Consider the following 228,084-nt stretch of genomic DNA (forward strand, 5'->3'; position numbering starts at 1 on the left):
CACGTCGTCGTTCACGGACGACATGACGCGGGTACTGGGGTCGGTGACGTCGGGCGACGTGCAGAACCTGACGGTGTCGGCGCTGCTGATGCGGATGATGGCCGCGCCCGGAGCCGGCGGCGGTCCGGGGGCGGACCAGCTCCGCCAGTTGCTGGACCACGCGCGGTCCCTGGGCCTCGCGGACGCCCCGATCACCCCGATCCCGGCCCCGGCGCCGGCCTCGGCCCCGGCCTCGGCCCGGAACGGTACGCCGGTGGGGTAGGCCAGGGCCCAGTGCCCTCAATCGCCGGGCGGGCCGGTCCGGGCCGGACCGGCCCACTGGAAGCGCCTCCGGGCACGGCCCGTCCTCACAGGCCAGGCGGGCTGAAAGCGGCCGCACCGCCGGAATGCGGCCGGCCCGGATCGCTCACCGGCGGGCTCACGTCAACGGCAGGCGCATCCAGGCCCGTCCGGCGATCGAGGACGGACCGCACACCCGGGCCCACCCGCACACCACGACAACGCCCGCGCCCCGAGCCCGTCCGGCGACCGAGGACGCCCCCGGGCCACGCCCGAACCCGAGGCCACGCCCGAGCCCGTCCGGCGATCGAGGACAGTCGCCGGCCGCGGGACACACATCCGCCCCGTAAGGAGCCGCATGGACACCGCCACCCCGCCGACCCCGGACGGCCACGGCCCCGAGGACGGGGTCTACGACGTGCTGCGGCGGCGGCTCCGCGCCCAGGCCGCCGAGCTCACGCACCGCGCCGAGGCGCTCAACGCGCGGCGGACCGAGGAGTTCGGCTCCACCGGGCTCCAGCTGCTCGGCAGCGAGCAGGTCAGGACGGCGCAGCCGTCCACCGCCCGCGACCTCGTCGCCATCGGCGGACAGCTGCTGTTCGGCTTCGCGCGCGGACCCGGCCGGAGCGACGATCCCTCGGTCGACGACGTACTCGCGGCATTCGGACCCGAGTTGACCGCCGCCACCGCCCCGCTCCTCGCCGACGAGGCGTTCGTGCGCGAGTTCCGCGGCCTCCACCGCTACTACCGCGACGCCCGCCTCCTGCGGCTGCGCCGTACCCACGGACGGCTCCTCGCCGTCTTCCGTACCGGCGAGAACGCCGAGGACATCCGCGTCCTGCGCTGGGCCCTGGCTGCCGACGGTTCGCCCGGCGCCTTCCTCGACGCCCGCGGCGACCGCGACCACGTGTTCCCGCCCTCGCACGACTTCACCTGGACGGTCGCGGGCCGCGAGGACCACGTCGCCGGCCGCCACCCGCACATCGCCATCGGCGCACGCGGCACCGGGGACGGCGACCGCGCCCCGCTCCGCCTCTCCACGCTCGGCGGGCATCTCACGCTCAGGACCGCCGACGACACGGAGACCCCGGACGGGATCTACCGCGAACCGGTCGACGAACCCCTCCAGTCGCTCGCCGACGCCGAGGTCGCGTACGCGGAGACCGGGCCGCTCGTCCTGCTCCGCGTCCGGCCGTACAAGGAGGAGACCTGGCGTCATCTCGTCTTCAACCGGCTCCTCGGCACCGTGCGGCGGCTGGACGGGATCGGTCCCTCCTGCCATCTGCTCCCCGAGGACCAGGGGATCATCTTCCCCGGCGGCTACTACCTGACCGCCGGCACCGCGAAGACCTTCGACATCGCCGAACCCCTCACCGACCCCGTCTTCGAGGGTGCCGTCCGCTCCCCGAACGGCGAGGACGTCCTGTACGTGTTCCGCTCGCGGGAGGACGGGCGCAGCCTGCTGCTCCCGTACAACGTGATCCGGCAGGAGGTCGCCACCCCGCTCCAGGGCCGCGGCCACGCGCTGCTCGACGACGGCACGCTCGTGCTCCTGCGCGACCCGCTGGAGGGCAGGGACGCCGGACCGGCCCGCGTTCACCCGGTGCAGCGCTGGCGCACGCCGTACGTCTCCGACACCTTCGCCGCCTCCCGCCCGTCCGGGACGGGCCCGCTCGCCCGCGTCGGCAACGCCGACCTGGTGCGCGGCATCTCCGACTGCCTCGCACTCGCGCAGAGCGCCGAATCGAGCACCCCCACGGCCGCCGTCTACGCCCGGCTGCTGGCCGACTGCTCCCGCGCCACCGACCGCTACCACTGGCTGGACGAGAGCGAACTCGGGCTCCTCGGGGAGCCGTTGGCGGCGCTCCGCGACACCGCACAGCACGTGCTCGCCGAGTTCGACGCCGTGCGGGAGCAGACCCGCGACGCAGCCGACGCCCTCACCGAGACGGCGGACCGGATCGCCGTCCTGGTCCGCCGGGTCCGTGGCGAGGCGCCCCGGACGGCCGCCGAATGGGTCGAGCGGCTGACCGAACTGCGTTCTGCCCAAGGCCACTTGGCCACCCTCGCCGAGATGCGGTACGCGGACACCGGACGGATCGCCGAGCTCACCGCCGCCACCGCGGAGGACATCGCCTCGGCGGGCAGGCGCGCGGTCGCGTTCCTGGCCGGGGACGACGCGTTCGCCGACTACCACGAGGACGTCGCCCGCCTCACCGAGCAGGCCGCAGCTCTCGCCACCGTCACCGACGCCACCGCGCTCGGCGAGCGGCTCGCGGCCATGACGGACGGGCTGTCCACGGTGTCGGACGTCGTCACCGGCCTCGACATCGGTGACGGTGTGGTCCGCACCTCGATCCTGGAGCGCATCGCGGGCGTCCTCGGTGGGGTGAACCGGGCCCGTGCCACGCTCGACGCCCGCCGCCGCGCCCTGCTCGACCAGGAGGGCCGGGCCGAGTTCGCCGCCGAGTTCGCACTGCTGGGGCAGGCCGTCACGGCCGCGCTGGCCGCCGCGGACACCCCGGACGCCTGTGACGAGCAGCTCGCCCGGCTGCTGCTCCAGCTGGAGAACCTGGAGGCGCGGTTCGCCGAGTTCGACGACTTCCTGACCGAGCTGGGCGAACGGCGGACGGAGGTGTACGAGGCGTTCTCGGCCCGCAGGCAGACGCTCCAGGACGCCGTCGCCCGCCGGACGGAGCGCCTCGCCGCCTCCGCCGCCCGGGTGCTGGAGACCGTCGCCCGCCGCAGTTCCGCACTGGCCGACGCGGACGCCGTGCACACCTACTTCGCCTCCGACCCGATGGTCGCCAAGGTCCGCCGCACCGCCGGGGAGCTGCGCGGGCTCGGCGACACGGTCAGGGCCGAGGAGCTCGACGGGCAGCTGCTGGCCGCCCGCCAGGAGGCGGGCCGGGCCCTGCGTGACCGCAGCGAGCTGTACGCCGACGGCGGGTCGACGATCAGGCTGGGCCGGCACCGGTTCGCGGTGAACACCCAGCCGTTCGAGCTGACGCTGGTGCCGCAGGGCGAGGGGCTCGCGTTCGCCGTCACCGGAACCGACTACCGGGCCCCGGTCACGGATCCGGACTTCGCCGCCACCCGCCCGTACTGGGACCAGCCGCTGCCCTCCGAGTCCCCGTCCGTCTACCGGGGCGAGTACCTGGCCGCCCGGCTCCTGGCCGAACACGGCGCGGACTCGCTGAGCTCCCTGGACGACGGTGAACTGGGCTCACTCGTACGGGAGTCGGCTGCCGCCTCGTACGACGAGGGGTACCAGCGCGGGGTCCATGACGACGATGCCGCGGCGATCCTCGCCGTGCTGCTGCGGCTGCACGCGTCGGCCGGGCTCCTGCGCTGCCCGCCCGCCGTCCGGGCCGCCGCCCAGCTGTTCTGGGCGTACGGGACGGACGACGCGCGCCGGACCTCCTGGACCCGCCGGGCCCGCTCCCTGGCACGCGCCCGCGAGACGTTCGGCCTCGGCCCGGCCCTCGCCGCGCTCCAGGAGGAGTGGGCGGCGGTCATCGCCGGGGACGGCTCCCGGGCCGTCGCCGCGTACCTCTTCGAGGAGCTGACGAGCGGCCCGGACGGCTTCGTCACCGCCGCACACGTCCGCACCTTCCTGGACAAGTTCCGCCGCACCACCGGCACTTCGGCGTACGACGAGGATCTCGCCGCTCTCGACGACGAGCTGCCGGCCCGCCGCCAGCTCGTCGAGGGCTGGCTCGGCTCGTACGCCCGGGCGAGCGGGGCGGACCTGACGGCGGACGATCTCGCGGAGGCCGTCGCCGTCGAGCTCTGCCCGGAGCCGGTCCTGGCCCGCTACGAGGACGACGCCCCGCTCACCGCGACCGTGGACGGCCTGCTCGGCGTCCACCCGCGCATCGAGCGAGGCCGGCTGACCGTCCGGATCGACGAACTCCTCTCCCGTACGCAGGAGTTCCGCATCTCGTCCGCCCCCGGCTTCCGCGCCTATCAGCGCCGGCGCACCGCCCTGGTCGCCGCCGAACGGACCCGGCTGCGGCTGGACGACCACCGGCCCCGGGTCATGTCGGCCTTCGTGCGCAACCGGCTGATCGACGAGGTCTACCTGCCGCTGATCGGCGACAGCCTCGCCAAGCAGCTCGGCACCGCCGACGCCGGCCGGCGCACCGACTCGCAGGGCCTGCTGCTGCTCGTGTCGCCGCCCGGCTACGGCAAGACGACGCTCATGGAGTACGTCGCCGACCGGCTCGGGCTGGTCCTCGTCAAGGTCAGCGGGCCGAACCTCGGCCACGACGTGACCTCGCTGGACCCCGCGCAGGCCCGCAGCGCGACCGCGCGCCAGGAGATCGAGAAGATCAACTTCGCGCTGGAGGCGGGCAACAACACCCTGCTCCACATCGACGACATCCAGCACACCTCACCGGAGCTGCTCCAGAAGTTCATCCCGCTCTGCGACGCCACCCGCAGGATCGAGGGCGTGCGGGACGGCGAGCCGCGCAGCCACGACCTGCGGGGCAAGCGGTTCGCGGTGTGCATGACGGGCAACCCGTACACCGAGTCCGGGGAGCGCTTCCAGGTCCCGGACATGCTGGCCAACCGGGCCGACGTCTGGAATCTGGGCGAGGTGCTGAGCGGGCGCGAGGACGTCTTCGCCCTGAGCTTCGTCGAGAACGCGCTGACCGCCAACCCGGTGCTGGCGCCGCTCGCCGGCCGGTCCCGCGAGGACCTCGCCCTGCTGCTGCGGCTCGCCTCCGGCACCGACGCCACCGCCCGCGCGGACCGGCTCCACCACCCCTACGCCCCGGCCGAGGTGGACCGGATCACCGCCGTGCTCCGCCATCTGCTGCACGCCCGCGACACCGTCCTCGCGGTCAACGCCGCGTACATCGCCTCGGCCGCGCAGACCGACGCGACGCGCACCGAACCGCCCTTCCGGCTCCAGGGTTCGTACCGCAACATGAACCGCATCGCGGAACGCATCGTGCCCGTGATGAACGACGCCGAACTGTCCGCCGTCATCGACGACCACTACACGGGCGAGGCCCAGACGCTCACCACGGGCGCCGAGGTCGCCCTGCTGAAACTCGCCGCCCTGCGCGGAACGCTCGGTCCCGGCCAGGCGGAGCGCTGGGCCGCCGTCACCGCCTCGTACGTCCGCGGCCAGGCACTCGGCGGTCCCGACGGCGATCCGCTGACCCGCGCGGTGGCCGCGCTCGGGCTGCTCGCGGACCGGATCGCGGCCGTCGAGACGGCGATCAGCAGGGCCGCCGACCCACGCCACCTGCTCTCCCGCCCACCGTCCGGAACGAACGCCGGAACCCACTCCGGAACTCCCTCCGCGCAACCCTGCGCAACACACGAGGACCACTGACCGCACGGATCGACGGAAGGGAGCAAGGCATGCTGGGACATGTGCCTCCTCTACCCCAGCAACCCCAACGCTCCCCGTTCTCCGGACACATGGTCGTCTGCGGCGACGACGCGCTCGCCCAGCGCCTCGCGGTCGAGCTGCGATACGTCTACGGGGAGCGGGTCACCCTGGTCCTGCCGCCGGAACGCGGCACGGCCGGACCGGACGCGCCACTGACCGGGCGCGGCCGGGCGGCGGCCCTGTTCGGCCGGATGTCGTCGGCGATGAGCCGCAACGGGGACAACGGCGCCGGGAACGGGGCCGGGGACGGCGACACCAATGCCGGAGTGGAGGCGGTCCGTATCCTCCAGGCGGCCGAGCCCTCCGACGAGGCGTTCGAGGACGCCGGCGTCGGCACCGCCGCCGCGCTGGCCCTCGTCTACGACGACGACGAACGCAACATCCGCGCCGCGCTGACCGCCCGCAGGCTCAACCCCCGTCTCCGGCTGGTGATCCGGCTCTACAACCGCAAGCTCGGCCAGCATCTGGAGACGCTGCTGGACCAGGCGGCCGCCGTCGCCTCGCCCGGCATCGACCAGACCGTGCTGGACGCCTCCACCACCGTCCTGTCCGACGCCGACACCGCGGCGCCCGCCCTCGCCGCGACCGCGCTCTCCGGGTCCAGCAAGGTGATCCAGGCGGAGGGCCTGCTCCTGCGCGCCGCCGAGCGCACCCCGCCCCGGGACGGCCGGGCCGTCCGCCCGGCCCTGTGCACGCTGGCCCTGCTCTCCTCCACCACCCATGACCCGGCCGGGACCGAGGGCTCCGACAGCAGCGGCGACGAAGGACCCCGGCTCCTGCCCGACCAGGCGGAGGTGGCCGCCGCGAGCGGGCGCGGAACGATCGTCCTGGAGGCCGTCAGCCGGCCGGGCCCCACCGGCCGCGAACGCCGGATGGGAGGCCGGGGCGCGCCGCTGGGCCAGGTCTTCTCGCGGCGGCTGCGCTGGTCCGCGCTGGGCGTCGGCGTGGCGGTCCTGGGCCTCGCGGTGGCCTCCACGTTCACCACCGGGGACGAGCCGGTGCACGCCGCGTATCTGACCCTGCTCGACCTGTTCGCGATGGGCGACCCGGCCATCGGGGACCCGACCGCCCGCCAGGTCATCCAGCTCCTGTCCGGGGTCGCCGGACTGATGCTGCTGCCCCTGCTGGTGGCCGCGGTGCTGGAGGCGTTCGGGTCACTGCGCACCGCCTCCGCCCTGCGCCGGCCGCCGCGCGGTCTGTCGGGGCACGTGGTGCTGCTCGGTCTCGGCAAGATCGGCACGCGCGTCCTCGTCCAGCTGCGGGAACTCGGCATCCCCGTGGTGTGCGTGGAGGACGACCCGGACGCCCGCGGCATCCCCGTGGCGCGGCGGCTGCGGGTGCCGGTGGTCCTCGGGGACGTCACGCAGGAGGGTGTCCTGGAGGCCGCGAAGATCCGGCGTTCGCGCGCGCTGCTCGCCCTGACCAGCGTCGACACCACGAACCTGGAGGCCGCGCTGTACGCCCGCTCGGTCAAGCCGGACCTGCGGGTGACGCTGCGGCTCTTCGACGACGAGTTCGCCACCGCCGTCTACCGCACCCTGCGCACCGCCCACCCCCAGGCGCTGACCCGTTCCCGGTCGGTCTCGCATCTGGCGGCGCCTTCGTTCGCCGTCGCCATGATGGGCCGGCAGATCCTCGGGGCGGTGCCGGTCGAGCGGAAGGTGATGCTGTTCGCCGCGGTCGAGGTGGCCGGGCACTCGCAGCTGGAGGGCCGGACGGTCGAGCAGGCCTTCCGGGCCGGGGCCTGGCGGGTCCTCGCCCTGGACGTGGCCCGGCCCGCCGACCGCCGTCCGGACCTGGCCACGCCGGGCACGGGAGAGGGCGCCGAGGACCGGCCGGCCGGGCTGGTCTGGAACCTGCACCCGGGTTACGTGCTCCAGCCCACCGACCGGGTCGTCATCGCCGCGACCCGCCGCGGCCTGGCGGAACTCCTGCGCAGACGAGGATCGTTGACCCGGCACTGACGCCGGGCAGGGCCGGGCGCGCCGCGACATCCGGGTGCCCGGCCCCGCCCGGCCTCCTGCTCCGGCCGCCATGGGCATCGGACCGGAGCCGCGTCTCCCCCACGTCATCGGCATCGAGGCGGCCTGCCGGGACGGGCGGCCGCGCGGACGCGCTTCAGGCCCTCTCGTCCGGACCGTGCCGGGCTCGCGGGGTCCGGCCCGATCCGGACGAAGGACCCTGGCTCCAGGGCCCGTCGTCAGGTTGACGACGGGCCCCGGAGCAGACCCCCCATCGCTTCCCGGACCTCGGCCAGCGTCGCGTCGGCGATGTCGTTGGCGCGCTCGTTGCCGGCCCGCAGCACGGACCTGACGTAGCCCATGTCCCGTGCGTACTCCGCCCGTCGGGCCCGCATCGGCGCCATCCGGCTGTTGACCGCGTCGGTCACCGTCCGCTTGAGGGCCGCCGCGCCCCCGCCCCCGATCTCCTCGGCCACATCGTGCGGGTCCCGGTCGAGGCAGAGCGCGGCGAGCTGCACGAGGCCGGACACCCCGGGCCGGCCCTCGGGGTCGTACGTGATGTGCCGCTCGGCGTCCGTCGTCGCTCCCTTGATCAGCCGGGCCGTGGTGTCCTCGTCGGCGCTCAGGGCAACGGAGTTGGCCCGGCTCTTGCTCATCTTGGTGCCGTCGGTGCCGAGCAGCAGGGGTGCGGCGGAGAGCAGCGCCTCGGGTTCCGGGAAGAGCCGTCCGTAGCGCTCGTTGAACCGCCGGGCGACGGTCCGGGTCACTTCGAGATGGGGCACCTGGTCCTGGCCGACCGGCACCAGATTGCCCTTGCAGAACAGGATGTCGGCCGCCTGGTGGACCGGGTACGTGAACATCAGGCCGCTGACGGCCGCCTGCCGTGAGTGTGCGATCTCGTCCTTGACCGTGGGATTGCGGCCCAGTTCGGCGACGGAGACCAGGCTCAGGAACGGCAGCAGCAGCTGGTTGAGCGCGGGTACGGCACTGTGGTTGAAGATCACCGACCGTTCCGGGTCGATGCCGACGGCCAGGTAGTCCAGCAGCAGCCCTTCCATGATCGGCGTGAGCCGCTCCGCCACGTCCCGGTCGGTGAGCACCTGGTAGTCGGCGACGAGGACGAACACCTCCACCCCGAGGTCCTGGAGCCGCACCCGGTTGTGGAGCGTGCCGAAGTAGTGCCCGAGGTGCAGCGCCCCGGTGGGCCGGTCGCCGGTCAGGACCCTGAAGGCGGTGGGGTCCCGGTGGATCCGCTCGTCGAGCGTGGCGGCGCTCTCGGCGTGGGTCGTGGTCATGGCTGGTCTCTCCTCGCGATGGTGTGTGCGTGGAGGACGGCCCTGCCGGGCTCGGAGCCCGTACCGGAAGAGGGCAGAGAAAAGGGCCGTCCGTGACGAACGGCCCTGGTCCCGCGCTGAAGAGGTGGCCGCTCCTAGGAGGAGCGCCACCAGTTGCGGCACGGTACGGAGGTCATGGGAGGAGCTTAGCGGGGCGCGGGTACGGGAGCACGAGGACTTTCCGCCACCTCAGGAGTTCGACCACCCGCGCCGGCAGAGCACGAGCCGGTACCCGTCCGGGTCCTCGACGGTGACGCCCCACTCGTTCCAGTACGGATTCGGCGAGTCGACCCGCGTGCCGCCGTGGGCCAGGAGCCGGTCCACCAGTTCCTGGGGAACGGGTCCGTCCAGGTAGAGGACGAGCAGGTCCTCGTCGGTGGGGCGGGGGTCCACGGGGTGGTCGCCGCCGTGCACGAGCTCCAGGTGCCAGGAGGCGTCCGGGTGCCCCAGCATGAGCAGATCGTGCTCGCCGGGCTCCCCGTTGCCCTCGGCACGGAACAGGACCGTCAGCCCGAGTCCCGCCGCCCAGAACCGCTCGGCGGCCTTGAGGCCCCGGGACGGGCGGGCCATACGGACATGGGTGTGACCGGTGAGCAGCACGGTGTTCCTCTCCGCCGTTCGGCCCGCTCGACCGCGCGCCGGAACCCGCAGCGTAGGCGCCCGGCGCGGACGCCCACATCGGCTGTTGGTCCTGGTCCCCGGGGCCCGGGGACTACGTCTGCGGGACGGGGTCCGCCGCCCCCGGAGCCCGTGGACTCGGGACTCGGGACGCGGCTGCGACCTTCCTCCGGCCCGGCCCGTCCGCCCCGCCCGGCTACTTCTTCGCGTGCTCGCCCACGGAGAAGAGGATCCAGACGAAGCCCGCGAACAGATGCGTGGCGAAGACGTAGACGAAGACGCGCAGCGCGACGCCGCGCTCCTTCCAGCCTTCGCTCCCCCCGCCCCCGCCCTCGCGCCCGGGCACGGGCCCGGCGCCGCTCCCCGCTCCGGTCCCGCTCATGTGCGCCTCCGCCGACCCGGGGCTCGGGCGGCCGCCGTCTCCGTCCAGCGTACGCAGCGGGGCCCGGGGTGAGGGCCGGAGTCCGGAACGGGGTCCGGGGTGGGGGCCGGCGTCCGCAGCGGAGGGTTCCGGGGCGGGCGGAATAGGTGAGCGGGGCACTCCGTTGTAGGGTGTGTTCACATAGTTCAACGTTCAACAATATGACCTGGAGGCGGGCGCCATGCAGTTCGGGATCTTCACCGTCGGGGACATCACCACCGACCCGACGACCGGCACGACGCCGAGCGAGCACGAGCGGATCAAGGCCACCGTCGCCATCGCGCGGAAGGCCGAGGAGGTCGGGCTCGACGTGTTCGCGACCGGCGAGCACCACAACCCGCCGTTCGTGCCGTCCTCGCCGACGACCACCCTCGGCTACATCGCCGCCCGCACCGAGCGCATCATCCTGTCCACCTCGACGACCCTGATCACCACCAACGACCCGGTGAAGATCGCCGAGGACTACGCCACCCTCCAGCACCTCGCCGACGGCCGCGTCGACCTGATGATGGGCCGCGGCAACACCGGACCGGTCTACCCCTGGTTCGGCAAGGACATCCGCGAGGGCATCCCGCTCGCCATCGAGAACTACGCCCTGCTGCACCGGCTGTGGCGCGAGGACGTCGTGGACTGGGAGGGGAAGTTCCGTACGCCGCTGCAGTCCTTCACCGCGACCCCGCGCCCGCTGGACGGCGTCCCGCCGTTCGTCTGGCACGGATCCATCCGCTCCCCGGAGATCGCCGAGCAGGCCGCGTACTACGGCGACGGCTTCTTCCACAACAACATCTTCTGGCCCATCGAGCACACGAAGAAGATGGTCAACCTCTACCGGCAGCGCTACGCCCACTACGGCCACGGCACCGCCGAGCAGGCCATCGTGGGTCTGGGCGGCCAGGTGTTCATGCGCAAGAACTCGCAGGACGCGGTACGGGAGTTCCGTCCGTACTTCGACAACGCGCCGGTCTACGGGCACGGGCCCTCGATGGAGGACTTCACCCAGCAGACCCCGCTGACCGTGGGTTCCCCGCAGGAGGTCATCGAGCGGACGCTGTCCTTCCGGGACGCCGTCGGCGACTACCAGCGCCAGCTGTTCCTGATGGACCACGCGGGACTTCCGCTGAAGACGGTCCTGGAGCAGCTCGACATCCTCGGCGAGGAGGTCGTCCCCGTGCTGCGCAAGGAGTTCGCCGCCCTGCGACCCGCCGGGGTCCCCGAGTCCGCGCCCCTGCACCCGGCCGTCGCCGCGGCCACCACCACCGCGAAGGAGAGCTGACCGTGTTCGCCACCGAACCGCTGAGGATCACCGCCGTCTCGGCCGGCCTGAGCAGCCCCTCCTCGACCAGGCTGCTGGCCGACCGGCTGGCGGCGGCCACCCGGGAGCGGCTGGAGGCCGAGCAGGACCGCCCGGTCGAGGTCCGGGTGATCGAACTGCGCGACCTGGCCGTCGACATCGCGGGCAACCTGGTGTCCGGCTTCCCGTCGGCCACGCTGGAGGAGGCCATCGGCGCGGTGACGGAGGCCGACGGACTGATCGCCGTCACCCCGGTCTTCACCGCCTCGTACAGCGGCCTGTTCAAGTCGTTCTTCGACCTGGTCGAGAACACCGCGCTGACCGGCAAGCCCGTCGTCGTCGCGGCGACCGGCGGCACCGCCCGGCACTCGCTGGTGCTGGAGCACGCGATGCGCCCGCTCTTCGCCTATCTGCGGGCCGTCACGCTGCCGACGTCGGTGTACGCGGCGTCGGAGGACTGGGGCTCGTCGGGCGACGAGTACACCGAGGGCCTGCCGGCCCGGATCCGGCGCGCGGGCGGCGAGCTCGCGCAGGCGGTCACGGGCGGCCGGGCCGTCTCCGGCGCCACCCGGAACCTCGGACCGGACGACGAAGTGATCCCCTTCGAGCGGCAGCTCGCCGGTCTGCGGCCGGCCTGACCGGCCCAGCGGCTGTGCTTTCGCCCGGTTTGACTACAGTTGCTCGGGAAGGTGCGTCATGCGGCATCCCGCACGGCGCACCGGCATGACCGAGCGGAAGCGAGCGGGAGGCAGAGATGGGCAGGATCGTGGTGGGCGTTGACGGCTCGGAGTCGTCGATCAAGGCACTGCACTGGGCCGTACGCCAGGCGGAGCTGACCGGTGACACGGTGGAGGCGGTCAACAGCTGGGAGTACCCCGCGACGAGCTGGGCGTCCATGATGCCGGGGATGCCGGAGGACTTCGATCCGCAGGCCCTGGCCACGGTGTCCCTCACCGAAGCCCTGGAGGAGGCCGTCGGCGGTGCGCGCGCGGCCGAGATCAGCAAGGTCGTGGTGATCGGCAACCCGGCTCAGGCCCTGCTCGACCGGGCCGAGGGCGCGAATCTGCTGGTGGTCGGAGCGCGCGGACGCAGCGCCCTCAAGGCCACCCTGCTCGGATCGGTCAGCCTGCACGTCACCCAGCACGCCCCGTGCCCGGTGACCGTGGTCCGCAGCTGACCGGAACACCGCGCACCGGTACGGGCCCGCGCCGCAGAGGCGCGGGCCCGTACCGGTGGGAGCCGCGGCGGGTTCAGTCCTTCCGCGTGTAGAAGCAGTAGAACGCGGCGAGCAGCATGCCCGCCCCGGTCAGCAGGCCCAGCACCGAAGCGGCCAGCACGCTCTTGTCGGAGAGGCTGTAGAGGAAGCCGACCGAGCTGCCGAACAGCGCGCCGTACGCGGCCGCCGCGAGTTCGGCCGGCAGGCGCGTCTGCACCCGGCCCAGACCGAAGCAGAGCGCCGCGAGCACGGCGCCGGAGACCAGACCGAGCGCGAGCTGCGTGCCGGTGAGCACGCCGCCGCCGCGGACGATGGACGTCGCGTACCAGCCGAGGATCACGCCGAGCGTGACGGGCAGGGCCCAGCTGAGCGCGGAATGGCGCCGGGCACGCGCGTGCGTTCCGCGTGCCTGCACCGAAGCGTGTGCGGCCATGGCAGGAAGCTCCCTCCGTCGCCCCCGCTTTCTCTTCACGTTCTCTTCCAGAGCACACCCGGCCGTCGCCCCCGGCAACTCGGATGGCCCACGGCCCGGGGCGCGACCCCGGCATCCGCGATTCCCTGGTGGGGTGCGGACCTACTTCTCGGCGGCTCTCTCCGTGGCACTCCTGGTGCTGCTCGCCGTCCTGGTGCCGCTGAGCGCGCTGTCCGCCTGGGTCGATCTGGAGATCGACGACACGGACCGCTACGTGGCCGCGGTGGCGCCGCTCGCCTCCGACCCCGATGTCCAGAACACCGTCGCCGACCTGATCACCGACGAGGCGATGAAGCAGATCGACGTCGGCCCGCTCCAGGACACCGTCCGCGACTTCCTCCACCAGGCCGTCCGGTCCTTCACCACCACCGACGCCTTCCAGGCCGCCTGGAACGCCGCCAACCGCACGGCCCACGAGGCCGTCACCGCGGCGCTGGACGGGGACAGCGGCGAGAGCGTCACCATCGATCTGGCCCCCGTGACGGAGAAGGTGAAGCAGAACCTGGTGGACAACGGGGTGCCGTTCGCCGACCAGATCCCCGTCCAGCACACCGACATCCGGATCATCTCCGCCGACCGCGCCGACCAGATGCGCCAGAGCTTCCGGTGGCTGCGGGCCGCCGGCATCTGGCCGGCCGTCGGCACCCTCGTGTTCGCGCTGCTCGCCGTCGTCCTGGCCTGGGTGCGCGGCGGTCCGGGACGCCGCGGCTCGGTCCTGGCCGCGCTCGCCGCCACCGCCGTGGCCGGAGCGGGCTTCGCACTCGGCGCGCTGGTGCTGCGCGGGGCGATCGCGCTGGCGCGCAACCGGGTGCTGGCCGAGGTGCCCGGCAGCGAGACCGACGGGGCGGCGGCGGTGTACGACGCGCTGACCGGGTCGCTGCGCACCACGGTGTGGATCGTCTTCGGCACGGGCCTGGCGGTGGCCGTGTGCGCGGTGGCGGCACGGATCTGGGCCCAGCGGGTGCTGCCGGCGCCGTCGGCCGGGCCATGAGGCGGCCGCTGCCCCGAGAGGCTCCTCGATGGCGTCCTCGCGCCGCACGGCGGCGGGCGAGTCCTGTGCCGACGTGCGGGCGCCGTCGGGCCGGGCAAGAGTGGATGGGGTGACCGCGGGGGCTACCGGGAGGTCGTGCGTATGCGAGCCATCGCCGTCAGCTCACTCCGTGCCGATCCCGCCCTCGTCATCGTCCCCAAACCGGATCCGGGACCCGGCGAGGTCCGGGTCCGGATCGAGTACGCCTCGCTCAACCCCTGTGACCGGCAGCTCGCTGACGGCACCCCGGACGGCCTCGCGCCCCACGTGTTCCCCGTGGTCGTCGGCGTGGACTACGCGGGCCGGGTGGACATGATCGGCAGCGGCGACAACCGCTTCCGGGTCGGCGACCACGTCTTCGGCCGGGCCGGCGGTCCGGCGGCCGGTGCGGGGACGTACGGCGACTACGTCTGTGTGCCGCAGGACTCCGCCATCGCCCTCGTCCCGCGCGGGCTGGACGCCCGGATGGCGGCCGCGCTGCCGTCGGCCGGGATGGCCGCCGCGCAGATCCTGGAGGCACTCTCGCTCCGCGGCCACGAGAGCCTGCTGGTCGTCGGCGCGGCGGGCGGGGTCGGCAGCTTCCTGACCCAGCTCGCCAAGGCCCGGGACGTGCGCGTGATCGCCGCGGTGCGCGGTGCCGAACGGTCCCGTATGGGGTCGTTGGGTGCCGCCGTCACGATCGACGTCACGGAGGGCCCGGCGGCCGACGCGATACGGGCGGCCTGCCCGGACGGCGTCGACGCGCTGGCCGACCTGGCCTCCTCGACCCCCGAGGCCCTCGCCGCGCACGCCGCCACGCTCCGGCCGGGCGCCGTCGCGCTCTCCACCCGCGGCACCGCGGCCGGGGCGGCGCTCCCCGCGACGGTGCGGGGCATCGACTTCCGGCTCGAACCGAGCCCGGTCCTGCTGGATGTACTGGCGGCGGGCGCCGCGGACGGTTTCCTGCGCGTTCCCATCGACATCGAACTGCCCCTGGAGAAGGCCCCGCAGGCCCTGGACCGCAACCGGGCCGACGGGGCGCGCGGCAAGACCGTCATCGTGGTGAGGGAGCACGGAACCTGCTGAACACGCCCCGCGGCAATCACACCCACTGAGCGCGCCCGCGGAAACCACACCCGCTGGAAACACGCCCGCGGGAACCACACCCGCTGGAAGCGCGCCCGCCGGAATCACTCCCACTGAACGCGCCCCGCGCGGGGTGTCACTCCGTGGGCCCGGGACCCGCACCCCGCAGCCGGTCCATCTCGCGCCGGTCCCGCTTCGTCGGCCGTCCCGCGCCCCGGTCCCGTACCGGAACCTGGATCGCGGCCTCGCGCGGCGGCGGGGGCGGGCTGTTGTCGACGAAGCACTCCGCCGCCACCGGCGCCCCGACCCGCTTCTTCACGATCTTCGAGACGACCACGACCCGGTCCCGGCCCTCGTGCCGCAGCCGCACCTCGTCGCCGACGCGCAGCGCCTGGGCCGGCTTGGCCCGCTCGCCCGCGACCTTCACATGCCCCGCGCGGCAGGCGGCGGCGGCCTGCGCCCGGGTCTTCGTGAGCCGGACCGACCAGATCCAGACATCGACCCGAACGCTGCCTGCCGCCTGCGGCGCCTCACCGGAAACCATGGGACGACTGTAATGCGGCGGACTGTCCTTCGGCGGCCCCTGTGGGGCGGCCGCCCGGGGATCAGCCGAAGTCGCTGATCACCTCCGCCATGTTGTAGCTGTACACCTCCCGCTTGCACGCCGAGCACTTCGTGGCGTCCGGCGCGTGCTCGCTCAGCGACCAGAGCTGGGGCGGGAAGCCGTCACCGCGCCCGTGGGCGAGGTAGAGGTCCTCGGGCCCGAACGAGGACTGGAGGGTCTTCGCGTTGCCGACGAGCTGGGTCGTTCCGTCGACCGTGCCCGGAGTGGCCTGGAGCAGCCGGCCGTTGTCGTAGGCGTTGCTGCGGTGGAAGTACCACTTGCCCTCGTACCGCATCGCGCCCTGGATCTTGTGCCACAGGTCCTCGTTGCCGAACGTGGCCCCGGTGGGCAGGCCGTAGGCCTCGTCGGCGCTCGCGGCCGTCCCGGTCGCGCCCTCGACCGCGGCGGTCAGCGCGGTCATCGGATACGCGCCCACCCGGCCGGGGCTGGTGCCGCCGTTGTTGGTGTTGCAGTACTCACCGAGCACCATGTGGTCGGTACCGGTACGGTCCAGCGAGACGTACGAGGCCTTCGGCCGGCCGGTCGCGTAGCACTGGTTCCCGCTGGTGGTGCCGCCGTTCTTCGCCGTGGTGAACTTCAGCGTGGCGACCTGCGGCATCACGTAGCGGTAGCCGTACGCGTACCAGACATTGCTCTGCCGGCCGACCAGCTTCTTGTCCTGGACGTCGCTCTCCAGGCCGTCCGGCGTCGGGTCGTTGACGGCGGCGTCGTTGTCCGGGTTGAGGTCCATGATCTTGCGGAGGTCGAAGACCCGCAGGCCGTTGGCGGTGTCGGCGACGTAGAGGTAGTTGCCGTACCAGACCATGCCGCCGGCGTGGATGCCGTTCTGCGCGGCGCAGTCCGTCACGACGACCTGGTTGCACCGGCCCTCACGCGCGTGCAGGGCGTCGAAGGAGATGTGGTCCTTGGAGTTCATGTACGGCCACACCAGCAGCACATGGCGGTACATCTTGGTCGCCTGGTTGAAGAAGGTGACCCGGATGCCCTTCTCGTTGCAGGCGTCCGACACGGAACTCGCCAGACAGTTGTCGCGCCCCGCCGCGTAGTCGCTGCGGCCCGGATTCACCGCGTCGTAGCTGCCCACGGCGACCGGCTCGGCGTTCGACGTGCCCCAGTCCTCGTCCTCCTGGGCGTCCGAGACACCCGAGATGGCCTGCGGCACCCACTCCTTGGACGTGGCGTCGTCGTCGGCCTTCCAGCAGATCCGGTGGCTCACGGTCAGGTCGGGGCCGTAGATACCGCTGGTACCGCAGTCGGCGGCCGGCCGGTTGGCCTGTTCCAGCAGTTCCGTGAGGCCCTGCTTCGGGAGTCCCGCGTCCAGCTTGTTGACGAGCCCGGACAGGTCCGTGCCCTTGGCCAGCCGGAAGTCCGCGGCGCGTCCGGGCACCGGGGCGGCCGCCACGGCGCCCGCTCGCGCGGCGGCCGTCGCGGTCCCGGCCAAGTCGTCCTGCTCGCCCTCGGGTTCACTCTCGAATCCGTCGTCGGGCATGCCCTCGTGATCCGGTACGGGATCGTCCGCGGCCGGAGCCGCCGAGGCCGGTCCGGCGGTGGGCGCCGCGCTCGCGCCGACTGCGGGCGCGAGGCCGGAAAGCATCGCCCCGGCCGCCACCGCGTAGGCCACGATACGTATTCGGCGGGATGGGTTCGTCATACGAGAGCCCTTCTTGTCACATCTTGCGGATAACGGAAACGGTGCGCCTGACTGCTTGTCAGGCGCACCGGCCGCTCACGCTAGCAACACGAACCGGCACCTCGAAGGCATGTGTGAACGACTTACCGACGACATCCATGAGGTCCGCACACCCCGGTCACAGGACTCGGTACGGGATCGTTTGCGGTTCAGTTCTCCCACGGGCGGGCCGCACCGCCGAAGGGCCGGATCCGGCCGCTAACCTTACGTATCCGCCCTGGTCAGGGATCAATTCCCGCAGTACGGACATATATCGCACCCAACTCATGCGAAAGGCCTCGCCCATGGGCATTCGGAGCTTGCTGCGCAAGGTGTTCGGCCGTGACCGCACGGAGCAGGACGAGCCGACGACGGCCACGGTCCCGGCCCAGGGCGAGCGCACCCTGACCCCGGAGCCGGAGCCGGAGACCGTGGACGAGCCTGCGGCCGAGGCCGCCCCGGCCGTCAAGGTGTCGGTACCGGCCCCGGCCTCTTCGGAGCCGGTCCCGTCCACCGCGTCCCGGTCCACGAAGGACGACGGCGGGGCGGCGTCGGACCTGGTGGCCGCGGCCTTCGACAAGGCCGCCGCGCCCGCGCCCAAGGCCGCTCCCACGGTTCCGGCACAGGGGTCGGGGCCCCGGACGAAGCCCGTGGAAGCGGTGGAAGCCGCAGAGCCGGTGGACACCACGGAGACCGCCGGGCCGGTGAAGACCGCGGAGGCGGCAGAGACCGTGGAGCCGGTGGCGGCCGAGGCCGTGGAGCCGGTGGCCCCGCCCGCTCCGGAGGTCGAAGCGGAACCCGTAACGGAGGCCATGGCCCCGAAGCCCGAGGCCGTGGTGACGCAGGTCGAGGCCGCGGAGCCGCAGCCGGTGGCCGTGGCTCCGGAGCCCGTGGTTCCTGAGCCCGTGGTTCCTGAGCCCGTGGTTCCGGAGCCCGTGGAGACGCCGGCCGCCACCCCTGCCGCAGTGGCCGAGCCCGAACCGGTCGTGGCCGAGCCCATCGCCGAGCCCGAGCCGGTCGTGGCCGAGCCCATCGCCGAGCCCGAGCCCGTCGCGGCCGAGGCCCCGGTCGCCGAGCCCGAGCCGATCACCATCGACATGGACCCGGCCCCGGAACCCGAACCGGAACCGGCCCCCGAACCCCAGGCCGAGGCGGCCCCCGCTCCCGCCGCCGCTCCCGCCGGGAAGCCCGCGCTCACCCTCGCCAAGGTCAAGGCCCGCGCGCCCGGGCTCGTGGGGGCGTACAAGGCCGCCCAGGCCGGGCTGAAGGCCCACGGGCTCACCGGCCTGCGCGCCACCGTCTACCTGGTCCTGGACCGCTCCGGCTCCATGCGGCCGTTCTACAAGGACGGCAGCGCCCAGCACCTGGGTGACCGTACGCTCGCGCTCGCCGCGCACGTCGACGAGAGCGCGACCGTCCAGGTGGTGTTCTTCTCGACCGACATCGACGGCACCGCCGCGGTCGGTCTGGAGGGCCACGAGGGCCGCATCGACGAGCTGAACGCGGGCCTCGGACGGCTCGGCCGCACGAACTACCACCGCGCCGTCCAGGAGGTCGTCGCGCACTACGAGAAGTCCGGGGCCACCGGCCCGGCGCTGGTGGTCTTCCAGACGGACGGCCCGCCGGACGTCAGGCAGGCCGCCCGCCAGGCGCTCGACGAAGCGGCACGGCTGCCCCTGTTCTTCCAGTTCGTCGCGTTCGGCGACGAGGACGCGAAGGGCTTCGACTTCCTGCGGAAGCTGGACGCCCCGAACGCCGGCTTCTTCCACGCGGGCCCCGCCCCGCGCGAGGTCGCGGACGCCGCGTTCTACCGCGAGGTGCTGGCCGCGCTGCCCGCCTGGGTCGCCGCCAACGCCTGATCGACCGGCAGGCGTACGGTCACGGCGAGCCCGCCCTCCGGGCCCGGAACCGCCGTGACCGTACCGCCGTGCGCCAGGGCGATGGAACGGACGATCGACAGCCCGAGTCCCGAGCCCGCCCCCATCCGGTCCCTGCCCTCACCGCGCCGGAACGGCTCGAACAGGCCCGGTATGTCGGCCGCCTCCACCACCGGACCGCTGTTGCGCACTTCCAGCAGCACGCCCGCGCCCGCCGGCACCAGGGAGACCTCCACGCTCCCGCCGGGCACGTTGTACGTCACCGCGTTGGCCACCAGATTGGCCACCAGCTGCGCCAGCAGCGGCCGGTTCCCCCGGACCACGCAGGGCCCGGCGTCAGCCGTCACCCCCGGGTACCGGCCCGCCTCCTCCGCCACCACCCGGTCCAGGTCCACGGCTTCCCGCTCGCTCTTCTCCAGCCCGCGCTCGCTGCGCGCCAGCACCAGCAGGCCCTCGATGAGCCGCTCACTGCGCCGGTTGTTGTCCAGGAGCGTCTGCCGGGTGCGTACGAGATCGTCCGGGGTCGGGTCCTCCAGACCCACCTGGATCGCCACCCGCTGGGTGGCCAGCGGGGTGCGCAGCTCGTGCGAGGCGTTGGCGATGAAGCGGCGCTGGCTGTCGAAGGCCTTCTCCAGCCGGGCCAGCAGCGCGTCCAGCGTGTCGCCCAGCTCCTTCAGCTCGTCGTCGGGCCCGCTGGAGGCGATCCGCTCGTGCAGCGTGTGCGCGGAGAGCCGGCGCGCCTTGGCGGTCATCGCGTGGACGGGCCGCAGGACCTTCCCGGCCGTCCACCATCCGACGCCCACCGCGCACGCCGTCATCACGAGCAGGGCGGCCGCGGACCAGTTGAGGAGCTGGTCCCCGGCCGCGTTGCTGACGTCGTCGGTGAGGTCGTAGACGGTCGGCGGGCCCAGGCTGCGCCGGGTGACCAGGGGGCCGTTGACGGCGTACCCGGGCTGGACGACCGCCGCGGTACGGGCGATGGCGCGGGCCTGCGAGTCGGTACCGGCCCGGGAGGCCAGGTTCACCGTGGCCAGGAGCGCGGTCCCCAGGACCAGGAACACGCCCCCGTACACGAGCGCGATCCGCGTCCTGATCGTGGCGTGCGGCATGCGGAGCCGACGCTTCACAGGGCGTACCCCACGCCCTGCACGGTCCGGATGACAGCGGGTTCGCCGAGCTTGCCGCGCAGCTTGCTCATGCAGACGCGGACGGCTCCGGTGAAGGGGTCGGCGTTGGCGTCCCAGGCCCGCTCCAGGAGCTCCTCGGCGCTGACCGTCCCGCCGTCGGCCTCCAGCAGCAGCTGGAGCACGGTGAACTCCTTCGGCGAGAGGTCCAGCTCCCGGCCGTCCCGGGCCGCGGTGCGGCGGACGGTGTCGAGCCGGATGCCGTGCCGCACCAGCTGCGGCGGTACGGGGCGGGCGCTGCGCCGGCGCAGGGCGCGGACCCGCGACACGAGCTCGGGGAACTCGAACGGCTTGCCCAGGTAGTCGTCGGCACCCAGGTCGAGCCCGGAGACGCGGTCCTCCATGGACCCGGCGGCCGTCAGCATCAGGATCCTGGTCCGGGACCCGGAGGCGACCAGCCCGCGGGCCACGTCGTCGCCGTGCACCCGGGGCAGATCCCGGTCCAGCACGACCACGTCGTAGTCGTGCAGCCCCAGGTAGGCCTGGGCGGCGTCACCGCTGTACACCGTGTCGACGGCGAATCCGGCCCGCCGCAGCCCGGTGGCGACGAGCTCCGCCAGAATCTCCTCGTCCTCGGCGACCAGTACCCGCATCGTGATGTCCCCTGCCTCGTACACGCGTGTCCACTCCCTCCCAGGATGCGTCTTTGCTACCCGAAGGCATGTTTCGCAAAGGTCTCCGCATCCCCGGCCCGGTTTATCGGTGTGAGTGGATCTCCCCCGGACCGTTAGGATTTCGACCATGGCGGCCACTGGATCCGAGAAGCAGGCGGCGACGGCGTTTTACGTCTCGACCCCCATTTACTACGTCAACGACGCTCCTCACCTGGGCCACGCCTACACGACCGTCGCAGGCGACGTGCTCACGCGCTGGCACCGCCAGCGCGGCGAGAAGGTGTGGTACCTCACCGGCACGGACGAGCACGGTCAGAAGATCATGCGCACGGCCGAGGCGAACAACGTCACGCCCCAGGCGTGGTGCGACAAGCTCGTCGAGGAGGCGTGGAAGCCCCTCTGGGAGCACCTCGACATCGCGAACGACGACTTCATCCGTACGACGGAGAAGCGGCACACCGACCGGGTGCAGGAGTTCGTGCAGGACCTGCACGACAAGGGTGAGATCTACAAGGGCGGGTACGAGGGCCCGTACTGCGTGGGCTGCGAGGAGTACAAGCTCCCCGGCGACCTCATCGAGGACGAGGCCGGCGTCAAGCTGTGCCCGATCCACAAGAAGCCGGTGGAGATCCTCAAGGAGGAGAACTACTTCTTCAAGCTCAGCGAGTACGGCCCGAAGCTGCTGGAGTTCTACGCGGCCAACCCCGGCTTCATCCAGCCGGAGTCCGCGCGCAACGAGGTCGTGAACTTCGTCAAGCAGGGTCTGCAGGACCTCTCGATCTCCCGCTCGACCTTCGACTGGGGCGTCCCGGTCCCGTGGGACGAGAAGCACGTCATCTACGTGTGGGTCGACGCCCTGCTCAACTACGCCACGGCGGTCGGCTACGGCGCCAACCAGGAGAAGTTCGACGGTACGTTCCCGGCGAACGTGCACCTGGTCGGCAAGGACATCCTGCGCTTCCACGCGGTGATCTGGCCGGCGATGCTGATGGCGCAGGGCCTGCCGCTGCCGGGCCGGGTCGCGGCCAACGGCTGGCTGATGGTCGGCGGCGAGAAGATGTCGAAGTCGAACCTGACGGGCATCAAGCCGCAGGACCTGACCTCGCACTTCGGCGTGGACGCCTACCGCTGGTACTTCCTGCGGGCCATCGCCTTCGGCAGCGACGGCTCGTTCTCCTGGGAGGACTTCACCGCCCGCTACACCTCCGAGCTCGCCAACGACTACGGCAACCTGGCCTCGCGCCTCGCGGCCATGGTCGGCAAGTACTACGGCGGCGTGCTTCCCGAGGCCACGGCCTCGGGCGAGGCCGAGCAGGCGGTCCAGGAGGGACTGGCCAAGGCCGTCGCCACCGCCGACCTGAAGATCGGCGAGGAGCTGGACTTCCAGGGCGGCATCCTGGCGGTCTTCGACTTCGTGAAGCAGGTCAACGGCTACATCACGGAGCAGGAGCCGTGGAAGGTCGCCAAGGACGAGTCGCCGGAGGGCAAGGCCCGCCTCGCGACCATCCTGTACACGGCCGCCGAGGCGCTGCGCGGGGTCGCCGTCCTGCTGAACTCCGTCATGCCGGACACCTCGCAGAAGCTGTGGGAGTCCCTGGGTGCCGAGGAGTCCCTGGGCGCGCTGTCCGACCAGCGCGTGCAGGACGCGGGCACGTGGGGCCTGCTGCCGACGGGTGCGACGGTGACGAAGGGCGCGGTGCTGTTCCCGCGCCTGGAGGAGAAGCCCGCGTAACGGGTGTGCGTACGGGGAAGGGGCGGGGCCGCGTTCACGCGGCCCCGCCCCTTCCCCGTGGTTACGGGCTGCCGCCTGGGCCCGCGGCCCCTTTCAGCGGCTCAGCGACGCCGCGTCCCCCATCACGATGACCGGCTCCTTCGCCGGGTCGAGGACGCCCAGCAGCTCCTTCATCCGGTCCTCGGTGACCGAGACGCAGCCCTGGGTGGGGCCGCCGTGGTCGACGTGGATCCAGATACCGCCGCCCCGCTCCTGGCCGAGTGGGCGGGTGTGGTCCAGGGGCGAGGTGCCGGGGACGCGGTTGTAGTCGATGGCGATGACGTAGTCGAAGGAGCCTTCCAACGGCTCCCCGTGGAAGCCCTCGCCCTCCACCTCGAAGTCCGGGCTCAGGTCGTACGGGAAGGCGGTCTCCGGGGGTTCCAGGCGGCCGCCCGCGGCGGTCAGGGTGAAGACGCCGACGGGCGAGCGCAGGTCGCCCTCCCAGTGTTCGGCCGTCCAGCCGTTCAGGGCGTTGTGGGCGGGCCAGGGCGCCAGGGCCGCCCGCCAGCCGACGGCCGGGTCGTCCCGGGTGTAGAGCACGGCCGTGGAACGGTTGGAGTCCGGTGACTGGCCGGTGACGACGAACGCCTGGCGGGCCCCGGCCGGGATCTGCGCCCGGGTCCGCGGCCCGAGGCCCGGGATCTCCCGCGGCGGCGCGGGCGGCACGAGGGCCCGGGACGGTGCGGGGGCGCCGGGTGCACCGGCGGCTGCCGGCGGTCCGGGTACGCCGGAGGAGCCTGCGGCCTTCGTGGTCGCGCCGCCCCCGTCCAGTCCGGCGAGCGAACCCGCCCCGCACCCGGCCAGCAGCAGGAGGAGGGCGGCGCAGACGACGTACGGGAGGCGCAGCGGAACGCGCGGACGGGGCACGGGCACGGAGGACTCCTCAGCGGTAGGTGGCCGGGTCCGGTGCTCTGCGGACACGGGCCGGGGTCCGCGCTGCGCCGGGGTCGGCCCAGGCAGTCTTTGCCGCAGTCGCCGTCCGCCAATCCGGCGTGAGGGCCATCCGGGTCTCACCGTTCGGGTGATTCATGCACTTGTATGCACACAGCCATGTGTCCGTGGGCATCACGAAGGGCCCGGAACCGGGGTGGATGTCCGGTGCCGGGCCCTTCGTCTCCGCGGGGGGACGGAGGCCTGAGGAGGCTGCGGGAGGAATCAGGTGGGGCGTGCGGAACGGTCCGGAGCGGTCACATGCCCGTTCCGTCGTTGGTCTCGTCCGGGTCCACGCCCATGGTGATCGAGCCGACGACACCGCGGGCCATGTGCTTCTTCTGGTACTGGAGCTTCAGCAGCCCGCCCGTGACACCGCTCTGGTCGTAGATGGTGTCCTCGGTGAGGGTGGTGCGGGTGGTGGTGCTGGTGGAGTACGGCTCGATCTTCGCCGAGTCGAGGACCGCGGATTCCGCGAAGAAGAACTGGCCGGTGTGGCAGGTGTGTCCGCCCTCGTAGCCGGCGTCGGTCATCTTCCCGCCGACGTGCACCTTGGTGTGGATGTGCACGGCCCGGCCCTGGTACCAGCCCGGGAAGACCGTCCTGAACTCCACGTAGCCGTGCTGGTCCGTGAGCTGGGTGCCGCGCAGGTAGCGCTCGTCGTCGGTCGGTTCGCTGTGTCCGCCACCGCCGGGGCCGCCCGAGGGAGGGGTTCCGGTCGGGGGCGTACCGGTGGGGGTGCCCGTCGGGACGCCGGTCGGGGCGTCCGTGGGGGCGCCGCTCGGCGGGGTGCCACCGCCGCCGGGGCCGCCCTGGCTCATGCTCTCGTAGCCGGAGTAGATGCCCAGGGCGTCGCAGTGCCAGATGTCGACGGCCGCCTGCTTGAGGGGCTTGCACGTGTCGGTGTCGATCACCTTGAGCCGGAGGGTCATCGGGATGCCCTCCCTGTCCTCGGTGATGTCCTTGCGGATCTTGTCGGCGTCGATGTAGTACGGGCCCTCGGTGGTCTCCGAGGTGAGCCGGTAGCACGCCTCGCCCTGCCCCGCGCCACCCTTCTTCTTCCGGCCCTCGCCGCCCGTTCCGGTCGAGGCGTTCGCGACGGCCCCGGCGCCGATCCCGGCCGCGGCGATGACCGCGCCACCCGCGATCATCATCCGGCGGCGGGTCAAGTCCTTCTTGTGTGCGGGTCCTTGAGTCTCTGTCATGCGAAGGAGGCTAGGCAGCGCAGCTGGCAGGGGCATGAGCGCGGGCTGTGCGTTCCTGTGCGGCACCCGGGCCTCTGGACATGCCGGACGCGAAACAGCCCCCGGCGGGTACCGGGGGCTGTTTCACGTGAAACTGAAGCGGAGTCGCTGACGCCTACTTGGCGCCGGTGTCCCTCGCCACGGAGTCCTTGGCCTCCGCCTTCTCCTTGGCCGCCGCGACCGGCTTGCGGAGCTGGATGTTCAGCTCGCGCAGCCGCGTCTCGTCCAGCTCGCTCGGGGCACCCATCATCAGGTCCTGGGCGTTGCCGTTGAGCGGGAAGGCGATCGTCTCGCGGATGTTGGGCTCGTCGGCCAGCAGCATCACGATGCGGTCGACGCCCGGGGCGATGCCACCGTGCGGCGGGGCGCCGAGGCGGAACGCGCGCAGCATGCCCGCGAACTCCCGCTCGACGGTCTCCGCCTCGTAGCCGGCGATCTCGAAGGCCTTCAGCATGACGTCGGGCTCGTGGTTACGGATGGCGCCCGAGGACAGCTCGATGCCGTTGCAGACGATGTCGTACTGCCACGCCAGGATGTCGAGCGGGTCCTTCTCCTCCAGGTCCTTCATGCCGCCCTGGGGCATGGAGAACGGGTTGTGGGAGAAGTCGATCTTGCCGGTTTCCTCGTCCTTCTCGTACATCGGGAAGTCGACGATCCAGCAGAACCGGAAGACGCCCTCCTCGAAGTGGCCGGCGCGCTTGGCGGCCTCGACGCGGACGACGGACATGATCTTGGAGACCTCGTCGAACTCGCCCGCACCGAAGAAGACGGCGTGGCCGGGGACGAGGGACAGACGCTCGGTGAGGGTCTTGATGTCCGCCTCGGTGAGGAACTTGGCGATCGGACCCGCCAGCGTGCCGTCCTCGCCGACGCGGACCCAGGCGAGGCCCTTGGCGCCGTGCTCGACCGCGTACGCGCCGAGGCCGTCGAAGAACTTCCGGGACTGGCCCGCGGTGTCCGGCACCGGGAGGGCGCGGACGTGCTTGCCGGCGAAGGCCTTGAAGTCCGAGTCCGCGAAGATGTCGGAGATGTCGACGAGCTCCAGCTGGGCCCGCAGGTCCGGCTTGTCGTTGCCGTACTTCAGCATCGACTCGCGGAACGGGATGCGCGGGAACGGCGAGGTCACGTGGCGGCCGTTGCCGTACTCCTCGAAGAGCTCGGTCATGAGCTTCTCGATCGGCTGGAAGACGTCCTCCTGCTCGACGAACGACATCTCGACGTCGAGCTGGTAGAACTCGCCCGGCGAACGGTCGGCGCGGGCGTCCTCGTCGCGGAAACAGGGCGCGATCTGGAAGTAGCGGTCGAAGCCGGAGATCATCAGCAGCTGCTTGAACTGCTGCGGCGCCTGCGGCAGGGCGTAGAACTTGCCCGGGTTCAGACGGGACGGGACCACGAAGTCACGGGCGCCCTCGGGGGAGGTCGCGGCGAGGATCGGGGTCGCCATCTCGTTGAAGCCGAGGGCCACCATCTTGGAGCGGATGGAGGCGATGACGGACGAACGCAGCATGATGTTGCGGTGCATGCGCTCGCGGCGCAGGTCGAGGAAGCGGTACTCCAGGCGCCGCTCCTCGTTGACGCCGTCCTCGGCGTTGATCGTGAAGGGCAGCGGGGCGGCCTGACCGAGCACCTCGACCTCGGTGACCTCGATCTCGATCTCGCCGGTCGGCAGCTCCGGGTTCACGTTGTCGGCGCCGCGGGCGGAGACCTTGCCGTCGATCCGTACGACGGTCTCCTTGGTCAGCTTCGCCAGGGCGTCGTTGCCGGGGGTGCCGGGACGGGCGACGAGCTGCACCAGGCCGTAGTGGTCGCGCAGATCGATGAAGAGGATGCCACCCAGGTCTCGGCGATTGTGCAGCCAGCCGCTCAGCCGGACGTCGGTGCCGACGTCAGAGGCGCGGAGCTCGCCGCAGGTGTGGGACCTGTACCGATGCATCGTCGTTCATCCAGTCTTCGCGGTTGGGGATGATTCAGCACCCCAGGCTACCGCCCGCGACCCGACCGTTTCATTGTCATTGTCCGCATCAAGATCGCCGGCGGGCCCCTGGCGCTGCCCCGCATGGTCATGTCTGCCTAAAGTAGGGCAATGCGCACCGAGGAAGTCCTGGCCGCCACCGCGACCGGCCTTTGGCGCTGGGACAACGCAGCCGGGACGGTCACGCTCGACGCGGAGGCGGCCCGGCTCCTGGAGCTGCCCGCCGAGCACGGCGTCTTCCGTGAGTCGGAGGTGCGCTCCCGCTTCCACCCCGTCGACTGGAACGAGATCTACGGGGTGGTGAACCTCGCCGTCGCCGAGGGCACCCTCGCCGAGGCCCGGGTACGGATCGTGGACGAGCGCGGCCGGGTGCTGCGGACCGTCCGCAGCCGTTCCAGGCCGCTGCTCCCCGAGGCCGGCTCCGAGGAGGCCTATGTGCTGGTCGGCACGCTCCAGGAGGTCGCCGAACCGCAGCCCGGCGCCATGGGGGCGCACACCCCGATCACCGGTGACTGGCGGCGCTCCCGCGAGGCGTTCCTGCTGGACGCGGGGCGGGCGCTGGCCGAGGCCCGGTCGACGACGGAGGTGCTGCGGGTGGCCTACTCGCTCTCCATGCCCGGCTTCTCGCCGGACGGGCTGGCGGTCTTCGGGGTCGACGGCGAACGGCTGACGATCGTCGGCCACCACGGGCACCACATGGGCGACGAGGGCCCGTTCAGCGACATGCCGCTGGAGACCGACTACCCGGCCGCCGAGGTCGTCCGGACGGGACGGGCGGTCTACCTCCCCACCCCCGACGACTACCGGGACCGCTACCCGGCCACCTGGCCGCTGGCCCGGCGGTTCGGGCGCCGGTCCTGGGCGTTTCTGCCGCTGATCGTGGCGGGCCGCACGATGGGCACCTGGATGGCCGGGTTCCGGCACCCGGTCTCGTTCTCGCCGGACGAACGGTCGGTGCTGACGACCGTGGCCCGGATGCTCGCCCAGGCGCTCACCAGGGCCGGGGTCGCCGAGACGGAGCGGGAGCTGTCGCTGGGACTCCAGCGCTCGATGATGCCGTCCCTGGGGCCCGACATCCCGGGGATGACGGTCGCCGCCCGCTACGTCCCGACGGGCGGCGGACTCCAGGTCGGCGGCGACTGGTACGACATGATCCCGCTGCCCAACGGCCGCATCGCCCTCGTCATCGGCGACGTCCAGGGGCACGACGTGCGAGCCGCGGGGCTGATGGGCCAGCTGCGGATCGCCCTGCGCGCGTACGCCTCCGAGGGCCACCCGCCGGACGCCGTGCTCGCGCGCGCCTCGCGCTTCCTGTCCGGGCTCACCGACGCGTACGAGGACGGCGAGCAGCCCGAGGCGCGGTTCGCGACCTGCCTGTACGCGGAGGCGGACCCGGAGACCGGCACCCTCGACATCGCGCGGGCCGGTCATCCCGACCCCGTGGTCATGACCGCCGACGGGACGGCCGTCATCCGCCGGACCGAGGGCGGGCTGCCGCTCGGGATCGAGGCCGACGCGGACTACCCGGCGACCCGGATCACGCTGGAGGCCGGAGAAACGATCATGCTGTGCACGGACGGCCTGATCGAGACCGGCGGGCACGACCTGGCCACCGGCTGGGTGCGGCTGCGGCCGATCCTGGAGCAGCACACCGGGGATCTGGAGAAGCTCGCGGACGAGCTGGTGCAGGCCGTGCACGGGCCGGCCTCGCACCACACGACGGGACCGCTCGCCGACCGGCGCGAGGACGACATAGCGCTCCTGCTGCTGCGGCGCGAAGCCTCCACGGCCCACCCGGCCGCGCCCCGCCGGACCGCGCTGACCATCGCCCAGGCCGAACCGGAGCGGATCGCCGCGGCCCGGTCGCTGCTGCGCGAGATGCTGCACGACTGGGCGGACGCGGAGCAGGTCGACTCGGCGGTCCTGATGGTCTCGGAGATGGCCACGAACGTGCTGGTCCACACGGACGGCGACGCCCTGATGGTCGCGCAGGCGACCGGGGAGCACGGGGAGCGTCGGCTGCGGGTCGAGGTGTCCGACGGCAGCGACGAGCTGCCGCACAAGCGGCGGCCCGGCGAGATGGCGTCCAGCGGGCGCGGCCTGGTGCTGATGGAGATGCTCGCCGACGCGTGGGGCGTGGACCCGCGGGGCTCCGGCAAGTCGATCTGGTTCGAGCTGTACGAGTCGACGGACCCTGCGGAGCCGTACGACCCTGCGGAGGCGTAGGACCTGGCTCAGGCGTTACGCCGACGGCTCGCCGGCCGGTCCTTCGGACACCTCCGGGGCGTCCGGACCGCCCTTGCGGAGTTCGCCGATGATGCCGAAGACCGCGGCGCAGACCGGGACGGCGAGCAGCATCCCCAGCAGCCCGGCCACGCTCGCTCCCGCCGTCAGCGCGATCATGATCATCGCGGGGTGCATCTGCACGGTCCGGCTCTGGATCATCGGCTGCAGGACGTGCCCCTCCAGCACCTGGACGGCCAGGACGACCCCCAGCGCCCACAGCGCGATCGCGAAGCCCCGGTCCGCCAGCGCCACCAGGACCGCGACGGCGCCCGACAGGAAGGCGCCCAGGTAGGGGATGTAGGCGCCGACGAAGACCAGTGCGCCCAGCCCCACCGCACCGGGCACGCGCAGGATCAGCAGACCGATCGTGATGCAGACCGCGTCGATGAGCGCGATGAACGTCGTCCCGCGCATGAAGCCCTCGACGGCCTCGAACGCCCTGCGGCCCATCGCCTCGACCAGGTCCCCGGTGCCCCGGGGGGCGATGGAGTGCGCGAGGTTCACGGCCCGGTCCGAGTCGCGCAGGAAGAAGAAGGTCAGCAGGAGGGAGAGCACGGCGGTGGCGATGAACGAGCCGACGAGGCTGATGCCGGAGAGGATCCCGCCCGCGGCGCTCGCACCGAACTTCTCGACGAGCTTCTTGGCGTTGTCCGCGAGGGCCTCGACGTTCGCGCCCTCCTCCAGCCCGAAGTGGTCGATCACCCACTGTCCGGCGTCCTTCAGCGAGGCGACGATCTGGTCGCCGGTCTCGATGAGCGCCGCCACCACGATGTAGCCCGCTCCGCCGCCCACCGCGACGAGCAGGGCGCAGGTGACCCCCGCGGCCAGCGAGCGGTTCACGCCATGAGCGGTCATCCGCCGGTGGACCGGTCCGAGCAGCGCCGTACCGAGCAGGGCGAGGAGGACCGGGGTGACGGCGGTCTTGAGGATGATGCAGAGGAAGATGGCGACGGCGGCGACACCCGCGACCAGCAGGACGACTCCGCACCACGCGGCCGTACGCCGGGCGGCTTCGGGCAGGAGGGGCTTCGAGGTCTGCACCCTCCCACCCGACCACGCCGCGGCAGCGGTGTCCCGCCTGTGCCGCCGTACGAGTGATGAACCGTCATACGGCGGCAGCGGGGCTCACATTCCGTGGACGGCGGGCACGGTGCCGAGGCGGCCGGCCTGGAAGTCCTCGAAGGCCTGCTTGAGTTCGGCCTGGCTGTTCATCACGAACGGCCCGTAGTGCGCCATCGGCTCCCGGATGGGACGGCCGCCGAGCAGCACGACCTCCAGGTCCGGGGTGTTGCCGTCCTGCTGCTCGTCCGCGCGGACGGTCAGCGAGGAGCCGGCGCCGAAGACCGCGGTCTGGCCCATGTGGACGGGACGGCGCTCCGCACCGACGCTGCCGCGGCCGGCGAGCACGTACGCGAGGCCGTTGAAGTCCTCGCGCCAGGGCAGCGTCACCTCGGCGCCGGGGCGCACGGTGGCGTGGATCATCGTGATGGGGGTGTGGGTAATGCCCGGGCCCTCGTGGCCGTCGAGCTCGCCCGCGATCACCCGGAGCAGCGCACCGCCGTCGGGGGAGGCGAGCAGCTGGACCTGGCCGCCGCGGATGTCCTGGTAGCGCGGGGCCATCATCTTGTCGGCCTTGGGCAGGTTCACCCAGAGCTGGAGGCCGTGGAACAGGCCTCCCGACAGGACGAGGGACTCCGGCGGCGCCTCGATGTGGAGCAGCCCGGAACCGGCTGTCATCCACTGCGTGTCGCCGTTCTGGATGGTGCCGCCGCCCCCGTTGGAGTCCTGATGGATGAAGCTGCCGTCGATCAGGTAGGTCACGGTCTCGAAGCCGCGGTGGGGGTGCCACGGAGTGCCCTTCGGCTCTCCTGCCGCGTACTCCACCTCGCCCATCTGGTCCATCATGATGAACGGGTCGAGGTGCTTGTAGTTGATCCCCGCGAAGGCGCGGCGGACCGGGAAGCCCTCGCCCTCGAACCCGCTCGGCGCCGTGGTCACGGCGAGCACGGGACGGGCCGCGGCGTCGCCGGCGGCGGCGACCTTGGGCAGGGTCAGCGGGTTTTCGACGGTCACTGCGGGCATGGGAGCCACCTCCGGGGGACTGTTCTGGAACCAATTTAGTTGAATGGTGAACATCCCGCAAGGTGGCATCCATTCCCGCGCCGCCCGCCCCCGCGCCATCCGCCCCCGCACCCCCGCCTCCCGGGCCGGCCGGAGCAGCAGAAAGGGGTCCGCGCCGCCCAGCGGCGGCACGGACCCCTTCCCGGAAAGCCGCGATCAGCCGTACATGCGGCGCATCGCGAAGTCGACCATCTGCTCCACGGCCTTCGCGTCGAAGACCATGCGGTGCTCGCCCTCCATGTCCAGGACGAAGCCGTAGCCCGTGGGCAGCAGGTCGATCACCTCGGCGCCGGTGATCACGAAGTACTTGGACTCCTTGCCCGCGTAGAGCCTCAGCTCCTTGAGCGTGGTGAACATCGGGATCACGGGCTGCTGCGTGTTGTGCAGCGCGAGGAATCCCGGATTGTCGCCGCGCGGACAGTAGACCTTCGAGGTCGCGAAGATCTGCTGGAAGTCCTCGGCGGCCAGCGAGCCGGTCGTGAAGGCCCGTACCGCGTCGCCCAGCGAGGGCGGCGAGGGTTCGGGATACAGCGGCTGCTCGCCGTAGCCGCCACCCATCGGCTGCTGTGCGCCCTGGTTCTGGTCGTAGCCGTACATGGAGCAAAGAGTAATCGGACACATCCGGCCCTTGAGGGGTTGCGTCTTATTACTGACGGGTAGCATCATCGTAGAGGTCAGCTGATAAGTCCGGGCCACCCCTCCACGGGGCGCTGCGCGCCACTGCTATTGATTACGGAGCCTTCCCATGGGGCACTACAAGTCGAATCTCCGCGACATCGAGTTCAACCTCTTCGAGGTCCTCGGGCGCGACAAGCTGTACGGCACCGGACCGTTCGCGGAGATGGACGTCGAGACCGCGAAGAGCATCCTCGACGAGGTCACCCGCCTCGCGGAGAACGAGCTCGCCGACTCCTACGCCGACGCCGACCGCAACCCGCCGGTCTTCGACCCGGAGACCAACACCGCACCGGTCCCGGACTCCTTCAAGAAGTCGTACCAGGCCTTCATGGACTCCGAGTACTGGCGCCTGGGCCTGCCCGAGGAGATCGGCGGCACGACCTCGCCGCGCTCCCTGATCTGGGGCTACGCGGAGCTGCTGCTCGGCGCCAACCCGGCCGTGTGGATGTACTCCTCCGGCCCGGCGTTCGCCGGCATCCTCTTCGACGAGGGCAACGAGGCGCAGAAGAAGATCGCCGAGATCGCCGTCGAGAAGCAGTGGGGCTCGACGATGGTGCTGACCGAGCCGGACGCCGGCTCCGACGTCGGCGCGGGCCGTACGAAGGCCGTCGAGCAGGCGGACGGCTCCTGGCACATCGAGGGCGTGAAGCGCTTCATCACCTCGGGCGAGCACGACATGTCCGAGAACATCATTCATTACGTGCTGGCCCGCCCCGAGGGCGCGGGCCCCGGCACCAAGGGCCTCTCGCTCTTCATGGTCCCGAAGTTCCACTTCGACTGGACCACCGGCGAGCTGGCCGAGCGCAACGGCGTGTACGCGACCAACGTCGAGCACAAGATGGGCCTCAAGGCCTCCAACACCTGCGAGATGACGTTCGGCGACCAGCACCCCGCCAAGGGCTGGCTGATCGGCGACAAGCACGACGGCATCCGCCAGATGTTCCGCATCATCGAGTTCGCCCGCATGATGGTCGGCACGAAGGCCATCGCCACGCTCTCCACGGGCTACCTGAACGCGCTGGAGTACGCCAAGGAGCGCGTCCAGGGCACCGACCTGTCGCAGTTCATGGACAAGACGGCCCCCAAGGTCACCATCACGCACCACCCCGACGTCCGCCGCTCGCTCATGACGCAGAAGGCGTACGCCGAGGGCATGCGCTCCCTCGTCCTCTACACCGCCTCCGTCCAGGACGCGATCCAGGAGAAGGAGGCCGCGGGCGAGGACGCGAAGGCGCTGCACGGCCTCAACGACCTGCTGCTCCCGATCGTGAAGGGCTACGGCTCCGAGAAGTCGTACGAGCAGCTGGCGCAGTCGCTCCAGACGTTCGGCGGCTCCGGGTACCTCCAGGAGTACCCGATCGAGCAGTACATCCGTGACGCCAAGATCGACACGCTGTACGAGGGCACGACGGCCATCCAGGGCCAGGACTTCTTCTTCCGGAAGATCGTCCGCGACCAGGGCGCCTCGCTCAACATGCTCTCCGAGGAGATCAAGAAGTTCCTCGCGGGCGCCCAGGACAACGAGGAGCTGTCCGCGGCGCTGGACCATCTGGCGAAGGCCGCCGTGGACCTGGAGGCCATCGTCGGCACGATGATCACCGACCTCACCGCGACCGGCGAGGACGTCAAGAACATCTACAAGGTCGGCCTCAACTCGACCCGCCTGCTGCTGGCCTCCGGCGACGTCGTCGTCGGCTACCTGCTGCTGAAGGGCGCGGCCGTGGCCGCCGAGAAGCTGCCGACCGCGTCCCCGAAGGACGTCGCCTTCTACCAGGGCAAGATCGCCGCGGCGAAGTTCTTCGCCGCGAACGTCCTGCCCGGCGTCGGCGCCGAGCGCGCGCTCGCCGAGGCCGTCGACAACTCCCTGATGGAGCTGGACGAGGCCGCGTTCTAGGTCTTCCGTCCGGATCGGGCCGGGCCCCGCGAGCCCTGCCCGATCCGAACGAGAGGCCCCAGGCGCTCACGCCGCCAGGAACGCCCACACGCACCGCCACCCGGACACGCTTTCGGGTGGCGGTGCTGTCGTAGGGGCCGGGCACGCCGCTCACAGGCCCGTTCCGCACGGCACCGCCATCGACCGACGGCGATCGGCACCCTGCGGCGGCCGCCGCCCGCGCCTTCTTCCTTATGATCGGACCTCGTTGACGAGGGGGAGGCCGGCGCATGAGCCGAGTGGACGGGCGCGCGTGCGTACGCGGAGCGGCAGCCGGGGCGGTCCTGTTGCTGCTCGCCGGCTGCGGGAGTGGCGACGACGGCGGCGGAGCCGCCAAGGCGCTCGGCAGGGCGGAGGTCTCCTCGGTCCTGCCCGACGCGAGGGCCATGCCGGGCTGGCGGACGCACCTGGAGCCCGAGGCCCAGGAACCCGTCCCGGAGTACCCGCCGTCGGTGTGCCTGGCGGTGGACAGGAAGAAGCGCGGGATCGCCTGCGACCGCATCACCTACTGGGGCGTCTCGGCCTTCGTGCGCAAGCCCGACGTCACCTCGCTCGACTACTGGGTGCTCGCCTACCCGGACGAGAAGACCGCCGACGCCGCCTACGACGCGATCGTCACCTACTACGGCGGCGACCGGGTCGGGGTGGGCGCGGTCCCGGTGGACATCGGCGAGCCGGGCGAGGAGCGCGAGTCCAACCGCGCCGGGACGGGCACGATGGGCGGGCCCGCCACCATCACCCAGCTCCGGGTCGGCACGACCGTGCTCGGCATCAGCACCGGTACCCAGGGCAGGAAAGCCGTCCCCGACCGGGAGGTGAAGGCGTTCGCCGCCATGTTCGCCGAGCGCGCCCGGCAGGCACAGGACGGCGAGAAACCCTCCGCGGCCGTCGCCGGAGGATAGCGGCGGCTCCCGGGGGCACTACGGTGAATCCTCCGGGCCGGGCCTGGTTAGAGTGAAGAACATGAGTTCCTCCCTCCGGTTCGACCGCGGCCACACCGACGATCTGATGGCCTTCCTGATGTCCGCCCCCTCCCCGTACCACGCCGTGGCGAGCGCCGCGGCGAGGCTGGAGAAGGCCGGTTTCCGGCAGGTCGAGGAGACCGCGGCCTGGGACGGGACGACCGGCGGGAAGTACGTCCTGCGCGGCGGCGCCATCGTGGCCTGGTACGTGCCGGAGGGCGCCGGTGCGCACACCCCGTTCCGGATCGTCGGCGCGCACACCGACTCGCCGAACCTGCGGGTGAAGCCGCTGCCCGACACCGGTGCGCACGGCTGGCGGCAGGTCGCCGTGGAGGTCTACGGCGGCACGCTGCTCAACACCTGGCTGGACCGCGACCTCGGCCTCGCCGGCCGGATCTCGCTGCGCGACGGCACGCACCGGCTCATCAACGTCGACCGGCCGCTGCTGCGCGTCCCGCAGCTGGCCGTGCACCTGGACCGCTCGGCCAACACCGACGGGCTCAAGCTGGACCGCCAGAAGCACATGCAGCCCATCTGGGGGCTCGGTGACGTCGAGGAGGGCGACCTCATCCGCTTCGTCGCCGAGGAGGCGGGCGTCGACGCCGAGGACGTCACCGGCTGGGACCTGATGCCGCACCCCGTCGAGCCGCCGTCCTACCTGGGCCGCGACCGCGAGCTGGTGGCCGGTCCGCGCATGGACAACCTCCTGTCGGTGCACGCGGCCACCGCGGCACTCGCCGCCGTCGCCGGGCAGCCCGACTCCGAGCTCCCGTACATCCCGGTGCTGGCCGCCTTCGACCACGAGGAGAACGGCTCGCAGTCCGACACCGGCGCGGACGGGCCGCTGCTCGGCACGGTCCTGGAGCGCTCGGTGTTCGCCCGCGGCGGTACGTACGAGGACCGCGCCCGCGCCTTCGCCGGCACCGTCTGCCTCTCCTCGGACACCGGCCACGCGATCCACCCCAACTACGCGGAGCGCCACGACCCGACGCACCACCCGGTCGTCAACGGCGGACCGATCCTCAAGGTCAACGTCAACATGCGGTACGCCACCGACGGCAGCGGCCGGGCCGTGTTCGCGGCGGCGTGCGAGAAGGCGGGCGTGCCGTGGCAGACCTTCGTCTCCAACAACGCGATGCCGTGCGGGACGACGATCGGCCCGATCACCGCCGCCCGGCACGGCATCCAGACCGTCGACATCGGCGTGGCCATCCTCTCCATGCACAGCGCCCGTGAGCTGTGCGGCGCCGACGACCCGCATCTGCTGGCCACCGCGCTGGCGGCGTTCCTGGCGGGCTGACGACGCCCCCGGCGGTCCCCCTGTCCGTGGCGGGCAGGGGGACCGCTGTCATTCCGGCCCGGTCCTGAACCGGCTCCGGTACTCGGTCGGTGTCGTGCCGAGCCTGCGCCGGAAGGCCCTGACCAGGGTGTCGACCGTGCCGAACCCGCAGGCGGACGCGATCCGTTCGACGGTGGCGTCGGTGGATTCGAGCTGATGGCGCGCCCTTTCGACCCGGACCGACTCGATGTAGGCGTGCGGCGTCGTACCGAGTTCGGACTTGAAGATCCGGGTGAGCTGCCGGTCGCCGATGTGGCCGTACGCGGCGAGGTCCGCGACGGTGAGCGGTTCGGCGATGTTGCGCATGATGTGGTGCCGCAGGTCCTCGATGCGCCGGGTCGTGGAGACCTGTTCCAGCGGAACGCTGAACTGGCTCTGTCCGCTCGGCCGCTTCAGGTACATCACGAGCTGCCGGGCGACCCGCAGCGCGACGGCCTCGCCCAGGTCGTCCGCGACGAGTGCCAGCGAGAGATCGAGACAGGCGCTGATCCCCGCACCGGTCCACACGTCTCCCTCACGGATGAAGATCGGGTCCGGGTCGACCTCGACCAGCGGGTGGTCGGCGGCGAGTTGCCCTGCGGTCGACCAGTGCGTGGTGGCCCGCTTGCCGTCGAGGAGCCCGGCGGCGGCGAGGAGGTGGGCGCCGACGCAGACGGACGCGACCCTGCGCGTGCGCACGGCGAGCTGTTCCACCCGGCGCACCACGGCCGGGTCGGTGAGCGCGTGTACACGCCCCTGCCCGTCGGTCTCCACCGCTCCGGGCACCAGGAGGGTGTCGATGCTCCGCGCCGCCAGGTCGTCGAAGGTGAGGTCGGGGAGGATCCGGACTCCGGCGGCCGTGGTGACCGGCTCCGTCGTCCCGGCGGCCAGGACCACCTCGTAGCCCGCCGCTTCCTCCGTCTCACGGCGCGCGAGGGAGAACACCTCGGGCGGTCCGGTGACGTCGAGCAGGTCGACGCCGTCGAAGAGGACGATCACGATCAGTCGTCCGACGGTACTCACGGGCCTCGCGCCTCCAGTCTCCGTCCCCGGAGCCCGGGGTGTCTGTTTCTGCAGGTTAGACGACATTGCCGACACGCAGGGTGGGGCCTAGCGTCGTGAGTGCGCCCCGCCGGTCCGGCGGGACCCGCGCCCCCGACCGGAACCCAGGTGCCCCAGCCATGCCCCGAACGACGCTGCGCCGGCTCAACGGCCTCGACGACACCCCCGCGAACCTCGCCGACTCGACCCTGGTCCTCATCGACTACCAGAACACCTACACGACCGGTGTGCTGGAGCTGGACGGCTGGCAGGCCGCGCTCGACGCCGGCGCCCGGCTCCTGGCCGGCGCCCGCGAGGCGGGCACGAAGGTCATCCACGTCATCCACGACGGCGGCGAGGGCACCCCGTACGACATCCGGGCCGAGATCGGCCGGATCCACCCGGCCGTCGCACCGGCCGACGGCGAGACCGTCGTCGTCAAACAGGCACCGGACTCCTTCTTCGGCACCGACCTGGGCGAACACGTCGACGCCGCGGGCAGGACCGACCTCGTCATCGCCGGGTTCATGACCCACATGTGCGTCCAGTTCACCGCCCAGGGCGCCTTCCTGCGCGGCAACCGGCCCACGGTCGTGGCCGACGCCTGCGCCACCCGTTCCCTGCCGGTCGCCGGCACCGAACTGGACGCCCGCCAGGTGCACCACAGCGCCCTCGCCACCATCACCGACCTGTACGGAGTCGTCGTCCCGACGCAGGACGCCCTGAGCCGGGCCGGGTCCTAGGGCATTTCCGCAACGCCGCGAGCGTGCGTGCCGGGCGTCGCCGGGCAGCCGGGGCCTTCGCCACACGCCCCGGCCGGCCCGGAAGCATGCCCGGGTGCGGGCCGGGTACCCGACCCGCACAGGGTCCGGAGCTTCCGGGCCGTCGAGGAGGCGGAACTCATGGGACTCGGAGGCTGCATCATCCTCATCGGTGCGGGGGCGATACTCGCCTTCGCCACCGACTGGGAAATGGACACGGTCAACGTGGACATGGTCGGCTGGATCATGATGATCGTCGGCATCATCGGCGTCTTCGTCTACGCGAGCGTCATGCGCCGGCGCCGTATGGTCGTGCCGCCCACCACCACCGTGGTCGGTGACGACGAACGAAGGCTGTGACCTGCACGGGTGCGCCCCGCCCGGCGGGCGCACCCCTTGGCGGACGCCGCGGGATCCCCGATATTCTGGCCGCTTGTCCGTGACCCGGAACCGGGCTCGGCACGCCCGGGAATGGGGGAGCCGCTCGTGGAGTTCCGGTTGCTCGGCACGGTCTGCGTCGACACGCTGACCGGGCCGCTGCCGCTCGGCCCCGCCAAGCGCCGCAGCCTGCTCGCCGCACTGCTGCTGCGCGCCAACACACCCGTCTCCATGGCGCGGTTGACGGACTGCCTGTGGGACGACGAACCGCCCCTGCACGCACGCACGGTCATCCAGGGCCATGTGTCCCGGCTGCGCGTCCTGCTGACGGGCGCGGACGCGGAGGCGTACGGGGTCGAACTGGCCACGCTCGGCGACGCGTACGTGCTGCGGGCGCCGGAGACCCTGCTGGACTCCCAGCGGTTCGAGGAACTGCTGATGCTGGCCCGGGAACAGCGCAGCCCGGCCGACACCGTGCTCATGCTGAAGGAGGCCCTGTCCCTGTGGCAGGGCCCCGCGCTCACCGGTACGTACGCCAGCGCGCCGCTCCAGGCCGCCGCGCACGCGCTGGAGGAATCCCGGCTGGCCACGGTGGAGCAGCTGGGGCGCACCTACGCCGTGCTGGGCGAGCACCACCGGGCGGCGGCTCTCCTGCGGGCCGAGGCCGACGCCCATCCGATGCGGGAGTCCCTGGCCGCGGCGCTGATGACGGCGCTGTACCGGTCGGGCCGGCAGTCCGAGGCACTGGACCGGTTCCACCGCACCCGGCGGATGCTCGCCGACGAGCTGGGCATCGACCCGGGGCGCGAGCTGGCCGACGCGTACGCGCGGATCCTGCGCGGTGACCCGGACCCGGCGAGCGCCCCGTCCGCGGACGACCGGTCCCCGGGTGCCCCTGTGCGGACGCCCGGATCCGAGCGCGCGCCCCGGACCGACGACGGCGCGGAGGCCGCTCCGGTACGTGCCGGTGTGCCCGCCCCCGCCGCACCGCCCCGCGCCCCGCTCGTCCTGTCCCCGGCGCACGCCGTCACCGCACCGCACCCCACCGATCTGCTGCCCCGCGCTCCCCGCGGCTTCCACGGGCGCGGCGCCGAACTCGTCGCGCTCTCCCGGGCCGCGGCCGGCGAGGCTCCCGTCTGTCTGCTCACCGGACCGGCCGGCGTGGGCAAGACCGCACTGGCCCTGCACTGGGCCCGCCGGTCCCCCGCGGCCTTCCCGGACGGGCGGCTCTACGCCGACCTGCGCGGGTTCTCCGACACCGGTGAGCCGACGCCCCTGGAAGTCCTGCGCGAGTTCCTGCTCGCGCTCGGGGTCGCGCCCCGCCGGATCCCGGAGTCCGTCACCGGCGCCGCGGCGCTGTTCCGCTCGCTGACCGACCGGCTCAGCCTGCTCGTCGTCCTCGACAACGTCCGGGACTCCGCCCAGGTCGGGCAGCTGCTGCCGGGCGGCACGGACTGCGTCACGCTGATCACCAGCAGGCACCGGCTGGAGGGGCTCATCGCCTCGGACGCCGCCGTCCCGGTGCCGCTGGACGTGCTGGAGCCGCCGGACGGCACCGCGCTCCTGGCCGGGGTGCTGGGCGAGGAACGGGTCACCGCCGAGCCGGTGGCGGCCCGCCGGCTCGCCGAGCTCTGCGGCGGACTGCCCCTCGCCCTGCGGGTCACGGCGGCCCGGCTGGCGGGCCGCCCGCAATGGACGCTCGCCGACATGGCGGACGAACTGGCCGACGAGCGCAGCCGGCTGACGTATCTCGCCGTGGAGGACACCGGGGTCTCCGCCGCGCTGCGGCTGACCGTGCAGCAGCTGCCGCCGGACGCCGTCCACCACTTCACCCGGCTCGGCCACCATCCGGGCAGCCACTTCGACCCGTACACGGCCGCCGCGCTCGCCGGCAGCGACCCGGTCGTCGCCGCGGCCGCGCTGGAGCGGCTCGCCGCCGCCCATCTGGTCACCGAGGCCGGGCCCGGGCGCTGGATACTGCACGATCTGGTGCGGCTCTACGCCCGCGGGCTCGACCCGGCGGCCGGGCCGGACGCGCTCCTCGGCGTGCTCGACCACTACATCGCCACCGCGCTCGCCGCCGCGGACACGGCCGAACCCGGCGGTGAGCCCTGCTTCGTGCTGCCGGACGACTTCCACCGGCCCGCCGCCGTACGCGACTTCACCGGCCGGGACGCGGCGATGGACTGGCTCGCGGCCGAGCGCGAGGACCTCTCGCTGGCCGCTGCCGCCGCCCGTTCCGCAGGACTGGAGGACCGGGCCTGGCGGATCATCCTGCTCCAGTGGCCGCACGTGGTGTGGCGGGCGCGGGACGGCTGGGCACCGATGCTGGAACTGGCCCTGGCCGCGGCGGTCGCGCGAAGCGACCCGTACGCCGAGTCCCGGGTGCGCAATCTGCTGGGCTGGGTGCTGTCGGAAGAGGGCAGGACCTCCGAGGCCGTGGCGCTTCTGGAGCCTTCGCCCGGCCTGGCCCGGCAGGCCGGGGACCGGCTCGGCGAGGCGACGGCCCTGATCAACCTGGCGATCGTCCAGGCCGAACAGGGCGGCCTCGACCTGGCGCTGGAGGGCTGCGGCCGGGCGCTGGAGCTGGCCAGGAAGGAACCGGACGCGCACACCGAGATGCTCGCGCTCCAGCACCTCGCCCGCATGCAGCTCACGGCGGGACGCCCGCAGGACGCCCTGGACTCCGCCCGCACCGCCTTCGAGCTGGGTCCCGAGCACGAGGAGGCGGCCCGCCGGGTGCTCCTGACGACCGTCAGCGGCGAGGCACAGCTCGCGCTGGGCGCGGAGGACGAAGGGGTCCTGCTGCTGGACCTGGCCGCCACGGAGGCCGAACGGACCGGATACGACGTGGGCGCGGTGCAGGCCCTGGAGGCGCTGCTGCGGGTCACCGCGGGTCCGGCGTACGTACGGCGCTACGAGGACGCGGTCCGGCGGCTCGCCGACGACGGGTGAGGGCGGCCGGGGCGGCCGGGGTGGCCAGGGCGGCCGGGGCGCATGGCGGTGGTCCTCCGCGCCCGTCCTCGGCCACGGGCCACCGCGGTGTCGGGCTGCGCGTCCGTCGCGCCGGCCGAGCAGCGCTCGGCCCGGCACATCCGTACCCCGGCCGACCGGGCCCTCAGCCCCGCTCCCCCGTCACCCCGGCCGACCGGCCCTCAGCCCCGCTCCCCCGTCACCCCGGCAGACCGGCGCTCAGCCCTGCTCGTCCATACCTGCCAGGACCAGCGGCAGCCGCGAAGCGCCCTCGGCGGTCACGCTGACGGGGACGCCCCAGTCCTGCTGGTGGACGTGGCAGGCCGGGTACTCGTTCGCCGGGTCGTCGTCGCAGGACGCGGCCATCGCGGAGACGTGCAGGACACCTTCGGTGACGCCGTCGGCGAGGACCAGGTCACGGAAGAGGTCGGTGCCCGCTCCTTCGCCCGCGGCCAGCAGCTCCGGCGGCGTCGAGGAGACCAGCAGCCGGGTCGAGGGCCCGTAGCGGGTGTCCAGCTTCTGGCCGGCGGGCGCCTGGAAGACGACGTCGAGCCGGAGCGTGCCCGGGGCGATCCCGGTCGCCGCGCGCTGGGTCCGGTGCGCCTGGTCCGCGACGCGTACCGCCTCCTCGGGCAGCCGCAGCCGGGTCAGCCGGTGCCGGGCGGACTCGACGACGACGAGGTCGCCGTCGACCAGCACGGCGTCGCTGGGCTCGCGCAGATCCGTGGCCAGCGTGGTGACCTCGTCGCTCGCAGGGTCGTAGCGGCGCAGGGCGTGGTTGTACGTGTCGCAGACGGCGACGGACCCGTCCGGCAGCGCGGTGACGCCGAGCGGGTGCTGGAGCAGCGCCTGTGCGGCCGCTCCGTCGCGGTGGCCGAAGTCGAAGAGCCCGGTGCCGACGGCGGTGTGCACGGCGCCCTGGAGGTCGACGTAGCGCAGCGAGGACGTCTCCGAGTCGGCGACCCACAGCCGGTCCTCGGTCGCCGCGAGCCCGGACGGCTGGGCGAACCATGCCTCCGCACCCGGCCCGTCGACCAGACCCTCGTTGGTGGTGCCGGCCGCGACCCGGACGGTCCCGGCCCCGAGGTCGTACGTCCACAGCTGGTGCACGCCCGCCATGGCGATCCACAGCCTGCCGTCGAACCAGGCGACGTCCCACGGTGAGGAGAGGTCGACCTCGTGGCCGGCGCCGCCGGTGGGCGCGCCCTGCCACCACTGGCGGCCGGTGCCGGCCAGGGTCGTCGTCTCACCGGTCGAGAGGTCGAGCGCCCGGATCGCGTGGTTGACCGTGTCGGCGACCGCGATCCGCCCGTCGGGCAGCAGCGCCAGCCCCTGCGGCTCGCTGAACCTGACGTCGTCGGGCCCGCCGTCCACGAACCCGCGCTCGCCGGATCCGAAGTGGCGCCGGACGCTCTCGCCGTCCGCGTCCAGCTCGACCAGGCGGTGGCGGGTGGTGTCGGAGACCAGGAAGCCGCCGTCGGCGAGCAGCAGGGCCTTGCCGGGGAAGCGCAGGTGCGTGGCCACCGGCTCGGGCGCCACGTAGGGTCCGTCGCCGCGGCGCAGCGTGCCCTTCGCCGCGTGCTCGGTCTCCAGCTCCTCGACCAGCTTCTCGATGGCGTGGGCGTGGCCCTCGCCCGCGTGCTGGGCGACGACATAGCCCTCGGGGTCCACGACGACGAGCGTCGGCCAGGCGCGTACGGCGTACTGCTTCCAGGTGGCGAGCTCGGGGTCGTCGAGTACCGGGTGGTGGACCTCGTAACGCTCGACGGCGTCGACGACGGCCTGGTGCTCCGCCTCGTGGACGAACTTCGGCGAGTGCACGCCGATGATCACCACGGTGTCGCGGTGCTTCTCCTCCAGCTCGCGCAGCTCGTCGAGGACATGCAGACAGTTCACACAGCAGAACGTCCAAAAATCCAAGATCACAATGCGCCCTCGCAGGTCAGCGAGGGTGTACTGCCGGTCGCCTGTATTGAGCCAGCCGCCCTTGCCGATCAGTTCGGGGGCCCTGACGCGCGCACGTGTTGCCATAGGAACAGTCAACCCCAACGTGGCGTCCGCGCATTCCGCAGGGGGCTCGGGGAACCTGTGAGCCATGAGACTTCTCGTGCGTGAGCGACTGTTCGGCATCGGTGACGACTACTGGATCGAGGACGCGGACGGCCGCAAGGTCTTCCTCGTCGACGGCAAGGCCATGCGGGTGCGCGACACCTTCGAGCTGAAGGACGCGCAGGGCCGGATCATCGTCGAGATCCGGCAGAAGCTGCTCAGCCTGCGCGACACGATGCTCATCGAGCGGGACGGCGAGCAGCTCGCGAAGGTCAAGCGGAAGCGGCTGTCGCTGCTGCGCAACCACTACCGGGTGACGCTGGTGGACGGGACCGAGCTCGATGTCAGCGGCAAGATCCTGGACCGCGAGTTCGCCGTGGACTACGACGGGGAGCTGCTGGCGCAGATCTCGCGGCGCTGGCTGACCGTGCGGGACACGTACGGGATCGACATCGTGCGCGAGGACGCCGACGCGGGGCTGCTGATCGCGGTGGCGGTGTGCGTGATCGTGCTCGCGGAGAAGGAGCACGAGGGCTGAGAGCCGGGAGCCGTCGGTTCCTGTTTCACGTGAAACAGGAAACAGGAACCGACTCCGGTCAGACCCTCGTCACGGGCGGCGCCAGACCCAGCCGGCGGTCCTTGAGCGCGGGGAACTGCTCCCGGGTGGTGGCGGCCTTGGCCGGGTCGAACTCGACGGTCAGCACCTCCTCGTCCGCGCCCGCCTCTGCGAGCACCTCGCCCCACGGGTCGACGACGATGCTGTGCCCCGCCTGCGGGACCCCGGCATGGGTGCCGGCGCAGCCGACGGCCAGGACGTAGGCCTGGTTCTCCACGGCCCGGGCCTGGGCCAGCAGCGTCCAGTGGGCGCGGCGGCGCTCCGGCCAGCCGGCCGAGACGACGAGGGTCTCGGCGCCGGCGTCGACGAGCCCGCGGAACATCTCGGGGAAGCGCAGGTCGTAGCAGGTGGCGAGGCCGAGGGTGGTCTGCGGCAGGGTGACGGTCACCAGCTCGTCGCCGGCGCCCATCATGACCGCCTCGCCCGCGTCGAAGCCGAACCGGTGGATCTTGCGGTAGGCGGCGGCCCGTTCGCCCTCGGGCGTGAAGACGAGCGTGGTGTTGTAGAGGGTGCCGTCGGCATCACGTTCGACGAAGGACCCCGCGTGCAGCCAGACGCCCGCGTCGGCCGCGGCCTTGGCCATTGCGTCGTGCGTGGGTCCGTGCAGCGGTTCGGCCTCGGCCTCGAACTCCGTGTAGGAGAAGGCGCCGACCGGCCAGAGCTCGGGCAGGACCACCAGGTCCACGCCCCGCTGGGCCGCGATGAGTGAAGCCGCGCGTTCCCTGCGGGAGTGCACGGATTCGTCCGGGTCTACTGCGATCTGGATGAGGGAGGCGCGCACACTACCACCGTCCTGGCATTCGAGCCGTCAACACGGGCCTACGATCGTCACACGAAAGCACTGCCGGGGTGCCTGCTCGCAGCGTAACTTAGCCAGCGAACCTCATCGCCGCTCGCAGCCCGCCGTCCGCGCCCAGTTCTCCAGCCCATGCACCGCAGAACCGCACGAGGGGTCCCGTGACCGTCCATCCCAGCCTCCAGACCTACGCCGACGCCTGGACCCACTCCATCGAGTCGATAGCCGAGCTGGTGAGCCCGCTCACCGAGGGGGAGTGGAACGGCCGTACGCCATGCCCCAACTGGTCGGTGCGCGACATCGTCTCGCACGTCATCGGTATGGAGTGCGAGCAGCTCGGCGATCCGCGTCCCATCCACACGCTTCCGCGTGATCTCTTCCATGTGCAGAGCGAGTTCGCCCGCTACATGGAGATGCAGGTGGACGTCCGGCGCCACCACACCGCGCCGGAGATGACCTCCGAGCTGGAGTACACGATCATCCGCCGGTCCCGTCAGCTGCGCAACGAGACGCGTGACCCGGAGACCATGACGCGGGCGCCGCTCGGCGCCGAGCAGACCCTCGAAGTGGCGCTGCGGATGCGCGCCTTCGACGTCTGGGTGCACGAGCAGGATCTGCGGACCACGCTGGGCAAGCCCGGCAACCTCGACTCTCCCGGCGCCGCGGTCGTCCGGGACACGCTGCTCCTGTCGCTGCCGAAGGTCGTGGCCAAGGACGCGGGCGCGCCGCCCAATTCGGCGGTCGTGCTGGACGTGCACGGACCGGTGGAGTTCCTGCGCACCGTCAGGGTCGACGCGGAGGGCCGCGGTTCGGTGGACGGTGCGCCCTCGCTCGGTCCCGTGGTGTCGCTGTCGATGGACTGGGAGACGTACGTACGCCTGGCCTGCGGCCGGGTGCGGCCGGGTGCCGTCGCGGACCGGATCAAGGCCGAGGGCGATCAGGACCTGGCCGACGCGATCCTGCAGAACTTCGCCGTCACCCCGTAGGCACGGCACACCGGTGCGCCCGCCCCGATGGGGGACGGGCGCACCGCCGTTTCCGGCGCGGGACGGACGCGAGCACGGTGGTCCCACGGGCACCAGGACGACGCTCACGCGCACGCGCTCGGCCGTCACGCGGGCACGTGCACGGCCTCCACGCGGCTGATCACATGGTGCTCGCGCTCCCGGTGCGCGGCCTTCAGCCGCAGCCGCAGGATCTGCACGACGCCGAGCGTCTCCAGGACGAAGACCGAGGCGAACGCGATGCGGTAGTTGTCACCGGTCGCGTCCAGCAGCACGCCGACGGCGAACAGCGTGGTCATCGAGGCGACGAAGCCGCCCATGTTGACGATGCCGGACGCGGTGCCCTGGCGCTCCGGCGGGTTGGCCGGGCGGGCGAAGTCGAAGCCGATCATCGAGGCGGGCCCGCAGGCGCCGAGCACCACGCACAGGGTGATCAGCAGCCACATCGGCGCATGGTCCCCGGGGTGGAGGATGGCCGACGCCCACAACAGGGCCGTCATGCCGACGGTCCCCAGGGCGAGCGGGATCCGGGCCGCGTGGTGGCGGGCGATGACCTGCCCGTAGACGAGGCCCACGGCCATGTTGGAGAGCACCACCAGCGTGAGCAGCTCCCCCGCGGTCCCCCGGCTCAGCCCCTGGTCCTCCACCAGGAACGGCATGCCCCACAGCAGCAGGAACACCATGGCCGGGAACTGCGTCGTGAAGTGCACCCACATACCGAGCCGGGTGCCGGGCTCCCGCCAGGCGGCGGCGATCTGCTTGCGCACGTACGTCGCACCGGCGTGCTCGGCGGGCGGCGGCTCGAACCCCTCGGGGTGGTCCTTCAGGAAGAGCAGGAGCAGCACCAGCACCACGACCCCGGCCAGCGAGCTGCCGACGAAGGTGGTGGTCCAGCCGAGGCCGTGCAGGGACCGGGCGATGACCAGCGTGGAGACGAGGTTGCCCGCCATGCCGAAGAGGGCGGCGACCTGGCCGATCAGCGGTCCGCGCCGGGCCGGGAACCAGCGGGCACCCAGCCGCAGCACGCTGATGAACGTCATCGCGTCGCCGCAGCCCAGCAGGGCGCGGGAGGCCAGCGCGGTGCCGTACGAGGGGGAGAGCGCGAAGCCGAGCTGCCCGAGGGTGAACAGGACGGCCCCGATGGCCAGCACCTTCTTGGTGCCGAGCCGGTCGACCATCAGGCCGACGGGTATCTGCATGCCCGCGTAGACGAGCAGCTGGAGGATGGAGAAGGTGGAGAGCGCCGAGGCGTTGACGTCGAAGCGCTCGGCGGCGTCGAGTCCCGCGACACCCAGACTGGTACGGAAGATGATCGCGACGAAGTAGACGGCGACACCGATGCCCCAGACCCAGGCGGCACGCCGGCCACCGGGCGGATCACCGGGCAGGGACAGGGTGGGAGCGGCGGAACTCACCGGTCCTCACCCCTGACCAGCACCTTGACCCGGCTGACATGGCGGCGCACGACCTGCGCGGCACCGTCCGCGTCACCGGCCCTGATCGCCTCCAGCAGCTCACCGTGCTCGGTGATGTTCGCGGCGATCCTGCCGGGGTGGGACTCCATGACCGCGACCCCCATCCGCAGCTGCCGGTCGCGCAGCTGGTCGTAGAGGCGGGACAGGATCTCGTTGCCCGCGTGGCGGACGATCTCGGCGTGGAAGCAGCGGTCCTTCACGGAGACGGCGGCCAGGTCACCGGCCTCGGACAGCTGCCGCTGCTCCTCCAGGAGCTCTTCCAGCCGGGCGATCAGCTTCGCCGAGGCGGGTACCGCCTTGCGTACGGCGAACTCCTCGACGAGCAGCCGGGTCTCCACGACGTCGGCGATCTCCTGCGCGGAGACGGCGAGCACGAGGGCGCCCTTCTTCGGGTAGAGCTTGATCAGCCCCTCGACCTCCAGCCGCAGCAGCGCCTCGCGCACGGGCGTGCGGGAAACCCCCACGGCGTCGGCGAGGTCGCCCTCGGTCAGGAGCGTCCCGCCCTCGTAGCGGCGGTTCAGGACCGCGTCCTTGATGTGGGTGTAGACGCGCTCGGCGGCGGGGGGCCGCTTCGCGGGAGGACGGACGGGTGACGCGGCTGGAGCAGGCATGCGCACAGCATAGATACAACATGCACGCAAGCGTGAACTCATCCACGATGCGGACGGCCGGCCCCCTGCCCGGCCTCCGAAACCTTTCCGCGAAGCAGACGCCGCCCCTCTGCCCCACATCCGGAATGCGAGCCCCCGGATGTCCTACAAAATCACCCTCTCGCACGCCACAACCATTTGCCCGTCCCATCGGTCTCATCAGCGCGCGGCACCCCCATGTAGCCGCATTCCAGGGGCCTTTGGAGCGTCAACTTGAAATTCGGCATTCAACGCGTCAGGCGCGTTTCCGTAGCCGCCACGGTGGCAGTCACCACAGGTGCCGTCATCGCGGGCGGCGCGTTCGCCTCGACGGCACAGGCCGCCGGGCCGCCGGTTCCGACGATCGTCGCCAAGGGCGGCTTCGTGATGAACAACGGCACGGGGAAGACCTTGTTCACCAAGGCCGCGGACACCCGTCGTTCCACCGGCTCCACGACGAAGATCATGACCGCCCGGGTGGTGCTGGCCGAGAAGGGCCTCAACCTGGACTCCAAGGTCACGGTCCAGAAGGCGTACAGCGACTACATCGTCGCCAAGGGAGCGTCCTCGGCCCGTCTCATCGTGGGCGACAAGGTCACGGTCCGCCAGCTGCTCTACGGTCTGATGCTGCCGTCCGGCTGCGACGCCGCGTACGCGCTCGCCGACAAGTTCGGCGCCGGCTCCACGCGCGCGGCACGGGTGAAGTCGTTCATCGGCAAGATGAACTCCACGGCCAAGACCCTCGGCATGACGAACACGCACTTCGACTCGTTCGACGGCATAGACAACGGGTCCAACTACTCGACCCCGCGCGACCTGACGAAGCTCGCGAGCAGCGCGATGAAGTACTCCACGTTCCGCACGGTCGTGAAGACGAAGTCGACGAAGCAGAAGGTCGCCACGAAGACCGGCGGATCCCGCTACATGTCGTGGACCAACACCAACAAGCTGCTGGGCACCTACAGCGGAGCGATCGGCGTGAAGACCGGCTCCGGCCCGACGGCCAAGTACTGCCTGGTCTTCGCCGCGACCCGCCATGGCAAGACCGTCATCGGCGCGGTCCTGACCTCCACCTCGGAGGCGACCCGCACGGCGGACGCGAAGAAGCTCATGGACTACGGGCTCGCGCGGTATCTCAGCCGGGCGTGACGAAGGTGGTGACGTAGGGCCCCGGCGTACGGACACGGGGCCCTACGTGCGCAGAGGGGCCTCGCACACGCTGCGAGGCCCCTCGTCCCGTCAGCCCGCGGCGCGGTGGAACGACGTCCCCTCCACACCGCCGTAGCGGTCGATCTCGTACGGCGCGGCGCCCGCGGACGTCTGCCGGTCCTTGCCCGTGTTCCCGTCCAGGACGACCGGCTCCCCGCCCACCTCGCCGTACAGCGCGCCGTGCCAGAACCCGGTGACCCTCGGCACCACCCGTCCGGAGTGGTCGGGCAGCACCCACTTCTGCTGGGCCGACTTGGCGTCGAAGACCACGAGCCCCGTGTCCGACGCCTTGTACCCGGACCTGGAACACGCCATCAGCGACTGCTCGTCGTCGAGGCACCGCCAGTCGCGGCCTTCGAACGACGCCCGCGTGCGGCCGCCGACCGCGTCCACGACGACGGTCCTGTCATCGAGGTTGCCGCTCAGCCACCGCGCGCCTGCCACGGCAGGCTGCCGCACGTCCGGCTCGGACCACCGCTGCCTGCCCGTGTCCGCGTCGACGCCCAGCAGCCTGCCTTCGGCGTATCCCGTCGATTCGCCTCCGGCGACGACACCGTCCGCGAAGGTCAGCGCACGGAAATCGGCCTTCTTCCACCGGACCGCGCCCGTGGCCGTCTCGACGGCATACGTGGTGTCGGCCTCGGTGACGACCGCCGTGCCGGCGTCCACGCCCACGACCTGCGGCGCGAGGTTCTCGTCGGCCCCGATGGGAACGGCGGCGAGACCGGTGGAACTCGGCGCGGACGGGATCTGTGCCGACCACGTCTTGTGGCCCGTGGCCGTATCGACGGCCAGGACCTCGATCACGGACCGGTCCGGCATCGTCCCTTCACCCTCCACCTCCCTGCCGAAGGCGGCGTACGCCGTCCTGCCGTCGGCCGACACCCAGGGAGCGACACGCTTGCTCCCGAACCCGCCCCGGTCCGCCGGGTTCCTGGTCTCCACGTTCCAGCGCGCATCGCCGGTCCCGGTGTCGACCGCCTCCAGGCCGTCCTCGGTCGTGAGGTACGCGACGCCGTCGGCCAGTGCCAGCGCGGGACGCAACGCCTCCCCGCTCGTCGTGCTCGGCTGCTGGGCATCCGTGAGTTCGACGGTGGGCCCGTCGAAGCGCACGGGCGGGTCGAACGCGGGCCGGGCCGGCTTCCCGGCCGCCGCGCGGGACGGTTCCGCCCGCGTGCCGGACGGGTTCGCATCCGACGAACCACCGCCTCCACAGGCGGCCAACGCCGTGACCGCCAGCATGACTCCCGCTGCGGCGGCAGCCCAGCGCCGCGGCCTCGCCCTCAAGCCCATGGCTCCCCCTCGTTCCGAACGCGTGCTCTCCACGCCCATACTCTGTTACCCGGTCGACGGGAGAGGGTTCAGGGGGCCGGGTGGGTCCTGGCGGTGAAGGCGGGCCCGCCAGTCGGGGCAGGGGCCGGCCGGCCTCAGCCGGCCCCTGCCCCGCGGCCCGCGCCGCACAGTTCCTGGTCCACGAGGGTCCGCATCGCCTGCTGCGTCTCCGGGCCTCCCTCGCTCGTGGCGTACACGACGGCCGTCCTGGACCCGTCCCGGGTGATGCCGGCCCAGGTGCGGTAGCCGAGCAGTTCGCCGGGGTGGCCGAAGTAGCTGCCGCCGCAGCTCAACGGGATCTCGCCCAGCCCGAGTCCGTACCGGACGCCCATCCCGGGCGCGGACACGGTGGACGTCATCTCGGCCAGCTCCGCCGGTTCCAGGAGCCGGCCGTCGAGCAGTGCGGCGTAGAACCGGCTCAGGTCGTGCGTGGTGCTGATCACCGCGCCTGATCCGATGGCCATGCTCGTGTTGAGCCTGGTCACATCGACGCCCGCGTCCGTACCCGTACCTGTACCTGCCCCGAACGTGGTGTAGGCGTGGGCGTGCGGGCCGGGGACGAACGGTGAGGTGCCGGGCGTACTGGTGCCGCTCAGGCCCAGCGGCCGGATGATCCGGTCCTCCACTTCACGGTCCCAGCTCCGGCCGGTCACCTCGCGGATGATCATCGCGGCGAGAATGTAGTTGGTGTTGGAGTACGACCAAGCCGCGTCGCTCGTCACCTCCTCCGAGCGCTGCATCGCCAGCCCGGCCAACTCCGGCGGGGTGTACGTACGGAACCGCTCGGCCCGATACCCGTCGGCGCTGTTCAACGCGGCGATCTCCGGCAGGACTTCGGGGACCCCGCTGGTGTGCTGCAACAGCTGCCGGACGGTGATCCGGCTGCCGTCGAGGCCGCTGCCCGCGACCACTCCCGGCAGCCACCGCTCGACGGTGTCCTCCAGGGACATGCGGCCCTCGCCGACGAGTTGCAGCACGACCGCGGCGGTGAACGTCTTGGTCGCGCTGCCGATCCGGAACCTGCCGCCCGGAGGCATCGGCCTCCTGCTGCCCTTCTCGGCCACCCCGGCGCGGGCGACCGCCCCGGTGCGGGTGCCCGGTGCCGTCACCTCGGCGGACACCCCGACCACTCCGGTGTCATGGATCGCGTCCACCTGCCGCTGGAGCGGATCGGTGTGCTGCGCGTCCGCGACGGCCGGCAGGCCGCCCGATGCGGCGAGGAGGAGCGCGGCGAGACCGGTCAGGGTGAGCAGTCGTCGCCGACGCCTTCGTAAGACCTGCATGAGGAACCCCATTTCCGCCCTCGGCCCGCGGCGCGCTTCAGCACCGGGATCCTTCGAGGGACGTGCCCATCCCACCAACGGAGCGGCGATCAGCCCATCCGGCTGTCCCCCGGTCCGTGGAGGCGCTGCCCCCAGGGCGGCACCGGGGGCTGACCCGGGGAGCCGGGTCCCCACACGCCCAACGGTCAGCCGCCCTGCCCGGCGCTGCCGATCGGGCCCACCACCACCGGGGCGCCGGAGCCGTCGGTGACGGGCAGCGAGGCCTGGCCCGGCCAGTCGAGGGTGACCGACTTGGTCTCGTTCGGCGGGGTCACCACCAGCCCCGTGATGCGGACGCCGGAGCCACCCGTCTCATTGAGCGGGTAGCCGATGGAGAAGGCGATCTCCTTGCCGTTCTTGAGGATGTACGGGTCGCCGGGGTCGCCCTTGCGCGTGGCCGAGATGTCCCCCGCGTTGGTCTTCAGGTCGACGCCCGCGAACCCGGAGATCACACAGTCGGCGCCGCTGCCGTTCGTCAGCGCCACCACGACGCTGCCGTCGGGGTCACCGTCGATGAAGCCGTCCTTCGCGGTGATGTCCAGCCCGTCGGTCGTGCACTTGGGGGTCGCGGCGCTGTCGCCGGAGCCGGAACCCGACCCGGAACCGGAGCCCGACCCGGAACCGGAGGCGCCGCCCGTGCCCGTCCCGCCGGATGCCTTCCCGTCGTCCTGATCCGAGCCGCCCGAGCCCGAGCCGCCTCCCGAGGAGGACGCGGCGGAGGCCGAGGAGGCGGACGACGGGCCGCTCGCCCCCGTACCGCCGTCGTCGTTCTGGCAGGCGGTGAGCGAGAGACCGGCGGCGACGACCAGGGCGGCGAAAGTGATCCTGTGAGCGCGCATCAATTCTTCCTCAGCATCGGTGAACGGGACCGGCCGCTCCGTACGGGTCGGGTACGGGCGGCGTTACTGATCAACAAGACCGGCGGCCCCGTCGCACCGTTCCGCCGAACCACCGCCTAAGACATGCCTGTTACACGTACAGGCCGCCGACACACCCCTTCGCACCAGCCGCGCCGCTCCGGAACCCGCCCCCGGGCCTGCCCTGCGGCCGGCTCCCGCCACAGTTCCGCACACGTTCGACGCGGCCACCCGCTGGGACTGACCCGTAACCCGAAACACCGGACCGGCACGTGGCGTCTCACGCCGGCTTCTGCTCCCGGAGCACGGCGACCGCCGCGTCGAAGGCCGAGTCGTGGTCCGTCGCGAACTCCTCCTCGGTGAAGACCGGTGTACGCACGTGGGGCGGGATGCCCGCGCCGTCGAAGCTCCCTCCCCGGCGGGTGAGGAACTCCTCGTTCGGAAGCCAGACCGCCATGCCGCCGGGCAGGGTGCGGTCCAGGACGTCGGAGAAGACGCCCTGCGTGTTCTCCCCGATCCGGACGGTCCGGCCGGGCCGGTCGATGAGGGCCTGGGTGAACGTCTCGCCCGCGCTGAACGTCGTCGCGGCCGTCAGCACGGCGACCGGACCGCCGTAGCGGGGGACGCCGTGTGCGGGCTTCACGGGGACGGGCTGCGGCCGGGTGTACCGGGTGCGCTTGCGGTAGGCGGTGTACGAGGAGTCGGTCAGGCGCCCGGCAAGGTGCAGGCCGAGGGCGTCCGAGCCGCCACCGTTGATCCGCAGGTCGATGACGAGTCCGGTGAGCGCGGCCGTGCGCTCCGCGGTGAACACTGCGTCCAGAGCCTTGTCGAGCTCGGCCAGTTCCGCGGCGTACGCGTGTCCTTCCTCGCTGCTGTAGCCGGCGAACCCGGAGATACGCAGATAGCCCTGCCCACCGGGCAGATCCGCATAGCTGATCCGCCCGTTCGCGAACTCCCGCAGGGGCTCGCCGCCGAGGTCGCTCCGCACGATGTAGTCCTTGACCTCGGTGTCCAGAGCGCCGCCGATCACGGCTGTACCCGGACGGACCCGGGAGAAGCGCCGCTCACCGTCGAAGACGGTGACGTGTGCGTCGTACAGCGGCGTCACCATCTCGCTGAAGAGCGTGAAGAGTTCGTCCCTGGTCGTGCCGACGTGCACCTTCGGCCGGAACGTGTCCCGTACGGCATGCCAGTCGATGCCCTTGGCGGCGAAGAAGGGGTAGTTCTCCTCGAAGGACTGCCAGAAGACGTCGAACGCGGTCACCGGGTCGTCATCGGATACGGGCTGCGCACATGCCGCCGGGAGCCGGCCGAGCCGGCGCAGTTCCCGGTACCCGGCGGACCCGGACAGCCTCAGCGTCCCGGACGCCCGGACGGTGAGGAGCGTCCCGTCGCCGGACTCGTACACGCCCGGGGCCGTCTGCTTCGCGGACTCGCCCTCGATGCAGCCCACCGCGGTGGTCTGGTACTCCTGGAGCCGCCCGTGCGCGATCGACAGGACGGTGCCGTAGCCGTTCACCCGCCAGACACCGTCGACGGAATGCCGTGGCGCCGCGGCGGCGGGAACGGCCACCGCCCCACCGGCAAGGGCCAGGGTCACGAGTGCCGTTGCCGCTTTGAAGATCCCTTGTCGCACAGTCTTCCTTTCCCCGTACGCGCTCTGCGTCGGCGAATCGACGATCGCCGACCGCGCGGCAGGGGAACATCCGGCGGGCCGGTGGATCAGAAGGGGGATATCCACCGCCCTTCCCGTATGCGGCCGGTCTTCGTTCTCGCACCCGAACGGCCTAACCCACGTTGCGAGCGGCATGGCGTGACTCAACGTTGACCTCAAGGAGAGTTCACCGACCAGCCCTTACGAGAGGGGTGTTCGCCCGTGAATCAATCCGCGAACGATGGCCCGCGCGTGCGCAGGAACCAGGCATGGATGTGGCCACAAGAAAAGGCCCGGTACTCCCAGGCGGTCCTGTCGAGCAAACGACTGGGCTACTACGACTGGTACATCGACGAACACTCCCGGCTCGGCCCCTGGGGCCACGGAGGTCCCAGCTTCCTGCCGTGGCACCGGCAGTTCATCCGGCAGTTCGAACTGCAACTGCGCGCCCTCGACTCGGGCGTCACCCTGCCGTACTGGGACTGGACCGTCGACCAGGGCATCGAGGGATCCACCCTGTGGAGCGAGTACTTCATGGGCGGCACCGGCAGGATGGGCGACAACCAGGTCCTGAACGGGCCGTTCACGTACGCCAACGGGAACGGGTGGGTCTGCCGTGACACCGAGAGGCCGTACCTGCGGCGGCAGCTGGGCGGGTTCAACAACACCGTCAAGCTCCCCACGAAAGACGACGTCGACGAGTGCCTGGCGCAGGTGCCGTACGACCAAGCGCCGTGGGACAGCACCGACCATCCCAGTTTCCGAAACTTCCTCGAAGGCGGAATCGGTCCGGGCATCCACAACCTGGTGCACGGCTGGGTCAGCGGGAACATGGGCGACGTGCTCAGCGCGCCCAACGACCCGGTGTTCTTCCTGCACCACGCCAACGTCGACCACATCTGGACCCGGTGGCAGAAGCAGCACCCCAACGCCTACGCCCCCGTCTCCGGCGGCCCGCCCGGCCAGAACCAGCCCGACGTCATGCATCCGTGGGAGCAGCTGTCGGTGCGGATCAGCTCCGTGCTGGACCACAATGCGCTGGGCTACGTCTACGACACCGAGGAGCCGACGGCCCAGGGCAACGGCATGCTGCCCGGAGACGTCCTCCGCCCGCGCGACAGGATCTACTCGCCGAACGGTGCCTACGCGCTGGTCTACGAGGAGCTCGGCGGCCGTCTGACGCTGTACGACAACGTCAACGGGAACAGGCTTCTGTGGCAGGTCCCGCAGAATCCGACGAGCCTGGGGAAGGTCATCATGGACAAGGACGGCAGCCTGATCGTCTACAACGCCACCGGCGCCGTCTGGTCCAGCAACACCCCGCACATGCCCGGCAACCGGATGTACCTGTCGATGACGGGCCAGGTAGAGATCTACAACATGGCCCAGAGGCTCGTGCCCTGGGGGGCTCCGAACCCGGCATGACCAATTCCGGGCGACGCCGGATCTCGCGTCGCCGCCGACCACCATCTTGGTCCTGAGCCCTGGCCGGCACGGTCCGCCGGACAGCGCTCAGGCCCGGCCCAACCCTGCCCGGAAGGCGTCCCACGCGGCGGGGGCGAGGAGGAGGACGGGGCCGCGGGGGGCCTTGGAGTCGCGGACGGCGACGGTGTGGGGGATGTTGCGGGCCACTTCGACGCATTCGCTGGACGTCGCGCTGTAGCTGGACTTCTTGAAGCGGAAACTGGTCATTCGATTATCCCTTGGCGCTGGATACACATAGCCGGATGCTGCCTCATCCCACCCCGAAAAGCGTCCCACGCGGCAGAGTTGATCACCAGGACGGCGCCGTTGGGCTGCTTGGAATCGCGAACGGCCACGGTGCCGGGGATGTTGCGGGCCACTTCGACGCATTCCTGCCCCGCGTTCCCTCCGCTGTAGCTGGACTTGACGAATGTATACGCGGGCACGCGGTCTACATCTCCTTGAGGATTCCGTCGATCAGTGCGACCGAGTTGCGCTGAGCGAGCGCAAGACGCGTCATGCGATCGAAGATCCTGTCGTGACGCTCCGCATCAGTATCGCTCTCCAACCAGAGAGTGGTCGAGGTGGTATCCATGTGGACCACGTCGAGTGCGCCTGGCTCGGCGAACGACACGATGGTGAAGGCACTGGTCATACCGGGGTGCGCACCCACCAGGTAGGGCATCACCTGGAGCTTCACGTTCGGACGGCGGGCCATGTCCAGCAGGTGACCGAGCTGTCCCCTCATGACCTCACGCCCTCCCACCAGTTGGCGAAGTGCACTCTCCTGCACAAGAGCCCACAGCTCCAGCGGACGGTCACCCGTCAGACGTGCCTGCCGGGCCATCCGAGCCTCGACAAAGGGCTCGATCTCGTCGGGGTCCTCCCAGGAGCCGTTTCCAACGGCGAGCGCCCGAGCGTAGTCGGGCGTCTGGAGCAGGCCGGGCACGATGGCGAGTTGCCAGGTGCGGAGGCCTGTGGCGATGTCCTCCAACGCCACGTACTCGACCATCGATTGAAGTCCCGGATACTGGTTCCACCAGCCGCTCGCCTTACGGCGTTCACGGTCGGCCTTGGCAAGCGCCAACAGCCGCCCGACCACGGCTTCGTCCGTCTCGCCATACAGGTGGCAGAGGGCCCTGACGTCAGGGTCCCGTATGGGCACGAGACCACGCTCGATCTTCGCCACCTTCGCGACCGACGCCGTCAATGCCTCCGCAGCGTGCGACTGACGCAGGGAGCGCGCCTCCCGTAGCCGAAGCAGTTCACCGCCGAGGCGGCGTCCGAGCACAGTTGAAACCGTCCGCCCGCGATCAGGGCTGTTACCTGCCACAGCCAACTCCCTCCCAGTCAATCGCCTCAGTCTGGAGCTCTGATCCATCGAACACCAACTAGGGCAGAGAATTCTCTGCCCGAATCACTTGCTGCCCGTCGCCAGGTTCCGCTACTTTCAGCTGCATGCCGATCACTTAGCGGTAACAGCCGGCGGAAGTGCACCGCCCTGCCCAGGCAGGCGCGACATCGCCACCGCCCCTACAACGGAGGCGCACGACCATGACCGCAGCCCAAGAAGCCCCCGCCCCCGAGCCCGATCCCCCACTCCACGAGGACCGACTCGACTACACGCCCACCGCCCGCAGCGTCACCCTCGCCCGCCGCCGCGCCGCCCGACTGGTCACCGAGTGGGGCCATCCCCACCACGCGGGTGAAGCCGCGCTCCTGGTCAGCGAGTTGGCGACCAACGCCTTACTGCACGGCAGCTTGCGGGGCCGCCTCTTCCGGGTCCGCCTCGGCCTCACCGCCACCACCCTCCGCATCGAGGTCAGCGACCCGCGCGGGGAACGACTGCCCGGGCTGCGCGAGGCCGGGACCGACGAGTGTTACGGGCGCGGGCTGCTCATCGTCGCCCGGGTCGCCGACCGCTGGGGCGTCGAGCCGCGCACCGTCGGCAAGACGGTCTTCGCCGAACTCGCCGTGCGGCCGAGGAGGGACACGGCAGCAGCTCCCGCACCCGTCCGGTGACGACCCGCCCCCTCACCGCTGCCGGGGAAGCGGACGCGAAGTCGACGCGAAGTGGGCGCGAAGCGGGCGCGAAGCGGGCGCAGAAGGCGCCCCCCAGCGCTCTCGACGCCGCCCTCAGCCCGACTCGGACTGCTAGAATGCCGACTGTTACGTGGGCCTTCTCGGCGCGGATCTCCTTCCGCCGGGGAGGCTTTTTTCGTACCCGGACACGCCCCACAGGCCCCCAGGCCCCGGCCCACAGGCCCCACGCACCCGGCCGGCCCGGCTCGGCGGCGCGCGTGCCCGGTGACGGCTTCCACCACCCACCGCAAGAGGAGACCGCAGTCATGCATGCACGAGCGAACCCGGCCGAAGAGAGCGGAACCTGGCGACTCGGTGACCTGACGGTCTGCCGCGTCGGCTTCGGCACGATGCGCCTGACGGGTACCGAACCCTTCGGCAACGGCGTACCCCGTGACCGCGAACGGGCGATCAGCGTGCTCCGGCGGGCCGTCGAGCTCGGGGTCAACCACATCGACACCGCCGCGTTCTACTTCTCGGCCACCCGGTCCGCCAACGAGCTGATCAACCGCGCGCTGGCGCCCTACCCGGAGGATCTGGTCATCACGACCAAGGTCTGGCCGGGCCGCGACCCCTCGGGCGCCTGGTGGTGGGCCGATCCGGCACAGTTGCGCGGCCAGGTCGAGGAGAACCTCCGGCAGCTCGGCCGCGACCATCTCGACGTGGTCAACCTCCGCGTACCGCCGAGCGGTCGGACCGGCTCCATCGGCGAGCACTTCGGCGCACTGGCCGAGCTGCGGGAGGCCGGGCTGATCCGTCACCTCGGCGTCTCCAACGTCACGTCCGCCCAGCTGACCGAGGCCCTGGACATCGCCCCGGTCGTCTGCGTCCAGAACCCCTACGGGATCGGCGCGTCGCGCGAGGAGCGGGCCGTCCTCCGGCGCTGCGGCGAACTCGGGGTCGCCTTCGTCCCGTTCTTCGCCATCGCCGGCTCCGGACGGGAGGCAGGGGTCACGGGAGAGGACGACGAGGCGGTGGGCGCCGTCGCCCGCGCGCACGGGGTCTCGATCCCGCAGGTCCGGCTGGCGTGGACCCTCCATCAGGGGCCGCACGTCCTCGCGATCCCCGGGACGAGCGACCCGGACCACCTGGCACAGAACGTGGCGGCCGGCGCGCTGCGGCTCTCCGAGGAGGAGATGGCGCGCCTCACCGCACTGTGACGAGCCGTCGCCAACCGTCCCCTACGCCCCGTCCGCGCGGGACAGCGCCTCGGCGATCATGCGGGTGGCGAAGTCGCGGTCGTCCGCGATGCGGTTGATCTGCTCCGCGAGGAGGAACGCCGTCGCCTCCAGCGAGTTCATCTCCGCCTCGGTCCACTCGCCGTACTGCATGCGCCACAGGTTGGGACTGAGGCCGGTGCCCGCGGCGACGACCAGGCCGGCCATGGTCGGGATGGCCTCGGGCCGGATGCTCTTCGGCATCAGGCGCAAGGAGGCCACGAGCGTCGGCACCACGTACTCGATGACGTCCTTGTCGTGCGCTTCGTGCGCCTGGCGCAACCAGGTCATGAACATGTAGACGATCGTGCAGGTGCCTTCGAGTACGTCCTCGGCGCCACCGGGGCCCAGAGAGGCGACGAACTGCTCGACCAGCTCCTGCTGTTCGCGGGCGGCGCCGGTGTCGGCGTCGTCGCCCTCGCCGTCGTAGATGCTCTTGAGGCGGGAGTCGATCATCATGAGCGCCGCACCCACGTCACCGGCGGCAGCGTACTGGGGGTCACAACTCGAAGACACGGGCCCTCCTCGGACGACTGCGCCGGGTAGCGCGGCACTTCCGTAGCGTAGCGGCCCGCCGGGGTACGGGAGTGGGCCCGTGCAGAATGCGCACGGGCCCACCTCATACACGTACCGCCGGGGCGACTACGCCCAGGTGATCAACCGCTTCGGCTGCTCCAGGATCGCGGCGACGTCCGCGAGGACCTTGGAGCCGAGCTCGCCGTCGACCAGGCGGTGGTCGAACGACAGCGCCAGCGTGGTGACCTGACGGGGCTTCACCTTGCCCTTGTGGACCCAGGGCTGGAGCTTGATCGCCCCGACCGCGAGGATCGCGGACTCGCCCGGGTTCAGGATGGGCGTACCCGTGTCGACGCCGAAGACGCCGACGTTGGTGATGGTCACCGTGCCACCGGCCATCGCGGCGGGGGACGTCTTGCCCTCGCGGGCCGTGGAGACCAGTTCGCCCAGGGACGCGGCCAGTTGCGGCAGCGTCTGGTCGTGCGCGTCCTTGATGTTCGGCACGATCAGTCCGCGCGGGGTCGCCGCGGCGATGCCCAGGTTGACGTAGTGCTTCTGCACGATCTCCTGGTTCGCCTCGTCCCAGGCGGCATTGACCTCGGGGTTCCGCCTGATCGCGACGAGGAGGGCCTTGGCGATGATCAGGAGCGGGTTGACCCGCACCCCGGCCATGTCCTTGTCCTCCTTGAGCTCCGCCACGAGCTTCATCGTGCGCGTCACGTCGACGGTCACGAACTCCGTGACGTGCGGCGCCGTGAACGCGCTGCCGACCATCGCCTGGGCGATCGCCTTCCGTACGCCCTTGACGGGGATACGGGTCTCACGCGCACCCGGGGCCACCGGCACGGGGGCCGCGACCGGGGCCGGGGCCTCGGTCGGCACCGGCGCGGGAGCGGGCGCGGGCGTCGCCGCCGCGTGCACGTCCTCGCGGGTGATGATGCCACCGTCGCCGGTCGGTGTGACCGTGGCCAGGTCGATGCCCAGGTCCTTGGCCAGCTTGCGGACCGGCGGCTTGGCGAGCGGCCGGGCCTCGGCGACCGCCGTCGGGCCGTGGCCGTTCATCTCGCCCTGGATCGCGGCGGATGCGGCCGCGGGGGCCGCCTCCGTGCCCTTGCGGGCGCGCCGCTTGGTGGAGGACTCGGCCACGCCGTAGCCCACCAGGACCGGCGTACGGCCCTTCGGCTCCGCAGGCTCCGCGGACTCCGCGGGCTCCACGACGGGCTCCGGCGCCGGCTCGGCCGCCACGGGGGCGTCGTCACCGGAGCCCGGTGCCACGTCCACGGCGATGATCACCTGGCCGACGTCGACGGTCGTGCCCTCGGGGAAGCGCAGCTCGTGCACCACACCGTCGAACGGGATCGGCAGCTCCACGGCGGCCTTCGCCGTCTCGACCTCGCAGACGACCTGGCCGTCGGTGACGGTGTCGCCGGGCTGGACGAACCACTTGAGGATCTCGGCCTCGGTCAGTCCCTCGCCCACGTCGGGCATCTTGAACTCACGGAAGCGAGCAGCGTTGGAAGTGTCGGTCATCGTTGTCACGTTCCCCGTCCTCAGTACGCCAGCGAGCGGTCGACGGCGTCGAGCACACGGTCGAGACCCGGCAGGTACTCGTCCTCCAGCCGCGCGGGCGGGTACGGGACGTGGTAGCCGCCGACCCTCAGCACGGGTGCCTCCAGGTGGTAGAAGCACCGCTCCGTGATGCGAGCGGCGATCTCCGCGCCGGAGCCGTAGAACACCGGCGCCTCGTGGACCACGACCAGCCGGCGGGTCTTCTCGACCGAGGCCTGGATGGCGTCGAAGTCGATCGGGGACATCGAGCGCAGGTCCACGACCTCGACCGACTTGCCCTCCTCCTGGGCGGCCGCGGCGGCCTCCAGGCAGACCTTCACCATCGGGCCGTACGCGACGAGCGTGAGGTCCGTGCCGGTGCGGGCGACGGAGGCCCGGTGCAGCCCGCCCGGGATGGACTCGGTGTCGACCTCGCCCTTGTCCCAGTAACGGCGCTTCGGCTCGAAGAAGATGACCGGGTCGTCGCTCTGGACGGCCTGCTGCATCATCCAGTACGCGTCGGACGCGTTGGAGGGCGAGACGACCTTCAGGCCCGCGACGTGCGCGAACAGGGCCTCGGGCGACTCACTGTGGTGCTCCACGGCGCCGATGCCGCCGCCGTACGGAATCCGCACGACGACCGGCAGCTTGATCGTGCCGAGCGAGCGGGCGTGCATCTTCGCGAGCTGCGTGACGATCTGGTCGTACGCGGGGAAGACGAAGCCGTCGAACTGGATCTCCACGATCGGCCGGTAGCCGCGCAGGGCCAGGCCGATCGCCGTACCGACGATGCCGGACTCGGCGAGCGGGGTGTCGATCACCCGGTCCTCGCCGAAGTCCTTCTGGAGACCGTCCGTGATCCGGAAGACCCCGCCCAGCTTACCGACGTCCTCACCCATGATCAGGGTCTTGGGGTCGGTGTCGAGGGCCTTGCGCAGCGACTCGTTGAGCGCCTTCGCGATGGACATCTTTTCCATGGCCATGGCTACTTGCCCTCCTCGGCGAACGATGCCTGGTACGCGGCGAACTGGGCGCGCTCCTCGTCGACGAGGGCGCTCCCGTCGGCGTAGGCGTGCTCGAAGATCGCCATCCGGTCCGGTTGCGGCATGGACCGCACGGCTTCGCGGACCCGCTTGCCGAGGGTCTCGCTCTCCTCGTCGAGCGCGGTGAAGAACGCCTCGTCGGCGGCTCCCTCGTTCTCCAGGTAGGTACGCAGGCGCAGGATCGGGTCCTTGGCCTCCCAGGAGGCGCGCTCCTCGTCGGCCCGGTACTTCGTCGGGTCGTCGGAGGTGGTGTGCGCGCCCATGCGGTAGGTGAACGCCTCGACGAGGGTGGGGCCCTCGCCGCGGCGGGCGCGCTCCAGGGCGGAGCGGGTGACGGCGAGGCAGGCCAGCACGTCGTTGCCGTCGACCCGGACGCCGGGGAAGCCGAAGCCCTGGGCGCGCTGGTAGAGCGGCACCCGGGTCTGCTTCTCGGTGGGCTCGGAGATCGCCCACTGGTTGTTCTGGCAGAAGAACACGACGGGCGCGTTGTAGACGGCGGAGAAGGTGAACGCCTCGGCGACATCACCCTGGCTGGAGGCGCCGTCGCCGAAGTACGCGATCACGGCCGAGTCCGCGCCGTCCTTGGCCACGCCCATGGCGTAGCCGGTGGCGTGCAGGGTCTGCGAGCCGATGACGATCGTGTACAGGTGGAAGTTGTTGGTGTTCGGGTCCCAGCCGCCGTGGTTCACACCACGGAACATCCCGAGCAGGTTCGTCGGGTCGACGCCACGGCACCAGGCGACGCCGTGCTCGCGGTAGGTCGGGAAGACGTAGTCGTCGTCGTGCAGGGCCCGGCCCGAGCCGATCTGCGCCGCCTCCTGGCCCAGCAGCGAGGCCCACAGGCCCAGCTCGCCCTGACGCTGCAGCGCGGTGGCCTCGGCGTCGAAGCGGCGGGTCAGGACCATGTCCCGGTACAGGCCGCGCAGCTCGTCCGCGGTCAGGTCGATCGAGTAGTCCGGGTGCTCGACGCGCTCGCCCTCGGGCGTCAGCAGCTGTACGAGTTCGGGTCCGGAACTCTGTGGTGTCTTCGCGGGCGTCTTCGCGGCGCTGGTCCGCTTGCTGCTGCGTCGCGGTTTACGCGCGGCAGCAGTGCTCTCCACGGTCACGTGCGTGCTCCTCCGTCGGTCCGGCCCCCGGGGTCTGCCGGGTGACCAGTGCGGCTCGCCTGTGTCCGTACCCGTGCACGGGGTGGGTGCCGCTCGGTCCGGGAACAGGCGTGACAGGTGCCCCGGCGAGCGCCCTGTCCAATGCACGTTACCCAGTGGGTCGCATAACTGCGAAACCCTTCCTGACCTGCGATTTTGCTTGGATATCCAAGTAAATCGAGGAATTCGGGAACTCTCGCTGGTCACAGCACTGGTAACAGCCTTGCAGGTCGCCGGAACAACGGCACGTTATCCCGCCGGACAGCGGCAGGGAAGAGGGGAGTGTGTGAGACTGCGTTTGTGCGCAAAGAAGGAAAAATCACCGTTTTTCTGCTGGATGACCACGAAGTCGTCCGCCGCGGAGTCCATGAGCTGCTCTCGTCCGAGGACGACATCGAAGTGGTCGGAGAGGCCGGTACGGCGGCGGACGCGCTGGTGCGGATCCCCGCGACGCGCCCCGATGTGGCGGTCCTGGACGTACGGCTGCCGGACGGCAGCGGCGTGGAGGTCTGCCGCGAGATCCGTTCCCAGGACGAGTCCATCAACTGCCTCATGCTGACCTCGTACGCCGACGACGAGGCGCTCTTCGACGCGATCATGGCGGGCGCCGCCGGATATGTGCTCAAGGCGATCCGCGGCAACGAGCTGCTGACCGCGGTACGGGACGTGGCGGCCGGGAAGTCGCTGCTCGACCCGGTGGCCACGGCGCGGGTGCTGGAGCGGCTGCGCGACGGCAAGAAGGGCCGCGGCGACGACAAGCTCGCCGCTCTCACCGACCAGGAACGCAAGATCCTGGATCTCATCGGGGAGGGCCTGACGAACCGGGTGATCGGCGAGCGGCTCCACCTCGCCGAGAAGACGATCAAGAACTACGTCTCCAGCCTGCTGTCCAAGCTGGGCATGGAACGCCGCTCGCAGGCCGCCGCGTACGTGGCGCGGCTCCAGGCCGAGAGGCGCTGAAGCCGCCGCGTACCCGGCACGGCTCCGGGCCCGAGCGCCGGGCGATACGCCCCGGGCCCCGTTTCAGGACTTTGGTCCCGGCCCACCCGGGGCCCCGGCCTCTTATCCCGTCCACACAGGTGGCGGACAGTGGAGGACATGTCCTCCGAGGAACTCCACGCCATCCAGCTGCTCGGCCGCGTCCCCTACGGCCGGCTGGCGACGAGTATGCGAGCCCTCCCGATCCTGACGGTGGCCCGGCACATCGTCACCGACGGCCGGGTCGTCCTGCGCGTGCACGGCGGCCCGGGCTACCACGACGCCTGCGACGGCACGGTCGTGGCCTACGGCGCGGACAACTACAACGCCGCCACCTCGGAAGGCAGCAGCGACCTGTGGTCCGTGCAGTTCACCGGGCCCGCGCAGATCATCGAACCGACCCGCGCCCAGCGCGAGCTCCTGGGCCCCGTACCCGCCGAGGTCAACGGGGAGCCCTTCGCTCCGGCCTATCTCCGGGTCGACCCGCACTTCGTCACTGTGCACACTCTGGACTTCGACGCAACTCCGCAGATCCGTCAACGCAGCGTGATCTAACATCTGTCGAGTGTCGCGCTCATCTGTAACCTTCCCGCCTGTTCCTCCGGTCGGCGAGGTGCTGCGCCGCTATCCGGAAGCCGGTGATCCGATCACCTGCGAGCCCCTTGACCAGGGCCTGCTCAACCACGGCTACCGGGTCTCCACGACGCGCGGCTCGTACTTCCTCAAGCACCATCTGGACGACTCCACCGGCGACCGCGCCACGATCGTCCGCCAGCACCGGGCCACCCAGCGGCTCCAGTCGCTCGGAGTACCCGTCGCACCGCCCGTCGTGGACAGCGACGGGGACACCGTCACCGAGATCGGCGGCCGCTGCTACGCCCTGCACCCCTGGGTCGACGGACTGCACCGGGCAGGCGCCCAGCTCACCCTCGCCCAGTCGCTGCGTCTGGGGGCGCTGCTCGGAGCCGTACACACCGGTCTTGAGCAGGTGATGGGCGAGGGCGCGGGGACCGGGGCCCGGTCCGGCCATGCGAGTGCCGATGCCGCCGACACCTTCGCGGTGATCGACGAGCTGCTGGCCGCGGCGCGCGGCCGGCGGCCCCGGGACTCCTTCGACGAGCTGGCCGAACACCGGCTCCTGGAGCGGCGCACCCTGCTGGAGCAGCACGCGGACCGCCGGCCGCCCACCCCGGACGGGCCGGCGACCGGCTGGGTGCACGGCGACTTCCACCCGCTGAACGTGCTCTACCGGGGCGCCGACCCGGTCGCGATCCTCGACTGGGACCGGCTCGGGGTGCAGCCGCGGGCGGAGGAGGCGGTACGGGCCGCGGCGATCTTCTTCGTACAGCCCGCCGGGAAGCTGGAGCTGGGCAAGGTGCGGGCGTACGCGCGCGCCTACCGGCGGGCGGCCGGCGCGGGGTCGGACGAGCTGGCCGCCGCCGTGCACCGGGTGTGGTGGGAGCGGCTCAACGACTTCTGGATACTGCACTGGCGCTACTGCCTGAACGACCGCAGGGCCGATCCGCAGTTCCCTGCGGTGTCGGCCCTGGCGGTGTGGTGGACCCGTGAGTACGAGGCGGTGCGCGACGCGTTCACGGAGTGAGCGCTACCCGGCGGTCGTCCCGGTGTTGCCCGCGGCGGCTCCGGCACTGGTTCCGGCGGCGGCGCCTCCGGCGTCCGTGCCGGTGGTGGTGCCCGCGTCCGCCCCCGCGCTGGTGCCACCGTCCGCACCCGTGCTGGTGCCGGCGTCCGCACCCGCGTCCGCGCCCGCGTCCGTCCCGGCGTCCGTGCCCTCGTCCGTGTTGCCCTCGCTCGTGCCCGAGGTGGACGTCTCGGTCGGCGCCGTGTTCGTGGGCGTCGGATCGGCCGTCTCGCTCGGGGTGTAGGACGGGGTGTACGAGGGGGTGTACGTGGGCTGCTGCTGCTGGTCACCCGTGGAGCTGCCCGGCTGCTCGGTGTCCTGCGTCGTCTCCTCCTCGGTCGGCTTGGCCGACGTCTTCTCCGGAGAAGGCGAACTGGACGTCGAGGTGACCGGTGCCTTGGGCTTCTCGCCCTTGTCCTTCGCCGCGTTGACCGCGAAGGCGACGCCCACACCGATCGCGATCAGGGCGAGCACGACGAACAGCCACAGCTTGCCGCGGCCGCCGCCGCCCTGCCGGGTGCTGCCGCCGTCGTATCCGCCGTCGTCCGGGTTCATCGGCGGCAGGATCGGGCCCTGCGAGGTGTCCCCGTGCTGCTGGTAGCCCATCGCGCGGGTGGAGCCGGTCATACCGCGCGGCGGCGTGCCGGGGCCGTCGTTCAGCACGACCGGGCCGGTGTTCCACGTACCGGTGTGACCGCCCTGCACCTGGAGCATCTGCAGGCTGTACTGGACCAGCCCGCGCATCTCCTCGGCGCTCTGGAACCGGTCGTCCGGGTCCTTCGCGAGCGAACGCATGACGAGCCCGTCGAGCTCCGGCGGCACCACCCCGTTCGAGACCTCCGACGGCGGAACCGGAATGTCCTGAACGTGCTGGTACACCACCGAGAGCGGCGTCTCGCCGGTGAACGGGGGCCGCAGCGCGAGAAGTTCGTACAGCAGACAGCCGGTGGCGTACAGGTCGGAGCGGTGGTCGACGGCCTTGCCCAGCGCCTGCTCGGGGGAGAGGTACTGCGGCGTTCCCATGACCATGCCGGTCTGGGTCATCGTCGACTGCGCGCCGTGCAGCGCACGGGCGATGCCGAAGTCCATCACCTTGACCGCGCCGGAGTGCGTGATGATCACGTTGGCGGGCTTGATGTCCCGGTGCACGATCCCGTGCTGGTGCGAGTAGGCGAGCGCCTCCAGCACCCCGGAGACAATGATCAACGCCTGCTCGGGAGGCGGTGCTTCGGCGTTGAGGAGCAGGTCACGGATGGTGCGGCCCTCGACCAGCTCCATGACGATGTACGGGACGGTCTGTCCGGCGACGGTGTCCTCGCCGGAGTCGTAGACCGCAACGACCGCATGGTGGTTGAGCCCGGCGACCGACTGCGCCTCGCGCGTGAACCGGGCCTTGGAGACCGGGTCCTCGGCAAGATCGGAGCGCAGCAGTTTCACCGCGACGGTACGTCCCAGCCGGACGTCCTCGGCCGCGAAGACCTCGGCCATACCGCCCCGGCCGAGGCGGCCGGTCAGCCGGTAGCGTCCGTCGCCGACGACACCACCGACGCCCCAGGAGTCGGTGCCATCCGGAACTCCGCCGCCGTTTGCTTCGGGTTCGGGTGCCATCAGTCCTCGCCGTCGTTTCTGTCCGCGCGTCCGCGGGTTCTCACGGTGCCTTGCTGCGTTGCCGACCGCGTTGTCGGCCGCGTTGCCACGTCACGCTACAGCCTCTGTCGGACACACCGTTTTCGAGAGGGACGGGCCATCAAACCGGCTGGCGCGCTTCCTGCGCAAATTCGATGCGGTTCCTGTAACGCTTCCGAGACGCTTCTTGTGCGTAGGGTCACGGAACGGGCACCTGGCTTGACGTGTCGTACCCCTCGGGCAGACTTGGCCAGTAATACGGATCTTCGCGCGGTCGCGCGCCCTAGGGGGAAGCAAGTCATGAGCCAGGACGGCGCACACGGTGCCCAGGGTCGCTACGCGGGCGGTTCGGTCGCCGGCGGCCGTTACCAGCTGCGTGACCTGCTGGGCGAAGGCGGAATGGCCTCCGTATATCTGGCGTACGACTCCGCACTCGACCGGCAGGTAGCGATCAAGACGCTCCACACGGAGCTCGGCCGCGAGCAGTCCTTCCGCGAGCGGTTCCGGCGCGAGGCGCAGGCCGTCGCCAAGTTGCAGCACACCAACATCGTCTCCGTCTTCGACACCGGCGAGGACGAACTCGGCGGTGCGCTGATGCCGTACATCGTCATGGAGTACGTCGAGGGGCAGCCGCTCGGCTCCGTCCTCCAGGACGACATCCGCAACTACGGTGCGATGCCCGCCGACAAGGCACTCAAGGTGACGGCCGACGTGCTGGCCGCTCTGGACACCAGCCACGAAATGGGGCTGGTGCACCGCGACATCAAGCCCGGCAACGTGATGGTGACCAAGCGTGGTGTCGTGAAGGTCATGGACTTCGGTATCGCCCGCGCCATGCAGTCGGGCGTCACGTCGATGACGCAGACCGGCATGGTCGTCGGCACCCCGCAGTACCTCTCTCCCGAACAGGCCCTGGGCCGCGGCGTGGACGCCCGCTCCGACCTGTACTCGGTCGGCATCATGCTGTTCCAGCTGCTGACCGGCCGCATCCCGTTCGACGCGGACTCCCCGCTCGCCATCGCGTACGCGCATGTGCAGGAGGAGCCCGTCGCCCCGTCCACGATCAACCGGTCGATCACCCCGGCCATGGACGCCCTCGTCGCCCGCGCCCTGAAGAAGAACCCGAACGAGCGCTTCCCCAGCGCCGCCGCGATGCAGGACGAGATCGCGCGCGTGCTGAGCGCGGGCGGCCGGACCGGCGCCCCCGTGATCGTCAGCGGTGCGGGCGCACCGGCGAACAGCGGCTCGGGGGTCGGTTCGGCGGTCTTCCCGCCGGTCGACCAGTCCACCCCCGCGCCGCAGAACGTGCAGACGCCGTACCAGCCGGGCCCGTACCAGTCGCAGCAGCAGCCGGGGCCCTACGGCACACCGACCCCGGCGCCCGCCCCGGCACCGAGCTACGGCTATCCGCAGTCGGCTCCGGCGTACCAGACGCCGGCGGCGATGTCGCCGATGCAGCAGCAGACCCCGCCGCCCTACTCGATCTCTCCGCAGACGCACACCACGTCGTCCTCGGGCGGCGGCTCCAAGCGGAACATGCCGGTCATCGTGGGCTCGATCGTGGTCGCCCTGATCGCGATCGGCGGTCTGATCACGGCGCTCGCGCTGAAGGACGACGACTCGGGCAAGGGCGGCACCGAGGCCACGTCGAGCGAGTCCCCGGCCGGTGAGCACAAGGATCCGGAGCGGAACCGGACGATGGACACCGAGGACTGCACGGACGCCCGCGAGAACATCGACGACCCGAACAAGGTCGACGCCCCGAGCTTCCTCTACAAGGACATCCTCTCGGCGCGTGCGTGCGCGGACGCGGCCGGCTGGACGATCAAGCAGATCAAGGTGCCGGGTAACGCGTACGCGGAGGACCAGATCATCGACCAGTTCCCCACCCCCGGGGCCGCTGTCTCGGAGACGGGCGCCCACTTCGAGCTGCGCATCGCGACGGGCGACCCGGCGTAGGGGCGCGCTGCCCGTAACGCCCTCGCGGTTGCACTTCGCCGTCTCGCTCCGGCGCGTTGCGGTGTTCTCTGCCGTCTCGCTCCGGCGCGTTGCGGTGTTCTCTGCCGTCTCCGGCGGGGGGGGCGCTCGCGGTGTTCTCTGCTGATTCCGGCGGCCTCGCCTTTCCTCTGCCGCTTCCGTCGGGCGCCCTTGCGACGCACCCTGCCGCTTCCGTCCGTCTCGCTTGCGGTCTTCTCTGCCGCTTCCGGCCGGCGCCCTTGCGATGCACCCTGCCGCGTCCGGCGCCCTTGCTCCATCCGTCCGCGTTACCGGAGATGCCGGACATACCGTCACATGTGACGCTGACCTCATGGCTTCAGGACACCTTGCCTCACGGCCCTCAAGGTGCGCGGCCTGCCTGGCACTGACGGCAGCAGCGGCACTGGGGGCCATGACGGCCGGGGAGGCACGGGCGGCCGACCGGCGGCCGTCGGCGCAGGGGGCGGCGCGAACGGTCGTGACCGTGGCGCCCTGGGGGCCGCACGCATCCGGGTCGCCATCCGCTCCGTCGTCCCGGCTGTCGCCCGCCCCGTCGGGCCGCCCGCCGGCCCGTCCGTCGGCCGTTTCGCCGTCGACCTCGCCATCGATCTCGCCGTCGATCTCGCCGTCCGGTCCGTCGTCGGCGCCCCCGCCCGCCTCGCGCCCGGGCGCGTCCGGCCGCCCGTCCGCTCCGGCCGCGCACCCGGCACACCCCGCGCCCCCGCACTCCGCCCCACCCTCGCCCGCGCACCCGGCGCCCCCGGCCGCCTCCTCCGTACCGCCCTCGCCGAGCCCCGGATCGCCGCGTCCCGACGATGCCCAGTCGCCCTTGGCCGGGTGGCCCGCCGGGCAGGGCCGGCCGCGGCCCGGGAGGACGATGACGCCCCAGGAGCTCGCCCGGGCCGACGCGCTCGACGCGGCCGAGGAGGAGGCCCGGGCGACGGAGCCCGCCGGCGTACCGGTCGTCACGCCGGATACGGACCCATCCCCCGGAGCCGGCCGGATGTCGCGCCAGACCCTTGGGGGACCGGCCGTCGAGCAGGTCCAGCAGGTGTCGCTCGGCGCCGGGATCGCCCTGGTCGGGCTGGGACTCGGGTTCCTCGCCTTCCGTATGCGCCGCTCCGGCTGACCGCCGTACGTCACCTCCCGAGCGGGGCCCGATCGGGCCGGCAGCGGACCGCGGCGACTTGCCTTCGCCAACATACTCGGTATACATACTCAGTATGTCGATCCGTCACGGGCTCCTGGCCCTCCTGGAGCGGGGCCCTCGGTACGGCTCCCAGCTCCGCACCGAATTCGAGTCGCGCACCGGCTCCACCTGGCCGCTCAACGTCGGGCAGGTGTACACGACGCTGAGCAGGCTGGAGCGCGACGGCCTCGTCGTCCAGGACGGCGAGGACGACCAGGGGCACGCCCTCTACTCGATCAGCGACGACGGTCGCACCGAACTGCGCGCCTGGTTCGAGACACCGGTCGACCGCAGCAGCCCGCCCCGGGACGAGCTCGCCATCAAGCTCGCCATGGCCGTCGGCGCCCCCGGGGTCGACATCCGGGCCGTCATCCAGTCCCAGCGCCACCACACCGTGAAGGCGATGCAGGACTACACCCGCCTCAAAGCCCAGGCGCTCACCGACGTCCCCGCCAACCGCGACGAGGTCGCCTGGCTGCTCGTACTGGAGCAGCTGATCTTCCAGGCCGAGGCCGAGGCCCGCTGGCTGGACCACTGCGAGTCCCGGCTGGTCCGGCTCGCCGAGGCCGCCGCCACCGAGCCCGGGGCGAGCACGTCTCCGCGCGCCGCCACCCGTACCGCCTCCCGGCCGCGCGCCCGCCGCTGAGCCGGAGTCCCACCGTTCGACCACGGCCTGCGTCCCACACGCGGGCCGCGGCCCCGGCCTGCCGCCGGGGCCCGACCACAGACCTGTTCCGAGGGGGAACCACCGTCATGTCCCCGCACGTCCCGTCCCCGGCCGCTCCGCCCCTGCCGGTGGATGCTCCGGTGCTCGAACTCCGCGACCTCACCCGTACCCACGGCACCGGCATCGCCGAGGTGCACGCCCTGCGCGGCGTCAACCTGGCGGTGCACCCCGGTGAGCTCGTCGCCGTCATGGGCCCTTCCGGCTCGGGCAAGTCCACCCTGCTGACCCTCGCCGGCGGACTCGACACCGCGACCGGCGGCCAGGTCGTCATCGAGGGCCAGGACATCGCCACGCTCGGCCGCAAGGGCATCGCCGCCCTGCGCCGTCGCAGCGTCGGCTACGTCTTCCAGGACTACAACCTGATCCCCGCCCTCACCGCAGCCGAGAACATCGCCCTGCCGCGCGAACTCGACGGGGTCTCGGTCCGCAAGGCACGCAAGGAGGCCCGGACCGCGCTGGAGGAGATGGGCCTCCTCGACATCGCCGACCGCTTCCCGGACGAGATGTCCGGCGGCCAGCAGCAGCGGGTCGCCATCGCCCGGGCGCTGGTGGGCGACCGGCGCCTCGTGCTCGCCGACGAACCGACCGGGGCACTCGACTCCGAGACCGGCGAGTCCGTCCTGGCGCTGCTCCGCAACCGCTGCGACCAGGGCGCCGCCGGGGTGATGGTGACGCACGAACCGCGGTACGCCGCCTGGGCGGACCGGGTGGTCTTCCTGCGGGACGGCTCGATCGTCGACCAGACGCTGGCCGCGGGCGCCGAGTCGCTGCTGGCCGCCGGGAGCGCCGAGTGAGCCCCTTCACGGGGTGGCGCGCCGCCCTCCGGATAGCTCGCCGCGACGCCATGCGGGCCAAGGGCCGCAGCGCCCTGGTCGTCGCGATGATCGCACTGCCGGTGCTCGGGGTGACGGCCGCGGACGTCACGTACCGCAGTATCGACTCCACCGAGGCCGAGCAGCTGACGGCCCGGATGGGCTCGGCCGACGCGCTGTTCAGCGACCCGGGCATGGGGCCGCTGCAGCAGATGCCCGACGGCAAGGCGTACGACATCGCCGGGACCGAACCGCCCACGGCGGACATTCCGCCGGTCGACATGCGCACCACGTTCCCCGAGGGCGCGCGGGCGATCAGCATCCGGTCCGTACCCGCGAGCGTCACGACCGCGTACGGGCTCACCAACACCGAGATCGTGGAGTTCCGGACCGCGGATCCGATGGCCCGCGGCAAGGTCGACCTGGTCGAGGGCGCGTTCCCGCGCGGCACCGGCGAGATGGCGGCCACGAAGCCGTTCCTGGACTCGTCCGGGCTGCGCATCGGCTCCCGCACCACCGTGAACAGCGCCGGCCGCACGTACACCATCACCGGTGTCGTCGAGCAGCCCTCCGATCTGAAGGCGCAGCAGCTGTACGCCGACCCGGGCGCCGTCATCGCCCCGTGGCAGGCCGCGTCCGACCGCGACAAGAAGGTCCTGCCGCCGAACACCGGCTCGACCGAGTGGCTGGTCAGTGGATCGGGCGCGGCAGGTATCGGCTGGGGCGATGTGCTCGCGGCCAACAAGGCAGGCGCCCTCGTCGTCTCCCGCCAAGTGGTCCTGGACCCGCCGCCGGACTCCGAGGTCCCGATGGCGCGGTCGATGAACCAGTACTCCGCGGGCGACTCCGAGACGAGCGCGGCCCTCGTCACCGTGGTCGCCATGGCGCTCCTGGAGATCGTCCTGCTCGCCGGACCGGCCTTCGCCGTCGGTGCCCGCCGCTCGCGCCGTCAGCTCGGCCTCGTCGGCACCTGCGGCGGCGACCGGCGCCATGTACGGGCCGTCGTGCTCTCCGGCGGGCTGGTGCTGGGCGCCGTCGGGGCGGTGACCGGTGTCGCGGCCGGGCTGCTCCTCACGATGGCGTTCCGGCCGCTGATCGAGGAGTGGGCCGGACAGCGCTTCGGCTCCCTGGTCCTGAAGCCCACGGAGCTCGTCGTCATCGCCGTGCTCGGCCTGGTCACCGGACTCCTCGCGGCGTTCGCCCCGGCGATCGTGGCCGCCCGCCAGTCCGTGCTGGAGTCGCTCACCGGCCGTCGCGGCGTGCGCCGCAGCTCCCGGGTGCTGCCCACCGTGGGCGCCTGTGTGCTGGCCCTCGGCATCGCGGTCGCGGTCCTCGGCGGTACCGGCGGCGATGCCACGCTGGTCGCCGGCGGCTCGGTCGTCGCCGAGATCGGGCTGCTCGCCTGTATCCCGGTGATCGTCGGCCTGCTGGGCCGGCTCGGCCGCCGGCTGCCGCTCTCGCCGCGGATGGCGCTGCGCGATGCCGCCCGCAACCGCGGCCGCACCGCTCCGGCGGTCGCCGCCGTGATGGCGGCCGTCGCGGGCTCGGTGGCCATCGCCACGTACATGTCCAGCAGCCTCGCCGAGTCCGACCAGGACTACATGCCCATGCTCGCCAAGGGCACGATGGTGCTGTCCTCCACCGACGCCAAGGCGGCCGACCGGCTCCCGCTGGCCCGCGCGTCCGTCGAACAGAACATGGCGGTGAACGGCGGTCACGCCGACTTCTCCCGCGTCTGGGCGGGCAGTGACTGCAACGTCTACTACGAGGACGAGAACAGCTGCGGCAGCATGGAGCTGGTCAAGCCGACCGGCAAGGGCCACACCTGCCCGCTCAACACCAAGGGCGCCAGGGAACTCGCCGAGCGGCTCTCCTCGGAGGAACACCGGCGGATGATGCGCTCCCCCGCCTGCGTGGACGAGTACAACTCCTCGGGCAGTTTCAGCTCGGAGGCGAACAACATCGTGGTGGGCGGAGCCGACCTGCTCCGCATCTACGCGAAGCTCGACGACCCCGCCGCCGCCGCGGCGCTGGCGGCGGGCACTCCCGTCCTGCTCAACCAGGCGTACGCGAAGGACGGCGAGGTCACGCTCAAGGCCGTTCACACGTACAACGCCAAGGACAAGAAGAACCGCAAGCTGCACCCGGGCCCGGCCCGCAAGTCCACGGACCGGCTGAAGGTGTACGTCGCGGACGCCGCGTACGCCGCCACGCCCGGCATCCGCATGATCCTGCCCGAGCGCACCGCCGAGCGGCTCGGCCTGCACACCCAGCTGGCCGGCAGTGTGTACGCCGTGCCCCACCCGCCGTCGGATGCCGATCAGCAGCGCGTCGCGGCCGCCATCGACCAGACCGGCGGCGGGCTCTGGCTCCAGGCCGAACAGGACCCCGGCAACCGGATGAGCACCGCTCTGCTGATCCTCACCCTGTTCGCCGGCGTGGTGACCCTGGGCGCCGCGGCCATCACCACCGGCCTCGCCAAGGCCGACGCCGAGGCCGACCTCAACACACTGAGCGCGATCGGCGCGCCCCCGCGCGTACGCCGGACCCTCTCGGGGTTCCAGTGTCTGGTGGTGGCGCTCACCGGGGTGCTGCTCGGCACCGCGGCGGGCCTGGTGCCCGCGGTGGCGCTGCGTCTGGTCGATCTGCGGAACTCGATGGAGGCGATGCGGGAGGAGCCCATGGAGTCCGCCTTCACCCCGATCGTGCTGCCCTGGGCGACCATCGGACTGCTGGCCGTGGTCGTTCCGCTGCTGGCCGGGCTGCTGGCGGCGGCGTTCACCCGCTCCAGGCTGACGCTGGCCCGGCGCGCCGGGTGAACCGGCACAGGCCGGCGTTGACGGCCTGACCGGCGGCTTCGGCGCAGATCCGGTGCCCCCGGAAACGGTGGATCATCCGTTTCCGGGGGCACCACCATGGTGTACGGCGTGTGTGCGAGACAATGGGCGGCATGGAGATGCCGAGGAATGAACGGTCGCAGGAGCACCCCCAAGTCCTCGTAGTGGGGCAGGACGGAATGGCGATCGGCGGCGGTGGCACTGACGACGAGTCGCGGGAGGTCCCGGTGACGGAGATGGTCGAGCAGCCCGCGAAGGTCATGCGCATCGGCAGCATGATCAAGCAGCTCCTGGAGGAGGTCAGGGCGGCTCCTCTCGACGAGGCGAGCCGGGTGCGGCTGAAGGAGATCCACGCCAGCTCGGTCAAGGAGCTGGAGGACGGCCTCGCGCCGGAGCTGGTGGAGGAGCTGGAGCGGCTCTCGCTGCCGTTCACCGAGGAGTCGGTTCCCTCCGAGGCGGAACTCCGGATCGCGCAGGCCCAGTTGGTCGGCTGGCTGGAGGGCCTCTTCCACGGCATCCAGACGGCGCTGTTCGCCCAGCAGATGGCGGCCCGGGCGCAGCTGGAGCAGATGCGCCGCGCGCTGCCCCCCGGCAGCGGTCACGAGGAGGAGGACGGCGGTCCGGACCCGCACGGGGCGCTCCGCTCCGGCCCGTACCTGTAGGTCCGGCCCGGCCCGGTCCGGCCCGGTACATCCGTAGTTCACCGATCCCGCGCGAGGGGCCCGGCACACGAGGTTCGTGTGCCGGGCCCCTCGGCCGTCCGGGCGATCGGGCGTCCGGGCGATCGGGCGTCCGGGCGTCCGGGCCGATCGGGTGCCCCGGCGATCGGGCAGGCCTGTGCTGATCAGACCGCCGTGGGCGCCTGCAGGAGCACCTTGCCGACGTGGGTGCTGGACTCCATCACCCGGTGCGCCTCCGCGGCGTCCCGCATCGGCAGTGTCCGGTCCACGACCGGCCGGACGACACCGTCCGCGATCAGCGGCCAGACGTGCTCGCGTACGGCGGCGACGATCGCGGTCTTCTCGGCGAGCGGGCGTCCGCGCAGCGACGTCGCCGTGACGGCGGCCCGCTTGGTCAGCAGGGCGCCGAGGTTCAGCTCGCCCTTGGCCCCGCCCTGGAGGCCGATGATCGCGAGCCGCCCGTTGACGGCGAGTGCCCGCACGTTCCGGTCCAGGTACTTGGCGCCGACGATGTCGAGGATGACGTCCGCGCCCGCCCCGTCCGTCGCCTTGCGGAGCTCGTCGACGAAGTCCTGCTCCCGGTAGTCGATCAGGATGTCGGCACCGAGCTCGGCGCAGCGCGCCAGCTTCCCGGGACCGCCGGCGGTCACGGCGACCCGCGCGCCGACCGCCTTGGCCAGCTGGATCGCCATCGTGCCGATCCCGCTGGACCCGCCGTGGATCAACAGCGTCTCGGTGGGACGCAGATGGGCCACCATGAACACGTTGGACCAGACGGTGGCCGTCACTTCGGGCAGCGCCGCGGCCAGGGTGAGGTCCAGCCCTTCCGGTACGGGCAGCAACTGCCCCACGGGGACGGCGACCTTCTCCGCATAGCCGCCGCCCGCGAGGAGCGCGCAGACCTCGTCTCCGACCGACCAGCCGACGACGCCGGGGCCGAGGGCCGAGATACGGCCCGCGCACTCCAGGCCCGGGTACGGGGACGCGCCGGCCGGCGGGTTGTAGAAGCCCTGCCGCTGGAGCACATCGGCCCGGTTGACCGCGCTGGACACGACATCGACGAGGACCTCGCCCTCGCCGGGTACGGGATCGGGCACCTCGGCCCATACGAGTGCCTCGGGGCCACCGGGTTCGGGGATCGTGATCGCATGCATGGCCGCGAGGCTACTCCGTGGACGGTGGCAGGCCACGATGCGCGGTGGCGCGGCGGGGGACGGTGGCGGACCACGATGCGCAGTGGCGCGGCGGGGGACGGGGCAGCGGTGGCGGAGGACGGAGCGTGGGGGCAGGGCGGTGAAGGGAGGGCGGGGCCCCGGTACGGCGGTATGGGGGTACGGCGGTATGGGGGTACGGGGGTAAGGCGGTACGGCGGTACGGGGGCAGGCGGAAGAGCCGGCCCCCGCTGCGGTCCGCAGCGGCGCGCCCCGGTTCGCAGCGGGCCGCTCGGATCAGTCACGCGGGCCCGTCTGTTCAGGCGCGCGGGCCCGTCTGCGGCGGGTTGTTCAGGGGTGGTTCGTTGGAGGCGCGCACGATCGTGATCAGCCGGTCCGTCAGCTGCAAGGGGCTCGCCGCCGGGTCGTCGTATCCCAGGAGCCGGTGTCCGCGCAGGACGTTGACCACGAGGTCGTCGGTCTCCCGGACGCTCTTGCCGACCTCGGCCTTTATCACCGGCCGTTCGACGAGGTCGAGTCCACTGCCCTGCTGGATCAGGTCCTCCATCACCATGCCCGCGCTGGGGCTGAGCACGGACAGACCGAGCAGCCGGCCCGCCGCACTGGCGCTGGTGATCACGGCGTCGGCACCGGACTGCCGCAGCAGCGGGGCGTTCTCCTCCTCACGCACCGCGGCCACGATCTTCGCGCCCCGGTTGAGCTGACGCGCGGTCAGTGCGACCAGGACCGCGGTGTCGTCGCGCTGGGTGGCGATGATGACCTGACGGGCCTTCTGCAGCTCCGCGCGCAGGAGCACATCGCTGCGCGTCGCGTCCCCGAGCACTCCGGTGAAACCCTCGGCGTTGGCGATCTCTATCACCTTGGACGCCGGGTCGACGATGACGATCTGATCCTTCCGCAGCCCCGTGGCGCAGAGCGTCTGGATGGCCGAACGGCCCTTCGTGCCGAAGCCGACGACGACGGTGTGGTCACGCAAGTTGGTTCTCCAACGCTTCAGCCGGAAGTCCTCACGGGTCCGTTCCGTGAGGACTTCAAGGGTGGTGCCGACCAGGATGATGAGGAAGAGCACACGCAGCGGTGTCACGAGCAGCACGTTCACGAGCCGGGCACTGTCGCTGTACGGGGTGATGTCGCCGTATCCGGTGGTGGAGAGGGTGACCGTCGCGTAGTACAGCGCATCCAGGAGATCGACTTTGCCGTCGGCCGCGTCGTGGTAACCGCCGCTGTCGAGCCAGACGATCAGCACCGTGACAGCAAGTACCACCAGAGCCATTATCAGCCGCTTGGCGACCTGACGGGCCGGTCCGTCGACGACCCGGCGCGGAAGCATCACCCGGGTGGGGACGACCTGTTCGTCGGCGCGCCTGGCCATCGCGTCATGGCCGGGAAGTTTCACGTGAAACACCCTTCAGTCCACGGCGTCGCCGGGGCCCACGGTAGATCGAGGATCTCCACCTCGGTGCCGGACCGTACCCCGCCCGGCCCCACAACAGCCAGCCCGTCCGCGGCAGCGACGCCACGCAGCATGGCAGGACCGTTGTAATGCAGGGGTACGACGTGATCCGTGGCCCCACCGGTTCCCGTGCTGTCGCGACGCGTTGTGGAATCGGCGCCCGGTCCGGGCACGCCGGCGGCACGGTGGACCACGGGTACCAGACGGGTGTCGTGCGGGTGGCCGTGCACGTCGTCGCGCACCGCCACCTGGTAGGGCGCCTCGGCGGGACGGCCCGCCAGCCCTCTGAGCAGCGGTTCGGCCAGGGTGAGCAGTCCCGACACCGCAGCCAGCGGGTTTCCGGGCAGCCCGACGAGAAACGGGCCCGTGGCACCGAGCCGGGCCAGCAGCATGGGGTGGCCGGGGCGGACGGCGACCCCGTCGACGAGCAGTTCGGCGCCGATCCGGGCCAGAACGGGGTGCACATGATCGACGGGTCCGGCGGCGGTACCGCCAGTGGTCACGATCAGGTCGGCCTCGGAACCGGTGAGCGCCTGCCGGAGGGCTTCCGCATCGTCGCCGAGGCGGCGCGGGGCGGAGACCTCGGCACCCAGCGCACGCAGCCAGGGGCCGATCATCGGGCCGAGCGCGTCCCGGATCAGCCCGTCGTGCGGCAGTCCGGCGGTGAGGAGTTCGTCGCCGAGGACGAGTACGTCGACACACGGCCGGGACCGGGCCGGCAGCTCGTCGTAGCCGGCGGCTGCGGCCAGGCCGAGGACGGCGGGCGTCACCAGCGTTCCGGCGGGCAGGAGTTGGTCGCCGGCGCGGCATTCCTGTCCGCGCGGCCTGATGTCCTGGCCGGGGTCGACCTGCCGCTGCGCGTGCAGCAGTCCCTTGGCCCGGTCGGCGTGGGCATGTTCGCTGCGGATGACCGCAGTGACGTCCGCCGGGATACGGGCGCCCGTGGCGATGCGGATGGCGTCGCCGTCGGAGAGCGGGGCGGGTGTGCCGTGGCCGGCGAGGACGCCCTCGTCGTCCCGGATGGTCCACGGACCCGGCCCGGCGACGGCCCAGCCGTCCATGGCGGAGGTGTCGAACGACGGCAGATCAGTGAGCGCGGCCAGCGGCTCGGAGAGCACCCGGCCGAGCGCCCGGTCGAGCGGAAGCCGCACGGTACGGGAAGGAACGGCGCGCCCGGCCCCAGTGGCAACGGCACGGGCCTCGCGCCACGGGGTCGCACGGCCGTGCGCCCGTTCACGGGTCGCGGGGGAGTCCGGGCCGGCGCGGCGGGCGGTCGTGGCCGGGATGACGGGGTCCCCGTTGCGGGGAGAGGCGGCCGGCTCGGTCCGGGCCGGGGTGGCGGGGTCCCCGTTGGGCCGGGGCGGGGTGGCGGGGTCCCCGTTGGGCCGGGCCGGGGTGGCGGGATCCCCGTTGGGCCGGGCCGGGCCGGTCGGTTCCGGGTGATGCCCCGAGCCGCCGGAGGTCCGGGGACCGGGTCCGTACTCTCCGCCGGTGACGGCGCCCTGGGGTGCCTGCCGGCCGACCAGCGCGAGGGCCTGCGCCACGGCCCGTTCCTCGTCGGCCTCGGCCTCGGCAGCGCTGTTCCGTTCGGCGTTGCCGCTGTGGCCCGTCATGGCGTCCCGGCCTCGTCCGCCCACTGGAGGGCGAGCGCGGCGGCCTTCCGCGCGGCCTCGGCCACTGCCTCCGGGCCGCCCCCGTCACCGCTCGCCTTCGCCGCCGCGTAACCGACCAGGAAGGTCGTCAGAGGCGCGGCGGGGCGGGCGACTCCGTGGGCGGCATCGCGGGCGAGGTCGAGCAGGACGTCGGTGTCGACGTCGAGTTCGATGCCCAGTTCGTTCTTGACTGCGGTGATCCATTCGTCCAGCACGGTCCCATGCTCCCTGATCCGGGCCCGCGCCGAAGCGATGTCCTCCCAGGTGTCGCAGTCGAACGAGGCGAGCGGGTCCGACGCCGGCCGGGCGAGCTTCAGTTCACGCGTGAGCAACCGCAGGGGCAGGCCGGCCAGACCGCCGTGCTCGGCGGCGATGAGTCCCAGTTCGCGGCGGAGCGGCTCCGCGCGGTAGACGGCGACCAGCGGCTGGTCCCGGCCGTCCCGGTCGGTGCACAGGGCGCCCTCGACGTCCCCCTGACCGGCCGCCGCCAGCAGTGCCCCGACCGTGTCCGGTCCCAGGAACGGCAGATCGGCGGAGAGCACGAGTACGCGCTCCGCCGCCGTGTGCCGCATCCCCGCACCGAGCGCGGCCAACGGGCCGCCGCCCTGGGGCTCTTCGCGCGTCCAGGTCACCGCGCGCGCGGTGGGCCGCCGTCCTCCCACCACCACGGTGGTCGCGGCTCCGGCACAGGCGCCGAGCACCCGGTCGAGCAGCGCACGGCCGCCGACCAGGACCCCGGGCTTGTCGGCACCGCCGAGCCGCTCGGCGGCCCCTCCGGCGAGAACGATGGCGTCATACGCGGTCATGCCCCGAGTATGCGTGCCCACCGTCCGGCGGGTCGTCCCGGTCCACGTTCCGGTGGATCAACGCGGACCGACACGGACCGACGCGGACCGGAAGAACGCCCCGCAGCACCGGAGCACCGCAGGAACCGGCCGGGCGCCGCCCCTGACCGCGCCCGGCCTACAACGTCCGCAGCAGCACCGCCGGCTGTTCGACGCAGTCGGCCACGTAGCGCAGGAAGCCTCCCGCCGTACCGCCGTCGCAGACCCGGTGGTCGAAGGTCAGGGACAGCTGGACGACCCGTCGCACGGCCAGTTCGCCCTCGTGCACCCACGGCTTGGGGATGATCCGGCCGACGCCGAGCATCGCCGCCTCCGGGTGGTTGATGATCGGCGTCGATCCGTCGACGCCGAACACCCCGTAGTTGTTGAGCGTGAACGTGCCGCCCGTCAGCTCGGCGGGCTTCAGCGTCCCCGTCCTCGCCGCCTCCGTCAGCCGGGCGATCTCCGCGCCGATCGACTCCGCGTTGCGCGTCCGCGCGTCCCGGACGACCGGGACGACCAGTCCGCGCTCGGTCTGCGCCGCGAACCCGAGGTGGACCTCCGGCAGCCGCACGATCTCGCGCGCCTCCAGGTCCACCGTGGAGTTGAGCTCGGGATACCGGGCCAGGGCCGCCGTGCAGATACGGGCGAGCAGAGCCAGGACCGACACCTTGGGACCGCCGGCGCCGTTCATCGCCGCCCTGGCCGCCATCAGCTCGGTGGCGTCGGCGTCGACCCAGCACGTGGCATCGGGGATCTCACGCCGGCTGCGTGCCAGCTTGTCGGCGACAGCGCCGCGTACTCCGCGCAACGGAACCCGCTCGCCGGCGGAACGCGCCGCGGCCCCGAGCGTCACCGCGGGCCCCGCCCCCGGCGTCACCGCGGGAGCTGCGCCGGTAGCGCCGACGGAAGCGGCCGACTCCACCGACCTGATGGCGGACTCGACGTCGGCGCGCAGGATCAGCCCGTCGGGCCCGGACCCCGCGAGCTTCCGCAGATCCAGGTCGTGCTGGCGCGCGAGCTTGCGCACCAGCGGGGAGACGACGGGTACCGGCCCCCGTACGTCGTCGACGGCCCGGGCGGAGTCCGTGGCCGCCGCCGGCGGCACGACAGGGGCTGTGGGGGACGCGAGGGGAGCCGAAAGGCCCTCCGGCCGGACCCGCCGACGCCGCACCGGCGGCGCACCCGTCCCGTACCCCACCAGCACGTTCCCCGACCCGGACGGCTCCGGGTCGGCGACCGCCGCACGCGCACCCGCGCCGGAGCCCGGACCTGAACCCGCACCGTTCAGCGCCTGAGGACCCGACGGTTCCACGGTCCCCACGGCAACGGTCAGCAGCGGTGCGCCGACGGGGAGTTCCTTCCCTTCCTCGCCGAACCGCGCGGTGACCACGCCCCCGTACGGGCAGGGCACCTCGACCATCGCCTTGGCCGTCTCGACCTCGACGACCGGCTGGTCGATGGCGACGACATCGCCGACCTCCACCAGCCAGCGCACGATCTCCGCCTCGGTCAGGCCCTCGCCGAGATCCGGAAGCTTGAATTCGAGTACCTGCGGCATCAGCTGTCCGCCTCCCACTGCAGTCGCGCGACGGCGTCGAGCACCCGGTCCACGCCGGGCAGATGGTGGCGTTCCTGCATGGGCGGCGGGTACGGGATGTCGAAACCGGCGACGCGCAGCACCGGTGCCTCCAGGTGGTGGAAGCAGCGCTCGGTGATCCGGGCGGCGATCTCGCCGCCCGGGCCGCCGAAACCGGTGGACTCGTGGACGACGACCGCGCGACCGGTGCGCCGCACCGACGCGACGACGGTCTCGTCGTCGAACGGCACCAGCGAGCGCAGGTCGACGACCTCGAGGTCCCAGCCCTCCTCGACAGCGGCCTGAGCCGCCTCCATGCAGACCGGCAGCGACGGTCCGTACGTGATCAGCGTCGCGCTGCGCCCGGGGCGGCGCACGACCGCCCGCCCGATGGGTTCGACGGCGGCCGGTGCCTGCGGCGACCAGTCGGCCTTCGACCAGTAGAGCCGCTTGGGCTCCAGGAAGACCACCGGGTCGTCGGACGCGATCGAGGCCCTCAGCAGCCCGTAGGCGTCCTCGACGGTGGCGGGGGTGACGACATGGAGACCCGGGGTCGCCATGTAGTACGCCTCCGAGGAGTCGCTGTGGTGCTCGACTCCGCCGATGCCGCCGCCGTAGGGGACCCGGACCGTGATCGGCAGCGGCATGGCGCCCCCGGTCCGGTTCCGCATCTTGGCGACATGGCTGATGAGCTGCTCGAACGCCGGATACGCGAAGGCGTCGAACTGCATCTCGACCACGGGCCGGAGCCCGTACATCGCCATGCCGACGGCCGCGCCGAGAATGCCGGCCTCGGCCAGCGGGGTGTCCGTGCACCGCTCGTCGCCGAACTCCTTCGCCAGGCCGTCGGTGATCCTGAAGACCCCGCCGAGCGTGCCGACGTCCTCACCGAGGACGTGTACGGAGGGATCCTCGGCCATCGAGTCGCGCAGCGCGCGACCGAGTGCCTGCGCCATGGTCGCGGGCTTGGCCTTCGCCGTCCGCTCCCCGGCCGTGGCCGCTGCGGTGGTCATCGCCCTGTACTCCCGTCGTCCGTGCCGTGCTCGTCGTGCTCCGCTTCCAGCTCCACCCGCAGGCGGGCCGCCTGCTCGCGCAGCTGGGTCGTCTGCTCGGCGTACACGTGGGCGAAGAGGTCCATCGGGTCGAGCACCGGGTCCGCGTTCATCCGGTCCCTCAGTTGCGCCGCCATCCGCTCCGCGGCCACACGCGCCTCCTCGATGCCGTCGTCGCCGAGCAGCCCGCGCCCGGTCAGCTCGCGCTCCAGGAGCTGGACCGGATCGTGGGCCCGCCAGGCCTCGACCTCGCTGTTGCCTCGGTAGCGCGTGGCGTCGTCCGCGTTCGTGTGCGCGTCCATGCGGTAGGTGACGGCCTCCACGAGCGTCGGGCCGTCGCCGTTCCTGGCACGCGCCACGGCCTCGGAGAGCACCTGGTGCATGGCGGCCGCGTCGTTGCCGTCGACCAGCCGGCCGGGCATTCCGTACCCGACGGCCTTGTGGGCCAGGGACGGTGCCGCGGTCTGCTTGGCCAGGGGCACGGAAATGGCGAAGCCGTTGTTCTGCACGAGGAAGACGACCGGGGCCCGCCAGACGGCCGCGAAGTTCAGCGCCTCGTGGAAATCGCCCTCGCTGGTGCCGCCGTCACCGACCATGGCGAGCGCCACCACGTCGTCCCCCTTGAGCCGCGCCGCGTGCGCCAGGCCCACGGCGTGCGGCAGCTGGGTGGCGAGCGGGGTGGACAGGGGTGCGATGCGGTGCTCGCGCGGGTCGTACCCGGTGTGCCGGTCGCCGCGCAGCAGGGTCAGGGCCTCGACCGGGTCCAGTCCCCGGGCCACGGCCGCGAGCGTGTCGCGGTAGCTGGGGAAGAGCCAGTCCCGCTCCTCCAGCACCAGGGCGGCCGCAACCTCGCAGGCCTCCTGCCCGGTGCTCGACGGGTAGACGGCGAGCCGGCCCTGCTTGGTGAGGGCGGTGGCCTGTGCGTTGTACCGCCGGCCGCGCACGAGCTCCGCGTAGAGCCGCAGCAGCAGCTCGGGGTCTGCCTCGGCCGCGGCGTCCGTACCGAGCACGCGGTACGGCTCGGGGTCCGGGAGCAGGGGCGCGGGATCGGTGAGCGGCTTCCAGGCCGGGGGCGGCGTGGGCCGGTAGGCGGCCGCGCCGGGCAGCTCTTGGACCGTCATGACAAGCACCTCCTGGCGTCGAGGGGTATCGAGCGACATCTGGCGGCATCGGGGGTGCCCGATGCCGAGGGGTGTTGATATGTGTCGAATCAACCAAAGTTGCGCGAGGCGCGCATGTGGTGCCATGTGGTGTGCCTCACCTACCGATTGTTCGGTCGCGAGCGCATTTTGGCTACAGGCACCGTCAGCCTGTGGACAAACGGTTCTCCACAGCCTGGGATGGGGGCAGGTCGTCCAGGACGGGGAGGCACGGGAACATGGCAGCTGAACAAATGGCCGACGGGGGCGAGGAGCCGGGCAGGATTCCCCCGGCACGCCCGCTCGACTCCATCGACGGCGCCATCCTCCGACTGCTCCAGACGGACGGCCGGGCCTCGATACGGTCGGTCGCCGACCGCGTGCACGTCTCGCGGGCCAACGCTTACGCCCGGATCAACCGGCTCATCGACGACGGCGTGATCCGCGGCTTCGGCGCACGGGTGAACCATGAGCGGGCGGGGCAAGGGGCCTCCGCGTACATCACGCTCAAGATCGTCCAGAATTCCTGGCGCACCGTGCGGGAGCAGCTCCAGGCGCTGCCGGGCGCCACACACATCGCGCTGGTCAGCGGCGATTTCGATGTCCTGCTACTGGTGCACACCCCGGACAACCGGTCACTGCGCGAGCTTGTCCTGACGAGGATCCAGGCCATTCCGGAGGTGCTTTCCACCCGCACCCTGCTGGTGTTCGAGGAGACGGACCTGACCCCGGGCTCCGACGGCCCCACGGAGCTCACCTGATCAGGAACACCCGGCCCGCGGGCTCAGCGACCCGGGCTCGGCGGCTCCGGCTCAACAACCTCGGGCCCAACGGCTCGGGCTCAGCGACCCGGGCTCAGCGGGTGGACTTCATGCCTTCGAAGGCCAGCTGCACGACGGTGTCGGCGAGCCGCTCCCCCTCCGCGCCGCCGTCCGACAGCGGCCGGAACCACTCCACCAGCGAGTTGACCATCCCGAACAGCAGCCGCGTCGCGAGCCGTATGTCCACGTCGGAACGGAGGTCGCCGTCCGCGACCGCCGCCTTGAGCAGATCGGCCACACGCTGGTCGAACTCGCGCCGCCGCTCCAGGGCCCAGCGCTCGGTCTTCGTGTTGCCCCGCACCCGCAGCAGCAGCGTGACGTAGGGCAGTTCGGCTATCAGCACCTCGACGGTCCGGCGCGTGACGTACTCGACGCGCTCGATCGCGCGGCCCCGGGTCGCACCCGGCTCGTCGAGGATGCCGAAGAGCCCGTCCAGGGCCCGGCTGACCGCACGCCGCAGCAGTTCTTCCTTGCCGGCGACATGGTGGTAGATGGACGACTTCGAGATGCCCGCCGCCTTCGACAGGTGCTCCATCGAGGTGCCGTCGTAACCGCGCTCGTTGAAGACACGGACGGCGACGGTGAGCAGAGTCTCCGGGGTGTACGTGTCCCGCTTGGCCGTGGTCATGCCCGCGATCCTCCCCTACGAGTCGGGCCGACCGGCAAATGGGGGCGGTGTTGTCCACAGGTTTCGCGGGCCCCCTTGTCCCGACCGATCGTTCGGTTACTCTAACTCTGTCCGCCCGTCCCTGCCCAGCTCGATGAGGAGTTGGTCCGTCATGGCCGCCGAGCTCTCCCCGCACCTGCTGTCCGAGAGGCACCGCCCCACGCTCGACCGGGCCCTCGACGCGATCCGCACACGCGCCTACTGGTCACCGCACCCCGAGCACCCGAAGGCCTACGGCGAGGGCGGCGCACCCGGCAGCCTGGGCGCCGCCGAGGGCAAGGCCGCCTTCGACGCCGTCCTGCACACCCGTCTGGGCCTGGACCAGCCGGGCACCGACGGCTGGACGGGCGGCGAGATCTCTCCGTACGGCCCGGAGCTGGCCGTCGAGTATCCGCACGCCGACCTCGACGTGCTGCTCCCGGCGATACGGGCCGGCATGCCCGCCTGGCGTGAGGCCGGCCCGGAGACCAGGGCCCTGGTCTGCCTGGAGATCCTGGCGCGGATCAGCGCCCGCACCCACGAGTTCGGCCACGCGGTGATGCACACCAGCGGGCAGGCCTTCATGATGGCCTTCCAGGCCGGCGGCCCGCACGCCCAGGACCGCGGTCTGGAGGCGGTGGCCTACGCGTACGAGGAACAGCTGCGCGCACCCCGGACCGCCGACTGGTCGAAGCCGCAGGGCAAGCGCGATCCGATCGACCTGCACAAGACGTTCACCGCGGCCGGACGCGGCATCTCGCTGCTGATCGGCTGCAACACCTTCCCCACGTGGAACGGCTACCCGGGCCTCTTCGCCTCCCTGGCCACCGGCAATCCGGTCCTGGTCAAGCCGCACCCCCGGGCGGTCCTCCCGCTGGCCCTGACCGTGCAGCTGGCGCGCGAGGTCCTCACGGAAGCGGGCTTCGACCCCAACCTGGTCGCCCTGGCCGTCGAGCGTCCGGGCGAGGGCATCGCCAAGACCCTGGCGGTCCGTCCGGAGATCAGGATCATCGACTACACCGGCTCCACGGAGTTCGGTGACTGGCTGGAGGCCAACGCCCGCCAGGCCCAGGTGTACACGGAGAAGGCCGGCGTCAACACGATCGTCGTCGACACCACGGACGACTACCGCGGCATGCTGGCCAACCTGGCGTTCTCGCTCTCCCTGTACAGCGGCCAGATGTGCACGACCCCGCAGAACCTCCTGATCCCCCGGGACGGCATCACGACGGATGTCGGCGACAAGTCCTACGACGACGTGGTCACGGACATCGCCGCCGCCGTCACCGGGCTCCTCGGTGAGGACGCCCGGGCGAACGGCCTGCTCGGCGCCCTGGTCAACCCGGACGTCAAGGCCCGCCTGGAGGCGGCCGCACAGCTGGGCGAGGTGGCCCTTCCTTCACGTGAGGTGGTCAACCCGGACTTCCCCGAGGCCGTCGTCCGTACGCCGCTGATCGTCAAGCTCGACGGCAGCAAGCCGGACGAGGACGCGCCGTACCTGTCGGAGTGCTTCGGCCCGGTCTCGTTCGCGGTCGCCGTCGATTCGACGGCGGAGGCGGTGGAACTGCTGCGCCGCACGATCCGCGACAAGGGCGCGATGACGGTCGGCGCGTACACCACCTCACCGGAGGTGGAGCGTGCGGTCGAGGACGTCTGCCTGGACGAGTCGGCCCAGCTCTCCCTGAACCTGACCGGCGGGGTGTACGTCAACCAGACGGCGGCGTTCTCCGATTTCCACGGCTCGGGCGGCAACCCGGCAGCGAACGCGGCCCTGTGCGACGGCGCCTTCGTCTCGAACCGCTTCCGCACCCTGGAGGTCCGCCGCCAACGCTGACCCTCACCACAGCCGTTGCCCCTCCGGGCCCCCAGCCCGCCCGGCGTCAGGCTTCCCCGCCCGGCGTCAGGCTTCAGCCCCGCCCGGCGTCTGCCTTCCAGCACCCGCCCGGCGTCTGCCTTCCAGCACCCGCCCGGCGTCAGGCTTCCCCGCCCGACGTCTGCGTTCCAGCCCGCCCGGCGTCAGGCCTTCAGCCCCGCCCGGCGCCAGGCTTCCCCGCCCGGCGTCGGCCTTCCAGCCCCTCCGGCGTTTGAGGAGCGGGGTCCGGGGCGGAGCCCCGGTTACGGGAAGGGGCGGGGAGGGGCAACGGCCCGCCGCAGGCGCAGGCCCCACCCCGCCCCTTCCCGACGGCCGGACGACCGGACGACCGGACGACCGGACGACCAAACGACCGGCCCGGACGGCCGGCCAGGCCGGACAGCCCGGACGGCCGGACAGCCCCTACGCCCCACCCCCCGGAATATCCGCATACCGCTGCACCCACGCATGCATCGCAATCGCCGCCGCGGCCCCCGCGTTGATCGACCGCGTCGACCCGAACTGCGCGATCGAGCACACCATCGAGGCGTGCTTGCGGGCCTCCTCGGTCAGCCCGGGCCCCTCCTGGCCGAAGAGCAGCACACACCGCCGCGGCAGTTCGGTCCGCTCCAGCGGCACCGCGCCCGGAAGATTGTCGATCCCGATGATCGGCAGCCCTTCGGACGCCGCCCAGGCGGTCAGGTCCGCGGTGTCCGGGTGGTGACGGACATGCTGGTACCGGTCGGTGACCATCGCTCCGCGACGGTTCCAGCGCCGCCGCCCCACGATGTGCACCTCCTTGGCGAGGAAGGCGTTCGCGGTGCGCACGACGGAACCGATGTTGAAGTCGTGGCCCCAGTTCTCCACCGCCACGTGAAAGTCGTGCCGCCGCAGGTCGAGATCGGCGACGATCGCCTCCCGGGTCCAGTAGCGGTACGCGTCGCCCACATTGCGCCGGTCGCCGTGGGCGAGCAGTTCGGGGTCGTACCGCTCGCCCACCGGCCAGGGCAGGGGATGCGGCCCGACGCCGATCTCCGTCCCGAACCCCTCGTCGTACTGCGCCGGATCCTCCGTCGCCGGCACCACGGAGGGGTCGCCCGACCCATCCGCGCCGTCGGTGCTGCCTGTACTGCCTGTCTCGCTGCTCACCCGACGAGCGTATGGCCCCCGCCGTCACGGCGCTGCGGTGCCTCCCGCTCCTCAGCACCGGCACCGGCACCGGCACCGCCCCCCACGCCCACACCGCTCTCCGCCTGCGCCTCCGCCTGCGCACCGTCGCGCGGCCCCGGCACCTTCCCGCGCCGCCGCAGGAGCAGATCCCGCCCGTAGGCCGCCTGCCCTCCGAGCCACACCAGGAAGACGGTCGGCAGGAAGACGGCATCCGCGGCGATCATGGCCATCGAGAAGAACGGGAGCCCCAGCAGCAAGGCGATACCCGCGTGCTCGCCGATCATCAGGACGAGCAGCACGTTCTTGACGCGCCGGTTGAACAGAGTGAAGGGAAAGGCGACCTGCACGACGACGGTGGCGTACGTCAGCACCATCACCATCACGCCGCTCGCCGCGAGCAGGTCCGAGAGCCCGGGCCACGGGGTGAAGTAGTCGAGGTTGAGCGGGTAGTAGAGCGCCGTGCCGTCCTGCCAGCGCGACCCCTGGATCTTGTACCAGCCCGCGGTCGAGTAGATCAGGCAGACCTCGGCCATGATCACGACGAGTGTGGCGTTGTGCGCGAGGTTGGCGATGACGTCGAGCAGCGTGCGCGGATCGCTGTCCGGCGCGTACCGGTTCACGGCCCACCAGGCACCCTGGCCGATCCACAGGATCCAGAAGAGGACCGGCAGCCAGATGGTCCCGCCCAGGCTGTCCGTCACTGTGGCGCCGCACAGGACCGCCCCGAAGGCCACCCACAGCAGCGGACCCACCGCACCCGCACCGCCCGGCGCGGAGTCCGCGCCGGCCGAACGCCGCGCACGGCGGGCGTCCAGGGACCAGACCTGACCGCATCGCGTCAGTACCAGGTAGATCGCCATCAGGTGGATGACGTTGTCGCCGCCGTCGCCCATGAAGATGCTGCGGTTCTGCAGGGAGAGCACGCCGACCATGAAGAGGACGGACATGGCCCGGGTGTGCCAGCCCACCATCAGCAGCGCGGCGGCTGCCAGCGCCAGCGCGTACACGATCTCGAACCAGACGCCACTGTCCGACCACATCAGCGTGGTGAAGGCCTGATTGCCGGAAATGAGCTGCTGGGCCATGTCCCAGCGCCACGGAGCGTCGGGGCCGTACATCTCGTGACGGTGCGGAATCTCGCGCAGCAGGAACAGGAAGTACGTGGCGGAGATGCCGATCCGGATGACGGCGCTCTGGTACGGCCCCAGGGAAGCGGCCGTGATGCGCTGGATCCCGCGGGCGAGCGTGTGGTCGGAGCCGGGTGTGCTCACTGGTCCGCCTCCTTGGAGGTGGCCGGGCCCTCGGGGAGATCGGCCGCGGTGACGGTCCACCAGGGCAGGACCCGGTAGGACGGCTTGGTGCTGATCTTCTCGCTGCTCCACACAGGGGCCGCCACGGAACGCGTCTCGGACCGGACCTGGATTCTCAGGACGTCGCCGCCGTAGTCGTGCTCACTGAGGCGCAGCATCACGATGCGCCGAATGTACTGCTCGGAGAGCCTGCCGCGCAGTCCGTTGGCCCGGTTCTGGCTGTCGTGCGAGCCGAGGTAGAAGTCCCAGCCCCGGCGGAGTTCGTTCTGCTGGACATGGCTGGGCAGCGGATTGCCGCGTATCGCCTTGCCGTCCTCGCCCGACAGGCTCATCCAGGGGGTGGTGCGGCGCTTGTCGGGGCCGGATATCTCGGCACGCACGTGCACGGCGATGTTCTGCTGCAGGGGATTGGGGGCGAAGAGCTTCCAGTTCTGCTCGAACTCGGGATAGATCCACTGGTCGACCGCCTCGCCGTGCTGCTTGGTCAGCGTGTTGGAGGGTGCGACGTGCAGGAACACCATGGCCAGCTGGACGCAGGCGATGAGCCCGATCACGGACAGCGCCACGGCGGCCGCGACCTGGTACGGAAACGAGAGCCCGGCCATACCGACGCGCGGTTCGGGAACGGTCTGCGCATCGAGGCCGGTCAAGGGCGTGTGCCCCTCGCCGGCACCTTCGCCGACGCCCTCGCCGAGGCCTCCGTCGACGCTCTCACCGACGCCCCCGTCGACGCCCTTGTCGTCGTACGAATCCATCCCGCCCCGATCCCCGTCGATCCCGGTCAGTTATCCACAGGGTTGACACCCTACGGGCCGCAGACTCACCATTAAAGACATTGAACCGAACGATCGGTCGGTAGGGAGTCCGGGATGGCGGCAGTGACTGCGGGCCAGACAGCACAGGCGGCAGCAGGCAGTACCGATGGGGCGGACGGGGCCCTGGAGGCGGCCTTCGACGCCGCGGTCGCGGCCGACGAGCGCATCGAGCCACGGGACTGGATGCCCGACGCCTACCGCGCCTCGCTGGTCAGGCAAATGGCCCAGCACGCCCACTCCGAGATCATCGGCATGCAGCCGGAGGCCAACTGGATCACCCGCGCCCCCTCGCTGCGCCGCAAGGCCATCCTGATGGCCAAGGTGCAGGACGAGGCGGGACACGGGCTGTATCTCTACAGCGCGGCAGAGACCCTCGGCACGGGCCGAGAGGAACTGCTCGACAAGCTGCACGCGGGCCGCCAGCGGTATTCCTCGATCTTCAACTACCCGACCCTGACCTGGGCGGACGTCGGCGCCATCGGCTGGCTGGTGGACGGTGCGGCGATCACCAACCAGGTCCCTCTCTGCCGCTGCTCCTACGGCCCCTACGCCCGGGCCATGGTCCGCATCTGCAAGGAGGAGTCCTTCCACCAGCGCCAGGGCTACGAACTCCTGCTCGCGCTGAGCCACGGGACCCCGGCGCAGCACGAGATGGCGCAGGACGCCGTGAACCGCTGGTGGTGGCCGTCCCTCATGATGTTCGGCCCGCCGGACGACGCCTCGTCGCATTCCGCGCAGTCGATGACCTGGAAGATCAAGCGGCATTCCAACGACGAGCTGCGGCAGCGCTTCGTGGACATCTGCGTCCCGCAGGCCGCGGTCCTGGGCCTCTCGCTCCCCGATCCGGACCTCCGGTGGAACGAGGAGCGCGGTCAGCATGATTTCGGGGCGATCGACTGGACGGAGTTCCAGGAGGTCCTGAAGGGCAACGGGCCGTGCAACGAGCAGCGCCTCACCCAGCGCCGCCGAGCCCACGAGGAAGGCGCATGGGTCCGGGACGCAGCCGCCGCATACGCACAGAAGCACACGGATTCACCGCAGGCAGAAGCACTGGACCCGGCTGTACCGGCCACGGCCGTACCGCCCGCGACCGTAGCGAAGACGGCCGTACCGAACGCGGAGGCGACAGCATGAGCAGCTCGACCGACTGGCCACTGTGGGAGGTGTTCGTGCGCTCGCGGCGCGGGCTCTCGCACACCCACGCCGGCAGCCTGCACGCCCCGGATGCCGAGATGGCCCTGCGCAACGCACGCGATCTCTACACGCGCCGTTCCGAGGGCGTCTCCCTCTGGGTGGTGCCCTCCAGCCAGATCACGGCATCATCGCCGGACGAGAAGGACACGTTCTTCGAACCGGCGGGCGACAAGCCCTACCGGCACCCGACCTTCTACGCCATCCCGGACGGGGTGAAGCACCTGTGAGCGCGGCCCTCGCTCTCGGCGACGACGCGCTGGTGCTCTCGCACCGGCTGGGTGAGTGGGCGGGCCACGCCCCCGTCCTCGAGGAGGAGGTGGCCCTCGCCAACATCGCCCTGGACCTGCTGGGCCAGGCCCGGATCCTGCTCTCCCTGGCGGGTGACGAGGACGAGCTGGCGTACCTGCGCGAGGAGCGCGCCTTCCGCAACGTCCAGCTGGTCGAGCAGCCCAACGGCGACTTCGCGCACACCATCGCCCGGCAGCTGTACTTCTCGGTCCACCAGCACGGTCTGTACGAACAGCTGGCGGCCGGGGACGGCGAGTTCGCCGGTCTGGCGGCCAAGGCCGTCAAGGAGGTCGCCTACCACCGGGACCACGCCGAGCAGTGGACCCTGCGCCTCGGGGACGGCACGGCCGAGAGCCACGCACGCATGCAGCACGGGGTGGACGCCCTGTGGCGCTACACCGGCGAGCTGTTCCAGCCGGTCGAAGGAGTCGACGTGGACTGGCAGGCACTGCACAGCCGCTGGCTGGACTCCGTCACGACCGTGCTGGAACGGGCCACGCTGACCGTGCCGACCGGGCCGCAGACCGGCGCCTGGACGGCAGGTGCCGGCCGGCAGGGCATCCACACCGAACCCTTCGGCCGGATGATCGCCGAGATGCAGCACCTGCACCGCAGCCACCCGGGGGCGACATGGTGACGTGGACACCTCTGGAGGAGGAGCTGCGCAGCCTCGCGGGCGCCGTCCCCGATCCGGAACTGCCCGTACTGACACTGGAGGAGCTCGGCGTGCTCCGGGGCGTCGAGGTGCTCGCCCCCGGCCGCGTCACGGTGCGGCTCACTCCGACGTACACCGGCTGCCCCGCGATAGAGACCATGTCCACGGACATCGAGCGCGTGCTGTACGACCACGGCATGACCGAGGTCTCCGTGGTCACCGTCCTCTCCCCGGCCTGGTCCACGGACGACATCAGCACGGAGGGCCGGCGCAAGCTCGCCGAGTTCGGCATCGCGCCACCGCGCCCGCACGACGCCACGACCGCCTCCGCCGGGCCCGTACCCGTCGCCCTGTCGGTCCGCTGTCCGCACTGCGGATCGACCGACACAGAACTTCTGAGCCGTTTCTCGTCGACCGCCTGCAAGGCACTGCGCCGCTGCGTTTCGTGCCGTGAACCGTTCGACCACTTCAAGGAGTTGTAGATGTTCCATCCGCTCCGGGTCAGCGCGATCGAGCGGCTCACGGACGATTCGGTGGCTGTCACCTTCGCCGTTCCGCCGACGCTTCGCGAGACCTTCCGCCACAAGCCCGGCCAGCATCTCAACGTCCGCTACACGGCCGGCGGCGAGGAGATCCGCCGCTCGTACTCGATCTGCGCACCGGCCACCGAACAGCCGGCCGACCCCGCGCTGCGCGTGGGCATCCGGCTCGTCGACGGCGGCGCGTTCTCCACGTACGCGCTCAAGGAACTGGCGGTCGGCGACGAGGTCGAGGCGATGCCTCCGATGGGCCGCTTCGTGCTCGCCCCGCGTGCCGGGCAGTTCGCGGCGATCGTCGGAGGCAGCGGCATCACCCCGGTGCTGTCCATCGCGGCGACCCTGCTGGCCCGCGAGGCCGACGCCTCGTTCTGCCTGATCCGGAGCGACCGGACCGCCGCGTCGACCATGTTCCTGGACGAGGTCGCCGACCTCAAGGACCGCTACCCGGACCGTTTCCAACTGGTCACCGCGCTCTCCCGGGAGGAACAGCAAGCGGGCCTGCCCTCCGGCCGGCTCGATCGCGAACGACTCACGGCACTGCTCCCGGCCCTGCTCCCGGTGGCCGGGATCGAGGGCTGGTACCTCTGCGGTCCGCTCGGCCTGGTCCGGGCAGCCGAAGGCGCGCTGGACGGTCTGGGAGTCGACCGGACCCGCATCCACCAGGAGATCTTCCACGTCGAGGACAGCCCGGGCTCCTCCGAGCGGCCGCGGGTCGAGGCTTCCGCCCACAGCACGCTCACCGCGACGCTGGACGGCCGCTCGGGCACCTGGCCGGTACAGGAAGGCGATTCCCTCCTGGAGACGGTGCTGCGCAGCCGCGCCGACGCACCGTACGCCTGCAAGGGCGGGGTCTGCGGAACCTGCCGGGCCTTCCTGGTCTCGGGAGAGGTGCGGATGGACCGCAACTTCGCCCTGGAGCCCGAGGAGACGGACGCAGGGTACGTACTGGCCTGCCAGTCCCATCCGGTGACGGGGGAGGTGGAGCTCGACTTCGACCGCTGACCCACGACGGGCACCGCACCCCACACCTCGCCCCACCCCGCGTCCGCACCTCGTGCCCGCACCTCGCACCACGTCGGCCTGTTCCCTTCTTGTAGAACCTGTTCTATCTTGACGCTCCGTCAGGTCCGGGTAAGGGCACAGCGGTTCGCGGGAGGCCAGGACAGTGGACTTCACCTTCACCGAGGAACAACAGGCAGCCACCGAGGCAGCGCGGGCGGTCTTCTCGGGCGTTGCCCCCGATGCGGTGCCCAGCCCCGCTCTCGTCCCGGGAGCGGTCGCCGAGGACATCGACCGACCGCTGTGGGCCAAGCTCGCCGCCGGCGACCTGCTGAGCCTGACGCTGGCTCCGGAGCACGGCGGGGCGGGCCTCGACCTGGTCGCGCTCTGCCTGGTGCTGCGCGAGTCCGCGAAGGTCCTCGCCCGCGTCCCCCTGCTGGAGACGTGCGCGGTCGCGATGGCGGTCCAGCGATACGGCGGCCAGGAGCTGGCTGCCGAGTTGCTGCCCGGGGTCGGCCGGGGAGACCTGGTTCTCACCGTCGGCGCCAACGGCCGCACCGGCCACGATCCGGCCGAACTCGCCGTCACCGCACGGCCGGACGGAACCAGCGACAACAGCAGCAGCGCGGGCACATCCTGGGTACTGGACGGCGTCCAGTCGGCGGTGCCGTGGGCCCAGGCAGCGGACTGGATCGCGGTACCCGCCCACGCCGGGGACGGCCGCGCCGTGCTGGCCCTGATCCGCCGCGACGACGACGGTGTCACCATCGGGGACCAGGTCTCCACCAACGGTGAACTCTTCGGCGAGGTAGGGCTGGAGGCGGTCCGGGTCGAGTCCGGCCGGCTGATCGATGCCACCGATGCCTGGGAGTGGCTGCGCTCCGTGCTCACCACCGGAACGTGCGCACACGCGTTGGGCCTCGGCGAGGCCGTGCTGGCCATGACGAGCCGGTACACCGGCAAGCGCGAGCAGTTCGGCTTCCCTGTCGCGACCTTCCAGGCCGTCGCGGTACAGACCGCGGACCGCTACATCGACCTGCGGGCCATGGAGGTGACCCTCTGGCAGGCGGCCTGGCGGATCGCCGTCGGCGGGGCCGGTGCGCTCCCACCGGCAGGCGATGTCGCGGTGGCGAAGATCTGGGCGTCCGACGGGGTCCGCCGGGTCGTGCAGACGGCACAGCACCTGCACGGCGGCTTCGGCGCGGACACCGACTACCCCCTGCACCGCTTCCACGCCTGGGCCAAGCAGATCGAGCTCTCACTCGGCCCGGCAGCAGCACACGAGGAGGCCCTGGGCGACCTGCTGGCCGCGCACCCCCTCGGCTGACGCCATCACACAGCGACCTCGCTCGGGCCGGGCGCCCCATGCGGTCGGGCGACGAAGCCGGACGCCCGGCGACGCCAGACGCCGAAACCGCCCACCCCGTGCGGTCAGGTGATGCAACCGGACACCCGCAGGACCAGACGGCGAAACCGGGCGCCCGGGGAAGCCAGACGGCGAAACCGCACACCCCGCGAGGTCGGGCGACGCAACCGGACACCCGCAGGACCAGACGCCGGAACCGGGCGCCCGCGACGCCAGACGCCGAAACCGCGGGCGCCCGCGACCTCCGACGCCGAAACCAGGCGCCCGCGACGTCAGGCGACGAAGGCCGGTGCCCCGTTGTCGGTGACCATCGGGCGTCCCGCGCCCTCCCAGGCGAGCATGCCGCCGTCGATGTTCACGGCCTCGATGCCCTGCTGCACCAGGTACTGGGTGACCTGGGCGGAACGGCCGCCGACCCGGCACATCACGTGCACGCGCCGGCCGTCCTCCACCGCCTCGGTCAGCTCACCGAACCGGCCCACGAAGTCACTCATGGGAATGTGCAGGGCGCCGTCGACATGCCCGGCCGCCCATTCGTCGTCCTCCCGGACGTCCAGCACGAAGCCGTCCGCCGGCACCGCCGTGACCGCGACTGCGGGAAGCTGGGCGAAATTCATGGGTCATGCCTTCTCTCGTTCACATGCGCACCGAAGTCACCGGAAACGCTACTGCAGACCTGACAGCTCGGCCTCACGCTGCGAGACCTCGCCCAGCAGTTGCTCGGCGATCTCCTCCAGCAGGTGATCCGGATCCTCCGGAGCCATCCGGAGCATGGCGCCGATCGCGCTCTGCTCCAACTCCTGGGCGAGCACCGTCAGCAGTTCCTTGCGCTGCGTCAGCCAGTTCAGCCGGGCATACAGCTCGTCGGCCTCGCTGAGCTCCGCCGGGGGCACGACCGGTCCCGCCGCCCACTCCTGGGCCAGTTCCCTGAGCAGTGCCTCGTCCCCGCGCCCGTAGGCGGCGTTGACGCGCGTGATGAACTCGTCGCGCCTGGCCCGCTCCTTCTCGTCCTGGGCCAGGTCCGGATGGGCCTTGCGGGCCAGCTCGCGGTACAGCTTGCGCGCCTCGTCGGTCGGCCGGACCCGCTTCGGCGGCCGGACCGGCTGCTCGGTCAGCATGGCCGCGGCCTCGGGCGACAGACCTTCGGAGTCGATCCAGTCGTGGAACAGCTCGTCGACGCCCGGCATGGGCATCACGATCGCCCGTGCCTCCTGTGCCTTGCGCAGATCCTCCGGATCGCCCGACCGTGCGGCCCGGGCCTCCGCGATCAGCGCGTCGAGCTCGTCGAGCCGTGCGTACATCGGACCCAGCCGCTGGTGGTGCAGCCGGGAGAAGTTCTCGACCTCGACCCGGAACGTCTCCACCGCGATCTCGAACTCGATGAGAGCCTGCTCCGCCACCCGCACGGCATGCGCCAGCCGCGCCTCGGGACGCGCCTGCTCACCGGCCGCGCCGCCCGGAGCAGCGGCATCCGCACCGTCGGTCTCACCAGCACCAGCTCCGGCGCCCGCACCACCGTCAGCAGGCGCACCGGCGTGACGTCCGGAGCCCGGAACGCCCGTCTGCGCGTCCGATCGCGCGTCCGTTCCCGCTTCCGCTTGCGCATCGGCCGGGGGGCCGGGCCGCTCGTCCTGCGGGGCGTCGTCCTGCCGGGCATCGTCGTTCCGGGTGGTCGGCACCCCGGCGGCTTCGTGGGTCACCCGTCCAGCGTATGGCCACGGCCGGGGTGCCGAGGACGCGCGGTCGGCGCAGCGGGCCTCACACCCCCGATTCGGCGGCTATCCGCCCTGCTCCGATCGCCCGCACCAGGTCCGCGTGGTCCGCCTCGGTACGGTCCGCGTAAGTCACCGCGAACGCCGCCACCGCTTCGTCCAGCTCGTCGTTCTTCCCGCAGTACCCCGCGATCAGCCGCGGATCGGCACTGTGCGCGTGGGCCCGCGCCAGCAGCGCACCGGTCATCCGGCCGTAGTCGTCGACCTCATCGGCCGCCAGTGCCGCCGGGTCCACGCTGCCCTTCCGGTTCCTGAACTGCCGCACCTGGAAGGGCCGGCCCTCCACGGTCGCCCAGCCCAGCAGAATGTCACTGACGACCTGCATCCGCTTCTGCCCGAGCACCACGCGGCGTCCCTCGTGCACCACCTCGGGCACGTCGAAGCCCACGGCGGGCAGATGCGGCGCGAGTACCGACGGCCTGGCCTCCTTCACCTGAAGGACCAGGGGCTCGCCCCGGTGATCCAGCAGCAGCACCACGTACGACCGGGTGCCCACGCTTCCCGTGCCGACCACCCGGAACGCCACATCGTGGATCGCGTAGCGGGCGAGCAGCGGCACCCGGTCCTCCGAGACGGTGCCCAGATAGTCGCCCAGTCCCGCCGCCACGGCCGCCGCCTCCGCGTCCGGCACCCGGCGCAGCACCGGCGGTGCGTCGACGAACCGGCGGCCGCCGTCCCCGGAGTCCTCCGTCGACTTCGCGGCGAAGCGGGCGCTGGTGTTGTTGCGCGCCTTCTCCGACACCCGTTCCAGGGTGCCCAGCAGATCCTTCGCGTCCGTGTGCGAGACCAGTTCCTCGTCGGCGATGGCGTTCCACGCGTCGAGCGCGGGCAGCCGGGCGAGCAGCCGCATGGTCCGCCGGTAGGCGCCCACCGTGTCGTACGCGCCCCTGCGGCAGGTCGCCTCGTCCGCACCGGCCTCGCGGCCCGCGAGCACCAGTGAGGTGGCGAGACGCTTGAGGTCCCACTCCCAGGGACCGGCCACGGTCTCGTCGAAGTCGTTCAGATCGATGACCAGGCTGCCCCGGGCATCGCCGTACAGTCCGAAATTCGCCGCGTGCGCGTCACCGCAGAGCTGCGCGGCCACCCCGGTGACGGGTGTCCCCACCAGGTCGTGGGCCATCAGACCCGCAGAACCCCGCAGAAAGGCGAACGGCGTCGCGGCCATCCGTCCCACCCGTATCGGTGTGAGACCCGGCACCCGGCCCTGATTCGACTCCTCGACCGCCCGCACCGCGTCGGGCCGCCCCGCAGGCAGAACCAGCGAGGCGTGGGAGGAGCGGGGCACCCGCCGGCGCAGCGCCTTGCCGGCCTCTCGCGGCGACGGCGGTGCGGCGGGGTCCTCCGTGGCCGCACGGCGGGCGAACCCGGGCACGACGGGAATGCGTGGACCGTCGTTCGTGGCCCGCTGTACCGGCAGTGTCGCTTCGATCTCGCTCATGGCGCGCAGCCTCCCCCGACCGCACCCGGTCGCCGCCGTCGGCGTCCGGCGTCCCGGTCCCGCATCAACTGCCGCAGACGGTACCGCCGTCCGCCCGCGCCCCGCCCCCGGGCTCCGGCTCGGACCGGCCGCGGCATGCCGCAGCTGTCGTCATGCGCCCGCCGGGAACTGCACGACAGACCTCAGCAGCCGCCGAGGCCGTCCTTGAGATGGGTTTCGGCCCAGCTCCCCAGTTCCTTGAGAGCGGGCTCCATCGCGGCACCGGCCTGCGTCAGCCGGTACGACACCCGCAGCGGCGGTCCCTCGTCGACCTCGCGGACCACCAGCCCCGCCGCCCCCAGTTCGGTGAGCCGGTCGGAAAGCATCCGCTCGCTGATGCCCGGAATGGCCCGCCGCAGATCGGCAAAGTGCACCGGCTGTTGCATCAGCACGGAGACGATCGGCCCTGTCCAGCGCTTACCGAACAGCTCGAAGACGCGACTGATGCCCACGTCCACCCGCCTGCACGCCTGCTCGCTGTGATCCGCCATTCATCCAGAGTACTGCGTGGACGTGAGGGACTTACTATTCGTAAGCCCCTATGTTATTACTAGGTACGTACGAAATATTTGAACGCTTACCGACCCTCCCCTCACCGAACCATGGAGACCCTCATGGCCACCCTCCTGCACCTCGATTCCGCCGTCTTCCCCGAGGGCTCCGCCTCGCGCGAGGTCACCGCCACCTTCGTGCAGACCTGGCGCGAGCAGCACCCCGACGGAAAGGTCGTCTACCGCGACCTCGCGGCCGAGCCGCTGCCGCACCTGAACGCCGAGGCCGCCGCAGCTGGTGCCGCACACCCCCTGCGGGGCGAACTCGCCGCAGAGCTCGCCGCCGCGGACGCGGTCCTGATCGGCGCCCCCATGTACAACTTCACGATTCCGTCGACGCTCAAGGCATGGCTCGACCACGTGATCATCGTCGGCCACAACGCGGGCCCCGACAGCCCGGTGGCCGGCACCCCGATCACCGTCGTCGCCAGCCGCGGCGGCTCGTACGCCGCGGGCACTCCGCGCGAGAACGCCGAGTTCGTCCAGAACTATCTGGCGACGCTGCTGACGTCGATGTTCTCCGCCGAGGTCGACTTCATCGTCCCGGAGCTCACCCTGGCCCACAGCAATCCGCAGATGGCCGAGCTCATCCCGCTCGCCGACTCCTCCCGCGCCCAGGCGCTCACCGACGCCTCGGAGAAGGCCAAGGCCCTCGCGTCCCGCCTCGCCGCCTGAGAACGGGGCACGACGGCAGGAAGGGCCGGGGTCACCGACCCCGGCCCTTCCTGCATGCAGCACCGCCCCCGCCGATCCCGCTCTCCCCCGGGGACCGATTCGGACGTTTCACGTGAAACCAAACACGTGCCACCCCGCGCTCGGCCCAAGAACCGAAGAAGCCCCACAGGCCGATGGCCTGTGGGGCTTCTCTCTTGTGCGCGAGGGGGGATTTGAACCCCCACGTCCCTAAGGACACTGGCACCTGAAGCCAGCGCGTCTGCCGTTCCGCCACTCGCGCATGAGTGGTGTTTTCAGACTCTCGCTTGTTGCTGCGAGCGCCTGGCGACAACGGAAGATTAGCACGCTGGGCAGGGTGGATTCACATCCGTTTGTTTCGCCGAACGTCCGGAGGGAACCGGGAACCCGGAGCCGCCGCCCCCCACTCCTCCTGAGTGCACCCAAGGTGCGGGACACTGTCAGGAGGCCGCCTCTACGATCCGTGTGAGGGGGGACACTCCTCCACAGGGCAGACAAGGGGAACCAGCCGATTTCCCTACGCGTGGATACGATCAGTAAGCAGTACAGGGACGACGACACCGGAGGAGGTGCCCCATGGGAGTCATGAAGCGTTTCGAGCAGCGTCTCGAAGGTCTGGTCAACGGCACCTTCGCCAAGGTCTTCAAGTCCGAGGTCCAGCCGGTCGAGATCGCCGGTGCCCTCCAGCGGGAGTGCGACAACAACGCCACCATCTGGAACCGCGAGCGGACCGTCGTCCCCAACGACTTCATCGTCGAGCTCAGCGCCCCCGACTACGAGCGGCTCAGCCCGTACTCCGGCCAGCTGGGCGACGAGCTCTCCGGGCTTGTCAGGGACTACGCCAAGCAGCAGCGGTACACCTTCATGGGCCCGATCAAGGTCCATCTGGAGAAGGCGGAGGACCTCGACACCGGTCTCTACCGCGTGCGCAGCCGCACTCTGGCGTCGAGTTCGTCACAGCAGGGACAGCCCGGCCAGCAGGCTTTCCAGAACCACCCGGGCCCGCAGTCCGCACCGCCCGCCCACCCGGGCCACGGGCGCCCCCAGGCTCCCGGCGGCTACGGCTACCCGCCCGCCTCCGCACCGCCCATGCCCGCGGCCCCGCCGCCGGGCGCCAGGCACGGCGGAGCACCGGGCCCGGACCGGCGCCCACCGGCCACCCCCAGCCCTCTGCCGAACACGCAGGTGCGACGCTGGATCGAGATCAACGGCACCCGCCACCAGATCTCGCGCCCGACGCTGGTGATGGGCCGCAGCACCGACGCCGACGTGCGGATCGACGACCCCGGAGTTTCCCGCCGGCACTGTGAGATTCGGACCGGAACGCCCTCGACGATCCAGGATCTCGGGTCTACCAACGGCATCGTGGTAGACGGGCAGCACACAACCCGCGCTACGCTCCGCGACGGCTCGCGGATCGTCGTGGGCAGCACCACCATCGTTTACCGGCAAGCCGAAGGGTGAAGCGGGGGCAATGTCAGAGCTGACCCTTACGGTCATGCGGCTAGGATTCCTGGCTGTTCTGTGGCTGTTCGTGATCGTGGCCGTCCAGGTCATTCGAAGTGACCTGTTCGGAACGCGCGTCACGCAGCGCGGCTCACGCCGCACTGCGACCGACGCACGGCCTCCACAGGCACGCCAGACCGCTGCGGCACCGCCGCAGCAACGCCAGCAGCCCGGCCGCCAGCGCCGGGGCGCACCGACCAAACTGGTCGTGTCCGAAGGGACGCTGACCGGTACCACGGTGGCGCTCCAGGGGCAGACCATCACGCTGGGCCGGGCCCATGATTCAACGATCGTGCTGGACGACGACTACGCGTCCAGCAGGCATGCCAGGATCTACCCCGACCGTGACGGCCAGTGGATCGTCGAGGATCTCGGGTCCACCAACGGCACGTATCTGGACCGGACCCGTCTCACCACCCCGACGCCTGTTCCGCTGGGCGCGCCGATCCGGATCGGCAAGACCGTCATCGAGCTGCGGAAGTAGTACGACAATGAGCGAGCGGAGCGAGCGAGCCGCGGCGGCCCGGGCATCGGACCCGGCCAGGCTCCCGACCGGAGGGTGGGCAGTGTGGCTCGAGACCGGCTGTACCCCGAGCCGACGGGTGAGGTGCGCATGAGTCTGTCCCTGCGCTTCGCCGCCGGATCGCACAAGGGCATGATCCGGGAGGGCAACGAGGACTCCGGCTACGCCGGACCGCGTCTGCTCGCCATCGCCGACGGCATGGGCGGCCAGGCGGCCGGCGAGGTCGCCAGCTCCGAGGTGATCTCCACCCTCGTCCAGCTCGACGACGACGTCCCCGGCTCCGACATCCTCACGTCACTGGGTACGGCGGTCCAGCGGGCCAACGACCAGCTGCGCATGATGGTCGAGGAAGACCCCCAGCTGGAGGGCATGGGCACCACGCTCACCGCACTCCTGTGGACGGGTCAGCGCCTCGGCCTCGTCCACGTCGGCGACTCGCGCGCCTATCTGCTGCGGGACGGCGTCCTGACGCAGATCACGCAGGACCACACCTGGGTCCAGCGGCTGGTCGACGAGGGCCGGATCACCGAGGAAGAGGCCACCACCCACCCGCAGCGCTCCCTGCTGATGCGCGCGCTGGGCAGTGGTGACCACGTCGAACCCGATCTCTCCATCCGTGAGGTCCGGGCCGGCGACCGCTATCTGATCTGCTCCGACGGGCTCTCCGGCGTCGTCTCCCACCAGACGATGGAGGAGACGCTCGCCAGCTACCAGGGCCCGCAGGAAACCATCCAGGACCTCATCCAGCTCGCCCTGCGCGGCGGCGGTCCGGACAACATCACCTGCATCGTCGCCGACGTACTCGACGGAGACAGCAACGACACCCTGGCCGGGCAGCTCAACGACACCCCGGTCATCGTCGGAGCCGTCGCGGAGAACCAGGCCGCCCAGCTGAACGACGGCGGCGCCATGGAGACCCCCGCCGGACGCGCGGCCGGCCTCGGCCGCCCCGTCCCACCGCCGTCCGGCGGCTTCGGCCCTCCCGGCAGCGGTGACGACGTCGGCTACGACGGAATGCCGGACGGGTCCTTCGGCTCCTACTCCGACGACGACTTCGTGAAGCCCGGCGGCCGCAAGTGGCTCAAGCGGTCCCTGTACATCGTGCTCGCGCTGGCGGTCATCGGGGGCGGTGCGTACGGCGGCTACCGCTGGACCCAGACCCAGTACTTCGTCGGCGCGAAGAACGACAACGTCGCGCTGTACCAGGGCATCAGCCAGGACCTCGCATGGCTGTCGCTCTCCAAGGTCGAGACGGACCACCCCGAGATCGAACTCAAGTACCTGCCGCCCTACCAGCGCAAGCAGGTCGAGGCGACCATCGCCGAGGGCAGCCTGGCCGACGCCCGCAAGAAGATCACCGAGCTCGCCACCCAGGCGACCGCCTGCAAGAAGGACGCAGAGCGCCGCGCAGCTGAGAAGAACGCCCCCGTCGACGAGGGCCAGGCCGCCGGCACGGACAAGGACGCCACCAAGACGTCGACGACGTCCGACGCCAAGACCAAGCAGACTTCAGCGACTCCCACTCCCGGTCCCAGCCTCTCGGAGGAAGAGAAGAAGCTGGTCCCGCAGTGCGGTAAGCAGTAAAGCCGTAGGGGGCCTTCAGCACCATGAGCGTTGTCACCAACACGACCACGATCGGCGCGATCGACGCACCGAGCAGGCGCAACACCGAACTGATGATGATGGTCTTCGCCATCGCCATCTCGGTGTTCGCCTACGCCAACGTGGGCCTCGCGATGGACGGGAGCCTCCCGTCCGGCATGTTCGGTTACGGGGCGGGGCTCATCCTGCTCGGCGGCGTCGCCCACCTCGTGGTGCGCAAGTTCGCTCCGTACGCGGACCCGCTGCTGCTTCCGCTGGCCACCCTGATCAACGGCCTGGGCCTGGTGCTGATCTGGCGGCTGGACCAGTCGCCGCGACTGATCCAGCGTGCGGAGTACCTGTACGGGGCGTACAGCCCGGACGCCCCCAAGCAGCTCCTCTACTCGGCGATCGGCGTCGCTCTCTTCGCCGCGGTGCTGATCATCCTCAAGGACCACCGCATCCTCCAGCGCTACACCTACATCTCGATGGCCGCGGCGCTGGTCCTGCTGGTCATCCCGATGTTCTTCCCGGCGGTGAACGGCGCGAAGATCTGGATCAGCCTCGGCCCGTTCTCCATCCAGCCGGGTGAGTTCGCCAAGATCCTCATCGCGGTGTTCTTCTCCGGCTACCTCATGGTCAAGCGGGACGCGCTGGCCCTGGCCAGCCGCCGCTTCATGGGGATGTACCTGCCGCGCGGACGCGACCTCGGGCCGATCATCACCATCTGGGCCCTGTCGATCCTGATCCTCGTCTTCGAGACCGACCTCGGTACGTCCCTGCTGTTCTTCGGACTGTTCGTCGTCATGCTGTACGTCGCCACCGAGCGGACCAGCTGGATCGTCTTCGGTCTGCTGATGTCGGCGGCCGGTGCGGTAGGTGTGGCGTCCTTCGAGCCTCACGTGCAGCAGCGGGTGGACGCCTGGCTCGCCCCGTTCTCCAAGGCGACGATGGCGCAGAGCGATCAGATCGCCCAGTCCCTCATGTCCTTCGGTTCCGGCGGCACGCTCGGCACCGGACTGGGCCAGGGCCACTCGGACCTGATCATGTTCGCCGCCAACGCCGACTTCATCCTCTCCACCGTCGGCGAGGAACTGGGACTGGCCGGAATGATGGCCGTCCTGCTGATCTACGGCCTGATCGTCGAGCGCGGCGTCCGTACGGCTCTCGCCGCGCGTGACCCCTTCGGCAAACTCCTGGCGATCGGCCTCTCCAGCGCCTTCGCGATCCAGGTCTTCGTGGTCGCTGGCGGTGTCATGGGCCTCATCCCGCTGAGCGGTATGACGATGCCGTTCCTCGCGTACGGTGGATCGTCCGTCCTGGCCAACTGGGCGCTGATCGCCATCCTCATCCGGATCAGCGACACCGCCCGCCGCCCCGCCCCGGCGCCCGCCCCGTCCTCCGACGCCGAGATGACCCAGGTGGTCCGACCGTGAACAAGCCCCTGCGCCGGATCGCGATCTTCTGCGGCGTCCTCATCTTCGCCCTGCTCGCACGGACGAACTACCTCCAGTACGTGAAGGCCGACGAGCTCAACACCCGCGACGAGAACCGCCGCGTCCGTATCGAGCGGTACGCACACGAGCGCGGCAACATCATCGTCGACGGCGGCGCCGAGATCACCGGGTCCACCGAGACCAAGGACAGCGACTTCAAGTACAAGCGGGTCTGGAAGAACGGGCCCATGTGGGCGCCCGTCACCGGCTACTCCTCGCAGGCCTTCGGCGCCACGCAGCTCGAGTACATCGAGGACGGCATCCTCACCGGCAACGACGACCAGCTCTTCTTCGACAACACGATGTCGATGTTCACCGGCGACGAGAAGCAGGGTGGCAACGTCGTCACCACGCTCAACAGCGCCGCCCAGAAGGCCGCCTTCGAGGGCCTCGGGAACAAGAAGGGCGCCGTCGCCGCCCTCGACCCGAAGACCGGTGCCATCCTGGCGCTCGCCAGCACCCCGTCGTACGACCCCTCGACCTTCGCGGGCAACTCCGACAAGGACTCCAAGGCCTGGCAGAAGCTCCAGAAGGACAAGGACAAGCCGATGCTCAACCGGGCATTGCGCGAGACCTACCCGCCCGGCTCGACCTTCAAGGTCGTCACGGCGGCCGCCGCTCTGGAGAACGGGCTCTACACCGACATCGACGCGGCCACGAAGTCGCCGCTGCCCTGGCGGCTTCCGCTGACCACCGGGCAGCCCCTGGCCAACGAGGGCAACATCCCGTGCGAGAACGCCTCGCTCCGGGAGGCGCTGCGGATGTCCTGCAACACCGTCTTCGGCAAGATCAGCGATGACCTGGGCAACCAGAAGATGATCGACCAGGCCGACAAGTTCGGCTTCAACAAGGAGATCTTCACTCCGGTCCGCTCCGCCGCGAGCATCTACCCCAAGGACAACCGTCCGCAGAACGCCATGGCCGGCATCGGCCAGGCGTCCAACCGGACCACCCCGCTCCAGATGGCCATGGTGGCCTCGGCGGTCGCCAACGACGGCAAGCTGATGCAGCCGTACATGGTCGCCAAGCGGCAGTCGCCCAGCCTGGACGACATCTACACCCACGAGCCGGAGCAGCTCAGCCAGCCCATCTCGGGCGAGAACGCCCAGAAGCTCCAGCAGATGATGGAGACCGTCGTCAACTCCGGCACGGGCACGAACGCCAAGATCGCCGGCGCCACCGTCGGCGGCAAGACGGGTACCGCCCAGCACGGCCTCAACAACAGCGAGAAGCCGTACGCCTGGTTCATCTCGTACGCCAAGACCGATGACGGCTCCCCCGTCGCCGTGGCCGTGGTCGTCGAGGACGGCGAGGCCAACCGTGACGACATCTCCGGTGGCGGCCTGGCCGCCCCCATCGCGAAGGCGGTCATGAAGGCGGTCATCGACAGCAAGAAGTGAGACCGCTCACACCTGGCCCCAAATCAGCGCCCGCGGATACCGGTCGGATATCAGGTATTGCCTGCGGGCCGATCAGCTGATGCGCGGCCGGTAGCGTATGCGCGAACAGCACACCGCCGGACCGCACACCGGTGCGGTCAGGACTGACGGAGAGGGCTGGAACAGTTATGGAAGAGCCGCGTCGCCTCGGCGGCCGGTACGAGCTGGGCTCGGTGCTCGGCCGTGGTGGCATGGCCGAGGTCTACCTCGCTCACGACACCCGGCTCGGCCGCACCGTAGCTGTGAAGACGCTCCGGGCGGATCTCGCCCGCGACCCGTCCTTCCAGGCCCGGTTCCGCCGTGAGGCCCAGTCCGCCGCCTCGCTCAACCACCCGGCGATCGTCGCGGTCTACGACACCGGTGAGGACTACGTCGACGGGGTCTCGATCCCGTACATCGTCATGGAGTACGTCGACGGGTCGACGCTCAGGGAACTGCTCCACTCCGGCCGCAGACTGCTGCCCGAGCGCACCCTCGAGATGACCGTCGGGATCCTCCAGGCGCTGGAGTACTCGCACCGCGCCCAGATCGTTCACCGTGACATCAAGCCGGCGAACGTCATGCTGACGCGCACCGGCCAGGTCAAGGTCATGGACTTCGGCATCGCCCGCGCCATGGGCGACTCCGGCATGACGATGACCCAGACCGCGGCCGTCATCGGCACCGCCCAGTACCTCTCCCCGGAGCAGGCCAAGGGCGAGCAGGTGGACGCGCGCTCCGACCTGTACTCCACCGGCTGCCTGCTCTACGAGCTGCTGGCCGTCAGGCCGCCGTTCGTCGGTGACTCACCCGTCGCGGTGGCCTACCAGCACGTACGGGAAGAGCCCCAGCCGCCCAGCAACTTCGACCCCGAGATCACGCCCGAGATGGACGCGATCGTGCTGAAGGCCCTCACCAAGGACCCCGACTACCGCTACCAGTCGGCCGACGAGATGCGCGCCGATATCGAGGCCTGCCTCGACGGTCAGCCGGTCGCGGCGACCGCGGCGATGGGCGCGGCCGGGTACGGCGGCTACGGCGGTTACGACAACGACCAGCCGACCACCGCTCTGCGGGCCGCGGACCACAACGGCCCACAGACGTCGATGCTGCCGCCGGTCAACCCGGACGACGGCGGCTACGGCTACGACGACCGCCCCGACCGCCGCCGGCAGAAGAAGGGCAACACCTCGACGATCCTGCTGGTCGTCGCGGGCATCCTGGTGCTGATCGGCGCGATCCTCATCGGAAAGTCCGTCTTCGGCGGCGACGGTGACAGCGGCGACGGCACGTTCAGCGCGCCGAACATGGTCGGTTCGACGGTCCAGGAAGCAAAGCTGCTCGCGGACAACACCAACACCATCCTCAAGCAGGGCCCGAAGGAGGAGTGCGAGCAGCAGCCCGCGGGCAAGATCTGCCGCCAGACTCCCGAGAAGGGCGCGCAGATCGAGGAGAACGACACCATCACGGTCTTCGTCTCCAGCGGTGCGCCGAAGGTCAAGGTGCCGGACGTCACGGAGAAGTCCGAGGAGAACGCCCGCAAGCTCCTTGAGGAAGAGGGCTTCACGGTCACGGTCAACTCGGTCGAGACCTCCGACGCCGACCCGGGCACGGTCATGGACCAGACGCCCAAGGGCAACGCCAAGGCCGAGAAGAACTCCGAGGTGAAGCTCTCGGTCGCCACGGAGAAGCTGATCACGATGCCTCCGGTGACCGGCCGTACGTGGGACGAGGCGTTGGCCCAGCTCACCCCGCTCGGCTTCACCAACATCGGCAAGTCCGAGGTCGACAACGACAAGCCCGCGGGCGAGGTCGTCGAGCAGAACCCGGCGGCCAACGAGAAGGTGGGCAAGAACACCTCGATCATCCTCAAGGTGTCCAAGGGCCCGACGCAGCCCGCGACGGTGCCCGTGCCGGACGTCAGGATGAAGCCGGTGTCCCAGGCCAAGCAGGAACTCGCCGCGGCCGGCTTCACCAACGTCCAGTTCGCGGAAGGCAGCTCGGGTGACGACAACGCCATCGTGACCGGCAGCGACCCGCAGCCGAACACACAGGCCGACCCGGCCGCCACCACCATCACGCTCACCACCATGGGCGGGAACGGCGGCAACGGGAACGGCCTCCTGGGCGGGGGCGGCCACTAGGACGCCTCACGGCACGAGACAGGGCCCCGGTCACCTCAACGGTGACCGGGGCCCTGTCTGCGTCGTCCGTACGGATCAGAGCAGCTCCGCCGGCTTCGTACGGTCGTGGTCGACCTTCTCCGTACGCACCAGCTCGCCCCACACGATGTAGCGGTACTTCGACGTGAAGACGGGGGTGCACGTCGTCAGCGTGATGTAGCGGCCGGCCTTCTCGGCGCCCGAGCCCTTCGGCACGGCCTGGAGCACGTCGACGTTGTACTTCGACGTCTCGGGAAGCTCCTTGAAGACCTTGTAGACGTACCAGGTGTCCTTGGTCTCGAAGACGATCGCGTCCCCGGTCCGCACCTTGTCGATGTTGTGGAACTTCGCCCCGTGGCCGTCGCGGTGGGCGGCCAGCGTGAAGTTGCCCTCCTTGTCGGACGGGAGCGCCGACTTCACCGGATCGGTGTAGTAGCCGGCGATGCCGTCGTTGAGGGTCTCGGTGTCGGTGCCCTTCTTGACGAGCACCTCGCCGTTCTTCATCGACGGGACGTGCAGGAACCCGATGCCGTCCTTGGTGTCCAGCGCGCCCGGGCCGTCGGCCCAGCGGTCGCGGACGGTGTGGCCCTGCTTGGTGGCCTCGCGGTCGGCCAGCACGTTCGTCCACCACAGCGAGTAGACGACGAAGAGACCGAGCACCAGGCCCGCGGTGATCAGCAGTTCGCCGAAGACGCTGACGGCCGTCGCGACAGGATGACGGCCCCTGGGCCGCACGGGGGGCGCGGACTCGCCGATCTGCTCTTCGTCCTCGGTCCTCGCTGCCACCGCACCGTCCCTGTCGTGATGTCGTTCGGCCCGCTCAGTCCAGGAGCGCGTCGGGCTTGCCCTCGCTGCGAGGCCGTTCGTCGACCATCTTGCCCCAGACGATCAAACGGTACGTACTCGTGAATTCGGGCGTACAGGTCGTCAGGGTGATGTATCGGCCCGGCTTCTTGAACCCCGACTGAGGCGGCACCGCGCCGATGACCGACACGTTGGACGGCGAGGTCTGGGGAAGGACGCTCGTCATCTCGTACGTGTAGTAGGCGTCCTGTGTCTCGACCACGATCGGGTCGCCGGGGCTCAGCCGATTGACGTAGCGGAAGGGCTCGCCGTGCGTGTTGCGATGGCCGGCCAGGGCGAAGTTGCCCTGCTTGTCCGAGGGCATCGCCGTGCGCAGCGGTTCCTCGCCGTAGTGCCCGACCATGCCGCGGTCGAGGACCTTCTCCTTGCTGATGCCTTCGGCGATCGGCGTGACCACGTCGAGTTTCGGGATGTGGATGATGGCGAAGCCCTCACCCGGTGCGAACACGCCGGGGCTGCGTTTGCCCTTGGCCCAGTCGTCCTGGATCTTGTGCGTCTCCTTGCCGGCTATCTGGTCGGCGCGCACGTTCGTCCACCACAGCTGGTACGTGACGAAGAGCAGCATCAGCACGCCCAGCGAGATGAACAGCTCGCCGACCACCCGGCTGACGACGACCGCGGGGCTGTCCTTCGCCGCCTTGGCCGCTCGTCGTGCCTCGACCCGCGACATCGGTTTCGGAGGCGTCGCGCCCGCGCCGTCGGCCCCCGCCGCCATCGCGGCCTCCGGCTGCCCCTCGCCACGCCTGCGCCCGCGCCCCTTCGCCGCCCGGCGCCGCTCGGCCCGCCCGCCGGTGACCGGAGCCGAGGCGTCCGGTCCCGCCGCGTCCCGCTCTGCCGCGTCCGGTCCGGCGGTGTCCGGGCCGGCCGCGTCCCGTTCGGCGGCTTCCCATGCGGCCGCTGCCCCGGATTCACGCTCCGGTCCGGGGCGGACGGCCGTCACCGGCAGGGCCACCGTCGCCGCCTGGTCGGCCACCACCACGCGCCGGGGCTCCGCCCTCCGCAGCGTGACGGTCTCGTCGGCCCGGGGGCCGGGGACGACCGGTGCTGCGGGAACCTCCTGCGCGGGCTCCTGGCGCCCGTACCAGTCCCGTTCGTATCCCTCGGGGTCGTACCACTCACGCGGAGGGTCCTGGGCCGTCTGCGGCCCGTGTGACGCCCGCGACGGCACCGTACCGACTCCGGGACCTCCCGCCCCGCCCGCGTCCCCGGCCGCCTGCCCGACGGGGGCGTGCTCCGGCCGGGACCACGGCGAGGCGTGCCGCCCGGGCAGCGGGTCGTTCAACGGGTCCGCCAGGTGATCCACCGCCGCCTCGAAACCGCCCGGTTCGTACGGGCCGTCCTGTCCGGCGTCGGATCCATGGCGGGGTGGCGTCACGCGACGGCCTTGCCCACCACCGGCGCGAGTCCCGCCGACCTCCCGACGGCTCCCGCGTCACCGCACCGCGCCAGCCAGTTCGCCAGCATCAGATGGCCGTGTTCGGTGAGCACCGACTCCGGATGGAACTGCACCCCCTCGACCTCCAGCTCCCGGTGGCGCAGCCCCATGATGATGCCGTCGGCCGTCCGCGCGGTGACCTCCAGCTCCTCGGGAACCGTGTCCGGTTCGGCGGCGAGCGAGTGGTAGCGGGTCGCGGTGAAGGGCGAGGGCAGACCGGCGAAGACGCCCGCGCCCTCGTGGATCACCGGGGACGTCTTGCCGTGCAGCAGCTCGGGGGCGCGGTCCACCACGCCGCCGTACGCCACCGCCATCGACTGCATGCCCAGGCAGACGCCGAAGACCGGGACGCCGGTCGCCGCGCAGTGCCGCACCATGTCGACGCAGACGCCCGCGTGCTCGGGGGTGCCGGGGCCGGGTGAGAGCAGGACGCCGTCGAAGCCGTCCTGGGCGTGGGCGGTGGTCACCTCGTCGTTGCGGAGCACCTCGCACTCGGCGCCCAGCTGGTAGAGGTACTGGACCAGGTTGAAGACGAAGCTGTCGTAGTTGTCGACGACGAGGATGCGGGCGCTCATCGGCCGGCCCCCATCGCGCTCGTGCCGTCGCCGTCCACCGTCACATCGCCGAACGGGAGCAGCGGCTCCGCCCACGGGAAGACGTACTGGAACAGGACGTAGACGACCGCCAGGGCGAGCACGAGCGAAATGAACCCACGCACCCACGCGTTGCCCGGCAGATGCCGCCAGATCCAGCCGTACATGCTGACCCCTCCATTCGGTACGGGACCAGACTAAAGGGCCGGGGCATCGCCGTGGGTCAGCTGTGGAAAGCCGCGGGCTTCCCGTCGGTGACGGGCTGCGTCGCGTCCAGGTGCGCCCAGGCGATCAGCCGGTGGCTGCTGCCCCACTCGGGCTCGCAGGTGGTCAGCGTCAGATAGCGGCCGGGTCCGTCGAAGCCGGATTTGCGCGGGACCGGATCGATGACACCGACATCGCTCGGCACGGTCCGGTAGGGCTTCTTGTCGATGCGGTACGTGAACCACGTCGTCCCGTCCGTCACGATCACCGCGTCACCGGGCCGCAGCTTCGGGAAGTCCTTGAACGGGTCGCCGTAGGTGCGCCTGTGCCCGGCCACCGCGAAGTTGCCCCTGGCGCCGGCCGCCGCGGTTCCCCGGTAGTGCCCCAGACCCTTCTGCAGGGTCTTGACCTCGGTGTTCTCCAGGACGGGCCACTCCCAGTCCTTCCCGAAGCGGGGTATGTAGAGCATCGCGAACGGCTTCCCGTCCCGGTACGTCTTCGGGGCCGGTGCCGGGGCGGACGGCTTCGGGGTCGCGGCGGAGGCCTGCGGGGCGGGGGTGGTCACCGCGCCGTGCGCCCACTGGTTCTGCAGGTCGTCGATCTGGCCCTCGGTCGCGCCCGCCGCCTTCACACCGGTCCAGAACAAGACATAGACCACAAAGAGGATGATCAGCGCGCCGACGGTGATGCACAGCTCGCTGAACGTCCTGACGATCAGTCGCACCGACACCGGTCGGCCTCCCCGCAGCTGCTCGCTACTTCACCGGCTCCGCATAGTGGAGATCCACTGTGCCCGAGTAGCCGGGAAGAGTCACCGCCTCGCGCTCGTCGACTTTCCAGCCGAGCCCGTACGCCTTCACGTACAGCAGGTAGTTCTGGATCGCCGGGGAGGCATCGAGCGCCTGCTCCAGCTTCGTGGGGTCACCGACCGCGGTGATCTTGTACGGCGGCGAGTAGACCCGGCCCTGGAGGATCAGGGTGTTGCCGACGCAGCGCACCGCGCTGGTGGAGATCAGCCGCTGGTCCATGACCTTGATGCCGCGGGCGCCGCCCTGCCACAGCGCGTTGACGACGGCCTGGAGGTCCTGCTGGTGGATGACCAGGTCGTTGGGTTGCGGATCGGGGTATCCGGGGCTCGCCGTGGCGTTCTGCGGGGCGTCGTTCAGCGTGACGGAGACGGCGCGGCCGGAGAGCTTCGAGGTGCCGGCGGCGCGCTCCAGCGCCTTGAGCCTGGCCTCCTCCGCCGCGGTGCTGTCGCCGTCGCGCTGGGCGAGGGTGTCGATGTCGTCGCGCACGGAGGCCACGGACTCGTCCAGGGAGGCGTTCTTCTCACTGCGCTGCTCAATGAGATCGGAGAGTTTCAGCAGCGAGGAATCCGTACGGATATTGGTGCCCTTGGCGGTATTGGCGCTGGTGACGAAGATGAGGCCCGCCAGGGCGAAAACGGCAGCCGTGAGCACTTTGGCCGGGTGCCGGAAGCTGCGCCGGACCGGGCCTGGGGGAGAGTCGGCAGAATTGCTCAACGTACCCTTATCTCCTTCGGCGCCACGGAAGCACTACGCTAACGGACGCCCCGGGGAGGCAGCATTCCCCCTCGCGCCCAGCCCCGGCGCAAGCCACAGTTCCCTGCGCGGTCACGCAGCGCATCGACAGGAGAGTTCCTCGTGCCGAAGTCACGTATCCGCAAGAAGGCCGACTTCACGCCGCCTCCGGCGAAGCAGGCAACCAACATAAAGCTGACCAATCGCAGTTGGGTCGCGCCGGTGATGCTGGCGCTGTTCCTGATCGGTCTGGCCTGGATCGTCGTTTTCTACGTGACCGACGGCGACCTGCCGATCGACTCGCTGGGGAACTGGAACATCGTCGTCGGCTTCGGCTTCATCGCCGGCGGCTTCGGCGTCTCGACCCAGTGGAAGTAGCTCCGCGGAGCGCGTAGCACCACAGCGGGGACCGGTCCCGCAACCCTTGCCCTGAGTTACCCACAGCGTTATCCACAGGCGGGGGAAAAGGTCAGACGATCTGTGGATAACTCCTCGGTCGTTGACGCCGGTGTGACTGCAGCCACCCCTCGAAGCGGGCGGCACGCCCCTTGTCCTGGCTGGAAAAACCCAGCTCAGCGACAGGGGGCACAGTTGTACCCACACCATGCACAAGATCAGGTACACGCTGTGGACAACTTCGATCACAAACGGTCCGTATCGGGCTGACCGTGCCCGTCTACGTCAGCGCGGCCGTTCTCGCGACCACGATCAGGACCACCGCGGCCAGCACCGCGGCGCAGGTCCCGAACTGCACGAGGTTCCGCCGCTCCCGCGGCGCGTGCACCATGCCGATCCCGATCAGCACGCCCGCGACCAGTCCGCCCACATGTGCCTGCCAGGCGATCCCGCCCCAGGGGTTGAAGGTGATGACCAGGTTGAGCGCGAGGATCATGAACACCGGGCGCATGTCGTAGTTCAGCCGGCGCATCAGCACCACGGTGGCGCCCAGCAGGCCGAAGATGGCTCCCGAGGCGCCCAGCGAGGGCTGGTTCGGCGCGGCGAGCCAGTAGGTCAGGGCGCCGCCCGCCAGCCCCGAGATCAGATAGAGCGCCAGGTAGCGGGCGCGTCCGAGCACCGCCTCCAACGGTCCGCCGAGCCACCACAGCCCCAGCATGTTGAAGGCGAAGTGCCAGACCGCCTCGTGCAGGAACATCGACGTGAACAGCCGGTACCACTGGCCCTCCGCGACTCCCTGGACCGGGCCGTACGGGTAGTACGGAGCCTGTCCCAGCAGCGTCAGGTCATTGAGCAGCGCGTCGTTGGCCAGCACGGCGAGGAACACCGCGGCGTTGATCCCCAGCAGGATCTTGGTGATCAGCCGGGGGTCGGCCGCGACCGCACCGCCGGCGATCGTCCGCGGCCGGCTGGCAGCCGGGTGGTGTCCCGTACCCGACCCCTGGCGCACGCAGTCCGGGCACTGGAAACCGACCGAGGCGCTGACCATGCAGTCCGGACAGATGGGCCGGTCGCAGCGGGTACAGCGGATCGCCGTCTCACGGCCGGGGTGGCGGTAGCAGCTGACCGGGCCGTCGACAGGCGGGGTCGGGCCGTGGCCGCCCGGCGGCTGCTGGTCCATCGGTCCCATGCGCGGTCCCCTCCGTCCTCGTCGTGGCGACAGCGCACACGGCACCGCCCTGCACGCCCGCCCTCATAACAAGTACGGACGGACAGGGCGGTTGGTTCCCGGGAGCCGAACCGGAGCGTGACCGGGTGGTGACGTCGGGCGATCAGCGCGTCTCGACGACGACCGACTCGATGACGACGTCCTGCACCGGGCGGTCGGTGCGCGCGTTCGTCGGGGCGGCGGCGATGGCGTCCACCACCTTCTGGCTCGCCGGGTCCACCACCTCGCCGAAGATGGTGTGCTTGCCCGTCAGCCAGGCGGTCGGCGACACGGTCACGAAGAACTGCGAGCCGTTGGTTCCCGGGCCGGCGTTGGCCATCGCCAGCAGGTACGGCTTGGTGAAGGCCAGGTCGGGGTGGAACTCGTCGCCGAACTCGTACCCCGGGCCACCGGTGCCGTTGCCCAGCGGGTCGCCGCCCTGGATCATGAAGCCGCTGATGACCCGGTGGAAGACGGTGCCGTCGTACAGCCGGTCCTTGGACCTGGCTCCGGTCGCCGGGTGGGTCCACTCGCGCTCACCGGTGGCGAGCTCGACGAAGTTCTTGACCGTCTTGGGCGCGTGGTTCGGCAGAAGCCGGATCTCGATGTCGCCCTGATTGGTCTTCAAGGTGGCGTAAAGCTGCTCGGCCACGGTCTGCCTTCCCTAAGTCTGATCTGACGTCAGCCGATCCTCGCACGGACCGCCCCGCCCGGCGCCCGGCCCGGCCGCGCCGCACCCGGCCCGTTCACCGTCGCGCCCCCTCATCCGCGACGAGCCGCCGTACGGGAACAAATGCGGCCAAGTGCGTGACGAACCAGCGCGTGGCGGACCGAACCGTGGCATTGTCGTCGGCAGGCTCCCCTTGCACCTGCTTGCCCCGGGGCATCCCCGATGAACCGAATGACCCGGATGCCCGCTCCGCGTGCCGCACAGGTCCCCTGCAGGCATGATCTCGAATTGGGTGGATAGGCGGAGTACCTACCCGCCACCAAGGAGGAGGATCCCGTGACCCGCATCGACAGCGTGCGCGCCGCAACCGACTCGGCGAGGGACAACGTGCAGCACGCCGCGGTAGTGGTGGCGCCCTACGCCGACTCGGCCAAGGAACAGGCCGTTCACTATGCGCACGAGGCCCGCACACTGCTCGCGCCGAAGGTGTCGAAGGCAGCTCAGCAGGCCCGTGTCCAGTACGACGCACACCTCGCACCACGTCTCGAACTCGCCCTCGCACACGTGCCCCCCAAGGTCGACGAGGCGGCGCAGCGCGCGGCCCTGCTGACCCGTCAGGCCGCCCGGAGCGCCGCGGACTACACCGTCCCGCGCGTCGAGCACGCCCTCGCCGCCGCCCAGCCCGTGGCCGAGGAGGCCACGGCCCGCAGCACGGCCGCGCTGGCCGCTCTGCGCGGGCAGGTCACGCCGAAGGAGATCAGGAAGCTGACCCGGAAGCACGAACGGCGGGCCAAGTGCGGTCGCGCGTTCAAGGGCCTGGCCGTGGCGGGCCTCCTGGCGGGCGCCGCCTACGTGGCCTGGCGGTGGTGGGACAAGCAGGCCAACCCCGACTGGCTGGTCGAGCCCCCCGCCCCCACCGAGGTCGACGACCGCGCCCCGCTGACCTCGGTCGACGGCAGCGACCCGGCGCTCCTGGACCCGGAGGTCCGCGCCAAGCAGGCCGAAGCGGAGGCGGACGGCACCCTGGAGGGCCAGGACCCGGACGAGCGTCCCTGACCCGCACCACCGCGACGTACCCGGCAGCCGGAACACGGGCGCCGGAGGACCACACGGTCCTCCGGCGCCCGTCCGTCGTTCCGCCGCGACGGGGGTCGGACCGGCGGAAAAGGGCAGGTGGGCGGAGAGCGGCGGATAGGGCCGTCAAACGCTGTAATGACCGAGTAACGGCCTCTTCCTAGGGTGCGGGCACCTCGTACCTTCCCCCGGAGGAGTGCCCGATGTCCCTGCCCCGACCCCCTAGGCGCAGCAGACGCGCCGCATGGGCGGTGGCCTCGCTCGCCGCGGCCACCCTGCTGACCACCTCGCTCCCGGCCATGGCCGCGGACGCCCCGTCGCCGTCCGCCTCGGCCAAGGTCGACTCGGCCCTGACGAGCGCGGTGAAGGGCGGCAGCGACGCCACCTTCTTCGTCGTCCTGAAGGACCAGGCGGACCTGGCCGGCGCCAAGAAGCAGAAGACGCACGCGAAGAAGGCCAAGGCCGCGTACAGCGAGCTGCGCGCGCACGCCAAGGCCTCCCAGTCCTCGCTGACCTCCTTCCTCGACAAGAAGAAGGTCGGCCACCAGGACTACTGGATCGCCAACACGGTCCAGGTCACCGGCGACCAGCAGCTCGTCAACGAGCTCGCGAAGCGCTCGGACGTCGCCTCGATCGTCAAGCAGCGGCACTTCAAGCTCGACGACTCCGAGACCTCCGACGCCAAGGTCACCAAGGCGCGCACCTCCGCGAAGACGGACACCGCCGACAGCGGCGACGAGACCCCCGAGTGGGGCATCGCCGACGTCAACGCGGACGACGTATGGAAGCAGTACGACGACCGCGGCGAAGGCATCGTCATCGCCAGCGTCGACTCGGGTGTGCAGTACGACCACCCGGACCTGGTGAAGCAGTACCGCGGCAACAACGGTGACGGCACCTTCACCAACGACTACAACTTCTACGACGCGACCGGCTACTGCGCCACCAGCAGCACGCCGTGCGACGACAACGGCCACGGCACCCACACGATGGGCACGATGGTCGCCAAGAACGGCATCGGCGTCGCGCCGAACGCGACGTGGATGGCGGCCAAGGCCTGCGGGGGATCGCAGGGCGAGTGCCTCGACGGCGACCTGCTCAAGGCCGGCCAGTGGATCCTCGCGCCGACCGACCACAACGGGCAGAACCCCCGCCCGGACCTCGCCCCGAACATCGTCAACAACTCCTGGGGCGGCGACGACACGACGTTCTACCAGGACATCGTCGAGGCCTGGAACTCCGCGGGCATCTTCGAGGCCTTCGCGGCCGGCAACGACGGTGACGGCGCGACCTGCTCCACCGCGCACGCCCCCGGCTCGCAGGTGACGTCCTACGGCGTGGGCGCGTACGACGCGAACGGTGTGATCGCCAAGTTCTCCGGCTTCGGTCCCTCCCTGGTCGACGGTTCCGCGAAGCCGAACATCTCGGCCCCGGGCGTCAACATCCAGTCGACCTGGCCCGGTTCCTCGTACAACACCGAGCAGGGCACGTCGATGGCGACCCCGCACGTCGCGGGTGCCGTCGCGCTCCTGTGGTCGGCGGCCCCGTCGCTGATCGGCAAGATCGACGAGACGCGCGCGCTGCTCAACCAGGGCGCCCGTGACGTTGACGACACCCACTGCGGTGGCACCGCCGGCATGAACAACGTCTGGGGCGAGGGCAAGCTCGACATCCTCTCCTCCATCGACAAGGCCCCGCACACCGCCGTGACGGTCTCCGGCACGGTCACCGACGCCACCACGGGCAAGCCCCTGTCCGGCGTCACGATCAAGGCCACGACCCCCGGGTCCGACGCCCGTGAGGTCTCCACCGCCTCCGACGGCACCTACCGCTTCTCGCTCGTCCCGGGCACCTACGACTTCACGCTGACCGCCTACGGCCACGCGGTGAAGACGCTCTCCGGCGTCGAACTGACCAGCAGCCAGCCGCTCAAGCAGGACGTCACGCTCGACGCCGTGCCCACGCACCCGGTCACCGGCACCGTCCTCGACGTCACCGGCAAGCCGCTGGCCAAGGCCACCGTCGAGCTCACCGGCGTCCCGGTGGACTCGGTCGTCTCCGGCGCCGACGGCTCCTACGCCCTTCCCGCCGTCGCCGAAGGCACCTACACCCTGACCGTGAAGCCCGCCGTCCCGGTCCTGTGCAACGGCATCTACACCGCGAGCATCGTCGTCGACGGCGTCGAGACCCGCACCGTGCAGCTCCCGGCCCGCACCGACAACTCCGGCAACAGCTGTGCCCCGGCCACGTACTCCTGGATCAAGGGCAGCACCGCCGTCCCGCTGAGCGGTGACGAGGACGCCAAGACCATCTCGCTGCCCTTCTGGGTGAACCTGTACGGCGTCGACTACTCCAGCGCCTCGGTCACCAGCAACGGCCTGGTCAACTTCATGGCGCCGCGCCTCGGCGACTACGCCAACACCGAGATCCCGAACCTCTACGGAGTGCACGGCATCGCCGCCCCGTTCTGGGACGACCTGACGCTGGACAAGAAGTCGAGCGTGCAGACCGCCCTCAAGGGCAAGGCCGGCAAGCGCCAGTTCGCCATCGTCTGGAACCAGGCCGTGCTCGTCTCCGACGGCAAGTCCCGCGTCACCTTCGAGGCGGTCTTCGACGAGGCCACCGGCGCCATCACCTTCCAGTACAAGTCCGTGCCCGGCAGCGGCTCCTCCGCCACCGTCGGCCTCGAGAACCAGGCGGGCACCGACGCCCTCCAGTACTCGTTCAACCAGGCCGTCCTCACCGACGGTTCGGCGATCCGTTTCGCTCAGGGAGCCTGACCATGAGATCCCCTCACTCCAAGCGGGCACTGACGCTCGCCTCCGCCCTGGTGGCGGCGGGCCTCGCCCTGTCCTCGGCACCGCACGCGCTGGCCGCCGACCACGGCAGCTCGGTCATGAAGCTGACCGACGCCCAGGCCACGAAGCTCGCCGACCACCTCAACGTCGACGTGTACGGCGACCAGGCCGAGACCACGGGCGACAACACGTCCGACGCGGGCGCGTCCACGGACGCCGCCGCCGGTGCGGCCAAGTCCGGCAGCGGCTCGAAGCTGGACGCCGCCGCCGACGCCTCGACGCCGGTCACCTTCACCAACAAGTCGACCCTGGAGGGTGTGCGCGGCATCGCCGCCACCGTGCCCGCCCAGGGCAGCCAGTACTTCACGGTGCACAGCCTCGGCAACGTCCAGCTGCACAAGGCGGACGGCTCCACCGTCTGGGCGCGCACCAACACCTCGCTGTACGGCGACTGGCAGGTCAAGCCCCTGCGCGTCTACCAGACCGAGGCATACCCGGCCCACATCCTGATGGGCTACAACGCGGTCAGCCCGCTCTCGCCGTACTCCGACCAGGGCTACAGCACCGGCGACCTGACCGGTGACGGCGTCCCGGACCTCGTCTTCTCCGCGAGCGTCGGATCCGCCCCGTACCGGCCCTTCACCTCGCCCGGTTCGGACCTGACCACCGGCACGTTCGTGACGGTCCTGGACGGCAAGACCGGCAAGACCGTCTGGTCGAAGCTGTACTCGTACGCCACGATGGTCAAGATCGTCGACGGTACCCTCCTCGTCGCGGACACCCCCCGGTTCAACCAGAACTCCCCGGCGACCCAGACGGCGACCCTCACCGGGATCCGCTTCTCGTACGCCGACGGTGCGCTGACCCCGTCCTCGACGTGGACCTACGACACCGGCGAGACCCGCACGGCCAGCTGGGGCGCGCTGGAGGACCTGGGTGGCGGCAAGGCCGCCGTCTCCTGGAACCTGGCCAGGGACAACGGCGTCGCCGCGCACGGCAACACCCTCGTCCTCGACACGAGCGACGGCTCGGTGGTCTGGAAGAACGACAACGAGCTGTACAACCGCCAGCTGCACCTGGACGCGGCCCGCGGCCACGTCGTCGCGCTCGAGCAGTCGGACGTCAACGACGCCATCACGTACGAGATCGCCACCTACGACCTGAAGACCGGCGAGCGCACCACGCTGGACACCCGGGTCAACGCCATGCCGACCGCCATGACCGTCGGCGACGCGGCCACGGGCGGCGGCACGGAGTACGTCGTCAGCGAGTCGACGTTCGACTCCAATTACAACGTGAACGCCAGCACCATCCGCGTGCTGAGCGGCAAGGACGGCTCCACCGTCGACTGGACCTACACGGTCAAGCGCGACGCGGAGAACCAGGGCAACGGCGCCAGCATCTGGAACCTGGACACCGTCGGCGGCCAGCTCGTGGCCGCGGGGCAGGACGACCGGAGCATCTACAAGGCCGCGAACGTGGGCGGCAACCAGTACGGCGCCCTGACCGTGTTCAACGCCAAGGGCAAGGTCGACTGGCAGCAGAAGGGCCTCGCGGCCTCCCCGATGTACCAGCAGCTGTACAAGTCGGGTGGCAATCAGTTCGTCCGCACCGTGGACCAGAACCAGAACATCCACGACTACAAGTTCGGCAACGGCAAGCAGAAGAGCATCACGCCGCTGCAGGCCGACCTCAGCTACGCCAAGGCCGTCGACCTCGACGGCGACAAGAAGCCGGACGTCGTGGCGGGCGGCAACTCCAGCGGCGTGTGGGCCTACTCCGGCAAGTCGCTGCTCACGGGCACGCCGAAGAAGCTGTGGCAGGCCACCGTCCCGGGTTCGGTGCACAGCATCGCCACCGGTGACGTCAACGGCGACGGCAGGCCCGAGATCGTCGTCGCGGCCGACACCGCGACCGTCGTCCTCGACGGCGCCAACGGCAACGTCCTCACCACCATCGACGGCGGCGGCAAGTACGTCCGCTCCGTCACGGTCGCCGACGTCAACGCCGACGGCAAGGACGAGGTCCTCGTCCCGACCGACGCCCTGCGCGTCTACAACGCCCGCGGCACCCAGCTGTGGTCGTACAACGCGCCCGCCGGCACCGACGAGGTCGTCTTCTCCGACACCGTGGTCTCCGACGGCCGGGTGTACACCTCGTACTCGACGCTCAACGGACTCGACACCAAGGCAGCGACGGTGAACGGCGTCGCCCTCGACGGCAAGGGCGCCGTCCAGTGGACCGCCGACCCCCAGGCCCCCGGCAGCGCGCTGGACGGCAAGCTGCTCGGCACCGAGCTGAGCCAGGGCATCTTCGCCTCGCCGAACATCCCGTACGCGGACGGCCACGCGGTCGTCTACACCTGGATCACCATGGCCGAGCCCAACGCCGACAGCGGCACCGACGTCCCGATCCCGAAGATCGTCATCGAGGTCCGTGACGGCCGCACCGGCAAGGTGGTCTACCAGCGCTACGGCGGCAGCCCCTGGTCGCACGGGAACTACTTCATCGACGGCAAGAACGACCCGCTGTACCAGCTGAGCTTCGGCGTCATGCAGGGCATGCAGGGTGTGGGCATCGAGGACAGCTACGCCTCCGTGGTCGCGCCGCTGCGCTCGGTCCAGTTCATCAACGGTCCTGCCGGACGGAAGCTGCTGGCCGGCGGCGTCGAGGGCGGTCTCGCCGCGTACGACCCGTCGATCCTGACCACCGGATGGTCGTTCCAGGCGGCCAACGGCACCGCCAATGCCGCGGGCGGCCGCAACTACCTCGCCGCCGACCTCGACGGCGACGGAACCGACGAGATGCTCTCGCTGAACTTCGACGACTTCGGCGTCAACCGCACGGCTGAGCAGCTCGGCGGCGGCGTCCTCTCCCTGAACAACGCCATCCACCAGATGTCGACGTTCAAGCTCTCCTGAACCAAAGGCTGAGCACGGTGCCGGTCCGGCCGCCCGAACCCGGGCGGCCGGACCGGCACCGCACCACTCGTCACACCGCACCACCGCACGAAAAACACCCTCCGCCCTGCGTCACGCAGGGCGGAGGGTGTTCTTGTCCGCTGTGGAGCCTAGGAGATTCGAACTCCTGACATCTGCCTTGCAAAGGCAGCGCTCTACCAACTGAGCTAAGGCCCCCAAAAGCAGGCAGCACATGACATCTCGCGTCATCGGCCACCGCCGCAGACCAGAGTACCCGGTGACCCCCGGAAACTTCCAAAAAGATTAGGGCTCCCGGTCGGGAACCACGCTCCGTAAGATGCACGACGAGGTTCGCAGCAGCGAAGCCGCAGCGAAGGGGAGACGCCATGGATGCAGCGCAGCAAGAGGCAACGGCCAGAGCCAGGGATCTTCAGCGCAGCTGGTACGGGGAGCCGCTGGGCGCGCTCTTCCGACGGCTGATAGATGACCTCGGCCTGAACCAGGCGCGGCTCGCCGCGGTACTCGGACTGTCCGCCCCCATGCTGTCCCAGCTCATGAGCGGCCAGCGGGCGAAGATCGGCAACCCCGCGGTCGTCCAGCGCGTCCAGGCGCTCCAGGAACTGGCCAGTCAGGTGGCGGACGGCAGCGTCAGCGCGGGCGAGGCGACCGACCGCATGGAAGAGATCAAGAAGTCCCAGGGAGGATCCGTGCTCACCGGTACCGGCCAGACCACGACGACCGGCGGCGCGCCCACCGTGCGCCGTGTGGTCCGCGAGATCCAGTCGCTGCTGCGGTCCGTCGCGGCCGCCGGCGACATCATCGACGCCGCGGACTCCCTCGCTCCGACCCACCCGGAACTGGCAGAGTTCCTCAGGGTGTACGGCGCGGGCCGCACCGCCGAAGCGGTGGCGCACTACGAGGGCCACCAGAGCTAGACCGGGCGACACATACACGTACACGCACGGGCCGACACGGGAACGGGAGCGGGCGCAGCGCAATGGGTGAGGTCTTCGCTGGTCGGTACGAACTGATCGATCCGATCGGACGTGGTGGGGTCGGAGCCGTCTGGCGCGCCTGGGACCACCGGCGCCGCCGGTACGTGGCGGCCAAGGTCCTCCAGCAGAGCGACGCGCACACGCTGCTGCGCTTCGTCCGCGAGCAGGCGCTGCGCATCGAGCACCCCCACGTGCTCGCCCCGGCGAGCTGGGCGGCCGACGACGACAAGGTCCTGTTCACCATGGACCTGGTCAGCGGCGGTTCGCTGGCCCATGTCATCGGCGACTACGGCCCGTTGCCCCCGAGGTTCGTCTGCACGCTGCTCGACCAGTTGCTGTCGGGCCTGTCGACGGTGCACGCCGAAGGGGTCGTGCACCGGGACATCAAGCCGGCCAACATCCTGATGGAGGCCACCGGCACCGGCCGGCCGCATCTGCGGCTGTCCGACTTCGGGATCTCCATGCGCAAGGGCGAGCCCCGCCTCACGGAGACGAACTACGTGGTGGGGACGCCGGGTTACTTCGCACCCGAGCAGATGATGGGCGCGGAGCCCGACTTCACCGCGGACCTCTTCGCGGTCGGTCTCGTCGCCCTGTATCTGCTCCAGGGCCAGAAGCCCGACTCCCAGGCGCTCGTCGAGCACTTCGCCTCGTACGGGACGCCCGGCGCCCCGCAGGGCATCCCCGAGCCGCTGTGGCAGGTCCTCGCGGGTCTGCTCCAGCCGGACCCGCAGGCCCGCTTCCGTACGGCGACGGGCGCGCGCAAGGCCCTGACGGCCGCCGTCGAGATGCTGCCCGAGCCCGGGATCGACGACGAGCCGGTCGAGGTCTTCGACCAGATCGGCCCGCTGCCCGCCGGTTTCGGCCCCGCAGGACCCGTGACGGACCAGCAGGCTCCCCAGGCTCCGCAGACCGGTCAGCAGACGGCGGGGCAGCAGGCCACGGGCCAGCAGCCGTACACACCGGCCCCCACCGCCATGTCGGAGACGGGCAGCTTCCATCTCCCGCCGCCCCCGCAGCCCGCCGCCCCCGCGCCCCAGGCCGCGCACCCTCTCGCCCCGCACCCGGCGACCCGTACGACGGCCCCCTTCCCGGCCGCCGTACCGGATCCCTCGCAGGCGCCCACCTCCGCGGTACAGCACGAACAGCCGCTCACCCGCGCCTACACCGCCCAGCACCCGCAGGCTCCGGCGGCGCACCGCCCGCCCGTCCCGGCGCCCGCCCCGCACGCGCCGCGTACGCGTCCGGGACCGCCCCCGAAGGTGGCGGTCCCGGTTCTGCTGGTGGCGCTGATCTGCTTCGCCGTGGGCATCTGGGCGCTGACCCAGGCCTGAGCTACCAGGCCTGCGGCGGCCCTCCGTACGGAGACTGCCCGCCGCCGTCGGCGGCGGCGGTCGCGCGGCGCCGCGCGACCAGTGTCCACACGCCCAGCGCGAGGACCAGCACGGCGCCCACGCCGATGCCGGCCGCGCCGACGAGCTTCATGGTGTCGCTCTCGCTCTCGGCCGCCTGCGGTCCGCTCCTGCCGCTCCTGGCCAGGTCCTTGTCCTTGTCCGTGACCGCGAAGATCCCGGCGTCGCCCGCGTACGGAGAGCCTTCGGCCCTGCCCTCGACCTTGACGGACAGCGTCAGCGGGAACGGCCCGTCGCCGTAGGCCTCGGCGACCTCCGGGCTCAGCGTGACGGACAGGTAGTACCAGCCCGCGAAGCGCATGGCGCTGACACTGCTGCTGGAGTCGAACCTGTTCCGGTACGCGACCGGAGGCACCGGGTCCAGCGAGACGGAGGCCGGCTTGCCCGAGTACGCCAGGGGCGACGCGTCGTCGACATGGCCCTGGGCCGGGTTGTCCAGGGCCATCGCGAGCGCGCCGCCGACGAACTTGTCGGAGGCGGGGCTGTTGCCGAGGCCTGCCGTGGCGAAGATCTGCTGCCCCCAGTCCACCGGAACCCGGTAGAAGCGGGTCTGCCCCGGCGTGATCCCGTCCTTCCACTCACCCGTCTCCAGGCTCGTGGCGTCGTAGTAACCGGAGCCGCCCTGCCTGCGGTTGTCGCCGGCGGGCGTGGGCGGCGCGGGCGACGCGGACGGCCAGTCCTCCGGCGCCTCGGTCGGCATCGCGGCGTCGTCGGCGAGTTCCGGCTCCGTCGCGTACCGCAGTTCCAGCTCCCAGTCCTCCGGGCCGGAGGTGGCCTTGCTCTCCCGCTCGACGAGGACGTTGTACGTGCCGGGGCCCTGGCAGGTGCTGCTGTCCTTCTTCACGACCCGGTAGGCGTACGCGGCAATCGGACGCGGGTACTGCGCGGACTCGAACCGGGCGTCCTCGGAGCTGCACCGCAGGTCCGAGGAGTCCCTGACGCTCACCGTGATGCCGTCCCCGTAGGCGACCTTGCCGCCGCTCTTGGGCACGGCGACGGCGGAGACGTACGCGTTGGTCGTCGCGTCCAGGTTCAGCCGGTAGTACAGCTTCTCGCCGGCCTTGATCGAACTCCGGTAGACGGAGCCCGCGTTGAGCGCCTTCGCATCGGTGTTCACCACCGCGCCGGCCACCGCCTCGGCACCCGGGTCGAAGGCGTACGCGGGGGTCCCGCCGTCCGCCCGGGCGGGTCCCGGCAGCGCCGCCACCGCGCACATCGCCGCGACCGCGGCCAGCGTCACCCGGCCCCTGCTGCGCTGCCTCATCACGCGCTTCCCCTCGTCGTCCGTGCGGCTGCCCCGCAGCGGCTGCGTGCCTATACGAACACGGCGGCCGGCGAGGCCAGGACGGCAGCCCCGGCAGCAGCCGCGATGCCGGTCCATCCTGCCCCTCCCGCACCACCGCTGTCTGCGGACGCGGTCGAGTCGCGCTTTCCCGTACCCGCCCCGGCCCTTCGCCACAGGCGCGCCGCGCTCCGGGCCGGCCGGTTCGCCGCCCCGGCACCGACGCCCGCGGCACCACTCGAACCCCAGACTCTTTGCTCAAGCAAGCTATTTATTCACGTAAGGGAACTCAAGGGCACAGGCGTCACGGTCCCGCAACAGCACGAAGCCCCGGCCGCATCTGCGACCGGGGCCCGCGACAGGCTGTTCTGTCTCACACACCCGAACCTGCGGGCACGGAGTCAGTCGCCTCCGTCCACAGATCCTGCTCGGCGCGATCCGCCTGGATCTGGCGGTACACGAGGAGCCCGCCGATGGCGGCCAGTGCGACCAGGAGAAGCTTCTTCACCGCGCGACCTCGTCTTTCCTTGGCATTGGGGAGTTCTGCTGCCCGACTATACACATCGGCCGATATCGACCGGTGACCTCCCCGCAACCCAACTGGCGCCTACGGAAGAGCGATCATCGCCGGATTGTGCATCGGCGGCCCGAGCTCCCGGAGCACCCGCGCAGGACACCTGGAGACCGCAGATCGGGACCGGTTGCACCATACGAGTGGTGTTCATCTGAAGAACGGCATATCGGTGGCGTCGCTCCACGGAATCGCGAGCCGGATCCACATCATCAGAAAGGTAAGCAAACCGGACCACCTGAAAGTGAGGGGCCATGAGCACCTTCAAGGCCAAGAACATCTGGACCGCCTTCATCACCGCGTTCTTCGCACTCCTCGCGTCGCTGGGCCTCGCAGGCTCCACCGCGGCGGCCACGGAAGCCACGGTCACGGAGCCGGCGGCCACGAGCCACGAGCACGCGGCCCGGACCACCGCAACTCCGGCCGCCCCGTCGGTCCGATGGACCCTCCCGCGTGACCGGGCACTGCCGCCCACGATGAAGCAGCGCATCCGCGCCGAGGCCCACGGTTCCTCGCCCGCCGCCCGGACGCTCGCCCCCGACACCCTGGACACCGCCCGCGCCACGCACGGCGCCCGCACGGCCCTCGGCAGCGCTCAGGCCCGGGACGGCGTCCCCCTGCCACCCTGAGCGCACCGCGCGCGACCACGCGAGGCCCCTGGACCGGGATCCCCGGCAGGGGCCTTCTTCATGCCCGCAGGCTGTCCTGCGGGCCGGTGTCACGTCCGCAGCGCGCGTCCTGCGGGGCGGTGTCACGCGACGGACGGGACCCTGGGCCTGCGCAGGGCCAGCACGAGGGCCAGCACCCAGGCCAGGAGCGTCGCGCCGAAGAGGACGTTGATGACGAGAACCAGCCACCGGTTGCTCGTCCTCCGTTTCAAGGCGATCAGCGACGGCAGCAGATAGATCCCCAGGCCCAACAAGGACAGCAGCCCGGTCACCACGACGTCCATGTCACCCACACCTCGATCTGTCGGAACGCCCACCGCGCGGGAGCTCCAGGACCGCACGCACGCAGAAGGCCGGTGGATCCTGGGATCCACCGGCCTTCCGTCTTACTGCTGTGGGGCTAACAGGATTTGAACCTGTGGCCTCATCCTTATCAGGGATGCGCTCTAACCAACTGAGCTATAGCCCCGCCGCGCTTTTGTGTCGCGCTGACGTGAAGAAGATTAGCGCACGTCGGGGCCAGTCCCAAAATCGATACCCGCGCGGCTACTCGTCCTCGGCCAGCGTGAGCTCGACACCGCCCACGAAGCCGGCCGACAGGTTGTAGATGAAGGAACCCAGCGTCGCCAGCGCGGTCGCCAGCACCACGTCGATCACCGCGATGACCGAGGTGAAGATCAGCACCCGCGGCAGCGAGAGGAACGACTGCAGGTCGAAGCCGTTGCCCTCGTTGGAACCGGTCGCCTCGCTGATGGTGCCGCCGACGGTCTCGAAGACGCCCATGGCGTCCATGACCATCCACAGCACCGCCGAGGCGACCACCGTGCAGATGCCGAGCGCGATGGACAGCAGGAAGCTGACCTTCATCACCGACCACGGATCCGCCTTGGCCACCCGCAGACGCGCCTTACGGGTACGCGGAGTCGTCCGCGCGCCCGTGCGGGGTCTGCGGGTCGTCTGAGCCGTTCCCGCGCCCTGCACGGCGCCCTGCCGGCCGCCGTGGGACCGGCCGCCGCCCTGGGTCCCGCCCGGGGGCGAGGGGTAGGCCTGCGGCGGGTGGTACGGGCCCGCCTGGCCCGGTGCGGGTTCCCGCTCACCGGGCAGCGGCCCGGTCGCGTAACCCTCGTACTGGGGCTGAGGGCCCCGGGTATCCGTCACAGTGCCCCCTTGGGAGTCCGTGGCAGGGCCACGGGCACCGTTCCCGCCTGCTCCTGAAGCGGCCGAACCTGCGCCCGTGGCTCCACTCACGCTCTACTCCTCGTGCTCCCCGGTCGAGGACGTGTTGCCCTCGACTGTGCCGTCGTCCGTGCCCGCGTCGGCCGTGGTGGCCTCGGCTGACACTGCCTCGCTCGTCTCGCCCTCGGCATCAGCGTCGACGGATCCGTCGACCTCTTCGGCCTCGCGACCCGCCTCGGCGTTACGAGCGATGCCGACAACGGCGTCTCGCTTGCCCAGATTGATCAGTTGGACGCCCATGGTGTCACGGCCCGTCTCCCTGACTTCATTGACTCGCGTACGAATCACACCACCGCCGAGCGTGATGGCGAGGATCTCGTCCGTCTCCTCGACCACCAGCGCACCGACCAGCGAGCCCCGGTCCTCGACGATCTTGGCGGCCTTGATGCCGAGGCCACCGCGACCCTGGACGCGGTACTCGTCGACGGGGGTCCGCTTCGCGTACCCGCCGTCAGTGGCAGTGAACACGAAAGTACCGGGCCTGACGACATTCATCGAGAGCAGTTCGTCTCCCTCGCGGAAACTCATGCCCTTGACACCCGAAGTGGCGCGGCCCATCGGGCGCAGCGCATCGTCCGTAGCGGTGAACCTGATCGACTGGGCCTTCCTGCTGATGAGCAGCAGATCGTCCTCGGACGAGACCAGCTCGGCGCCGATCAGCTCGTCGTCGGATCCGTCGGCCGTCTCGCGCAGGTTGATGGCGATGACGCCGCCGGACCGCGGCGAGTCGTAGTCCTTCAGCGCGGTCTTCTTCACCAGACCGCCCTTCGTGGCCAGGATCAGGTACGGCGCGGCGTCGTAGTCGCGGATCGCCAGGATCTGCGCGATCTGCTCGTCCGGCTGGAAGGCCAGCAGGTTCGCCACGTGCTGGCCGCGGGCATCGCGGCCGGCGTCCGGGAGCTCGTAGGCCTTCGCCCGGTAGACGCGGCCCTTGTTGGTGAAGAACAGCAGCCAGTGGTGCGTCGTCGACACGAAGAAGTGGTCGACGATGTCGTCTTCCTTGAGCTTCGTGCCGCGCACACCCTTGCCGCCGCGCTTCTGCGAGCGGTAGTCGTCCGTCTTCGTCCGCTTCACGTAGCCGCTGCGGGAGATCGTGACGACGATGTCCTCCTCGGCGATCAGGTCCTCGATGGACATGTCGCCGTCGAAGGGCACCAGCTTGGAGCGCCGGTCGTCACCGAACTTCTCGACGATCGCCGCCAGCTCCTCGCTGACGATCTGCCGCTGCCGCTCCGGCGAGGCGAGGATCGCGTTGTACTCGTTGATCTTCGCCTGGAGCTCGTCGTGCTCGGCGGTGATCTTCTGGTGCTCCAGCGCGGCCAGCCGGCGCAGCTGCATCTCCAGGATCGCGTTCGCCTGGATGTCGTCGATCTCCAGCAGGCCCATCAGGCCCTCGCGCGCGATCTCCACCGTGTTGCTGCGCCGGATGAGGGCGATGACCTCGTCGATGGCGTCCAGGGCCTTGAGCAGGCCGCGCAGGATGTGCGCGCGCTCCTCGGCCTTGCGCAGCCGGAACCGCGTACGCCGGACGATGACCTCGATCTGGTGCGTCACCCAGTGGCGGATGAACGCGTCGATCGACAGGGTGCGCGGCACCCCGTCCACCAGCGCCAGCATGTTGGCGCCGAAGTTGGTCTGCAGATCGGTGTGCTTGTACAGGTTGTTCAGGACGACCTTGGCGACCGCGTCCCGCTTCAGCACGACGACCAGGCGCTGGCCCGTACGCGACGAGGTCTCGTCACGGACGTCCGCGATGCCGCCGACCTTGCCGTCCTTCACCAGGTCGGCGATCTTCTGCGCGAGGTTGTCGGGGTTGGTCTGGTACGGAAGCTCCGTCACGACCAGGCACTGGCGGTTCTGGATCTCCTCGACCGCCACGACCGCGCGCATCGTGATCGAGCCACGGCCCGTGCGGTACGCCTCCTCGATGCCCTTGCGGCCCACGACGAGCGCGCCCGTCGGGAAGTCCGGGCCCTTGATCCGCTCCAGGAGAGCGTCGAGCAGCTCCTCCTGCGAGGCCTCCGGGTGCTCCAGGTACCACTGGGCGCCGGACGCGACCTCGCGCAGGTTGTGCGGAGGGATGTTGGTCGCCATGCCGACCGCGATGCCCGCCGAACCGTTGATCAGCAGGTTCGGGAAGCGCGCCGGCAGGACCACCGGCTCCTGGTTGCGGCCGTCGTAGTTGTCCTTGAAGTCGACGGTCTCCTCGTCGATGTCACGGACCATCTCCATGGACAGCGGCATCATCTTGCACTCGGTGTACCGCATGGCGGCGGCCGGGTCGTTGCCCGGGGAACCGAAGTTGCCGTTGGAGTCCACCAGCGGCATGCGCATCGACCAGTGCTGCGCCAGGCGGACCAGGGCGTCGTAGATCGAGGAGTCGCCGTGCGGGTGGTACGTACCCATGACGTCACCGACGACGCGGGCGCACTTGTAGAAGCCCTTCTCGGGCCGGTAGCCGCCGTCGTACATCGCGTACAGCACCCGGCGGTGGACGGGCTTGAGGCCGTCCCGCACGTCGGGCAGGGCACGCGACACGATGACGGACATCGCGTAGTCGAGGTAGGAGCGCTGCATCTCCGTCTCGAGCCCGACGGGCTCGACACGCATGCCCACGCCCTCGACGGGCGGGACCTCTTCGGGCGTCACGGGGACAGGGGTGTTCTCGTCGGCCATTGCTGGTCAAAGTCCTTTCGCGCTGCGGCTTGCTTGTACGGCCGACTCAGATGTCGAGGAAGCGGACGTCCTTGGCGTTGCGCTGGATGAACGAGCGCCGCGCCTCGACGTCCTCACCCATCAGCACCGAGAACAGGTCGTCGGCCTGCGCCGCGTCGTCGAGCGTGACCTGGCCGAGCACCCGGTGGTCGACGTCCATCGTGGTGACACGCAGCTCCTCGGCGTTCATCTCGCCGAGTCCCTTGAAGCGCTGGATCGAGTCTTCCTTGATCCGCTTGCCGTTCTCCTTGCCGAGCACCACGAGGGCGTCGCGCTCGCGGTCCGAGTACGCGTACTCGAAGTCGTCCCGGCCCCACTTGATCTTGTAGAGCGGCGGGCGCGACAGATAGACGTGCCCGGCCTCGACCAGCGGCCGCATGAAGCGGAAGAGGAACGTCAGCAGCAGGGTGTTGATGTGCTGGCCGTCGACGTCGGCGTCCGCCATCAGAATGATCTTGTGATAGCGGAGCTTCTCGATGTCGAAGTCCTCGTGGACCCCGGTACCGAAGGCCGAGATCAGCGCCTGGACCTCGGTGTTCTGCAGGATCTTGTCGATCCGGGCCTTCTCGACGTTCAGGATCTTGCCCCGGATCGGCAGGATGGCCTGGTACATCGGGTTACGGCCGGACTTCGCCGAACCACCGGCGGAGTCACCCTCGACGATGAAGATCTCGCACTTCGTCGGGTCGTTGGACTGGCAGTCGCTCAGCTTGCCCGGCAGCGAGGCGCTCTCCAGGAGCCCCTTGCGACGCGTCAGGTCACGCGCCTTGCGGGCCGCCACGCGGGCGGTCGAGGCGGCGATGCCCTTGCGGATGATGTCGGCGGCCTCGTTGGGGTTCCGGTCGAACCAGTCGGTCAGCTGCTCGTGGACGACCTTCTGCACGAAGGTCTTGGCCTCCGTGTTGCCCAGCTTGGTCTTCGTCTGCCCCTCGAACTGCGGCTCGCCCAGCTTCACCGAGATGATCGCCGTCAGACCCTCGCGGACGTCCTCACCGGTGAGGTTGTCGTCCTTCTCGCGCAGCAGCTTCTTGTCGCGCGCGTACCGGTTGACCAGCGAGGTCAGCGCCGCGCGGAAGCCCTCCTCGTGCGTACCGCCCTCGTGCGTGTGGATCGCGTTGGCGAAGGAGTAGACGCCCTCGCTGTACTGCGTGTTCCACTGCATGGCGATCTCGGCCGAGAGGAGGCGCTCCTTGTCCTCGGCCTCGATGTCGATCACCGACTGGTGAATGACGTCGCCCTTGCGGGAGTTGAGGTACTTGACGAAGTCGACGATGCCGTTCTCGTAGTGGTACGTGACCGTGCGGGTCGTCTCCTCCTCGGGGACGTCGACCGCCTCGGCGCTGTCCGCACCGGCCGTCGCCTTCGCCGACTCGCGCTCGTCGGTGAGCTTGAGGGTGAGGCCCTTGTTGAGGAAGGCCATCTCCTGGAAGCGCCGGGAGAGGGTCTCGAAGGAGTACTCGGTCGTCTCGAAGATGTCGCCGTCGGCCCAGAAGGTGACCGACGTGCCCGTCTCCTCGGTGGCCTCGTTGCGGGCCAGCGGGGCGGTCGGGACACCGAGCTTGTAGTCCTGCGTCCAGCGGTAGCCGTCCGTCCTGACCTCGACGGCCACCCGGGTGGACAGCGCGTTGACCACGGAGACGCCGACGCCGTGCAGACCACCGGAGACGGCGTAGCCGCCGCCGCCGAACTTGCCGCCGGCGTGCAGCACGGTGAGGACGACCTCGACGGCCGGCTTGCCCTCGGACGGCACGATGCCGACCGGGATGCCACGGCCGTTGTCGATCACGCGCACCCCGCCGTCGGCGAGGATCGTGACGTCGATGCTGTCCGCGTGCCCGGCCATCGCCTCGTCGACCGAGTTGTCGACGACCTCCTGCACGAGGTGGTGGAGACCGCGCTCACCGGTCGAGCCGATGTACATGCCAGGTCGCTTGCGGACCGCGTCCAGACCCTCGAGCACGGTGATCGCGTTGGCGTCGTACGAGGGTTTCACCTCACCCGAAGCCTTCACCTCGGCCGTGGCGGGAGCAGCGCTGCTCTCGCCGGGGGTGGACGGAATGTTCTCGTTGGGGTTGCCGGAATCGGCCACGAAGCGCCCTTTCTGGCACAGCACAGGCCGTTCTCCGGGCAGGCGGGAGCGGCTGCGTCGTTCGGCTTGTATCGACGAATCCCGCAAGGACGCGGGATTGTCCACCAGTCTACCGGTAGCGCCGACCCGAATGGGGGTTTGCCGGTACCTGAGTCCGCATGTGCCGCCCTGAATGAGCGCCTGACGACTCCCCATATCCGGGAAGGGGCCTCAAGAGGCTCACACGGGCATTGAGCGCTTCGGCCTGTCAGCCTCCCGCTACGGTGAGGGACGCCCGCTCACCGCCGTACGGTTTCAACCACCGCACACCCGCACAACAGGGGTACGCCGGTCATCGGCGGCAACAGGGGCATACCCCGCACCGGGGTTCCCGCGTACAGCACGGGAACCCTCGTGGCACAGGGCAGAAAGGCCAGGTCAGGCCCGGTCATCCATAGGTGTCGCCCGGGCCTGTGCTGCCCGGCGCGCGCAGCGGACCGTATCTCCGCGCGGGTCCTCCCGGCCCCAGGACCTTGATCATCCGCACGGTGCCGTGCCCCAGGTCCGCGTTCAGCCGGGCCACGAGCTGCGGCGCCAGCAGCCTCAGCTGCGTCGCCCACGCCGTGGAGTCGCACTGCACCGTCAGCACCCGCTCGTCGGGCTCCTCGTCATAACGCAGCGGCACACAGTGATTCGCCAGATCGTCACCCACGATCTGCGGCCAGCGGCCCATCACGCCGCCGACCGCGGCCGGCGTCTCCCAGCCGCGCTCGGTGATCAGACGGTTGATCGCGGCCCCCAGCGGCAGCGGATCCCGGCCGTCGGCGCGCGCACCGGAACGGAGCCCGCCGCCCCGCCGGGCCTGCTTCTTCTGCTGGGCGGCCGCGCCGCGCGCCTTCGCCTGTTCCTTCGCCGCGCGCAGGGCCACCCGCGCCAGGTCCACTCCCGAGGGCTCCGGCTGCTTCGCCGGCTCCCCGGCCGGGTCCTTGCCGTCCCCGTCGCCGCTCACAGCCGCTCCACCTCACCGGCGGACACCGCGTACCGCGTCCCCGCGAGCACCCCGGGGACGTCGTCGTCCACCGCGGCCGTCACCAGCACCTGCTCGCCGGGGGCCACCAGCTCGGCCAGCCGCTCCCTGCGCCGTGCGTCCAGTTCGGCGAAGACGTCGTCCAGGACCAGCACCGGCTCATTGCCCTCGGACCGCAGCAGATCGTACGAGGCCAGCCGCAGGGCCAGCGCGTACGACCAGGACTCCCCATGGCTCGCATACCCCTTGGCCGGCATTCCGCGCAGGCCCAGGACCAGATCGTCGCGGTGCGGGCCCACCAGCGTCACACCGCGCTCGATCTCCTGCTTGCGCACGTCGGCGAGGGCCGCGATCAGCTGCCCGTACAGCTCCTCACGTGTGCGCGCGGGCTCCACCTCCGCGCCGACCGAGCTCCGGTACTCCAGCGTCACCGGACCGCCGCCCGGTGCCACGTCCGCGTACGCCTTGTCGGCCAGGGGCTGAAGCGTCGCGATCAGATCCAGCCGCTGCGCCAGCAGCTCGGCGCCCACGCGGCCCAGATGCTGGTCCCACACGTCGAGCGTCGACAGGTCCATGGACCGCCCGCCGTGGCGACGCGCCATCGCCGCGGACTTCAGCAGCGTGTTGCGCTGTTTCAGCACCCGCTCGTAGTCGGAGCGCACCCCGGCCATCCGCGGCGACCGCGCGGTGACCAGCTCGTCGAGGAACCGCCGGCGCTCGCCGGGGTCGCCCTTGACCAGCGCGAGATCCTCCGGCGCGAACAGCACCGTGCGTACTATCCCCAGCACGTCACGTGGTCTGACCTGCGACGATCTATTGATCCGGGCACGATTCGCCTTGCCCGGGTTCAGCTCCAGCTCGACCAGCTGGGACCGCTCGCCCTGGGTGACGGCCGCCCTGATGACGGCCCGGTCGGCGCCCATCCGCACCAGCGGCGCGTCGGAGGAGACGCGGTGGCTGCCGAGCGTCGCGAGATAGCCGACGGCCTCGACGAGATTGGTCTTGCCCTGGCCGTTGGCGCCCACGAACGCGGTGACGCCCGGGTCGAGACCCACCTCGACCCGGGCGTACGAGCGGAAGTCGGCCAGCGACAGATGCGTGACATGCATGGTGTACGCCGACCTTCCCGGCTTCCTGCTCCGTGCTTCGTGGGGCGGGGCGGACCGTGGGTGCCGTCCCGCTCCCCGTCGCGGCTGCTTGTTCTCGGCCGCTACTTCTTGTTCTCGACCGCGTGGCCACCGAACTGGTTGCGCAGCGCGGCGATCATCTTCATCTGCGGGGAGTCGTCCTGCCGCGAGGCGAACCGCGCGAAGAGCGACGCGGTGATCGCGGGCAGCGGAACGGCGTTGTCGATGGCGGCCTCCACCGTCCAGCGGCCCTCGCCGGAGTCGGCGGCGAAGCCACGGAGCTGGTCCAGGTGCTCGTCGTCGTCCAGCGCGTTGACCGCCAGGTCGAGCAGCCAGGAACGGATGACCGTGCCCTCCTGCCAGGAGCGGAAGACCTCGCGCACGTCGGTGACGGAGTCGACCTTCTCCAGGAGCTCCCAGCCCTCGGCGTAGGCCTGCATCATGGCGTACTCGATGCCGTTGTGAACCATCTTCGCGAAGTGGCCGGCGCCGACCTTGCCCGCGTGGACGGAACCGAACTTGCCCTCGGGCTTCAGGGCGTCGAAGACCGGATGGACCTTCGCGACGTGCTCGGCGTCGCCGCCGTACATGAGCGCATAGCCGTTCTCCAGGCCCCAGACGCCGCCGGAGACGCCGCAGTCGACGAACCCGATGCCCTTGATGCCCAGCTCGACCGCGTGCTTCTCGTCGTCGGTCCAGCGGGAGTTCCCGCCGTCCACGACGATGTCGCCGGGCGAGAGGAGCTCGGCCAGCTCGTCGATCGTGGACTGGGTCGCGGCACCGGCCGGGACCATGACCCACACGACGCGGGGGCCCTTGAGCTTGCCCACAAGTTCTTCGAGGCTGTGGACATCGGCGACGTCCGGGTTGCGGTCGTAACCGATGACGGTGTGGCCGGCGCGGCGGATGCGCTCGCGCATGTTGCCGCCCATCTTGCCGAGGCCGACGAGACCGAGCTCCATCAGAGATTCCTTAAGCGTTGTGCCGATTCGTACCCAGGACCGAGCCTACGCCCGGCGGGGGACAGGACGCCGGGCATGCTCGGCGCTGAACATGCCCGTCGGGTCCTGCCGCGCGTCCTTGCGACGACGGCAGGACCGGTGACCGGGTCAGCCGGAGAGGCGCACCGGCATGATCAGGTACTTGTACGCATCGTCCGCCTCGGCGTCCACGGCAGGCCGGCCGCTGAGCAGCGCGGGCTTGGTGGACGTCGTGAAGGAGAGCTGGGCGACCGGCGAGTCGATGGCGCTCAGGCCGTCGAGCAGGAAGGTCGGGTTGAAGGCGATCGAGATGTCGTCGCCCTCGAGCACGGAGTCGACGCGCTCCACAGCCTGTGCGTCGTCGCTGGAGCCCGCTTCGAGGATCAGGACGCCCTGCTCGAAGCTGAGCCGCACCGGAGTGTTGCGCTCGGCCACCAGGGCCACGCGCTTGACGGCCTCGACGAACGGGGCCGTCTCGATGACCGCGACCGAGTTGAACTCGGTGGGGAAGAGCGTGCGGTACTTCGGCAGGTCGCCCTCGAGCAGCCGGGTGGTCGTCCGTCGGCCCGCGCCCTCGAAGCCGATCAGACCTTCGCCTGCGCCGGAGCCCGACAGAGCGAGCGTCACGGTGTCACCGCTGGTCAGCGCCTTCGCCGTGTCCAGCAGGGTCTTGGCGGGCACCAGCGCGACGGCGGAGGCGTCGGCGTTCTCCGGCTTCCAGAGGAACTCGCGGACCGCGAAGCGGTAGCGGTCGGTGGAGGCGAGGGTGACCGTGTCGCCCTCGATCTCGATGCGCACACCGGTGAGCACGGGCAGCGTGTCGTCGCGGCCCGCGGCGATGGCGACCTGGGCGGCGGCGGAGGCGAAGACCTCGCCGGGCACGGTGCCGGTCGCGGTCGGCATCTGCGGAAGTGCGGGGTACTCCTCCACAGGAAGGGTGTGGAGTGTGAACCGCGAGGATCCGCAGGCGACCGTCGCCCGTACACCGTCTGTGGAAATCTCCACCGGCCGGTTGGGCAGGGCGCGGCAGATGTCGGCGAGCAGCCGGCCGGAGACGAGCACCGTGCCGTCCTCCTCGATCTCGGCGTCCACCGAGACCCGGGCCGAGACCTCGTAGTCGAAGCTCGAGAAGCTGAGGGCACCGTCCTCAGCCTTCAGCAGAAGGCCCGCAAGAACGGGCGCCGGCGGACGGGCCGGGAGGCTACGGGCCACCCAGGCCACAGCCTCCGCGAGTACATCGCGCTCCACCCGGATCTTCACCGGAACCGCCTCCTGCTGTTGCTCGCTCGCCCTGCTGGCCTTCGTCGTCTGGTCGGGTCGCTCCACCGATGCCGGGGGGAGGACGCCGGGGACCAGTCTGACGTACGGCACCGACACTCGGTGCTGCTCGGGGTCAAGTCGCGACAAGAGGTTCGGAGAGCTCCGGCGCCGAGTTGTGCACAGGCCCCACTTCGAAGCGGATTCCAGGCTAACTATAGGTGGCAGTAGTAGTAGGGCCTGTGGAAACGGTGGATAACGTCGTTTTCCCAGGTCACACCCTGTTTTTTGTCCACCGGCCCTGTGGGTGGCACCGGTGGACAACCCGGTGTTTCTGTGGACACCCGAAAGTTGTGCACACCCGATGCACAGGGCAGGGGGGTTTCTCCCCAGGCCTGTCCCCAGCTTTACCCACGTTCCCCACAGCCCAACCGACCCTCTCGGTGTGACGCCTTTCACTCGGGGCGGTGACGGCGGGTGTTGCGTTGCCGAACAGTGGACAGCGGTGTGGAGAAGCCCGTCCTTCCTGGGGAAAACGGCCGTCGTCCTGTGGGCCGACGGTGGACAACGCCTAAGGCCCCCTGTGGACGAAAAACTTGTCCACAGGCTGTGGATCATTGTTGACCACAAATCCCCAGGCCCCTGAGCTGGCCTGATGGAGTATCGGCTGCCTCGCCTGTGGAAGCAGTATGGACAACTTTTGGATCCCCAGGCTGTGGAGGGAAAATTCTCCCCAGATCTGTGGAGAACACCCGTGTCCTGCCCGGTATTCGAACAGCGCGGCCGGCCGGAAGCCCTCGTCATCGCCGCGCCGGCGGTCCGCCGGCGCCTCTCCACCACCGCCGACAGGGGTTGCCGGGCCGCTCCACGGGGAACGGAGAAGGGCGCTGTGCGGACTCCTGACGAGTCCGCACAGCGCCCTTCGTGCGCGTGCCGGCTGAGGGGGGCCGTCAGCCGTTCTTGATGCGGTTGGTGAGCTCGGTGACCTGGTTGTAGATGGAGCGGCGCTCGGCCATCAGTGCGCGGATCTTGCGGTCGGCGTGCATCACCGTCGTATGGTCCCGGCCGCCGAACTGCGCCCCGATCTTGGGCAGGGACAGATCCGTCAGCTCGCGGCACAGATACATGGCGATCTGGCGCGCCGTCACCAGTACACGGCTGCGCGAGGATCCGCAGAGATCCTCGACCGTCAGACCGAAGTAGTCCGCGGTGGCCGCCATGATGGCCGTCGCGGTGATCTCCGGGGCCGAGTCCTCGCCGCCGGGGATCAGGTCCTTCAGCACGATCTCGGTCAGCCCGAGGTCCACCGGCTGACGGTTGAGGCTGGCGAAGGCCGTCACGCGGATGAGAGCGCCCTCCAGCTCACGGATGTTGCGGGAGATACGGGAGGCGATGAACTCCAGGACCTCCGGCGGCGCGTTGAGCTGCTCCTGTACCGCCTTCTTGCGCAGGATCGCGATGCGCGTCTCCAGCTCCGGAGGCTGCACATCGGTGGTCAGACCCCACTCGAAACGATTCCGCAGCCGGTCCTCCAGGGTCACCAGCTGCTTGGGCGGGCGGTCCGAGGACAGCACGATCTGCTTGTTGGCGTTGTGGAGCGTATTGAAGGTGTGGAAGAACTCCTCCTGCGTCGACTCCTTGCTCGCCAGGAACTGGATGTCGTCGACCAGCAGGATGTCCACATCGCGGTACCGCTTGCGGAAGGTGTCGCCCTTGCCGTCGCGGATCGAGTTGATGAACTCGTTGGTGAACTCCTCCGAGCTCACGTACCGCACCCGGGTACCCGGATAGAGGCTGCGGGCGTAGTGCCCGATGGCATGCAGCAGATGGGTCTTGCCGAGCCCCGACTCCCCGTAGATGAAGAGCGGGTTGTACGCCTTCGCGGGCGCTTCGGCCACTGCGACCGCCGCGGCGTGCGCGAACCGGTTCGACGCCCCGATGACGAAGGTGTCGAAGAGGTACTTCGGGTTCAGCCGGGCGTGCGGTTCACCGGGGCCGGGCGCCGGTGCGGGCTGTGCGCCCATGGGGCCGGTGCCTCCGCCGGGCCGTCCGGTGCCGCCGCCCTGCCGGTGCTGGGGTTCGGGCATGTCGTGACGCTCGGGACGCTGGGGCTCGTACCCCTGGCGTTCGGGCGACTGCGGACGGTAGTCGTGCTGCGGCTGCTGCTGGGGACGGCCGCCGTACGGCTCGCGCCACTGCTCGGGGGACGGCTCGCGGTCCTGGAACCCGCCGAGCCGGGGCTGCTGCCAGGAGAGGTCCTCCTGGGTGCGCGGCCAGGCGCCGGGTTCGGGGCGCTGCTGCTGATAGTCGGGGTACGCGGGCCGGGCCGTCGGCATGCCGTCGTCCGAGGGACGGTGGCCGTATCCGTCGTAGCCGTCGTTGTGCTGCCGCTCGTCGTGCTGGGGCCCCTGATAGCGGTGCTGCTGAGGCTGCTGCGACTGGTGCATGGGAGGCGCCGGCGGGCTCGGCGGTTCGCCCGCGGAGTCGTCGACCGTGATGGCGATCCGGATCGGCCGCCCGCATTCGCGGCTCAGCGTCTCGCTGATGAGCGGGGCGAGCCGGCCCTCCAGGACGCGCTTGCCCCATTCGTTGGGGACGGCGAGCAGCGCGGTGTCGGCAACCAGGGCGAGCGGCTGACAGCGCTCGATCCACTGCTTGTCCTTCGGCTCGATGCCCTGCTGGCCCTCTCCGAGGAGTTGTTCCAGCACGCGTGGCCACACTGCGGCAAGATCGGCAGGTACGTCAGCCACAGGGCACGCTCTCTCGCTGGTCCCACGAATGTGTGGTTCTCGGGACGTATGGGTCGGGATGGGTGAGGACCGGCAGGCGGGAAGAAAAAGAACCGGGGTTCAGCCACGGTAGGCGGGCCGACCCGTGCGGTTCAAGTCGTTGTCCACAGGCTGTGCACAATGGGGGGTCCGACAGGGTCGGTTTGACCGGATGGCGTAGCCGCGCGTACCGTGACCAGGTCGAGTTGTCGATGGCTGCTGCCGCCTGCCTCCGATGGGCAAAGATCACGATCTGTGATTGTGAAGCGGTGCAACTAGGGCGTTTACGCGAGTCTCTCGTGGGCGCACGGTGACAGCCAGGCGATGTCCCGCCAACAAACGATCATTACTGGAGCCCCCGAGTGAGCAAGCGCACCTTCCAGCCGAACAACCGTCGTCGCGCGAAGACCCACGGCTTCCGTCTGCGTATGCGGACCCGTGCCGGCCGCGCGATCCTCGCGTCCCGCCGTGGCAAGGGCCGCGCCAGCCTGTCCGCCTGATCGCGTACAGGTCGTCATGACGTGCTGCCTACCGAGAATCGGCTGAGGCGGCGCGAGGACTTCGCGACCGCGGTACGACGAGGACGCAGGGCAGGCCGCCCTTTGCTCGTCGTCCATCTACGCAGCGGTGCAACGGACCCGCACGTGACTGGGGAGACTGCTCCCCCGCCGCGTGCGGGTTTCGTTGTCAGCAAAGCAGTGGGTGGTGCGGTCGTCCGCACAGCGGTGAAGCGAAGGCTTCGCCATCTGGTCCGCGAACGGCTGGCCCTGCTGCCCCCCGGTAGCCTGGTTGTCGTACGCGCGTTGCCCGGTTCGGGTGACGCCGACCATGAACAGCTGGCCCGAGACCTGGATGCCGCTCTCCAGCGGCTGCTGGGAGGGGGCGCGCGATGAAGTACCCGCTGCTGGCTCTCATCAAGCTGTACCAGTGGACGATCAGCCCACTACTCGGGCCTGTCTGCCGTTACTACCCGTCGTGTTCCCACTATGGATATACGGCGATCGACCGGCACGGAGCGATCAAGGGCACGGCGCTGACAGCCTGGCGCATCCTGCGATGCAATCCGTGGTCACCCGGCGGCGTGGATCACGTTCCACCACGCAAACGTCCGCGCTGGCACGAACTGCTGCGTAGTGCCGTACGCGGCAGCAAGGGCGGGGACTCCGCCGCTGATGTGCCTTCCGGGAAGTCGGCCACCGACCTCCCGGGCCCGGCCGCAGAGACTTCGCCCAATGCTCAAGGAGCCTGATTAGTGGACACGATTGCCAGTCTGTTCAGCTTCATCACGTGGCCCGTTTCCTGGGTCATCGTCCAGTTCCACAAGTTGTACGGGGCGATCTTCGGCCCCGACACGGGATGGGCCTGGGGTCTTTCCATCGTGTCCCTCGTGGTGCTGATCCGTATCTGTCTGATCCCGCTGTTCGTCAAGCAGATCAAGTCGACGCGGAACATGCAGGTGCTCCAGCCGAAGATGAAGGCGATCCAGGAGCGCTACAAGAGCGACAAGCAGCGTCAGTCCGAAGAGATGATGAAGCTGTACAAGGAGACGGGTACCAACCCGCTCTCCTCGTGCCTTCCCATCCTGGCGCAGTCGCCGTTCTTCTTCGCCCTGTACCACGTGCTCTCGGCCATCGCGTCGGGCAAGACCATCGGCGTCATCAACCAGCCGCTGCTCGACAGCGCACGTCAGGCGCACATCTTCGGCGCCCCGCTGGCTTCGAAGTTCACCGACAGCGCTTCCGAGGTCGCCGCGCTGGGCGCCTCCCTGACCGACGTCCGGATCGTCACCGCCATCATGATCGTGATGATGTCGGCCTCGCAGTTCTTCACTCAGCGCCAGCTGATGACGAAGAACGTCGACCTCACGGTCAAGACGCCGTACATGCAGCAGCAGAAGATGCTCATGTACATCTTCCCGGTGATCTTCGCCGTCATGGGCGTCAACTTCCCCGTCGGCGTCCTCGTCTACTGGCTCACCACGAACGTCTGGACCATGGGTCAGCAGATGTACGTGATCAACCAGAACCCCACCCCGGGCAGCAAGGCGCAGGAGCAGTACCTCGGGCGTCTCCTGAAGAGCGTCACCTCGCACGGTGAAGTGAAGGGCCGCACGCGGCGCAACACGGTCAAGCGCATCGTGGCCAAGGGTACGGACCGCAATGACATCGAGCGGAAGTTCGTGACCGGGCTGGCCAAGCTCGGCCTCGCCCCCCAGGAGGACGGCACGGTGGCCAAGAGCGACACCGCCGTCGCCGAGGCCGAGGGCGGAGCCGCACAGCGGCGCCAGCAGCCCAAGCGTCAGACGAAGGCGAAGCGCCAGACCACCGCGGGCCACCCGGGCGGGACCAAGGACGCCGAGGCCGACGACTCCAAGACCTCCCTGCAGAAGAGCGCACCGCAGGAAGACAAGTCCAAGCCGGAGGGCAAGCCCGCGTCCGGCTCCTCACGCCAAGCCAAGTCCGGACAGCGCAAGGGCCCGCAGCGGCCCAAGCACCCGTCCAAGAAGTAAGAAGGAGTCCATCCGTGACGGAAGGCACCACCTCCACGGCCGCTGAGGGCAGCGACACCTTGACCCGCCTTGAGCAGGAAGGGGAGATCGCAGCGGACTACCTTGAGGGCCTGCTCGACATCGCCGACCTCGACGGCGACATCGACATGGACGTCGAGGCGGACCGGGCCGCGGTCTCGATCATCAGTGAATCGGCACGTGAACTGCAGAAGCTCGTGGGCCGCGACGGTGAGGTGCTGGAGGCACTCCAGGAGCTGACGCGGCTGGCCGTGCACCGGGAGACCGGTGACCGCAGCCGTCTGATGCTCGACATCGCCGGATTCCGCGCCCAGAAGCGCACGGAACTCGCCGAGCTGGGTGCCAAGGCCGCGGACGAGGTCAAGAGCACCGGTGAGCCGGTGAAGCTCGACCCGATGACGCCGTTCGAGCGCAAGGTTGTGCACGACGCGGTCGCGGCCGCAGGCCTGCGCAGCGAATCGGAGGGCGAGGAGCCGCAGCGCTTCGTCGTCGTCCTTCCGGCCTGACCGGATCCTCTCCTGTCGGCCCCGTCTGTTCGCAGACGGGGCCGATCTTTGTCAGCCTGATAGTCAGCCACCCATGGTGCGGTAATGCGGTATGGAAGGACGGTTCCCGTGACGGAGGAAGTAGCGCTTCCCCAGGCGCCCGACGAGGCCCGGGAGGTGTTCGGTGAGTGCTTTCCCGAGGCCGTCCGGTACGCGGAGCTGCTGGCCGACGCGGGGGTCAAACGAGGGCTGATCGGTCCGCGCGAGGTTCCGCGCCTGTGGGAGAGGCACCTGCTGAACTGCGCGGTGCTCTCCGAGGTCGTCCCTGACGGCGTCACGGTCTGCGATGTGGGGTCCGGTGCCGGCCTTCCGGGAATTCCGCTGGCGCTGGTGCGCCCAGACCTGAAGATCACCCTGCTGGAACCGTTGCTGCGGCGTACGAACTTCCTCCAGGAGGTCGTCGAACTGCTGGGGCTCGACCATGTGACGGTCGTCCGTGGCCGGGCCGAGGAGGTTCTGGGCACGCTTCAGCCGGTACATGTGGTGACGGCGCGGGCGGTTGCCCCACTGGATCGCCTGGCGGGCTGGGGAGTGCCCCTGCTGCGCCCGTACGGGGAGATGCTCGCGCTCAAGGGTGATACCGCCGAGGAGGAGATCAACGGCGCGCGAGCGGCCCTCAGCAAGCTTGGCGTCGTGGAGACCGAGGTGCTCCACGTGGGGGAAGGCGTCGTCGATCCGATGTCCACCGTGGTGCGTGTGGTGGTGGGCGAGAGTCCTGGCGGTGTGAGGTTCGCCGCAAAGCGCGCCAAGGCCGCGAGGGTCAGCCGGACCCGTCGTCGTCGCTGAGCGCAGCCGTACCTACCCTGCGCGGAGTGTCGTGCCCCTGTAGCTACGCTGCAGGGGCATCGTGTTTCACGTGAAACGTCGCTCTCTGCTGCATGGAATCATCGGCCGCGGTCGTGCGGCCGCCGCCCCTCGCCATCGCAGGCCCGTTAGGGCTACGGAGTTGTCCACAGAAGTGGATTCATCCACAGAAGAGCGGGCCTCGCTGGTTCGCGACCCCGAAACCATGGCAGGCTCTGCTCATTGCGAGCCTGAAGTCGAGGAGAGTGAATCCTTGCGGTCCGACGCCAACATCGCGGGACCGATGACCGACCCGGTCCCCGGTCCCCGAACCGAATCGGCGGGGGACGGTGTTTCACGTGAAACACCGCCGCCGATGGACGACACACCCATCGGTCGCGCGGCCCAGCTGGCGGTAGAGGCCCTCGGCCGTGCCGGCGAGGGTCTGCCGCGGCCTGACCAGACACGCGTCATGGTGGTGGCCAACCAGAAGGGCGGGGTGGGCAAGACCACCTCGACGGTCAACCTTGCCGCGTCGCTTGCGCTCCACGGCGCACGCGTACTGGTGGTGGACCTCGACCCGCAGGGGAACGCCTCTACGGCTCTGGGGATCGACCACCATGCCGAAGTTCCCTCCATCTATGACGTCCTGGTGGAGAGCAAGCCTCTCTCCGACGTGGTTCAGCCCGTCCCGGACGTCGAAGGTCTCTTCTGCGCCCCGGCGACCATCGATCTCGCCGGTGCGGAGATCGAGCTGGTGTCGCTGGTGGCGCGGGAGAGTCGACTGCAGCGAGCGATCCAGGCGTACGAGCAGCCGCTCGACTACATCCTGATCGACTGCCCGCCCTCGCTCGGCCTGCTGACGGTCAACGCCCTGGTGGCCGGTGCGGAGGTGCTGATCCCGATCCAGTGCGAGTACTACGCGCTGGAAGGGCTCGGGCAGCTGCTGCGCAACGTCGACCTGGTGCGGGGGCATCTCAACCCCGATCTCCATGTGTCGACGATCCTGCTCACCATGTACGACGGCCGTACCAGACTCGCGTCACAGGTCGCGGAGGAGGTGCGCAGCCACTTCGGCAAGGAGGTGCTGCGGACCAGCATTCCCCGGTCGGTGCGGATCTCGGAAGCGCCGAGCTATGGGCAGACCGTGCTCACGTACGACCCCGGTTCGAGCGGGTCCCTGTCCTACCTCGAAGCGGCCCGTGAGATCGCGCTGCGCGGGGTCGGGGTCCATTACGAGGCCCAGCATGCCCAGACGGGCAGCCGGAACAGCCAGCAGAATACTTCGGAGGGGATCCAGTGAGTGAGCGTCGCAGAGGTTTGGGGCGAGGGCTAGGTGCCCTGATCCCCGCCGCTCCGCAGGAGAAGCAGGTGCCGCCCGCCGGGATGGGTACGTCCACGCCCGGGTCGATGCCGGTGCTGACGTCCGAGCGGGGTGTGGCCGTTGCGAAGGTGACCACCCTGGGCTCGGGCGGCCCTGTGGTGCCGGAGCCGAGCGCACCGGTCTCGGTGCCCGACGGCAGCGCCGGCCCGGCAGAGGTGGCAGGGGCGTACTTCGCCGAGCTGCCCATCGACTCGATCACACCGAACCCTCGTCAGCCCCGCGAGGTGTTCGACGAGGACGCGCTCGCCGAGCTGGTCACCTCGATCAAGGAGGTGGGCCTCCTCCAGCCCGTCGTCGTGCGGAAGGCTGCGGCCGGGCGCTTCGAGCTCATCATGGGCGAGCGGCGCTGGAGGGCCTGCCGCGAGGCCGAGCTGAAGCAGATCCCGGCGATCGTCCGGGACACTGATGACGAGAAGCTCCTCCTGGACGCGCTTCTGGAGAATCTTCACCGGGCTCAGCTGAACCCCTTGGAGGAGGCGGCTGCGTACGACCAGCTGCTCAAGGACTTCAAGTGCACCCATGACCAGCTGGCCGACCGGATCGGGCGTTCCCGGCCGCAGGTGTCCAACACCCTGCGTCTGTTGCGGCTGTCGCCACCGGTTCAGCGCAGGGTCGCGGCCGGGGTGCTGTCGGCAGGACACGCACGGGCGCTGCTGTCGGTGGACGACTCCGAGGAGCAGGACAAGCTGGCGCATCGCATCGTGGCCGAAGGGCTCTCGGTGCGCGCGGTCGAGGAGATCGTGACGCTCATGAGCTCCAGGCCGACGAGCGCGGCACGGTCGAAGGGGCCGCGAGCCGGTGGCCGGCTGTCGCCGGCGCTGACCGACCTGGCGTCCCGGTTGTCCGACCGGTTCGAGACCAGGGTGAAGGTCGACCTCGGGCAGAAGAAGGGAAAGATCGTCGTCGAGTTCGCCTCGATGGAGGATCTGGACCGCATTCTCGGCAGTCTCGCTCCGGGCGAGGGGCGTGTCCTGGACCGCGCCGCCGCGGAGGAGAAGACCGAGGACGCCGAGGGCTGACGTCCTGCGTGTGAGTGGCGGGCCGTGCTCCGGAGGATGACGGAGCACGGCCCGCCTTTCGCTTTCCGCAGGTCACGGTCGGCCCTTTGCTTTTTCACGGTGTCGGCTTGATCCCTCGGTGGATACGATGCGTTCTGGTAGTGCACATCCATGTGATCCACCTCCGCGAACGGAGTGCACCGGCCGTACGCGATGCGCTGGGTGAGGGAAGCGAGGAACAGCCTTCATGGGGCGTCGGCTTGTACCGCTCACGCTGGACAACCTGCCTGATCTCCCCCGGCGATGCCGCTCGTGTGTGTTCTGGGAGCTCGATCCGGTCAGGGGAGATGCCGCGGTCAAGGGCGGGAGGGCCGAGCAGGAGAAGGAGTCCTGGATCTCCGCCGTTCTGCTGGAGTGGGGGTCCTGCGGCCGTGTGGTCTATGTCGACGACGTGCCGGCCGGCTTCGTCCTCTACGCTCCGCCCGCCTACGTGCCGCGAGCGACAGCCTTTCCGACGAGCCCTGTATCCCCCGACGCCGTTCAGCTGATGACCGCCCTGATCCTGCCGGGATACCAGGGGCAGGGCCTGGGCCGGGTCATGGTGCAGACGGTGGCCAAGGATCTGATCCGTCGGGGGTTCAAAGCGATCGAGGCCTTCGGGGATGCCCGCTGGAAGGAACCCGCCTGTGTGCTGCCCGCAGACCATCTGCTGGCTGTGGGCTTCAAGACCGTACGGCCCCACCCGGTGCACCCGCGGTTGAGACTGGAGCTGCGCACGACGCTGTCGTGGAAGGAAGACGTCGAGCTGGCTCTGGACCGGTTGCTGGGGGCTGTGCAGAAGGAGCCGGCGCTACGGCCTCTGTGAGGAACGTGAAACGGGCCCATCCCCTGAGGGATGGGCCCGTTTCACGTGAAACAGCGGGACTGCTGTCCGGCTCTACTCGGTGATGAAGCCTTCGAGGTCGCGGAGGATCGCGGCCTTCGGCTTGGCACCGACGATGGTCTTGGCGACCTCGCCACCCTGGTAGACGTTCAGCGTCGGGATGGACATGACGCCGTACTTGGCAGCAGTGGCCGGGTTCTCGTCGATGTTGAGCTTGACGATCTCGATCTCGCCGTGCTCGGCCGCGATTGCCTCCAGGGAGGGGGCGATCTGACGGCACGGACCGCACCAGGCGGCCCAGAAGTCCACCAGCACGGGCTTGTCGCTCTTCAGGACGACCTCGTCGAAGGAGTCGTCGGTCACGTTCTTCAGGGCGCCGGCCACGGCGGCCTCCTTAACTTCGCGGGGTGTGGGGTGAGGCGTGGATCAGACGGTGGCTGCGGCGGCCTTCTCGTCGTCGGCGAGCGCGGCCAGGAAGCGCTCGGCGTCGAGGGCGGCGGAGCAGCCGGTGCCGGCAGCGGTGATGGCCTGCCGGTAGGTGTGGTCGACGACATCGCCGGCGCCGAAGACGCCGGTGAGGTTGGTACGCGTCGAGGGAGCGGCGACCTTGAGGTAGCCCTCGTCATCGAGGTCGAGCTGGCCCTTGAAGAGCTCCGTGCGAGGGTCGTGGCCGACGGCGATGAACAGGCCGGTCACGGGGAGCTCGGACGTCTCGCCCGTCTTCGTGTTGCGCAGGGTCAGCCCGGAGAGCTTCTGCTCGCCCTGGACACCGGCGACCTCGCTGTCCCAGGCGAACTTGATCTTCGGGTCGGCGAACGCGCGGTCCTGCATGGCCTTGGAGGCACGCAGGGAGTCGCGGCGGTGGACGATGGTGACCGACTTGGCGAAGCGGGAGAGGAACGTGGCCTCTTCCATCGCAGTGTCACCGCCGCCGACCACGGCGATGTCCTGGTCCTTGAAGAAGAAGCCGTCGCAGGTCGCGCACCAGGAGACACCGCGTCCGGAGAGCGCGTCCTCGTTGGGCAGGCCGAGCTTGCGGTGCTGCGAACCGGTGGTGACGATGACGGCCTTGGCGCGGTGCACCGTGCCGGCGGTGTCGGTGACGGTCTTGATGTCACCCGTGAGGTCCACGGAGATCACGTCGTCCGGAATGAGCTCGGCACCGAAGCGCTCGGCCTGGGCGCGCATGTTGTCCATGAGCTCCGGGCCCATGATTCCGTCCTGGAAACCGGGGAAGTTCTCCACGTCGGTGGTGTTCATCAACGCGCCACCAGCGGTGACGGCGCCCTCGAACACCAGCGGCTTCAGCGAGGCACGCGCGGTGTACAGGGCGGCTGTGTAGCCCGCGGGGCCGGAGCCGATGATGATCACATTACGCACGTCGCTCACGGGTTTCTTCCTCGTCTCTGCAGACTGCCTACTGTCCACGCCTACTGGGGTCGGTTCAACGACTCTCACCCCACCCAACGGATCCTACGGGGGATGCATTCCCGACGTGCCGGGGTGGCATCCGGCGTGATTCTCAGTCGCGTGCGTAGGCGTGCGTGAGCAGGAGCTTGCCCTTGGCCGCAGGCTCGGCGCCTACACATGCCGCGTCCACGACGTATGCCTGAACCCTGGCGGAGTCCGTGGGGTGCGGCAGGACGACGAGGAAGGCGTCGGAACCCTCGTAGGTGCCCCGCTCGATGGCGAGGGCGGCAGCATTCCGGCCGATGCCCTGCTCGACGCAAGGGGGGACCGTCACGGAGGGAGCGCGGAGCGGGGACTGAGGGGATGCGGAGGTGGGCGAAGTCGATTCCGTCGAAGACTTCGTGTCAGCGGAAGGATCCTGCTGTGCGCCGCTGGAGTCCTGTGGACCGACAGAGTCCGTGCGGGAGCCCAGCAGGCTGTGAACCCGCTCTTCCAGTGTGGACTGCGAGAACGCCTGTGATCCGTCCCTGGAGGCGCTGGCGCCTTGGTCGGCGGCCTTGAGCCCGTCCGAGCTTCCGGACGAGGTGACGTTCTGCAGAAGCAGGACACTCACGCTGACGGCAGCGGCGCCGAGCGCGGCGCCGAGCACTGTGTTTCGGCGCCGCCGGCGGACGGCGCGTCGGCCGGGACCGGTGGCGGCGCGTGAGTGCCCCGAGGGCCGGTCCGTGAGCTCCTTCGCCGCGGCAGCAGGCTCTGTTTCACGTGAAACATCTGCCGTGGAGGCCGGCGTGACCAACGCGGCGAGCCCTCGGGCCTCGTCCGCGAGCGCGGCGTCCATGCGGTCCGCGATATCGGCGGGCATGGGTTCAGCGGCGGGCAGAGTACCCAGGAGCCCACGGATCTCCTCCAGAGACGCGAGGACATCGGAGCAGATCTCGCAGTCGGCCAGATGACCTCGGACGTCCTCGGCGCGGGCCGGGGAGAGCAGGTCCTCGGTGAGGTCGGAGATCTCCGAGACGTCCGGGTGCCGGGTCGCGTCGGTCGTTGATGTCATGCGCGTCCACCTCCGCCCTTCGCTGCCGCTGGATCACTCGTGTCCGCGTCCCTTGGTCCCGCCGCCGGTGGGACGGATGCTCTCGGCGTCCGGTTCCCTTCCGTTCCCGGCCCCTCCTCCGCCCCCGGCCGCATGCTGCCGCCGGTACCGCTGCGGAGATGGGTGAGCTGAGGGGCCAGCCTGGCGCGTCCCCGTGCGCAGCGGCTCTTCACGGTGCCGACCGGCACATCGAGGATGCGGGCTGCTTCCGCCACCGGGTACCCCTGCATATCGACGAGAACGAGGGCGGCACGCTGTTCGGCGGGAAGCGTGGCCAGTGCCGCGAACAGCTCGCGTTGAAGGTCCTGGCGCTCGGCCGGTGCCTCGGCGGACTCGTGGGGCTCCATGAGCTGATCGAGCCGCTCCGCGTCGTCGACCGGTGCGGTCTTCCGGGAGGAGGCCTTCCGGACCCGGTCGAGGCAGGCGTTGACCGTGATCCGGTGCAGCCAGGTGGTGACGGCGGACTGGCCACGGAACGTATGGGCGGCGCGGAAGGCGGAGATCAGTGCGTCCTGTACGGCATCGGCCGCTTCCTCGCGGTCGCCCAGAGTCCGCAACGCCACGGCCCACAGCCGGTCGCGATGGCGTCGTACGAGCTCACCGAAGGCGTCGGGGTCGCCGGCTACATGGCGAGCGAGGAGGTCTGAGTCGCTGAGTGATCCGGACGGCTCGTCGGCCACCTCACTCCCCCTCCCTCTCTGAATCAAGGTCCGTCTGTCTATCACGGTTCAGCTGGGGAGGGGGAGGGGTGATCAGCCGAGAACGGAGATCTCCGAGATACCTCCGCGATATCCACTGCCCGTCTCGCTCGGCGGGAGCTCCGTGATGTGGATCAGGATGTACCGCGTCCGCACCGGCTTGGCGAGGGTTTCCTTGAGGCTGCTGCCCACAGTGGCGAGCTGCGTGAGGCTTTGCGGGAAGTCCGACAGCGAGGACGGCCCGGAGGCGCTCTCGTCGGCTGCGAGGACCTCCGCCTTCTGCCCGCTGCGGTACATGGTGATGTCGAGGCCCGAGACGTCCTGCACGCTGCCGAGGTCGACGACGATCCCGCTGCCGTCCTTTCGGGGCGCGAGGTTGCCGAAATTCGGGTAACCCTCGTAGCGCGGGGTGATCCAGGATGTGCCCGGCTTGCCGTCGACGGTGTTCGGAGCGTCGTCCTGGCTGATGCCCGATCCGCTGGGCGTGAACTCCGTGGCACCGGCGATCTTCAGGGCCACGGCGGGCCGAGGCTTCGGCTGGTCGCCGTTCTCCGGATTGGTCTGCGTCGTGCCCGGATCGTCAGAGCCCTTGTCGCGGTCCAGGAGCGTCTCCGCCAGCTGCCAGCTGCCGAGACCCAGGGCTGCGATGAGCAGCGCGGACACCGCCCACTTGAGGACCTTCCCGGTGCGGCTCTGGAGCGGGGCGGGTGGCACGGTGACGGGCTGGGTGGCGCCGTTGCCGGGGCCGGCCGGACGCCCGTAGGTGCCCTGCTGGTACGTGGTCCGCTGGTACTCCGGCGGGGCGGTGAACGTGGGCTCGGGCGGACGGATGCGCGGCATGGCCGCGACGGCCTTGGCGAGCTCGTCCGGGGTGGTGCACGGCTGCTCCTGGCGGGAGGCCGTGGCTCCGTCGTTGGCGAGCGCCCGCATGGCGATCTCGGAGAGACCGCGGTGGACCCCTGCCCGCACCTGGTCGGGTGCGATCAGGCCGACGCCCTTGGGAAGGCCGGTGAGACCGTAGGCATCGCTCTCGTAGGGCCAGCGCCGGGTCAGTGCTGCGTACAGAAGGGCCCCGATGGCCTCGGTGTCGGCGCGCTGGGGTCCGTCGGAGGTGATCCCCCGCAGCGCGGCGTTCACCGCGAGCCCGCGGATGCGGTACTGGCCGGAGGAACTGCGCAGCACCGCTCCGGGCGTGAGCCTCAGATGGGCCAGGCCCTCGCGGTGTGCGGCGGCCATGGCCTGGGAGAGCTGGCTGACGAGCTGGTAGGCGTCGTGGGCGTCCATCGGCCCCGCGCCCAGGAGGGCGGTGAGCTCGGTGGCGTCCGGAAGCCACTCGTGGACGACGTAGACGAGATCGTTCTCCTCCACGGCATCGAGGACCTGCACGAAGCGGGGGTCGCCGAGAAGGGCGGAGGAACGGGCCGCGGCCAGCACGGAGCGAGCCCGTGGATGGTCGGCGGGCAGGAGGTGCACTCCCACCGCGCGACGCAGTTTCTCGTCGACGGCGCGCCAGCTGCTGAACCCGTCCAGACGGGTGACGCACTCCTCGAGCCGGTAGCGCCCGGCAAGCTTGTGACCGCTGTGCAGATCAGGGGTCGGCACGGTGTCTCCGGAGCCGCTCGGCTCACCCTCCGCGTCCTGAGGGCTCGTGCCCGTTGAATCCTGAGCTTCTGCCGTACCGTCGCTCGTGGCCTCGTCCGCCTTCGCGGCCAGCGGCTTGTCGCCGCTGTTGTCGGCCACGTCGACAGCAGCCGTGCTACGTTCCGCCACCGTCGTTCCTGCCTCCCCATCCGTTGGGCGATGCCAGCCAGCCCCGCACAGTCACGCCAATTGTGCCCACACTCCGGCACCATGCACGACACGCAGGAACCGACGATGGTTGTGCGGGCCGGTGATCCTCAGCGGCCGAGCCTTCCCCTGATCATGCCGACCATGCCGTTGATCTCTTCGATCCGCATCCGCTTCGCCGCGACGACGAAGACTCCCAGCAGCACGATCCCACCGCAGAGCAGAGCCAGGAGCGAGCCCGCGGCGCCGTCACCGAGCATGTGGAGAAGGCCGAACCCGACACCGCCGGCGATCACTGCCGCAGGGATCGCGGCGAGGCACAGGCGGGCGTAGGTACGCAGGACGTGCGCGCCGTCCAGGTCGCCGCCCAGGCGGTTGCGGAGCCGGCGCCACGCGATGCCGACGCCGACGGCGTAGGCGAGCCCGTAGGAGGCGGCCATGCCGACCACGGCCCACTGGGCGGGCAGCACGACGTAGCAGACGGCCGAGGCGGCCGCGTTGACGAGGGCGACGATGACCGTGTTGTAGAAGGGTGTCCGGGTGTCCTCGTACGCGTAGAACCCGCGCAGCACCACGTACTGCACGGAGTAGGGAATCAGTCCGAGGCCGAAGGCCATCAGGATGAATCCCATGGAGCGGGCGGCCTCGGGGCCGCTGGAGGCGTAGAGCAGGGTGCACATCGGCACGCCCAGGGCGAGGAAGGCGAAGGCGACGGGCACGATGGCCACCGCCGAGTTGCGCAGGCCCTGGGAGATGTCGTCGCGGACCGCGCCCGGGTCGTTGTCGTGGGCGGCACGGGAGATACGCGGCAGCAGAGCGGCCATGACCGACACGGTGATGATCGCCTGCGGCATGCCCCAGATCAGCTGAGCGTTGGAGTAGGCGAGGAAGCCCGCCCCGTTCTGGCCGGACGCCTTGCCCGCCGAGGTCGCGAGCTGGGTGACGACCAGCACACCGGCCTGGTTGGCGAGGACGAACAGCACCGTCCACTTGGCCAGCTTGACCGTCTTGCCGAGCCCGTGGCCCCTCCAGTCGAAGCGCGGACGAAAGCGGAATCCGGCCTCGCGCAGATACGGGATCATGGCCAGGGCCTGGACGACGAGGCCGAGCAGGGTGCCGATGCCCAGCAGCCGGACGCCCTCCGGCGGAATGGTCGTGACGCCCATCTGGGACTCGTGCGAAGTGCCGTACACCCAGATGAACAGGCCGAACGTGACGATCATGACGATGTTGTTGAGGACCGGGGTCCACATCATCGCGCCGAACTTCCCGCGGGCGTTGAGGATCTGGCCCATGACGACGTGCACGCCCATGAAGAAGATGGTGGGCAGGCAGTACCGGGCGAACGTGGTGGCCACGTTGTCCGCAGCGGGATCGTTGGCGATCGTCGAGGACATCAGGCGGATGAGGAAGGGCGCGGCGAAGACCGCCACGGCGACGATCAGCCCGAGCGCGACCATCACCAGGGTCAGCAGCCGGTTGGCGTAGGCCTCGCCGCCGTCCTCGTCGTCCTTCATCGAGCGGACGAGCTGCGGGACGAAGACCGAGTTGAGACCGCCGCCCACGGTGAGGATGTAGATCATCGTGGGCAGTGTGTAAGCGATGGTGAAGCTGTCGCCGAGCAGGGCCGCGCCGAGCGCCGCGGTGATCACCAGGCTGCGGACGAAGCCGGTGAGCCGTGAGACGAGCGTGCCGGCGGCCATGACCGCGCTGGACTTCAGCAGGCTGGACGCCCGTCCACCGCCGGATTTCGGCGGCGCGGGTGCGGGCACCGGCTCGGGCCGGTCGGGGGCCGGGGTACCCGCCGGGCCCTCCTGGTCCCGGAAGAGGTGCGCGAAGGCGTCCGGCTCTTCGCGGTTCGTCGAAGCCTGGGTCACGAGATCGTCGAGGCCCACGAACTGGGTGGTGGCGGCGTCGTCCCCGTACGGCAGATGGCGCGACGGGCCGTCCGGCTCGGGGGGCGGTGTCTGCGCCCAGATCCGCGGATCGGGCGGGTACTGGGCCGCCGGCGGCTGCTGGTAGAGCGGCTGCGGCTGCTGGTAGGTCCCCGGAGGCGGCGGCGGATGCGCGGCGCGGTCGTACAGCGCCTCGCTCACCGGGTCCTGGGCGGAGAGATCCTGGGACCGGTAGGGGTCGTAGTCGTACGCGTCCTGCAGATACGGGTCCGGGGCCGGGGGTACCTGCTCCGGACCCGGGGGCACCGGTGGCCCTCCGGGATACCCGGCTCCGCCCGTACCCTGACCGCGGTCACCGTCGTACGGCGCGTTCATCGAAACCCCACCTCATCGTCCCCGGCCGACCGGCCACGACAGACATCGCTCAACGGTCCACTTTCTCACCCGTGCCGGACGGCTCCGCGCTTTCGGGACCGGTGTCCGGCGTCGGGTCACTCGGCTGCTCGGGTTCACTGCCGTCGTCACCCGCCGCGCCGCCCGCGTTGGCGCGCTTGCGATGTGCATACATCCGGATTCCGGCCAGGACCAGGAGCAGGAGGCCACCGGCGATCACGAGCAGCACGGTGGGGGTGAGCTCCGACACCTTCACGGTGAAGGCCATCTCCGCACCGTACGGCCTGCCGTCATCCGTGTAGAGCTGCGCGGTCATCTGCACCTGACCGTTGATGTTGGCCGCGGCGTCGAACTTCACCGACTGGCTGTGGCCGGCGCCGATCTGGATCGGCTGCTCCGCCACGGCGCCGCCGTCGTTCAGCTCAAGACGCGTCGCGTTCTCCGACCTCAGCCGGAGCACCAGATGATCGACGTCCTGGAGGAGCCTGTTCTGCACCGTCACGGGAATCGTGGCGCTGCGGCCGGACAGGGTGACATCCGACTTCGAGATCAGCTGGACCTCGTTGATGAGGCCCTGCAGATAGGTGCGCACCGAGTCCCGGTACTGCTGGGCCTCCAGGGGCTTGCCGCGCCACGACGTCGACATGGACCGGTTGACGGCGTTGCCGAAGGGGGTCACCACGCGCTCGGGCTGGGTGAGGACGACCTGGAAGTTGTCGAGGGAGGCCTGGGTGGACTTGATGTCCTGGAAGGCCTGGGTGGGCAGCTCCTGGCTGCGCAGCTTCTTCGGGTACTGGGACGTCCGGGGGACCGTGGTCGTCGCCTCGGCGTCGGGCTTCGCCGCCGCTGCCTCAAGAAGGGTCTGGGACTCCGTCCAGCGCCCGTCGTCGAGGGCGTGAAGCGCGCGGGCCATCGACTGGGCCTGGGCGACGGTCGGCATCCGCTGGGGAGCCACGACGATGCTTCGGTCCTTGTCCGTGTCCTGCTCGGACAGCGCGAGCGTGAGGGCGAGGAACTTCTGCACGGCGAGCGTGGAGTCCCCGGCCTTCGCCATGTCGGCCTGGAACGCCTTGGAGAGCCGGGCGTCGGACACCACCGCGGTGGTGCCGCCGCCGATGGGCCGCGCGGCGGTCGGCGTGTACAACAGGCCGGCGGTGTCCTGGAGGCTGTCGCTGCGTGCGATCACGTTGTGGGCACCCGTCGAGGTGGCGACATCCACGATGGACGGGTCGATCGCTCCGTCGACGGGCCAGGCGAAGTCGGTCGACGGCTTCTGATGGAGGATCGTCTCCACCGTCACTCCGGCGACCTCGCTCGCCGTCTGGAGGTGGCTGAGCGTGCCTGACACGTTCTTGCCGCGATGCGCGATGGAAGCCAGGTCGGGGTCCCCGAAGGGCAGCGCGACGACCTTGCCGTCGGCCACGGCCGCTTCCAGCGAGCTGAGCCACTTCTTGGCCACCGCCTGGTTCGTCCCGGCGACCGTGGTGTCGCCCGACTTGACGCGATAACTCTTGGTCATGGCGTCGACACTGGCGAGCAGATCCGGGTCGATGACCCAGGTCACGGGCAACTGGCTGCCGAGCGACACCATCCGTTCGAGGCGGCCGCCCGGCGCGATCTCGGCGGCCAGGTCGTCATCGGCGAACACCGGGGTCTGCTGCTCGTCGGAGCCGGTCTCCGCGGTGAGATGCGCTGACGCGATCAGCGGCCACAGGTAGCTGATGCCGGTCTTGGTGTCACTGTCCTTGTTCTGCCAGGGCAGGAAGGTCCGCTTGATGCCGAGCACGTGGTCGTACTGGGCACCGGCTGTCCGACCCGACAGCGAGACGCCCAGCTGGTAGACGCCGTCGTCGCCGAGGTCCAGCTTGCTGACCGGCACGGACAGCGTGAAGTCCTGGCTGATGCCCGCGGGAAGCTTGGGGATCTTGACCGTGTACTTGCCGCCGACCGGGTAGGGGTCCACCCCCGGGACGTACCCCGTGCGCTGAGCGGCCGCGTCGATCGAGGTCCTGCTGTAGAGCCGCGGGCCCACGCGCAGATCGACCTGCGCGTCGGTGACGGCTGCCTTGCCCTTGTTGACCAGCGTGCCGGAGACGGTGAGTGTGTCCCCCTTCACCGGGGCGCTCGGCGTCAGGGTGTCCAGGGATACCGAGACGGTGCTGGAGCCCGTGGGAGCCTTGCTCGCCACGCCGGCCTGCGCCTGCGGGGCGGCCGCCCCTGCCAGCAGAGCGGCGACGAGCGGGGCCCCGGCGAGCACGGCGGCTGTGCGCCGCAGCCACCGACGGGCAGGAGAGGGACTGGTCCCCTGGTTGTCTGCCGCCTCGGCCACGCGTATCCGTCCCTCGTCGTCGTCAGCTGCGCTCGATCGTTGTCTCCGTCGCTGCGTCCCCGCATGGTAACGATCTGCGCCGCGGTCAAGTGCCAGGGAGTGGGTCACATGAGGGGGAGCGTCTCGCAGGGTGAACGGAAACCATGACGCCCGGGCCGGTCCGGGCACGTACCCTTTTCTGTTGTGCCGAACGCCAACGAAGACAACTCCAGCGCCCTGACCCAGGTGCAGCTCCGCGCAGTCAGCGAACTGCTGCGGGTGTCCCCGGTCGCCGACGATCTCGCCCGCCGATTCCAGGAGGCCGGATTCGGTCTCGCGCTGGTCGGCGGGTCGGTCCGGGACGCACTCCTCGGCCGGCTGGGGAACGACCTGGACTTCACGACCGACGCGCGCCCCGAGGACGTGCTGAAGATCGTCAGGCCCTGGGCGGACTCGGTGTGGGAGGTCGGGATCGCCTTCGGCACGGTGGGCGCGCAGAAGGACGGCTACCAGATCGAAGTCACCACATACCGGTCGGAGGCGTACGACAGGACCTCGCGGAAGCCCGAGGTCTCCTACGGCGATTCCATCGAGGACGACCTCGTCCGGCGCGATTTCACGGTGAACGCGATGGCCGTCGCGCTGCCGGAGAAGGAGTTCGTCGATCCGTACGGTGGCCTCGATGACCTGGCGGAGCGAGTGCTGCGCACCCCGGGAACGCCTGAGGACTCCTTCTCCGACGACCCGTTGCGTATGCTCCGCGCCGCACGCTTCGCCGCGCAGCTCGATTTCGAGGTGGCCCCGGAGGTTGTCGCCGCGATGACGGAGATGGCGGGCCGGATCGACATCGTCTCCGCCGAGAGGGTCCGGGAGGAGCTCAACAAGCTCCTGCTCTCCTCGCACCCCCGTAAGGGGCTCGCGCTCCTCGTCGACACGGGACTGGCCGAGCAGGTCCTTCCCGAGCTCCCCGCGCTCCGGCTGGAACGTGACGAGCATCACCGCCACAAGGACGTGTACGAGCACTCCCTGACCGTCCTGGAGCAGGCGATCGACCTGGAGCAGGACGGCCCGGACCTCGTTCTGCGTCTCGCCGCCCTCCTCCACGACATCGGCAAGCCGAGGACCCGACGGTTCGAGAAGGACGGGCGGGTCTCGTTCCATCACCATGAAGTGGTGGGGGCCAAGATGGTCAAGAAGCGCATGACCGACCTCAAGTACTCCAACGACATGGTCAAGGACGTGGCCAAGCTGGTGGAGCTGCACCTGCGCTTCCACGGGTACGGCGACGGGGAGTGGACCGATTCGGCGGTCCGCCGCTATGTGCGCGATGCGGGTCCCCTGCTGGAGCGGCTGCACAAGTTGACCCGCTCGGACTGCACCACGCGCAACAAGCGCAAGGCCAGTGCTCTGTCGCGGACCTATGACGGGCTCGAGGAGCGCATTGCCCAGTTGCAGGACCAGGAGGAGCTGGACTCGATCCGGCCGGACCTGGACGGCAACGAGATCATGCAGATCCTGGGCGTCGGGCCCGGGCCGGTCATCGGCAAGGCGTACGCGTTCCTGCTCGAACTGCGTCTGGAGAACGGGCCGATGGACCACGACACGGCAGTCGCAGAGCTCAAGAAGTGGTGGGCAGCGCAGAGCTGAGCTCGCGAAGACCCGCGCGGTCCGCGGGGGCTGTTGGTCATGTTTCACGTGAAACATGACCAACAGCGGATACGTCGGCGGCGGTGTTTCACGTGAAACACCGCCGTCAGTCGGTCCTGCTCCACCGCCACAGCATCACGGCCACGAAGGCGTAGAGCAGGGCGACGCCGGCCACCACCGTGGCCGATCTCCCGTCTGCCGGCAGGATCAGCGCGGATACCGCAGCGGCGCCCACGAAGGCCACGTTGAACAGCACGTCATAGAGCGAGAAGATCCTGCCGCGGAACGAGTCGTCCACTGACGTCTGCACCACGGTATCCGTCGCGATCTTCGCTCCCTGGGTGACCAGGCCGAGTACGAACGCTGCTGCGAGCATGGGGGCGGGTCTGAACCAGAGACCGAGGGCCGGCTCAAGGACAGCGGCCGCCGCGGCACACACCGTCATCCAGCGGAACCTTCCCAGTCGGCCTGCGGCCCAGGGAGTCATGACCGCGGCGGTGAAGAAACCCGCACCGGATACCCCGACCGCGAGCCCCAGCAGCGCCAGTCCATCGGAATCGTTGTCGGTCCAGGCGTACCGGCACAGCATCAGGAGCATGACCGTCAGCGCCCCGTAGCAGAAGCGGATCACCGTCATGGCGGCCAGCGCCCGGGCAGCGTTCTTTCGCTCTGCCAGATGGCTCAATCCGTGACGCAGTCCGCGAGCGGTGACAGCCAGCGCCGTACGCAGGCGAAGGTGGCCTTCGCTCCGGTCGGGGCCCAGCAGTCCGGCAGCGAGGCTCAGGGATGCCAGTGCCGAGGCGAGATAGAGGCCGGCGCCCAGGAGCACCACTGCGGCGTCGGAGTCCGAGAGGGCCAGGCGGACAGCGAAGGCGAGGCCGCCGCCTGCCGTGGCGGCGAGAGTGCCCGCGGTCGGTGACAGCGAGTTGGCCAGCACCAGCAGGTCCCGGTCGACGACGCGTGGCAGTGCGGCGGAGAGGCCGGCCAGGACGAAGCGGTTGACCGCGGTCACGCAGAGCGCCGAGGCGTAGAAGAGCCAGTCGGGGGCTGAGCCGAGGATCAGGAGCGCGGTACAGCAGGCGAGTGCGGCACGCAGCAGGTTGCCGTAGAGGAAGACCTGCCTGCGTGGCCAGCGGTCCAGCAGTACACCGGCGAACGGGCCGATGAGCGAGTAGGGCAGCAGCAGTACGGCCATCGCGGAGGCGATCGCGCCGGCGGAGGCCTGCTTCTCCGGGGAGAAGACGACGTGCGCCGCGAGGGCCACCTGATAGACGCCGTCGGCCGACTGGGACAGGATCCGCACGGCCAGCAGGCGGCGGAAGTTCCGAAGGCGCAGGAGTACGCGCAGGTCACGCACGACGGGCATGGGAGCAAGGGTCACATACGTTGAGGGTCCCCGGGCGGATTGCCCGGGGACCCTCAATGGTGCGTGAGCCAAGGAGCGTTGCCGCTCCTCACTGCGCCGCGCCGATGCACCGTGTCAGGTGACGTTACTGGGAGACCTCACCGCGGATGAACTTCTCGACGTTCTCGCGGGCCTCGTCGTCGAAGTACTGAACCGGCGGGGACTTCATGAAGTACGAGGACGCGGAGAGGATCGGGCCGCCGATGCCGCGGTCCTTGGCGATCTTCGCGGCGCGGACGGCGTCGATGATGACACCGGCCGAGTTCGGGGAGTCCCAGACCTCGAGCTTGTACTCCAGGTTCAGCGGAACGTCGCCGAAGGCGCGGCCCTCGAGGCGCACGTACGCCCACTTGCGGTCGTCCAGCCAGGCCACGTAGTCCGACGGGCCGATGTGGACGTTGTCCGCACCGAGCTCGCGGTCACGGATCTGCGAGGTGACAGCCTGCGTCTTCGAGATCTTCTTGGACTCGAGGCGCTCACGCTCGAGCATGTTCTTGAAGTCCATGTTGCCGCCGACGTTCAGCTGCATCGTGCGGTCCAGGACGACGCCCCGGTCCTCGAACAGCTTCGCCATCACGCGGTGCGTGATGGTGGCGCCGACCTGCGACTTGATGTCGTCGCCGACGATCGGGACACCGGCCTCGGTGAACTTGTCCGCCCACTCCTTGGTGCCGGCGATGAAGACCGGGAGGGCGTTGACGAACGCGACCTTGGCGTCGATGGCGCACTGCGCGTAGAACTTCGCAGCGACCTCGGAACCGACGGGCAGGTAGCAGACCAGGACGTCGACCTTGCGGTCCTTGAGGATCTGGACGATGTCGACCGGGGCCTCGGCCGACTCCTCGATGGTCTGGCGGTAGTACTTGCCCAGGCCGTCGTGGGTGTGGCCGCGCTGGACGGTGACGCCGGCGTTCGGCACGTCGCAGAGCTTGATGGTGTTGTTCTCGCTGGCGCCGATGGCGTCCGAGAGGTCGAGTCCGACCTTCTTCGCGTCGACGTCGAAGGCGGCGACGAACTCGACGTCCCGCACGTGGTACTCGCCGAACTGGACGTGCATCAGACCGGGCACCTTGCCGGCCGGATCGGCGTCCTTGTAGTACTCGACGCCCTGGACCAGCGAGGCGGCGCAGTTGCCCACGCCGACGATGGCTACGCGAACCGAACCCATTCCGGTTGCTCCCTGTGTGTAATGGATGTTCCTGATGAGGACCCGCGGATCTGCGGGAACCTCACTTGGCGGTGTCGCCGGACGGATCCGGCGGGTTGTTACCCCGCCGGGGCAGGCCGTCCGGCTCTCCTGCGGTGTTCTGCTGAGCTGAGCCCTCGGGCGAGGATCGTCGCTGATCCCGTCCCGACCGCTCGCTCTCGATGAGCTCGTTCAGCCAGCGCACTTCGCGCTCCACGGACTCCATGCCGTGTCGCTGCAGCTCAAGTGTGTAGTCGTCGAGGCGCTCGCGGGTGCGGGCCAGAGAGGCGCTCATCTTCTCGAGGCGCTCCTCCAGCCGGCTGCGACGGCCTTCCAGCACCCGCATGCGCACGTCGTGCTCCGTCTGCCCGAAGAAGGCGAAACGAGCAGCGAAGTGCTCGTCCTCCCAGGAGTCGGGGCCGGTGTGCGAGAGCAGTTCCTCGAAGTGCTCCTTACCTTCTGCCGTCAACCGGTAGACGATCTTGGCGCGGCGCCCTGCCAGAGAAGAGGCGGGGGCGACCGCACGGCCGGCGCCGGGCGGAAGATCTGCCGGAACATTCCCCGGCTCCTCGATCAACCAGCCGTTGGCGACCAGCGTCTTGAGGCAGGGGTAAAGGGTCCCGTAGCTGAAGGCACGGAAGATCCCCAACGAGGTGTTGAGGCGCTTGCGCAGCTCGTAGCCGTGCATCGGGGACTCGCGGAGCAGTCCGAGGACGGCGAACTCGAGGATGCCTGAGCGTCTGCTCAACCTCGCCTCCTCCTTCTCCGAGTGCTCTCGCGTGACCCTGTGCCGAGCCGATGTACCGAGTCGATGTACCGAGCTGATGTATCGACTCGATACATCAGCACGATAGATCGGAGTGAGGGCTGCGACAAGGGGGGCCTTAGTGAGCGGCGTCACATCGCTAATTCGTAGCAACCGACTTGCGTAATTTGGGGTGAAGTTCGGCCCCAGGAGGGTTTTGACCGTGCGTAGTCTGTGCGGCATGCAGACCACCGGGAACCGTGTGACGTCCGAGCGCGTCAGTTTTCGCGGACTGACCGGATGCACTGCGGATGAGCCTGTCGCAGGGCTGGTCCGTAATTCGGGGGGACCGGATCTCAGCTGCCGCTTCCAGGCGATCTCGCCTGCCCGAGGAGTAGTCGTTCGATGAGCGAGCACCGTCGCAAGATGCCGCAACCGCAAGGTGGCGGGCGTGCCGCGGCCAGACGAGCCGCCCAGCAGTCCTCTGGGCGTCGCGCAGAGCCGTCACGCGGAGTAACGTCGGAATCACCTTCCGGTTCCTACGGCGAGGATTCCCCGTACGGCGGGCGCGCCGCGGCCAGACGGGCCGCGCAGCGCGGCGGTGGCCGCGGCGGCTCCGACGGCGGCGGCGGTGGCCGACGTCGTGGAGGCGGGGACGGCGGCCATGAGGGCCCCGGCCGTGGGCGTGGGCGCGGAAGCCAGCGTCCCGCCAAGAAGCGCATCATCGACTACCCGCGCGCCGGCAGGTACGGCATGCGGCGGTGGATGCCGTCGTGGAAGCTGGTCTCCGGGCTGTGCATCGCCTTTCTCGGCCTTCTGATGGGGCTCGCCGGCCTGGCGTACGCGATGGTCGCCAAACCTGAGGTCCAGGCGGCCGCGGAGGCGGAGAACAACGTCTACTTCTGGAAAGACGGCACGCAGATGGTGGCCACCGGCGGTGCTGCCAACCGCCAGATCATCGACTACGCCCAGATCCCGGAAGCGATGCGCAACGCCGTCATCTCGGCGGAGAACAAGACCTTCGACACCGACCACGGCATCGACCCGATGGGCATCGCCCGCGCCGTGTTCAACATGGCCAAGGGCGGCCAGACACAGGGTGGCTCGACGATCACCCAGCAGTACGTGAAGAACTCCCGGCTGTCCCAGGAACAGACCCTGAGCCGCAAGTTCGAGGAACTCTTCATCACGCTGAAGGTCGGCAGCGAGATGGACAAGAAAGAAATCATGGCCGGGTACCTCAACGTCTCGTACTACGGACGTGGCGCCTCCGGCATCCAGGCGGCGGCCCGTACCTACTACGGCAAGGACGCCAAGGAGTTGAATCCGAGCGAGTGCGCCTTCCTGGCCACCCTGCTCAAGGGGGCCAGCTACTACGACCCCGCGGGTGCCACGGAGGTCGACTCGGTCCAGGCGACGCCGGAGAAGAACACGGCACGGGCGATCAAGCGCTGGAAGTGGATCCTTGACGAGGAGGTGAAGGACGGCCGCATGGAGCAGTCGGAACGCGACAAGTACACCGAGTTCCCGATGCCCGACAAGCCGAAGAAGGACGCTCAGCTGGGCGGCCAGATCGGTTACCTCGTCGCGATGGCCAGGTCCAACTTCCTCAACAACTACGACATCACCCGCGATCAGCTCGACCAGGGTGGCTACGAGATCCACACGACCTTCGACAAGAAGAAGGTCGACCAGCTCAACAAGGCCGTCAAGAGGGTCTACGACGAGAAGATCGACCCCAAGAAGCGCCCCAAAACCGACACGCACGTCCAGTTCGGCGGCTCGTCGGTCAATCCGAAGACCGGTGCCATCGAGGCGATCTACGGCGGTGTGGACGCGACGAAGCACTACACCAGCAACGCCGATCCCACCGGCGCCGCGGTCGGCTCGACCTTCAAGCCGTTCGTGCTGGCGGCCGCCATGGAGTACGGCAAGCGGGATCCCTCGGGCGGCCCCGAGCAGAACGAGTCGCAGCGTACGAAGGTCTCGCCGAAGAGCATCTACAACGGCGACAACAAGCTGAAGATCAAGAAGTACAACGGCGACGTCTGGACCGACGAGAACGGCAAGGAGTGGCTCCAGGTCAACGACGGGGACGATTCGCTGGGCCCCGTCACCCTTCGCGAGGCGATGCGGGTGTCGGCCAACTCTCCTTACGTGCAGCTGGGCATGGACGTCGGAACCGACAAGGTGAAGGACGTGGCCCTCGCGGCCGGCCTGAAGGACGACAAGTACATGGCGAACGCGAGCGTGCCGTCGTTCTCCATCGGCACCTCCTCGCCCAGCGCGACGCGCATGGCCGGGGCGTACGCCACCTTCGCGGCCAGCGGCCAGCAGCGTGAGCCCTTCTCGGTGACCGAGGTGAAGAAGGGCGGCGAGGTGGTCTACCAGCACAAGGTGGTCGCCAAGAGCGCCTTCTCCAACATCATCGCCGACAACGTCACCGACGTCCTCAAGAACGTCGTCGACAAGGGAACCGGCACGCCCGCGAAACTTCCCGGACGGGACGTCGCGGGCAAGACGGGTACGACGGACGACAACCTGTCCGCCTGGTTCGTGGGCTACACCCCGCAGTTGTCGACCGCGATCAGCATGTACCGGCTGGACGACAACGAGAAGAACAAGGACCGCAAGTTCCTGAAGATGTACGGCACCGGTAACGAGACGTCGATCCACGGTGCGTCGTTCCCCGCGCAGATCTGGCACGACTACATGGCCGATGCGCTGGAGGGCCAGGAGAAGCTGTCCTTCCCGAAGCCGGAGCCGATCGGCGAGACGGTCTACGGCGGCGGCGCGAAGAGCCCCACGCCCACGCCCACGCCGACCCCGACCCCGACGCCGACCGAGACGGAGACCACCACACCGTCGCCGACCCCCGACGTCCCGACCCCCGACCCGACCGACACCTGCGGTACGTGGGACCTGAACTGCCAGAACAACAACGGCGGCAACTCCACGGGCTGGACCGACGGGGGCGCGGACGCGGGCACCACCGAGGGCGGGACCAGCGGCACGGACGCGGGGACCACCACCGGGACCACGGACGGCAGCGAGACCACCGGCGGCACCAGCCCGTCACCCGACACGGGCGGCAACGGGAACGGCAACGGGAACGGGAACGGGAACGGCTGGATCGGCGGCGGCGGGTAACGCCCGGCCGGCCGGACACCCGCGGGTCCGAACCGACCCGCACGAGGTGACCCGAGAGGCATGACGAGGGCCGCCGCACCCCTGGGTGCGGCGGCCCTCACCGTTTCGCGGCGGCCCTCACCGTTTCCACAGCCCGGTACGGCAGGATGTGCGGCATGCCAAGCGCAGAGGACACGAGCGTGCACCAGGAACGGTCCGTCGTACGGCCCACGCACCAGGACGAGGTCGCCGCGGCCGGCAGCGAGCTGATCGGCGGGAGGTCGGGTCGCTGGACCCGGCTCGGCAGCACCGCGCTCACGCCCGTGGGCGCGGTCGCGCTGGTGGCGATCGGGATGTTCGCGCTCGGCATGGTGCAGAAACTGCCCTGCTACAACTGGGCGTGGTTCAGGGGCGCGGGCTCCCAGTACACCCACGCCTGCTATTCAGACATCCCGCACCTGTTCTCCGGACGCGGCTTCGCAGAGGGCCTGGTGCCGTACTTCGACCGGCTGCCCGGCGACATGCAGTTCCTGGAGTACCCGGTCCTCACCGGCGTGTTCATGCAGATCGCCGCATGGTTCACCCCGGGCGGCTCCATCCAGGAGCAGGAACAGGCGTACTGGCTCGTCAACGCGGGCATGCTGATGATCTGCACCGCCGTGATCGCCGTGTGCGTCGCACGCACGCACCGCCGCCGCCCCTGGGACGGCCTGCTGGTGGCGCTGGCGCCCGCGTTCGCCCTCACGGCCACCATCAACTGGGACCTGCTGGCCGTCGCCCTCACCGCCGCGGCGATGCTCATGTGGTCCCGGAGCCGGCCCCTCGCGTTCGGCATCCTGATCGGTCTTGCCACGGCCGCCAAGCTCTACCCCGTGTTCCTGCTGGGCCCGGCCTTCATGCTGTGCTGGCGGGCCGGGAAGTGGCGGGAGTTCTCGGTGGCCACGCTCGGTGCCGCCGGCTCCTGGCTGGTGGTCAACCTGCCCGTGATGGTGTTCGCGCCCGAGGGCTGGAAGAAGTTCTACACCTTCAGCCAGGAGCGCTCGATCGACTTCGGTTCCTTCTGGCTGGTCATCACCCAGCGCACCGGCGAACCCATCGAGGTCTCCACGGTCAACACCGTCTCCACGCTGGCGACCGTCGGCCTGTGTGCCGCGATCGGGGCGCTGACCCTGGCGGCACCGCGCCGGCCGCGCTTCGCCCAGCTGGCGTTCCTCGTCGTCGCGGTGTTCATCCTCGTCAACAAGGTCTACTCACCGCAGTACGTCCTGTGGCTGATCCCCCTCGCCGTCCTGGCCAGGCCGCGCTGGCGGGACTTCCTGATCTGGCAGGCGTGCGAGGTCATGTACTTCCTGGGCATCTGGATGTACCTCGCCTACACGACGAGCGGGGACAAGCACCAGGGCCTGCCCACGGAGGGCTATCAGCTGGCGATCGTCCTGCATCTGCTGGGCACGCTCTACCTCTGCGCCGTCGTCGTACGGGACATCCTGATGCCGGAGCACGACGTGGTGCGGCGCGACGGCTCGGACGACCCGTCGGGCGGGGTCCTCGACGGGGCCGAGGACGTCTTCGTCCTCGGGTACGCGGCGGGACATCCGCCGCGCCATGCCGAGTTCGCCGAAACAGGACCGCGGGTGGAGTGGGGTACGGCGGGCACACCGGCCGCCGACTGAGCGGCCGGCGCGCCGGCGCCCCGGCGCCTCAGCGGTCGACGAGCCGGTCGAACTGGGTCGTCGTGTGACGCAGATGGGCCACCAGCTCGTCGCCCACCCGCGGCTCCTCCGCGTCCGAGGGAACGAACAGGATCGACACCTGCATGTGCGGCGGCTCGGCGAACCAGCGCTGCTTGCCGGCCCAGACGAACGGCGACAGATTGCGGTTGACGGTGGCAAGCCCCGCCCGGGCCACCCCCTTGGCACGCGGCATCACACCGTGCAGCGCCTTCGGGGCCTCCAGGCCCACACCGTGTGACGTACCGCCCGCCACGACGACCAGCCAGCCGTCGGAGGAGGCCTTCTGCTGCCGGTAGCCGAACCGGTCGCCCTTGACGACGCGCGTGACGTCGAGCACCGCGCCCCGGTACTCCGTCGCCTCGTGGTCGCCGAGCCACAGCCGGGTGCCGATGCGGGCACGGAAGCGGGTCTGCGGGAACTGCTGCTGGAGCCGGCCCAGCTCCTCGGCGCGCAGGTGGCTCACGAACATCGTGTGCAGCGGCAGCCGGGCCGCCCGGAGGCGGTCCATCCAGGCGATGACCTCCTCGACCGCGTCCGAGCCGTCCGTGCGGTCCAGCGGCAGGTGCAGGGCGAAGCCTTCGAGGCGTACGTCCTCGATGGCGGCGTGCAGCTGCCCGAGCTCCTCCTCCTTGACGCCGTGGCGCTTCATCGAGCTCATGCACTCGATGACGACGCGGGCTCCCACCAGGGCGTGCACGCCGTCCACGGAGGAGACGGAGCGGATGACGCGGTCGGGCAGCGGCACGGGTTCCTCGCCCCGCCGGAACGGCGTGAGCACCAGCAGATCACCGCTGAACCAGTCCTTGATGCGGGCCGCTTCGTAGGTGGTGCCGACCGCGAGGATGTCGGAGCCGAAGCGGATCGCCTCGTCGGCCAGCCGCTCATGGCCGAAGCCGTACCCGTTGCCCTTGCAGACCGGTACGAGGCCGGGGAACTGGTCGAGCACGGATTTCTGGTGCGCCCGCCAGCGCGCGGTGTCGACGTACAGGGAGAGCGCCATGGCCGGTCCGGAACCTTTCTGGTGGCTGCGGTGGGGTCGGAGGTGTGCGGTGCTTGCCGGAAGCGTCCTCTCGGGAGCTTCCGGACGAGCCCATTGAAACGAATGAAGCCGGTTTCGTCAGCCTTGTACGGCTGATCAGCGGCGCGACATGTAGATGTCGAGGGCCTTGTGGAGCAGCTTGTTGAGCGGGAAGTCCCACTCGCCGAGGTACTCCGCCGCCTGCCCGCCGGTGCCCACCTTGAACTGGATCAGGCCGAAGAGGTGATCGGTCTCGTCCAGCGAATCGGAGATGCCGCGCAGGTCGTAGACGGTGGCGCCCATCGCGTACGCGTCCCGCAGCATCCGCCACTGCATCGCGTTCGAGGGACGGACCTCGCGCTTGTGGTTGGCCGAGGCGCCGTAGGAGTACCAGACGTGGCCGCCCACGATCAGCATGGTCGCGGCCGCGACGTTCTCGCCCTCGTGACGGGCGAAGTAGAGCCGCATCCGGTTGGGGTCCTCGTTGTTGAGGGCCGTCCACATGCGCTGGAAGTAGCCGAGCGGACGCGGACGGAAGTGGTCGCGCTCCGCCGTGATCTCGTAGAGGCGCTGCCACTCGGCGAGCTCCGCGTAGCTGCCCTGGACGACCTCGACACCGGCCTTCTCGGCCTTCTTGATGTTGCGCCGCCAGAGCTGGTTGAAGCCCTTGTGCACGTCTTCGAGGGAGCGGTTGGCCAGCGGCACCTGGAAGATGTAACGAGGCTGTACGTCGCCGAATCCGGCGCCGCCGTCCTCGCCCTGCTGCCAGCCCATCTTGCGCAGCCGGTCAGCGACTTCGAAGGCACGCGGCTCGATGTGGGTGGCCTCGACGTCGCGCAGGCGCTTCACGTCGGGGTCCTGGATGCCGGCCTTGATGGCGGCGGCGTCCCAGCGGCGGATGACGACCGGCGGGCCCATCTTCACGGAGAAGGCGCCCTGCTGCTTGAGATGCGCCAGCATCGGCTGCAGCCAGTCGTTGAGATTGGGGGCGTACCAGTTGATGACCGGGCCCTCGGGCAGATACGCGAGGTACCGCTTGATCTTGGGCAGCTGCCGGTAGAGCACCAGGCCGGCACCGACGAGCTGGCCGCCCTTGTCGAACCAGCCCAGACTCTCCGAGCGCCACTCGGCCTTCACATCCGCCCATGCCGGGACCTGCATGTGACTGGCCGCGGGCAGACTCTGGATGTACGCCAGATGCTGCTCTCGGCTGATGGTCCTCAGGGTCAGGCTCATGCGGGGCGCTCCTCGGCAGGTGTGTCCCCATGGGTCAGGGGCTCCGGCTCTCGCGCCGAAGCCTACTGTGACCGGGAAGCGCGCGGTCTGGCCCCGTCGTACCCGTGCGGTCCCGGTACGGCGTACGGGGCGGCCCCGTCCGTGGACGGCGCCGCCCCGCAGGCTGCCGGGACGGTGCTGCGCCGGGGTCAGCTGATCACGCCGCCGAAGAGTCCGCCGTGGGCCATGCCCAGGAAGAACCCGAGGCCGGCCGCGCCCATGCCGACCAGCAGCGGGAACCTCTCCCGTGTGGTGGCGGAGATGTACAGCCCGTATCCGCCCGTGATGATTCCGACGAGCCCGGCCCACGAGCTGATCAGATGCAGGCTGTGGAACATCGCCGTCACGAACGCGAGGGCGCCGAGAGCCACCGTCACCGCCACCAGGGTGTCCTGGAGCGGGTGGGGCTTGCCGTCCGTCGCGAAGAGCGAGACGGCGGAGCGGGGGCGGGATCGCATTGCTTGTGCCATGGAGTACCTCCTGGCCGAAAGGCGGCGCTTCGTGGCGCCGCTCACACCCGATGTGTACAGATTGCGTCTCCTGACCACCGGATTTCAACCGGAAGCCGGTCAGCAGGTACGCTGTACGGTCTGCACCGGTGTCTGCCCAGGCCAGCACGGCCAGCCCCTCCTCGCAGGAGGGCGTTGTCAGTGGCGGCTGTTCTACTCGGAGACACTGTTGCTTACGCATCACGACCCTCCTGCCACGGAACGACCGTGGCCGCTGAGTCCAAAGGAGGTGGGTTCCACATGCGTCACTACGAGGTGATGGTCATCCTCGACCCCGATCTCGAGGAGCGAGCAGTCTCCCCGCTGATCGAGAACTTCCTCTCCGTCGTCCGTGAGGGCGAAGGAAAGGTTGAGAAGGTCGACACCTGGGGCCGTCGTCGGCTCGCTTACGAGATCAAGAAGAAGCCCGAGGGCATCTACTCGGTCATCGACCTGCAGGCCGAGCCTGCGGTCGTCAAGGAGCTCGACCGCCAGATGAACCTGAACGAGTCGGTCCTCCGGACCAAGGTCCTCCGTCCCGAGATGCACTGAGCTTCTAGCTCAGTGGTCATCGGGTTCGAGTAGCAACAAGCAGCCAGAAGCAATCCCCGCCGAGAGGTTCATCCATGGCAGGCGAGACCGTCATCACGGTCGTCGGCAATCTCGTCGACGACCCCGAGCTGCGCTTCACCCCGTCCGGTGCGGCGGTCGCGAAGTTCCGCGTCGCGTCCACTCCCCGCATCTTCGACCGGCAGACCAATGAGTGGAAGGACGGCGAAGGCCTGTTCCTCACCTGCTCGGTCTGGCGTCAGGCGGCGGAGAACGTCGCCGAGTCGCTCACGCGAGGCATGCGCGTTGTCGTGCAGGGCCGACTGAAGCAGCGGTCGTACGAAGACCGCGAGGGCGTCAAGCGCACGGTCTACGAGCTGGACGTCGAGGAAGTCGGCCCCAGTCTCAAGAGCGCCACGGCCAAGGTCACCAAGACCACCGGTCGCGGTGGCCAGGGCGGCGGCCAGGGTGGATACGGCGGCGGTCAGCAGGGCGGCGGTAACTGGGGCGGCGGTCCCGGTGCTGGTGGCCAGCAGGGTGGTGGCGGCGCTCCCGCCGACGACCCGTGGGCCACGAGCGCGCCGTCCGGCGGCCAGCAGGGCGGGGGCCAGCAGAGCGGCGGAGGCGGTTGGGGCGGAAGCTCCGGCGGTTCCGGCGGTTCTGGCGGCGGCTACTCGGACGAGCCTCCCTTCTAGGGCAGCTCGTACCCCCACTTCTTGATCACACAGGAGAAACACCATGGCGAAGCCGCCTGTGCGCAAGCCTAAGAAGAAGGTCTGCGCGTTCTGCAAGGACAAGACCCAGTACGTGGACTACAAGGACACGAACATGCTGCGGAAGTTCATTTCCGACCGCGGCAAGATCCGTGCCCGCCGCGTCACCGGCAACTGCACGCAGCACCAGCGTGACGTCGCCACGGCTGTCAAGAACAGCCGTGAGATGGCGCTGCTGCCCTACACGTCCACCGCGCGATAAGGGAGGGTGACCGAATCATGAAGATCATCCTCACCCACGAGGTCTCCGGCCTCGGTGCTGCTGGCGACGTCGTCGACGTCAAGGACGGGTACGCCCGTAACTACCTGGTTCCGCGTGGCTTTGCCATCCGCTGGACCAAGGGTGGCGAGAAGGACGTGGCGCAGATCCGCCGCGCCCGCAAGATCCACGAGATCGCCACGATCGAGCAGGCCAACGAGATCAAGACCAAGCTCGAGGCCGTGAAGGTCCGTCTGGCCGTTCGCTCCGGCGACGCCGGCCGCCTCTTCGGCTCCGTCACCCCGGCCGACATCGCTTCGGCGATCAAGGCCGCCGGTGGCCCGGATGTCGACAAGCGTCGCGTCGAGCTCGGCTCGCCGATCAAGACGCTCGGCGGACACCAGGTGTCCGTGCGTCTGCACCCCGAGGTCGCTGCGAAGCTCGGCGTCGAGGTCGTTGCTGCCTGATCGGGCCGCACCTCAGCAGAACAGTGAAGGGCCGCACCCTGAGGGTGCGGCCCTTCGCCGTTGCGGACCGGTCCCGTTTCACGTGAAACCGGACCGGTCCGCACCTGAAACGGTGACCCGCCGGCCGGAGAGGCAGGACGTCTCTTCGCGTGTGCCGGTCCCGGGCGGCGGGCTCAGCGGGTGGCGCCGGTGACCATCCATCTGCCGGAGCGGGCGCGAAGCCAGAGTGTCGCCATGCGTACGAGCATCATGAGGGCCATCGCGCACCACAGTGCGGTCAGACCGCCCCCGAGGACGGGAACCAGCAGGGCCGCCGGGGCGAAGACGGCCAGGGTGACGAGCATGGCCCAGGCCAGGTAGGTCCCGTCTCCGGCGCCCATCAGTACGCCGTCCAGGACGAAGACGACCCCGGCGACCGGCTGGGTCAGCGCAACCACCAGCAGGGCGGGGAGCAGTGTGTCCTGCACGGACTGGTCGCTGGTGAACAGCGGGACGAACAGCGGACGCGCAAGAACGATCAGGGCTCCGAACACGACACCGGAGGCGATTCCCCACTCCACCATGCGACGGCAGGCCTCACGTGCGCCCTTGGTGTCACCGGCCCCCAGATAACGCCCGATGATGGCCTGGCCCGCGATGGCGATGGCGTCCAGCGCGAAGGCCATCAGGCTCCACAGCGACAGAATGATCTGGTGCGCGGCAATGTCGGTGTCGCCCAGCCGGGCGGCGACGGCGGTGGCGATGAGCAGGACGGCGCGGAGTGACAGCGTACGGACGAGGAGGGGCACGCCTGCCCGGGCACTGGCCTTGATGCCGGCGGCATCGGGGCGCAGCGAGGCGCCATGGCGCCGGGCGCCACGGACCACGACCACGAGATAGGCGACCGCCATGCCGATCTGGGCGAGCACCGTGCCCCAGGCCGATCCCGCGATGCCGAGTCCGGCGCCGTAGACGAGGACTGCGTTGAGGGCCCCGTTGGCGGCGAATCCGCCGATGGCGACGTAGAGCGGTGTGCGGGTGTTCTGCAGGCCCCGGAGCACACCGGTCGCGGCCATGACCACGAGCATCGCGGGGATGCCGAGGCTGGAGATCCGGAGATAGGTGGTCGCGTAGGGGGCTGCGGTGTCCGAGGCGCCGAACACCTCGACGAGCCAGGGGGCCAGGGGGAGCGCCAGGGCGATGACGGCGATGCCGAGCAGGATCGCCAGCCAGATTCCGTCCATGCCCTGGCGGATGGCGGACGGCAGATCGCCGGCGCCGACCCGTCGTGCGACGGCCGCGGTGGTGGCGTAGGCGAGGAAGACGAAGATGCTCACGGCGGTCGTCAGCAGGGCTGCGGCAACGGCCAGACCGGCCAGTTGCGGAGTCCCGAGATGGCCGACGATGGCGCTGTCGACCATCACGAAGAGGGGCTCGGCCACGAGGGCGCCGAAGGCCGGGACGGCGAGCGCGACGATCTCGCGGTCGTGGCGCCTGCGACGGGACGGCGGGGTTGCCGGTGCCTGGATCATGGGAGCCAATCTAATCTTCCACAGGTAATGGATGCAAGCGGTTGGTGATCCTTACAGAACTCATGGAGTGACGTTCTGGCATGTGCCGGTTGTCGCGATCTTCGGCTCCCGCGGAAAGTTTTTCTCCCCCACAGCCCGTGGATGGAGAAAGTGCAGGTCAGGCCAGTGATGATGGCGTGGTTATGAGTTTGTCCACAGTGCTGTCCCCCGGTCCGTGCACAGGTTCTGCGGAGTTCTCCACAGCATCTGGTCCGTCGTCCACATGCCCTGTGGATAACCAGATTGGCTGACGGTGCGGAGGCGCCTACCGTGGTCCGGCGCCCCCACCTGGTTTCGGCCCCGGAAACCCGCACAACCCGACACACCGGAACCGGAGTCGGGCGTCTTGTTTGTCGGTGCCGTGCCGTAAGAAAGAGTGGCACGGCTAGGTCCGCGGAGCGGACGGGAGGAGGTGGCCGGATGAGCATTCCCGAGCCTTTGGACGACCCCTGGGCCGACACCGGTCCCAGCGACCGGCTGCCCGTCTCCCGCCAGCGCCGGGGCGAGAGCAGGGACCGCGGCGAGCAGCACGAACGAGGCCGGGAGAGCAGCGGCTGGGAGGGCGGTTCCCCCGGGTTCGAGCGGGTCCCGCCCCAGGACCTCGACGCGGAACAGTCCGTCCTCGGCGGCATGCTCCTGTCCAAGGACGCCATCGCGGACGTCGTGGAGATCATCAAGGGCCACGACTTCTACCGGCCCGCACACGAGACCGTCTATCAGGCGATCCTCGACCTCTATGCCAAGGGCGAGCCCGCCGACCCGATCACGGTGGCGGCCGAGCTGGTCAAGCGCGGCGAGATCACCAAGGTGGGCGGGGCTCCGTATCTGCACACCCTGGTCCAGTCGGTGCCGACCGCGGCCAACGCTTCGTACTACGCGGAGATCGTCCATGAGCGTGCCGTCCTGCGGCGGCTCGTCGAGGCCGGCACGAAGATCACGCAGATGGGATACGCGGCCGACGGCGATGTCGACGACATCGTCAACTCCGCCCAGGCCGAGATCTATGCCGTCACCGAGCAGCGGACCAGCGAGGACTACCTGCCGCTGGGCGACATCATGGAGGGCGCGCTCGACGAGATCGAGGCGATCGGGTCGCGCAGCGGCGAGATGACCGGTGTGCCGACGGGTTTCACCGACCTCGACGCCCTGACCAACGGCCTCCACCCGGGCCAGATGGTCGTCATCGCGGCCCGCCCGGCCATGGGTAAGTCCACGCTCGCCCTGGACTTCGCCCGCGCCTGCTCGATCAAGAGCAACCTGCCCAGTGTGATCTTCTCCCTCGAAATGGGGCGGAACGAGATCGCGATGCGTCTGCTCTCCGCAGAGGCGAGGGTGGCGCTGCACCACATGCGTTCGGGCACCATGACGGACGAGGACTGGACGCGACTGGCGCGGCGGATGCCCGATGTCTCCGCGGCCCCGCTCTACATCGACGACTCCCCGAACCTCTCCATGATGGAGATCCGGGCCAAGTGCCGTCGTCTGAAGCAGCGCAACGATCTCAAGCTGGTCGTCATCGACTATCTGCAGCTGATGCAGTCCGGTGGTTCGAAGCGTGCCGAGAGCCGTCAGCAGGAGGTCTCGGACATGTCCCGAAACCTCAAGCTCCTGGCCAAGGAACTCCAACTGCCGGTCATCGCGCTCTCCCAGCTGAACCGTGGCCCCGAGCAGCGCACCGACAAGAAGCCGATGGTCTCCGACCTCCGTGAATCCGGATCGATCGAGCAGGACGCCGACATGGTGATCCTGCTGCACCGTGAGGACGCCTACGAGAAGGAGTCACCGCGCGCGGGCGAGGCGGACCTGATCGTGGCCAAGCACCGTAACGGTCCGACAGCGACGATCACCGTCGCCTTCCAGGGGCACTACTCGCGCTTCGTGGACATGGCACAGACCTGAGCAGCCCGATTGTAGGTTCGCATTTCGCCTGTCCCTTTCTCGTTGACGATGGCTTTTGTCTGGCCCAAGGGACAGCGTGGTGAGACGAACTTCTTGTCCCGTCGCATTTCAGTTGGCAGATTCGCGGTCTTCGTGGACGTGAAGCTGAAGCGCCTGCTGACCCCCGAAGGTGGCCTCACGCTCAGCTGAGCCTGTGAGGCCGTCCTGTTGCGTGGCTGGGAGTACCAGGTGTGAGGGGTACCGTCCGGCTCGATCGCCAATGCCTCCGAACCGACGCCGGATGCTGCGGCGCGCTGAACGGCGGGCTGGGTATACGGAGGTGACGGCGTTCTTGAACATGGCTGCGGTTGGTTCTTATGCCTCTCCTCTTGGGTTCATAGGCCGTAACCGGTGAGACTGTTCTGGTGACGTCCCGTATCCCGCGCGACTCCAGGCTTCGACTCGTCCGCCCGCGCCCCCTGGCCGCCGCCCCCTCAGCTGTGAACCAGCGGCGCCCACGCCGCCCCGCGCCCCGCCCGCCGGAGGGCACACCGGCACCGGCGGAACTGGCCCGTATGGCGCGCTCCGATCTGGCCGCCGCCTTCCGCATCGCTCGCTGGGCGCTCGCCGTGCTCGGTCCCGACTACGACAGCCGAGCCTTCGATGGTACGGGCGACCTGGCCGACGCCACCGCCGAACGGGCGGCCCGGGAACTGGGCCTGACTGTGATTCAGGTCCGCTCCGACTGGAACATCGCCCGTCTCGTCGGCCTCGTCGAGGTACACGGTGGCCGCGCCCGCCCCGGCTGGCGGCTGCACGCCTGGAACCGCGACGACAGCGCCGTACTGCGTGGCTGGGTCGCCCTCTTCGACGCCTGGTCGCTCGCCCACGCCGAGCCCGCCGAGCACGAGCCCGCCGCCGTCGGCGAGGTCGTCTCGGCCATGTCCCAGGTGCTTTCCTTCCTCCAGCTGTGCGCGGGCCCGGCCCCCGTGGCGCAGCTCCTGGACCTCCTCGAACAGCGGGTCACCGAACTGCGCACCGAGCGCGGTGAGATCCCCTACGGCCCGCAGACCGAGGACACGCCCCTCACACCCCTGCTCGACTGGGCCCTGCACGCCCTCGCCTCCGTCGGCGCCCTCACCTACGTCGGCGAGCAGGCCACGCTCACCCCGCTCGGCAGCTGGGCGGTGTGGGTCAAGCTGGAGCAGATCTGCGTCGCCGCGCAGAGCCCCGCCGGCAACATCGAGCAGGCCGCCGAGGACATGCTCCGCGGCTGCGCCCAGCTCCGCCCCAACGCCGCCCGCGCCGAGTACCGCGCCTGGCTCGCGGCCCGCCCCGTGGGCAGCGCGGTCACCGAACTCATCGATGCCGCCCGCGGCGACGACGCCCTGCTGCGCGGCCTCGCCTTCGAGGCGCTGCGCGTGGTCGGCGCCCCCGCCGAGCCCCACGTGCGCGCCGTGGCCGACGAGCCCACCCTGCGCCCGTACGCCCTGCTCTGGCTCGCCGAGTACGACGACGTCGCCCCCGAGGTCGCCCACGAGGTCCTCACCCGGGAAGAGGCCACCTGGCTGTGGGTCGACACCGCCGCCGCGGTCGCCGACCACGGCGAGGCCCTGATGCTCGTACGGCACCTGGAGTCGGCCGTGCAGCCGACGGTGCCGATGCTCCTCGACGAGGTACGGGCCGTCGGCCACCCCCGCACCGTCCAGGTCCTGGTCGCCCTCGCCGCCGCCCACCCCGAGCCGGCCCTCGCGAAGGCGGTACGCCGCGCAGCCTTCCAGATGCACACCGGGGGCCTGTCGGCAGGCCCCGTACGGCCGATGGGCGGCGGTGCCGAGTTCCCTGCGGTCCCGGACACCCTTGGCAGGGAAGACGTAGTACCTCCCGCATCATCGGCACCGCCGCGCTGCCGAGCCCATCTGACGCTCCTGGACGACAATCCCCGTGCCGGGATCCCCGTACGCCTGGCCCTAGAGCTGGTGGCCGAAGCCGCTCATCCCTGGGCCCGCCCAGGTACCCGGCCCCCGCTGGACATCGTGGCCATACCGTTGAGCAGCGCGGAGGTTGCGCCAGCCACCGTGCTGTACGGCCCTGGGAACGCCGATTCCGCGCAGTTCCGCCTCACGGCTGCGGAGCCTGGCACGCACCGGATCCGGTTCACTGTTCTCCACCACGACACCGGCGTCGTCCTGCAACAGGTGGAGACGGACCTGGTCATCTCTGGTCCCGGTCCCACAGGGGGCGGGAGTAGATGGGCACCGCTACGCGAGGGGAGGTACTGACCCGGTGCCGCGCGCATTGACCACCCGCGTCGTCCAAGACCCCAGCGACGGCTTCCGCTTCCTGCCGCACTTGGAGACGGAGCCGCCAGATCTCCGCGTCAGCTTCGACGTCCTTGGCGGCGGCCGGATCCGGGCCCGTATGTCGGGCACGTCGGTTCCGGCGCTCCACGGCAGCGAGCACAAGGCCGACCTGAGCGCCCGGCCCGACGAGGTCCACGGCGCGGCGGCCCGGCTCTGCGCCCGCTGGAAAGAGCGGTTCGTCGATTTCCAGCCGGTCGACGACCACGGCCGGGCTCGGCGAGACCGGCGGCGCCCGTACGCAACAGCCGCGGACCTCAGCGCCGAATCAGAGGACGAACTGCGCCTGGTGATGGCCGACCTGGCCCGCGGCGGAGAATCCCTACTATTTGACACCCTGCTGCGCGGAGACGACGTACGGACCGAAATGTTCCGCACCTACCTGCGATCGGCCCTGTCCCGGAAGGGGCTGCGAGTACGATTCGACTCCGATCTTCACCTGCCTTGGCCGATGCTCTGCGTGACCGAAGAACCCACCACGCCCGCAGCGACCTTGGACGACCTGTTCGCCCGTTTCCTCGGCCACCGGCACCAGATCGAGCACACCGGCGACGCCTACGCGTGGATTGGGCCGCTCGGTACGACTCCGCAGCAGCCCGCCGTCAGCCTGAACCATGACGTCCGCGTCGGCCGCGCGACCCGGGCGGATGAGGTCGCGAAGGCGCTGACGGAAGGCGCAGAGTGCACCGTACGCACGACGTACGAGGAACTCGTCCGCGACTTCGGGAATTCGGACCTTGACGAACAGTTGACGTACTTCTGGTGCCACGGCGAGTTCATCGGGAACGAGCCCGAACCCCACGTCCTGGTCATCAGACTCACGGATGGCACCGCCTTCGACGGCCACACCGTACGCGAGCTGCGGGCACGCCACCGGCACAGCCGGTTTCGACCCCTCGTCCTGCTCAACGCCTGCCACGCCGGAATCGCAGGAGCGAGCGCGGACCGTTCCTTCCTCGGACGCACTCTCATCGAGCACGGTGCGCAGGGCGTCCTCGGGCCGCAGATCGCAATGCCGCAGGCGTTCGCCGCGGAATACGCGCTTGAGTTCGTCACGCGATACTTGCGCGGCAAGGCGACTGCCGGCCGCATCGCGCACGAGCTGGCCCGGCACTTCGCCGCCCGATACCGCAACCCCCTGGGCTTCGCCTACGGGCTGCACGGCGGCATGGACTCCCGTCTGGACCGGACGAGCGGAGGCGACGCATGAGCCACGCCGCCGCGGTCGAGGCCATCGACCTGGACGAGACCGGCTGGCTACTCGACGCCGACACCGGTGAGCCGGTGCCCGAGCACCGGCTGCGCCACTACTTCGCGGAGCGTCTCGCCCCGCCCGCCTGGGCAACGGACATCCTCGTCTACGTCCACGGCTGGCAAACATCCCCCGGCTCCGCCTACCGCACGGCCGAACGACTACTGGCCTTGGCGCACGGCAACCTCGCGACGGCCCCAGCCCGATATCCGGCCCTGGAGGCCGAGGGCTACAAGCCGTGGTGTGTCGTGGTGCGCTGGCCGTCGTCCAGCCCGGTCACCCCTGCCGGCTACCGCAGGATCCGGGACCGGGCGCACGCAATGGGAGCCCGCGAGGGAGGCGGACACGCCGCGCACATTCTGGGCCGTCTCCTCGGCTACCTGGACGCCGAGCGTGCCGCCCCCGGGGCAGCGCCCGTGCTGGCCAACCGCGACGGGCAGTACCTTCACCTCGTCGGACACTCCTTCGGCTGCCGGTTCCTGTGCGAGGCGATGCAGTGGGCGGCAGACGCCCAACTCGACGACACACTCGGCTGGAGCGTGAGGAGCCTCTCCCCCTCCCGCCCATTCAGCGCGGACAGCATGCTGTTGTTCCAGATGGCCGCACGACGCGACGCATTCCTCTCGCTCTTCCCATACATGCTGCCGACTGAGGCGCACGACGGCGCTCCATTGAGGGGCCCCGTCGTCGCCACGTACTCCCGCCACGACCGGGCGACGGGGTTCTGGCACCTGAGGGCCGAACGGCAGCCCGGCATCGGGCATTCCGGGATCGGTCCGGCACCCGCGCCCATGTTCACCACGCGTCTTCTGCCGCTCGACGAGCAGTATCCGCTTTCCGCACTCGACCACCGCTTCGTCAGCATCGACGCCTCCGACGTGTATGTCCGCGGTCGCCATCTCAACCCGGCGGGGGCCCACTCCGACCATGTGCGCCCGGAATCCGCCCATCTACTGCTGACCCTCGCGAACTACTCGCGCTGAGCGGCCAACGCACGCAAGGAGGTGCGCACCTCAAATATTCCGAATGCCTGCAGGCGAGAGGGCAGCTCTCACGGGACAAGATCGTGAGACAGACCTGCCAGTGGCCCGCGAATGAGACGGTCGAGCATTTCCAGGTCAGCACACCGGAATGGGACAATCCGAGTGAGAACCTACACCGATTCAGGGCGGTCCGATCCCGGGCGGCCGGGTTCCGGGCGGTCCGGCCCATGGCGATCGCTGAGGGCCCCGCGCCGCCGCCCCCGGGGACGGTCAGCCGGGTAGCGCTCTCCCCGGATCAGCCGGGGCCATGTCCCGGGCGACCTCGCGCGCCGTGCGGCCGAAGAGCTCGATCGCCCGACTGCCACCGCCGGACCGCCACATCAGGTGGTACCCGAGGGGCTGGTCCCCCTCCACCGGAACGTAGGAGATGCCGGGGCGGCCGTGGTACAGGGCGACGTGCGCCCCGGCCAGCAGCGCGCCGTTGCCGGCCGCGACGAGTGTCAGTCCTTCCTGGAAGCTGGTGACGGACGGGCCCGGCGCGATCGCCCTGCCGCTGGGGGTGTGCGTCGGCAGCCGATGCTCCTGCCAGTACTCCGGGATGTCTCCCGCGATGGTCAGCAGCGACACCTCGGCCAGGTCCTCCAGCGTCACCGTGTCCCGCCCGGCGAGGCGATGCCCGGCGGCGACCGCCAGCACCCGGTCCTCGGCGAGGAGGGTCGGGCCGCGGGTCAAGTCGGCCTCGTCCAGAGGGAAATCCGTGAGCTGAAGGTCGAAGTCGCCTCTGCGCAGCATCCCGTACGGATCGGAGAGGGGCACTTCGCATACCTCGAAGCTGAGTTCGGGATGGCTGGCGCGCAGCTTCTCGGTGGTCTTCATCACCATCTCTCCGGCCAGCGGCGTCGAGAAGCCGACGTACAGGATCCCTTCGATGCCGCGTGCCGAGGCGACGGCCCGGGTCAGGGCGCTCTCGATGCCGCGGTAGTGGGGTTCGAGATCATCGAGGAGGCGGCTGCCCAGAGCGGTCAGCGCAACGCTGCGGCTCGTCCGCGTGAACAGCGGCGCTCCCACTCGGCGCTCCAGCTTCTGGACGAGCTGACTCACCCGGGCACGGGAAAGGTGCAGCCGGGCGGCGGTCCGGCCGAAGTGCAGCTCTTCGGCGAGGACGAGAAAGCATTCGAGCTCGTTCTGGTCCATGTGCATCCCCCGGGTCGCGTCGGCCATGGATCGGTAAGCCTGGCTGTACGAACGTTGCGATCATCGCTGTTGTTCCGCTCCGGGGTGCGGAGAAGGCTTGAGGCATCACCAACACCCACCACTCCGGGAGGGGTTACTCGTCATGAGTGCCTTGAGTACGTCGAACGGGCTGGACGCGCGCAAGTGGGGCATTCTGCTCGTTCTGTGCGGCGCGATCTTCCTCGAGGGCATCGATGTGGCCATGCTCAACGTGGCGCTGCCGGCGATCCGCGCCGATCTCGGACTCTCCACCGGTGAGCTGCAGTGGGTCATGAGCGCCTACGTCCTCGGTTACGGCGGCTTCATGCTGCTCGGGGGACGGGCGGCCGATCTGTTCGGGCGCCGTCAGATGTTCGTCCTCTGGCTCACCGTCTTCCTGCTCTTCTCCGGGCTGGGCGGATTCGCCACCGAAGGATGGATGCTGATCGTCGCGCGATTCATCACGGGCGTCTCCGCGGCGTTCATGACCCCGGCGGGCCTGTCCGTCATCACCACGGGCTTCGCAGAGGGGCCGGAGCGGAACAAGGCACTGCTCCTGTACTCGGGCACCGCCGCGGGAGGGTTCACGATCGGGCTCGTCGCCGGGGGCCTGCTCACCGCCGCCGGCTGGCGGTGGGTCTTCTTCGCCCCGGTCGTCCTCTCCTTCCTCATCCTCGTCGCGGCTCTCGCCTTCGTCCCCAAGTCGGACCGCCCCGACAGAACCGGACAGCGCGTCGACGCCGCCGGTGCGGTCACCGTGACCGTCGCCCTCGTGCTGATCGTGCTGGGCGTCGAGCGTGCGGCTCACTCCGGAGTCATTGCCAGTGCCGCAATCCTGACGGCCGGTCTGGCCTTCCTCGTCGCCTTCCTCGTCATCGAGCGGCGTTCAGCCGAGCCACTGGTGCGCCTGGGCATTCTCCGCAACGGGCCCCTGGTGCGGGCGAACCTCTCGGCGATGCTGTTCGCTGCCGGTTTCTTCGGCTTCCAGTTCCTTGTGGTGCTCTACCTCCAGGAGCTCCGCGACTGGTCGCCGCTGCAGACGAGCCTCGCGATGCTGGTCGTCGGCGTCGACGCGATCCTGTCGCCGACCCTCACGCCACGGCTGGTCAACCGCTTCGGCAACGACGCGGTGATCCTCGCAGGACTGCTGCTTGCCGTGCTCTCCTACGGGCTGTTCCTGCCGCTGGGCGCCGACTGGAGCTATGCGGCGATGTTCCCGGGCCTGATCATCCTGGGCCTCGCCTTCTCTCTGGCGTACGGCCCGCTCACCATCGCGGCCACGGAAGGGATTGCCGAGGAGGAGCAGGGGCTCGCGGGTGGTCTGCTCTACACCGCCTTCCAGTTCGGCGCCGCGCTCGGACTCTCCGCGGTGACCGCGATCAGTGTGGCCGCCACGCACGGGGAGACATCCGCAGCGCTGCTGGACGGCTATCGGGCAGGGCTGCTCGTGCCGTTCGCGGCCGCGGTGCTCGCCGCCGTCGTCGGAGCCTTCGGCCTGCGCTCCCGGCGGGACACCGCGCCGGAGTGCGCCGGCCTCACCGTCGCCTCCCACTGAGCCTCTACTCCTGCGACGGCCCCGAAAGGACGACCGGACCGACGACCGACAGCGTCACCACCTGGGCCGACGACGGGAGACCGAAGATGCCCGCGTGGGAGCTGTACGGGCGGGGCGGTCCTCCGGGCGGCGGCTACGACCCGGTTCATTACCGGAAAGGCGGCCCCGGCCACCCGGAGGACCACGTGCTGAGCATCGGCCCATGGCGTATCCAGCCCGTCCGCGGTTCCGATCTGCGCAGCACGGTGTGGCGCAAGCAGGACCCGGCCGCGGCGGTCACCTCGTCCACCGCGGACCGGCAGCGCGGAAGCGGATGCCCGGAGCCCGGGAAATGAAGTCGCCAAGGGCCTCTGCGGGAGGTAGTTGTTGACGATGACCTCCCCTGCTGAACAGTTGCTCCCGAGTACGCGGCGCGCGCTGCTGCACCGCATCGCCACCGCCCAGGCCGAGGGCCGCTCCCCGTCGCTGGCCGCCGCCGTGCAGCGGCGGGGCCAGGCCGTCTGGAACGGCTCCCGTACCTGTGTCGACGGCCATGCCCCCGATTCCGATACGCAGTTCAGGATCGGCTCCCTCACCAAGACGTTCACTGCGGTGCTGGTCCTGCGGCTGCGTGACGAGGGTCTGCTGGATCTCGGCGATCCGCTGGAGAAGCACCTGCCCGGTACGGGAGCGGGAGACGTGACCATCCACCAGCTGCTGGGCCACAGCGCCGGGCTGGCTGCCGAGTCGCCCGCACCTTGGTGGGAACGGACCCCCGGCACGCTGCGCCCCGGCCTTGCGGACGTACTCGGTGAGCAGAGCAGGATGCACTCGCCCGGGCGCCGGCATCACTACTCCAACCCGGGCTACACCCTGCTCGGGTCACTGATCGAAGCGGTGCGCGGAGCGTCATGGGCCGAGGTGCTGCGCACCGAGATCCTGGAGCCGCTGGGCATGCACCGTACGAGCCCGCAGGCACAGGCTCCGCACGCAGGCGGCTGGGCGGTCCATCCGTGGGCGGACGTCATGCTGCCCGAACCGGCCGAGGATCTCGGGCTGATGGCGCCTGCCGGGCAGCTCTGGTCCACCACCGCGGACCTTCTTCGCTTCGCCGCGTTCCTTGCCGACGGCGACGACCGGGTGCTCGCGGCAGCCTCCGTGGCAGAGATGAAGGAACCGGCGGCACCGCCCGAGCCGGGGAACTGGGAAGGCCATTACGGTCTGGGACTACAGGTGGTCCGGAGGAAGGGCCGCACGCTCATCGGGCATACCGGGTCGCTGCCCGGCTTCCTGGCGGCGCTCTGGTTCAGTGCCGAGGACGATGTGGCAGCCGTCGCGTTCGCCAATGTCACCGCCGGGGTGATGGTCGGAGAGGTGGCCGCCGAACTCGTGGACATCGTCGCCGAGGCCGAACCCCGCATCCCGGATCCGTGGCGCCCGCTGCCCGAGGTGGACCCGGAGCTTCTGGCGCTCACCGGCCCCTGGTACTGGGGGACGCGTACGAACATTCTTCGGCTGGCCCCCGATCGCGGGCTGGAGCTGCAGACTCTCAACGGTCAGGGGCGCGGTGCCCGTTTCACCGCCCGCCCGGACGGCACCTGGATCGGGCTGGACGGGTACTACGCGGGGGAGACACTGCGGGTCGTTCGGAACGACGACGGCAGCGTGAACCATCTGGATCTCGGATCGTTCGTGTTCACGCGTGAGCCGTACGATCCCGCAGCGGCCGTTCCCGGTGGCGTGGACGAGGACGGCTGGCGCGGCCTGGGGAGCTGAGCGACCCCAGGAGCTGAGGGGCCCCGGGGTTGAGTGGATCGAAGGGTTGAGCGGATCCAGGGGGTGAGCGGTCCTGGGAGCCGAGCGGCCCGTTTCACGTGAAACGTCGTGAGGGGCCGGTCAGCCCGTCAACTCCCTTTCCAGCGGCGTGCGGAAGCGCGGTGTGATCCGGACCTCGCCGACCCAGTGTGCCAACCGGGATGCCTCCGCCTCGATCGCGGCGGAGGCATCCCGGCCGACGTCGGTGAGCAGCCGCCAGACCGGCTCGCCGTCGGCGCGCAGAGCCCATCCGCCCACGACCCGGCCGTTCCACCACACGGTGGGGCCGATGTTGCCCGAGCGGTCGAAGAGGGCCGTCCGGTGTTCGGCCGGGAGATGGAATCCGCGATCGGCCCATCCCATGGCGCTCGGGTCGAGCGCCGGCAGCAGGGCGGCCCAGGGCTCGGGAGCCGCCTCGGGCCCCTGGTCCCCGGGCGCGACCCAGGCCGTGGCGCCGTTGTCGAGCCGTACCTCTTCCGCCCCCGCCGTGGCCAGCGCCCTGCGGACCTGGCCGAGGCCCCAGCCGGTCCACCATTTGAGGTCCCCCTCGGACGCGGGGCCGTACGAGCGGAGCCAGCGCAGGGCCAACTCCGCCTGCGCCAGGTCGCTGTCGAGCCCGGTTCGCGGCTCGGAAGCCGTCCATCGGAACTGGCTGGAGGTCCAGGATCCTCGCGGCCGGTCCCGCCGGATCCTTCCTTCGGCGGCCAGTACGCGGATGACCCGTGAGGCCACGCCCTGAACCGTCTCCTGCTTCTTTCCGGGGAAGACCGTGATCTTGGTACGCAGGGCGGGTACGGCGGCGGAGAGCTCGCTGCCCGTGGCGGAGCCCCGGGTGGTGAGGGCCGTGAGGACGGCCTCCTCGGTGTCGGCGAGCCATCGCTCGTCCAGTCCGTTGCCGTCCTCAGCCAGGTGTTTGAGGAGGGTCCGGTGTTCCTTCGCGGCGACAGCGCGCGCATTCGACGCCTCGACCAGAGGCGCCATCTCCTCCGATACGACGAAGAGGGTGTTGCGCATGGAGAGCAGGCGGACCAGCGAGACGTCCTCGTAGAGGCGCTTCTCCACGGCGGATACCCCGGGTGCTCTCAGGCGTGCGCACGCGGAGAGGAACACGGTGGCTGCGTCGGTGGCGTGCAGGGCGATGAGGGCGTCGGCCACGGCGACGGGGGACTCGGGCCGCATCGATGGGGCCAGGAGGTGCCGTCGGCCGATCCTGGTGCGGCGTTGCTCGTCACTGATGCGGTGCACAGTCGCTCCCTCGGGCGCGGGGCTGAGGTCAGAGGGTGAGCTTGAAGCCCACATGGCTGGCCACGAAGCCGAGCCGTTCGTAGAAGCGATGTGCGTCGGTCCGGGTGGCATCGGAGGTCAGCTGAACCAACTGGCAGTCCTGGCGGCGTGATTCGTCCACGGCCCACTGGATCAGCTGCGTGCCGAGACCGCTGCCGCGCTCGTCCCCGTGGACACGGACGCCCTCGATGACCGACCGGGTGGAGCCGCGCCTGGAGAGACCCGGGATCACGGTCAGCTGGAGCGTCCCGACGACGCGGTCGGCGCGTACGGCGACCATCACATGCTGGTGGGGATCGTCGGCCAGCCGCCGGAACGCCGCGAGGTACGGGCTGAGGTCGTCCGGCGACTCACGCCCGGCGCCCAGCGGATCGTCGGCGAGCATGGCCACGATCTCTGCGAGATCGCCGGTGGCCGCGGGGCGGATTTCCAGATCGCTCATGATCGAACAGCCTACGCCGGGCCGCGCTCCGGGGCCGGGTCCTTTATACGGGGACCTTCAGCTCCTCGACAGCACGGACGAGCGGGGCCAGTTCGGGGTTCTCGGCGGCCTCGTCCAGAGCGGCCCGCAGAGCGGTGTCGTTGGTCGGCCGGGCCTCGGAGAGCAGCGTGAGACCGGCTTCGGTGACATCGGTGTAGATGCCTCTCCGGTCGGTGTCACAGAGGTACCGGGTCAGCAGGCCCCGGTCTTCGAGACGGGTGACCAGTCGGGTGGTGGCGCTCTGACTGAGCACGACGGCGTCGGCCACCTGCTTCATCTGAAGGTGTCCACCGGGTCCGTTGTGCTGTCGGCTCAGGACGTCCAGCAGGGAGTACTCCCTGACGCTGAGGCCGTGCCCGGCCTGAAGAGCCCGCTCGATACGGGCCTCGATCTGCCCGTGGAGCAGGGAGAGCGCGCACCAGCCCTGGGAGAGGGCGGTCAGTGCCGGGTCCGTCGCTGTCATGGTCTCTCCTCCGTGCCGGAGCTGCTTGCGTCCAGGATAGGCGACAACCGCAATAGCCCGCGTTTGCAATTAACCCGCGCCTGCAATTATTGTGGACGCTCGTAAGGCGCAGACGCAATTTCCAGGGAAGGTGAAACCCATGCCGCTGGCGCTCCTCGCCCTCGCCATCGGGGCATTCGGCATCGGAACGACCGAGTTCGTGATCATGGGGCTGCTGCCCGAGGTGGCTGCGGACTTCCAGGTCTCGATCCCGACCGCAGGCTTCCTCGTCACCGGGTACGCGCTCGGTGTCGTCATCGGAGCCCCTCTGATGACCCTCCTCGGCACCAGGGTCAGCCGCAAACGCATGCTGATGATCCTGATGGCGCTGTTCGTCATCGGCAACGTGGTCTCCGCGACCGCTCCCGTCTTCGGAGTGATGCTCGCGGGCCGGGTGGTCGCCTCGCTCGCCCACGGTGCCTTCTTCGGCATCGGATCGGTGGTGGCCGCCGATCTGGTCGCCCCGCAGAAGAAGGCCGGCGCGATCGCCATGATGTTCACCGGCCTGACCGTCGCGAACGTCGTCGGTGTGCCGCTGGGCACCTACATCGGTCAGAGCGTCGGCTGGCGGAGCACGTTCCTCGTCGTCGCGGCGCTCGGCGTCATCGGTCTGCTCGGTGTGGCCAGGCTCATTCCCGACCAGCCGCGCCCCGAAGGCGTCCGGCTCCGCCACGAGCTCGCCGCGTTCCGCAACGTGCAGGTGCTGCTCGCCATGGCCATGACCGTTCTGGGCTTCGGCGGGGTCTTCGCCGCGATCACGTACATCACACCGATGATGACCGAGATCGCCGGTTACTCGGCCTCGTCCGTCACCTGGCTGCTGGTCCTCTTCGGCCTCGGAATGGTCGGAGGCAACCTGCTCGGAGGCAGGTTCGCCGACCGGCGTCTGATGCCCCTGCTGTACGTGTCCCTGGGCGGCCTCGCCATCGTTCTGTCGCTGTTCACCCTGACTGCCCACAACAAGGTCGCGGCAGCCGTCACCATCTTCCTGATCGGCGGCCTGGGCTTCGCGACCGTACCCCCGCTGCAGAAGCGGGTGCTCGACCAGGCGGCCGGCGCCCCGACGCTCGCCTCGGCGGTGAACATCGGTGCCTTCAACCTCGGCAACGCCCTGTCCGCATGGCTCGGCGGCATGGTCATCGCCGCCGGTCTCGGCTACACCGCACCCAACTGGGTCGGCGCTGCGCTCGCCGCCTCCGCCTTGGTGCTCGCCGTCGTCTCCAGCACTCTGGAGCGCCGCACGACCGCCCGGAGCGTCCTCGTGGCCACCCACACCCCGGAACCGGCCGCCGTACCCGCCGGACGGCACTGACCGCCCGACCCCTCACACCCATTCCACCGCACCACATCAAGGAGCCATCCCCCATGAGCACCCTCCCCGCCGCCGTAGCCCCGCTGACCACGCAGGACGCGGAGGCGCTGATCGAAGCGGCCCGTTCCGCGGCCGAGACCGCAGGAGTCGCGGCAGCCGTCACGGTCCTTGACGCGGGCGGTCACCTGCTGGCCTTCCGCCGAGACGACCGGGCCGTCCTCATCGCCGGAGAAACCAGCACCCGCAAGGCGTACACAGCGCTGCAGCTCAATGCCCCCACGGCCGACCTCGTCGACGCGGTGCAGCCGGGCGGCCTCTTCCACACCCTGCCGACGGCACTGGACCGGCCGCTGCTCTTCATCGCCGGTGGGGTCCCCGTCCACCGCGACGGCCGGCTGATCGGCGCGATCGGCGTCGGCGGCGGTGCTCCCGAGCAGGATCACGGGTTCGCGACGACTGCGGCCGCCGGCCTCCGCTGACCTCCCATCTGCCCGGCGCGCAGCCGTAATTGACTGGTGTCAGCTCCCATCCGGCCGGAGAATTCCCGCACATGGGAGCTGACATCCACGGGTTCATCGAATGCCGATCGCGGTGGGCGGAACCGGAGGACGCCTGGTCGGCAGCGGTCGATCTCGATCTGCTGTACCTGGGCCGGAACTACGACGCGTTCGGCTGCCTGTTCGGCGTGCGGAACTACGCAGGCTTCGCCCCACTCGCAGCGGAGCGGGGGCTGCCCGAATGGGTCTCGGACGCCGCACGCGCGGATTTCGATGACTGGGGATCCGGCGCGCACAGCTCCAGTTGGATCGGCTGGAGTGAAGTGAAGTGCGTCGACTGGGACGAGCCCGGTGAGACCACGGACCGGCGGATCCACGCGTACGAAATGGTGGACGGTGCGTGGGCGCTCGTCTCCAAGGCGGCCTGGAGTGCTCGTTTCGCCAAAGCGGCAGGACTCCCGCTCCATCCCCCGACCGGCACGGCCGACTACGGCCGGACGGACTGGCCGGAGGGCACCGAGTGGCGGGACGGTGACCGCCTCTACCGGGTCGAGCGCATGACCCGGCGCGAGGCAGTGCCGACGGACGGCGAGTGGAAACCGGTCTGGTCCGTGATGGAGGCCCTCGCCGCAGTACACGGCGACGAGAACGTCCGGCTCACCGTGTGGTTCGACAACTGAGCGGGACTCCGGCCCGGAGCGGTGACGCGGAGGCTCGGTTCGTCGTGCCGGGTGTCAGCCCGTCGCCAGACTCAGCGGCGCGAAGCAGCGCGTCCAGTCCCCCGGCCGCTCCGGGCGCCCGTAACTCATCACCGTGGTCGCCGGTCCGCGCTCCAGCCCGCAATCCCTGAACCAGGCCAGCAGTTCCTCGTGGCGGGCATCGATGTCCGCGCGCAGAGGCCGGTCCGTCGCCGCGGCCAGTGAGGTCACGAGCAGCTTGGCCGTGGCGGTGTCGCGGGCGAGCAGCGGACCGATGACATGGCTCTCCGAGCTGGGCCACAGCGCGGCGTAGCCGACCAGCTTCCCGTCCTCCTCGGCCACCCGCAGATGGTCGGCGAAGGCCGGGAGGCGGACCAGGAGGTGCGTTCGGTCGAGGCCGAAGGCGTCCGCGTCCAAGCGGAGCAGGGCCTGCAGATCTCCCGCTGAGGCGGGGCGAACCGTCGGGCCCGCGCCGGAGGCCGTCCCCGGGTCATCCGTCATGCCGGGACGGCCCGGCTCCGCGACGGGCCGGAAGGGCCCGCTCACCCGCTCGGTCCGCCCCACAGCAAGGAATCCGAGCGCTTCGTAGAGCGGCCGGCCCGCCTCCGTCGCGTAGAGGCTGAGAGGGACGCCCCCGGTCGACTCGATCACCTGCCGCATCACGTACCGCCCGACCCCCTGCCGGGCGTAGCGTCCGGCGACCAGCAGCATGCCGATGGCAGTCGTACGGGTGCCGTACGTGGTTGCCACGCACGTCGCCATCAGGCCCTTGCTCTCCGGATCATCGATGCCGTAGACCGTGCTCGCAGCCAGCAGCAGACCCCACCGGTGCTCATCGCGGGGCCAGCCGCGGTCCTCGCTGAGATCGGCGCACGGAACCAGATCGTCCCGGGTGAGACGCCGGAGGGGCAGATCGGCGAGCGGGCGGGGCAGTGAGCGGGACATAGGGGTCAGGCTGTCGGACGCGGTGATCGTTCGTCCACCGCTTTAACGGATCTGGCCGAGACGCGCAGCAGTCGGCCGCGGCGGGTCGGGCCCCACGGCTTCAGCACCGAGATCGCGGTCATGAACAGATAGGCCACCGCGGCCACCGAGGGAGCGACGACCAGGCTGATGTCGACAGCTGCCCGTTCCGCGGCTTCGTCGATGCCGGGGCGCAAGGAGAAGACCGACAGCCCCGTCGTCATCAGGGTGAGCCAGAACTTCGTCCAGACCCAGCGGTGTCGGGCCAGTCCCCAGGGGGTGCCGAGCGACAGGACCAGACCGCTGAGCAGGGTGGCCAGCGCGACCGGGATGACCAGCCAGTCGCCGAAGATCTTCATGGCCCGGGTGGCGGCCCGGGCGGTGTCGGGATCACCGGTCGAAAAGGCGGTGATGCCGAGTGCCAGCAGACCGACGGTGAGACCGAGCCAGCTGACGGATACCGACACATGGGCGACCAGGAGGCCTCTGCGGGTGTGGCGCTTGAGTGGTTTCACGTGAAACACGGTGCAGCGGGCGGAACGCCAGGTCATCTGACGAGGGGAGTATCCCCATGTACTGGCCTCGGCGTACACGGGAGCCAGGAGCCGCCGCCCACGAGGGCCGGTGAGCCCGTCGGCCCTCGTGGGGATCCGGGCCCTGGGGCGGCCGGCCTTCCTGCCGGACCCGGACCCGTCGCCCGTGGCACGTCGAGGGTCAGCCCAGGTCGGGTGCGTGCATGGCCCGGACACCTTCGATGTTGCCGTCGAGGTAGTGCCTCAGCGACAGCGGCACGAGGTGCACGGCAGCGATTCCGACCCGGCTGAAGGGCACCCGGACGACGTCGTACTCCCCGCAGGGGGCATCGATCTCGGGGCCGTGGCGCAAGGACAGATCCATGGATTCGAGGCGGCAGACGAAGAAGTGCTGGACCTTGACGCCCTTCACACCGCCGCCCTCGATGTGTTCCACGGTGTCGACGAAGCAGGGCACTACATCCGTGATCTTGGCGCCGAGTTCCTCGTCCAGTTCACGGTGCAGGGCATCGACGACGGTCGCGTCCTCGGGCTCGACTCCGCCGCCGGGCGTGACCCAGTACGGATCCACTCCGGGCTTGGTGCGCTTGATGAGGATCAGGTCGTTGCCGTCGAGCAGGACGGCGCGTGCGGTGCGCTTGACCACAGGACGTTCGGTCATGGCAAGAGAGTGGCCCGCGGAACCGGTTCTGAAACACCGGGCGGCTTCCCGCCCGTCCTGGGGGTCACCAGGCGGCGGCGGCACGCAGCAGTAACTCGTGTGCCCGTGCGAGATGCGGCAATGCGAGCGTGCCGGTCCGCGCGGCCAGGAAGTACGTACGCAGCGGAGGCACCGGTGGATCGAGGAGCGCCACCAGTTCGCCCCGCTCCAGCGCGTCCTCGCACAGATACCGGGGCAGCACGGCCAGCCCTGCCCCGGCCGCCGCGCATTCCAGGACCGCCCGCAGATCAGGCGTGATGACGGCCCCTGCTGCCGCGGGCCGGCTGTCGAAGACCGACGCCCAGTACCGCGAGACGAGAGGCAGGCTCTCGTGCACCTCCACCACCGGCAGCTGTTCCAGGACCACCGGGCCGTTGCGCCGGAGCGTTCCCGGTCCCAGACGCCCCGCCCACCGGGGTGCTGCGACCAGGACGTGTTCCTCGTCGCAGAGCGGGGCCGCGGTGAGCAGGCCGCCACGCGGCCGGGCCGTCACGATGGCCAGGTCGTGGTGGCCGGCAGCCAGACCGTCGAGCGTCTCGTCGGTGTCGGCGGAGAACGAGCTGCGCAGTGCCAGCCCCTGGGCGATGAGCGGGGTGAGCGCCGGCAGGGCCCTCAGCGACGTGAACTCCGGCGGACCCGCCAGATGGAGCGTCCGTACGCCCGTCTCCTCGTCGAGTTCGGTTTCGGTGATCTCGACCAGTGCGTCCAGATGGGGAGCTGCCCGGTGCGCGAGTTCGTCGCCGATGGTGGTGGGTGTCACGCCGCGGGCCCGCCGGAGGAAGAGCGGGCGGCCCAACTGACGCTCCAGGGTGCGGATCTGTGAGGTGACAGCGGGCTGGGAGAGGCCGAGGAGCGCGGCGGCGCGGGTGAACGAGCCCGCGCGATGCACGGTGACGAAGGTGCGCAGCAGGGCCAGGTCCATGTCCGTTCCCTCTCACGTGCGGCCCGTCGGACTCCAGCAACTATAAATATGTCGATAGGTCGCTGCCGCTACTGTGATTGGACACTGACGCAGAGTCAACTAGCCTTGTCGAGGCGGTTCTTCGCGAGGAGAAGGCGGGGAACCGGGACGGTCCGAGCCACGAGGGGGGAGGCTCGGACCGTCCGTACCGCACCGGTGCGGGCCCTCAGTTCCCCGTAACGGCCTCAGCCAGAGCGCGCTCCACGTCGGCTACCAGGTCCGCGGCGTTCTCGGCTCCGACGGAGAAGCGGATGAAGCCTTCCGGTACGGCGTCGCCGCCCCAGCGGCCCCGGCGTTCGGCGGTGGTCCGCACGCCGCCGAAGCTCGTGGCGTCGTCGGCGAGACGCAGTGCCGACAGGAACCGCTCGGCGGTGCCGCGGTCCGCGAGTACGAACGACACGACCGAGCCGAAGCGCCGCATCTGCCGCACCGCCCTCGGATACGAGGCGTCGGCCGGCAGCCCGGGGTAGCGCAGCCCGCTGACCTCCGGGTGCTTGGCAAGGGTCTCGGCCAGCATGAGGGCGTTCGCGCACTGCCGCTCGATGCGCAGCTCCAGTGTGGCCAGGGAGCGGTGCGCGAGCCAGGCCTCCATGGGCCCCGGGATCGCACCCACGACCTTGCGCCAGCGCCGCACCCCCGCTGCCAGCTCCGGGTCCCGGCAGGTCACATGACCGAGCAGGATGTCGCCGTGGCCGGTCATGCCCTTGGTGTCGCTGGCCACCGAGAAGTCGGCGCCGAGCTCCAGCGGACGCTGGCCGAGCGGGGTGGCGAGGGTGTTGTCGACGGCCACCAGCGTGCCGCCCGCGTGCGCAGCCTCGACGAGCCGGCGCACGTCACAGACGTCGAGCCCCGGGTTCGACGGGGTCTCGATCCACAGCAGCCGTGCCCCATCCAGTACGGCCAGCTGGGCATCGCCCCCGGTCGGGGCGGTGCGCACCTCGACCCCGTACTCCTCCAGCTGCGCACGTACCAGCGGAAGAGCCTGGTAGCCGTCGTCGGGCAGCACGACGACATCGCCGGCGCGTACCTGGGACAGCAGGACCGCCGAGATCGCCGCCATGCCGGACGCGAAGACCGTGGTCTCGACGTTCTCGCCCGGGGCCTCGAGCTCGCCGATGGCCCGCTCCAGATGGGTCCACGTCGGGTTGGTGTCACGGCCGTAGGTGTACGGCCCGGTCGGCTCGCCGGACAGGTGGTAATGGGCGGCGAAGACCGGACCGGGGAGAGTGGGTTCGTACTGCTTCGGTTCCGGCAGACCCGCACGTACCGCCCGGGTTCCGTCGCCCATCGTGTTCATTGACGTGTCCTCGCTTCTCTCCCCGGTCTGTCACCGGTCCTGCCGTCACTGTCTCAGGCAGGCTCTGGTCAGTCCTCGTCGGGCAGGACGACGTTCAGGGCCCAGGACACGATCGAAATGATCAGGCCGCCGAGGATGGCGGTCCAGAAGCCGTCGACATGGAAACTCAGATTCAGCACATCGGCCAGCCACGAGGTCAGCAGCAGCATCAGGGCGTTCACCACCAGGGTGATCAGCCCCAGGGTGAGGATGAAGAGCGGCAGTGTGAGCAGCTTCACCACCGGCTTCACCAGGAAGTTGACCAGACCGAAGATCAGCGCGACCACGATCAGGGTCAGTATCTTGCGACCGGTGCTGCCACCCGTGAGCGTGATGTCGTCGAGCAGCCAGATGGCCACGGCCAGCGCACCCGCGTTGGCGATCGTCTTGACTACGAAATTCTTCATGTGTCTGATCGTGGCAGACATGATCGGTGGCGGACACCGGCTGGACAGAGGCAAGGGGCGGACGGGCCATGAAGGCATTCAGACTGGACGAACTGGAGGCGGAACGGGCCGCCAACGACGGCGCCTATCTCCAGTTCGTCCGCGAACGGAACATGTCCGTCGGCCTGTACGCACTGGACGCCGGTGAGCTCGACCCGCAGCAGCCGCACCAGCAGGACGAGGTCTACTTCGTCGTCAGCGGGCGCGCTTCGATCACCGTGGGCATGGAAACGACGCAGGTGGGCAGAGGAAGCGTTGTGTATGTACCTGCCGGCACCGCCCACAAGTTCCATCACATCACGGAGGACCTGCGCGTGATGGTGGTGTTCTCGCCGCCCGAGGGCTGACGCCCTCGCGGGGGCGGGGCCGTGGCGCCCGGGGCAGGGCCGCGTCTCGGGGATCCCTAGGGGATCGATCAGGGGAGTTCAAGGGCTCGGAGCCCCCGCAGCCGCCCTTGACGCCTCTAGCATCGAAGCAGGAACTCAGAGAGACGAGGTAGGGACGATGGCCGTGCGGGAGATATTCGCGGGAATGCCCTGGTGGGTGAAGTGGATCGCGGTGCCCGTCATCGCGATCGTGGTGTTCGGCAGCCTGATCGCCAGCATCGTCGGCTTCGTGATCGGTCTGCTGTTCAAGGTCCTGATCTTCGTGATCCTGATCGGTGGGCTCGTCTTCGTCGTGCGGAAGTTCATGTCGTCCTCCTCCTCGCGAGGCGACTGGTAACCGCACGAGCGGCCGGGCGATTAGCCCAGCTGAGCTAAGCGGAAGGCGAAACGGCACTCGGCCCGGATGCTCCCGATACAGTGGCAGTCCGCTGCCGCTACCTGGGAAAACACCGTCAGTCGCCACCCTGACCAGTGGTTTGTACGGCATCCGGCCTTCTGGACCCCAGGCCTGTGGCAGATCTGTGGGGGAGGCCCCCACAGGCGGGCTGACCGCCCGTCACCATGCCTGGGGGTGACCGTTGACCACGGCATCGAGTACCGCCGTTCCGACGCTGATCGGATCGGTGCAGCGGGCGCTGAGGCTGCTGGAGGCTGTGGGCACCCATCGCGACGGTGCTCCGGCCAAACAGCTCGCACGGGAAGCGGGACTTCCCCTTCCCACCGCCTACCACCTGCTGCGCACGCTGACCCACGAGGGATATCTGCGCCGGGAGAACGGCGTCTTCCTCTTCGGCGCCGCCGCTGAGCGGCTGGTGGACGACGGGGCGCTGCAGAATCGTCGCAGCAGAATGACCCAGTCCCTGGGGCGATGGCGGGACATCATCGGCGCCCCGGTGTACTGCGCCGTCTACCGCGACGGCGAGATCGAACTCGTCGCCGTCGCGGACACCCCGGCGGTGCCCGCCGTGGAGGAGTGGGCGGCCTTCGGTGAGACGGGGCATGCCCACGCGATCGGTCAGTGTCTGCTGAGCCAGCTCGACGAGCAGGCTCGCGAGGATCACCTGGACCGGCATCCGGTGCGCCCGCTGACGCGCTACTCCGTACGCGACCGGCCGGCATTCCTTGAGCGCCTGCGGTCGATCGAGCGTACGGAACCTGTCGTCGAACGACAGGAGTACGCGCTCGGAACGGTCTGCGCGGCCATCCCGATCGCGGCCGGGTTCACGGCCGCCGCGATGGCCATTTCGGTCCCTCTCGACCAGGAAGATCGGTTGCTCCCCGCAGTCGAACGACTACGTGGCGAAGTGGCCAGCCTCTTGCGTTCGTTCGTGTTCTCTATCAGTATCTGAAAAATCACTCCTTGTGATCTGCTATCGCGTGCACCACGATGGCGTCAATAGGGCCATGGGGGATCATTCCTGGCCAGATTCATCTACTGCGGGGTTGAACGATGCGCGAGTCGGTTCAAGCTGAGGTCATGATGAGCTTCCTCGTCTCCGAGGAGCTCTCTTTCCGTATCCCGGTGGAGCTCCGGTACGAAGTGTGCGATCCGTACGCGATCCGGATGACCTTCCATCTGCCCGGCGACGCCCCCGTCACCTGGGCTTTCGGCCGCGAGTTGCTGCTCGACGGCCTCAACAGCCCCAGTGGTGACGGCGATGTGCACATCGGGCCGACCGAGCCCGAAGGGCTGTCCGACGTCCACATCCGGCTCCAGGTCGGGGCCGATCGTGCGCTCTTCCGGGCCGGTACGGCACCACTCGTGGCGTTCCTGGACCGGACGGACAAGCTCGTACCGCTCGGCCAGGAGTGCACGCTGGGTGACTTCGAGGGCAATCTGGAAGATGCGCTGGGGCGGATTCTGGCCGAGGAGCAGAACGCCGGCTGACGCAGCCGTGCCCCTGGCCTGCATGCCGGTCGAACAGCACACCTGCCGAACGGGTGAATCACTCTCCGTGTCCGGCCACTCAGGACCTCGCCCGACGACGGCGGCCCCTGCCGCTCCGTACGAGGGCGGAAGGTCCGGAATCGGTGGCGGGCTCGGTGCGGTCGGCGGAGACGACCAGGGCCGCGAGCGCGGTGGTCACCGGTACCGACGCGACCAGTCCGATCGAGCCGATCAGCGTGCGCACGATCTCCTCCGCCACCAGTTCGCTGTTGGCCACGGTCCCCACGCCGCTCTGCGCGATCGAGAACAGCAGCAGCAAGGGAAGTGCGGCGCCCGCATAGGCGAGGACCAGGGTGTTGACCACCGAGGCGATGTGATCGCGTCCGATCCTGATCCCTGCCCGGTAGAGCTTCCTCGCACTCATCGTCGGGTCCGCCCGGTGCAGTTCCCAGACCGCCGAGGTCTGGGTGACCGTCACATCGTCGAGTACCCCCAGGGAGCCGATGATGACTCCGGCCAGCAGCAGTCCGCTCATGTCGATGTGCGGATACAGGCCGTGGATGAGACCGGTGTTGTCGTCGGTGTTACCGCTCAGGCTCGCCCAGCCGATGAAGAGCGAGCCGAGCAGCCCGATCAGCAGCAGTGAGATCAGGGTGCCGATGACGGCGACCGAGGTGCGGGCCGTCAGCCCGTGGCAGATGTAGAGCGCGATCAGCATGATGGCGCTCGCCCCGACGACCGCCACGACCAGCGGGTTCGATCCCTGCAGGATGGCCGGAAGGATGAACAGGGTCAGGACGGCGAAGGACAGCGCGAGCGCCACCAGGGCCATCACCCCACGCATTCTGCCCACGGCGACCACCACCAGCGCGAAGATCCCGGCCAGCAGCATCAACGGGAACTTCCGGTTCACGTCGGTCACGGAGTACTGGAGGTCGTGGGGAGCGTCGGGGGCGTACGCCACGACCGCCCCCTGCCCCTCCCGCAGTTGCCGGGGTGCGCCGGGCTGGACGACCTCGACGAACTTCCGGCCCTTGTCCTGACCGCTCGTGATCTCGACGGTGGCCTTCCCGCAGAGGCCGGCTCCGTCGTCCCCGGTCCGCTCGTCGGCGGGCGGACCGGCCTCGTCGCCGACGGGTAGCTGGGAGGCGTTCACGTCCTTGCAGTCGACCTTGGCGATGTTCACCACCTTTCCTTGCTGGGTCTGCCGGTCGAAGCCGACACCGGTGCGCTCGTGCGCCGGCGCACCACCGGGCCAGAGGACAACGAGTCCGACGACGACCGCGGCCGCGAACGGGATCAGTACGGCGGCGATCACCTTGCGCAGATGGCCGGAGACGGGTGCGGCGGGGCCGTGGCTGTGGGAGTGCCCGTGCTGATGGCCCTGCGGTTCGGGGTCGTTATGGGGGGACGTCACCGGCCGATCATCGCAAGAAGAGAAGGGCCCTCTGTTCAGCTCGCCAGCAAGGGCGCTAGCGTGGTGGCACCTTTGCACACGCGGGAGCTCGGAGCACCGGGCTGAGAGGGCGCTGATCTCCGTACGTCCGTACGGGACAGGCTGCGCCGACCGCCGAACCTGTTACCGGGTAATGCCGGCGTAGGGAGTAGGTCTCATGACCACATCGGACACACGCACGCCTGCCTCGAACCAGAACGGCCAGGCCGGGAAGTCCATCGGCTGGCACAAGGGCTACGTCCAGGGCTCACGTCCGGACCTTCGGGTGCCGGTCCGCCAGGTGCACCTCACCAACGGCAACGACGTGACGCTGTACGACACGTCGGGGCCGTACACCGACCCCGCCACCGAGACCGACGTCCGTCGCGGACTGGCGCCTCTGCGGGAGAACTGGATCATCGCCCGCGGCGACACCGAGGAGTACACGGGACGTCCCGGACGCCCCGAGGACGACGGGCTCAAGCACACCTCGCCGCGCGGTGGGCTGCGCAACCTGGACGCGGTCTTCCCCGGCCGCCCCCGCCAGCCGCGACGCAGCCGGGACGGCCGCCCCGTCACCCAGCTCGCGTACGCCCGCCGGGGCGAGGTCACGCCCGAGATGGAGTACGTCGCGATCCGGGAGAACGTCGATCCGGAGGTCGTGCGCGAGGAGATCGCCGCCGGCCGGGCCGTTCTGCCGGCGAACGTGAACCACCCGGAGACCGAGCCGATGATCATCGGCAAGCGGTTCCTGGTGAAGGTGAACGCCAACATCGGCAACTCCGCGGTCTCGTCCTCCATCGAGGAGGAGGTGGACAAGATGACCTGGGCGACCAAGTGGGGCGCCGACACCGTCATGGATCTGTCCACCGGCCGCAACATCCACACCACCCGTGAGTGGGTTCTTCGCAACTCCCCCGTGCCGATCGGAACCGTGCCGCTCTACCAGGCCCTGGAGAAGGTCGACGGCAGGGCGGAGGAGCTGACCTGGGAGGTCTACAAGGACACCGTCATCGAGCAGGCCGAGCAGGGCGTCGACTACATGACGGTGCACGCCGGCGTGCGCTTGCCGTACGTGCCGCTGACGGCCCGCCGCAAGACCGGCATCGTCTCCCGGGGCGGCTCGATCATGGCCGCGTGGTGCCTCGCGCACCACAAGGAGTCGTTCCTCTACGAGAACTTCGAGGAGCTCTGCGAGATCCTCGCCTCGTACGACGTGACGTACTCGCTGGGCGACGGGCTGCGCCCCGGGTCGATCGCGGACGCCAACGACGAGGCCCAGTTCGCGGAGTTGCGTACGCTCGGCGAACTGAACACGATCGCCAAGCGGTTCGGGGTCCAGACCATGATCGAGGGGCCGGGCCATGTCCCGATGCACAAGATCAAGGAGAACATCGACCTCCAGCAGGAGATCTGCGAGGAGGCGCCGTTCTACACACTCGGCCCGCTGACCACCGATGTGGCCCCCGCGTACGACCACATCACCTCGGGCATCGGCGCCGCGATGATCGCCTGGTGGGGGACGGCGATGCTCTGCTACGTGACGCCCAAGGAGCACCTCGGCCTGCCGAACCGGGACGACGTGAAGACCGGCGTCATCACGTACAAGATCGCGGCCCATGCGGCAGACCTCGCCAAGGGGCATCCGGGGGCGCAGGAATGGGACGACGCGCTGTCGGACGCCCGGTTCGAGTTCCGTTGGGAGGATCAGTTCAATCTGGCCCTCGACCCGGACACGGCACGGGAGTTCCACGACGAGACGCTGCCTGCCGAACCGGCGAAGACGGCGCATTTCTGCTCGATGTGCGGACCGAAGTTCTGCTCGATGAAGATCTCCCAGAAGATCCGTGACGAGCACGGTGACGGGGCCACCGCCGTCCCCACCGAGTTCGATGCGGAGGCGCTGGCCGGTATGGCGGTGAAGTCCGAGGAGTTCGCCGCCCGGGGCAACCGGGTGTACCTCCCGCTCACGGACTGACGCCGGACGAGCACTGCTGCGGACGGGCCGAGGGTCCGTCCGCAACAGTGCACGCGGGGCCTGGATGTGCACTCCGACGGTCCGTCAAGATATGTCCATGCCACATGAATCGGTCACACCCCGCAGCATTGCCGACAGCCACCTCGACCAGGTGGCGGCGCATGATCCGATGACCTCCGCATGGCTGGGCCTGAACCCGGGCGACGACCGGCAGCCGGACCTGTCGCCGGACGGCTTCGAGGCCCACGCCGAGCTGGCACGACGCAGTCTCACCGCGCTCGATGCCGCTCCTGTGCCGGGCGACCCCGACGAGCAGGCGTGCGCCCGGCTGCTGCGCGAACGCCTGACCGCCGAACTCGCGATGCACGACACCGGCGAGAACTACCGACAGCTGCGCACGGTGGGCGCGCACGTCGAGCAGGTGCGATCGATCTTCACCCTCATGCCCACGGCCACCGACGAGGACTGGGCGGCAGTGGCCGGCCGGCTGCGCAACCTCCCCGGGGCGCTGAACGGCTACCGGCGCACCCTCACCGAGGGCATATCCCGCGGTCTGCTCGCCGCTCCCCGGCAGGCAGCCGGGGTGATCGGCCAGCTGGCCGACTGGACCGGGGAGTCCGCCGGACAGGGCGCGGGCAGCGGCGCGGGCTGGTTCGCCGGCTTCGTCGCGGACGGCACCGAGCGGATGCGTCCCGAGCTCGACGATGCCGCCCTCCGGGCCACCCGCGCCGTCTCCGAGTTCCGGGCGTGGCTGCGCGACACCTACCTCCCCGCTGCGGCGGGCACTCCGGACGCGGTGGGCCGGGAGCGCTATCTGCGGGCCGCCCGGCACAACACCGGCGCCGAACTCGATCTGGACGAGGCCTACAGCTGGGCGTGGGACGAGTTCCACCGGACGCTCGCCGAGATGCGCGTCGAAGCCGAGCGCGTGCTGCCCGGCGCGGGCCTCCTGGAGGCCATGCGCCATCTGGAGGAGCACGGCCACGCGGTCAAGGGCGAGGAGGCTGCCCGCGACTGGCTGCAACAGCTGATGGACGAGGCGATCAGCACGCTCGACGGCAGCCACTTCGACCTCTCCGGCCCGCTCCGCAAGGTCGAGTCCCGCATCGCTCCGGCCGGCAGCGCCTCCGGACCCTACTACCAGGGCCCGAGCCTCGACTTCAGCCGCCCGGGACGCACCTACCTGCCCGTCCTGGAGCGGGGTACCTACCCGACCTGGCAACTCGTCAGCATCTGGTACCACGAGGGCGTCCCCGGGCACCATCTCCAGTTCGCGCAGTGGGTCACGGTCGCCGACCGCCTCAGTCGCTACCAGGTCACCGAGGGCGTGGTCAGCGCCAACATCGAAGGCTGGGCGCTGTATGCCGAACGCTTCATGGACGATCTGGGCTGCTTCTCCGACCCCGCGCGCCGGCTCGGCTTCCTGGACGGGCAGATGCTGCGCACCATCCGGGTCATCGTCGACATCGGCATGCACCTCGGACTCGCCGTTCCCGCCGACTCGGGCTTCCATCCGGGCGAGCGCTGGACGGGTGCCCTCGCCGCCGAGTTCATGGCCGCCTACAACGGCAGCCCGGCTGCCCGCCGTGACGCGGAGATCGACCGCTATCTCGGCTGGCCCGGCCAGGCCATCGGTTACAAGCTCGGCGAACGCGCCTGGCTCCGGGGCCGAGCGGAGGCGAAGCGGCGCCATGGTGCGGCCTTCGACCTCAAGGCCTGGCACATGAAGGCACTGTCCCAGGGATCGTTGGGGCTCGATGACCTGGTCGGCAGCCTGGCGGCGTTGTAGCGGGGGAATCGATCGCGGCCGGACCTCCGGAGGTCCGCGCGCCGGCCGCGGTCATTCCAGCTCGTGCTCGGGCCCGCCGAAGTCCGGGCTGGTGAAGTCCGGACTCGTGAAGGTGGGGCGGGGCGCGGCAGCCGGGCCGTCGTCCGGGCTGGTGAAGTCCGGCCTGCTGTAGCCGATCTTCGGGATGCGGTTGGGCGAGCGGTGCGGAATGCGCGCGGCCGGGGCGGCACCGGGATCGGCGAGGGCGTCCCGCAGGAACGGCAGTATGCCGCGCTCCAGCAGAGCATGGCGCCAGGCCTCTCTGGCACGGGCCACGTCCTCCGGCAGCTCCTCGCCGTGCTCCTCGGCGGCCACGGACGTCGAGCCGTTGCGCAGAGCGGTGACGAGCAGGCCGACGGCGGCGACGAGGATCGCGGCGGCCGTCGCCGCCGCGAAGAACCAGCCCGCGCCGACCATCGTGCGCGCGAACGACGGAGGCGGGTCGAGCGCCTTCAGGATGTAGCCGATGAGCAGGAAGATCACCGCGGCGGTGCCGGCCAGCACCGGTGCGAGGACGGTGATGACGACTCCCACGCCGGCGCCCGACTGCCGGGCGCCGTGCGCGCCGGTGCCAGGATCGCCGTCCTCGTCCGGCCCGGCGGCGGCGCGGATCTCCTCGCGGGCCTTCACGTAGTGCTCGTACTCGGTGGCTGCCGCGGCGGTGATCAGCGCGGTGGCGGCCATGGCCATCGTGCGCAGCTGCACCGGATTGAGCCGTTCGCCGACTGCGGCCAGATCCGGTCGTTCATGGGCGTGACGCAGTGCGTCGTCGAGGATCCGCTCGTACTCGGGCCGGTCCTCGGTCAGCAGGTGCGGAGCGCTGTTCATGTGCATCCCCCGATGCTCCGTAGGGCCTGTGTGCCCGCGAGAAACCGGGCAGTCGGGCGGAAACGGAGGAGAGCCTGCTACTGATACGCCGATGGTAGAGCGCCCACGGCACGGGGTGACAGGGGGTTTCCGGAAATAGGCCCAGTGGTCCGCGTGTTCAGGTCGGGATGCGTCTTCCCCGAAGAACGTCAGTCATGCAGCGGGAGCTGAACGACCAGTAGCTTTCCGGCCATGGTCACTCCGCCGTCCATGGCGATGGCGAGCCCTTCCGCGTACACGTGCGGACCGTCCACCAGCGGTCCCGACCTGTCCTCACCGTCCTCGGATCCGACCTCGCCGAGAAGGTAGGGAATGGGGCTGTGACCATGGACGACGCGCCGGCCGCCGTAGGCCGCCATCAGCTCCTGCACGGCCTGCGGACCCGATTCGTCACGGAAGGCGAACCGCTTGGTCAGCTTGCGGAAGAGGTCCCAGCACTCGTCGGCGTCGTTACGCCTGAGAATGGCGTGCACCGTGTCGTTGACGTCCTCGATGGTGGAGCCGTATTCGAGGTACGCCGTCGTGTCCGAGTGCATCAGGAGGTGCTCGTCCTCCTCGACGACGGCGTCGAGCCGGGACATCCACTGGAGGTGGACGTCCTGGAGCCGTTCCATGTCCGCCTTCTGGCCGCCGTTGAGCAGCCAGGCGGCCTGGAAGGTGGCGGTCCCGGCGCCGGAGTTGACGGGGGTGTCGCCGAACCGCTTGGCGCCGATCAGCAGCAGTTCGTGGTTGCCCATCAGGGCCTTGCAGTAGCCGCCGGCGGCCGCGGCCTCGGCGGAGAGCCGCATCACGAGGTCGATGACGCCGATTCCGTCGGGTCCCCGGTCGGTGAAGTCGCCCAGGAACCAGAGCCGCGCGTTGCCAGCGGACCAGTTGCCCTCGGAGTCGATGAGGTCCTGCTCGGCGAGGGCGGCGAGGAGCTCGTCGAGATAGCCGTGGACGTCACCGACGACGTACAGCGGTCCGAGCCCCGACTCCTGTGCGGGCCGCGGTTCGGGCACGGGCCGTACCTGAACGGTGTCCTCGCGGCTGATCACGGGGAGGTCGCGCGCGGTCGGGGTGTACCCCTCCGGCGGCTCGTCCCCCGGGAATCCGTTGCCCGGGTGCGGTGGGGCGGGCGGCGCAGGGGACTGCGCATAGGGCGGTACGCGGAAGTCGCGCAACGTCGCCGTCCGCACCACGGGTTCCTGACCGGCCCCCTGTGTCATCGACCCCTCCACCACCGTCGCGCCGCCGTACACCTGACGGGCCCTGCTGGTCGGGGTGGTCCGCGGTGTCGTGCGCCCATCATAGGAATGAGGATCGTGCTCTGTGACGCACCAGGGGTGGTGAATCCGCGCGCACGCCAGGTTCGTCGGTCGATTGGTCCCAATTCGCCTGATCAATCCCCTGCCGGGGAACGCGGCGGACTGACCGTGGTGCGTGGTGGACGGCGTTGCGAGGAGGTCCGGACGATGAGTTCCGTCGGTATGACCTGCTCCACCGGTCCGTCCTGGTCGACGCCTTCGATGGCGTCGATGAGCAGCTGGACGACCGCGGTGCCGATGCGGCGCGGTTTGAGCGAGAGCGTCGTGATGGGCGGCTCGGTCGTCGCGTACACGGTGGACTCGCTGCAGCAGACCAGCAGCAGATCCTCCGGGACGCGCAGGCCGTAGCGGCGGGCGGCCGCCAGCAGATCGGTGCCGTTGGGGTCGAAGAGCCCGTACACGGCGTCAGGGCGGTCCGGGCGGGCCAGCAGGCGGTCGGCTGCCACCGCGCCCGCACACGGGTCGTGGGCGGGGTACGACTCGTACACCGGGTCCTGGCCGACGCGCTCGCACCAGTGGAGGTACGCGGTGGTCGAGAGCCGGGTGTACGTGTCGGTGGTTGTGCCGGTGAGCAGCCCGATGCGGCGCGCCCCGGCGGCGGCCAGGTGGTCGAGGAGGTCGAGGACGGCGGCGCGGTGGTCGTTGTCCACCCAGGCGGTGACCGGAAGGGTCCCGGCCGGACGGCCGTCGGAGACGACGGGCAGGCCCTGGCGTACGAGTTCGGTGACGACCGGGTCCTGGTCGGAGGGGTCGATGACGACGGTGCCGTCGAGCGCGACATTCGACCAGACGTCGTGGCGTGAGGTGGCGGGGAGGATGACGAGGGCGTAGCCGCGGGCGAGCGCGGCGGAGGTGGCGGCTCGGGCCATCTCGGCGAAGTACGCGAATTCGGTGAAGGTGAAAGGTTCATCCCCGTAGGTCGTCACGGTCAGGCCGATGAGGCCGGACTTTCCGGTACGGAGGGTTCGGGCCGCGGCGGACGGGCGGTAGCCCAGGCGCTCGGCGACCTCGCGGACATGGCGGCGGGTGGCGTCCGGGAGCCTGCCCTTGCCGTTGAGCGCGTCGGAGACGGTCGTGATGGAGACCCCGGCGGCGGCGGCCACGTCCCGGATTCCTGCTCGTCCCTGCCGGCCGCCGCGCCGGGGGGTCTCCGTCCGGCTCACCTGGTGCTTCCCTGCTGCTGTCATGGCGAGCCGATAGTAGGGCTCGGACGGGCACTTGGCCCGGTCGCATATGCACTCGTTGACAGGCACGTTTCTGCATGGTCATCAATGGCCAATCACCTTGGCAATGAAGGGTGTTACGGGGTCGGGCCGTCATGTGTCACGCGCCGGGCCGGATGGGCCTGCTGATAGGTGGATGTCTCGAAGAGGTCTCAACTCACCTCTTCGGGGGACGCGCGCCACGGAGTGAGCCACCGGCGCGCGCCATGGCGTGGAGCGCTCCCCCTCATTCCGGGGCTCATCCGGCGAATCCGCGGCCTGCCATTCGCACCGGCGTCCAATCCTCATAAGGTGTGCAGTATTGATGTGTACGGACGGTCGAGGAGGACCTGCGGTGAGCGAGACGAGCCCCAAGCTGCGTGCCGAACTGGACGGCGTTCCCGCATATGTGCCGGGCAAGCCGGCCGCGGCGGACGGACCGGTCGCGTTCAAGTTGTCCTCGAACGAGAACCCGTATCCGCCGCTTCCGGGGGTGATGGAGTCCGCGCTGGCCGCTGCCGCGAACTTCAACCGGTACCCGGACCTGGCCTGCACCGCTCTGATGAACGAGCTGGCCGACCGTTTCGGTGTGCCGCTCTCGCATCTGGCCACGGGAACGGGTTCGGTCGGAGTGGCCCAGCAGCTGCTGCAGGCCACGTCGGGTCCGGGCGACGAGGTCATCTACGCCTGGCGTTCCTTCGAGGCGTACCCGATCATCACCCAGGTCAGCGGTGCCACGTCGGTGAAGGTGCCGCTCACCGACGGTGAGGTGCACGATCTGGACGCGATGGCGGACGCGATCACCGACCGGACCCGGATGATCTTCGTCTGCAACCCGAACAACCCGACCGGCACCGTGGTGCGCCGGGCGGAACTGGAGCGGTTCCTGGACCGGGTGCCGGGCGATGTGCTCGTGGTGCTCGACGAGGCGTACAAGGAGTTCATCCGCGACCCCGAGGTTCCCGACGGCATCGAGATCTACCGCGACCGGCCCAATGTGGCGGTGCTGCGGACGTTCTCCAAGGCCTACGGCCTGGCCGGGCTGCGGATCGGCTTCGCCGTGGCCCATGAGCCGGTCGCGGCCGCGCTGCGCAAGACGGCGGTGCCCTTCGGCGTCAGCCAGCTCGCCCAGGACGCGGCGGTGGCCTCGCTCCGCGCCGAGGACGAACTCCTGGGCCGGGTGGGTTCCTTGGTGTGCGAGCGGCAGCGGGTGCAGGAGGCGCTGGCGCGGCAGGGGTGGACGGTGCCCGAGTCCCAGGCGAACTTCGTCTGGCTGCGCCTCGGGGACCGTACCTCCGACTTCGCCGCGGTCTGCGAGAAGGCCGGTGTGGTGGTCAGGCCGTTCGCGGGCGAGGGCGTGCGGGTCTCCATCGGCGAGGACGAGGCGAACGACCTGTTCCTGAAGGTCACGGAGTCGTACCGCAAGGAGCTGTAGCGCCGCCGCACTCCGGCCGGCCGGCCCCGTACCTCGTCCGCGAGGCACGGGGCCGTTTGCTTGGGCGGCCTCGGGGCCGGGGTGTCTGCTTCGACGGGAATGATCGCTACGTCCCGGAGGGGTACCCCGGCCGCATCTCCCGAATACCTGTGCGCCATAATTGCTTGTGAATGTGAACGCGTTCACAAGCGTGTCCTGGTTCCTCCCGTGATCGGTAGGACAAGAAGGACAAACTGCCGGTGTATCGGTGGCGACGTAAGGAGAAGACGACGTGGAGCTGGCTCTGGCGCCGGAGACCCTGGCGCGATGGCAGTTCGGAACGACGACCGTCTACCACTTCCTGTTCGTTCCTCTGACGATCTCTCTCGCCGCGCTCACCGCCGGCCTGCAGACCGCCTGGGTGCGGACCAACAAGGAGAAGTACCTCAGGGCCACCAAGTTCTGGGGCAAGCTCTTCCTGATCAACATCGCGATGGGTGTCGTCACGGGCATCGTCCAGGAGTTCCAGTTCGGAATGAACTGGTCCGACTACTCACGGTTCGTCGGCGACGTCTTCGGCGCCCCGCTCGCGTTCGAGGCGCTCATCGCGTTCTTCTTCGAGTCCACGTTCATCGGTCTGTGGATCTTCGGCTGGGACAAGCTGCCCAAGAAGATCCATCTCGCCTGCATCTGGATGGTCTCGATCGGCACCATCCTCTCGGCGTACTTCATCCTGGCGGCCAACTCCTGGATGCAGCACCCGGTCGGCTACCGCATCAACAAGGAACGCGGACGCGCCGAGCTCACCGACTTCTGGCATGTGCTCACGCAGAACACCGCGCTCGCCCAGTTCTTCCACACCATCACGGCGGCCTTCCTGGTCGGCGGCGCGTTCATGGTCGGCATCGCCGCCTTCCACCTGGCCCGCAAGAAGCACATCCCGGTGATGCGGACCTCGCTGCGGCTGGGGCTGATCACCATCGTGATCTCGGGGCTGCTCACCGCCGTCAGCGGAGACCAGCTCGGCAAGGTGATGTTCAAGCAGCAGCCGATGAAGATGGCGGCGGCCGAGGCGCTGTGGGACGGGCAGAACTCCGCGCCCTTCTCGATCTTCGCGTACGGAGACGTCAGCAAGGGCCACAACTCCGTCGAGATCTCGATCCCCGGGATACTGTCCTTCCTCGCCGACGACGACTTCAACTCGTACGTCCCCGGCATCAACGACATCAACAAGGCCGAGCAGGAGAGGTTCGGGCCCGGCGACTACCGGCCCAACATCCCCGTCGCCTTCTGGAGCTTCCGGTGGATGATCGGCTTCGGCATGGCGTCCTTCGGTCTCGGAATCCTCGGCCTGTGGCTGACCCGGAAGAAGTTCATGCTGCCGCCGGGTATGCGCACCGGTGAGGACGAGGTGCCGCATCTGGTCCTGTTCAGGAACAAGGCGCTCAGCCCGAAGCTCGCCAAGTGCTACTGGATCGTCGCGCTCTGGACCCTGCTCTTCCCGCTGATCGCCAACTCCTGGGGCTGGATCTTCACCGAGATGGGGCGTCAGCCCTGGGTCGTCTACGGCGTCCTGCAGACCCGTGACGCGGTCTCCCCCGGGGTTTCGCAGGGCGAGGTGATCGCCTCGATGACCCTGTTCACGGTGCTCTACGCGATCCTCGCCGTGATCGAGGTGAAGCTGCTCGTGAAGTACATCAAGGCCGGACCGCCGGAGCTGACGGACGACGACCTCAACCCGCCCACCAGGATCGGCGGCGACCACGACGACGCCGACCGGCCCATGGCCTTCTCCTACTGAGCCCGCAGGGAGCCGAGAGATGGAACTCCACGACGTCTGGTTCGTGCTCATCGCCGTTCTCTGGACCGGCTACTTCTTTCTGGAGGGATTCGACTTCGGGATCGGTGTCCTGACCAAGCTGCTGGCGCGGGACCGTAAGGAACGGCGGGTCCTGATCAACACGATCGGGCCCGTCTGGGACGGCAACGAGGTCTGGCTGCTCAGCGCGGGCGGAGCGACCTTCGCCGCGTTTCCCGAGTGGTACGCCACGCTGTTCTCCGGCTTCTACCTGCCGCTGCTGATCATCCTGCTCTGCCTGATCGTGCGGGGAGTCGCCTTCGAGTACCGGGCGAAGCGGCCCGAGGCGAAGTGGCAGACCAACTGGGAGCAGGCGATCTTCTGGACCTCGCTGATCCCGGCCCTGCTCTGGGGCGTCGCCTTCGGGAACATCGTGCGCGGCGTGAAGATCGACGCGGACATGGAGTACGTGGGCAACTTCTGGGATCTGCTCAACCCGTACGCGATCCTCGGCGGACTGGTCACCCTCTTCCTCTTCACCTTCCACGGAGCCGTGTTCGCCGGACTCAAGACGGTCGGCGACATCCGCGCCCGGGCGCGCAGGCTGGCGCTGAAGCTGGGGGCGGCCACCGCCGTTCTCGCGCTCGGGTTCCTGATCTGGACCCAGGCCGACAACGGGGACGGCTGGAGCCTGATCGCGATGCTCGTCGCCGTGGTGGCCCTGGTCGCCGCGATCGGCGCCATCGCGGCCGGGCGCGAGGGCTGGTCCTTCGCCTTCTCCGGGGTGACCATCGCGGCCACGGTCACCATGCTGTTCCTGACGCTCTTCCCGAACGTCATGCCGTCCTCGCTGAACGACGCCTGGAGCCTCACGGTCACCAACGCCTCGTCCAGTCCGTACACGCTGAAGATCATGACCTGGTGTGCGGGGATCGCCACCCCTGTCGTGCTGCTCTACCAGGGCTGGACGTACTGGGTGTTCCGCAAGCGGATCGGTACGCAGCACATCGCCGACGCGCACTGAACGCAGTGAGTGCCCTGACCGAGCCGAGCCCCATGGGGTGTTTCACGTGAAACCGATCGATCCGCGTCTGCTCCACCACGCCCGTGCCACCCGCCTGTTCCTGGCAGCAGTGGTGGTCCTCGGAGTGGCCGGAGCGGCGCTGGTCATCGCCCAGGCCATGCTCGTCGCCGAAGTGGTGGTGGGCGGCTTCGAGGACGGGCTCACGGGCGGGGACCTGCGCACTCCGCTCCTGCTGCTGGCCGCGGTCGCACTCGGCCGGGCCCTGGTCGCGTGGCTCACCGAACTGGCCGCCTACCGGGCCGGCGCCGCCGTCAAGTCCGAGCTGCGCGGGCGCCTGCTCGCCCGGGCGGCGGAGCTGGGTCCGGACTGGCTGAGCGGGCAGCGCACCGGCTCTCTGGTGGCTCTCGCCACGCGGGGAATCGACGCGCTCGACGACTACTTCGCGCGCTACCTTCCGCAGCTCGGCCTCGCGGTGGTGGTCCCGGTTGCCGTGCTGGCCAGAGTCGTCACCGAGGACTGGGTCTCGGCCGCGATCATCGTCGTCACGCTGCCGCTCATCCCGCTCTTCATGATTCTCATCGGCTGGGCCACCCAGTCGCGGATGGACCGGCAGTGGCGGCTGCTCTCACGGCTCTCGGGACACTTCCTCGACGTGGTCGCGGGCCTGCCGACGCTGAAGGTCTTCGGCAGGGCCAAGGCCCAGGCCGAGTCCATCCGCACCATTACCTCGCAGTACCGGCAGGCCACGCTGAAGACGCTGCGGATCGCGTTCCTTTCGTCCTTCGCCCTGGAACTGCTGGCGACGCTGTCGGTGGCGCTCGTCGCGGTCACCATCGGCATGCGGCTCGTGCACGGGGAGCTCGACCTCTACACCGGTCTGATCGTGCTGATCCTCGCCCCCGAGGCCTACCTGCCGATCCGGCAGGTAGGCGCGCAGTACCACGCGGCCGCCGAGGGGCTCTCGGCCGCCGAGGAGATCTTCGCCGTCCTGGAGACCGAGCCGCGCACCGGCGGTACGCAGGACGTCCCCGCCTCGCTGCGGCTCGAAGTGGAAGGAGTGACCGTCCGGCATGCCGGACGCGCCGAACCCTCGCTCGCCGCGGCCTCACTGGTGGTGGACGAGGGAGAGACCGTCGCGCTGGTCGGCCCGAGCGGCGTCGGCAAGTCCACCCTCCTGAACGTGGTGCTGGGATTCGTGGCACCCGACGAGGGCCGGGTGCGGGTCGGCGGGACCGATCTGGCGGCCCTCTCCCCCGAGCGCTGGCGCGAGCGGATCGCCTGGGTGCCGCAGCGCCCGCACCTCTTCGCGGGCAGCATCGCGGAGAACGTCCGGCTGGCCAGGCCTGGGGCGGACGACAACGCGGTGACGGCCGCGCTGCGCGAGGCCGGGGCCTACGACTTCGTGGCCGCGCTGCCGGACGGGGCGGGCACGCTTCTCGGCGAGGACGGCGCGGGGCTTTCCGCAGGACAGCGCCAGCGGCTCGCCCTCGCCCGCGCGTTCCTCGCCGACCGGCCGGTACTGCTGCTCGACGAACCGACCGCGAGCCTGGACGGCGAGACCGAGGCGGGCATCGTCGAGGCGGTACGGCGGCTGGCCGTGGGCCGGACCGTGCTGCTGGTCGTCCACCGGCCGGCACTTCTGTCCGTGGCGGACCGGGTGGTGACGCTGTCACCCGCCGGAGTGGACGAGCCGGCGCCGGCCGCGGCAGCAGGGCAAGCGGCGGCGCGGAATGCCTCTGGGGCGTCCGGGCCGGTGGAGGCCCGGGCAGCGGCCGTGGCGGCCGATCCGCCGAAGGAATCCGGCACGCTGCGGGACACGACGGCGTGGACCGGGCATGTGCTCGCCCGGGTGAGGGAGGCCGCCGGCGCACAGCGAGGCCGGTTGCTGCTGGCTCTGCTGCTGGGAAGCCTCGCGCTGGGCTCGGCCGTCGGCCTCATGGCCGTTTCCGGCTGGCTGATCTCCCGTGCCTCCGAACAGCCGCCGGTGCTCTACCTCATGGTGGCGGTGACGGCGACCCGCGCGTTCGGGATCGGCCGGGCGGTCTTCCGCTACGCCGAGCGACTCGTCTCGCACGATGCCGTGCTCCGGATGCTCGCCGAGCTCCGCGTGGGCGTCTACCGGAGCCTGGAGCGCATCGCGCCGGCAGGCCTGCGCCGGACCCGGCGCGGGGACCTGCTCTCGCGGCTCGTCGCCGATGTGGACGCTCTCCAGGACTACTGGCTGCGATGGCTGCTGCCCACGTGCACCGCGGTCGTCGTGGGCGCGGGGGCCGTCGGATTCACCGCGTGGCTGCTGCCCGAGGCAGGCGCCGTACTGGCTGCCGGACTGCTGCTGGCCGGCGTCGGGGTTCCGCTCGTCAGCGGAGCCTGTGCCCGGCACGTGGAGCGCCGCCTGGCGCCCGCGCGGGCGGATCTGGCCACCGGGATCACCGATCTGCTCGGCGGCACCGCCGAACTGACCGTCGCCGGCGCGCTTCCGGACCGCGTGGCCCGGACCCGGGAAGCCGACGGAGTGCTGACCCGGATCGCCGCCCGGGCGGCGACGGCCACCGCGCTCGGCGGCGGTCTCGGCGCCCTGATCGCCGGGCTCACCGTGGTCGCCGCCGCCCTCGTCGCCCTTCCCGCGGTGGCCGACGGCCGGCTGGCCGGGGTGGAACTCGCCGTGGTCGTCCTCACCCCGCTGGCCGCCTTCGAGGCCGTGACCGGTCTGCCGCTCGCCGTGCAGTACCGGCAGCGGGTCAAGCGGAGTGCGGAGCGGGTGTTCGAGGTGCTGGACGCCCCGGTGCCGGTGCGGGAACCCGCCATCCCGGCCGAGGCCCCCGCGTCGCCGTTCCCGCTGGAGGTCCGAGGCCTGTCGGCCCGTTACGCGGGAGCCGAGCAGGATGCGCTGGAACGCTTCGACCTCACGTTGGAGGCGGGCCGGCGCATCGCGGTCGTGGGCCGGTCCGGTTCCGGGAAGACCACGCTGGCTCAGGTCCTGCTCCGCTTCCTGGACGCGCGGACGGGCACGTACCGGATCGGCGGGGTGGACGCGTCCGCGCTGGACGGGGACACGGTCCGGCGGTTCGTCGGCCTCTGTGCGCAGGACGCCCACGTCTTCGACAGTTCCATCCGGGAGAACCTGCGGCTGGCCCGTACCGGCGCGACGGATGCGGAACTGTGCGAGGCGCTCGGCCGGGCCCGGCTGCTCGACTGGGCGCTGGCGCTGCCGGACGGTCTGGACACGCTCGTCGGTGAGCACGGGGCCCGCCTCTCCGGCGGTCAGCGCCAGCGGCTCGCCCTGGCCCGGGCGCTGCTCGCGGACTTTCCCGTGCTCGTCCTGGACGAGCCGGCCGAGCACCTCGACCTGCCGACGGCCGATGCCCTGACCGCGGACCTGCTGGCGGCGACTCAGGGGCGTACGACCGTGCTGATCACCCATCGGCTCGAAGGGCTGGACGCCGTGGACGAGGTGGTGGTCCTGGAGGAGGGCGCCGCCGTGCAGCGCGGCCCGTACAGCGCTCTCGCAGCGGTGGACGGGCCGCTGAGCAGGATGCTGAAGCGCGAGCGGGAGACCGCGGCCGGTTCGGGCGAGCCGGTGGGCGTGCCTGTCTGAGATGCGCGGACCGCCTCCGCTTCTCGACTTTCCCCCTCAAATGGGACTCACTACGCTCTGGGTATGTCAGAGCAGGACCATCATGCGGATCCGGATCAACCCCTGAAGCCCCAGGAGCCGCCGAAGCCGACGGCTCCTGAGTCCCTGAAACCGGTGGAACCGCAGGTCTCGCAGGACTCGCTCGACGCCGCGACGGAGGCGACCCGCAGCCTGCAGGGCCTGTCCACCGAACTTACCGCCCGCGTGCCACGGCTGCTGGAGGCCATGAGGTCCGTGGGCACGGGGCTGGAGCTCCACTCCACGCTCGACCGGATCTGCGAGACGGCCGCCGAGCTGGCGCACTCCCGCTATGCGGCCATCGGCGTCGTGGACGAGGAGGGCAAGGGCCTGTCCGACTTCGTCACGTACGGAGTCTCCGAGACCGTCGCGCACGGCATCGGGCGGCGGCCGGACGGGCACAGGGGGCTGCTCGGCGCCCTCATCCACGAACCGCACCCCCTGCGGCTGGCCGACCTGACGTCCGACCCGAGGTTCGCCGGCTTCCCGCCGGGACATCCGTCGATGCGCACGTTCCTCGGCGTCCCGATCCGGGTCCAGGGCGAGATCTTCGGCAATCTGTATCTGGCGGAGAAGGCCGACGGCGGCGAGTTCAACGACTACGACCTGCACATGGTCCGTGTGCTGGCCACCGAGGCAGGCATCGCCATCGGTAACGCACGGCTGTACGAGGCGGCCAGGCAGCGCGAGCGCTGGATCGACGGGTCAGTGGCCGTGACCACGGCCCTGCTGTCCGGCGGAGACGCCGACGACGCGCTCTCCGTCGTTGCCGAACAGGCCCGCCATCTCGCCGGATCCGCGGCAGGCATCGTGCTGCTGCCGGCCGAGGACGGAGGGCTGGAGATCGTCGCCGTCTCCGCGGACGACCCGTCCGCCTCGCTCGGAGTGATCATTCCGGCGCACAGCCCGGTGGCGGCGAGGCTGTTGAACGGAGAGGCGGTGTTCGTCGAGGACTCGGCCACCGACTCCCGCATGATCACCAGGATCGCGGACCGGTTCGGCCCCAGCATGATGCTTCCGCTGCACAGCGGGGGCCGGGTGCTCGGCGCGCTCGCCACCCCGCGTGCCAGGGGCGGGCGGCCGTTCACGGAGATGGAGCGGACCCTCGCCACCCAGTTCGCCTCGCAGGCGGCCCTGGCGCTCATGATGGCCGAGGCGCAGCGCGACCGGGAACGGCTCGCGGTCTACGAGGACCGCGACCGAATCGCCCGCGACCTGCACGACCTGGTCATCCAGCGGCTCTTCGCCACCGGGATGATGTTGGAGAGCGCGCAGCGCCGGTCGGACGTGCCCGAGGTACAGACCGGGGTCGGCAGGGCGGTCGACGAACTCGACGTGACCATTCAGGAGATCCGCACCGCGATCTTCGCGCTTCAGCAGGAGCCTGCCGAGGCGCCCTCCGGGCTGCGCACCCGTGTGCTGCGCGAGATCAACATGGCCGCGGTCCCGCTGGGCTTCAAGCCGTCCCATCGCTTCCTCGGCCCCGTCGACTCCCTGGTCGGAGAGCTGACCGGGAAGAACCTGATCGCCGCCCTGCGGGAGGCTCTGTCCAACGCCTTCCGGCACGCCGATGCGGCGCGGATCGACGTGGTCGTCGACGCGACCGTGGCGCTGCCCGACGGACGGGACGCGGTCCGCCTCTCGGTCGCCGACGACGGGGTGGGGATCCCTGAGGGCGGTAGGCGCAGCGGGCTGCGGAACCTGGCCCGCCGGGCGGAATCACTCGGCGGGGCCAGCTGGTTCGGGCCCGGGATCGGGGAGGACGGCGCGGGTACGACGGTGGTGTGGCAGGCGCCGCTCTGATCCTTCGGTGGGTCTCGCGGGGCGGGTACGGCCCCGTCCTCTCAGCGCCGGTACGCGGGGCCTGGTCAGGGTTCGCCCGCTCACGGTCCGGCCCTCAGCCCTTCGGCGCCGGTACGCGGGGCCGGGGCAGGGTTCACCCGCTCACGGGTCCGGCCCTCAGCCCTTCAGTGCTGCACGCGGGGCGTCAGGGTTCGCCCGCTTACGTTCCGGTCCTTCCGTGCTCCACGCGGGGCCGGGGCAGGGTTCGCCCGCTCACGGTCCGGCCCCCAGCCCCTCAGTGCTGCACGCGGAGACGGGCGCGGTCGGCGATGATCCGCTCGATGACGACGGCGACGCCGTCCTCGTTGTTGGTGACCGTGCGGCCGGACGCAGCGGCCAGAGCGGCCGGGTGCGCGTTGCCCATCGCGTACGAGGTGCCTGCCCAGCTCAGCATCTCCACGTCGTTCGGCATGTCACCGAAGGCGACGACCTCGGCGGCGGAGATGCCGCGCTCGGCACAGCACAGCTCCAGCGTGCTGGCCTTGGAGACACCGGGACCGCTGATCTCCAGGAGCGCTGTGGGGCTGGACCGGGTGAAGGATGCCCGGTCGCCGGCGGCGTCGCGCGCCAGGGCGAGGAAGGTGTCCGGGGCCATTTCGCCGTGGTGGGCCAGGACCTTGAGTACCGGGGCTCCGGTACCCGCCGTCTCCTCGTGGAGCAGCTCCTCGGCCACGGCCACCGTCGCGCCCGGGTCGAGGTGGAAGGGCGGGTAGGCCGGTTCGTAGTGGATACCGGTGGCCAGCTCGACGGCGAACGACGTGCCGGGGGCGGCCGCGCGCAGCGTGTGCACGACATCGAGGGCGATCGACCGCTCCAGCCCCCGCACCTTCACCAGCCTGCCGCCGGCATGCAGGTCGGCGACCGCGGCCCCGTTGGCGCAGATCGCCAGGCCGTGGCCGTGCACATGATCGCTGACGACATCCATCCAGCGGGCGGGACGTCCGGTGACGAAGAAGACCTCGATCCCGGCTTCCTCGGCGGCGGCGAGCGCCGCGACCGTGCGGTCCGAGACGGTCTTGTCGTCGCGCAGGAGGGTGCCGTCCAGGTCGGTGGCGATCAGCCGGGGAGCGGCAGGAACGGGCTGTTCGGTAGCTGAGGTCACCGGTCCATTCTCGCGTACGAGGGTGCACGGGCGTGCGGAGGGGCGCACATTTGAGTGCGCACGCCGCTGAACAGGAGAACATTCCTCTGGCATATGTCTGCGGATTCCCGGCGCCGACGCTCCCGGCGCTGTCCCGCGAGAGGGCCTGCGGAAAGGGGTGGGGCCGGGCGGCCCACCGTAAACTCTGGGCCATGAGCACCCCCTTGCGCCTCAGCACCGTCATCCTGCCCGTCCGCCGCTGGCACGAGGGCGGCCGGACGCAGTGGCAGCGTGCGGAGGAACTGGGTCTGCACGCCGCGTACACCTACGACCACCTGGCCTGGCGGGCCTTCCGGGACCGGCCGTGGTTCGGCGCCCTCCCCACCCTGACGGCGGCCGCCTGCGCCACCTCGCGGCTGCGGCTGGGGACGCTCGTGACCTCACCGAACTTCCGGCATCCGGTCACCCTGGCCAAGGAACTCATCTCACTCGACGACATCTCGGGCGGGCGCGTCACGCTGGGCATCGGGGCCGGTGGAAACGGTTTCGACGCCACGACGCTCCTGCGGGACGGCGAGTCGCCGTGGACCCCGCGCGAGCGGGCTGACCGGTTCGGCGAGTTCGTGCCGCTGCTGGATGCGCTGCTCCGCGAGCCGGCCGGGCTGACGCGCGAGGGCGAGTTCTACACGGCCACCGAGGCCCGGAACCTTCCGGGCTGCGCGCAGCTGCCGCGGCTGCCGTTCGCCGTCGCCGCGACAGGACCGCGCGGGCTCGGGCTGGCCGCGCGGTACGGGCAGGCGTGGGTGACCACGGGTGATCCGAAGATGTACGAGGCGGGCAGCGCGGCGGAGTCGATCGGCGCCGTCCGGGGCCAGGTCGCCAGGCTGGGCAAGGCCTGTGCCGAGAACGGCCGGGACGTGGACGAGCTCGACAAGATCCTGCTCACCGGCTTCACGCCGGAGTTCAACCCGGATCTCGTCGGGGGCCGGGTCGGGCCCTTCGCCTCCGTGGACGCGTTCGTGGACTTCGCGGGCAGGTATGCGGAGCTGGGCTTCACCGAGCTCGTGATCCACGCACCGGTGCCCGACGGAAGCCCCGAGTTCCCCGCTGCGGTGGCGGACGAGAAGCTCTTCGCGCGGATCGTGTCGCAGGGGCTGGACCAGCTCGCAGGCAAGTGAGCGGTGCCGGGGGCAGCACCCGGACAGGGGCGATGGGGCGGAGCGAGTGCCGCTTCGGACGGTCAGGGCGTCCCCGTCGGTCGGTCAGGTGTCCCGTCGGTCGGTCACAGGCGTCCCGTCACTCGGGAAGGCGCAGGAATTCCGGCGGTACGGCGGCGGTGAGCCAGACCCCGTTGGCGCTGATGTAGAAGAGGTGTCCGGCCCGGTGCAGGGCACCCGCGTCCACGGACAGGACGACAGGGCGGCCGCGCCGGGCGCCGACGCGGGTCGCCGTCTCGCGGTCGGGCGAGAGGTGGACGTGCGTGCGGTTCATCGGGCGTAGGCCCTCGCTGCGGATCGCGTCCAGGGACCGGGCGACCGTGCCGTGGTAGAGGTACGCGGGCGGCTCGGCCGGGGGCAGGTCCAGGTCCACCTCGACGGTGTGGCCCTGGCTCGCCCGGATGCGTTCGCCCTCGACGGCGAAGCGCTGCTTGTCGTTGGACGCGACGACATGGTCGAGTTCGGCACGGGTGAGCGGAAAGTGGTGGCGTGCAGCGGCCCGCAGCAGCTCGTCGATCGCCACCCAGCCGTTGGCGTCCAGCGTGAGACCGATTCGCTCGGGCTGATGCCGGAGGTGCTTCGAGAGGTATTTGGACACCTTGACGGTGCGTCTGTCATCCATCCGCACAGCCTGCCCGCGAGCCTTCTCCGGCGCATCCGGATTTGGCTCCCGAGTCCACTGATTATTTTTCGCTCACAGGTTTGATCCACAGCCAACTCGGGTTATCCACAGGTAATTTGGCGATTCTGTGGACAAGTGCCTGTGGAATTAACCCTTTTCGTCAACTATGGGGCTATAGATGCTGGATGGGGTCAATGAGTCCAATGTCCTTGTCTGTACCTCTCGTTCGGCGGCTGCGGCAATGAAGGCTGCCGCCTTGTCGCGCCCAACCAGGCGCTCCACAGCGCTGATTGTTCCGGCCGGAAGGGTGATGGATGCCGGCGATGACACGGCGGCTTGTGGGGTGAAGGGGGCGGCTGCGGAAAGGTGGTGCTCCAGATGCCTGGTGGCGAACGTCCGCATGGCGCGTGCGAGTTCGGCATCCACCGTCTGCTGGGCAAGCGGCCGGAGCCGACGCACCATCGAAGCCGCCTCGGTCGCATCCGCGTCGGTCGGAGGCTGGTGGCCCAGATAGCGGGCGAAGACATGTTCGGTCGTGAACTCCAGGAAACGGGAGGCTATCTGTTCGACCTGCCCGCGAAGTTCCCTCAGATGCCCGGAGATTGCGCTCAGCGGGACGCCTGCGGCATACAACTCCACGGCCACAGCCAGCTCTTGTGGGCTCGGAACAAGGAACTCGTCTTCACGCCCCGGAATGCGTTCGAGCACTCCCAGTTCCACTGCTTCGTCGATCGCCTCGTCGTCGGTGTGCCCGCCGAAGCGCTCTTCCAGGTCCGCGCGGGTGATGCGATCGGCCCGCTCGTCCGTCCAGGGTCCGTGTACCTCGGCGACGAGCCCCAGCACGCCGCCCAGGCCGCGCCCCGTGTCCCAGGCCTCCAGCAACTCCTTGATGCTGGCCAGGGTGTAGCCCCGGTCCAGCAGGTCCGCGATCTGCCGCAGCCGGGCGAGATGGGTGTCCCGGTACATGTTGGCCCGGCCGCGCCGCTCCGGGGTCGGCAGCAGCCCTCGGTCCTGATAGGCGCGGATGGTGCGGACCGTGGCGCCACTGGCGTGCGCGAGGTCCTCGATCCGGTACTCGGCGACTGTCCGGCCGGCCGCCGACGGCCCGTCGGCGCTCACAGCGGAGGCTTCAGCCGGGCGACCGCGCGCAGCGCTCCCGGACTGAGCCGGGACAGGAACCGCGCGGCATGGGATTCGGGCGTCACCGGGACGACCGCCTGGTTGCGGACGACCGCCCGGAGAATCGCGTCGGCGACCTTCTCCGGCGGGTAATTGCGCATCCCGTACAACTTGCTCGTCCGCTTCCGCAGCCGCTCTTCCTCGGCCGCGTCCGCTCCGGCGAAGCGCGTGGTCGCGGTGATGTTGGTGTTTACGATCCCGGGGCAGATGGCACTGACGCCGATCGACTTCTCCGCGAGTTCGGCGCGCAGACACTCGCTGAGCATCAGCACAGCGGCCTTCGACGTGCTGTACGCGGGCAGCGCACGGGACGGCTGATACGCCGCGGCCGAAGCCGTGTTGACGATATGCCCGCCCTGTCCGCGGTCGGCCATCTGCTTGCCGAAGAGACGGCAGCCGTGGATGACCCCCCAGAGGTTCACGTCGAGAACACGGCGCCACTCCTCGGCGCTCGTCTCCAGGAACGAACCGGAGGCCCCGATGCCGGCGTTGTTGACCAGCACATCGACGATGCCGTACTCGGCGGCGACCTTCTCGGCCAGCTTCTCCATGGCCTGCTCGTCGCTGACGTCGACGGCTTCGGCCCAGGCGGCCGGGGCGCCGATCAGCTGGGCCAGCTCCGCGGTCCGGCTCGCTCCTTCTGCATCCCGGTCCACGACCACCACGCGTGCGCCGGCCTCGGCGAACGCGAAGGCCGTGGCCCGCCCGATGCCGCCGGCCGCGCCCGTCACGAGGACCAGCTGACCGCCGAACCGGTCCGCGTACGCACCCTGCGGCGCGGTGTCCCGCACAGGGACGCCGTCCTGCCGGGACGTTTCGTTGACCGCCACGAACTCGCCGATCCAGGAGGCCAGCTGATCCGGCCTGGTGCGCGGGACCCAGTGCTTGGCGGGCAACGAGCGACGCGTCAACTGCGGTACCCATGCGTCGAGTCCGTCGTAGAGCTGTTCCGAGAGGAATATGTCACCGGTCGGGGTGATCAGCTGGACCGGTACGTGTGCGAAGGCGTCGGCGCGGGGCCTGCGCAGCCGGGAACGGACGTTGTCCCGGTAGAGCCAGGCCCCACGGGCCGCATCGTCGGGCAGGGACGGCGTGGGGTAGTCGCCCGGGGGAACCTTCTCCAGCCGTTCGAGGATGCGCGGCCACCGTTTGCCGAGCGGTCCGCGCCAGGCGAGCTCCGGCAGTACGGGCGTGTGCAGCATGTACACGTACCAGGACTTGGCGCCCTGCCCCAGCAGCTGGCCGACCCGGCGCGGGGTGGGGCGGGACATCCGCTGCTTGATCCAGTGCCCGAAGTGGTCCAGGGACGGGCCGGACATCGAGGTGAAGGAGGCGATCCGCCCCTCGGTGCGGCTGACCGTGGCGAACTCCCAGGCCTGCACCGACCCCCAGTCGTGACCGACCACGTGCACCGGGCGGTCCGGGCTCACCGCGTCCGCGACGGCCAGGAAGTCGTCGGTCAGCTTCTCCAGCGTGAACCCGCCGCGCAGCGGCACCGGAGCCGTCGACCTGCCGTGCCCGCGCACGTCGTACAGCACGACATGCCACCGCTCGGCGAGCTGCCGGGCGACCTGCGTCCAGACCTCCTTGCTGTCCGGATAGCCGTGCACCAGCACGATCGTGGGCCGGGCCGTGTCACCCAGCTCGACGACACACAGGTCGATTCCGCCCGTGGCCACCCGGCGCTCGCGCGCCCCCGGCAGATCTCGCAGACTCACGCCGCCACCCTCTCCTCGGCCCAGCGCCGCACATGCGGCAGATCGTCGTCCAGCCAGAAGGCGCTCTGCTCGGGATCCCGTGAGTCGGTGACGACCAGGATCTCCTCGAACTTCGCGCCCGTGCCCCGGAATCCGAGGTGCGGCTCGACCGCCCACAGGCCCGGTTGCGGGGGATGGCCGGAGAAGCGGTAGGGACTCCAGAGCGGCGACCAGCCCTCCCGGTGCCCGTGCACCGCATCGCTCAGCAATCCCTTGAGCGACTGCGTCCCGAACCCGAACACATGGGGTGACCAACGCCGTTCGGCGACCCGGTCGACCTTGTGGGCGATGACCCCGAACGGGTAGGCGCGATGCCGGTTGGCGTACCCCTGCCTGATCATGAGGCGGTCGACGTCCTCATAGGTCTCGCGCAGCGGGCGCCGCTCCCGCACCTCGCTCAGGATCAGCTCGCGGTGTACCTCCAGATCGGCCAGCAGCCGGTCGTGCAGAGGGTTGAGGCCGAGGCAGCCGGAGTATCCGATGTCCGCCGTGAACCCCTGATACACCGGGGCCATGTCGAGGATGAACGGCATCCCCGGCTCCAGCGCCCGGTCGGTCGGGAAGAACTGCAGAGGCACCTTGAAGCCGGCGAACGCCGTACGGTCCCCGAACCAGGCGAACGGGAGATGGAACCAGTCGCGCACCCCGCGCTCACGCAGCCACTCGCGCTGCATCCGGGCCGCCTCGCGCTCGGTCACCCCCGGTCTCAGCCGGGCCGCGACCGCTTCCGCGCAGGCGTACGCGAGACGTTGCACTTCCCTGAACCCCTGAAGCTCCGGGGCCCGTTCGTCCTTGACGCGCGAGACCATGCCACCGTCCGTTCCCTGCCGTGTGCGGTACGTGCCCGTAACGTGACACTGATGAATGTGACAATGTCCGGCGGCTACGTCAAGGGGTGTGTCTGGCCTGTGGACAACTCCGCGGCCTGCCGGTCCGGGCATGCCGCCGTCGTCCACCCTGGACGCGACACGGCCGGCTCGTCCGGACCCGGCATCGCCCGGCGGTCCCGGACCCTGTGACGGGTGGTCCTCCTCCGAGGGGACCCCCTACGGGTCCGTACATCTGGGGTCTGACGGGATTCCAGCCTCAGGTCTGACGACCGATGTGGCCCGCGCCACTAACGTCGATGCCGTGACTGTCATTGCGACCGAAGGCCTGAGCAAGCGGTTCCCCCGGGTGACCGCGCTTGACCGCCTCTCGTTGGACATCGGCCCCGGTGTGACCGGGCTGGTGGGCGCCAACGGAGCCGGCAAGTCCACGTTGATCAAGATCCTGCTGGGTCTGTCCCCCGCGACCGAGGGCCGGGCCGCCGTGCTCGGGCTCGACGTCTCGACCAGCGGCGCCGCCATCCGGGAACGGGTCGGCTACATGCCGGAACACGACTGCCTGCCGCCCGACATCTCGGCCACCGAGTTCGTGGTCCACATGGCGCGGATGTCCGGACTCCCGCCGACCGCGGCCCGCGAGCGCACCGCGGACACGCTGCGGCACGTCGGCCTGTACGAGGAGCGCTACCGGCCCATCGGCGGCTACTCGACCGGCATGAAGCAGCGGGTGAAACTGGCCCAGGCACTGGTCCACGACCCGCAGCTGGTCCTCCTCGACGAGCCGACCAACGGTCTGGACCCGGTGGGCCGCGACGAGATGCTCGGCCTGATCCGGCGGATCCACACCGACTTCGGCATCTCCGTCCTCGTCACATCGCACCTCCTGGGCGAGCTGGAGCGTACCTGCGACCACGTCGTCGTCATCGACGGCGGAGCCCTGCTGCGCTCCAGCTCCACCAGCGACTTCACCCAGACCACCACGACACTCGCGGTCGAGGTCACCGACAGCGACACCCACCCCGACGGGACCGACGCCCTGCGCCAGGTCCTCACCGGTGCGGGGGTCAAGCTGGTGGGGCTCAACGGGCTCGATGCCGAGGGGCTGCCCGGAGCGGGCCACATCCTGCTGATCGAGGCGGCCGGCGAGGAGACGTACGACCTCGTGCGCGACAGCGTCGCCGGTCTCGGTCTCGGCCTCGTCCGGATGGAACAGCGCCGCCACCACATCTCCGAGGTCTTCCGTACCGAAGAGGCACCGGCAGCACACCTTGAGGCGCGGACCGCGCCCGTATCCGCCGGGGCCGTACTGCAGAAGGGGAGCGGTCGCGATGAGCACTGAGACCGGCGCCGCGACCGGGAGCGAGACCTCCCGGATCCACAACATCGGCTACCGCGCCTACGACGGCCCGCGCCTCGGCCGCGCCTACGCCCGCCGCTCGCTCTACTCGCAGTCCCTGCGCGGTTCCTTCGGACTGGGCCGGTCGACCAAGTCCAAGGTGCTGCCCATGCTGCTGTTCGGCGTGATGTGCCTGGTCGCGGCAGTCATCGTGGCGCTCGCCATCGCCACTCCCAACACGACGCAGCTGCCGATCAAGTACACCCGGTTCGCGATCTACCTGCAGGCGGTCATCGGTCTGTTCATCGCCGCGCAGGCACCGCAGTCGGTCTCCAGGGACCTCCGCTTCAAGAGCATCCCGCTCTACTTCTCCCGGCCGATCGAGCGGGGCGACTACGTCCTCGCGAAGTTCGCCGCCATGGTCTCCGCGCTCTTCGTCCTCACAGCGGCGCCGCTCGTCATCCTGTACGTGGGCGCACTGCTGGGGAAGTTCGACTTCGCCGACCAGACCAAGTGGTTCGCTCAGGGGATGGTGTCGGTGGCGCTGCTGTCCGTGCTCTTCGCAGGTCTCGGCCTCGTGATGGCCGCACTCACCCCGCGGCGCGGCTTCGGTGTCGCAGCCGTGATCGCCGTACTGACGATCACGTACGGCGCGGTCAGCACGATCCAGGGCATCGCCTGGGACACGGGGTCCACCGGCGCCGTGGCCTGGCTGGGACTCTTCTCCCCGATCACGCTCATCGACGGGGTGCAGACCGCGTTCCTCGGAGCGGACTCCGCCTTCCCCGGAGGGGAAGGGCCGGGGGCCGGAGCCGGTGTGGTCTACCTGATCGTTGTTCTCGCGCTCGTCGCCGGCTCGTACGCCGTACTGATGCGCCGCTACCGGAAGGTCGGGCTGTGACCACCATCGAGATCGACCACACCTCCCGCTGGTTCGGCAACGTGGTCGCCGTCAACGACGTGAGCATGACCGTGGGGCCGGGAGTCACCGGTCTGCTGGGGCCCAACGGCGCCGGCAAGTCGACGCTCATCAACATGATGGCCGGGTTCCTCGCGCCGTCGACGGGCACGGTCACGCTCGACGGCGAGCCGATCTGGCGCAACGAGGCCGTCTACCGGCAGATCGGCATCGTGCCGGAGCGGGAGGGCATGTACGACTTCCTGACCGGCCGTGAATTCGTCGTGGCCAACTCCGAACTGCACGGTCTCGGGGATGCCGAGGCGGCTGCCGCGCTGGCCACGGTCCAGATGGAGTACGCACAGGACCGCAAGATCTCCACGTACAGCAAGGGCATGCGCCAGCGCGTGAAGATGGCGTCCGCCCTGGTCCACAACCCGTCCGTGCTGCTGCTCGACGAGCCGTTCAACGGAATGGACCCGCGCCAGCGGATGCAGCTGATGGAACTGCTGCGACGGATGGGGGCCGAGGGCCGCACGGTTCTCTTCTCCTCCCACATCCTCGAAGAGGTCGAGCAACTCGCCTCGCACATCGAGGTGATCGTGGCCGGACGACACGCCGCGTCGGGTGACTTCCGGAAGATCCGCCGGCTGATGACGGACCGGCCGCACCGCTATCTCGTACGGTCCAGCGACGACCGTGCCCTCGCTGCCGCGCTCATCGCCGATCCGTCGACGGCCGGCATCGAAGTAGACCTCGGCGAGAACGCGCTGCTCATCCAGGCCGTCGACTTCGGACGCTTCACCACGCTGCTGCCGAAGGTGGCGCGTGATCAGGGCATTCGGCTGCTGACCGTTTCGCCGTCCGACGAGTCCCTCGAATCGGTCTTTTCCTATCTCGTAGCGGCCTGAGTAGTGGCCTGAAAGGAGCTGTGACGTCATGTACGACCCCACAGTCGCCCGGCTCACCTACCGGGCCCTGCTCGGCCGGCGCCGGGCCGCCATCCTCTTCGTCCTGCCGGCGCTCCTGATCATCATCGCGGCGGCGGTACGCATGTTCGCCGGGGCGGACGATCAGGTGGCCTCGGACGTGCTGGGCGGATTCGCCATCGCCACCATGGTGCCGCTGATCGGTGTGATCGCCGGTACGGGAGCCATCGGACCCGAGATCGACGACGGCTCGATCGTCTATCTGCTGGCCAAGCCGGTGAAGCGGCCGACGATCATCTTCACCAAGCTGGTCGTGGCGATCGCCGTGACGATGGTGTTCTCGGCGGTGCCGACCCTGATCGCCGGTCTGATCCTGAACGGGAACGGCCAGCAGATCGCGGTGGCGTACACCATCGCCGCACTGGTCGCCTCGGTCGCCTACAGCGCGCTGTTCCTGCTGCTGGGCACGGTCAGCCGGCATGCGGTGGTCCTCGGTCTCGTCTACGCGCTCGTGTGGGAGGCCCTCTTCGGCAGCCTCGTTCCCGGCGCGCGCACGCTCAGCGTGCAGCAGTGGTCCCTGGCTCTGGCGGAGAAGGTGGGCGGGGGCGACGCGATCACCTCCGATGTCGGCCTGCCGGCCGCGACGGTCCTGCTGGTGGCGGTCACCGTGGTGGCGACCTGGTACGCCGGTCAGAAGCTGCGGACGCTGAAGCTCGCCGGCGAGGAGTGAGCGCGAGAGGCTCGCGATGACGACACCCCCCCGTCCGATGGACGGGGGGGTGTCGCATATCGGACAGTCGTACGCGTAACTGTACGGTTATCGGCTCGTTGTCCACTCTGCGTGGAGGCAACTGGAATCCGTGGCGCCGAGCTTTCGTGAAATCCGGATAGCCGATGCGGCGAGGAATCACCCGCCGGTCGGTCCTTGAGTGAGTGACAACCGTGAGCGTCCTCCGCCCCTGAAGCCCGGGGAGAGGGCTGTCCTGCCCAGCACCGGACAGTCCGGCATCGGATTCCATGAACGGAAGGCACGCTCATGCCCACGGAAGTCGCCCTGCTCGAATCACGTGCGTTGCGCGTCGAACAGATGGGACGCGTCGACGCCCTGGACAAGGTGAAGAGCCTTGTCATGCTCCCGGACGGAGTGCACGTACGCACCGAGGACGTGGCCCGCTACTTCGAAGTATCCACAGAGGTCGTCAGAAAGGTGACCCAGCGCCATCGGGCAGAGCTGGAGGAGAATGGCCTCAGGCTGCTGCGCGGCGCTGACCTGCGACTTTTTAATAGGGACATGATGTCCCTATTGGACGGCGGGCAGGGCGAGAGTTATCCACAGGCGCATGCCCAGCTCACGCTCTACACCCGCAGGACCGTCCTCAACGTCGCCATGCTCCTTCGCGACAGCGACATCGCCCGGTGCGTCCGTACGTACCTGCTCGACGCCGAGCAGGACCTGCGCGCGGGATACGCCTCGCTCGAACACCGCGTCACCCGGGTCGAAAGCTGCCTGGCCGGAGTCGGCAGCGCCCTGCAGGAACTCGGGCCGGTCCTCAACCGGATGTCGCACCGCCTCGACAGCCTCGACCGCAGGATGGAGATCACGCATCACGTGGTCGGTGCCATGAGCGTGCGGCTGGGCGGAGTGTCCGATGACATCGTGCGGCTGGACGGGCGCATGGACGAGCTCGCGCGGAATCTGAAGGACCTGGGCCGCCGCGACAAGAACCGCTGATGAAGGACCATCGGCGAGGAGCCGCCGAGGAGCCGTCTGGGGAGGCCCGCTGACGACGGTCCTCCGCCGAAGGTCCGTTGACGGAGCCACCGTGGCCCGGCGCCGTCGTAATGGGGTGGCGCCGGGCCACGGGGCCACGGCACAGTAGGTGACACGGCACCCGCCGGGAACGGCACCACAGACCGGGAGAGGAGCGCGGCGATGACCGAGAGTCCGAGTCCGTCGAGCTCCCAGCAGGGCGTGCCCGAGCCGGCACCGGAGTAGTCAGCGACTGCTCCGCCGCGCCGCTCCGAGCAGCACGCCGGGGCGGCCGTCGCTGCGCACCGCGCGCGGCCGCCCTCCCGGAGGATTGGCCGAGTGGTAAGGCAGCGGCTTGCTAAGCCGTCGTCGGGGGCGAAACCCCGCGCGCGTTCGATCCGCGCATCCTCCGCCTCGCAGAAGACCCGGCTCTGATGCCCAGCCCGGGCGTCTCGGGCCCGAACGGTCCCGAATATCCGGGCCAGACGTCCAGTACCGGCGGCCGGTCCCCGACGTCCGGCCCCGGGGTCTAGAGCAACTGCTCCAGCACCACGGCGATGCCGTCGTTCTCGTTCGACGCGGTGATCTCCTGGGCTACGGACTTCAGGTCCTCGTGCGCGTTGGCCATGGCCACGCCGTGCCGTGCCCAGGCGAACATCGGGATGTCGTTCGGCATGTCGCCGAAGGCGATCGTGTCCGCCGCCTTCACGCCCAGCCGACGCGCGGCCAGCGAGAGGCCGGTGGCCTTGCTGAGTCCCAGCGGAAGGATCTCCACCACGCCCGGACCCGCCATGACCACGTCCACCAGGTTGCCGACCACGGCTCGCGCCGCCTTCGCCAGCGCGTCGTCGTCCAGCTCCGGATGCTGTATGTAGAC

The 228,084-nt window shown here is 70.2% G+C and carries 197 protein-coding genes, 4 tRNA genes, 1 pseudogene and 1 riboswitch (2 of these 203 running past the window's edge); of the genes and pseudogenes, 99 read left to right on the forward strand and 103 right to left on the reverse strand.

Translation table 11 applies throughout. The features are described from left to right. The 3 genes from ACIQMX_RS19210 to ACIQMX_RS19220 form a co-directional block, all read left to right on the forward strand. Positions 1–262: the end of a flotillin family protein gene (locus tag ACIQMX_RS19210; RefSeq protein WP_402479584.1), read on the forward strand. 1,868 nt of this gene lie to the left of the window's left edge; 262 of the gene's 2,130 nt are visible here — the last part of the coding sequence; its start codon lies beyond the left edge, outside the window; its stop codon occupies positions 260–262. Positions 263–637: 375 nt separating this feature from the next. Then, positions 638–5,629 (forward strand): DNA repair ATPase, encoded by a 4,992-nt coding sequence (locus ACIQMX_RS19215; RefSeq protein ID WP_402479586.1) that lies wholly within the window; start codon positions 638–640, stop codon positions 5,627–5,629. A 29-nt stretch (positions 5,630–5,658) separates the two neighbouring features. Beyond that, positions 5,659–7,653, forward strand: a complete 1,995-nt coding sequence (locus ACIQMX_RS19220) for an NAD-binding protein (RefSeq protein WP_402479588.1) — start codon at positions 5,659–5,661, stop codon at positions 7,651–7,653. A 236-nt stretch (positions 7,654–7,889) separates the two neighbouring features. Here ACIQMX_RS19220 and trpS read toward each other — a convergent pair whose 3' ends face one another. The 3 genes from trpS to ACIQMX_RS19235 all read right to left on the reverse strand — a co-directional run bounded on the left by trpS (position 7,890) and on the right by ACIQMX_RS19235 (position 9,948). Continuing rightward, complete coding sequence (trpS, locus tag ACIQMX_RS19225) at positions 7,890–8,945, reverse strand: tryptophan--tRNA ligase (RefSeq protein ID WP_402479591.1); 1,056 nt, start codon at positions 8,943–8,945, stop codon at positions 7,890–7,892. Between the two features lie 228 nt (positions 8,946–9,173). Continuing rightward, positions 9,174–9,554 carry a VOC family protein gene (locus ACIQMX_RS19230; RefSeq protein WP_402480138.1) on the reverse strand — a complete coding sequence of 127 codons (381 nt, stop codon included), beginning with the start codon at positions 9,552–9,554 and terminating at the stop codon, positions 9,174–9,176. 244 nt (positions 9,555–9,798) lie between these two features. After that, positions 9,799–9,948, reverse strand: a complete 150-nt coding sequence (locus tag ACIQMX_RS19235; RefSeq protein ID WP_363068796.1) for a DUF6126 family protein — start codon at positions 9,946–9,948, stop codon at positions 9,799–9,801. Positions 9,949–10,204: 256 nt separating this feature from the next. On the opposite strand from ACIQMX_RS19235, the gene ACIQMX_RS19240 reads away from it, so the two are divergent. The 3 genes from ACIQMX_RS19240 to ACIQMX_RS19250 all read left to right on the forward strand — a co-directional run bounded on the left by ACIQMX_RS19240 (position 10,205) and on the right by ACIQMX_RS19250 (position 12,491). Then, complete coding sequence (locus tag ACIQMX_RS19240; RefSeq protein WP_363068577.1) at positions 10,205–11,296, forward strand: LLM class flavin-dependent oxidoreductase; 1,092 nt, start codon at positions 10,205–10,207, stop codon at positions 11,294–11,296. Between the two features lie 2 nt (positions 11,297–11,298). Then, positions 11,299–11,952, forward strand: a complete 654-nt coding sequence (locus ACIQMX_RS19245; RefSeq protein WP_363068575.1) for an FMN reductase — start codon at positions 11,299–11,301, stop codon at positions 11,950–11,952. Positions 11,953–12,068: 116 nt separating this feature from the next. Further along, positions 12,069–12,491 carry a universal stress protein gene (locus ACIQMX_RS19250; protein ID WP_363068573.1) on the forward strand — a complete coding sequence of 141 codons (423 nt, stop codon included), beginning with the start codon at positions 12,069–12,071 and terminating at the stop codon, positions 12,489–12,491. Between the two features lie 73 nt (positions 12,492–12,564). Here the strand turns inward: ACIQMX_RS19250 and ACIQMX_RS19255 are convergent, their stop codons facing one another. Next, a complete protein-coding gene (locus ACIQMX_RS19255; protein ID WP_402479595.1) occupies positions 12,565–12,963 on the reverse strand; it encodes a hypothetical protein in 399 nt (132 codons plus the stop codon). Positions 12,964–13,096: 133 nt separating this feature from the next. Here ACIQMX_RS19255 and ACIQMX_RS19260 point away from each other — a divergent pair, with 133 nt between their 5' ends. Further along, positions 13,097–13,993 (forward strand): hypothetical protein, encoded by an 897-nt coding sequence (locus tag ACIQMX_RS19260; protein WP_402479598.1) that lies wholly within the window; start codon positions 13,097–13,099, stop codon positions 13,991–13,993. A gap of 141 nt (positions 13,994–14,134) precedes the next feature. After that, entirely contained in the window at positions 14,135–15,097 is a 963-nt protein-coding gene (locus ACIQMX_RS19265; RefSeq protein WP_402479600.1) for an NADP-dependent oxidoreductase, read from the forward strand. Positions 15,098–15,233: 136 nt separating this feature from the next. Here ACIQMX_RS19265 and ACIQMX_RS19270 read toward each other — a convergent pair whose 3' ends face one another. Together ACIQMX_RS19270 and ACIQMX_RS19275 are read right to left on the reverse strand one after the other, a co-directional pair. After that, positions 15,234–15,641, reverse strand: a complete 408-nt coding sequence (locus tag ACIQMX_RS19270) for a S4 domain-containing protein (RefSeq protein WP_363068565.1) — start codon at positions 15,639–15,641, stop codon at positions 15,234–15,236. A gap of 61 nt (positions 15,642–15,702) precedes the next feature. Continuing rightward, positions 15,703–17,373, reverse strand: a complete 1,671-nt coding sequence (locus ACIQMX_RS19275; protein ID WP_402479604.1) for a hypothetical protein — start codon at positions 17,371–17,373, stop codon at positions 15,703–15,705. 323 nt (positions 17,374–17,696) lie between these two features. Between ACIQMX_RS19275 and ACIQMX_RS19280 the strand changes: the two genes are divergently transcribed. Beyond that, positions 17,697–19,250, forward strand: coding sequence for a VWA domain-containing protein (locus tag ACIQMX_RS19280; protein WP_402479607.1), 1,554 nt, complete (start codon positions 17,697–17,699; stop codon positions 19,248–19,250). Here ACIQMX_RS19280 and ACIQMX_RS19285 read toward each other — a convergent pair. Beyond that, entirely contained in the window at positions 19,199–20,377 is a 1,179-nt protein-coding gene (locus tag ACIQMX_RS19285; RefSeq protein ID WP_363068559.1) for a HAMP domain-containing sensor histidine kinase, read from the reverse strand. The two genes, ACIQMX_RS19280 and ACIQMX_RS19285, sit on opposite strands and share 52 nt — an antisense overlap. A gap of 14 nt (positions 20,378–20,391) precedes the next feature. Further along, complete coding sequence (locus ACIQMX_RS19290) at positions 20,392–21,045, reverse strand: response regulator transcription factor (protein WP_363068795.1); 654 nt, start codon at positions 21,043–21,045, stop codon at positions 20,392–20,394. A 148-nt stretch (positions 21,046–21,193) separates the two neighbouring features. Between ACIQMX_RS19290 and metG the strand changes: the two genes are divergently transcribed. Continuing rightward, the gene (gene metG, locus ACIQMX_RS19295; RefSeq protein ID WP_402479610.1) at positions 21,194–22,798 is read left to right on the forward strand and encodes a methionine--tRNA ligase; all 1,605 of its coding nucleotides are present in this window, start codon (positions 21,194–21,196) and stop codon (positions 22,796–22,798) included. Between the two features lie 93 nt (positions 22,799–22,891). On the opposite strand, the gene ACIQMX_RS19300 is transcribed toward metG, so the two are convergent. The 3 genes from ACIQMX_RS19300 to aspS form a co-directional block, all read right to left on the reverse strand. Beyond that, positions 22,892–23,710, reverse strand: a complete 819-nt coding sequence (locus ACIQMX_RS19300) for a L,D-transpeptidase family protein (protein WP_363068555.1) — start codon at positions 23,708–23,710, stop codon at positions 22,892–22,894. A 314-nt stretch (positions 23,711–24,024) separates the two neighbouring features. Then, positions 24,025–24,972, reverse strand: a complete 948-nt coding sequence (locus ACIQMX_RS19305; RefSeq protein WP_402479613.1) for an intradiol ring-cleavage dioxygenase — start codon at positions 24,970–24,972, stop codon at positions 24,025–24,027. Between the two features lie 154 nt (positions 24,973–25,126). After that, positions 25,127–26,944, reverse strand: coding sequence for an aspartate--tRNA ligase (aspS, locus tag ACIQMX_RS19310; protein ID WP_402479615.1), 1,818 nt, complete (start codon positions 26,942–26,944; stop codon positions 25,127–25,129). 150 nt (positions 26,945–27,094) lie between these two features. Here aspS and ACIQMX_RS19315 point away from each other — a divergent pair, with 150 nt between their 5' ends. Next, complete coding sequence (locus ACIQMX_RS19315) at positions 27,095–29,209, forward strand: SpoIIE family protein phosphatase (RefSeq protein ID WP_363068549.1); 2,115 nt, start codon at positions 27,095–27,097, stop codon at positions 29,207–29,209. Between the two features lie 15 nt (positions 29,210–29,224). Here the strand turns inward: ACIQMX_RS19315 and ACIQMX_RS19320 are convergent, their stop codons facing one another. The 3 genes from ACIQMX_RS19320 to ACIQMX_RS19330 form a co-directional block, all read right to left on the reverse strand. Continuing rightward, positions 29,225–30,310 (reverse strand): AI-2E family transporter, encoded by a 1,086-nt coding sequence (locus tag ACIQMX_RS19320; RefSeq protein ID WP_402479618.1) that lies wholly within the window; start codon positions 30,308–30,310, stop codon positions 29,225–29,227. A gap of 84 nt (positions 30,311–30,394) precedes the next feature. After that, on the reverse strand, positions 30,395–31,351 hold the full coding sequence (locus tag ACIQMX_RS19325) for a pirin family protein (protein WP_363068545.1): 957 nt from the start codon (positions 31,349–31,351) through the stop codon (positions 30,395–30,397). A gap of 195 nt (positions 31,352–31,546) precedes the next feature. Continuing rightward, positions 31,547–31,987, reverse strand: coding sequence for an SseB family protein (locus ACIQMX_RS19330; protein WP_018522179.1), 441 nt, complete (start codon positions 31,985–31,987; stop codon positions 31,547–31,549). A 148-nt stretch (positions 31,988–32,135) separates the two neighbouring features. Here ACIQMX_RS19330 and ACIQMX_RS19335 point away from each other — a divergent pair, with 148 nt between their 5' ends. From ACIQMX_RS19335 to ACIQMX_RS19345, 3 genes are all read left to right on the forward strand, one after another. After that, positions 32,136–33,962 carry an acyl-CoA dehydrogenase gene (locus ACIQMX_RS19335; protein ID WP_363068543.1) on the forward strand — a complete coding sequence of 609 codons (1,827 nt, stop codon included), beginning with the start codon at positions 32,136–32,138 and terminating at the stop codon, positions 33,960–33,962. Between the two features lie 269 nt (positions 33,963–34,231). Beyond that, the gene (locus tag ACIQMX_RS19340; RefSeq protein ID WP_402479623.1) at positions 34,232–34,903 is read left to right on the forward strand and encodes a hypothetical protein; all 672 of its coding nucleotides are present in this window, start codon (positions 34,232–34,234) and stop codon (positions 34,901–34,903) included. 61 nt (positions 34,904–34,964) lie between these two features. Next, positions 34,965–36,263 carry a M18 family aminopeptidase gene (locus tag ACIQMX_RS19345; protein ID WP_402479626.1) on the forward strand — a complete coding sequence of 433 codons (1,299 nt, stop codon included), beginning with the start codon at positions 34,965–34,967 and terminating at the stop codon, positions 36,261–36,263. Between the two features lie 48 nt (positions 36,264–36,311). On the opposite strand, the gene ACIQMX_RS19350 is transcribed toward ACIQMX_RS19345, so the two are convergent. Continuing rightward, positions 36,312–37,304 carry a DJ-1/PfpI family protein gene (locus ACIQMX_RS19350; RefSeq protein WP_363068537.1) on the reverse strand — a complete coding sequence of 331 codons (993 nt, stop codon included), beginning with the start codon at positions 37,302–37,304 and terminating at the stop codon, positions 36,312–36,314. A 158-nt stretch (positions 37,305–37,462) separates the two neighbouring features. On the opposite strand from ACIQMX_RS19350, the gene ACIQMX_RS19355 reads away from it, so the two are divergent. The 3 genes from ACIQMX_RS19355 (at position 37,463) to ACIQMX_RS19365 (ending at position 41,416) form a co-directional block, all read left to right on the forward strand. Then, positions 37,463–38,065 (forward strand): cysteine hydrolase family protein, encoded by a 603-nt coding sequence (locus ACIQMX_RS19355; protein ID WP_363068535.1) that lies wholly within the window; start codon positions 37,463–37,465, stop codon positions 38,063–38,065. Positions 38,066–38,224: 159 nt separating this feature from the next. Beyond that, on the forward strand, positions 38,225–38,443 hold the full coding sequence (locus ACIQMX_RS19360) for a DUF6458 family protein (RefSeq protein WP_363068533.1): 219 nt from the start codon (positions 38,225–38,227) through the stop codon (positions 38,441–38,443). Positions 38,444–38,569: 126 nt separating this feature from the next. After that, positions 38,570–41,416 (forward strand): BTAD domain-containing putative transcriptional regulator, encoded by a 2,847-nt coding sequence (locus ACIQMX_RS19365; protein WP_402479631.1) that lies wholly within the window; start codon positions 38,570–38,572, stop codon positions 41,414–41,416. 237 nt (positions 41,417–41,653) lie between these two features. Here the strand turns inward: ACIQMX_RS19365 and ACIQMX_RS19370 are convergent, their stop codons facing one another. Next, a complete protein-coding gene (locus tag ACIQMX_RS19370; RefSeq protein ID WP_402479632.1) occupies positions 41,654–43,465 on the reverse strand; it encodes an NHL domain-containing thioredoxin family protein in 1,812 nt (603 codons plus the stop codon). Between the two features lie 64 nt (positions 43,466–43,529). Here ACIQMX_RS19370 and ACIQMX_RS19375 point away from each other — a divergent pair, with 64 nt between their 5' ends. Continuing rightward, positions 43,530–44,021 (forward strand): LURP-one-related family protein, encoded by a 492-nt coding sequence (locus tag ACIQMX_RS19375; RefSeq protein ID WP_363068528.1) that lies wholly within the window; start codon positions 43,530–43,532, stop codon positions 44,019–44,021. Positions 44,022–44,079: 58 nt separating this feature from the next. Here the strand turns inward: ACIQMX_RS19375 and ACIQMX_RS19380 are convergent, their stop codons facing one another. After that, entirely contained in the window at positions 44,080–44,880 is an 801-nt protein-coding gene (locus ACIQMX_RS19380; RefSeq protein WP_402479635.1) for a carbon-nitrogen family hydrolase, read from the reverse strand. A gap of 176 nt (positions 44,881–45,056) precedes the next feature. Here ACIQMX_RS19380 and ACIQMX_RS19385 point away from each other — a divergent pair, with 176 nt between their 5' ends. Next, positions 45,057–45,881: a maleylpyruvate isomerase family mycothiol-dependent enzyme gene (locus ACIQMX_RS19385; protein ID WP_363068524.1), complete on the forward strand. Its 825-nt coding sequence runs from the start codon at positions 45,057–45,059 to the stop codon at positions 45,879–45,881. A 125-nt stretch (positions 45,882–46,006) separates the two neighbouring features. Here ACIQMX_RS19385 and ACIQMX_RS19390 read toward each other — a convergent pair whose 3' ends face one another. Beyond that, a complete protein-coding gene (locus ACIQMX_RS19390) occupies positions 46,007–47,314 on the reverse strand; it encodes an MFS transporter (protein WP_363068522.1) in 1,308 nt (435 codons plus the stop codon). Beyond that, positions 47,311–47,985: a GntR family transcriptional regulator gene (locus ACIQMX_RS19395; RefSeq protein ID WP_326660137.1), complete on the reverse strand. Its 675-nt coding sequence runs from the start codon at positions 47,983–47,985 to the stop codon at positions 47,311–47,313. Before ACIQMX_RS19395 ends, ACIQMX_RS19390 begins: the two co-directional genes overlap by 4 nt. A gap of 252 nt (positions 47,986–48,237) precedes the next feature. Here ACIQMX_RS19395 and ACIQMX_RS19400 point away from each other — a divergent pair, with 252 nt between their 5' ends. Then, on the forward strand, positions 48,238–49,152 hold the full coding sequence (locus ACIQMX_RS19400; RefSeq protein ID WP_363068520.1) for a D-alanyl-D-alanine carboxypeptidase: 915 nt from the start codon (positions 48,238–48,240) through the stop codon (positions 49,150–49,152). 90 nt (positions 49,153–49,242) lie between these two features. Here the strand turns inward: ACIQMX_RS19400 and ACIQMX_RS19405 are convergent, their stop codons facing one another. From ACIQMX_RS19405 to ACIQMX_RS19420, 4 genes are all read right to left on the reverse strand, one after another. Next, on the reverse strand, positions 49,243–50,454 hold the full coding sequence (locus ACIQMX_RS19405) for a PQQ-binding-like beta-propeller repeat protein (protein WP_402479639.1): 1,212 nt from the start codon (positions 50,452–50,454) through the stop codon (positions 49,243–49,245). 185 nt (positions 50,455–50,639) lie between these two features. Next, on the reverse strand, positions 50,640–51,827 hold the full coding sequence (locus ACIQMX_RS19410) for a serine hydrolase domain-containing protein (RefSeq protein WP_402479641.1): 1,188 nt from the start codon (positions 51,825–51,827) through the stop codon (positions 50,640–50,642). A 185-nt stretch (positions 51,828–52,012) separates the two neighbouring features. Continuing rightward, entirely contained in the window at positions 52,013–52,705 is a 693-nt protein-coding gene (locus ACIQMX_RS19415) for a DUF4232 domain-containing protein (protein WP_363068514.1), read from the reverse strand. Positions 52,706–53,003: 298 nt separating this feature from the next. Next, entirely contained in the window at positions 53,004–54,359 is a 1,356-nt protein-coding gene (locus tag ACIQMX_RS19420; protein ID WP_402479644.1) for a S41 family peptidase, read from the reverse strand. A gap of 291 nt (positions 54,360–54,650) precedes the next feature. On the opposite strand from ACIQMX_RS19420, the gene ACIQMX_RS19425 reads away from it, so the two are divergent. Further along, positions 54,651–55,802 (forward strand): tyrosinase family protein, encoded by a 1,152-nt coding sequence (locus tag ACIQMX_RS19425; protein WP_363068510.1) that lies wholly within the window; start codon positions 54,651–54,653, stop codon positions 55,800–55,802. Positions 55,803–55,889: 87 nt separating this feature from the next. Here the strand turns inward: ACIQMX_RS19425 and ACIQMX_RS19430 are convergent, their stop codons facing one another. The 3 genes from ACIQMX_RS19430 to ACIQMX_RS19440 are packed head-to-tail and all read right to left on the reverse strand — an operon-like array spanning position 55,890 to position 57,174. After that, positions 55,890–56,069, reverse strand: a complete 180-nt coding sequence (locus ACIQMX_RS19430) for a DUF397 domain-containing protein (RefSeq protein ID WP_363068508.1) — start codon at positions 56,067–56,069, stop codon at positions 55,890–55,892. Then, positions 56,066–56,287: a DUF397 domain-containing protein gene (locus ACIQMX_RS19435; RefSeq protein WP_363068506.1), complete on the reverse strand. Its 222-nt coding sequence runs from the start codon at positions 56,285–56,287 to the stop codon at positions 56,066–56,068. Before ACIQMX_RS19435 ends, ACIQMX_RS19430 begins: the two co-directional genes overlap by 4 nt. A 5-nt stretch (positions 56,288–56,292) precedes the next feature. After that, positions 56,293–57,174, reverse strand: coding sequence for a helix-turn-helix transcriptional regulator (locus ACIQMX_RS19440; protein WP_363068503.1), 882 nt, complete (start codon positions 57,172–57,174; stop codon positions 56,293–56,295). A gap of 221 nt (positions 57,175–57,395) precedes the next feature. On the opposite strand from ACIQMX_RS19440, the gene ACIQMX_RS19445 reads away from it, so the two are divergent. Both ACIQMX_RS19445 and ACIQMX_RS19450 read left to right on the forward strand, forming a co-directional pair. Further along, entirely contained in the window at positions 57,396–57,863 is a 468-nt protein-coding gene (locus ACIQMX_RS19445; RefSeq protein WP_363068501.1) for an ATP-binding protein, read from the forward strand. Between the two features lie 326 nt (positions 57,864–58,189). Then, positions 58,190–59,083 (forward strand): aldo/keto reductase, encoded by an 894-nt coding sequence (locus ACIQMX_RS19450; protein WP_402479649.1) that lies wholly within the window; start codon positions 58,190–58,192, stop codon positions 59,081–59,083. Positions 59,084–59,104: 21 nt separating this feature from the next. Here the strand turns inward: ACIQMX_RS19450 and ACIQMX_RS19455 are convergent, their stop codons facing one another. From ACIQMX_RS19455 to pdhA (ACIQMX_RS19470), 4 genes are all read right to left on the reverse strand, one after another. After that, positions 59,105–59,656 carry a hypothetical protein gene (locus tag ACIQMX_RS19455; protein WP_363068497.1) on the reverse strand — a complete coding sequence of 184 codons (552 nt, stop codon included), beginning with the start codon at positions 59,654–59,656 and terminating at the stop codon, positions 59,105–59,107. A gap of 126 nt (positions 59,657–59,782) precedes the next feature. Next, on the reverse strand, positions 59,783–61,195 hold the full coding sequence (locus ACIQMX_RS19460) for a dihydrolipoamide acetyltransferase family protein (RefSeq protein WP_363068495.1): 1,413 nt from the start codon (positions 61,193–61,195) through the stop codon (positions 59,783–59,785). A gap of 11 nt (positions 61,196–61,206) precedes the next feature. After that, positions 61,207–62,187, reverse strand: a complete 981-nt coding sequence (locus tag ACIQMX_RS19465; protein WP_363068493.1) for an alpha-ketoacid dehydrogenase subunit beta — start codon at positions 62,185–62,187, stop codon at positions 61,207–61,209. A 2-nt stretch (positions 62,188–62,189) separates the two neighbouring features. After that, complete coding sequence (pdhA, locus tag ACIQMX_RS19470; protein ID WP_363068491.1) at positions 62,190–63,353, reverse strand: pyruvate dehydrogenase (acetyl-transferring) E1 component subunit alpha; 1,164 nt, start codon at positions 63,351–63,353, stop codon at positions 62,190–62,192. A 339-nt stretch (positions 63,354–63,692) separates the two neighbouring features. On the opposite strand from pdhA (ACIQMX_RS19470), the gene ACIQMX_RS19475 reads away from it, so the two are divergent. The 3 genes from ACIQMX_RS19475 to ACIQMX_RS19485 all read left to right on the forward strand — a co-directional run bounded on the left by ACIQMX_RS19475 (position 63,693) and on the right by ACIQMX_RS19485 (position 65,973). Continuing rightward, entirely contained in the window at positions 63,693–64,352 is a 660-nt protein-coding gene (locus ACIQMX_RS19475) for a response regulator transcription factor (protein ID WP_363068489.1), read from the forward strand. A 138-nt stretch (positions 64,353–64,490) separates the two neighbouring features. Then, positions 64,491–64,925 carry a pyridoxamine 5'-phosphate oxidase family protein gene (locus ACIQMX_RS19480; protein ID WP_363068487.1) on the forward strand — a complete coding sequence of 145 codons (435 nt, stop codon included), beginning with the start codon at positions 64,491–64,493 and terminating at the stop codon, positions 64,923–64,925. Between the two features lie 58 nt (positions 64,926–64,983). After that, positions 64,984–65,973 carry a phosphotransferase gene (locus ACIQMX_RS19485; protein ID WP_363068794.1) on the forward strand — a complete coding sequence of 330 codons (990 nt, stop codon included), beginning with the start codon at positions 64,984–64,986 and terminating at the stop codon, positions 65,971–65,973. A 3-nt stretch (positions 65,974–65,976) separates the two neighbouring features. Here ACIQMX_RS19485 and ACIQMX_RS19490 read toward each other — a convergent pair whose 3' ends face one another. Further along, on the reverse strand, positions 65,977–67,620 hold the full coding sequence (locus tag ACIQMX_RS19490; RefSeq protein ID WP_402479657.1) for a protein kinase: 1,644 nt from the start codon (positions 67,618–67,620) through the stop codon (positions 65,977–65,979). Positions 67,621–67,938: 318 nt separating this feature from the next. Between ACIQMX_RS19490 and ACIQMX_RS19495 the strand changes: the two genes are divergently transcribed. The 6 genes from ACIQMX_RS19495 (at position 67,939) to ACIQMX_RS19520 (ending at position 75,842) form a co-directional block, all read left to right on the forward strand. Further along, a complete protein-coding gene (locus ACIQMX_RS19495; protein ID WP_363068483.1) occupies positions 67,939–69,597 on the forward strand; it encodes a protein kinase domain-containing protein in 1,659 nt (552 codons plus the stop codon). A gap of 895 nt (positions 69,598–70,492) precedes the next feature. After that, positions 70,493–70,744 (forward strand): hypothetical protein, encoded by a 252-nt coding sequence (locus ACIQMX_RS19500; RefSeq protein ID WP_402479660.1) that lies wholly within the window; start codon positions 70,493–70,495, stop codon positions 70,742–70,744. Between the two features lie 94 nt (positions 70,745–70,838). Further along, entirely contained in the window at positions 70,839–71,450 is a 612-nt protein-coding gene (locus ACIQMX_RS19505; RefSeq protein ID WP_363068479.1) for a PadR family transcriptional regulator, read from the forward strand. A gap of 107 nt (positions 71,451–71,557) precedes the next feature. After that, positions 71,558–72,325: an ABC transporter ATP-binding protein gene (locus ACIQMX_RS19510; protein WP_363068477.1), complete on the forward strand. Its 768-nt coding sequence runs from the start codon at positions 71,558–71,560 to the stop codon at positions 72,323–72,325. Continuing rightward, positions 72,322–75,162, forward strand: a complete 2,841-nt coding sequence (locus tag ACIQMX_RS19515; protein WP_402479665.1) for an FtsX-like permease family protein — start codon at positions 72,322–72,324, stop codon at positions 75,160–75,162. The genes ACIQMX_RS19510 and ACIQMX_RS19515 overlap by 4 nt, the downstream gene beginning before the upstream one ends. A 131-nt stretch (positions 75,163–75,293) precedes the next feature. Then, positions 75,294–75,842 carry a bacterial proteasome activator family protein gene (locus ACIQMX_RS19520; RefSeq protein WP_363068473.1) on the forward strand — a complete coding sequence of 183 codons (549 nt, stop codon included), beginning with the start codon at positions 75,294–75,296 and terminating at the stop codon, positions 75,840–75,842. A 182-nt stretch (positions 75,843–76,024) separates the two neighbouring features. On the opposite strand, the gene ACIQMX_RS19525 is transcribed toward ACIQMX_RS19520, so the two are convergent. From ACIQMX_RS19525 to pdhA (ACIQMX_RS19555), 7 genes are all read right to left on the reverse strand, one after another. After that, entirely contained in the window at positions 76,025–77,014 is a 990-nt protein-coding gene (locus tag ACIQMX_RS19525) for an NAD(P)H-quinone oxidoreductase (RefSeq protein WP_402479668.1), read from the reverse strand. Positions 77,015–77,330: 316 nt separating this feature from the next. Next, entirely contained in the window at positions 77,331–78,404 is a 1,074-nt protein-coding gene (locus ACIQMX_RS19530) for a potassium channel family protein (RefSeq protein WP_402480142.1), read from the reverse strand. Between the two features lie 20 nt (positions 78,405–78,424). Beyond that, a complete protein-coding gene (locus ACIQMX_RS19535; protein ID WP_402479671.1) occupies positions 78,425–80,098 on the reverse strand; it encodes a molybdopterin-binding protein in 1,674 nt (557 codons plus the stop codon). Then, the gene (locus ACIQMX_RS19540; RefSeq protein WP_363068467.1) at positions 80,095–80,943 is read right to left on the reverse strand and encodes an NTP transferase domain-containing protein; all 849 of its coding nucleotides are present in this window, start codon (positions 80,941–80,943) and stop codon (positions 80,095–80,097) included. The genes ACIQMX_RS19535 and ACIQMX_RS19540 overlap by 4 nt, the downstream gene beginning before the upstream one ends. Before the next feature lie 157 nt (positions 80,944–81,100). Continuing rightward, a complete protein-coding gene (locus ACIQMX_RS19545) occupies positions 81,101–82,522 on the reverse strand; it encodes a dihydrolipoamide acetyltransferase family protein (protein WP_402479675.1) in 1,422 nt (473 codons plus the stop codon). Continuing rightward, complete coding sequence (locus ACIQMX_RS19550; protein WP_363068463.1) at positions 82,522–83,553, reverse strand: alpha-ketoacid dehydrogenase subunit beta; 1,032 nt, start codon at positions 83,551–83,553, stop codon at positions 82,522–82,524. Before ACIQMX_RS19550 ends, ACIQMX_RS19545 begins: the two co-directional genes overlap by 1 nt. Continuing rightward, positions 83,550–84,713: a pyruvate dehydrogenase (acetyl-transferring) E1 component subunit alpha gene (gene pdhA / locus ACIQMX_RS19555; protein ID WP_363068461.1), complete on the reverse strand. Its 1,164-nt coding sequence runs from the start codon at positions 84,711–84,713 to the stop codon at positions 83,550–83,552. The genes ACIQMX_RS19550 and pdhA (ACIQMX_RS19555) overlap by 4 nt, the downstream gene beginning before the upstream one ends. Positions 84,714–84,985: 272 nt before the next feature. Between pdhA (ACIQMX_RS19555) and ACIQMX_RS19560 the strand changes: the two genes are divergently transcribed. Beyond that, positions 84,986–85,492 carry an Lrp/AsnC family transcriptional regulator gene (locus tag ACIQMX_RS19560; protein ID WP_402480144.1) on the forward strand — a complete coding sequence of 169 codons (507 nt, stop codon included), beginning with the start codon at positions 84,986–84,988 and terminating at the stop codon, positions 85,490–85,492. Positions 85,493–85,586: 94 nt separating this feature from the next. Here the strand turns inward: ACIQMX_RS19560 and ACIQMX_RS19565 are convergent, their stop codons facing one another. Continuing rightward, positions 85,587–86,180: a TetR/AcrR family transcriptional regulator gene (locus tag ACIQMX_RS19565; RefSeq protein ID WP_363068457.1), complete on the reverse strand. Its 594-nt coding sequence runs from the start codon at positions 86,178–86,180 to the stop codon at positions 85,587–85,589. A 151-nt stretch (positions 86,181–86,331) separates the two neighbouring features. Here ACIQMX_RS19565 and paaN point away from each other — a divergent pair, with 151 nt between their 5' ends. Continuing rightward, the gene (gene paaN, locus ACIQMX_RS19570; RefSeq protein ID WP_402479679.1) at positions 86,332–88,032 is read left to right on the forward strand and encodes a phenylacetic acid degradation protein PaaN; all 1,701 of its coding nucleotides are present in this window, start codon (positions 86,332–86,334) and stop codon (positions 88,030–88,032) included. Between the two features lie 441 nt (positions 88,033–88,473). Here the strand turns inward: paaN and ACIQMX_RS19575 are convergent, their stop codons facing one another. Genes ACIQMX_RS19575 through ACIQMX_RS19585 form a run of 3 tightly spaced genes read right to left on the reverse strand, consistent with a single transcriptional unit; the run spans position 88,474 to position 91,285 of the window. Continuing rightward, complete coding sequence (locus tag ACIQMX_RS19575) at positions 88,474–89,199, reverse strand: TrmH family RNA methyltransferase (RefSeq protein WP_363068453.1); 726 nt, start codon at positions 89,197–89,199, stop codon at positions 88,474–88,476. Next, positions 89,196–90,491 (reverse strand): HTTM domain-containing protein, encoded by a 1,296-nt coding sequence (locus ACIQMX_RS19580; protein ID WP_402479682.1) that lies wholly within the window; start codon positions 90,489–90,491, stop codon positions 89,196–89,198. The genes ACIQMX_RS19575 and ACIQMX_RS19580 overlap by 4 nt, the downstream gene beginning before the upstream one ends. Then, positions 90,488–91,285, reverse strand: coding sequence for a DUF5819 family protein (locus ACIQMX_RS19585; RefSeq protein WP_402479685.1), 798 nt, complete (start codon positions 91,283–91,285; stop codon positions 90,488–90,490). The genes ACIQMX_RS19580 and ACIQMX_RS19585 overlap by 4 nt, the downstream gene beginning before the upstream one ends. Positions 91,286–91,399: 114 nt before the next feature. Between ACIQMX_RS19585 and paaA the strand changes: the two genes are divergently transcribed. The 6 genes from paaA to ACIQMX_RS19615 all read left to right on the forward strand — a co-directional run bounded on the left by paaA (position 91,400) and on the right by ACIQMX_RS19615 (position 96,347). After that, positions 91,400–92,479: a 1,2-phenylacetyl-CoA epoxidase subunit PaaA gene (gene paaA, locus ACIQMX_RS19590; RefSeq protein ID WP_363068447.1), complete on the forward strand. Its 1,080-nt coding sequence runs from the start codon at positions 91,400–91,402 to the stop codon at positions 92,477–92,479. Then, positions 92,476–92,766, forward strand: coding sequence for a 1,2-phenylacetyl-CoA epoxidase subunit PaaB (paaB, locus tag ACIQMX_RS19595; protein WP_219572877.1), 291 nt, complete (start codon positions 92,476–92,478; stop codon positions 92,764–92,766). Before paaA ends, paaB begins: the two co-directional genes overlap by 4 nt. Next, on the forward strand, positions 92,763–93,464 hold the full coding sequence (gene paaC / locus ACIQMX_RS19600; protein WP_363068444.1) for a 1,2-phenylacetyl-CoA epoxidase subunit PaaC: 702 nt from the start codon (positions 92,763–92,765) through the stop codon (positions 93,462–93,464). Before paaB ends, paaC begins: the two co-directional genes overlap by 4 nt. Then, positions 93,458–93,964 carry a 1,2-phenylacetyl-CoA epoxidase subunit PaaD gene (gene paaD, locus ACIQMX_RS19605; RefSeq protein ID WP_402479690.1) on the forward strand — a complete coding sequence of 169 codons (507 nt, stop codon included), beginning with the start codon at positions 93,458–93,460 and terminating at the stop codon, positions 93,962–93,964. Before paaC ends, paaD begins: the two co-directional genes overlap by 7 nt. Beyond that, on the forward strand, positions 93,965–95,023 hold the full coding sequence (locus tag ACIQMX_RS19610; protein ID WP_363068440.1) for a 2Fe-2S iron-sulfur cluster-binding protein: 1,059 nt from the start codon (positions 93,965–93,967) through the stop codon (positions 95,021–95,023). A 163-nt stretch (positions 95,024–95,186) separates the two neighbouring features. Next, the gene (locus ACIQMX_RS19615) at positions 95,187–96,347 is read left to right on the forward strand and encodes an acyl-CoA dehydrogenase family protein (RefSeq protein ID WP_402479693.1); all 1,161 of its coding nucleotides are present in this window, start codon (positions 95,187–95,189) and stop codon (positions 96,345–96,347) included. 311 nt (positions 96,348–96,658) lie between these two features. Here the strand turns inward: ACIQMX_RS19615 and ACIQMX_RS19620 are convergent, their stop codons facing one another. From ACIQMX_RS19620 to ACIQMX_RS19635, 4 genes are all read right to left on the reverse strand, one after another. Beyond that, complete coding sequence (locus ACIQMX_RS19620) at positions 96,659–97,003, reverse strand: rhodanese-like domain-containing protein (RefSeq protein ID WP_363068436.1); 345 nt, start codon at positions 97,001–97,003, stop codon at positions 96,659–96,661. 48 nt (positions 97,004–97,051) lie between these two features. After that, positions 97,052–98,086: a J domain-containing protein gene (locus ACIQMX_RS19625; protein WP_363068434.1), complete on the reverse strand. Its 1,035-nt coding sequence runs from the start codon at positions 98,084–98,086 to the stop codon at positions 97,052–97,054. Between the two features lie 58 nt (positions 98,087–98,144). Further along, positions 98,145–99,596 carry a DUF2252 domain-containing protein gene (locus tag ACIQMX_RS19630; RefSeq protein ID WP_402479696.1) on the reverse strand — a complete coding sequence of 484 codons (1,452 nt, stop codon included), beginning with the start codon at positions 99,594–99,596 and terminating at the stop codon, positions 98,145–98,147. 182 nt (positions 99,597–99,778) lie between these two features. Then, positions 99,779–100,126, reverse strand: coding sequence for a helix-turn-helix domain-containing protein (locus ACIQMX_RS19635; protein WP_363068430.1), 348 nt, complete (start codon positions 100,124–100,126; stop codon positions 99,779–99,781). Positions 100,127–100,249: 123 nt separating this feature from the next. Here ACIQMX_RS19635 and ACIQMX_RS19640 point away from each other — a divergent pair, with 123 nt between their 5' ends. Then, complete coding sequence (locus tag ACIQMX_RS19640; RefSeq protein ID WP_363068428.1) at positions 100,250–100,861, forward strand: NAD(P)H-dependent oxidoreductase; 612 nt, start codon at positions 100,250–100,252, stop codon at positions 100,859–100,861. A 197-nt stretch (positions 100,862–101,058) separates the two neighbouring features. Here ACIQMX_RS19640 and ACIQMX_RS19645 read toward each other — a convergent pair. Further along, a tRNA-Leu gene (locus tag ACIQMX_RS19645) sits at positions 101,059–101,141 on the reverse strand. 314 nt (positions 101,142–101,455) lie between these two features. On the opposite strand from ACIQMX_RS19645, the gene ACIQMX_RS19650 reads away from it, so the two are divergent. The 6 genes from ACIQMX_RS19650 (at position 101,456) to pknB (ending at position 109,547) form a co-directional block, all read left to right on the forward strand. Further along, positions 101,456–102,343, forward strand: coding sequence for a DUF3662 and FHA domain-containing protein (locus ACIQMX_RS19650; protein WP_363068426.1), 888 nt, complete (start codon positions 101,456–101,458; stop codon positions 102,341–102,343). Between the two features lie 10 nt (positions 102,344–102,353). Next, positions 102,354–102,869 carry an FHA domain-containing protein gene (locus tag ACIQMX_RS19655; RefSeq protein WP_148019768.1) on the forward strand — a complete coding sequence of 172 codons (516 nt, stop codon included), beginning with the start codon at positions 102,354–102,356 and terminating at the stop codon, positions 102,867–102,869. 129 nt (positions 102,870–102,998) lie between these two features. Further along, positions 102,999–104,492: a Stp1/IreP family PP2C-type Ser/Thr phosphatase gene (locus ACIQMX_RS19660; protein ID WP_363068424.1), complete on the forward strand. Its 1,494-nt coding sequence runs from the start codon at positions 102,999–103,001 to the stop codon at positions 104,490–104,492. Between the two features lie 23 nt (positions 104,493–104,515). Continuing rightward, entirely contained in the window at positions 104,516–105,925 is a 1,410-nt protein-coding gene (locus tag ACIQMX_RS19665; protein ID WP_363068422.1) for an FtsW/RodA/SpoVE family cell cycle protein, read from the forward strand. Next, entirely contained in the window at positions 105,922–107,385 is a 1,464-nt protein-coding gene (locus tag ACIQMX_RS19670; RefSeq protein ID WP_402479703.1) for a peptidoglycan D,D-transpeptidase FtsI family protein, read from the forward strand. The genes ACIQMX_RS19665 and ACIQMX_RS19670 overlap by 4 nt, the downstream gene beginning before the upstream one ends. Positions 107,386–107,552: 167 nt before the next feature. After that, positions 107,553–109,547 (forward strand): Stk1 family PASTA domain-containing Ser/Thr kinase, encoded by a 1,995-nt coding sequence (gene pknB / locus ACIQMX_RS19675; protein WP_363068418.1) that lies wholly within the window; start codon positions 107,553–107,555, stop codon positions 109,545–109,547. Positions 109,548–109,622: 75 nt separating this feature from the next. On the opposite strand, the gene ACIQMX_RS19680 is transcribed toward pknB, so the two are convergent. From ACIQMX_RS19680 to ACIQMX_RS19705, 6 genes are read right to left on the reverse strand one after another with little or no spacing between them, the layout of a single operon-like run. After that, the gene (locus ACIQMX_RS19680) at positions 109,623–110,351 is read right to left on the reverse strand and encodes a class E sortase (protein WP_402479706.1); all 729 of its coding nucleotides are present in this window, start codon (positions 110,349–110,351) and stop codon (positions 109,623–109,625) included. Between the two features lie 34 nt (positions 110,352–110,385). Continuing rightward, complete coding sequence (locus ACIQMX_RS19685; RefSeq protein ID WP_402479709.1) at positions 110,386–111,804, reverse strand: class E sortase; 1,419 nt, start codon at positions 111,802–111,804, stop codon at positions 110,386–110,388. Beyond that, the gene (locus ACIQMX_RS19690; protein ID WP_363068412.1) at positions 111,801–112,439 is read right to left on the reverse strand and encodes an aminodeoxychorismate/anthranilate synthase component II; all 639 of its coding nucleotides are present in this window, start codon (positions 112,437–112,439) and stop codon (positions 111,801–111,803) included. Before ACIQMX_RS19690 ends, ACIQMX_RS19685 begins: the two co-directional genes overlap by 4 nt. Then, complete coding sequence (locus ACIQMX_RS19695; RefSeq protein ID WP_148019760.1) at positions 112,436–112,624, reverse strand: hypothetical protein; 189 nt, start codon at positions 112,622–112,624, stop codon at positions 112,436–112,438. The genes ACIQMX_RS19690 and ACIQMX_RS19695 overlap by 4 nt, the downstream gene beginning before the upstream one ends. A 56-nt stretch (positions 112,625–112,680) precedes the next feature. Then, on the reverse strand, positions 112,681–113,391 hold the full coding sequence (locus tag ACIQMX_RS19700) for a class E sortase (protein ID WP_402479713.1): 711 nt from the start codon (positions 113,389–113,391) through the stop codon (positions 112,681–112,683). Between the two features lie 25 nt (positions 113,392–113,416). Further along, positions 113,417–114,184: a DUF881 domain-containing protein gene (locus ACIQMX_RS19705; RefSeq protein ID WP_402479716.1), complete on the reverse strand. Its 768-nt coding sequence runs from the start codon at positions 114,182–114,184 to the stop codon at positions 113,417–113,419. 141 nt (positions 114,185–114,325) lie between these two features. On the opposite strand from ACIQMX_RS19705, the gene crgA reads away from it, so the two are divergent. After that, complete coding sequence (gene crgA, locus ACIQMX_RS19710; RefSeq protein ID WP_136326732.1) at positions 114,326–114,580, forward strand: cell division protein CrgA; 255 nt, start codon at positions 114,326–114,328, stop codon at positions 114,578–114,580. Positions 114,581–114,878: 298 nt separating this feature from the next. Here crgA and ACIQMX_RS19715 read toward each other — a convergent pair whose 3' ends face one another. Further along, positions 114,879–115,778 (reverse strand): rhomboid family intramembrane serine protease, encoded by a 900-nt coding sequence (locus ACIQMX_RS19715; protein ID WP_402480146.1) that lies wholly within the window; start codon positions 115,776–115,778, stop codon positions 114,879–114,881. A 151-nt stretch (positions 115,779–115,929) separates the two neighbouring features. Next, positions 115,930–116,457 carry a peptidylprolyl isomerase gene (locus tag ACIQMX_RS19720; protein ID WP_363068406.1) on the reverse strand — a complete coding sequence of 176 codons (528 nt, stop codon included), beginning with the start codon at positions 116,455–116,457 and terminating at the stop codon, positions 115,930–115,932. Positions 116,458–116,811: 354 nt separating this feature from the next. On the opposite strand from ACIQMX_RS19720, the gene ACIQMX_RS19725 reads away from it, so the two are divergent. From ACIQMX_RS19725 to ACIQMX_RS19735, 3 genes are all read left to right on the forward strand, one after another. Beyond that, a complete protein-coding gene (locus tag ACIQMX_RS19725) occupies positions 116,812–117,531 on the forward strand; it encodes a DUF5324 family protein (protein WP_402479720.1) in 720 nt (239 codons plus the stop codon). A 221-nt stretch (positions 117,532–117,752) separates the two neighbouring features. Continuing rightward, positions 117,753–120,329, forward strand: a complete 2,577-nt coding sequence (locus tag ACIQMX_RS19730; protein WP_402479723.1) for a S8 family serine peptidase — start codon at positions 117,753–117,755, stop codon at positions 120,327–120,329. Between the two features lie 2 nt (positions 120,330–120,331). Continuing rightward, a complete protein-coding gene (locus ACIQMX_RS19735) occupies positions 120,332–123,268 on the forward strand; it encodes an FG-GAP repeat domain-containing protein (RefSeq protein ID WP_402479726.1) in 2,937 nt (978 codons plus the stop codon). Between the two features lie 143 nt (positions 123,269–123,411). On the opposite strand, the gene ACIQMX_RS19740 is transcribed toward ACIQMX_RS19735, so the two are convergent. After that, a tRNA-Ala gene (locus tag ACIQMX_RS19740) sits at positions 123,412–123,484 on the reverse strand. Between the two features lie 170 nt (positions 123,485–123,654). Here ACIQMX_RS19740 and ACIQMX_RS19745 point away from each other — a divergent pair. Then, a complete protein-coding gene (locus tag ACIQMX_RS19745) occupies positions 123,655–124,203 on the forward strand; it encodes a DNA-binding protein (protein ID WP_363066948.1) in 549 nt (182 codons plus the stop codon). Between the two features lie 62 nt (positions 124,204–124,265). Then, positions 124,266–125,597 carry a serine/threonine-protein kinase gene (locus ACIQMX_RS19750; RefSeq protein WP_402479729.1) on the forward strand — a complete coding sequence of 444 codons (1,332 nt, stop codon included), beginning with the start codon at positions 124,266–124,268 and terminating at the stop codon, positions 125,595–125,597. A gap of 1 nt (position 125,598) precedes the next feature. Here ACIQMX_RS19750 and ACIQMX_RS19755 read toward each other — a convergent pair whose 3' ends face one another. Together ACIQMX_RS19755 and ACIQMX_RS19760 are read right to left on the reverse strand one after the other, a co-directional pair. After that, positions 125,599–126,939 (reverse strand): hypothetical protein, encoded by a 1,341-nt coding sequence (locus ACIQMX_RS19755; RefSeq protein ID WP_402479731.1) that lies wholly within the window; start codon positions 126,937–126,939, stop codon positions 125,599–125,601. Between the two features lie 391 nt (positions 126,940–127,330). Continuing rightward, complete coding sequence (locus tag ACIQMX_RS19760) at positions 127,331–127,465, reverse strand: DLW-39 family protein (protein ID WP_003958712.1); 135 nt, start codon at positions 127,463–127,465, stop codon at positions 127,331–127,333. 317 nt (positions 127,466–127,782) lie between these two features. Here ACIQMX_RS19760 and ACIQMX_RS19765 point away from each other — a divergent pair, with 317 nt between their 5' ends. Next, on the forward strand, positions 127,783–128,157 hold the full coding sequence (locus tag ACIQMX_RS19765) for a DUF6344 domain-containing protein (protein ID WP_363066945.1): 375 nt from the start codon (positions 127,783–127,785) through the stop codon (positions 128,155–128,157). Positions 128,158–128,279: 122 nt separating this feature from the next. Here the strand turns inward: ACIQMX_RS19765 and ACIQMX_RS19770 are convergent, their stop codons facing one another. The 10 genes from ACIQMX_RS19770 to dnaA form a co-directional block, all read right to left on the reverse strand. Further along, positions 128,280–128,480: a superinfection immunity protein gene (locus ACIQMX_RS19770; RefSeq protein WP_363066944.1), complete on the reverse strand. Its 201-nt coding sequence runs from the start codon at positions 128,478–128,480 to the stop codon at positions 128,280–128,282. Positions 128,481–128,591: 111 nt separating this feature from the next. Beyond that, positions 128,592–128,665: transfer RNA gene (locus tag ACIQMX_RS19775), tRNA-Ile, on the reverse strand. 77 nt (positions 128,666–128,742) lie between these two features. Further along, on the reverse strand, positions 128,743–129,354 hold the full coding sequence (locus ACIQMX_RS19780) for a DUF3566 domain-containing protein (protein WP_363066943.1): 612 nt from the start codon (positions 129,352–129,354) through the stop codon (positions 128,743–128,745). Positions 129,355–129,447: 93 nt separating this feature from the next. Beyond that, positions 129,448–132,108 carry a DNA gyrase subunit A gene (gyrA, locus tag ACIQMX_RS19785; RefSeq protein ID WP_363066942.1) on the reverse strand — a complete coding sequence of 887 codons (2,661 nt, stop codon included), beginning with the start codon at positions 132,106–132,108 and terminating at the stop codon, positions 129,448–129,450. A 46-nt stretch (positions 132,109–132,154) separates the two neighbouring features. Next, positions 132,155–134,260, reverse strand: a complete 2,106-nt coding sequence (gene gyrB, locus ACIQMX_RS19790; protein ID WP_363066941.1) for a DNA topoisomerase (ATP-hydrolyzing) subunit B — start codon at positions 134,258–134,260, stop codon at positions 132,155–132,157. A gap of 403 nt (positions 134,261–134,663) precedes the next feature. After that, a complete protein-coding gene (locus ACIQMX_RS19795; protein ID WP_363066940.1) occupies positions 134,664–135,224 on the reverse strand; it encodes a DciA family protein in 561 nt (186 codons plus the stop codon). Then, positions 135,221–136,351, reverse strand: a complete 1,131-nt coding sequence (recF, locus tag ACIQMX_RS19800; protein WP_363066939.1) for a DNA replication/repair protein RecF — start codon at positions 136,349–136,351, stop codon at positions 135,221–135,223. The genes ACIQMX_RS19795 and recF overlap by 4 nt, the downstream gene beginning before the upstream one ends. A 101-nt stretch (positions 136,352–136,452) precedes the next feature. Next, entirely contained in the window at positions 136,453–137,331 is an 879-nt protein-coding gene (gene gnd, locus ACIQMX_RS19805; protein WP_402479736.1) for a phosphogluconate dehydrogenase (NAD(+)-dependent, decarboxylating), read from the reverse strand. Positions 137,332–137,478: 147 nt separating this feature from the next. After that, positions 137,479–138,609 carry a DNA polymerase III subunit beta gene (gene dnaN / locus ACIQMX_RS19810; RefSeq protein WP_148022051.1) on the reverse strand — a complete coding sequence of 377 codons (1,131 nt, stop codon included), beginning with the start codon at positions 138,607–138,609 and terminating at the stop codon, positions 137,479–137,481. 947 nt (positions 138,610–139,556) lie between these two features. Beyond that, positions 139,557–141,356 (reverse strand): chromosomal replication initiator protein DnaA, encoded by a 1,800-nt coding sequence (dnaA, locus tag ACIQMX_RS19815; protein ID WP_402479738.1) that lies wholly within the window; start codon positions 141,354–141,356, stop codon positions 139,557–139,559. A gap of 380 nt (positions 141,357–141,736) precedes the next feature. On the opposite strand from dnaA, the gene rpmH reads away from it, so the two are divergent. The 9 genes from rpmH to ACIQMX_RS19860 all read left to right on the forward strand — a co-directional run bounded on the left by rpmH (position 141,737) and on the right by ACIQMX_RS19860 (position 148,476). After that, the gene (rpmH, locus tag ACIQMX_RS19820; RefSeq protein WP_010985740.1) at positions 141,737–141,874 is read left to right on the forward strand and encodes a 50S ribosomal protein L34; all 138 of its coding nucleotides are present in this window, start codon (positions 141,737–141,739) and stop codon (positions 141,872–141,874) included. A gap of 21 nt (positions 141,875–141,895) precedes the next feature. Then, positions 141,896–142,267, forward strand: coding sequence for a ribonuclease P protein component (gene rnpA / locus ACIQMX_RS19825; protein WP_148019659.1), 372 nt, complete (start codon positions 141,896–141,898; stop codon positions 142,265–142,267). Further along, the gene (gene yidD, locus ACIQMX_RS19830) at positions 142,264–142,623 is read left to right on the forward strand and encodes a membrane protein insertion efficiency factor YidD (RefSeq protein ID WP_219569142.1); all 360 of its coding nucleotides are present in this window, start codon (positions 142,264–142,266) and stop codon (positions 142,621–142,623) included. The genes rnpA and yidD overlap by 4 nt, the downstream gene beginning before the upstream one ends. A gap of 3 nt (positions 142,624–142,626) precedes the next feature. Beyond that, positions 142,627–143,883 carry a membrane protein insertase YidC gene (gene yidC / locus ACIQMX_RS19835; RefSeq protein ID WP_363066936.1) on the forward strand — a complete coding sequence of 419 codons (1,257 nt, stop codon included), beginning with the start codon at positions 142,627–142,629 and terminating at the stop codon, positions 143,881–143,883. A 14-nt stretch (positions 143,884–143,897) separates the two neighbouring features. After that, positions 143,898–144,407 (forward strand): R3H domain-containing nucleic acid-binding protein, encoded by a 510-nt coding sequence (locus tag ACIQMX_RS19840; RefSeq protein WP_148019656.1) that lies wholly within the window; start codon positions 143,898–143,900, stop codon positions 144,405–144,407. 84 nt (positions 144,408–144,491) lie between these two features. After that, complete coding sequence (gene rsmG, locus ACIQMX_RS19845) at positions 144,492–145,232, forward strand: 16S rRNA (guanine(527)-N(7))-methyltransferase RsmG (protein ID WP_389057157.1); 741 nt, start codon at positions 144,492–144,494, stop codon at positions 145,230–145,232. Positions 145,233–145,455: 223 nt separating this feature from the next. Then, on the forward strand, positions 145,456–146,532 hold the full coding sequence (locus ACIQMX_RS19850; RefSeq protein WP_363066935.1) for a ParA family protein: 1,077 nt from the start codon (positions 145,456–145,458) through the stop codon (positions 146,530–146,532). Beyond that, entirely contained in the window at positions 146,529–147,632 is a 1,104-nt protein-coding gene (locus ACIQMX_RS19855) for a ParB/RepB/Spo0J family partition protein (RefSeq protein ID WP_402479742.1), read from the forward strand. Before ACIQMX_RS19850 ends, ACIQMX_RS19855 begins: the two co-directional genes overlap by 4 nt. Positions 147,633–147,858: 226 nt before the next feature. Next, positions 147,859–148,476 (forward strand): GNAT family N-acetyltransferase, encoded by a 618-nt coding sequence (locus tag ACIQMX_RS19860; RefSeq protein WP_402479745.1) that lies wholly within the window; start codon positions 147,859–147,861, stop codon positions 148,474–148,476. A 72-nt stretch (positions 148,477–148,548) separates the two neighbouring features. On the opposite strand, the gene trxA is transcribed toward ACIQMX_RS19860, so the two are convergent. The 7 genes from trxA to ACIQMX_RS19895 form a co-directional block, all read right to left on the reverse strand. Next, positions 148,549–148,878: a thioredoxin gene (gene trxA, locus ACIQMX_RS19865; protein ID WP_219569130.1), complete on the reverse strand. Its 330-nt coding sequence runs from the start codon at positions 148,876–148,878 to the stop codon at positions 148,549–148,551. Positions 148,879–148,920: 42 nt separating this feature from the next. Further along, positions 148,921–149,883 carry a thioredoxin-disulfide reductase gene (gene trxB, locus ACIQMX_RS19870; protein ID WP_363066932.1) on the reverse strand — a complete coding sequence of 321 codons (963 nt, stop codon included), beginning with the start codon at positions 149,881–149,883 and terminating at the stop codon, positions 148,921–148,923. 133 nt (positions 149,884–150,016) lie between these two features. Continuing rightward, on the reverse strand, positions 150,017–150,958 hold the full coding sequence (locus tag ACIQMX_RS19875; RefSeq protein ID WP_363066931.1) for a hypothetical protein: 942 nt from the start codon (positions 150,956–150,958) through the stop codon (positions 150,017–150,019). Continuing rightward, on the reverse strand, positions 150,955–151,677 hold the full coding sequence (gene sigM, locus ACIQMX_RS19880; protein ID WP_402479750.1) for an RNA polymerase sigma factor SigM: 723 nt from the start codon (positions 151,675–151,677) through the stop codon (positions 150,955–150,957). The genes ACIQMX_RS19875 and sigM overlap by 4 nt, the downstream gene beginning before the upstream one ends. 72 nt (positions 151,678–151,749) lie before the next feature. Further along, entirely contained in the window at positions 151,750–153,465 is a 1,716-nt protein-coding gene (locus tag ACIQMX_RS19885; protein WP_363066929.1) for a serine/threonine protein kinase, read from the reverse strand. A 128-nt stretch (positions 153,466–153,593) separates the two neighbouring features. Next, the gene (gene murJ, locus ACIQMX_RS19890) at positions 153,594–155,753 is read right to left on the reverse strand and encodes a murein biosynthesis integral membrane protein MurJ (RefSeq protein WP_402479753.1); all 2,160 of its coding nucleotides are present in this window, start codon (positions 155,751–155,753) and stop codon (positions 153,594–153,596) included. 49 nt (positions 155,754–155,802) lie between these two features. After that, entirely contained in the window at positions 155,803–158,100 is a 2,298-nt protein-coding gene (locus ACIQMX_RS19895; RefSeq protein WP_402479755.1) for a DUF6049 family protein, read from the reverse strand. A gap of 183 nt (positions 158,101–158,283) precedes the next feature. Here ACIQMX_RS19895 and ACIQMX_RS19900 point away from each other — a divergent pair, with 183 nt between their 5' ends. Continuing rightward, on the forward strand, positions 158,284–159,726 hold the full coding sequence (locus tag ACIQMX_RS19900; protein WP_402479758.1) for a CCA tRNA nucleotidyltransferase: 1,443 nt from the start codon (positions 158,284–158,286) through the stop codon (positions 159,724–159,726). A gap of 106 nt (positions 159,727–159,832) precedes the next feature. Here the strand turns inward: ACIQMX_RS19900 and ACIQMX_RS19905 are convergent, their stop codons facing one another. The 4 genes from ACIQMX_RS19905 to ACIQMX_RS19920 all read right to left on the reverse strand — a co-directional run bounded on the left by ACIQMX_RS19905 (position 159,833) and on the right by ACIQMX_RS19920 (position 163,728). Further along, the gene (locus ACIQMX_RS19905) at positions 159,833–161,092 is read right to left on the reverse strand and encodes an MFS transporter (RefSeq protein WP_402479761.1); all 1,260 of its coding nucleotides are present in this window, start codon (positions 161,090–161,092) and stop codon (positions 159,833–159,835) included. A 124-nt stretch (positions 161,093–161,216) separates the two neighbouring features. After that, positions 161,217–162,299: an inositol-3-phosphate synthase gene (locus ACIQMX_RS19910; protein WP_363066924.1), complete on the reverse strand. Its 1,083-nt coding sequence runs from the start codon at positions 162,297–162,299 to the stop codon at positions 161,217–161,219. Positions 162,300–162,360: 61 nt separating this feature from the next. After that, complete coding sequence (locus ACIQMX_RS19915; protein ID WP_328895112.1) at positions 162,361–163,065, reverse strand: PadR family transcriptional regulator; 705 nt, start codon at positions 163,063–163,065, stop codon at positions 162,361–162,363. Between the two features lie 522 nt (positions 163,066–163,587). Then, positions 163,588–163,728: a hypothetical protein gene (locus ACIQMX_RS19920; RefSeq protein WP_363066923.1), complete on the reverse strand. Its 141-nt coding sequence runs from the start codon at positions 163,726–163,728 to the stop codon at positions 163,588–163,590. A 99-nt stretch (positions 163,729–163,827) separates the two neighbouring features. Between ACIQMX_RS19920 and ACIQMX_RS19925 the strand changes: the two genes are divergently transcribed. Further along, a complete protein-coding gene (locus ACIQMX_RS19925; RefSeq protein WP_402479766.1) occupies positions 163,828–166,212 on the forward strand; it encodes a transglycosylase domain-containing protein in 2,385 nt (794 codons plus the stop codon). A 155-nt stretch (positions 166,213–166,367) separates the two neighbouring features. Continuing rightward, positions 166,368–167,864 (forward strand): glycosyltransferase family 87 protein, encoded by a 1,497-nt coding sequence (locus tag ACIQMX_RS19930; RefSeq protein WP_402479769.1) that lies wholly within the window; start codon positions 166,368–166,370, stop codon positions 167,862–167,864. A gap of 28 nt (positions 167,865–167,892) precedes the next feature. Here the strand turns inward: ACIQMX_RS19930 and ACIQMX_RS19935 are convergent, their stop codons facing one another. From ACIQMX_RS19935 to ACIQMX_RS19945, 3 genes are all read right to left on the reverse strand, one after another. Beyond that, positions 167,893–168,924, reverse strand: coding sequence for an alanine racemase (locus ACIQMX_RS19935; RefSeq protein WP_402479772.1), 1,032 nt, complete (start codon positions 168,922–168,924; stop codon positions 167,893–167,895). A 135-nt stretch (positions 168,925–169,059) separates the two neighbouring features. Further along, positions 169,060–170,178, reverse strand: coding sequence for a peptidoglycan bridge formation glycyltransferase FemA/FemB family protein (locus ACIQMX_RS19940; RefSeq protein WP_219569104.1), 1,119 nt, complete (start codon positions 170,176–170,178; stop codon positions 169,060–169,062). Between the two features lie 188 nt (positions 170,179–170,366). Further along, positions 170,367–170,687 carry a hypothetical protein gene (locus tag ACIQMX_RS19945; RefSeq protein ID WP_363066920.1) on the reverse strand — a complete coding sequence of 107 codons (321 nt, stop codon included), beginning with the start codon at positions 170,685–170,687 and terminating at the stop codon, positions 170,367–170,369. 279 nt (positions 170,688–170,966) lie between these two features. Here ACIQMX_RS19945 and rpsF point away from each other — a divergent pair, with 279 nt between their 5' ends. From rpsF to rplI, 4 genes are all read left to right on the forward strand, one after another. Beyond that, on the forward strand, positions 170,967–171,257 hold the full coding sequence (gene rpsF / locus ACIQMX_RS19950; RefSeq protein WP_359131588.1) for a 30S ribosomal protein S6: 291 nt from the start codon (positions 170,967–170,969) through the stop codon (positions 171,255–171,257). 74 nt (positions 171,258–171,331) lie between these two features. Further along, positions 171,332–171,949 carry a single-stranded DNA-binding protein gene (locus ACIQMX_RS19955; RefSeq protein WP_363066919.1) on the forward strand — a complete coding sequence of 206 codons (618 nt, stop codon included), beginning with the start codon at positions 171,332–171,334 and terminating at the stop codon, positions 171,947–171,949. 43 nt (positions 171,950–171,992) lie between these two features. Further along, a complete protein-coding gene (rpsR, locus tag ACIQMX_RS19960) occupies positions 171,993–172,229 on the forward strand; it encodes a 30S ribosomal protein S18 (protein WP_003967857.1) in 237 nt (78 codons plus the stop codon). 17 nt (positions 172,230–172,246) lie between these two features. After that, complete coding sequence (rplI, locus tag ACIQMX_RS19965) at positions 172,247–172,693, forward strand: 50S ribosomal protein L9 (protein ID WP_311311380.1); 447 nt, start codon at positions 172,247–172,249, stop codon at positions 172,691–172,693. Between the two features lie 173 nt (positions 172,694–172,866). On the opposite strand, the gene ACIQMX_RS19970 is transcribed toward rplI, so the two are convergent. Then, positions 172,867–174,204 (reverse strand): MATE family efflux transporter, encoded by a 1,338-nt coding sequence (locus ACIQMX_RS19970; RefSeq protein ID WP_363066918.1) that lies wholly within the window; start codon positions 174,202–174,204, stop codon positions 172,867–172,869. 459 nt (positions 174,205–174,663) lie between these two features. Here ACIQMX_RS19970 and dnaB point away from each other — a divergent pair, with 459 nt between their 5' ends. The 4 genes and pseudogenes from dnaB to ACIQMX_RS19990 all read left to right on the forward strand — a co-directional run bounded on the left by dnaB (position 174,664) and on the right by ACIQMX_RS19990 (position 180,716). Next, positions 174,664–176,142, forward strand: coding sequence for a replicative DNA helicase (gene dnaB, locus ACIQMX_RS19975; protein WP_148019636.1), 1,479 nt, complete (start codon positions 174,664–174,666; stop codon positions 176,140–176,142). Between the two features lie 404 nt (positions 176,143–176,546). Next, positions 176,547–177,917: pseudogene (locus ACIQMX_RS19980) on the forward strand (hypothetical protein); the annotation flags it as partial. Between the two features lie 490 nt (positions 177,918–178,407). Then, positions 178,408–179,691, forward strand: a complete 1,284-nt coding sequence (locus tag ACIQMX_RS19985; protein WP_363066910.1) for a CHAT domain-containing protein — start codon at positions 178,408–178,410, stop codon at positions 179,689–179,691. Continuing rightward, positions 179,688–180,716, forward strand: coding sequence for a hypothetical protein (locus ACIQMX_RS19990; RefSeq protein WP_363066909.1), 1,029 nt, complete (start codon positions 179,688–179,690; stop codon positions 180,714–180,716). The genes ACIQMX_RS19985 and ACIQMX_RS19990 overlap by 4 nt, the downstream gene beginning before the upstream one ends. Before the next feature lie 270 nt (positions 180,717–180,986). Here ACIQMX_RS19990 and ACIQMX_RS19995 read toward each other — a convergent pair whose 3' ends face one another. Next, complete coding sequence (locus tag ACIQMX_RS19995) at positions 180,987–181,910, reverse strand: LysR family transcriptional regulator (RefSeq protein WP_402479781.1); 924 nt, start codon at positions 181,908–181,910, stop codon at positions 180,987–180,989. A gap of 142 nt (positions 181,911–182,052) precedes the next feature. Here ACIQMX_RS19995 and ACIQMX_RS20000 point away from each other — a divergent pair, with 142 nt between their 5' ends. From ACIQMX_RS20000 to ACIQMX_RS20010, 3 genes are all read left to right on the forward strand, one after another. Then, the gene (locus ACIQMX_RS20000; protein WP_402479784.1) at positions 182,053–183,483 is read left to right on the forward strand and encodes an MFS transporter; all 1,431 of its coding nucleotides are present in this window, start codon (positions 182,053–182,055) and stop codon (positions 183,481–183,483) included. A gap of 86 nt (positions 183,484–183,569) precedes the next feature. Next, on the forward strand, positions 183,570–183,818 hold the full coding sequence (locus ACIQMX_RS20005; protein ID WP_402479787.1) for a hypothetical protein: 249 nt from the start codon (positions 183,570–183,572) through the stop codon (positions 183,816–183,818). Positions 183,819–183,855: 37 nt separating this feature from the next. Then, positions 183,856–185,238: a serine hydrolase domain-containing protein gene (locus ACIQMX_RS20010; protein ID WP_363066905.1), complete on the forward strand. Its 1,383-nt coding sequence runs from the start codon at positions 183,856–183,858 to the stop codon at positions 185,236–185,238. Positions 185,239–185,358: 120 nt separating this feature from the next. On the opposite strand, the gene ACIQMX_RS20015 is transcribed toward ACIQMX_RS20010, so the two are convergent. From ACIQMX_RS20015 to ACIQMX_RS20025, 3 genes are read right to left on the reverse strand one after another with little or no spacing between them, the layout of a single operon-like run. Beyond that, on the reverse strand, positions 185,359–186,522 hold the full coding sequence (locus tag ACIQMX_RS20015) for a winged helix DNA-binding domain-containing protein (protein WP_363066904.1): 1,164 nt from the start codon (positions 186,520–186,522) through the stop codon (positions 185,359–185,361). A gap of 28 nt (positions 186,523–186,550) precedes the next feature. Next, on the reverse strand, positions 186,551–187,003 hold the full coding sequence (locus tag ACIQMX_RS20020) for a GNAT family N-acetyltransferase (protein WP_402479790.1): 453 nt from the start codon (positions 187,001–187,003) through the stop codon (positions 186,551–186,553). A 43-nt stretch (positions 187,004–187,046) separates the two neighbouring features. After that, positions 187,047–187,505 (reverse strand): MarR family winged helix-turn-helix transcriptional regulator, encoded by a 459-nt coding sequence (locus ACIQMX_RS20025; RefSeq protein WP_402479793.1) that lies wholly within the window; start codon positions 187,503–187,505, stop codon positions 187,047–187,049. A 139-nt stretch (positions 187,506–187,644) separates the two neighbouring features. Between ACIQMX_RS20025 and ACIQMX_RS20030 the strand changes: the two genes are divergently transcribed. The 3 genes from ACIQMX_RS20030 to ACIQMX_RS20040 all read left to right on the forward strand — a co-directional run bounded on the left by ACIQMX_RS20030 (position 187,645) and on the right by ACIQMX_RS20040 (position 190,033). Next, positions 187,645–188,856, forward strand: coding sequence for an MFS transporter (locus ACIQMX_RS20030; RefSeq protein WP_363066901.1), 1,212 nt, complete (start codon positions 187,645–187,647; stop codon positions 188,854–188,856). Between the two features lie 53 nt (positions 188,857–188,909). Then, positions 188,910–189,335 carry a heme-binding protein gene (locus ACIQMX_RS20035; RefSeq protein WP_363066900.1) on the forward strand — a complete coding sequence of 142 codons (426 nt, stop codon included), beginning with the start codon at positions 188,910–188,912 and terminating at the stop codon, positions 189,333–189,335. Positions 189,336–189,406: 71 nt separating this feature from the next. Then, positions 189,407–190,033: a hypothetical protein gene (locus tag ACIQMX_RS20040; RefSeq protein ID WP_402479798.1), complete on the forward strand. Its 627-nt coding sequence runs from the start codon at positions 189,407–189,409 to the stop codon at positions 190,031–190,033. Positions 190,034–190,087: 54 nt separating this feature from the next. Here ACIQMX_RS20040 and ACIQMX_RS20045 read toward each other — a convergent pair whose 3' ends face one another. The 6 genes from ACIQMX_RS20045 to ACIQMX_RS20070 all read right to left on the reverse strand — a co-directional run bounded on the left by ACIQMX_RS20045 (position 190,088) and on the right by ACIQMX_RS20070 (position 194,951). Then, entirely contained in the window at positions 190,088–190,996 is a 909-nt protein-coding gene (locus tag ACIQMX_RS20045; protein ID WP_402479801.1) for a GNAT family N-acetyltransferase, read from the reverse strand. 5 nt (positions 190,997–191,001) lie between these two features. Beyond that, complete coding sequence (locus ACIQMX_RS20050) at positions 191,002–191,529, reverse strand: DUF2269 domain-containing protein (RefSeq protein ID WP_402479804.1); 528 nt, start codon at positions 191,527–191,529, stop codon at positions 191,002–191,004. 199 nt (positions 191,530–191,728) lie between these two features. Next, positions 191,729–192,208 carry an NUDIX hydrolase gene (locus tag ACIQMX_RS20055; protein ID WP_363066896.1) on the reverse strand — a complete coding sequence of 160 codons (480 nt, stop codon included), beginning with the start codon at positions 192,206–192,208 and terminating at the stop codon, positions 191,729–191,731. A gap of 64 nt (positions 192,209–192,272) precedes the next feature. Next, positions 192,273–193,169, reverse strand: a complete 897-nt coding sequence (locus tag ACIQMX_RS20060) for a LysR family transcriptional regulator (RefSeq protein WP_402479807.1) — start codon at positions 193,167–193,169, stop codon at positions 192,273–192,275. Between the two features lie 205 nt (positions 193,170–193,374). After that, positions 193,375–194,505: a cystathionine gamma-lyase gene (locus ACIQMX_RS20065; RefSeq protein ID WP_402479810.1), complete on the reverse strand. Its 1,131-nt coding sequence runs from the start codon at positions 194,503–194,505 to the stop codon at positions 193,375–193,377. Between the two features lie 68 nt (positions 194,506–194,573). Next, positions 194,574–194,951, reverse strand: a complete 378-nt coding sequence (locus ACIQMX_RS20070) for a phage holin family protein (RefSeq protein ID WP_363066893.1) — start codon at positions 194,949–194,951, stop codon at positions 194,574–194,576. Positions 194,952–195,019: 68 nt separating this feature from the next. On the opposite strand from ACIQMX_RS20070, the gene ACIQMX_RS20075 reads away from it, so the two are divergent. From ACIQMX_RS20075 to ACIQMX_RS20090, 4 genes are all read left to right on the forward strand, one after another. Continuing rightward, positions 195,020–195,337, forward strand: coding sequence for a cupin domain-containing protein (locus ACIQMX_RS20075; protein ID WP_311311360.1), 318 nt, complete (start codon positions 195,020–195,022; stop codon positions 195,335–195,337). A 163-nt stretch (positions 195,338–195,500) separates the two neighbouring features. Beyond that, positions 195,501–195,713, forward strand: a complete 213-nt coding sequence (locus tag ACIQMX_RS20080) for a DUF5326 family protein (protein WP_363066892.1) — start codon at positions 195,501–195,503, stop codon at positions 195,711–195,713. A gap of 241 nt (positions 195,714–195,954) precedes the next feature. Then, complete coding sequence (locus tag ACIQMX_RS20085) at positions 195,955–196,725, forward strand: helix-turn-helix domain-containing protein (RefSeq protein ID WP_363066891.1); 771 nt, start codon at positions 195,955–195,957, stop codon at positions 196,723–196,725. Between the two features lie 101 nt (positions 196,726–196,826). Next, positions 196,827–197,264, forward strand: coding sequence for an SsgA family sporulation/cell division regulator (locus ACIQMX_RS20090; RefSeq protein ID WP_359535634.1), 438 nt, complete (start codon positions 196,827–196,829; stop codon positions 197,262–197,264). A gap of 79 nt (positions 197,265–197,343) precedes the next feature. Here the strand turns inward: ACIQMX_RS20090 and ACIQMX_RS20095 are convergent, their stop codons facing one another. Continuing rightward, the gene (locus ACIQMX_RS20095; protein WP_402479815.1) at positions 197,344–198,681 is read right to left on the reverse strand and encodes a YibE/F family protein; all 1,338 of its coding nucleotides are present in this window, start codon (positions 198,679–198,681) and stop codon (positions 197,344–197,346) included. Between the two features lie 70 nt (positions 198,682–198,751). Beyond that, positions 198,752–198,885, forward strand: a riboswitch (TPP riboswitch). Here ACIQMX_RS20095 and thiC point away from each other — a divergent pair. Further along, on the forward strand, positions 198,878–200,677 hold the full coding sequence (gene thiC, locus ACIQMX_RS20100) for a phosphomethylpyrimidine synthase ThiC (protein WP_363066889.1): 1,800 nt from the start codon (positions 198,878–198,880) through the stop codon (positions 200,675–200,677). Its footprint overlaps the riboswitch before it by 8 nt. Positions 200,678–200,774: 97 nt before the next feature. Further along, on the forward strand, positions 200,775–202,466 hold the full coding sequence (locus tag ACIQMX_RS20105) for a DUF885 domain-containing protein (protein ID WP_402479818.1): 1,692 nt from the start codon (positions 200,775–200,777) through the stop codon (positions 202,464–202,466). Between the two features lie 51 nt (positions 202,467–202,517). Here ACIQMX_RS20105 and ACIQMX_RS20110 read toward each other — a convergent pair whose 3' ends face one another. The 3 genes from ACIQMX_RS20110 to ACIQMX_RS20120 all read right to left on the reverse strand — a co-directional run bounded on the left by ACIQMX_RS20110 (position 202,518) and on the right by ACIQMX_RS20120 (position 205,866). Then, the gene (locus tag ACIQMX_RS20110; RefSeq protein ID WP_363066887.1) at positions 202,518–203,339 is read right to left on the reverse strand and encodes a hypothetical protein; all 822 of its coding nucleotides are present in this window, start codon (positions 203,337–203,339) and stop codon (positions 202,518–202,520) included. 182 nt (positions 203,340–203,521) lie between these two features. Further along, positions 203,522–204,580, reverse strand: a complete 1,059-nt coding sequence (locus ACIQMX_RS20115; RefSeq protein ID WP_363066886.1) for a metallophosphoesterase — start codon at positions 204,578–204,580, stop codon at positions 203,522–203,524. Positions 204,581–204,753: 173 nt separating this feature from the next. Next, positions 204,754–205,866 (reverse strand): LacI family DNA-binding transcriptional regulator, encoded by a 1,113-nt coding sequence (locus ACIQMX_RS20120; protein ID WP_266780437.1) that lies wholly within the window; start codon positions 205,864–205,866, stop codon positions 204,754–204,756. A 370-nt stretch (positions 205,867–206,236) separates the two neighbouring features. Here ACIQMX_RS20120 and hisC point away from each other — a divergent pair, with 370 nt between their 5' ends. The 5 genes from hisC (at position 206,237) to ACIQMX_RS20145 (ending at position 215,572) form a co-directional block, all read left to right on the forward strand. Beyond that, positions 206,237–207,316, forward strand: coding sequence for a histidinol-phosphate transaminase (hisC, locus tag ACIQMX_RS20125; protein ID WP_363066885.1), 1,080 nt, complete (start codon positions 206,237–206,239; stop codon positions 207,314–207,316). A gap of 271 nt (positions 207,317–207,587) precedes the next feature. Next, entirely contained in the window at positions 207,588–209,096 is a 1,509-nt protein-coding gene (locus ACIQMX_RS20130; protein WP_402479823.1) for a cytochrome ubiquinol oxidase subunit I, read from the forward strand. A gap of 19 nt (positions 209,097–209,115) precedes the next feature. Next, positions 209,116–210,117 (forward strand): cytochrome d ubiquinol oxidase subunit II, encoded by a 1,002-nt coding sequence (gene cydB / locus ACIQMX_RS20135; protein ID WP_402479826.1) that lies wholly within the window; start codon positions 209,116–209,118, stop codon positions 210,115–210,117. Positions 210,118–210,163: 46 nt separating this feature from the next. Continuing rightward, a complete protein-coding gene (gene cydD / locus ACIQMX_RS20140) occupies positions 210,164–213,712 on the forward strand; it encodes a thiol reductant ABC exporter subunit CydD (RefSeq protein WP_402479828.1) in 3,549 nt (1,182 codons plus the stop codon). A 63-nt stretch (positions 213,713–213,775) separates the two neighbouring features. Further along, positions 213,776–215,572 (forward strand): GAF domain-containing protein, encoded by a 1,797-nt coding sequence (locus ACIQMX_RS20145; RefSeq protein WP_363066881.1) that lies wholly within the window; start codon positions 213,776–213,778, stop codon positions 215,570–215,572. Between the two features lie 274 nt (positions 215,573–215,846). Here the strand turns inward: ACIQMX_RS20145 and ACIQMX_RS20150 are convergent, their stop codons facing one another. Further along, positions 215,847–216,713: a Cof-type HAD-IIB family hydrolase gene (locus ACIQMX_RS20150; protein ID WP_402479832.1), complete on the reverse strand. Its 867-nt coding sequence runs from the start codon at positions 216,711–216,713 to the stop codon at positions 215,847–215,849. Positions 216,714–216,904: 191 nt separating this feature from the next. On the opposite strand from ACIQMX_RS20150, the gene ACIQMX_RS20155 reads away from it, so the two are divergent. After that, complete coding sequence (locus ACIQMX_RS20155) at positions 216,905–217,870, forward strand: LLM class flavin-dependent oxidoreductase (protein ID WP_402479835.1); 966 nt, start codon at positions 216,905–216,907, stop codon at positions 217,868–217,870. 118 nt (positions 217,871–217,988) lie between these two features. Here the strand turns inward: ACIQMX_RS20155 and ACIQMX_RS20160 are convergent, their stop codons facing one another. The 4 genes from ACIQMX_RS20160 to ACIQMX_RS20175 form a co-directional block, all read right to left on the reverse strand. Continuing rightward, complete coding sequence (locus ACIQMX_RS20160; protein WP_363066878.1) at positions 217,989–218,531, reverse strand: RNA 2'-phosphotransferase; 543 nt, start codon at positions 218,529–218,531, stop codon at positions 217,989–217,991. Between the two features lie 147 nt (positions 218,532–218,678). After that, entirely contained in the window at positions 218,679–219,650 is a 972-nt protein-coding gene (locus ACIQMX_RS20165; protein WP_402479838.1) for a MerR family transcriptional regulator, read from the reverse strand. After that, on the reverse strand, positions 219,647–221,428 hold the full coding sequence (locus ACIQMX_RS20170) for an SDR family oxidoreductase (protein ID WP_402479841.1): 1,782 nt from the start codon (positions 221,426–221,428) through the stop codon (positions 219,647–219,649). The genes ACIQMX_RS20165 and ACIQMX_RS20170 overlap by 4 nt, the downstream gene beginning before the upstream one ends. Further along, positions 221,425–222,276 carry a M24 family metallopeptidase gene (locus ACIQMX_RS20175; protein WP_402479844.1) on the reverse strand — a complete coding sequence of 284 codons (852 nt, stop codon included), beginning with the start codon at positions 222,274–222,276 and terminating at the stop codon, positions 221,425–221,427. The genes ACIQMX_RS20170 and ACIQMX_RS20175 overlap by 4 nt, the downstream gene beginning before the upstream one ends. Before the next feature lie 51 nt (positions 222,277–222,327). Between ACIQMX_RS20175 and ACIQMX_RS20180 the strand changes: the two genes are divergently transcribed. The 7 genes from ACIQMX_RS20180 (at position 222,328) to ACIQMX_RS20210 (ending at position 227,619) form a co-directional block, all read left to right on the forward strand. Continuing rightward, positions 222,328–222,486 carry a hypothetical protein gene (locus ACIQMX_RS20180; RefSeq protein WP_402479847.1) on the forward strand — a complete coding sequence of 53 codons (159 nt, stop codon included), beginning with the start codon at positions 222,328–222,330 and terminating at the stop codon, positions 222,484–222,486. A gap of 112 nt (positions 222,487–222,598) precedes the next feature. Beyond that, positions 222,599–223,633: an ABC transporter ATP-binding protein gene (locus ACIQMX_RS20185; RefSeq protein WP_402479850.1), complete on the forward strand. Its 1,035-nt coding sequence runs from the start codon at positions 222,599–222,601 to the stop codon at positions 223,631–223,633. Then, a complete protein-coding gene (locus tag ACIQMX_RS20190; protein WP_363066872.1) occupies positions 223,623–224,531 on the forward strand; it encodes an ABC transporter permease in 909 nt (302 codons plus the stop codon). Before ACIQMX_RS20185 ends, ACIQMX_RS20190 begins: the two co-directional genes overlap by 11 nt. Beyond that, on the forward strand, positions 224,528–225,439 hold the full coding sequence (locus ACIQMX_RS20195) for an ABC transporter ATP-binding protein (protein ID WP_363066871.1): 912 nt from the start codon (positions 224,528–224,530) through the stop codon (positions 225,437–225,439). The genes ACIQMX_RS20190 and ACIQMX_RS20195 overlap by 4 nt, the downstream gene beginning before the upstream one ends. 28 nt (positions 225,440–225,467) lie before the next feature. Further along, positions 225,468–226,187 (forward strand): ABC transporter permease, encoded by a 720-nt coding sequence (locus ACIQMX_RS20200; protein WP_402479855.1) that lies wholly within the window; start codon positions 225,468–225,470, stop codon positions 226,185–226,187. Between the two features lie 306 nt (positions 226,188–226,493). Further along, positions 226,494–227,189, forward strand: a complete 696-nt coding sequence (locus ACIQMX_RS20205; RefSeq protein WP_363066869.1) for a hypothetical protein — start codon at positions 226,494–226,496, stop codon at positions 227,187–227,189. A gap of 343 nt (positions 227,190–227,532) precedes the next feature. Continuing rightward, a tRNA-Ser gene (locus ACIQMX_RS20210) sits at positions 227,533–227,619 on the forward strand. 117 nt (positions 227,620–227,736) lie between these two features. Here the strand turns inward: ACIQMX_RS20210 and ACIQMX_RS20215 are convergent. Next, on the reverse strand, positions 227,737–228,084 hold the 3' end of the coding sequence (locus tag ACIQMX_RS20215; RefSeq protein WP_363066868.1) for an HAD family hydrolase. Its footprint extends 450 nt past the window's final position; only the last 348 of its 798 coding nucleotides appear in the window; its start codon lies off the right edge, out of view; the stop codon is at positions 227,737–227,739.

The sequence above is a fragment of the Streptomyces sp. NPDC091416 genome (assembly GCF_044756845.1).
Taxonomy (GTDB): domain Bacteria; phylum Actinomycetota; class Actinomycetes; order Streptomycetales; family Streptomycetaceae; genus Streptomyces.

What these genes read in the sequence shown, in the direction of transcription:
- ACIQMX_RS19770 (WP_363066944.1), bottom strand. Translation starts at nt 128,480, where the DNA reads ATGGACGTCGTGGTGACCGGGCTGCTGTCCTTGTTGGGCCTGGGGATC.
- ACIQMX_RS19970 (WP_363066918.1), bottom strand. Translation starts at nt 174,204, where the DNA reads ATGATCCAGGCACCGGCAACCCCGCCGTCCCGTCGCAGGCGCCACGAC.
- ACIQMX_RS19285 (WP_363068559.1), bottom strand. Translation starts at nt 20,377, where the DNA reads ATGCCGCACGCCACGATCAGGACGCGGATCGCGCTCGTGTACGGGGGC.
- ACIQMX_RS20000 (WP_402479784.1), top strand. Translation starts at nt 182,053, where the DNA reads ATGAGTGCCTTGAGTACGTCGAACGGGCTGGACGCGCGCAAGTGGGGC.
- pknB (WP_363068418.1), top strand. Translation starts at nt 107,553, where the DNA reads ATGGAAGAGCCGCGTCGCCTCGGCGGCCGGTACGAGCTGGGCTCGGTG.
- gnd (WP_402479736.1), bottom strand. Translation starts at nt 137,331, where the DNA reads ATGGAGCTCGGTCTCGTCGGCCTCGGCAAGATGGGCGGCAACATGCGC.
- ACIQMX_RS20120 (WP_266780437.1), bottom strand. Translation starts at nt 205,866, where the DNA reads ATGACAGCAGCAGGGAAGCACCAGGTGAGCCGGACGGAGACCCCCCGG.
- paaB (WP_219572877.1), top strand. Translation starts at nt 92,476, where the DNA reads ATGAGCAGCTCGACCGACTGGCCACTGTGGGAGGTGTTCGTGCGCTCG.
- ACIQMX_RS19850 (WP_363066935.1), top strand. Translation starts at nt 145,456, where the DNA reads ATGGCAGGCTCTGCTCATTGCGAGCCTGAAGTCGAGGAGAGTGAATCC.
- ACIQMX_RS20090 (WP_359535634.1), top strand. Translation starts at nt 196,827, where the DNA reads ATGCGCGAGTCGGTTCAAGCTGAGGTCATGATGAGCTTCCTCGTCTCC.
- ACIQMX_RS19510 (WP_363068477.1), top strand. Translation starts at nt 71,558, where the DNA reads ATGTCCCCGCACGTCCCGTCCCCGGCCGCTCCGCCCCTGCCGGTGGAT.
- ACIQMX_RS19535 (WP_402479671.1), bottom strand. Translation starts at nt 80,098, where the DNA reads ATGACGGGCCACAGCGGCAACGCCGAACGGAACAGCGCTGCCGAGGCC.
- ACIQMX_RS19610 (WP_363068440.1), top strand. Translation starts at nt 93,965, where the DNA reads ATGTTCCATCCGCTCCGGGTCAGCGCGATCGAGCGGCTCACGGACGAT.
- ACIQMX_RS20190 (WP_363066872.1), top strand. Translation starts at nt 223,623, where the DNA reads ATGAGCACTGAGACCGGCGCCGCGACCGGGAGCGAGACCTCCCGGATC.
- ACIQMX_RS19620 (WP_363068436.1), bottom strand. Translation starts at nt 97,003, where the DNA reads ATGAATTTCGCCCAGCTTCCCGCAGTCGCGGTCACGGCGGTGCCGGCG.
- ACIQMX_RS19220 (WP_402479588.1), top strand. Translation starts at nt 5,659, where the DNA reads ATGCTGGGACATGTGCCTCCTCTACCCCAGCAACCCCAACGCTCCCCG.
- rplI (WP_311311380.1), top strand. Translation starts at nt 172,247, where the DNA reads ATGAAGATCATCCTCACCCACGAGGTCTCCGGCCTCGGTGCTGCTGGC.
- ACIQMX_RS19305 (WP_402479613.1), bottom strand. Translation starts at nt 24,972, where the DNA reads ATGACAGAGACTCAAGGACCCGCACACAAGAAGGACTTGACCCGCCGC.
- ACIQMX_RS19290 (WP_363068795.1), bottom strand. Translation starts at nt 21,045, where the DNA reads ATGCGGGTACTGGTCGCCGAGGACGAGGAGATTCTGGCGGAGCTCGTC.
- ACIQMX_RS19505 (WP_363068479.1), top strand. Translation starts at nt 70,839, where the DNA reads ATGTCGATCCGTCACGGGCTCCTGGCCCTCCTGGAGCGGGGCCCTCGG.
- aspS (WP_402479615.1), bottom strand. Translation starts at nt 26,944, where the DNA reads ATGCATCGGTACAGGTCCCACACCTGCGGCGAGCTCCGCGCCTCTGAC.
- ACIQMX_RS19715 (WP_402480146.1), bottom strand. Translation starts at nt 115,778, where the DNA reads ATGGACCAGCAGCCGCCGGGCGGCCACGGCCCGACCCCGCCTGTCGAC.
- ACIQMX_RS19410 (WP_402479641.1), bottom strand. Translation starts at nt 51,827, where the DNA reads ATGCAGGTCTTACGAAGGCGTCGGCGACGACTGCTCACCCTGACCGGT.
- ACIQMX_RS19465 (WP_363068493.1), bottom strand. Translation starts at nt 62,187, where the DNA reads ATGGCCATGGAAAAGATGTCCATCGCGAAGGCGCTCAACGAGTCGCTG.
- pdhA (WP_363068461.1), bottom strand. Translation starts at nt 84,713, where the DNA reads ATGACGGTCCAAGAGCTGCCCGGCGCGGCCGCCTACCGGCCCACGCCG.
- ACIQMX_RS19255 (WP_402479595.1), bottom strand. Translation starts at nt 12,963, where the DNA reads ATGGCCGCACACGCTTCGGTGCAGGCACGCGGAACGCACGCGCGTGCC.
- ACIQMX_RS19910 (WP_363066924.1), bottom strand. Translation starts at nt 162,299, where the DNA reads ATGGGTTCGGTTCGCGTAGCCATCGTCGGCGTGGGCAACTGCGCCGCC.
- ACIQMX_RS20060 (WP_402479807.1), bottom strand. Translation starts at nt 193,169, where the DNA reads ATGGACCTGGCCCTGCTGCGCACCTTCGTCACCGTGCATCGCGCGGGC.
- ACIQMX_RS19240 (WP_363068577.1), top strand. Translation starts at nt 10,205, where the DNA reads ATGCAGTTCGGGATCTTCACCGTCGGGGACATCACCACCGACCCGACG.
- ACIQMX_RS19765 (WP_363066945.1), top strand. Translation starts at nt 127,783, where the DNA reads ATGAGCACCTTCAAGGCCAAGAACATCTGGACCGCCTTCATCACCGCG.
- paaN (WP_402479679.1), top strand. Translation starts at nt 86,332, where the DNA reads ATGGCCGCCGAGCTCTCCCCGCACCTGCTGTCCGAGAGGCACCGCCCC.
- ACIQMX_RS19550 (WP_363068463.1), bottom strand. Translation starts at nt 83,553, where the DNA reads ATGACCACCGCAGCGGCCACGGCCGGGGAGCGGACGGCGAAGGCCAAG.
- paaD (WP_402479690.1), top strand. Translation starts at nt 93,458, where the DNA reads ATGGTGACGTGGACACCTCTGGAGGAGGAGCTGCGCAGCCTCGCGGGC.
- ACIQMX_RS19660 (WP_363068424.1), top strand. Translation starts at nt 102,999, where the DNA reads ATGAGTCTGTCCCTGCGCTTCGCCGCCGGATCGCACAAGGGCATGATC.
- ACIQMX_RS19525 (WP_402479668.1), bottom strand. Translation starts at nt 77,014, where the DNA reads ATGCATGCGATCACGATCCCCGAACCCGGTGGCCCCGAGGCACTCGTA.
- ACIQMX_RS20005 (WP_402479787.1), top strand. Translation starts at nt 183,570, where the DNA reads ATGCCCGCGTGGGAGCTGTACGGGCGGGGCGGTCCTCCGGGCGGCGGC.
- ACIQMX_RS19415 (WP_363068514.1), bottom strand. Translation starts at nt 52,705, where the DNA reads ATGCGCGCTCACAGGATCACTTTCGCCGCCCTGGTCGTCGCCGCCGGT.
- rsmG (WP_389057157.1), top strand. Translation starts at nt 144,492, where the DNA reads ATGCGGTATGGAAGGACGGTTCCCGTGACGGAGGAAGTAGCGCTTCCC.
- ACIQMX_RS19315 (WP_363068549.1), top strand. Translation starts at nt 27,095, where the DNA reads ATGCGCACCGAGGAAGTCCTGGCCGCCACCGCGACCGGCCTTTGGCGC.
- ACIQMX_RS19330 (WP_018522179.1), bottom strand. Translation starts at nt 31,987, where the DNA reads ATGTACGGCTACGACCAGAACCAGGGCGCACAGCAGCCGATGGGTGGC.
- ACIQMX_RS19695 (WP_148019760.1), bottom strand. Translation starts at nt 112,624, where the DNA reads ATGTACGGCTGGATCTGGCGGCATCTGCCGGGCAACGCGTGGGTGCGT.
- ACIQMX_RS20070 (WP_363066893.1), bottom strand. Translation starts at nt 194,951, where the DNA reads ATGAAGAATTTCGTAGTCAAGACGATCGCCAACGCGGGTGCGCTGGCC.
- ACIQMX_RS20110 (WP_363066887.1), bottom strand. Translation starts at nt 203,339, where the DNA reads ATGCACATGAACAGCGCTCCGCACCTGCTGACCGAGGACCGGCCCGAG.
- ACIQMX_RS19405 (WP_402479639.1), bottom strand. Translation starts at nt 50,454, where the DNA reads ATGCTGGCGGTCACGGCGTTGGCCGCCTGTGGAGGCGGTGGTTCGTCG.
- ACIQMX_RS19355 (WP_363068535.1), top strand. Translation starts at nt 37,463, where the DNA reads ATGCCCCGAACGACGCTGCGCCGGCTCAACGGCCTCGACGACACCCCC.
- thiC (WP_363066889.1), top strand. Translation starts at nt 198,878, where the DNA reads ATGACCACATCGGACACACGCACGCCTGCCTCGAACCAGAACGGCCAG.
- ACIQMX_RS20205 (WP_363066869.1), top strand. Translation starts at nt 226,494, where the DNA reads ATGCCCACGGAAGTCGCCCTGCTCGAATCACGTGCGTTGCGCGTCGAA.
- rpsR (WP_003967857.1), top strand. Translation starts at nt 171,993, where the DNA reads ATGGCGAAGCCGCCTGTGCGCAAGCCTAAGAAGAAGGTCTGCGCGTTC.
- ACIQMX_RS19545 (WP_402479675.1), bottom strand. Translation starts at nt 82,522, where the DNA reads ATGCCGCAGGTACTCGAATTCAAGCTTCCGGATCTCGGCGAGGGCCTG.
- metG (WP_402479610.1), top strand. Translation starts at nt 21,194, where the DNA reads ATGGCGGCCACTGGATCCGAGAAGCAGGCGGCGACGGCGTTTTACGTC.
- ACIQMX_RS19905 (WP_402479761.1), bottom strand. Translation starts at nt 161,092, where the DNA reads ATGCCCGTCGTGCGTGACCTGCGCGTACTCCTGCGCCTTCGGAACTTC.
- ACIQMX_RS19445 (WP_363068501.1), top strand. Translation starts at nt 57,396, where the DNA reads ATGACCGCAGCCCAAGAAGCCCCCGCCCCCGAGCCCGATCCCCCACTC.
- ACIQMX_RS19630 (WP_402479696.1), bottom strand. Translation starts at nt 99,596, where the DNA reads ATGAGCGAGATCGAAGCGACACTGCCGGTACAGCGGGCCACGAACGAC.
- ACIQMX_RS19250 (WP_363068573.1), top strand. Translation starts at nt 12,069, where the DNA reads ATGGGCAGGATCGTGGTGGGCGTTGACGGCTCGGAGTCGTCGATCAAG.
- ACIQMX_RS19490 (WP_402479657.1), bottom strand. Translation starts at nt 67,620, where the DNA reads ATGGCACCCGAACCCGAAGCAAACGGCGGCGGAGTTCCGGATGGCACC.
- ACIQMX_RS19270 (WP_363068565.1), bottom strand. Translation starts at nt 15,641, where the DNA reads ATGGTTTCCGGTGAGGCGCCGCAGGCGGCAGGCAGCGTTCGGGTCGAT.
- rpsF (WP_359131588.1), top strand. Translation starts at nt 170,967, where the DNA reads ATGCGTCACTACGAGGTGATGGTCATCCTCGACCCCGATCTCGAGGAG.
- ACIQMX_RS19930 (WP_402479769.1), top strand. Translation starts at nt 166,368, where the DNA reads ATGCCAAGCGCAGAGGACACGAGCGTGCACCAGGAACGGTCCGTCGTA.
- ACIQMX_RS19940 (WP_219569104.1), bottom strand. Translation starts at nt 170,178, where the DNA reads ATGAGCCTGACCCTGAGGACCATCAGCCGAGAGCAGCATCTGGCGTAC.
- ACIQMX_RS20040 (WP_402479798.1), top strand. Translation starts at nt 189,407, where the DNA reads ATGGGAGCTGACATCCACGGGTTCATCGAATGCCGATCGCGGTGGGCG.
- ACIQMX_RS19690 (WP_363068412.1), bottom strand. Translation starts at nt 112,439, where the DNA reads ATGAGCGCCCGCATCCTCGTCGTCGACAACTACGACAGCTTCGTCTTC.
- ACIQMX_RS19565 (WP_363068457.1), bottom strand. Translation starts at nt 86,180, where the DNA reads ATGACCACGGCCAAGCGGGACACGTACACCCCGGAGACTCTGCTCACC.
- gyrA (WP_363066942.1), bottom strand. Translation starts at nt 132,108, where the DNA reads ATGGCCGACGAGAACACCCCTGTCCCCGTGACGCCCGAAGAGGTCCCG.
- ACIQMX_RS19560 (WP_402480144.1), top strand. Translation starts at nt 84,986, where the DNA reads ATGGCCGACGGGGGCGAGGAGCCGGGCAGGATTCCCCCGGCACGCCCG.
- ACIQMX_RS19340 (WP_402479623.1), top strand. Translation starts at nt 34,232, where the DNA reads ATGAGCCGAGTGGACGGGCGCGCGTGCGTACGCGGAGCGGCAGCCGGG.
- dnaB (WP_148019636.1), top strand. Translation starts at nt 174,664, where the DNA reads ATGAGCATTCCCGAGCCTTTGGACGACCCCTGGGCCGACACCGGTCCC.
- ACIQMX_RS19585 (WP_402479685.1), bottom strand. Translation starts at nt 91,285, where the DNA reads ATGGATTCGTACGACGACAAGGGCGTCGACGGGGGCGTCGGTGAGAGC.
- ACIQMX_RS19735 (WP_402479726.1), top strand. Translation starts at nt 120,332, where the DNA reads ATGAGATCCCCTCACTCCAAGCGGGCACTGACGCTCGCCTCCGCCCTG.
- ACIQMX_RS19990 (WP_363066909.1), top strand. Translation starts at nt 179,688, where the DNA reads ATGAGCCACGCCGCCGCGGTCGAGGCCATCGACCTGGACGAGACCGGC.
- paaA (WP_363068447.1), top strand. Translation starts at nt 91,400, where the DNA reads ATGGCGGCAGTGACTGCGGGCCAGACAGCACAGGCGGCAGCAGGCAGT.
- ACIQMX_RS19935 (WP_402479772.1), bottom strand. Translation starts at nt 168,924, where the DNA reads ATGGCGCTCTCCCTGTACGTCGACACCGCGCGCTGGCGGGCGCACCAG.
- ACIQMX_RS19375 (WP_363068528.1), top strand. Translation starts at nt 43,530, where the DNA reads ATGAGACTTCTCGTGCGTGAGCGACTGTTCGGCATCGGTGACGACTAC.
- ACIQMX_RS19995 (WP_402479781.1), bottom strand. Translation starts at nt 181,910, where the DNA reads ATGGACCAGAACGAGCTCGAATGCTTTCTCGTCCTCGCCGAAGAGCTG.
- ACIQMX_RS20180 (WP_402479847.1), top strand. Translation starts at nt 222,328, where the DNA reads ATGAATGTGACAATGTCCGGCGGCTACGTCAAGGGGTGTGTCTGGCCT.
- ACIQMX_RS19530 (WP_402480142.1), bottom strand. Translation starts at nt 78,404, where the DNA reads ATGGCCAGGCGCGCCGACGAACAGGTCGTCCCCACCCGGGTGATGCTT.
- ACIQMX_RS19425 (WP_363068510.1), top strand. Translation starts at nt 54,651, where the DNA reads ATGTGGCCACAAGAAAAGGCCCGGTACTCCCAGGCGGTCCTGTCGAGC.
- ACIQMX_RS19265 (WP_402479600.1), top strand. Translation starts at nt 14,135, where the DNA reads ATGCGAGCCATCGCCGTCAGCTCACTCCGTGCCGATCCCGCCCTCGTC.
- ACIQMX_RS19500 (WP_402479660.1), top strand. Translation starts at nt 70,493, where the DNA reads ATGACGCCCCAGGAGCTCGCCCGGGCCGACGCGCTCGACGCGGCCGAG.
- ACIQMX_RS19495 (WP_363068483.1), top strand. Translation starts at nt 67,939, where the DNA reads ATGAGCCAGGACGGCGCACACGGTGCCCAGGGTCGCTACGCGGGCGGT.
- ACIQMX_RS19655 (WP_148019768.1), top strand. Translation starts at nt 102,354, where the DNA reads ATGTCAGAGCTGACCCTTACGGTCATGCGGCTAGGATTCCTGGCTGTT.
- ACIQMX_RS20200 (WP_402479855.1), top strand. Translation starts at nt 225,468, where the DNA reads ATGTACGACCCCACAGTCGCCCGGCTCACCTACCGGGCCCTGCTCGGC.
- ACIQMX_RS20045 (WP_402479801.1), bottom strand. Translation starts at nt 190,996, where the DNA reads ATGTCCCGCTCACTGCCCCGCCCGCTCGCCGATCTGCCCCTCCGGCGT.
- ACIQMX_RS19480 (WP_363068487.1), top strand. Translation starts at nt 64,491, where the DNA reads ATGTCCTCCGAGGAACTCCACGCCATCCAGCTGCTCGGCCGCGTCCCC.
- ACIQMX_RS19860 (WP_402479745.1), top strand. Translation starts at nt 147,859, where the DNA reads ATGGGGCGTCGGCTTGTACCGCTCACGCTGGACAACCTGCCTGATCTC.
- ACIQMX_RS20030 (WP_363066901.1), top strand. Translation starts at nt 187,645, where the DNA reads ATGCCGCTGGCGCTCCTCGCCCTCGCCATCGGGGCATTCGGCATCGGA.
- ACIQMX_RS19325 (WP_363068545.1), bottom strand. Translation starts at nt 31,351, where the DNA reads ATGCCCGCAGTGACCGTCGAAAACCCGCTGACCCTGCCCAAGGTCGCC.
- ACIQMX_RS19395 (WP_326660137.1), bottom strand. Translation starts at nt 47,985, where the DNA reads ATGCCTGCTCCAGCCGCGTCACCCGTCCGTCCTCCCGCGAAGCGGCCC.
- ACIQMX_RS19345 (WP_402479626.1), top strand. Translation starts at nt 34,965, where the DNA reads ATGAGTTCCTCCCTCCGGTTCGACCGCGGCCACACCGACGATCTGATG.
- ACIQMX_RS20115 (WP_363066886.1), bottom strand. Translation starts at nt 204,580, where the DNA reads ATGACACAGGGGGCCGGTCAGGAACCCGTGGTGCGGACGGCGACGTTG.
- ACIQMX_RS19875 (WP_363066931.1), bottom strand. Translation starts at nt 150,958, where the DNA reads ATGACATCAACGACCGACGCGACCCGGCACCCGGACGTCTCGGAGATC.
- ACIQMX_RS20010 (WP_363066905.1), top strand. Translation starts at nt 183,856, where the DNA reads ATGACCTCCCCTGCTGAACAGTTGCTCCCGAGTACGCGGCGCGCGCTG.
- ACIQMX_RS20035 (WP_363066900.1), top strand. Translation starts at nt 188,910, where the DNA reads ATGAGCACCCTCCCCGCCGCCGTAGCCCCGCTGACCACGCAGGACGCG.
- ACIQMX_RS19450 (WP_402479649.1), top strand. Translation starts at nt 58,190, where the DNA reads ATGCATGCACGAGCGAACCCGGCCGAAGAGAGCGGAACCTGGCGACTC.
- ACIQMX_RS20155 (WP_402479835.1), top strand. Translation starts at nt 216,905, where the DNA reads ATGAGCACCCCCTTGCGCCTCAGCACCGTCATCCTGCCCGTCCGCCGC.
- ACIQMX_RS20075 (WP_311311360.1), top strand. Translation starts at nt 195,020, where the DNA reads ATGAAGGCATTCAGACTGGACGAACTGGAGGCGGAACGGGCCGCCAAC.
- ACIQMX_RS20025 (WP_402479793.1), bottom strand. Translation starts at nt 187,505, where the DNA reads ATGACAGCGACGGACCCGGCACTGACCGCCCTCTCCCAGGGCTGGTGC.
- ACIQMX_RS19745 (WP_363066948.1), top strand. Translation starts at nt 123,655, where the DNA reads ATGGATGCAGCGCAGCAAGAGGCAACGGCCAGAGCCAGGGATCTTCAG.
- ACIQMX_RS19750 (WP_402479729.1), top strand. Translation starts at nt 124,266, where the DNA reads ATGGGTGAGGTCTTCGCTGGTCGGTACGAACTGATCGATCCGATCGGA.
- ACIQMX_RS20175 (WP_402479844.1), bottom strand. Translation starts at nt 222,276, where the DNA reads ATGGTCTCGCGCGTCAAGGACGAACGGGCCCCGGAGCTTCAGGGGTTC.
- ACIQMX_RS19230 (WP_402480138.1), bottom strand. Translation starts at nt 9,554, where the DNA reads ATGGCCCGCCCGTCCCGGGGCCTCAAGGCCGCCGAGCGGTTCTGGGCG.
- recF (WP_363066939.1), bottom strand. Translation starts at nt 136,351, where the DNA reads ATGCATGTCACGCATCTGTCGCTGGCCGACTTCCGCTCGTACGCCCGG.
- ACIQMX_RS20105 (WP_402479818.1), top strand. Translation starts at nt 200,775, where the DNA reads ATGCCACATGAATCGGTCACACCCCGCAGCATTGCCGACAGCCACCTC.
- ACIQMX_RS19335 (WP_363068543.1), top strand. Translation starts at nt 32,136, where the DNA reads ATGGGGCACTACAAGTCGAATCTCCGCGACATCGAGTTCAACCTCTTC.
- ACIQMX_RS19955 (WP_363066919.1), top strand. Translation starts at nt 171,332, where the DNA reads ATGGCAGGCGAGACCGTCATCACGGTCGTCGGCAATCTCGTCGACGAC.
- ACIQMX_RS19275 (WP_402479604.1), bottom strand. Translation starts at nt 17,373, where the DNA reads ATGACGAACCCATCCCGCCGAATACGTATCGTGGCCTACGCGGTGGCG.
- ACIQMX_RS20145 (WP_363066881.1), top strand. Translation starts at nt 213,776, where the DNA reads ATGTCAGAGCAGGACCATCATGCGGATCCGGATCAACCCCTGAAGCCC.
- ACIQMX_RS19665 (WP_363068422.1), top strand. Translation starts at nt 104,516, where the DNA reads ATGAGCGTTGTCACCAACACGACCACGATCGGCGCGATCGACGCACCG.
- ACIQMX_RS19925 (WP_402479766.1), top strand. Translation starts at nt 163,828, where the DNA reads ATGCCGTCGTGGAAGCTGGTCTCCGGGCTGTGCATCGCCTTTCTCGGC.
- ACIQMX_RS19640 (WP_363068428.1), top strand. Translation starts at nt 100,250, where the DNA reads ATGGCCACCCTCCTGCACCTCGATTCCGCCGTCTTCCCCGAGGGCTCC.
- ACIQMX_RS20055 (WP_363066896.1), bottom strand. Translation starts at nt 192,208, where the DNA reads ATGACCGAACGTCCTGTGGTCAAGCGCACCGCACGCGCCGTCCTGCTC.
- ACIQMX_RS20160 (WP_363066878.1), bottom strand. Translation starts at nt 218,531, where the DNA reads ATGGATGACAGACGCACCGTCAAGGTGTCCAAATACCTCTCGAAGCAC.
- ACIQMX_RS19920 (WP_363066923.1), bottom strand. Translation starts at nt 163,728, where the DNA reads ATGGCCGCCGTCCCCGCCTCCACGACGTCGGCCACCGCCGCCGCCGTC.
- ACIQMX_RS20065 (WP_402479810.1), bottom strand. Translation starts at nt 194,505, where the DNA reads ATGAACACGATGGGCGACGGAACCCGGGCGGTACGTGCGGGTCTGCCG.
- cydB (WP_402479826.1), top strand. Translation starts at nt 209,116, where the DNA reads ATGGAACTCCACGACGTCTGGTTCGTGCTCATCGCCGTTCTCTGGACC.
- ACIQMX_RS19730 (WP_402479723.1), top strand. Translation starts at nt 117,753, where the DNA reads ATGTCCCTGCCCCGACCCCCTAGGCGCAGCAGACGCGCCGCATGGGCG.
- ACIQMX_RS19945 (WP_363066920.1), bottom strand. Translation starts at nt 170,687, where the DNA reads ATGGCACAAGCAATGCGATCCCGCCCCCGCTCCGCCGTCTCGCTCTTC.
- trpS (WP_402479591.1), bottom strand. Translation starts at nt 8,945, where the DNA reads ATGACCACGACCCACGCCGAGAGCGCCGCCACGCTCGACGAGCGGATC.
- ACIQMX_RS19755 (WP_402479731.1), bottom strand. Translation starts at nt 126,939, where the DNA reads ATGAGGCAGCGCAGCAGGGGCCGGGTGACGCTGGCCGCGGTCGCGGCG.
- ACIQMX_RS20020 (WP_402479790.1), bottom strand. Translation starts at nt 187,003, where the DNA reads ATGAGCGATCTGGAAATCCGCCCCGCGGCCACCGGCGATCTCGCAGAG.
- ACIQMX_RS19280 (WP_402479607.1), top strand. Translation starts at nt 17,697, where the DNA reads ATGGGCATTCGGAGCTTGCTGCGCAAGGTGTTCGGCCGTGACCGCACG.
- yidD (WP_219569142.1), top strand. Translation starts at nt 142,264, where the DNA reads ATGAAGTACCCGCTGCTGGCTCTCATCAAGCTGTACCAGTGGACGATC.
- ACIQMX_RS19540 (WP_363068467.1), bottom strand. Translation starts at nt 80,943, where the DNA reads ATGACCGCGTATGACGCCATCGTTCTCGCCGGAGGGGCCGCCGAGCGG.
- ACIQMX_RS19520 (WP_363068473.1), top strand. Translation starts at nt 75,294, where the DNA reads ATGGAGATGCCGAGGAATGAACGGTCGCAGGAGCACCCCCAAGTCCTC.
- ACIQMX_RS19360 (WP_363068533.1), top strand. Translation starts at nt 38,225, where the DNA reads ATGGGACTCGGAGGCTGCATCATCCTCATCGGTGCGGGGGCGATACTC.
- ACIQMX_RS19370 (WP_402479632.1), bottom strand. Translation starts at nt 43,465, where the DNA reads ATGGCAACACGTGCGCGCGTCAGGGCCCCCGAACTGATCGGCAAGGGC.
- ACIQMX_RS19215 (WP_402479586.1), top strand. Translation starts at nt 638, where the DNA reads ATGGACACCGCCACCCCGCCGACCCCGGACGGCCACGGCCCCGAGGAC.
- murJ (WP_402479753.1), bottom strand. Translation starts at nt 155,753, where the DNA reads ATGAACGCGCCGTACGACGGTGACCGCGGTCAGGGTACGGGCGGAGCC.
- ACIQMX_RS19650 (WP_363068426.1), top strand. Translation starts at nt 101,456, where the DNA reads ATGGGAGTCATGAAGCGTTTCGAGCAGCGTCTCGAAGGTCTGGTCAAC.
- ACIQMX_RS19430 (WP_363068508.1), bottom strand. Translation starts at nt 56,069, where the DNA reads ATGACCAGTTTCCGCTTCAAGAAGTCCAGCTACAGCGCGACGTCCAGC.
- ACIQMX_RS19635 (WP_363068430.1), bottom strand. Translation starts at nt 100,126, where the DNA reads ATGGCGGATCACAGCGAGCAGGCGTGCAGGCGGGTGGACGTGGGCATC.